Annotated in this window: 220 protein-coding genes and 1 pseudogene (2 of these 221 only partly in view); 101 read left to right on the forward strand and 120 right to left on the reverse strand. The window is 59.4% G+C overall.

Annotation, left to right across the window (positions count from 1 at the left end; translation table 11 throughout):
• From JZ00_RS04355 to JZ00_RS04375, 5 genes are all read right to left on the reverse strand, one after another.
• Nucleotides 1–200, reverse strand: partial view of a heavy metal sensor histidine kinase gene (locus JZ00_RS04355; protein ID WP_039588549.1) — the beginning only. 1174 nt of this gene lie to the left of the window's left edge; only the first 200 of its 1374 coding nucleotides appear in the window; it begins with the start codon at nt 198–200; its stop codon lies beyond the left edge, outside the window.
• On the reverse strand, nt 200–904 hold the full coding sequence (locus JZ00_RS04360) for a heavy metal response regulator transcription factor (RefSeq protein ID WP_039588550.1): 705 nt from the start codon (nt 902–904) through the stop codon (nt 200–202). The genes JZ00_RS04355 and JZ00_RS04360 overlap by 1 nt, the downstream gene beginning before the upstream one ends.
• 113 nt (nt 905–1017) lie before the next feature.
• The gene (locus JZ00_RS04365) at nt 1018–2271 is read right to left on the reverse strand and encodes an OprD family porin (protein ID WP_039588551.1); all 1254 of its coding nucleotides are present in this window, start codon (nt 2269–2271) and stop codon (nt 1018–1020) included.
• A 91-nt stretch (nt 2272–2362) separates the two neighbouring features.
• Nucleotides 2363–3667, reverse strand: a complete 1305-nt coding sequence (locus JZ00_RS04370) for a CitMHS family transporter (RefSeq protein WP_039588552.1) — start codon at nt 3665–3667, stop codon at nt 2363–2365.
• A gap of 55 nt (nt 3668–3722) precedes the next feature.
• Nucleotides 3723–4805: a 4-oxalomesaconate tautomerase gene (locus JZ00_RS04375; RefSeq protein WP_039588553.1), complete on the reverse strand. Its 1083-nt coding sequence runs from the start codon at nt 4803–4805 to the stop codon at nt 3723–3725.
• Nucleotides 4806–4964: 159 nt separating this feature from the next.
• On the opposite strand from JZ00_RS04375, the gene JZ00_RS04380 reads away from it, so the two are divergent.
• Complete coding sequence (locus tag JZ00_RS04380) at nt 4965–5855, forward strand: LysR family transcriptional regulator (protein ID WP_039588554.1); 891 nt, start codon at nt 4965–4967, stop codon at nt 5853–5855.
• A 64-nt stretch (nt 5856–5919) separates the two neighbouring features.
• Nucleotides 5920–6705 (forward strand): SDR family NAD(P)-dependent oxidoreductase, encoded by a 786-nt coding sequence (locus tag JZ00_RS04385; RefSeq protein WP_039588555.1) that lies wholly within the window; start codon nt 5920–5922, stop codon nt 6703–6705.
• A gap of 32 nt (nt 6706–6737) precedes the next feature.
• Here JZ00_RS04385 and dctA read toward each other — a convergent pair whose 3' ends face one another.
• Nucleotides 6738–8045, reverse strand: coding sequence for a C4-dicarboxylate transporter DctA (dctA, locus tag JZ00_RS04390; RefSeq protein ID WP_039588556.1), 1308 nt, complete (start codon nt 8043–8045; stop codon nt 6738–6740).
• A 98-nt stretch (nt 8046–8143) separates the two neighbouring features.
• The gene (locus tag JZ00_RS04395) at nt 8144–9313 is read right to left on the reverse strand and encodes a mandelate racemase/muconate lactonizing enzyme family protein (protein WP_039588557.1); all 1170 of its coding nucleotides are present in this window, start codon (nt 9311–9313) and stop codon (nt 8144–8146) included.
• 100 nt (nt 9314–9413) lie between these two features.
• On the opposite strand from JZ00_RS04395, the gene JZ00_RS04400 reads away from it, so the two are divergent.
• A complete protein-coding gene (locus JZ00_RS04400; RefSeq protein WP_039588558.1) occupies nt 9414–10289 on the forward strand; it encodes a LysR family transcriptional regulator in 876 nt (291 codons plus the stop codon).
• A 6-nt stretch (nt 10290–10295) separates the two neighbouring features.
• On the opposite strand, the gene JZ00_RS04405 is transcribed toward JZ00_RS04400, so the two are convergent.
• The 3 genes from JZ00_RS04405 to JZ00_RS04415 are packed head-to-tail and all read right to left on the reverse strand — an operon-like array spanning nt 10296 to nt 15777.
• Complete coding sequence (locus JZ00_RS04405) at nt 10296–11459, reverse strand: alpha/beta hydrolase (protein WP_082112046.1); 1164 nt, start codon at nt 11457–11459, stop codon at nt 10296–10298.
• A gap of 44 nt (nt 11460–11503) precedes the next feature.
• Entirely contained in the window at nt 11504–14641 is a 3138-nt protein-coding gene (locus JZ00_RS04410; RefSeq protein ID WP_046509070.1) for an efflux RND transporter permease subunit, read from the reverse strand.
• On the reverse strand, nt 14638–15777 hold the full coding sequence (locus tag JZ00_RS04415; protein WP_039588559.1) for an efflux RND transporter periplasmic adaptor subunit: 1140 nt from the start codon (nt 15775–15777) through the stop codon (nt 14638–14640). The genes JZ00_RS04410 and JZ00_RS04415 overlap by 4 nt, the downstream gene beginning before the upstream one ends.
• Nucleotides 15778–15985: 208 nt before the next feature.
• On the opposite strand from JZ00_RS04415, the gene JZ00_RS04420 reads away from it, so the two are divergent.
• Genes JZ00_RS04420 through JZ00_RS04430 form a run of 3 tightly spaced genes read left to right on the forward strand, consistent with a single transcriptional unit; the run spans nt 15986 to nt 18826 of the window.
• Nucleotides 15986–16789, forward strand: coding sequence for a MipA/OmpV family protein (locus JZ00_RS04420; RefSeq protein WP_039588560.1), 804 nt, complete (start codon nt 15986–15988; stop codon nt 16787–16789).
• Nucleotides 16789–17475, forward strand: a complete 687-nt coding sequence (locus JZ00_RS04425) for a response regulator transcription factor (protein WP_039588561.1) — start codon at nt 16789–16791, stop codon at nt 17473–17475. The genes JZ00_RS04420 and JZ00_RS04425 overlap by 1 nt, the downstream gene beginning before the upstream one ends.
• Complete coding sequence (locus JZ00_RS04430) at nt 17444–18826, forward strand: sensor histidine kinase (RefSeq protein ID WP_039588562.1); 1383 nt, start codon at nt 17444–17446, stop codon at nt 18824–18826. The genes JZ00_RS04425 and JZ00_RS04430 overlap by 32 nt, the downstream gene beginning before the upstream one ends.
• A gap of 20 nt (nt 18827–18846) precedes the next feature.
• Here JZ00_RS04430 and JZ00_RS04435 read toward each other — a convergent pair whose 3' ends face one another.
• A complete protein-coding gene (locus JZ00_RS04435) occupies nt 18847–19779 on the reverse strand; it encodes an MBL fold metallo-hydrolase (protein WP_039588563.1) in 933 nt (310 codons plus the stop codon).
• A gap of 244 nt (nt 19780–20023) precedes the next feature.
• On the opposite strand from JZ00_RS04435, the gene JZ00_RS04440 reads away from it, so the two are divergent.
• Together JZ00_RS04440 and JZ00_RS04445 are read left to right on the forward strand one after the other, a co-directional pair.
• Entirely contained in the window at nt 20024–20497 is a 474-nt protein-coding gene (locus JZ00_RS04440; RefSeq protein WP_039588564.1) for a (2Fe-2S)-binding protein, read from the forward strand.
• A 13-nt stretch (nt 20498–20510) separates the two neighbouring features.
• Nucleotides 20511–22751: a xanthine dehydrogenase family protein molybdopterin-binding subunit gene (locus JZ00_RS04445; protein ID WP_039588565.1), complete on the forward strand. Its 2241-nt coding sequence runs from the start codon at nt 20511–20513 to the stop codon at nt 22749–22751.
• A gap of 71 nt (nt 22752–22822) precedes the next feature.
• Here the strand turns inward: JZ00_RS04445 and JZ00_RS04450 are convergent, their stop codons facing one another.
• Nucleotides 22823–23086 (reverse strand): DUF2790 domain-containing protein, encoded by a 264-nt coding sequence (locus JZ00_RS04450; RefSeq protein ID WP_039588566.1) that lies wholly within the window; start codon nt 23084–23086, stop codon nt 22823–22825.
• 180 nt (nt 23087–23266) lie between these two features.
• Nucleotides 23267–24229 (reverse strand): AraC family transcriptional regulator ligand-binding domain-containing protein, encoded by a 963-nt coding sequence (locus tag JZ00_RS04455; protein ID WP_039588567.1) that lies wholly within the window; start codon nt 24227–24229, stop codon nt 23267–23269.
• Between the two features lie 67 nt (nt 24230–24296).
• On the opposite strand from JZ00_RS04455, the gene JZ00_RS04460 reads away from it, so the two are divergent.
• Both JZ00_RS04460 and JZ00_RS04465 read left to right on the forward strand, forming a co-directional pair.
• Nucleotides 24297–25151, forward strand: a complete 855-nt coding sequence (locus JZ00_RS04460) for a sterol desaturase family protein (protein ID WP_039588568.1) — start codon at nt 24297–24299, stop codon at nt 25149–25151.
• Nucleotides 25148–25741: an NADPH-dependent FMN reductase gene (locus tag JZ00_RS04465; RefSeq protein WP_039588570.1), complete on the forward strand. Its 594-nt coding sequence runs from the start codon at nt 25148–25150 to the stop codon at nt 25739–25741. The genes JZ00_RS04460 and JZ00_RS04465 overlap by 4 nt, the downstream gene beginning before the upstream one ends.
• A gap of 7 nt (nt 25742–25748) precedes the next feature.
• Here JZ00_RS04465 and JZ00_RS04470 read toward each other — a convergent pair whose 3' ends face one another.
• Complete coding sequence (locus JZ00_RS04470) at nt 25749–27260, reverse strand: methyl-accepting chemotaxis protein (RefSeq protein WP_039588572.1); 1512 nt, start codon at nt 27258–27260, stop codon at nt 25749–25751.
• A 180-nt stretch (nt 27261–27440) separates the two neighbouring features.
• On the opposite strand from JZ00_RS04470, the gene JZ00_RS04475 reads away from it, so the two are divergent.
• Nucleotides 27441–28589: a MalY/PatB family protein gene (locus JZ00_RS04475; protein WP_039588573.1), complete on the forward strand. Its 1149-nt coding sequence runs from the start codon at nt 27441–27443 to the stop codon at nt 28587–28589.
• A gap of 122 nt (nt 28590–28711) precedes the next feature.
• Here the strand turns inward: JZ00_RS04475 and JZ00_RS04480 are convergent, their stop codons facing one another.
• Nucleotides 28712–29116: a VOC family protein gene (locus tag JZ00_RS04480; protein ID WP_039588574.1), complete on the reverse strand. Its 405-nt coding sequence runs from the start codon at nt 29114–29116 to the stop codon at nt 28712–28714.
• A 185-nt stretch (nt 29117–29301) separates the two neighbouring features.
• Here JZ00_RS04480 and JZ00_RS04485 point away from each other — a divergent pair, with 185 nt between their 5' ends.
• Nucleotides 29302–30159, forward strand: a complete 858-nt coding sequence (locus JZ00_RS04485) for an SDR family oxidoreductase (protein ID WP_039588576.1) — start codon at nt 29302–29304, stop codon at nt 30157–30159.
• A 59-nt stretch (nt 30160–30218) separates the two neighbouring features.
• Here JZ00_RS04485 and JZ00_RS04490 read toward each other — a convergent pair whose 3' ends face one another.
• The 3 genes from JZ00_RS04490 to JZ00_RS04500 are packed head-to-tail and all read right to left on the reverse strand — an operon-like array spanning nt 30219 to nt 31700.
• Nucleotides 30219–30662 carry a DUF421 domain-containing protein gene (locus tag JZ00_RS04490; RefSeq protein ID WP_039588577.1) on the reverse strand — a complete coding sequence of 148 codons (444 nt, stop codon included), beginning with the start codon at nt 30660–30662 and terminating at the stop codon, nt 30219–30221.
• A gap of 7 nt (nt 30663–30669) precedes the next feature.
• On the reverse strand, nt 30670–31188 hold the full coding sequence (locus JZ00_RS04495) for a hypothetical protein (protein ID WP_039588578.1): 519 nt from the start codon (nt 31186–31188) through the stop codon (nt 30670–30672).
• A gap of 11 nt (nt 31189–31199) precedes the next feature.
• Nucleotides 31200–31700: a CinA family protein gene (locus tag JZ00_RS04500; protein WP_039588579.1), complete on the reverse strand. Its 501-nt coding sequence runs from the start codon at nt 31698–31700 to the stop codon at nt 31200–31202.
• Nucleotides 31701–31867: 167 nt separating this feature from the next.
• On the opposite strand from JZ00_RS04500, the gene JZ00_RS04505 reads away from it, so the two are divergent.
• Nucleotides 31868–32479: a Yip1 family protein gene (locus tag JZ00_RS04505; RefSeq protein WP_039588580.1), complete on the forward strand. Its 612-nt coding sequence runs from the start codon at nt 31868–31870 to the stop codon at nt 32477–32479.
• 154 nt (nt 32480–32633) lie between these two features.
• Nucleotides 32634–36779, forward strand: coding sequence for a CheR family methyltransferase (locus tag JZ00_RS04510; RefSeq protein WP_039588581.1), 4146 nt, complete (start codon nt 32634–32636; stop codon nt 36777–36779).
• Between the two features lie 116 nt (nt 36780–36895).
• Here JZ00_RS04510 and ligD read toward each other — a convergent pair whose 3' ends face one another.
• The 4 genes from ligD to JZ00_RS04530 are packed head-to-tail and all read right to left on the reverse strand — an operon-like array spanning nt 36896 to nt 43042.
• A complete protein-coding gene (ligD, locus tag JZ00_RS04515) occupies nt 36896–39514 on the reverse strand; it encodes a DNA ligase D (protein WP_039588582.1) in 2619 nt (872 codons plus the stop codon).
• Entirely contained in the window at nt 39511–40674 is a 1164-nt protein-coding gene (locus tag JZ00_RS04520) for a carboxylate-amine ligase (RefSeq protein WP_039588583.1), read from the reverse strand. The genes ligD and JZ00_RS04520 overlap by 4 nt, the downstream gene beginning before the upstream one ends.
• The gene (locus JZ00_RS04525) at nt 40646–41647 is read right to left on the reverse strand and encodes a methyltransferase (protein WP_039588584.1); all 1002 of its coding nucleotides are present in this window, start codon (nt 41645–41647) and stop codon (nt 40646–40648) included. The genes JZ00_RS04520 and JZ00_RS04525 overlap by 29 nt, the downstream gene beginning before the upstream one ends.
• Before the next feature lie 9 nt (nt 41648–41656).
• Nucleotides 41657–43042 carry an iron-containing redox enzyme family protein gene (locus tag JZ00_RS04530; RefSeq protein WP_039588585.1) on the reverse strand — a complete coding sequence of 462 codons (1386 nt, stop codon included), beginning with the start codon at nt 43040–43042 and terminating at the stop codon, nt 41657–41659.
• Nucleotides 43043–43237: 195 nt separating this feature from the next.
• Here JZ00_RS04530 and JZ00_RS04535 point away from each other — a divergent pair, with 195 nt between their 5' ends.
• Nucleotides 43238–44581, forward strand: coding sequence for a cation:proton antiporter (locus tag JZ00_RS04535; protein ID WP_039588586.1), 1344 nt, complete (start codon nt 43238–43240; stop codon nt 44579–44581).
• Here the strand turns inward: JZ00_RS04535 and JZ00_RS04540 are convergent.
• Nucleotides 44578–45114: a hypothetical protein gene (locus JZ00_RS04540; protein WP_039588588.1), complete on the reverse strand. Its 537-nt coding sequence runs from the start codon at nt 45112–45114 to the stop codon at nt 44578–44580. The two genes, JZ00_RS04535 and JZ00_RS04540, sit on opposite strands and share 4 nt — an antisense overlap.
• 142 nt (nt 45115–45256) lie before the next feature.
• On the opposite strand from JZ00_RS04540, the gene JZ00_RS04545 reads away from it, so the two are divergent.
• The gene (locus JZ00_RS04545) at nt 45257–45493 is read left to right on the forward strand and encodes a hypothetical protein (RefSeq protein WP_039588589.1); all 237 of its coding nucleotides are present in this window, start codon (nt 45257–45259) and stop codon (nt 45491–45493) included.
• Between the two features lie 8 nt (nt 45494–45501).
• Here the strand turns inward: JZ00_RS04545 and JZ00_RS04550 are convergent, their stop codons facing one another.
• The 3 genes from JZ00_RS04550 to JZ00_RS04560 form a co-directional block, all read right to left on the reverse strand.
• Nucleotides 45502–47436, reverse strand: coding sequence for a hybrid sensor histidine kinase/response regulator (locus JZ00_RS04550; protein ID WP_039588590.1), 1935 nt, complete (start codon nt 47434–47436; stop codon nt 45502–45504).
• Between the two features lie 77 nt (nt 47437–47513).
• A complete protein-coding gene (locus tag JZ00_RS04555) occupies nt 47514–49844 on the reverse strand; it encodes an ATP-dependent DNA helicase (protein ID WP_039588591.1) in 2331 nt (776 codons plus the stop codon).
• Entirely contained in the window at nt 49841–51493 is a 1653-nt protein-coding gene (locus tag JZ00_RS04560) for a VRR-NUC domain-containing protein (RefSeq protein WP_039588593.1), read from the reverse strand. The genes JZ00_RS04555 and JZ00_RS04560 overlap by 4 nt, the downstream gene beginning before the upstream one ends.
• A 220-nt stretch (nt 51494–51713) precedes the next feature.
• On the opposite strand from JZ00_RS04560, the gene JZ00_RS04565 reads away from it, so the two are divergent.
• Entirely contained in the window at nt 51714–51938 is a 225-nt protein-coding gene (locus JZ00_RS04565) for a YgdI/YgdR family lipoprotein (protein WP_039588594.1), read from the forward strand.
• Between the two features lie 71 nt (nt 51939–52009).
• On the opposite strand, the gene JZ00_RS04570 is transcribed toward JZ00_RS04565, so the two are convergent.
• On the reverse strand, nt 52010–52912 hold the full coding sequence (locus JZ00_RS04570; protein WP_039588595.1) for a LysR family transcriptional regulator: 903 nt from the start codon (nt 52910–52912) through the stop codon (nt 52010–52012).
• Nucleotides 52913–53033: 121 nt separating this feature from the next.
• Between JZ00_RS04570 and JZ00_RS04575 the strand changes: the two genes are divergently transcribed.
• A complete protein-coding gene (locus tag JZ00_RS04575; RefSeq protein ID WP_039588596.1) occupies nt 53034–54491 on the forward strand; it encodes an MFS transporter in 1458 nt (485 codons plus the stop codon).
• Between the two features lie 199 nt (nt 54492–54690).
• A complete protein-coding gene (locus tag JZ00_RS04580) occupies nt 54691–54969 on the forward strand; it encodes a DUF1652 domain-containing protein (RefSeq protein WP_003201764.1) in 279 nt (92 codons plus the stop codon).
• A gap of 60 nt (nt 54970–55029) precedes the next feature.
• On the opposite strand, the gene JZ00_RS04585 is transcribed toward JZ00_RS04580, so the two are convergent.
• From JZ00_RS04585 to JZ00_RS04605, 5 genes are all read right to left on the reverse strand, one after another.
• Nucleotides 55030–57498: a UvrD-helicase domain-containing protein gene (locus JZ00_RS04585; RefSeq protein WP_039588809.1), complete on the reverse strand. Its 2469-nt coding sequence runs from the start codon at nt 57496–57498 to the stop codon at nt 55030–55032.
• A gap of 222 nt (nt 57499–57720) precedes the next feature.
• The gene (gene pgm, locus JZ00_RS04590; RefSeq protein ID WP_039588598.1) at nt 57721–59367 is read right to left on the reverse strand and encodes a phosphoglucomutase (alpha-D-glucose-1,6-bisphosphate-dependent); all 1647 of its coding nucleotides are present in this window, start codon (nt 59365–59367) and stop codon (nt 57721–57723) included.
• A gap of 92 nt (nt 59368–59459) precedes the next feature.
• Nucleotides 59460–60857: an aminotransferase-like domain-containing protein gene (locus tag JZ00_RS04595; protein ID WP_039588599.1), complete on the reverse strand. Its 1398-nt coding sequence runs from the start codon at nt 60855–60857 to the stop codon at nt 59460–59462.
• Nucleotides 60858–60932: 75 nt separating this feature from the next.
• Nucleotides 60933–62420, reverse strand: a complete 1488-nt coding sequence (locus JZ00_RS04600; RefSeq protein ID WP_039588601.1) for a hypothetical protein — start codon at nt 62418–62420, stop codon at nt 60933–60935.
• A gap of 663 nt (nt 62421–63083) precedes the next feature.
• Complete coding sequence (locus JZ00_RS04605) at nt 63084–64109, reverse strand: zinc-dependent alcohol dehydrogenase family protein (RefSeq protein ID WP_039588603.1); 1026 nt, start codon at nt 64107–64109, stop codon at nt 63084–63086.
• 258 nt (nt 64110–64367) lie between these two features.
• Here JZ00_RS04605 and JZ00_RS04610 point away from each other — a divergent pair, with 258 nt between their 5' ends.
• Together JZ00_RS04610 and JZ00_RS04615 are read left to right on the forward strand one after the other, a co-directional pair.
• The gene (locus JZ00_RS04610; protein ID WP_039588604.1) at nt 64368–65282 is read left to right on the forward strand and encodes a LysR family transcriptional regulator; all 915 of its coding nucleotides are present in this window, start codon (nt 64368–64370) and stop codon (nt 65280–65282) included.
• A 153-nt stretch (nt 65283–65435) separates the two neighbouring features.
• The gene (locus JZ00_RS04615; RefSeq protein WP_039588605.1) at nt 65436–66704 is read left to right on the forward strand and encodes a tyrosine-type recombinase/integrase; all 1269 of its coding nucleotides are present in this window, start codon (nt 65436–65438) and stop codon (nt 66702–66704) included.
• 210 nt (nt 66705–66914) lie between these two features.
• Here JZ00_RS04615 and JZ00_RS04620 read toward each other — a convergent pair whose 3' ends face one another.
• The 16 genes from JZ00_RS04620 to JZ00_RS04695 form a co-directional block, all read right to left on the reverse strand.
• Complete coding sequence (locus JZ00_RS04620) at nt 66915–68120, reverse strand: MFS transporter (protein WP_039588606.1); 1206 nt, start codon at nt 68118–68120, stop codon at nt 66915–66917.
• 6 nt (nt 68121–68126) lie between these two features.
• Nucleotides 68127–68984, reverse strand: a complete 858-nt coding sequence (locus tag JZ00_RS04625; protein WP_014338838.1) for a cache domain-containing protein — start codon at nt 68982–68984, stop codon at nt 68127–68129.
• Nucleotides 68985–69072: 88 nt separating this feature from the next.
• Nucleotides 69073–69933 (reverse strand): pantoate--beta-alanine ligase, encoded by an 861-nt coding sequence (gene panC, locus JZ00_RS04630; protein WP_014338837.1) that lies wholly within the window; start codon nt 69931–69933, stop codon nt 69073–69075.
• Between the two features lie 2 nt (nt 69934–69935).
• Complete coding sequence (locus tag JZ00_RS04635) at nt 69936–70487, reverse strand: glutathione peroxidase (protein WP_039588608.1); 552 nt, start codon at nt 70485–70487, stop codon at nt 69936–69938.
• A gap of 24 nt (nt 70488–70511) precedes the next feature.
• Nucleotides 70512–71636 carry an acyl-CoA dehydrogenase family protein gene (locus JZ00_RS04640; RefSeq protein ID WP_014338835.1) on the reverse strand — a complete coding sequence of 375 codons (1125 nt, stop codon included), beginning with the start codon at nt 71634–71636 and terminating at the stop codon, nt 70512–70514.
• A 42-nt stretch (nt 71637–71678) separates the two neighbouring features.
• On the reverse strand, nt 71679–72479 hold the full coding sequence (locus JZ00_RS04645; RefSeq protein WP_039588609.1) for a crotonase/enoyl-CoA hydratase family protein: 801 nt from the start codon (nt 72477–72479) through the stop codon (nt 71679–71681).
• Nucleotides 72476–73549, reverse strand: a complete 1074-nt coding sequence (locus JZ00_RS04650; RefSeq protein WP_014338833.1) for an acyl-CoA dehydrogenase family protein — start codon at nt 73547–73549, stop codon at nt 72476–72478. The genes JZ00_RS04645 and JZ00_RS04650 overlap by 4 nt, the downstream gene beginning before the upstream one ends.
• A complete protein-coding gene (locus tag JZ00_RS04655) occupies nt 73549–74697 on the reverse strand; it encodes an acyl-CoA dehydrogenase family protein (RefSeq protein ID WP_034114487.1) in 1149 nt (382 codons plus the stop codon). Before JZ00_RS04655 ends, JZ00_RS04650 begins: the two co-directional genes overlap by 1 nt.
• Before the next feature lie 110 nt (nt 74698–74807).
• Complete coding sequence (locus JZ00_RS04660; RefSeq protein ID WP_014338831.1) at nt 74808–76115, reverse strand: amidohydrolase family protein; 1308 nt, start codon at nt 76113–76115, stop codon at nt 74808–74810.
• A gap of 113 nt (nt 76116–76228) precedes the next feature.
• The gene (locus JZ00_RS04665; RefSeq protein ID WP_014338830.1) at nt 76229–77506 is read right to left on the reverse strand and encodes a cytochrome P450; all 1278 of its coding nucleotides are present in this window, start codon (nt 77504–77506) and stop codon (nt 76229–76231) included.
• A 139-nt stretch (nt 77507–77645) separates the two neighbouring features.
• Entirely contained in the window at nt 77646–78149 is a 504-nt protein-coding gene (locus JZ00_RS04670; RefSeq protein ID WP_014338829.1) for a carboxymuconolactone decarboxylase family protein, read from the reverse strand.
• A gap of 1 nt (nt 78150) precedes the next feature.
• Nucleotides 78151–79326 (reverse strand): thiolase family protein, encoded by a 1176-nt coding sequence (locus JZ00_RS04675; protein WP_014338828.1) that lies wholly within the window; start codon nt 79324–79326, stop codon nt 78151–78153.
• Nucleotides 79323–80225, reverse strand: a complete 903-nt coding sequence (locus JZ00_RS04680) for a 3-hydroxyacyl-CoA dehydrogenase (protein WP_014338827.1) — start codon at nt 80223–80225, stop codon at nt 79323–79325. The genes JZ00_RS04675 and JZ00_RS04680 overlap by 4 nt, the downstream gene beginning before the upstream one ends.
• 13 nt (nt 80226–80238) lie before the next feature.
• Nucleotides 80239–81090 carry a fumarylacetoacetate hydrolase family protein gene (locus JZ00_RS04685; protein ID WP_034114489.1) on the reverse strand — a complete coding sequence of 284 codons (852 nt, stop codon included), beginning with the start codon at nt 81088–81090 and terminating at the stop codon, nt 80239–80241.
• Nucleotides 81090–82154: an amidohydrolase family protein gene (locus tag JZ00_RS04690; protein WP_034114491.1), complete on the reverse strand. Its 1065-nt coding sequence runs from the start codon at nt 82152–82154 to the stop codon at nt 81090–81092. The genes JZ00_RS04685 and JZ00_RS04690 overlap by 1 nt, the downstream gene beginning before the upstream one ends.
• A gap of 333 nt (nt 82155–82487) precedes the next feature.
• Entirely contained in the window at nt 82488–83219 is a 732-nt protein-coding gene (locus JZ00_RS04695; RefSeq protein WP_014338824.1) for a TetR/AcrR family transcriptional regulator, read from the reverse strand.
• A gap of 184 nt (nt 83220–83403) precedes the next feature.
• Here JZ00_RS04695 and JZ00_RS04700 point away from each other — a divergent pair, with 184 nt between their 5' ends.
• Entirely contained in the window at nt 83404–85035 is a 1632-nt protein-coding gene (locus tag JZ00_RS04700; protein ID WP_039588611.1) for an ATP-dependent acyl-CoA ligase, read from the forward strand.
• A gap of 126 nt (nt 85036–85161) precedes the next feature.
• Here the strand turns inward: JZ00_RS04700 and JZ00_RS04705 are convergent, their stop codons facing one another.
• Entirely contained in the window at nt 85162–85962 is an 801-nt protein-coding gene (locus JZ00_RS04705) for an SDR family NAD(P)-dependent oxidoreductase (RefSeq protein WP_014338822.1), read from the reverse strand.
• Between the two features lie 101 nt (nt 85963–86063).
• Between JZ00_RS04705 and JZ00_RS04710 the strand changes: the two genes are divergently transcribed.
• Entirely contained in the window at nt 86064–86804 is a 741-nt protein-coding gene (locus tag JZ00_RS04710; protein WP_014338821.1) for a DUF2889 domain-containing protein, read from the forward strand.
• Nucleotides 86805–86889: 85 nt separating this feature from the next.
• Here JZ00_RS04710 and JZ00_RS04715 read toward each other — a convergent pair whose 3' ends face one another.
• From JZ00_RS04715 to JZ00_RS04730, 4 genes are all read right to left on the reverse strand, one after another.
• Nucleotides 86890–87465 carry an aromatic-ring-hydroxylating dioxygenase subunit beta gene (locus JZ00_RS04715; protein ID WP_014338820.1) on the reverse strand — a complete coding sequence of 192 codons (576 nt, stop codon included), beginning with the start codon at nt 87463–87465 and terminating at the stop codon, nt 86890–86892.
• Nucleotides 87466–87554: 89 nt separating this feature from the next.
• Nucleotides 87555–88955, reverse strand: coding sequence for a Rieske 2Fe-2S domain-containing protein (locus JZ00_RS04720; protein WP_014338819.1), 1401 nt, complete (start codon nt 88953–88955; stop codon nt 87555–87557).
• Between the two features lie 114 nt (nt 88956–89069).
• Entirely contained in the window at nt 89070–90068 is a 999-nt protein-coding gene (locus tag JZ00_RS04725; RefSeq protein WP_034114495.1) for a fumarylacetoacetate hydrolase family protein, read from the reverse strand.
• A complete protein-coding gene (locus JZ00_RS04730) occupies nt 90065–90766 on the reverse strand; it encodes an SDR family NAD(P)-dependent oxidoreductase (protein ID WP_014338817.1) in 702 nt (233 codons plus the stop codon). Before JZ00_RS04730 ends, JZ00_RS04725 begins: the two co-directional genes overlap by 4 nt.
• Before the next feature lie 139 nt (nt 90767–90905).
• Between JZ00_RS04730 and JZ00_RS04735 the strand changes: the two genes are divergently transcribed.
• Complete coding sequence (locus JZ00_RS04735; protein WP_014338816.1) at nt 90906–91304, forward strand: Zn-ribbon domain-containing OB-fold protein; 399 nt, start codon at nt 90906–90908, stop codon at nt 91302–91304.
• On the forward strand, nt 91304–92494 hold the full coding sequence (locus JZ00_RS04740; RefSeq protein WP_014338815.1) for a thiolase family protein: 1191 nt from the start codon (nt 91304–91306) through the stop codon (nt 92492–92494). The genes JZ00_RS04735 and JZ00_RS04740 overlap by 1 nt, the downstream gene beginning before the upstream one ends.
• Before the next feature lie 9 nt (nt 92495–92503).
• Here the strand turns inward: JZ00_RS04740 and JZ00_RS04745 are convergent, their stop codons facing one another.
• Both JZ00_RS04745 and JZ00_RS04750 read right to left on the reverse strand, forming a co-directional pair.
• Complete coding sequence (locus JZ00_RS04745; protein ID WP_014338814.1) at nt 92504–93289, reverse strand: IclR family transcriptional regulator; 786 nt, start codon at nt 93287–93289, stop codon at nt 92504–92506.
• Between the two features lie 64 nt (nt 93290–93353).
• Nucleotides 93354–93560: an MFS transporter gene (locus JZ00_RS04750; protein ID WP_039588612.1), complete on the reverse strand. Its 207-nt coding sequence runs from the start codon at nt 93558–93560 to the stop codon at nt 93354–93356.
• A 156-nt stretch (nt 93561–93716) separates the two neighbouring features.
• Here JZ00_RS04750 and JZ00_RS04755 point away from each other — a divergent pair, with 156 nt between their 5' ends.
• Both JZ00_RS04755 and tnpC read left to right on the forward strand, forming a co-directional pair.
• Nucleotides 93717–96734, forward strand: a complete 3018-nt coding sequence (locus JZ00_RS04755) for a Tn3-like element ISPa42 family transposase (RefSeq protein ID WP_039588613.1) — start codon at nt 93717–93719, stop codon at nt 96732–96734.
• Complete coding sequence (gene tnpC / locus JZ00_RS04760; RefSeq protein WP_082112034.1) at nt 96734–97096, forward strand: Tn3 family transposase post-transcriptional regulator TnpC; 363 nt, start codon at nt 96734–96736, stop codon at nt 97094–97096. Before JZ00_RS04755 ends, tnpC begins: the two co-directional genes overlap by 1 nt.
• Nucleotides 97097–97125: 29 nt before the next feature.
• Here the strand turns inward: tnpC and JZ00_RS04765 are convergent, their stop codons facing one another.
• Together JZ00_RS04765 and JZ00_RS04770 are read right to left on the reverse strand one after the other, a co-directional pair.
• On the reverse strand, nt 97126–97980 hold the full coding sequence (locus JZ00_RS04765) for a sterol desaturase family protein (RefSeq protein ID WP_039588615.1): 855 nt from the start codon (nt 97978–97980) through the stop codon (nt 97126–97128).
• Nucleotides 97981–98053: 73 nt separating this feature from the next.
• Nucleotides 98054–98788: a helix-turn-helix domain-containing protein gene (locus JZ00_RS04770; protein WP_003117280.1), complete on the reverse strand. Its 735-nt coding sequence runs from the start codon at nt 98786–98788 to the stop codon at nt 98054–98056.
• Between the two features lie 695 nt (nt 98789–99483).
• Between JZ00_RS04770 and JZ00_RS04780 the strand changes: the two genes are divergently transcribed.
• The 3 genes from JZ00_RS04780 to JZ00_RS04790 are packed head-to-tail and all read left to right on the forward strand — an operon-like array spanning nt 99484 to nt 105331.
• Complete coding sequence (locus JZ00_RS04780; protein WP_039588623.1) at nt 99484–100746, forward strand: TolC family protein; 1263 nt, start codon at nt 99484–99486, stop codon at nt 100744–100746.
• Nucleotides 100743–102200, forward strand: a complete 1458-nt coding sequence (locus JZ00_RS04785; protein WP_039588624.1) for an efflux RND transporter periplasmic adaptor subunit — start codon at nt 100743–100745, stop codon at nt 102198–102200. The genes JZ00_RS04780 and JZ00_RS04785 overlap by 4 nt, the downstream gene beginning before the upstream one ends.
• Nucleotides 102197–105331: an efflux RND transporter permease subunit gene (locus JZ00_RS04790; RefSeq protein WP_039588625.1), complete on the forward strand. Its 3135-nt coding sequence runs from the start codon at nt 102197–102199 to the stop codon at nt 105329–105331. The genes JZ00_RS04785 and JZ00_RS04790 overlap by 4 nt, the downstream gene beginning before the upstream one ends.
• A 68-nt stretch (nt 105332–105399) precedes the next feature.
• Here JZ00_RS04790 and JZ00_RS04795 read toward each other — a convergent pair whose 3' ends face one another.
• From JZ00_RS04795 to JZ00_RS29900, 3 genes are read right to left on the reverse strand one after another with little or no spacing between them, the layout of a single operon-like run.
• Nucleotides 105400–106062 carry a hypothetical protein gene (locus JZ00_RS04795; protein WP_039588627.1) on the reverse strand — a complete coding sequence of 221 codons (663 nt, stop codon included), beginning with the start codon at nt 106060–106062 and terminating at the stop codon, nt 105400–105402.
• Nucleotides 106063–106074: 12 nt separating this feature from the next.
• Nucleotides 106075–106812, reverse strand: coding sequence for a HupE/UreJ family protein (locus tag JZ00_RS04800; RefSeq protein ID WP_039588628.1), 738 nt, complete (start codon nt 106810–106812; stop codon nt 106075–106077).
• A 47-nt stretch (nt 106813–106859) separates the two neighbouring features.
• Nucleotides 106860–107219 (reverse strand): hypothetical protein, encoded by a 360-nt coding sequence (locus JZ00_RS29900; protein ID WP_082112035.1) that lies wholly within the window; start codon nt 107217–107219, stop codon nt 106860–106862.
• Between the two features lie 118 nt (nt 107220–107337).
• Here JZ00_RS29900 and mreA point away from each other — a divergent pair, with 118 nt between their 5' ends.
• From mreA to JZ00_RS04835, 7 genes are all read left to right on the forward strand, one after another.
• Nucleotides 107338–107625, forward strand: coding sequence for a metal-sensing transcriptional repressor MreA (mreA, locus tag JZ00_RS04810; protein ID WP_039588631.1), 288 nt, complete (start codon nt 107338–107340; stop codon nt 107623–107625).
• Between the two features lie 12 nt (nt 107626–107637).
• Nucleotides 107638–108762: a nickel/cobalt efflux transporter gene (locus tag JZ00_RS04815; protein WP_039588632.1), complete on the forward strand. Its 1125-nt coding sequence runs from the start codon at nt 107638–107640 to the stop codon at nt 108760–108762.
• Nucleotides 108763–108765: 3 nt separating this feature from the next.
• Entirely contained in the window at nt 108766–109206 is a 441-nt protein-coding gene (locus tag JZ00_RS04820) for a YqaA family protein (protein WP_039588633.1), read from the forward strand.
• Nucleotides 109203–109919: a TraX family protein gene (locus tag JZ00_RS04825; protein ID WP_039588811.1), complete on the forward strand. Its 717-nt coding sequence runs from the start codon at nt 109203–109205 to the stop codon at nt 109917–109919. Before JZ00_RS04820 ends, JZ00_RS04825 begins: the two co-directional genes overlap by 4 nt.
• Nucleotides 109920–110026: 107 nt before the next feature.
• Nucleotides 110027–110161, forward strand: a complete 135-nt coding sequence (locus JZ00_RS30725; RefSeq protein WP_010490700.1) for a YHYH domain-containing protein — start codon at nt 110027–110029, stop codon at nt 110159–110161.
• Nucleotides 110162–110374: 213 nt separating this feature from the next.
• Nucleotides 110375–110707: a DUF2790 domain-containing protein gene (locus tag JZ00_RS04830; protein ID WP_039588634.1), complete on the forward strand. Its 333-nt coding sequence runs from the start codon at nt 110375–110377 to the stop codon at nt 110705–110707.
• Nucleotides 110708–110863: 156 nt separating this feature from the next.
• The gene (locus JZ00_RS04835; protein WP_039588635.1) at nt 110864–112189 is read left to right on the forward strand and encodes an OprD family porin; all 1326 of its coding nucleotides are present in this window, start codon (nt 110864–110866) and stop codon (nt 112187–112189) included.
• 178 nt (nt 112190–112367) lie between these two features.
• Here the strand turns inward: JZ00_RS04835 and JZ00_RS04840 are convergent, their stop codons facing one another.
• The 6 genes from JZ00_RS04840 to JZ00_RS04865 form a co-directional block, all read right to left on the reverse strand.
• A complete protein-coding gene (locus JZ00_RS04840; protein ID WP_003246746.1) occupies nt 112368–112811 on the reverse strand; it encodes a DUF411 domain-containing protein in 444 nt (147 codons plus the stop codon).
• Complete coding sequence (locus tag JZ00_RS04845) at nt 112801–113643, reverse strand: c-type cytochrome (RefSeq protein ID WP_003139525.1); 843 nt, start codon at nt 113641–113643, stop codon at nt 112801–112803. The genes JZ00_RS04840 and JZ00_RS04845 overlap by 11 nt, the downstream gene beginning before the upstream one ends.
• 9 nt (nt 113644–113652) lie before the next feature.
• Nucleotides 113653–114744: a copper resistance protein B gene (locus JZ00_RS04850; protein WP_004374649.1), complete on the reverse strand. Its 1092-nt coding sequence runs from the start codon at nt 114742–114744 to the stop codon at nt 113653–113655.
• Nucleotides 114734–115048: a hypothetical protein gene (locus tag JZ00_RS04855; RefSeq protein ID WP_009686150.1), complete on the reverse strand. Its 315-nt coding sequence runs from the start codon at nt 115046–115048 to the stop codon at nt 114734–114736. The genes JZ00_RS04850 and JZ00_RS04855 overlap by 11 nt, the downstream gene beginning before the upstream one ends.
• 12 nt (nt 115049–115060) lie before the next feature.
• Nucleotides 115061–116884: a copper resistance system multicopper oxidase gene (locus JZ00_RS04860; protein WP_039588636.1), complete on the reverse strand. Its 1824-nt coding sequence runs from the start codon at nt 116882–116884 to the stop codon at nt 115061–115063.
• A 194-nt stretch (nt 116885–117078) separates the two neighbouring features.
• Nucleotides 117079–117285: a co-regulatory protein PtrA N-terminal domain-containing protein gene (locus JZ00_RS04865; RefSeq protein ID WP_003139535.1), complete on the reverse strand. Its 207-nt coding sequence runs from the start codon at nt 117283–117285 to the stop codon at nt 117079–117081.
• 290 nt (nt 117286–117575) lie between these two features.
• Between JZ00_RS04865 and bufA2 the strand changes: the two genes are divergently transcribed.
• Genes bufA2 through JZ00_RS04885 form a run of 4 tightly spaced genes read left to right on the forward strand, consistent with a single transcriptional unit; the run spans nt 117576 to nt 119871 of the window.
• Nucleotides 117576–117836: a BufA2 family periplasmic bufferin-type metallophore gene (gene bufA2 / locus JZ00_RS04870; RefSeq protein WP_004577564.1), complete on the forward strand. Its 261-nt coding sequence runs from the start codon at nt 117576–117578 to the stop codon at nt 117834–117836.
• Nucleotides 117837–117880: 44 nt separating this feature from the next.
• Nucleotides 117881–118717, forward strand: coding sequence for an MNIO family bufferin maturase (bufB, locus tag JZ00_RS04875; RefSeq protein ID WP_003139536.1), 837 nt, complete (start codon nt 117881–117883; stop codon nt 118715–118717).
• Nucleotides 118714–119505 carry an HvfC/BufC N-terminal domain-containing protein gene (locus JZ00_RS04880; protein WP_039588637.1) on the forward strand — a complete coding sequence of 264 codons (792 nt, stop codon included), beginning with the start codon at nt 118714–118716 and terminating at the stop codon, nt 119503–119505. The genes bufB and JZ00_RS04880 overlap by 4 nt, the downstream gene beginning before the upstream one ends.
• A 51-nt stretch (nt 119506–119556) precedes the next feature.
• Nucleotides 119557–119871: a hypothetical protein gene (locus JZ00_RS04885; protein WP_003139538.1), complete on the forward strand. Its 315-nt coding sequence runs from the start codon at nt 119557–119559 to the stop codon at nt 119869–119871.
• Nucleotides 119872–119890: 19 nt separating this feature from the next.
• Here JZ00_RS04885 and JZ00_RS04890 read toward each other — a convergent pair whose 3' ends face one another.
• The 8 genes from JZ00_RS04890 to JZ00_RS04925 form a co-directional block, all read right to left on the reverse strand.
• Nucleotides 119891–120091, reverse strand: coding sequence for a heavy-metal-associated domain-containing protein (locus JZ00_RS04890; RefSeq protein ID WP_003139539.1), 201 nt, complete (start codon nt 120089–120091; stop codon nt 119891–119893).
• 98 nt (nt 120092–120189) lie between these two features.
• A complete protein-coding gene (locus JZ00_RS04895) occupies nt 120190–121617 on the reverse strand; it encodes a UvrD-helicase domain-containing protein (protein WP_039588638.1) in 1428 nt (475 codons plus the stop codon).
• A complete protein-coding gene (locus tag JZ00_RS04900; protein WP_039588639.1) occupies nt 121607–123334 on the reverse strand; it encodes an ATP-dependent nuclease in 1728 nt (575 codons plus the stop codon). Before JZ00_RS04900 ends, JZ00_RS04895 begins: the two co-directional genes overlap by 11 nt.
• Before the next feature lie 173 nt (nt 123335–123507).
• On the reverse strand, nt 123508–125871 hold the full coding sequence (locus JZ00_RS04905) for a heavy metal translocating P-type ATPase (RefSeq protein ID WP_160300869.1): 2364 nt from the start codon (nt 125869–125871) through the stop codon (nt 123508–123510).
• A gap of 5 nt (nt 125872–125876) precedes the next feature.
• Complete coding sequence (locus JZ00_RS04910) at nt 125877–126125, reverse strand: DUF2933 domain-containing protein (RefSeq protein WP_003246761.1); 249 nt, start codon at nt 126123–126125, stop codon at nt 125877–125879.
• A gap of 79 nt (nt 126126–126204) precedes the next feature.
• Nucleotides 126205–126738, reverse strand: a complete 534-nt coding sequence (locus JZ00_RS04915) for a cupredoxin domain-containing protein (protein ID WP_003246762.1) — start codon at nt 126736–126738, stop codon at nt 126205–126207.
• A gap of 147 nt (nt 126739–126885) precedes the next feature.
• On the reverse strand, nt 126886–127443 hold the full coding sequence (locus JZ00_RS04920) for a cupredoxin domain-containing protein (RefSeq protein ID WP_003139550.1): 558 nt from the start codon (nt 127441–127443) through the stop codon (nt 126886–126888).
• 167 nt (nt 127444–127610) lie between these two features.
• Nucleotides 127611–127970: a co-regulatory protein PtrA N-terminal domain-containing protein gene (locus JZ00_RS04925; protein ID WP_003139552.1), complete on the reverse strand. Its 360-nt coding sequence runs from the start codon at nt 127968–127970 to the stop codon at nt 127611–127613.
• Between the two features lie 206 nt (nt 127971–128176).
• Between JZ00_RS04925 and JZ00_RS04930 the strand changes: the two genes are divergently transcribed.
• Nucleotides 128177–128854 (forward strand): heavy metal response regulator transcription factor, encoded by a 678-nt coding sequence (locus JZ00_RS04930; protein ID WP_039588641.1) that lies wholly within the window; start codon nt 128177–128179, stop codon nt 128852–128854.
• Nucleotides 128855–128856: 2 nt separating this feature from the next.
• Entirely contained in the window at nt 128857–130233 is a 1377-nt protein-coding gene (locus JZ00_RS04935; protein WP_177326272.1) for a heavy metal sensor histidine kinase, read from the forward strand.
• Nucleotides 130234–130268: 35 nt separating this feature from the next.
• Here the strand turns inward: JZ00_RS04935 and JZ00_RS31365 are convergent, their stop codons facing one another.
• Together JZ00_RS31365 and JZ00_RS31170 are read right to left on the reverse strand one after the other, a co-directional pair.
• Nucleotides 130269–130889 (reverse strand): DUF6088 family protein, encoded by a 621-nt coding sequence (locus JZ00_RS31365; protein ID WP_039588643.1) that lies wholly within the window; start codon nt 130887–130889, stop codon nt 130269–130271.
• Nucleotides 130890–130943: 54 nt separating this feature from the next.
• Nucleotides 130944–131381, reverse strand: coding sequence for a hypothetical protein (locus JZ00_RS31170; RefSeq protein WP_200900470.1), 438 nt, complete (start codon nt 131379–131381; stop codon nt 130944–130946).
• An 82-nt stretch (nt 131382–131463) separates the two neighbouring features.
• On the opposite strand from JZ00_RS31170, the gene JZ00_RS04950 reads away from it, so the two are divergent.
• Together JZ00_RS04950 and JZ00_RS04955 are read left to right on the forward strand one after the other, a co-directional pair.
• A complete protein-coding gene (locus JZ00_RS04950; protein ID WP_039588644.1) occupies nt 131464–131754 on the forward strand; it encodes a helix-turn-helix domain-containing protein in 291 nt (96 codons plus the stop codon).
• Nucleotides 131755–131773: 19 nt separating this feature from the next.
• Complete coding sequence (locus JZ00_RS04955; RefSeq protein ID WP_412177660.1) at nt 131774–131998, forward strand: AbrB/MazE/SpoVT family DNA-binding domain-containing protein; 225 nt, start codon at nt 131774–131776, stop codon at nt 131996–131998.
• 141 nt (nt 131999–132139) lie between these two features.
• On the opposite strand, the gene JZ00_RS31880 is transcribed toward JZ00_RS04955, so the two are convergent.
• From JZ00_RS31880 to JZ00_RS04960, 3 genes are all read right to left on the reverse strand, one after another.
• A complete protein-coding gene (locus JZ00_RS31880) occupies nt 132140–132280 on the reverse strand; it encodes a hypothetical protein (protein WP_412177661.1) in 141 nt (46 codons plus the stop codon).
• A gap of 16 nt (nt 132281–132296) precedes the next feature.
• A complete protein-coding gene (locus JZ00_RS31885; RefSeq protein WP_412177658.1) occupies nt 132297–132389 on the reverse strand; it encodes a BPSL0761 family protein in 93 nt (30 codons plus the stop codon).
• 79 nt (nt 132390–132468) lie between these two features.
• A complete protein-coding gene (locus JZ00_RS04960; RefSeq protein ID WP_052742281.1) occupies nt 132469–132858 on the reverse strand; it encodes an antitoxin Xre/MbcA/ParS toxin-binding domain-containing protein in 390 nt (129 codons plus the stop codon).
• 243 nt (nt 132859–133101) lie between these two features.
• On the opposite strand from JZ00_RS04960, the gene JZ00_RS31375 reads away from it, so the two are divergent.
• A complete protein-coding gene (locus JZ00_RS31375; protein WP_152668401.1) occupies nt 133102–134034 on the forward strand; it encodes an HNH endonuclease in 933 nt (310 codons plus the stop codon).
• Here the strand turns inward: JZ00_RS31375 and JZ00_RS04970 are convergent.
• Nucleotides 134031–134579 carry a 3'-5' exonuclease gene (locus tag JZ00_RS04970; RefSeq protein WP_039588646.1) on the reverse strand — a complete coding sequence of 183 codons (549 nt, stop codon included), beginning with the start codon at nt 134577–134579 and terminating at the stop codon, nt 134031–134033. The genes JZ00_RS31375 and JZ00_RS04970 overlap by 4 nt on opposite strands.
• Nucleotides 134580–134673: 94 nt before the next feature.
• Here JZ00_RS04970 and JZ00_RS30735 point away from each other — a divergent pair, with 94 nt between their 5' ends.
• Nucleotides 134674–135390 carry a hypothetical protein gene (locus JZ00_RS30735; protein ID WP_039588647.1) on the forward strand — a complete coding sequence of 239 codons (717 nt, stop codon included), beginning with the start codon at nt 134674–134676 and terminating at the stop codon, nt 135388–135390.
• 210 nt (nt 135391–135600) lie between these two features.
• On the opposite strand, the gene JZ00_RS04985 is transcribed toward JZ00_RS30735, so the two are convergent.
• Nucleotides 135601–136560 (reverse strand): site-specific integrase, encoded by a 960-nt coding sequence (locus tag JZ00_RS04985; RefSeq protein ID WP_039588648.1) that lies wholly within the window; start codon nt 136558–136560, stop codon nt 135601–135603.
• A gap of 182 nt (nt 136561–136742) precedes the next feature.
• On the opposite strand from JZ00_RS04985, the gene JZ00_RS04990 reads away from it, so the two are divergent.
• The 3 genes from JZ00_RS04990 to JZ00_RS05000 are packed head-to-tail and all read left to right on the forward strand — an operon-like array spanning nt 136743 to nt 138884.
• Nucleotides 136743–137741, forward strand: coding sequence for a DNA-binding protein (locus JZ00_RS04990; protein ID WP_039588649.1), 999 nt, complete (start codon nt 136743–136745; stop codon nt 137739–137741).
• A 38-nt stretch (nt 137742–137779) separates the two neighbouring features.
• Complete coding sequence (locus JZ00_RS04995; RefSeq protein WP_039588650.1) at nt 137780–138424, forward strand: DUF6036 family nucleotidyltransferase; 645 nt, start codon at nt 137780–137782, stop codon at nt 138422–138424.
• Complete coding sequence (locus JZ00_RS05000; RefSeq protein WP_004374702.1) at nt 138405–138884, forward strand: hypothetical protein; 480 nt, start codon at nt 138405–138407, stop codon at nt 138882–138884. The genes JZ00_RS04995 and JZ00_RS05000 overlap by 20 nt, the downstream gene beginning before the upstream one ends.
• A gap of 629 nt (nt 138885–139513) precedes the next feature.
• On the opposite strand, the gene JZ00_RS05005 is transcribed toward JZ00_RS05000, so the two are convergent.
• The 4 genes from JZ00_RS05005 to JZ00_RS05020 form a co-directional block, all read right to left on the reverse strand.
• A complete protein-coding gene (locus JZ00_RS05005) occupies nt 139514–140398 on the reverse strand; it encodes a fumarylacetoacetate hydrolase family protein (protein ID WP_014338812.1) in 885 nt (294 codons plus the stop codon).
• 1 nt (nt 140399) lies between these two features.
• Complete coding sequence (locus tag JZ00_RS05010; protein WP_014338811.1) at nt 140400–141350, reverse strand: 2,3-dihydroxybiphenyl 1,2-dioxygenase; 951 nt, start codon at nt 141348–141350, stop codon at nt 140400–140402.
• 61 nt (nt 141351–141411) lie between these two features.
• Complete coding sequence (locus tag JZ00_RS05015; RefSeq protein WP_034114552.1) at nt 141412–142170, reverse strand: SDR family NAD(P)-dependent oxidoreductase; 759 nt, start codon at nt 142168–142170, stop codon at nt 141412–141414.
• 51 nt (nt 142171–142221) lie between these two features.
• A complete protein-coding gene (locus JZ00_RS05020; RefSeq protein ID WP_014338809.1) occupies nt 142222–142458 on the reverse strand; it encodes a ferredoxin in 237 nt (78 codons plus the stop codon).
• 352 nt (nt 142459–142810) lie between these two features.
• Here JZ00_RS05020 and JZ00_RS05025 point away from each other — a divergent pair, with 352 nt between their 5' ends.
• The 4 genes from JZ00_RS05025 (at nt 142811) to JZ00_RS05040 (ending at nt 146599) form a co-directional block, all read left to right on the forward strand.
• Nucleotides 142811–144073: an MFS transporter gene (locus tag JZ00_RS05025; protein ID WP_014338808.1), complete on the forward strand. Its 1263-nt coding sequence runs from the start codon at nt 142811–142813 to the stop codon at nt 144071–144073.
• Nucleotides 144074–144106: 33 nt separating this feature from the next.
• Complete coding sequence (locus tag JZ00_RS05030; RefSeq protein ID WP_014338807.1) at nt 144107–144427, forward strand: 2Fe-2S iron-sulfur cluster-binding protein; 321 nt, start codon at nt 144107–144109, stop codon at nt 144425–144427.
• A 20-nt stretch (nt 144428–144447) separates the two neighbouring features.
• Entirely contained in the window at nt 144448–145683 is a 1236-nt protein-coding gene (locus JZ00_RS05035) for an NAD(P)/FAD-dependent oxidoreductase (protein WP_014338806.1), read from the forward strand.
• 82 nt (nt 145684–145765) lie between these two features.
• Nucleotides 145766–146599, forward strand: coding sequence for an oxidoreductase (locus tag JZ00_RS05040; RefSeq protein WP_014338805.1), 834 nt, complete (start codon nt 145766–145768; stop codon nt 146597–146599).
• A gap of 56 nt (nt 146600–146655) precedes the next feature.
• Here the strand turns inward: JZ00_RS05040 and JZ00_RS05045 are convergent, their stop codons facing one another.
• The 5 genes from JZ00_RS05045 to JZ00_RS05065 form a co-directional block, all read right to left on the reverse strand.
• On the reverse strand, nt 146656–147006 hold the full coding sequence (locus JZ00_RS05045) for a nuclear transport factor 2 family protein (RefSeq protein WP_014338804.1): 351 nt from the start codon (nt 147004–147006) through the stop codon (nt 146656–146658).
• A 23-nt stretch (nt 147007–147029) separates the two neighbouring features.
• Complete coding sequence (locus JZ00_RS05050) at nt 147030–148331, reverse strand: MFS transporter (protein WP_014338803.1); 1302 nt, start codon at nt 148329–148331, stop codon at nt 147030–147032.
• Between the two features lie 45 nt (nt 148332–148376).
• Nucleotides 148377–149165 (reverse strand): SDR family NAD(P)-dependent oxidoreductase, encoded by a 789-nt coding sequence (locus JZ00_RS05055; RefSeq protein ID WP_014338802.1) that lies wholly within the window; start codon nt 149163–149165, stop codon nt 148377–148379.
• 87 nt (nt 149166–149252) lie between these two features.
• Nucleotides 149253–150284: a hypothetical protein gene (locus tag JZ00_RS05060; protein WP_014338801.1), complete on the reverse strand. Its 1032-nt coding sequence runs from the start codon at nt 150282–150284 to the stop codon at nt 149253–149255.
• Nucleotides 150285–150334: 50 nt separating this feature from the next.
• Nucleotides 150335–151612, reverse strand: coding sequence for a cytochrome P450 (locus JZ00_RS05065; protein ID WP_014338800.1), 1278 nt, complete (start codon nt 151610–151612; stop codon nt 150335–150337).
• 182 nt (nt 151613–151794) lie between these two features.
• Between JZ00_RS05065 and JZ00_RS05070 the strand changes: the two genes are divergently transcribed.
• Nucleotides 151795–152460 (forward strand): TetR/AcrR family transcriptional regulator, encoded by a 666-nt coding sequence (locus JZ00_RS05070; RefSeq protein ID WP_014338799.1) that lies wholly within the window; start codon nt 151795–151797, stop codon nt 152458–152460.
• Nucleotides 152461–152639: 179 nt separating this feature from the next.
• Here the strand turns inward: JZ00_RS05070 and JZ00_RS05075 are convergent, their stop codons facing one another.
• From JZ00_RS05075 to JZ00_RS05110, 8 genes are all read right to left on the reverse strand, one after another.
• Entirely contained in the window at nt 152640–154244 is a 1605-nt protein-coding gene (locus tag JZ00_RS05075) for a phytoene desaturase family protein (protein WP_039588651.1), read from the reverse strand.
• Between the two features lie 90 nt (nt 154245–154334).
• Entirely contained in the window at nt 154335–155156 is an 822-nt protein-coding gene (locus JZ00_RS05080) for an SDR family NAD(P)-dependent oxidoreductase (RefSeq protein ID WP_014338797.1), read from the reverse strand.
• Nucleotides 155157–155188: 32 nt separating this feature from the next.
• Nucleotides 155189–156007 (reverse strand): enoyl-CoA hydratase/isomerase family protein, encoded by an 819-nt coding sequence (locus JZ00_RS05085; protein WP_014338796.1) that lies wholly within the window; start codon nt 156005–156007, stop codon nt 155189–155191.
• On the reverse strand, nt 156004–156975 hold the full coding sequence (locus JZ00_RS05090) for a VOC family protein (protein WP_014338795.1): 972 nt from the start codon (nt 156973–156975) through the stop codon (nt 156004–156006). Before JZ00_RS05090 ends, JZ00_RS05085 begins: the two co-directional genes overlap by 4 nt.
• Before the next feature lie 47 nt (nt 156976–157022).
• The gene (locus tag JZ00_RS05095) at nt 157023–159554 is read right to left on the reverse strand and encodes an efflux RND transporter permease subunit (protein ID WP_039588652.1); all 2532 of its coding nucleotides are present in this window, start codon (nt 159552–159554) and stop codon (nt 157023–157025) included.
• A 35-nt stretch (nt 159555–159589) separates the two neighbouring features.
• Complete coding sequence (locus tag JZ00_RS05100; protein WP_014338793.1) at nt 159590–160720, reverse strand: YCF48-related protein; 1131 nt, start codon at nt 160718–160720, stop codon at nt 159590–159592.
• 95 nt (nt 160721–160815) lie between these two features.
• Nucleotides 160816–162177: a DUF1329 domain-containing protein gene (locus tag JZ00_RS05105; protein WP_039588653.1), complete on the reverse strand. Its 1362-nt coding sequence runs from the start codon at nt 162175–162177 to the stop codon at nt 160816–160818.
• A gap of 30 nt (nt 162178–162207) precedes the next feature.
• Nucleotides 162208–163869 carry a DUF1302 domain-containing protein gene (locus JZ00_RS05110; protein WP_014338791.1) on the reverse strand — a complete coding sequence of 554 codons (1662 nt, stop codon included), beginning with the start codon at nt 163867–163869 and terminating at the stop codon, nt 162208–162210.
• A 421-nt stretch (nt 163870–164290) separates the two neighbouring features.
• On the opposite strand from JZ00_RS05110, the gene JZ00_RS05115 reads away from it, so the two are divergent.
• Nucleotides 164291–165136, forward strand: coding sequence for an SDR family oxidoreductase (locus JZ00_RS05115; protein ID WP_014338790.1), 846 nt, complete (start codon nt 164291–164293; stop codon nt 165134–165136).
• Between the two features lie 44 nt (nt 165137–165180).
• Here JZ00_RS05115 and JZ00_RS05120 read toward each other — a convergent pair whose 3' ends face one another.
• Together JZ00_RS05120 and JZ00_RS05125 are read right to left on the reverse strand one after the other, a co-directional pair.
• The gene (locus JZ00_RS05120; RefSeq protein ID WP_039588654.1) at nt 165181–166218 is read right to left on the reverse strand and encodes an amidohydrolase family protein; all 1038 of its coding nucleotides are present in this window, start codon (nt 166216–166218) and stop codon (nt 165181–165183) included.
• 165 nt (nt 166219–166383) lie between these two features.
• Nucleotides 166384–167295, reverse strand: a complete 912-nt coding sequence (locus tag JZ00_RS05125) for a LysR family transcriptional regulator (protein WP_034114514.1) — start codon at nt 167293–167295, stop codon at nt 166384–166386.
• Between the two features lie 141 nt (nt 167296–167436).
• On the opposite strand from JZ00_RS05125, the gene JZ00_RS05130 reads away from it, so the two are divergent.
• Nucleotides 167437–168342, forward strand: a complete 906-nt coding sequence (locus JZ00_RS05130; protein ID WP_034114517.1) for a helix-turn-helix transcriptional regulator — start codon at nt 167437–167439, stop codon at nt 168340–168342.
• Between the two features lie 40 nt (nt 168343–168382).
• On the opposite strand, the gene JZ00_RS05135 is transcribed toward JZ00_RS05130, so the two are convergent.
• The 8 genes from JZ00_RS05135 to JZ00_RS05170 form a co-directional block, all read right to left on the reverse strand.
• Nucleotides 168383–169309 (reverse strand): quinone oxidoreductase family protein, encoded by a 927-nt coding sequence (locus JZ00_RS05135; protein WP_014338786.1) that lies wholly within the window; start codon nt 169307–169309, stop codon nt 168383–168385.
• A gap of 93 nt (nt 169310–169402) precedes the next feature.
• On the reverse strand, nt 169403–170650 hold the full coding sequence (locus tag JZ00_RS05140; RefSeq protein WP_039588655.1) for an MFS transporter: 1248 nt from the start codon (nt 170648–170650) through the stop codon (nt 169403–169405).
• A 10-nt stretch (nt 170651–170660) separates the two neighbouring features.
• The gene (locus tag JZ00_RS05145; protein WP_034114521.1) at nt 170661–171482 is read right to left on the reverse strand and encodes an SDR family NAD(P)-dependent oxidoreductase; all 822 of its coding nucleotides are present in this window, start codon (nt 171480–171482) and stop codon (nt 170661–170663) included.
• Between the two features lie 59 nt (nt 171483–171541).
• Nucleotides 171542–172906 carry a phosphotransferase family protein gene (locus JZ00_RS05150; RefSeq protein ID WP_014338783.1) on the reverse strand — a complete coding sequence of 455 codons (1365 nt, stop codon included), beginning with the start codon at nt 172904–172906 and terminating at the stop codon, nt 171542–171544.
• Between the two features lie 38 nt (nt 172907–172944).
• A complete protein-coding gene (locus JZ00_RS05155; protein ID WP_014338782.1) occupies nt 172945–173394 on the reverse strand; it encodes a nuclear transport factor 2 family protein in 450 nt (149 codons plus the stop codon).
• Between the two features lie 33 nt (nt 173395–173427).
• A complete protein-coding gene (locus tag JZ00_RS05160; protein WP_014338781.1) occupies nt 173428–174246 on the reverse strand; it encodes an SDR family NAD(P)-dependent oxidoreductase in 819 nt (272 codons plus the stop codon).
• A 65-nt stretch (nt 174247–174311) separates the two neighbouring features.
• Entirely contained in the window at nt 174312–175664 is a 1353-nt protein-coding gene (locus tag JZ00_RS05165) for a DUF1329 domain-containing protein (protein WP_014338780.1), read from the reverse strand.
• Nucleotides 175665–175731: 67 nt separating this feature from the next.
• Nucleotides 175732–177402, reverse strand: coding sequence for a DUF1302 domain-containing protein (locus JZ00_RS05170; protein ID WP_039588656.1), 1671 nt, complete (start codon nt 177400–177402; stop codon nt 175732–175734).
• 373 nt (nt 177403–177775) lie between these two features.
• On the opposite strand from JZ00_RS05170, the gene JZ00_RS05175 reads away from it, so the two are divergent.
• The 3 genes from JZ00_RS05175 (at nt 177776) to JZ00_RS05185 (ending at nt 182519) form a co-directional block, all read left to right on the forward strand.
• Nucleotides 177776–181339: an indolepyruvate ferredoxin oxidoreductase family protein gene (locus tag JZ00_RS05175; protein ID WP_014338778.1), complete on the forward strand. Its 3564-nt coding sequence runs from the start codon at nt 177776–177778 to the stop codon at nt 181337–181339.
• 100 nt (nt 181340–181439) lie between these two features.
• Nucleotides 181440–181997 (forward strand): GTP cyclohydrolase I FolE, encoded by a 558-nt coding sequence (gene folE, locus JZ00_RS05180; RefSeq protein ID WP_014338777.1) that lies wholly within the window; start codon nt 181440–181442, stop codon nt 181995–181997.
• A 63-nt stretch (nt 181998–182060) separates the two neighbouring features.
• On the forward strand, nt 182061–182519 hold the full coding sequence (locus JZ00_RS05185; protein ID WP_039588814.1) for a MarR family winged helix-turn-helix transcriptional regulator: 459 nt from the start codon (nt 182061–182063) through the stop codon (nt 182517–182519).
• Between the two features lie 52 nt (nt 182520–182571).
• Here the strand turns inward: JZ00_RS05185 and JZ00_RS31890 are convergent, their stop codons facing one another.
• The 3 genes and pseudogenes from JZ00_RS31890 to JZ00_RS05195 form a co-directional block, all read right to left on the reverse strand.
• A complete protein-coding gene (locus tag JZ00_RS31890) occupies nt 182572–183417 on the reverse strand; it encodes a methyl-accepting chemotaxis protein (protein ID WP_404940365.1) in 846 nt (281 codons plus the stop codon).
• Between the two features lie 18 nt (nt 183418–183435).
• A pseudogene (locus JZ00_RS31895) lies at nt 183436–184224 on the reverse strand (HAMP domain-containing protein); the annotation flags it as partial.
• Between the two features lie 189 nt (nt 184225–184413).
• Nucleotides 184414–185430 (reverse strand): AraC family transcriptional regulator, encoded by a 1017-nt coding sequence (locus JZ00_RS05195; RefSeq protein WP_014338774.1) that lies wholly within the window; start codon nt 185428–185430, stop codon nt 184414–184416.
• A gap of 127 nt (nt 185431–185557) precedes the next feature.
• Between JZ00_RS05195 and JZ00_RS05200 the strand changes: the two genes are divergently transcribed.
• The 12 genes from JZ00_RS05200 to JZ00_RS05260 all read left to right on the forward strand — a co-directional run bounded on the left by JZ00_RS05200 (nt 185558) and on the right by JZ00_RS05260 (nt 197721).
• A complete protein-coding gene (locus JZ00_RS05200) occupies nt 185558–186742 on the forward strand; it encodes an acetyl-CoA C-acyltransferase family protein (RefSeq protein ID WP_039588657.1) in 1185 nt (394 codons plus the stop codon).
• A 13-nt stretch (nt 186743–186755) separates the two neighbouring features.
• A complete protein-coding gene (locus tag JZ00_RS05205) occupies nt 186756–187607 on the forward strand; it encodes a 3-hydroxybutyryl-CoA dehydrogenase (RefSeq protein ID WP_014338772.1) in 852 nt (283 codons plus the stop codon).
• The gene (locus tag JZ00_RS05210; RefSeq protein ID WP_080569988.1) at nt 187594–188274 is read left to right on the forward strand and encodes a TetR/AcrR family transcriptional regulator; all 681 of its coding nucleotides are present in this window, start codon (nt 187594–187596) and stop codon (nt 188272–188274) included. The genes JZ00_RS05205 and JZ00_RS05210 overlap by 14 nt, the downstream gene beginning before the upstream one ends.
• 577 nt (nt 188275–188851) lie before the next feature.
• Nucleotides 188852–189601 (forward strand): hypothetical protein, encoded by a 750-nt coding sequence (locus JZ00_RS05215; protein WP_039588658.1) that lies wholly within the window; start codon nt 188852–188854, stop codon nt 189599–189601.
• Nucleotides 189602–189713: 112 nt separating this feature from the next.
• Nucleotides 189714–189941 (forward strand): AlpA family transcriptional regulator, encoded by a 228-nt coding sequence (locus tag JZ00_RS05220; RefSeq protein ID WP_034113396.1) that lies wholly within the window; start codon nt 189714–189716, stop codon nt 189939–189941.
• Nucleotides 189942–190347: 406 nt separating this feature from the next.
• On the forward strand, nt 190348–191919 hold the full coding sequence (locus JZ00_RS05230) for a ParB family protein (RefSeq protein ID WP_039588659.1): 1572 nt from the start codon (nt 190348–190350) through the stop codon (nt 191917–191919).
• Nucleotides 191916–192464 carry a DUF2857 domain-containing protein gene (locus JZ00_RS05235; protein WP_039588660.1) on the forward strand — a complete coding sequence of 183 codons (549 nt, stop codon included), beginning with the start codon at nt 191916–191918 and terminating at the stop codon, nt 192462–192464. Before JZ00_RS05230 ends, JZ00_RS05235 begins: the two co-directional genes overlap by 4 nt.
• The gene (locus JZ00_RS05240; RefSeq protein ID WP_039588661.1) at nt 192461–193648 is read left to right on the forward strand and encodes an STY4528 family pathogenicity island replication protein; all 1188 of its coding nucleotides are present in this window, start codon (nt 192461–192463) and stop codon (nt 193646–193648) included. The genes JZ00_RS05235 and JZ00_RS05240 overlap by 4 nt, the downstream gene beginning before the upstream one ends.
• 144 nt (nt 193649–193792) lie before the next feature.
• Complete coding sequence (locus JZ00_RS05245) at nt 193793–194548, forward strand: PFL_4669 family integrating conjugative element protein (RefSeq protein ID WP_039588662.1); 756 nt, start codon at nt 193793–193795, stop codon at nt 194546–194548.
• A complete protein-coding gene (locus JZ00_RS05250) occupies nt 194545–195057 on the forward strand; it encodes a DUF3158 family protein (protein ID WP_039588663.1) in 513 nt (170 codons plus the stop codon). Before JZ00_RS05245 ends, JZ00_RS05250 begins: the two co-directional genes overlap by 4 nt.
• Before the next feature lie 2 nt (nt 195058–195059).
• Nucleotides 195060–195530 (forward strand): single-stranded DNA-binding protein, encoded by a 471-nt coding sequence (locus JZ00_RS05255; RefSeq protein WP_014338763.1) that lies wholly within the window; start codon nt 195060–195062, stop codon nt 195528–195530.
• A 223-nt stretch (nt 195531–195753) separates the two neighbouring features.
• Nucleotides 195754–197721, forward strand: a complete 1968-nt coding sequence (locus JZ00_RS05260) for a DNA topoisomerase III (protein WP_039588664.1) — start codon at nt 195754–195756, stop codon at nt 197719–197721.
• A 39-nt stretch (nt 197722–197760) separates the two neighbouring features.
• Here JZ00_RS05260 and JZ00_RS05265 read toward each other — a convergent pair whose 3' ends face one another.
• Nucleotides 197761–198018, reverse strand: a complete 258-nt coding sequence (locus JZ00_RS05265; RefSeq protein WP_039588665.1) for a hypothetical protein — start codon at nt 198016–198018, stop codon at nt 197761–197763.
• A 209-nt stretch (nt 198019–198227) separates the two neighbouring features.
• Between JZ00_RS05265 and JZ00_RS05270 the strand changes: the two genes are divergently transcribed.
• The 12 genes from JZ00_RS05270 to JZ00_RS05325 all read left to right on the forward strand — a co-directional run bounded on the left by JZ00_RS05270 (nt 198228) and on the right by JZ00_RS05325 (nt 207756).
• Nucleotides 198228–198569 (forward strand): helix-turn-helix domain-containing protein, encoded by a 342-nt coding sequence (locus JZ00_RS05270; RefSeq protein WP_027912505.1) that lies wholly within the window; start codon nt 198228–198230, stop codon nt 198567–198569.
• An 867-nt stretch (nt 198570–199436) separates the two neighbouring features.
• Nucleotides 199437–200018, forward strand: a complete 582-nt coding sequence (locus tag JZ00_RS05275) for an STY4534 family ICE replication protein (protein ID WP_039588666.1) — start codon at nt 199437–199439, stop codon at nt 200016–200018.
• Nucleotides 200019–200089: 71 nt separating this feature from the next.
• The gene (locus JZ00_RS05280) at nt 200090–200347 is read left to right on the forward strand and encodes a hypothetical protein (RefSeq protein ID WP_034113409.1); all 258 of its coding nucleotides are present in this window, start codon (nt 200090–200092) and stop codon (nt 200345–200347) included.
• Between the two features lie 99 nt (nt 200348–200446).
• Nucleotides 200447–200941, forward strand: a complete 495-nt coding sequence (gene radC, locus JZ00_RS05285) for a RadC family protein (protein ID WP_039588667.1) — start codon at nt 200447–200449, stop codon at nt 200939–200941.
• 55 nt (nt 200942–200996) lie between these two features.
• On the forward strand, nt 200997–201761 hold the full coding sequence (locus JZ00_RS05290) for a DUF5983 family protein (protein ID WP_039588668.1): 765 nt from the start codon (nt 200997–200999) through the stop codon (nt 201759–201761).
• An 89-nt stretch (nt 201762–201850) separates the two neighbouring features.
• Nucleotides 201851–202393, forward strand: a complete 543-nt coding sequence (gene pilL2, locus JZ00_RS05295; RefSeq protein ID WP_039588669.1) for a PFGI-1 class ICE element type IV pilus protein PilL2 — start codon at nt 201851–201853, stop codon at nt 202391–202393.
• Complete coding sequence (locus JZ00_RS05300) at nt 202390–203061, forward strand: chemotaxis protein (RefSeq protein ID WP_039588670.1); 672 nt, start codon at nt 202390–202392, stop codon at nt 203059–203061. Before pilL2 ends, JZ00_RS05300 begins: the two co-directional genes overlap by 4 nt.
• Before the next feature lie 9 nt (nt 203062–203070).
• Nucleotides 203071–203790, forward strand: a complete 720-nt coding sequence (locus JZ00_RS05305) for a TIGR03759 family integrating conjugative element protein (RefSeq protein ID WP_034113418.1) — start codon at nt 203071–203073, stop codon at nt 203788–203790.
• Complete coding sequence (locus JZ00_RS05310; protein ID WP_039588671.1) at nt 203772–204320, forward strand: lysozyme family protein; 549 nt, start codon at nt 203772–203774, stop codon at nt 204318–204320. Before JZ00_RS05305 ends, JZ00_RS05310 begins: the two co-directional genes overlap by 19 nt.
• A complete protein-coding gene (locus JZ00_RS05315) occupies nt 204317–204820 on the forward strand; it encodes an integrating conjugative element protein (RefSeq protein WP_034113420.1) in 504 nt (167 codons plus the stop codon). The genes JZ00_RS05310 and JZ00_RS05315 overlap by 4 nt, the downstream gene beginning before the upstream one ends.
• 9 nt (nt 204821–204829) lie before the next feature.
• Complete coding sequence (traD, locus tag JZ00_RS05320; RefSeq protein ID WP_039588672.1) at nt 204830–206935, forward strand: type IV conjugative transfer system coupling protein TraD; 2106 nt, start codon at nt 204830–204832, stop codon at nt 206933–206935.
• An 86-nt stretch (nt 206936–207021) separates the two neighbouring features.
• Nucleotides 207022–207756, forward strand: coding sequence for a TIGR03747 family integrating conjugative element membrane protein (locus tag JZ00_RS05325; RefSeq protein WP_039588673.1), 735 nt, complete (start codon nt 207022–207024; stop codon nt 207754–207756).
• 20 nt (nt 207757–207776) lie between these two features.
• Here the strand turns inward: JZ00_RS05325 and JZ00_RS05330 are convergent, their stop codons facing one another.
• Nucleotides 207777–208193 carry a hypothetical protein gene (locus JZ00_RS05330; RefSeq protein ID WP_235433046.1) on the reverse strand — a complete coding sequence of 139 codons (417 nt, stop codon included), beginning with the start codon at nt 208191–208193 and terminating at the stop codon, nt 207777–207779.
• A gap of 448 nt (nt 208194–208641) precedes the next feature.
• Between JZ00_RS05330 and JZ00_RS05335 the strand changes: the two genes are divergently transcribed.
• Genes JZ00_RS05335 through JZ00_RS05375 form a run of 9 tightly spaced genes read left to right on the forward strand, consistent with a single transcriptional unit; the run spans nt 208642 to nt 216103 of the window.
• On the forward strand, nt 208642–208977 hold the full coding sequence (locus JZ00_RS05335; RefSeq protein ID WP_039588815.1) for an integrative conjugative element protein, RAQPRD family: 336 nt from the start codon (nt 208642–208644) through the stop codon (nt 208975–208977).
• The gene (locus JZ00_RS05340; protein WP_039588674.1) at nt 208974–209213 is read left to right on the forward strand and encodes a TIGR03758 family integrating conjugative element protein; all 240 of its coding nucleotides are present in this window, start codon (nt 208974–208976) and stop codon (nt 209211–209213) included. Before JZ00_RS05335 ends, JZ00_RS05340 begins: the two co-directional genes overlap by 4 nt.
• Nucleotides 209214–209230: 17 nt before the next feature.
• On the forward strand, nt 209231–209602 hold the full coding sequence (locus JZ00_RS05345; RefSeq protein WP_046509162.1) for a TIGR03745 family integrating conjugative element membrane protein: 372 nt from the start codon (nt 209231–209233) through the stop codon (nt 209600–209602).
• 7 nt (nt 209603–209609) lie between these two features.
• Entirely contained in the window at nt 209610–210023 is a 414-nt protein-coding gene (locus JZ00_RS05350; RefSeq protein WP_039588675.1) for a TIGR03750 family conjugal transfer protein, read from the forward strand.
• Nucleotides 210020–210661, forward strand: coding sequence for a PFL_4703 family integrating conjugative element protein (locus JZ00_RS05355; RefSeq protein ID WP_039588676.1), 642 nt, complete (start codon nt 210020–210022; stop codon nt 210659–210661). The genes JZ00_RS05350 and JZ00_RS05355 overlap by 4 nt, the downstream gene beginning before the upstream one ends.
• The gene (locus tag JZ00_RS05360) at nt 210658–211470 is read left to right on the forward strand and encodes a TIGR03749 family integrating conjugative element protein (RefSeq protein WP_039588677.1); all 813 of its coding nucleotides are present in this window, start codon (nt 210658–210660) and stop codon (nt 211468–211470) included. Before JZ00_RS05355 ends, JZ00_RS05360 begins: the two co-directional genes overlap by 4 nt.
• Nucleotides 211460–212977, forward strand: a complete 1518-nt coding sequence (locus JZ00_RS05365; protein WP_039588678.1) for a TIGR03752 family integrating conjugative element protein — start codon at nt 211460–211462, stop codon at nt 212975–212977. The genes JZ00_RS05360 and JZ00_RS05365 overlap by 11 nt, the downstream gene beginning before the upstream one ends.
• Nucleotides 212940–213356: a TIGR03751 family conjugal transfer lipoprotein gene (locus JZ00_RS05370; RefSeq protein ID WP_039588679.1), complete on the forward strand. Its 417-nt coding sequence runs from the start codon at nt 212940–212942 to the stop codon at nt 213354–213356. Before JZ00_RS05365 ends, JZ00_RS05370 begins: the two co-directional genes overlap by 38 nt.
• Nucleotides 213356–216103 (forward strand): conjugative transfer ATPase, encoded by a 2748-nt coding sequence (locus JZ00_RS05375; protein ID WP_039588680.1) that lies wholly within the window; start codon nt 213356–213358, stop codon nt 216101–216103. The genes JZ00_RS05370 and JZ00_RS05375 overlap by 1 nt, the downstream gene beginning before the upstream one ends.
• Nucleotides 216104–216127: 24 nt before the next feature.
• Here the strand turns inward: JZ00_RS05375 and JZ00_RS05380 are convergent, their stop codons facing one another.
• The 3 genes from JZ00_RS05380 to JZ00_RS29920 form a co-directional block, all read right to left on the reverse strand.
• A complete protein-coding gene (locus JZ00_RS05380; RefSeq protein ID WP_039588681.1) occupies nt 216128–216874 on the reverse strand; it encodes a zeta toxin family protein in 747 nt (248 codons plus the stop codon).
• On the reverse strand, nt 216871–217119 hold the full coding sequence (locus JZ00_RS05385; RefSeq protein ID WP_039588682.1) for a hypothetical protein: 249 nt from the start codon (nt 217117–217119) through the stop codon (nt 216871–216873). The genes JZ00_RS05380 and JZ00_RS05385 overlap by 4 nt, the downstream gene beginning before the upstream one ends.
• A 182-nt stretch (nt 217120–217301) precedes the next feature.
• Entirely contained in the window at nt 217302–217643 is a 342-nt protein-coding gene (locus JZ00_RS29920) for a LasR-specific antiactivator QslA (RefSeq protein ID WP_235433047.1), read from the reverse strand.
• A 75-nt stretch (nt 217644–217718) separates the two neighbouring features.
• On the opposite strand from JZ00_RS29920, the gene JZ00_RS05390 reads away from it, so the two are divergent.
• From JZ00_RS05390 to JZ00_RS05410, 5 genes are all read left to right on the forward strand, one after another.
• Complete coding sequence (locus tag JZ00_RS05390; protein ID WP_039588683.1) at nt 217719–217976, forward strand: helix-turn-helix domain-containing protein; 258 nt, start codon at nt 217719–217721, stop codon at nt 217974–217976.
• 119 nt (nt 217977–218095) lie between these two features.
• A complete protein-coding gene (locus tag JZ00_RS05395; RefSeq protein ID WP_039588684.1) occupies nt 218096–219052 on the forward strand; it encodes a TIGR03756 family integrating conjugative element protein in 957 nt (318 codons plus the stop codon).
• The gene (locus JZ00_RS05400; RefSeq protein ID WP_039588685.1) at nt 219049–220431 is read left to right on the forward strand and encodes an integrating conjugative element protein; all 1383 of its coding nucleotides are present in this window, start codon (nt 219049–219051) and stop codon (nt 220429–220431) included. Before JZ00_RS05395 ends, JZ00_RS05400 begins: the two co-directional genes overlap by 4 nt.
• A gap of 3 nt (nt 220432–220434) precedes the next feature.
• Nucleotides 220435–220743, forward strand: a complete 309-nt coding sequence (locus tag JZ00_RS05405) for a hypothetical protein (RefSeq protein ID WP_039588686.1) — start codon at nt 220435–220437, stop codon at nt 220741–220743.
• A gap of 10 nt (nt 220744–220753) precedes the next feature.
• Nucleotides 220754–222292 (forward strand): conjugal transfer protein TraG N-terminal domain-containing protein, encoded by a 1539-nt coding sequence (locus tag JZ00_RS05410; RefSeq protein ID WP_039588687.1) that lies wholly within the window; start codon nt 220754–220756, stop codon nt 222290–222292.
• Here the strand turns inward: JZ00_RS05410 and JZ00_RS05415 are convergent.
• On the reverse strand, nt 222285–222695 hold the full coding sequence (locus JZ00_RS05415) for a DUF3742 family protein (RefSeq protein WP_039588688.1): 411 nt from the start codon (nt 222693–222695) through the stop codon (nt 222285–222287). The genes JZ00_RS05410 and JZ00_RS05415 overlap by 8 nt on opposite strands.
• 449 nt (nt 222696–223144) lie before the next feature.
• Here JZ00_RS05415 and JZ00_RS05420 point away from each other — a divergent pair, with 449 nt between their 5' ends.
• Together JZ00_RS05420 and JZ00_RS05425 are read left to right on the forward strand one after the other, a co-directional pair.
• Nucleotides 223145–223474, forward strand: coding sequence for a hypothetical protein (locus JZ00_RS05420; RefSeq protein WP_039588689.1), 330 nt, complete (start codon nt 223145–223147; stop codon nt 223472–223474).
• Nucleotides 223475–223604: 130 nt separating this feature from the next.
• Nucleotides 223605–224567: an ArdC family protein gene (locus JZ00_RS05425; protein ID WP_039588690.1), complete on the forward strand. Its 963-nt coding sequence runs from the start codon at nt 223605–223607 to the stop codon at nt 224565–224567.
• Between the two features lie 134 nt (nt 224568–224701).
• Here JZ00_RS05425 and JZ00_RS05430 read toward each other — a convergent pair whose 3' ends face one another.
• Nucleotides 224702–224896: a DUF7740 domain-containing protein gene (locus JZ00_RS05430; protein ID WP_026067412.1), complete on the reverse strand. Its 195-nt coding sequence runs from the start codon at nt 224894–224896 to the stop codon at nt 224702–224704.
• A gap of 231 nt (nt 224897–225127) precedes the next feature.
• Here JZ00_RS05430 and mobH point away from each other — a divergent pair, with 231 nt between their 5' ends.
• A complete protein-coding gene (gene mobH, locus JZ00_RS05435; RefSeq protein WP_039588691.1) occupies nt 225128–226852 on the forward strand; it encodes a MobH family relaxase in 1725 nt (574 codons plus the stop codon).
• Nucleotides 226853–226884: 32 nt separating this feature from the next.
• Here the strand turns inward: mobH and JZ00_RS05440 are convergent, their stop codons facing one another.
• Together JZ00_RS05440 and JZ00_RS05445 are read right to left on the reverse strand one after the other, a co-directional pair.
• Nucleotides 226885–227577, reverse strand: a complete 693-nt coding sequence (locus tag JZ00_RS05440; protein ID WP_038436693.1) for a hypothetical protein — start codon at nt 227575–227577, stop codon at nt 226885–226887.
• On the reverse strand, nt 227570–228289 hold the 3' portion of the coding sequence (locus tag JZ00_RS05445) for a 30S ribosomal protein S6 modification protein RimK (protein ID WP_039588816.1). 234 nt of this gene lie beyond the right edge of the window; only the last 720 of its 954 coding nucleotides appear in the window; its start codon lies off the right edge, out of view — the gene reads right to left on this strand; its stop codon occupies nt 227570–227572. Before JZ00_RS05445 ends, JZ00_RS05440 begins: the two co-directional genes overlap by 8 nt.

Genomic DNA, 228289 nt, shown 5'->3' on the forward strand with positions numbered 1-228289 from the left:
AGCCCGACCCAGAATTCCGGCGAATCATATTTGGCGAGCACCGGGTCGAGAACCGAATGCCGCAGGATCAGCTCGTTTTGCATCTGGTCTTCGAGCGATTGCTTCAACGAACAGCGCAACAGCGTTGCGCTGACCGCAGTGATGAGCATCACCGCGAGGGCAAACATCAGGGCGAGCCGCTTGGAGATCGATCCTTTCATCACAGCGCCCCGACTTGCCTATCGTCCGCTTCACGGCTTTCCAGGACATAACCCATGCCCCGCACGGTATGCAGCAACTTGCGCGGATACGGCGCGTCCACCTTGGCGCGCACGCGCTTGATCGCAACTTCCACCACGTTGGCGTCGCTGTCGAAGTTCATGTCCCAGACCTGTTCGGCAATCATCAATTTGGAAAGGATTTCCCCTTGGTGTCGCGCCAGCAGGCTCAACAGGCAGAACTCCTTGGCCGTCAGGTCCAGCCGAAGCCCGCCCCGGGTCACCTTGCGGGCCTGCAGGTCGACCTCCAGGTCATCGATGCGCAAATGCGTAGGGTCGGCCGCGTCATCGGCGCGGCGACGGATCAAGGCCTGGACGCGCGCCACCAGCTCGGCAAAGGAAAAGGGTTTGCCCAGGTAGTCATCGGCGCCCTCGCGCAAGCCCCTGACGCGATCATCCACCGTGCCCCTGGCCGACAACATGATCACCGGGGTCTTCTTGTGCAGGCGCAGGCCCTGCAATACACCGTAGCCGTCCTTGCCTGGCAACATGACATCGAGGATCACCACGTCGTAATCCAGCTCCAGGGCATAGTGCAAGCCATCGATGCCGTTGGTCGCGACATCGACAATGTAGCCGAGCTCGCTCAAGCCACGGTGGACATAGGAGGAGGTTTTTTCTTCGTCCTCGACAATCAGCAAGCGCATCAGGTAACTCCTCTCCGAAAGCGGGGCAACCAGAAGAGTCTAGACGCAGAAGGTGTCTGGAGCCTGACAGCTTCCTGACATTCCTGACAGAAAACCACCCGTGAACCGAGGCGTTACCAAAGCGCGATGTCGTAAGTCACGTAGACACGGTTGCTATCGCGCCCCCGTGAAAAATCCGAGCGATAGACATAGTTGCGCAGTTTCACGCCCAAACCCTTGAACGTGCCTTGCTGCACGACATAAGCGACTTCGGCATCGCGCTCCCATTCCTTCACGGCGCTGTTGGATTTGCCGTCGTTGCCACTGAGGTAGCGGGTGGAAAACGTCAGGCCAGGCACGCCGAGGCGCGCAAAGTCGTAGCCGTAACCGAGCATCCAGGTCTTCTCGTCTTCCTCGATGAACTTGCCGATTCCGACGTTGCTGAAGGAATAGACCGTGGCGCCGCTGATGTAGGGCAAGCCCCCTTCCCCGCTGAGCGTCTGGTAACCGGCGTTGAAGGTGTGGCCGACGACGGCGTACGACAGCAAGCCGCTGAGCATGTCGTTGTCGACCTTACCGCCGTACGCCGAGCCCGCGTCGGCGCTGTTGAAGTAGCGCAGGTCACTGGTGAGCACGCCAGGACCGAGCGGCAGGTCATGTTGGATACCGGCGAAGTTCTGCCGGTAGAAGTTGTCCAGTTCACCGTAGAAGTAGCTCAAGCGCAGATTCTTTGCCAACTTGTAATCGGCGCCGGCGTAGCTGAAGTCGCCTGACTGGTCGCCGCTATAGCCATCGGGCACGATCGGCATGCTGTCGCTTGAGTCCCGCAGCTTGAAACGCTCCAGGCGCCCGCCCGTCAGGGTGAGGTTGTCGATATCGTTGCTGCTGACCTGGGCCCCCTGGTAGGTCTGGGGCAACAGCCGCGCATCGTTGTAGATCAGCACTGGGTTTTTCGGCAGCAACGTGCCGTACCTGATCGTGGTACTTGCCACCCGGACCTTGGCGGTCATGCCGGCGCTGGCAAACTCGTCGGCGGCACGACCGTCGCTGTGCACCGGGAGCAGCCCAGTGCCGCTGCGACCGCGCCCGGAGTCGAGCCTGACCCCGAGCAAGCCCAGTGCATCGACGCCAAAACCGACGGTGCCGGGCGTGAAACCCGATTGGTAATCCAACAGGAACCCTTGGGCCCATTCGGTGCGTTCGCTCTTGGCGGTCCGCGCGCCACGAGCGCTCATGCCATGTTCATCGCGAAAGTTTTCGTTGAAGTAGACGTTGCGCAACTGCAATTTGAGCTTGCTATCGTCGACCAACCCTTGCGCGTTAGCGTTGGCCAGCGGCAAAAAACCAAGGATCGGAAACAAAGCCCCGCGGATCAGGTAACTGCTCATGTCGAGTGTCTCGTTGTTGTTATTGGGCGCGCAGGCCAGCGCACTCCCCCCTGCGGGGAGCGTCAGGCAATCAATAAAGGGGTCGGATGAATCAGGAAAACAGGGTCAGCGCCCCGGTCAACAATGCCAGCGCGGTAATCACCAGTGAGGTGAGCACGGCCCATTTAATGGTGGCTTTCTGGAAGTCACCAAGGTCGCGATCGACCATGCCCACCAGCAACAAAGTGGAGGCTACCAGCGGGCTCATCAGGTGCACCGGCTGGCCGAGGATGGACGCCCGGGCTATTTCGACCGGATGAATCCCGTAGGCGGCAGCGGCATTGGCAAGGATCGGCACGACCCCGAAGTAGTAGGCATCGTTGGACAATACGAACGTCAGCGGCATGCTGGTGATCGCTACTACCAGCGGGAACAAATGGCCCCAGGAAGGCGGAATCCAGTCGACCAGGGTTTGCGCCAGGGCATCGACCATTTTGGTACCGGAGAATATCCCGGCGAAAATCCCCGCCGCGAATACCAGCAAGACCACGGTCATCGCGTTGCCCGAATGGGCGAGGATGCGCTCCTTCTGGATGTCCAGTTGCGGATAGTTGATCACCAGCGCCAGGACAAAACCGATCAGGAACAGGATCGCCGAGTGCATGAGCCCCATCACCAGCGCGGCCATCACGGCGATCACCAACAACAGATTGACGTAGGCCAGTTTCGGACGCTTGTGCGGCGTGTCCTCGAGGATCGCCTTGATATAGCAATCACCGCCACCGCTCTGGAGCTGGATATTGCCGATACGCTTGCGTTCGGCGCGGCCCAGCAGGAACGCGGTGAACACCACCCACATCGCGCCACCGATCATGGTCGGCAGCAACGGCACGAAGTATTCGCCGGCATCCAGGCCTAATGCCGCAATGGCCCGCGTCGCCGGCCCGCCCCAAGGCGTCATGCCGCTCATGATGCTCAGCGACAGCATCGCGACGGTCGCCAGGATCATCGGGTTCATTCCGATGCGCTTGTACAGCGGCAACATCGCGGCGCAGGTGATCATGTAGGTCGTCGTGCCGTCACCGTCCAGGGCCACGAGGAGTGACAGCAATGCGGTGCCCACGGCGATTTTCATCGGGTCGCCATTGACCCGCTTGAGGATCTTGCGGATCAGCGGGTCGAACAGGCCGGCGTCGATCATCAGGCCGAAAAACAGGATCGCGAACAACAGCAGTGCTGCCGACGGTGCGACCATCTTCAGCCCGTCCAGCATCATCTTGCCGGTGGTACCGCCGAAGCCGCCGATCACTGCGAAGACGATCGGCACGATCGTCAGGGCGACGATCGGCGACAGCCGTTTTGTCATTATCAGGAAGGTGAAGACCACCACCATGGCCAAGCCAAGTAAAGCGAGCATATGTCAGATCTCTTGTTGTTATGAGTAGCTGATGCAATGACAAGGTTTGCCCGGCTCATCCGGCCAGGCGCTGGGGAACCGTGGCGTAGACGAAACCTGAAAAGAGCCTGCGGGCGGTACGGACTACCGAGGCTCGGATGGTCTCACCCTTTTCGCCGGTATAGGACAACACGACATCGATACCGCCGCTGGGGTGCTCGATGCGTACCCGCTGCAAGCGTGGTTCGCTGACGCCACCGAGCAGGTTGGCCGCGACGCTGCCGTCGGTCACGCAGGCCGTCGCCAACCCGATGGAGCCGGTGATCGCCAAGGCGCGATGACAGTTGTGCGGCATGAAATAGCGCACCTGGATAGTCCCGCCACACTTGGGCGCCGACACCAGCACCGGCTTGGGAATCACTTTGTCGCTGACATCGCCCAGGCCCATCGCCAGCCCGGCCTTCAAGCGCAAGGACTCCAGGCGCTGCAGGAAGACTGGATCGGCGTCGAGCTCGGCAGGGCTTTCGTCGCCACGCTTGCCGAGCTGGCCGGCCTCGACAATCAGCATCGGCATGGCCATGTCGATACAAGTTACCGGGATGCCATCGATCCAGTCGATGGGCTGTCCGGTGGGGAAAAGTTTGCCGGTCTTGCTGCCGGCTGCGTCAAGAAAGGTCAACTGGACCGGGGCCGCCGTGCCCGGCACACCGTCGATGGCGGTGTCGCCTTCGTAGCTGACCTTGCCCTGCGGCGTCTGTACCTCGGCATTCACGAACGTCCCGGTATTGAGATTGCGGATCCGCACGCGGGTCAGCTCGCCTGTTGCCTTGACCAGCCCTTGCTCGATCGCGAACGGGCCCACCGCACAGAGCATGTTGCCGCAGTTGGGGGCAGTGTCGACCCGGCGCTGGGACACCATGACTTGCACAAACAAGTAATCCACGTCGGCTTCCGGGTGCAGCGATGGGCTGACAATCGCCACTTTGCTGGTCTGCGGGCTGCCGCCGCCGATCCCGTCGATTTCCAGCTCATGGCCGGACCCCATCAGGCTGAGCAGCAACTCGTCACGTTCGGGGATCGCAGCGGGCAAATCCCAGGCAAGGAAAACCGGACCTTTGGACGTGCCACCGCGCATGAGTACACAAGGAATTCGTTGCATGAACACTAACTCTTGTTGATCAATCTGTTTAATTGATGTTCTGGACACAAGAGTGGCAGGGATTAAAAAGTGATTCCAATGCAAAGATCGGAGCTATTATTGCGTTTCACAAAAGAATTACCCTAGGATCATCTGGGGCCCTTTGCAACGAGACCAATCATGGAATATGAACTTCAGGACATCCGATCTTTCGTCAAAATCGCCGAACTGGGCAGCTTCCACGAGGCAGCGGATGCGTTGCACCTTTCCCAGCCCGCCCTCAGCCGACGGATGAAAAAACTTGAAGAGGGATTGGGCACGGCCTTGCTCGACCGCACGACGCGAAAAGTCAGCCTGACCAGCGTCGGGCGTGATTTTCTACCCAAGGCGCGACGCCTGCTGGATGATTTCGACGACTCCATTCTCAACATCCGCGAACTGGCCGAGCGGCAGATCGGTCGGGTGACGTTGGCATGTATCCCGACGGCTGCGTTTTATTTCCTGCCCTCGGTGATCCGCCTCTATAACGAGCGCTACCCGAAGATCCGCATACGCCTGCTCGACCTCAGTGCCAACGAGGGGTTGGAAGCTGTGCTGCGTGGCGAAGCCGACTTCGGCATCAACATGATGAGCGGCCAGCACCCGGACATCGAGTTCGTGCCCCTGGTCAACGAACCCTTTGTGCTGGCCTGTCGACGGGACCATGAGCTCGCCGGACGCAGTGCCGTCACCTGGTCGGAGCTCAGCGATTATCGGCTGATCGGGGTCGGACGTTTGAGCGGCAACCGCATGCTGCTCGACCACGCCTTGTCGGGCCTTAGCTGGCGCCCGCAGTGGTTCTACGAGGTGCAGCACCTCTCGACCTCGTTGGGCCTGGTCGAGGCTGGCCTCGGCGTCTCGGCGATGCCCAGCCTGGCGATGCCGGCGGTCGATCATCCGACGCTGGTCAGCGTGCCGCTGATCGAGCCTGTGGTAAACCGGTCGCTGGGCCTGGTCTATCGACGAGGCGCCTCCCTGTCTCCCGCTGCGGAAAAATTTGTCTCGATCCTGCTTGAGCAATGGCCCCAGTAGCGGCCGATCACTTCGTCGGCGAATCGGTGCCATACTCGCTCACCTCCTGGCTTGGAAGACAGTCATGCCGAATGCAAACCGAGAACACCCCGTGGCGCTCATCAGTGGCGTAGGCAGCGATATAGGCATCGGCATGGCGATCGCCCGCAGGTTGGGCGCCGCTGGCGCCAGGCTGATCATTACCGCCAGCAGCGCCCGCATCGCTCAACGTGTCGAAGAGTTGCGAGCCGAAGGCTTCGAGGTCGAGGGCCGCCCCCTCGATCTCACGGATGAAACCCAAGTGCGTGAGTTTGGTTTGTGGGCCGAGTCCGCCTGGGGCCGGATCGATATCCTGGTCAACAACGCAGGCATGGCCATGCAAGGCAGCCCGGAGACGTTTGCCGAGGTGGCAGCCCTGGACCTGGGTATGTGGAACCTGACGCTGGCTCGCAATGTGACAACGGCTTTCTTGCTCACCCGCGCGGTCCTGCCCGGTATGCAGGCGCGCAGTTACGGGCGAATCGTCAATATCAGCTCCACCACTGGCACTCGTTGCAGTAATCCCGGCGAGGCCGCCTATAGCGCTGCGAAAGCGGCCATGGTCGGTATGAGCATGGGCCTGGCACTTGAAGTAGCTCGCCAGGGAATTACGGTGAACTGCGTCGCGCCCGGCTGGATCGCCACCGGTTCAACCACCACCGAGGAGGCCACCGCCGGGCACCACACGCCGATGGGCCGTGCAGGGCGCCCCGAAGAAGTCGCCGCCCTCGTGGCGTTCCTGGCTTCTGCTGAAAGCAGCTACATCACCGGTGAAGTCATGGTGGTGGATGGCGGCAACTGCCTGGTCGAGAACAAGGCGCCAGCCAGTTGATTCAACTGGCGCCATAGCGCTGGACTCGCACGCTACTTGTGTGCGAGGAGCGCCTTTCTATCGGCCTTTTCCTGCTTCATTGCCGCGAGCTCACGCTCGCAGGCTTGGACGTCGAATGAGTTGTCCCACTTGGCAATGGCGATGGTACCGATCCCATTGCCAACCAGGTTGGTCACGGCCCGAGCTTCATTGAGGAAACGGTCGATGCCCAGCAGCAATACCAGGCCCACCAGCGGGATGGAATGGATGGTGGTGAGCGTCGCCGCCAGCGTGACGAATCCGGCGCCTGCGACGCCAGCCGAGCCTTTGGATGTCAGCAGGAACACACCCAACAGGATCATCTGGTCCATGACGCTTAGCGGTGTATTGGTGGCCTGGGCAATAAAGATCGCTGCCATGGTCAGGTAAATGCAGGTGCCGTCCGCATTGAAGGTGTACCCGGTCGGCAAAACCATGCCCACGACGGACTTTTTGCAGCCAAGCTTTTCAAGCTTGACCATCATTCGCGGAAGAACGGCTTCGGTCGAGCAGGTCCCCAGCGTGATGAGAATCTCGTCCTTGAAGTAGCGTAGGAACTGCATCAGCGGCATTCCTGACCAACGGGCAACGACGCCGAGGACGACCACGATGAAAATCAGGGTCGTGACATAAAGCGCAACCAGCAACTGACCTAGCGATAGCAACGTGCCGATGCCGTACTTGCCGATCGTGAACGCCATGCCCGCACCTGCGCCAATCGGCGCCAGACGCATGACCATTGCGACAATCCTGAACAGCCCTTGCAAGAACAAATCGATGGTATTGATCAACGGCTTGCTGGTCTCGCCCATTTGCACCAGGGCAATACCCATCAGGACCGACAGCACAATCACTTGCAGCATGACGCCATTGGAAAACGCGCCAACGAACGTCTGCGGGATGATATTGAGAAAAAATTCGATCGTACCGCCTTGCTCACTTGCTGCTTGGCTGTACTTGCTGATCGAACTTCCATCGAGCGAGTCGGCATTGATGTTCATCCCGACGCCAGGCTTCACGACGTTGACCACGACAAGGCCGACGACCAGTGCGATGGTGGAAAGGATCTCGAAGTAGATCAAGGCTTTTACGCCAATCCGCCCCACTTCCTTGATATTGCCCATCTTGGCGATCCCCACGACCACCGTACCGAAAATAATCGGCGCCAGGAGCATCTTGATAAGCTTGATGAAGCCGTCCGCGAAAGGCTGTAGTTTGGCGCCGACATTGGGAATGAAGTAACCGATCGCTGCACCGATCACGATGCCGATCAGCACTTGCACATACAGCTGGCTGTACCAGCGAGACTTGGAAATTTCCACGAGAGCACCTCATTTTATTGTTGTGATGGGCGTGTGGGTGGGCGTCACTGCGACGCCTGATGCCGCAGCCTTGAAGCAGGCTGCGGCTTTTGAAGAGATCAGCCCTCGCCCAATTCGCGCATGACGGCGTACAACGCAGATTTGGCTTCGAATCCGACACCGGGGATATCCGGCAGGCCGACGTAGCTGTTTTCCACGCGAATCCCGTCAGCGAATCCACCGAAAGGCTGGAATACATCGGGGTACGATTCGTTGCCACCCAGGTGCAAGCCCGCAGCGATGTTCAGGGACATTTGGTGGCCGCCATGGGGAACCACACGGCGCGAAGACCAGCCCATCTCTTCCATCACTTTCAAGGTACGCATGTACTCAACGAGTCCATAGGACAAGGCGCAGTCGAACTGCAGATAATCCCGATCGGAGCGCATGCCGCCGTGGCGCAGCAGGTTGCGCGCGTCTTGGTGGGAAAACAGGTTTTCTCCGGTGGCCATGGGTAGCTCATAGTGGTTGGCAAGCTCCGCCTGAAGCGCGTAGTCCAAGGGATCGCCCACTTCTTCGTACCAGAACAGGTTGTATTTCTTGATGGCTTCGGCGTACGCGATACCGGTCTCCAGGTCGAAGCGGCCGTTGGCATCCACCGCCAATCGACGTCCGTCGCCGACCACTTCCAGCACCGCCTCGATACGACGGATGTCCTCATCCAGCGGCACCGCGCCGATCTTCATCTTCACGACGTCGTAGCCACGGTCCAGGTAGCTTTGCATTTCTGCCTTGAGCTTGCTCTGGTCCTTGCCCGGATAGTAATAACCACCCGCGGCATAGACCCAGACCTTGTCATCCGCCACGCCGTCGCGGTAACGGTCGGCCAGCAGGCGGTACAGCGGCTTGCCCTCGATCTTGGCGACAGCGTCCCATACCGCCATGTCGATCGTACCGACGGCGACCGAGCGCTCACCGTGGCCACCCGGTTTTTCGTTGGTCATCAGGGTCTTCCAGATGGCGAACGGGTCCAGGTTGTTATTTTCCTGGTCGATGAGGGTGTCCGGATCAGCTTCCGTAATGCGCGCGAGGAAGCGATCACGCATCAGGGCGCCCTGGCCGTAGCGACCGTTGGAATTGAAACCGTAACCGATCACCGGTTTACCGTCGCGAATCACATCCGTGACAACCGCCACGACCGAGCAGGTCATTTTCGAGAAATCGATATAGGCGTTGGCGATGGGAGAAGCGATGGATACGGTTTTTTCGCGGATGTCGACGATACGCATGAGGGGTTCCTCTTGTTGTGATTGGCCCCAACGTTATGCTTTGCGACGAAACCCGCCCAATGCTATTAATGCCGCGCCCTATGCACAGGAGGCATTGCCCTTGGAACTCGTCTGGCTAGAAGATTTTTCAGCGCTTGCGGAATACGGCAGCTTCGTTCGTGCCGCGCAAGCGCGCCACGTCACGCAGCCGGCGTTCAGCCGCCGCGTCCGCTCGCTGGAAAACTGGATGGGTGTGGATCTGTTTGTCCGCACGCCCCAGGGCGCGACCTTGACCGAAGCCGGGCGGCAGATTCTGCCCAGCGCCCAGGAGGCTGCGAGGCGCCTGTACAGGATGCGTACCGAGGCGCAGGAAGTCGCCGGCATGACCGCCAAGACGCTGCAATTTGCCGCGACGCATTCGCTGTCGTTCACCTTTTTCCCGAGATGGTTGAGAAACTCCGAGAATGGTGCGCCGATAGACGCCGTGCGCCTGCATTCGGACAGCATGGCGGTGTGTGAACAGATGCTGATCCACGGCCAGGTGCAATTCCTGCTCTGCCATCGGCACCCCGACGTACCGCCGTTGCTGGAGTCGAATCAGTTCATCGCAAAGAAAGTCGGAGAGGACATCCTTATCCCCTTGGCGAGTGCCTCGGCCAACGTCGGCACGTCACCTGCGACGTTGCCCTATCTGGCCTATACCGACGAATCGGGTCTCGGGCGTATCGTCGCCCACCGGCTCCATGGCAAGGAAGACTACCTTCACCTCAAGCCGCTTTTCAGCAGCCACCTGGCCGCGGTGCTGATGTCCATGGCGCTGGAAAGCAAAGGCGTCGCGTGGCTGCCCAAAAGCCTGACGGAACAGGAAATGGCCGATGGACGCCTGGTCAGGGCCCTTGATGAAAGCTGGGACATCCCCTTGGAGATCCACCTCACGCGTCCAACCGCGCCGATCAGCCCGGGGGCTGAAGAGTTCTGGGGCAGGCTCAAGGGTTGAGTCTACTCATCCGCCCCGCTCTGCTCGTTCCAGAACACCGCGAATCACCCCCGATTGCCATTCGAAATACGGATTATAGGTGAGCCGCGCATGGATTTTTCCCGGCTCGCTATAGCCCCAATCCGAGAACCAGACGTCCTCCCCTGCCTCGCACCGGGCCACTTCATCGGCGTTGCGGCTGTTGCGGCAGAACCGCAGGGTGCCTGAGCGACCGTAGAGCGGGTTGGCTGGCGAGAAAAGGATGCCCATGTGGGAGAACTGGCTGATGCGCTCTTCAACGATGCGGTCGGTACGCGTCAGGATGCGGCGTTGCTGCGCAACCTCCCCGTCACCCTGGCCGTACCAGATCAGCCGGCTCGCAGCATGGGTGAAGCGCCGTTTGAACAGCTCCCGCACGTAGCGCACGTCGACCACGGAATCCTGTTCAGTCAGGACAATGGCAACCGGCCTGTCGAAGTCTTCGTTCTCGATAAGCCGGCGAACCGCGACGCTGCTGCGGTAGAACTGGGCGAAACCGTTGGTGGGCACATTGTGGTAACGCACGGGCGACTGCTGTGGCCGGGAGTTGTCCGGCGCGAGGATCCAAGTCTTGAAATGCGCCAGCCAAGGCGCGGCCCAATCGTAGGATTCGCTTGACCGAAAGGCCGGTGAAAACAGCACCAGCCCCCTGATGCCCGGATCCTTGACCGCATAGGCCAGCGCCAGATTGGCGCCGGTGGAGAACCCGCCCAGGTAAACGTGCGCAAACTCCTTGCGCAGCAAGGCGACCTGCTGCTCGACCAACTGCTGCCATTCCTCCAGTTGCACATCGATCAGGTCGGCCGGTTTGGTGCCGTGCCCTGGCAGCAACGCGACGCGCACCACGTAGCCTTGCGCCGCGAGGTCCCGCGCGATATCGACGAAGGACCAAGGGGAATCTCCCAGGCCATGCAGCAGCAGAATGGCTTTGTCGGAGGGCGCATCGGGACGTACTTCATAAGGCGCATTCCAAGCCAGTTCGTCGCTGCGCTGTTCGGTTTGGAACAGCCGTTTTTCTTCAATCAGGGCACGGGAAGCCTGGGCGTAAGCCTGGAAATTCTCCGGCTGCACCGTGGCATCGGCCGCGCTGGGCTGCCTCGCGCAGCCAAGCGTCAACGCCAGGCACGCCACGCTGGCAACGGCAACCGGCATGAATGAGCGCCGAAACCGTGTCACAACCTTGATCGTTGCTGAAATCATTGACAATCATCCCCTTGTTTCACGGCTGGGTACCTGACCCTATCACGCCCATCACCCGATGAATCCGAATCGTGGCGCATACGTTTGTACAGCCACTGCGCCCCATCGTCCACATAGGAAAACACCACGGGAATGACCAGCAGGCTCAGCACAGTCGAGGTGATCAGCCCGCCAATCAAGACGATGGCCATCGGCGCGCGGAAACTCGGATCGGTTCCCCAACCGAGCGCGATGGGCATCATGCCTGCGCCCATGGCGATTGTCGTCATGACAATGGGCCGCGCGCGCTTGCCGCAAGCGTCGATGATCGCCTCGGTGCGAGTCAGCCCATGGTCTCGACGCGCGAGGATGATGTAGTCGATCAGCAGGATCGAATTCTTCGTCGCGATCCCCATCAGCATGATCAGGCCGATCATCGACGGCATCGACAAGGTCGAGCCGGTGATGAACAGCGCGAGGAAGGCGCCGGGCACCGAGAGCACCAGGGCGGCGAGGATGGTCAGCGGTTGCAGGAAATCCTTCAACAACAGCACCAGGACCATATAGATGCACAACACCCCGGTGAGCATCGCCACGCCGAATCCCGAGGCAAGTTCGCCCATGGCTTCGGCATCGCCTACAGATGTACGCGCCAGGCCGGGCGGCAGTTGCTGCAAGCTTGGCAGGGCAAGTACAGCCTGCTCGATGTCGCCCAGTGGCTGGCCGTTTGTCTCGATTTCGATATTGATGTTGCGCATCCGGTCGAAACGCTCGATTTGTACCGGGCCGCTCGCGAACTCCAGCGACGCAACGTTCTCCAGCGCCACCGGACCTCGGGCCCCGGGCACCGGCAGGCGCTTGAGCGTCTCGAAGTCCTGGCGAGCGGCGTCGGTCAACCGCACGACGATGGGCACTTGCCGCTCGCTGAAATTGAGCTTGGCGAGCTCCTGGTCATAGTCGCCCAACGTGGCGACGCGCAGCGTGTCGGCGATCGCCGCCGAAGTCACGCCAAGGTCGGCCGCCCTGGCGAAGTCGGGTCGAACCAGCAATTCGGGGCGTTTAAGGCTGGCGGTGGAAATCACCGCGCCCACGCCAGGCACGCCGCGCAACTCACGCTCTACCTGCTGCGCATGTCGGGTGAGCAAGTTGCCGTCTTCTCCGGCGAGCACCAGCACGTAGTTCTCCGACTTGCCCATGCCCACCTTGACCCGTGCTCCGGGCAGTATCGCCAGCGCTTCGCGCAGCTGGTTTTCGATCTGCTGCTTGGTCAATCCCGGCCGTTGGTTGCGGTGCGTCAGGTTAAGTGTCAGCACCGCCGTGCGGACATTGCCGGTGTTGCCGCCGGCCGGCGCTATAGGATCGGCACCGGCATTGCCGCCCCCAACGGCGGTATAGACCTTATTCACCTGGAGGTTTTGGCGGACTATCGCTCGTGCCTGTTCGGCGAGCGCCAGGGTGTCGCCCAGCTTGCTACCGGGAGCAAGCGTGAGGGTGACCTGGGTTTGCCAGTCGTCATCGGGCGGCATGAAGGTGCCCGGCAACGCGGCCGCGAGCATCAGCCCGCCGACAAAAAAACTCACTGCACCGAGAGCGGTCATGGCTCGATGACGCAGGCACCACGCCGCCCAGGACAAGTAGAGCGTCACCCAGCCTGGCATCCTGCGCTCTGGTTTTTTCGGGGTGCGCATCAGGTAGGCCGCCATCATCGGCGTCAGCAGCCGCGCGACAACGAGGGAGAAAAACACCGCCGTGGCCGCCGTCCAGCCGAACTGGACAAAAAACTTGCCGACCGTGCCGCTCATGAAAGCGGTGGGCAGGAACACCGCGATCAAGGTAAACGCCGTGGCGACGACCGCCAGGCCGATCTCGTCAGAGGCGTCTATGGCCGCCCGGTAGGGTTTCTTGCCCATCTGCAAATGACGGCCGATGTTCTCCACTTCGACAATCGCGTCATCCACCAGCACGCCGACTACCAGCGACAGTGACAGCAGCGTAACGGTATTGAGCGTGAACCCCATCCAGTGCATCACGGCGAAGGTCGGTATCGCCGAGAGCGGCAGCGCGACGGCCGAAACAAAGGTTGCTCGCCAATCCGGCAGGAACAGGAACACCACCAGCACCGCCAGCGCCGCGCCCTCGTAGAGCAGGTGCAGGGAACCCTGGTAATTTTCGATCACCGGTTCGACGAAGTTGAATGCCTGGTCGAACGTGACTCCCGGGTGTCGGTTCTTGAGCAGCTCCAGGGCGGCGTGTACGCCTTCATCAACCTCTATCTCGCCGGCCCCTTTGGCCCGCACGATTTCGAAACCGACCACCGGCTCCCCGTCTAGAAACGCCGCCGAACGACGCTCGCCGACGGTATCGGAAACCGTCGCGACCTGGTCGAGCCGGACTCGCCGGCCGTCACTCAAGGTCACATCGAGCATCGCGATTTCATCAGCCGAGCGCACCGTGGCGAGCGTCCGCACCGTTTGCTCGCTGCCGCCCAAGTCCACGCGCCCACCGGAGGCCTCTTGCTGGATCTGACGCAGTTGGCGAGAGATATCCAGCGCCGTGGTATTGAGCGCCAGCAGGCGCGCCGGGTCCAGATCGATACGGATTTCCCGGGTCACCCCGCCAACACGATCGACCACGCCCACGCCAGGTACAGCCAGCAAAGCCTTGCTGAGGGTGTTGTCGACAAACCATGACAGCGCTTCTTCGTCCAGGCCCGTGGCCGACACCGTGTAGGTCAGGATCGGCGTGCCGGCGATCTCGATCTTCCTGATCACCGGATCGCGCAGGTCGGCAGGCAGGTCGGCCCGCACCCTGGAAACCGCATCACGGACATCGTCAAGCGCTTCCTGCGGGGGCTTGCCCAGACGGAATTCAACAGTGAAATCGGCATTGCCGTCGGTCAAGGTGCTCTGAATATGCTTGATCCCCTGCACGGTCGCGAGGGAGTCCTCGATCCTACGGGCCACGTCGTTTTCCAGCTGGGCCGGCGAAGCGCCCGGCAGCTCGGCTGAGACAGCGACCATGGGCAGGTCGACGTCGGGAAAATTCTGCACCTTCATCTTCCAGAAGCCCATCGCGCCGGCAAATGTCAGCAGGATGAACAACAACACCGAAGGCGTCGGATTACGGATCGACCAGGACGACACGTTAAGGCTCATTGCAGGCTCCCGCTCTGGAGATTGCTTGTCGGATGGGGGCGCGCCTGCACGACGCGGACAAGGTCGCCCTCGGCGAGAAAGCCGCCCCCGGCTTCGATCACGGCGGCAGTGCCGTCGATGCCGGCGGTGATCTCGATCCGATCACCGATGCGCCGTCCCGCTGTCACCTTGGCCTGGGCCACCTTGAATTGGGCGTCTACCTGCAAGACGTAACTGAAGCCGTCGTGCTGCAGCACCGCAGTTTGTGGCAGCGTCGCCATCCGCTCGGCCCCGACATCGAACTCGCCGCGGGCAAACATCCCGGCACGGGCCGCTGTTCCGGCGGGCAGATCGACATACACCAGCCCGTTGCGGGTCTGCATGTCCACCGTTGGTGCGACCCTGCGCACCCTGCCCTCGATCGTCGCGCCATTGACCGGAATAACCCGCGCAAGCTGGCCGGGATGGAACTTCACAAGGTCCGCTGCCGCGACCTCGGCGCGCCATTCCAAACGTCCGTCGCGGATCAAGCGGAACAGCTCCTGGCCAGCGGGCAGCACCGCGCCCACCGTGGCACTGCGCGCCGAAATCACGCCGTCGTCGGGCGCCAGGACATCCGTCTGGGCCACGCGCAGGTACTGCAATCGTTCGACGGCCTTGCTCGCCTGCAGCCTCGCCTGTGCCGCGCGTTCGGCTGTGACGTGTTGGTGGACCTGCTGTTGCGACAGCGCCCCGCTCGACTGCAATTGCCGGGCTCGCTGCGCGTTGCCCCGGGCTTCGGCCAGAGACGCTAGTGCTTCGGCGGTGGCGGCGCGACGCTGCGCGAGTTCGGCCACCACCGTATCGGAACTGAACGTCGCCAGGACCTGGCCACGGCGGACCACATCGCCAACGTTCACCATGACCTCGGCCAACCGCAAACCATCGGCCTCAGTGCCAACGCTCGCTTCCTGCCAGGCCATGATGTTGCCGTTCGCCTGGATGCGAACCGGCATCAGCGCCGATTCAAGCCTGGTGACGGCCACGGTCAGGGCCGGCTTGGGGTAATTTTCCAACTCGGGCGGCCCCGAGTCCGGCGAGATAACCATCATCACCAACGCGATGGCGCAGGCGATGCTCACAACAAACAGAACGACATGCCGCACTTTTCTTTTCATGGGGATCGGATTCCTGCGCAGGGTTCGCATCGCTCGCGGGTGCCGAAGGATCGACTTGGCGCGATGGCTCGAGGCGGCCACTGTCCAACAGGGAGTCTTTCGCAACCCTTACCAGCAAAAGGTTGTTATCCAATCCGAACCGTAAGTGTTCAGTAAGAAGAAGTTCTCAACGATAGGAAGGCGTCCATCCCACTATCTGGAGACTTCCATGCGTGCCCTGCCCTTATCGAAACCTTCCGTTGCGATCCGGCTGACCATCACCACCTCGGCGCTTGTCCTGGGCCTGTGCTCGTCGTTCGCGGCCATTGCCGCTGAGGTGCAAGGCTCCGCCTGGGGCCTCGGTGTGGGTGCCGCCAGCAGCCAACAGCCGTACAAAGGCATTGACCGGGACAGCGAGGTCCTACCACTGATTTACTTTGAAAATGAATATGTGCGCGTCTTTGGCCCGACCGCCGAGATCAAGCTGCCGGGCCTGGAGATCAGCGACAGCCAACAGCTCGATTTCAGCCTCGTGGGTGAGTACGATTTCAGTGGCTATGATGACGATGACGCACGCATCCTGGAGGGAATGAGTGATCGTAAAGGCGGGTTCTGGGCCGGCGCCAAAGTGAGATGGAGCAACGACCTGGCCGATGTCAGCGCCGAGTGGCTGGGCGACGTTTCGAGTAACAGTAAGGGCCAGCGCTTTACCCTGGGCCTGGAGCGCACATGGAAGATCGGCGAGCACGTCCGGCTCACGCCACGACTGGCGGCCATCTGGCAAGACGACAAATACGTCGATTACTACTTCGGCGTCCGGGAACATGAAGCTCGCGCCGATCGGGCAGCCTATGATGGCAAGTCCGGCATGAACACCGAAATTGGCCTGCGTGGAAACTATATGTTCGATGACCATCACTCCGTGTTTCTGGACCTCAAGGCGACGAGCCTGTCCGATGAAATCAAGGACAGCCCGCTGGTAGACCGATCTACCGAAAACAGCGCGCTGTTCGGCTATCTGTACCGCTTCTGATGAGCCGCATACTGCTGGTCGAAGACCATGAGCGCCTGGCGCAACTGGTGTGCAAGGGCTTGGCGGGCGCAGGCATCGCCGTCGACGTCATCAGCCGCATCGATGCCGCGTGGGCGGCCATCCAGCAAGTGCCTTACCAGGCGTTGATCCTCGACCGGGGCCTGCCGGACGGCGATGGGCTGCTCCTGCTCGAACGCTTGCGTAACGCCGGGCTGGGCCTGCCTTGCCTGGTGCTGACGGCCCGCGACGCATTGCACGACCGGATCGAAGGCCTGGACGCCGGGGCGGACGACTACTTGCCCAAGCCATTCGCCATGGACGAAATGGTCGCGCGCGTGCGGGCCTTGTTGCGTCGCCCCGTGGAGCGCCGCCCCTTGGCCCCGTACCACGGCGACCTCAGCGTGCAGCCCGACGCGGGGGTCATGTGCAGCATCGAAGGCAGCGTCCCACTCGCGCCGGCGGAGATGCAGATCATGCTGTTATTGCTGCGCAAGCCCGGCGAAATCGTCCGTCGCAACGCCATCGAGGCGGCCGCGTGGGGCCTGAGCGAAGCGGTAACGCCGAACGCCCTCGACGTCGCTCTGCACCGTATTCGGCGCAAGCTGCTGGCGATCGGTTCCCGTCAACGGATAGTCAATTTGAGAGGCCTGGGTTATGCCCTTCGTCAAGACGACCTGGCGCAATAGCATCAGCTTCAAGGTGCTGCTCGCCTACGTCGCCGGCGTGGGCTTGAGCATTTTGCTGATTGCCCTGGGCGCCTTCGCGCTCATCACGTCCAGGAGCGATATCCTGCTGACCACCGACGTCGCCGAGCGCACCCATGAACTGGCCGGCAAGCTGCTGTTCGACGCTGCGGGCCGGCCGACCGGCTTCGATGACAGCGAAGGTGATCGCGTCTGGACCTTCAAGAGCCTGGGCGAGGAGATCGGCTACCGCGTGCTGGACTCGCAGGCAAACGTCGCGCTGGCCTCCACCGACCAAGCATTCTGGTCCCCGGTCGCAAAGGCAGCGCCATCGGAACAAGGTCACTTCAAGTTCGAGCGCGAAGGCATCCCGATGTACGCCGCTACCGCCCCGGTGGAGCACAACGGCGCGACTTGGTACCTGCAATTCGCCGTCAGCGAACGATTGATGGAACTGCTTCACCAAGGTTTCGCCTGGCCTTTCATGGGGGCCGGTATCGTCCTGTTCAGCCTGGTGCTGCTTTTCGTCTTTGGTGCCTGCGCCTATTTCACCCTGGGTTATGCGCTTAAGCCGCTGCGCGAGGTCTCGGAGTCGGCGGCGACCATTTCCCCTCGATCGTTGCACTCACGCCTGGAAAGCAAAAACGTGCCATGGGAAGTGGCGCCACTGGTCCGCAGCTTCAACAGCGCGCTTGAACGCCTGGAACAGGGTTACCGTGTGCAGCAGGAATTCCTGGCGACCGCGGCCCATGAGCTGAAGACGCCACTGGCGTTGATCCGCGCACAAATCGAATTAATGGCGCCAGACAAGGGTCGCGACTCGCTGCTCGATGACGTCGCGCACATGACGCGCCAAGTCCAACAACTGCTACTGCTGGCCGAAACCAGCGAGGCTCACAACTACAGCTTCGCAGTGGTGGATGTCGGGGAAGTCGCCCAGCAAGCCGCAGCCTATCTGCAACGCATGGCCGACGCCGCGTGCGTGGGCATCGTCGTGGCTGGGCCCGCAGATACGCAAACACCCTGGCAGGCCGACCGCAGCGCGCTGTTCACGCTGCTGAAAAACCTGCTGGAAAACGCCATCCAGCATGCGCCCGCAGGTACGCAAGTCCGAGTGGAATTCACCACAAGCAGGCTGACCGTACGCGACTGGGGGCCTGGCGTGGGGCAAGCCCAACTGCCGCAGATATTCACCCGTTTCTGGCGAGGCGCCCATCGGCGCGATCACGGCGCGGGACTGGGGCTGACCATCTGCCAGGAGATCGCCCGCGCACACGGATGGACGCTGGTTGCGCAGCGGGAGGAGCCAGGCTTGTCGTTCTGTTTGTCCCGGCATCACGCAGGGCCCGGATGAAATCCAGGCCCAGCCGACGCTCAATAATCCCAGGACCCCGCCACCCAACGAAACGCATCACCGTCGATCGCCACCCGGCCGACGGACGGAAACGACAGGTGGGTTGCCACGAACAGCTCCCCGCTCGCCGCAGCCTCTCGCATCAGCCGTACGCGAACGCGCACCGCTTCTTCAGGATCATGTTCGAAGCCGTTTTGCCAATCGGGGTGGTCGAAGGCCACCGGGAACAAGGCGTCACCGGCAAACGTGAGTTTTTCGCGCCCAGACCTCACGTGCACCACGCTGTGCCCCGGGGTATGCCCGCCGGTGCGTTTGACCACGACACCCGGTGCCACTTCATATTCCTGTTCAAAGGTGCGCAATTTGTCGTGGTACGCCTCCATGAACTGCCGCGCGGTGGTGTGCAGCACTTCGGGTATCGGCGCAGGCATGACGGTGCGCGAGAAGTCCGGTTCCGCCCAGAAGTCGACTTCGGTCTTACACACATGGATTCGTACATCCGGACGCAGGCGATTCCGGACCTCATCGACCAGCAGCCCACCAATGTGGTCCATGTGCATATGGGTGATGACCACATCGGTGATCGAGGACAGCTCGATCCCGGCCGCCTCCAACCGCTTGGGAAACAGTCCGGCGCGCGGGAAGCCGGGGAACTGCCCGCCCAGCCCGGCGTCGACGAGCAGGGTTTGCTCGCCGCTGCGCACCACCAGCACGTTGAGCGCCCAATCGAACGCGTCCGGGCCCAGGAACATATCCTTGAACCAGGCGGCACGGGCGGCGGGGTCGACATTGGTGGACATGGTCGAGGTCGGCAGCGGCAACACGCCATCGCTGATCACCAGCACGTCGATGTCGCCGACCTTGAGTGCGTAGCGCGACGGGACCAGCTCCTCGGTCGCGGATGTTCCCTGGACTGCGGTTTTTTTCGCTGGGTCTTGCAGATGCATCGTCATGATCGCTCTCCTGTGCTGAATGAGGATCCGTTTTGACGGATCACCTGGAGAACGAGTGTGCATCGCGGCGCGGCGCGCTCGGTATCATACGCGGGTATGCCGCGCCTACCTCTTGGCGTGGTCGTTTCAAACCAACGGCTGGCAATTTGCACGATTGGGCAATCATCGGACCGGATCATGCAAGCTATCGCGCCCAATGCTTTCTATAGTAATCGGTGCCCAACCATCTGGAGCTGGTCCGACTATGAGCGCCCTCAATATCAATGGCCGTGAGCACACGGTCGACGTAGATCCCGGCACCCCAATTCTCTGGGCCCTGCGCGACACGCTGGGCATGACCGGCACCAAGTTCGGCTGCGGTGCAGCCTTGTGCGGCGCCTGCACCGTTCACCTGGACGGCCAGGCCATTCGCTCCTGCGTGACGCCGGTTGCCGCGGCGGTTGGCAAGAAAATCACCACCATCGAAGCGGCCACCGATGGCAGCGACCCGGTGGGCAATGCCGTGCACGAGGCTTGGGTCAAGCATGACGTGGCGCAGTGCGGCTACTGCCAGAGCGGCCAGATCATGAGCGCGACCGCGTTCCTCAAGGCCCAACCCAAGGGCAAGCAGCCGACACCGGCCGAGATCGACTCGGCCATGGCCGGCAATATCTGCCGCTGCGGCACCTATGCCCGAATCCGCGCCGCGGTGGCCGATGCCGCCAAAGCCCTCGCCTGACAGGGAGTTCGCCATGCTGAACGAGATTTTTCCAACCGAACTACCCCGTGCTTTGCAGCACCTGCTCGAACGCGATGATGCGGACGGTCCCGCGACCCTGCCCCGCCGCAGCGTCCTCAAGATCGTCGGCATCGGCGGCCTGGCCTTGGGCGCATTTCCTCACCTGGCCCTTGGGCAACAAGCCAATGCGGCTGGCGAAGGCCCCCTCAAGCCGACCCAACAACCTTCGGCCTTCGTGCAGATCGCGCCCAACGGCGAGGTGACGGTGACGATCAATCGCCTCGAGTTCGGCCAAGGCGTACAGACGGGCCTGCCGATGATCCTCGCCGAAGAGCTCGACGCCGACTGGAGCCTGGTGCGTACGCGCAACGGCAACAACGACGCGGCCTACATGGATCCAGCCTTTGGCATTCACCTCACCGGCGGTTCCAATTCGATCAAGAACAGCTACACCCAATACCGTGAACTGGGTGCCCGGGCCCGGTCGATGCTGCTGGCCGCTGCGGCGGCGCGCTGGAATGTCGACCCCGCCAGCCTGACCACGCAAAACGGCACGGTGCTTGGCCCAGGCGGCCGCAAGGCAACCTACGGCGAGCTGGCCGAAGCCGCCATGGCGATGCCCGTGCCGGAGAAGGTCATGCTCAAGGATCCCAGGGAATTCCGCATCATCGGCCAGGCCACCACCCGCCTCGACGCCAAGGCCAAGAGCAGCGGCCAACAGGATTTCGGCATCGATGTGCACCTGCCGGGGCAACTGACCGCAGTGGTCGCCCGACCGCCGGTGTTCGGCGCCCGCATCGCCTCCCTGGACGACGGCGCCGCACGCGCCACCAAAGGCGTGAAAGCCGTGTTGAGTGTGCCGCTCGATGGCGGTGCCGAAGGCGTCGCGGTGATCGCCGACGGTTATTGGCAGGCGAAGCTGGCACGGGATGCGCTGAAAGTCGAATGGGACGTGTCCCAGGTCGAAAAAGTCGACACGGAAAAACAACTGGCCCAGTACCGCGAACTGGCCCGCCAATCCGGGCCTCTGCACTTCGATGCCGATATGAAGCCGCTGGCTAGCGCGCCGCACCAGTTGGAGGCGGAGTTCGTATTCCCTTATCTGGCCCACGCGCCCATGGAGCCGCTGAACTGCACCGTCCAGCTGTCCGAGGGCCGCGCGCAGTTGTGGGTGGGCACGCAATTCCCCGGTGGCGACGGCGCGGCGGCGGCCAAGGTGCTGAATCTCAAGCCCGAGCAAGTCCAGGTGAATGTGCAGATCGCTGGCGGTGGCTTCGGCCGGCGCGGCGTGCCCACCAATGACTTCGTCGTGCAGGCCTGCGAAGTGGCCAAGGCCGCCCGCGCCGCGGGGCTCGATGCACCGATCCGCACCCTATGGAGCCGAGAAGACGACATCAAGGGCGGCTACTACCGCCCCATGCACTTGCACCGCGCGCGTATCGGCTTCGACGACAGCGGCAAGGTGTTGGCCTGGGATCATGCCCTGGTCGGCCAATCCATTCTCACCGGCACCCTGTTCGCCGGGCAGATGAAAAACGGCATCGACCCCACCGCCACAGAAGGTTTGCGCGATCCGTATCCATTGCCGATGCGATTGACCGTGCACCATCCCAAACTCAACGTGCCCGTGCTCTGGTGGCGCAGCGTCGGCTCGACCCACACCGCTTTCGTGATGGAAACATTGCTCGACGAAATCGCCCGCACGACCAAGCAAGACCCGGTGGCGTACCGGATGAAACTGTTTGGCGACCAGAACCCGCGCCATCGCGACGCACTGCAACTGGCGGTGGACAAGAGCGAGTACGGCAAGCGCGCGCTGCCCGCCGGTCATGCCTGGGGCGTGGCGGTACATGAATCGTTCAGCTCGGTGGTGGCCTACGTGGTCGAAGCCTCGGTGCAGGATGGCCGTCCGGTGCTCCACAACGTCACGGCGGGCGTGCACTGCAACCTGGTGGTCAACCCGCGCAGTGTTGAAGCCCAGGTCCAAGGCGCCGCCCTGATGGGCCTGTCGATGTGCCTGCCGGGCGGCGCCGTGACGTTGAAGGACGGCGTCGTGCAGCAAAGCAACTTTGCCGACTTCAGCGTGCCGCGCATCACCGACATGCCGCAGATTGCGGTTCATATCGTCCCCAGCGCCGAACCACCGACTGGCATGGGCGAACCCGGCCTGCCCGCCTTGGCCCCTGCGTTTGCCAATGCCATCGCCAGCCTGACGGGCAAACCGCTACGGCAGTTGCCGTTCAGCCTGGCTTGATTCGGAGTAGATGCCGAACCTGTGGCGAGGGGTTTATCTCCCTCGCCACCGCCCCATGGGCGCCCGTTTCCTCAATTGTCCTGGCCGCAGTTCTGCCCGACTGAGCTGTAATCCAGCGCCTGGATCGCGCCAGTGGAGTCCAGGTAGGTCATGCGCGATTCGACGACGCCGCAGCCCGAGCCCGGCCCTTGCTTGACCGACAGCACCTTGGCGATGTCCAGGTGATCGCCGTATATGTAGGTGTGCGGCTTGACGGCGTCCTGGGCGTTGGCTGCCACGGCGCCGAGGCTGAGGATGGCAAACAGGGAAGCGATGCTGAGGTTCTTGACGTTCATGGCGATGTCTCCGACGTTTGAGTGAGTACCTGAGACGGCTTGTGCTGTCTCGATGGGCTCATTTGACGCCGGTGACGTATCCCGGGTGTGTCACTGAAGGGCCGAAAGGAATCAGTGCGTATCGACACAAGGTCTGGATACACAGAGATACAATCCCGCCGAAATGTCGAAGGCAGTCAGCTATTTCCACGCTCGCCACCGACCCCGCGCATGCAGATACGCCGCGACATCGCCGTAGCCCAACTGGGCGGCGATTCCCGACAGCGACTCGCCTTGCATTTCCAGGTGCAATTCCAACTCCGCGCGAACCTGGTCGAGCAATTGCCTGAAAGTTGTGCCTTCGTCCTCCAGGCGTCTGCGCAGCGTCCTGGGAGTCTGGTGCATCGCTTGGGACAGCTCGTCCAGACTCGGTGCCGTGCCTTTTGCCAAGGTCCTCCGCACACCCTCGGCCACCTTGCCTGACCAGCCGGTGAAGTTGCGATGGGCGGCCATCCGCCTATCCAGCTCCTGGGTCAGCAACTCCAGCATGCCGTGATGGCGGGTCTGCATCGGCAGGGCCAGGCTAGGCGCATCGAAATAGAGGACGTTCGACGGGCAGTCGAATTCGATATGGCTGCCAAACCACTGGCTGTATTGCTTGTGATACGCCGGGCGCGGATGACTAAACCGGGCCAGGATCGGTTGCACCACCTGCCCCGTCCCCCTGCGCAACTGCGCGATGGACATCGCGCCATAATGCTCCACGACATAGCGCGCCAACTCGCCGGGCGCATCGACGTTCAGCTCGACACCGACGCCGTGGTCATCGTCGAGCAGTCGTACAGAGTCGGTGTCCGCCGCAAGCGGCGCGTAGCGGGACCACAGCCGCATGGCGGACAACACATCGGGGCTGTATAGGCACAAATAGGCCAGGACATGCCAATCCTGAGGTGTGAACACGGTGAACAGCTTCAGCCCGATGGCCGAATCGACGCGCGCCGCCTCGCGCCAGAGCTGATCGAGTTCGACCAGGCTGTAATCACGGTTTCGCTCGCGGGCATGCGCATCCAGATAACGCTCCAGCACCAGGCCCAACTTGCCTCGATGAAAACGCTGGGGCGAACGATTGGCCTGTTCTCGCTCGATTTTGTCCGTTTCGCGCATAGGGACGGTCTACTCGCTGGCTTCTAATGAAATGGCATTGCCCGCTGGGGCCTAAATCGAGAGTGCCATGAATACAACAATGCTCGTCAACAATCCTTCTTTTGTCGTGGCCGGGATTTTCCTGGTCTTCATCTTGCTGGAGCTCGCCTGTTCCGCGCTTCGGCAGCCGTCGAGCGGTAGACGCGACGTGCTGATCGAAGTCATCGGTTCCGGGATCCTGGTGGCCGTCACGTTCCCCAGCGTCATGTGGCTCAGCGGCAGAATCCTCAGCCTCGCCGTGCCGGAAATGAGGGGCGCCCTGGCCACGCTGCCATGGGTTGCCGGGTTCGCGCTGTTCCTGGTGCTGGACGACATGACCCAATATTGGTGGCACCGGCTGACGCACCGGGTCCCGGCGCTGTACGCGCTGCACCGCGCCCATCATTCCGCGCCGTACATGAGCATCCGCATCGTTTATCGCAACAACAGCTTCTACTACCTGCTGATGCCGGGTATCTGGCTGTCCGGCATGTTGATTTATCTAGGGCTCGCGCCGGTCTACTACGTCTATCTGATCATCAAGATGACGGTGATCTTCGCCGCCCACAGCAGCGTGCCGTGGGATGACAAGCTCTACCGCATCCGGATGTTGCGACCCTTAGTTTGGGTGCTCGAACGAACGATCTCCACCCCCGCAACCCATTCCGCTCACCACGGTCTCACCGCCGATGACGGCGTCACGCATTACAAAGGCAACTTCGGCAACCTGCTGTTTTTCTGGGATGTGTTGTTCGGGACGGCAAAAATCACCCGTCGGCGGCCGCCCGCGTACGGCATCGAGCACCTGAAGCCGATCACCTGGAAAGAAGAGTTGTTCTGGCCCATCGTGCGCTCCCGTCGTGCGTCGCCAAAGGTCAGCGCAACACAGGAAGTGAACCCATGAGCCCGCATATCGTCGTGCTCTCGGGTTCCAATCGGCTGGACAGCCAATCGGCCAAAGTTGCGCGATACCTGCGCCAGCGACTAGTGGATCTCCACCTGTGCGAATCCAGCGAGCTGATAGACCTTGCCACCCGTCAGTTGCCGCTCTGGCCGGAACATGACGTTGACGAGACCTGGCAAGCCCAGCAATCGGTCCTTGCACAAGCGACGGCGCTGATCGTGATCAGTCCGGAATGGAACGGCATGGCGTGCCCGGCCTTGAAGAACTTCTTTCTGTATGCGGGGCTCGCCGAACTCGGGCACAAGCCTGCGCTGCTGGTCGGTGTCTCGGCAGGGACCGGAGGCGCCTATCCCATCGCCGAGCTGCGGGCATCGAGCTACAAGAACTGCAGGATCGCGTATTTGCCCGAGCAATTGATCATCCGGCACGTTGAATCGGTGCTGAACGGCGAAGCGCCCGCCGACCCAAGCGACAGCCGCCTGCGCGCCAGGGCTGATTGGGCGCTACGAATGCTCTGCCGCTACGAACAAGCCTTCCACCAGATCCGCGCTGCGATCGAGCACCCGCCGGCCTACATCAGCGGGATGTGAAAGCCGTTCAAATCGCCCCGCTTTTCCCATGAAACGCCTGCCCCAGCACCGCCAGCCGCTCCGCCAAGGGCGGCAGGCACTGGCTGCTGCGGGTCAGCACGCCGATGTTCTCGGCGTTGCGCTCGGCCACGGCCTGCACGGTTTGCAGCCGCTCGTTGAGGCCCAGCGACGCCTTCGATTGCGCCTCGGTCGTACTGGCAATCAAATCGTTGAAGTGGTTGATCACGGCGATGTCTTCCACCACCGCGTGCAGCAATTGCGAGGCTTGCTGGCTGGCGGACACGCAACGCTCCACCCCTTCGCGGCTGTCTTGCATGGCGATGGCGGCTTGACGGCTGCCTTGCTGCAGCTTGGCGATGATCTGCTGGATTTCCGTCGTGGAGGTCGAGGTTCTCTGCGACAACGTGCGCACTTCATCGGCCACCACCGCAAACCCACGGCCTTGCTCACCGGCGCGGGCGGCCTCGATGGCGGCGTTGAGGGCCAGCAGGTTGGTCTGTTCGGCAATGTTGTTGATCACGTCCAGCACTTGGCCGATCTGCTGGGCCTGCTCGGCCAACAGCTGCACGGTGTCGTTGGTCAGGTTGATGCGTCCTGCCAGTTCGACAATTTCTTCGCGAGTCCGGTCAACGGTGCTGCGTCCCCGGTTGACCTGCTCGTTGGCTTGCCCGGCCCGTTGCACCGTCTGGCCGACGTGGCTGGAAATGTTTTCCATGGCCTGGACCAGATGAGCGATCGCGCCACTCATCTGCGCCACTTCATCGAGTTGGTGCCGCGCGCCGTTTTCCAGGGTCTGGCCGACTTGGGACAGATCCTGGCCAAGGTCAGACAGGTTGCGGGTGTCGCGCACCACGCCGTCCACCAGATGGGTAACTTGCCGGAGGAAATGGTCGAAACGCTCGCCAGACGAGACTTTCGCGCCATGGCCGCGTTGAGCGCTGGTGTCACTGCTCAGTTGCGCGGCAGCGGCGAGCACCTTGTCGAGCACCTCCTGGTTTTCCCAGGCGTCTTTCAGGCTCTGGTTGGCGAGGTAGATCAGGATCACGCTCTCGACCACCACGTAGAAAGCATGGACGAAGATCATTGCCCAGCCGCCATGGGCATCCATCACGAACACCGGCAAGCCCTGGTGCTGCAACCAATGAAAACCGACATGATGGACGGCAATGGTGGCGGCGGCCACGACGATGGGCAGCCAGTCGCGATAAAACGTCAACACCGCCAGCAGCACGAAGATGCCGAAGTGGAATTCGATCACGCCATGGGTCTGGTTGATGTGCAGCGCCGCCATCACCATCAGCGCCATGGCGATGATGCAGCGCATGGCCCGGGTCCCGCCCAGGCCGCGATACAACGCGGTGGTCAACAGGCAGGTCGTTCCCCCGACCAGCAAGGCCTGGGTAAACGTCGAGTGAAGGAAAGCCAGGCCCACGGCATAGAGCAGCGTGAGCCAGAGCAGCCCCAGCATGATCCGATCGGCTTTGCGGTGATGCTCGTTGAAGCGCGAGGGCGAGTCCATGGGGCTGTCCTTGTCGTTTATGGTTGGGTGGATACCCGACTGGCTAGGGAATAACAATCATTCGGCCACCGACTATAGCCCATGGCCATCACAGATGGCAGCCGGCCATAACGCTTTTCCCCCGGGATCTTTGCTTTATCATGGGCGCGATCCCATTTCCCCTGACCTGATGGAACGACCATGACTTTCGATTTCGACCTGGTGTTCGAGCGCCACGGCACCGGCAGCACCAAGTGGAGCCGCTACCCGGCCGATGTATTGCCGATGTGGGTAGCCGACATGGATTTCGCCGTGCCCCCCGTGGTGGTCGATGCGCTGCGCAAGCGCCTGGAGCACCCGATGCTCGGCTACAGCGTGGCCCAGGACAATCTGCGCGCCGCCATCGTCGCCGATCTCTGGACCAAATACGCCTGGCGCGTCGAACCCCAGCAGATCCTTTTCCTGCCAGGGGTCGAGCCGGGCTTCAACATGGCCTTGCACGCGCTGGTGGAACCGCAGCAGAACGTCGTGGTGCAGGTGCCCAACTACCCACCGCTGCGCAATGCCCCGGGGAACTGGGGCCTGAACAAAGTGGAATTGCCCTTCAACGCGGTCGATGGACAATTCCATACGCCGCTACCTGCACTGCGCGATGCCTTGCGCGGTGGTGGTGCGCTGCTGCTGAGCAATCCGCATAACCCGCTGGGCAAAGTGTTCGATCGCGACGAACTCAAGGCCGTGGCAGACATTTGCGTCGAGCAGGACGCCTGGATCATTTCCGACGAAATCCATGCCGAGCTGTGCTTCGATGGCCGCAAGCACATCCCGACCGCCACCCTGGGCGCGGAGATCGCCGATCGCACCATCACGCTGATGTCCGCCAGCAAGGCCTATAACATCGCTGGCCTGAAAACCTCCTTCGCCATCATCCAGAACGCCAAGCTGCGCGAACGGGTCAACAGCGCCAGGGCCGGCATGGTCGACAGCGTGAACGCCTTGGGCCTTGAGGCCACCCGTGCCGCCTACAGCGAAGCGGGCCCGTGGCTGGAGGCGTTGAAGCGCTATCTGCAAGCCAACCGCGATTACCTGGTCGAAGCGGTCAAGACCCGCCTGCCGGGCGTCACCATGACCGTGCCCCAGGGAACGTACCTGGCGTGGCTCGATTGCTCCGCCTTGGGGCTGGACGATCCGCAGGGTTTTTTCCTGAAGGAAGCCAAGGTCGGCTTGAGCGCCGGGCTGGATTTCGGCGACGACGCTGGGCAATTCGTGCGGATGAACTTCGGCTGTCCACGGGCTTTGCTGGAGGAAGGGATTGCGCGGATGGAGCGTAGCCTGAAAGCCCGAACCTGACCGGAACCCCCGTGGCGAGGGAGCTTGCTCGCGCTGGGCTGCGGCCGCAGGAATTTGTGGTCGCTGCGCGGCCGGGCGGGAGCAAGCTCCCTCGCCACAAGGGCAATCAATCAGCGGATGTGTCAGTCATGCATATCCGGCGTATGCACGAAGCACAACTTATTCCCCTCCGGATCCCGGCAATAGGCGCCGTAGTAATCTTTCGAATATTGCGGCCTCAGGCCCGGCGCGCCTTCGTCGAAACCGCCCATGTCGAGCGCCATCTTCCAAGCGTTGCGCACCGCCTCCTGTGATTCGGCAGCAAAGCTGACTTGCATGCCATTGCCCCACGTCGCCGGCAGCCCGTTGATGGGCATCTGGACGAACACCTGCGGCCAATGCTTGCCGGGTTGATGCCAACCCTCCCCCGGTGGACCAGAGTCATCCTCGCTCTCCATGCGCACCAGGCCCAGGCAGCCAAACACGGCATCATAGAATGCGACCATTCTTGGCAGGTCCCGCGCGCCAATCTGTATGTGACTGAACATGCTTTTCTCCTGTTGTAGCCTTACTGCATTGGAATATCCGGCCTCACCCATGTTCATCCGAACGGATGAACAGTCGATGAACCGCTGCCAACCACGCTTATCGGCCCATGCAGAAATCCAACCGAACTCTGCTGGGAATCCCAGAGTCCACCCTCCATCGCAACCACTCGCCATGGAGAACGATTATGGCCGATTACCCAACCCCGCCCTTCCCCAAACAAAGCCAACCCGTACCCGGCAGCCAGCAGAAAATGGAGCCTTACCCCGACTGCGGCGAACAGAGCTACAAAGGTTCCGGACGCCTGGCGAACAAGATCGCGCTGATTACCGGTGCCGATAGTGGCATCGGGCGTGCCGTGGCGATTGCCTTCGCCCGTGAAGGGGCGGACGTGGCGATCTCTTACCTGAACGAGCATGAAGACGCCCAGGAAACCGCTCGTTGGGTCGAAGAGGCCGGGCGCCAATGCCTGTTGCTACCGGGTGACCTCGCCAATAAGGCCCAGTGCCGCAAAATCGTCGACGACACCGTCGCGCGCTTCGGGCGGATCGACGTCCTCGTCAACAATGCAGCGTTCCAGATGACCCATGAAAGCCTGGAAGAAATCCCCGACGAGGAATGGGTACGCACGTTCGATATCAACATCACGGCGATGTTCAGGATCTGCCAGGCCGCAGTTCCGCACATGAAGACCGGTGGCTCGATCATCAACACCACCTCGGTCAACTCCGACATGCCCAAGCCAACGCTACTGGCCTATGCCACCACCAAGGGCGCCATTGCCAACTTCACCGGCGGTCTGGCGCAGATGCTCGGGCCCAAGGGCATCCGCGTGAACAGCGTCGCGCCAGGGCCTATCTGGACCCCGTTGATCGTCGCCACCATGCCCGAGGAAGAAGTACAGAATTTCGGCTCCCAGACACCGCTGGGCCGTCCCGGCCAGCCGGTGGAGGTGGCGCCAATCTTCGTGCTGCTGGCGTCGGATGAGTCCAGCTACATTTCCGGCTCGCGGTATGCAGTGACGGGGGGCAAGCCGATTCTGTAAACATACGCACATCCTGTGGCGAGGGAGCAAGCTCCCTCGCCACAGGAGCGTTCTTCGGATCACTCCTTGGCAATCACCGTAATCTTCCCGTTACGCTCAATAATCGCAAACTTGATCTGGTCCAGGGTCTCGATGCCCTGGCTCGATCGGGCCGCCTCCATGATGTCCGCCTCTATGAGCCGCGCGTGACGCATGCGGCCCTGGAGGATGCGTCCGTCCTCGACAATGACGGTCGGGCCACCGTCGATCAGCCGGGAGACCCAATCGGAGCGCAGCTTGAGCAACGAAAAACCGATGTCGATGGCTATCAGCGTGACGATGACCATGAATGCGTTGGTCATCGAAAAGTCATCCCCCAGCAGCGCCTGCTGGGTCGCCTCGCCAATGATCATCAACAACACAAAATCGAAGGTCGTGATCTCCGCCAGCGAACGTCGCCCGGCGATCTTGAACAGCACCATCAACACCGCGTACATCGCGGCGGCTCGCAATACCGAATCCATACGTCACCTAAGGAAAGATGAATTGACTGAACGTGACCACGGCGCCATTGGGCGTGGCGATGCGACCGTGGTAGGTGCCAAGGCCTTCGCCGAGCAATGACAGGTGCAGGTTCGCCTCACCCTGGCCATCGGCCTGGAGCCAGAGTTTCATGCCCGGCCCCGCAGCGGACGAGCGCATGGGTTGCGGTTGCACGCTCTGTACGTCGAACCCTTCTAGCCAGTCACCGCCGAGCTCGACTTCCAGCACCGCATTGGGTGCGCCTTTCAAGCGAACGATCAGTGGGTTGGTCGAGCCGTTGCGGTGGAACCTCTCGTACTCCACGCCAATGCTGCCGTCGGCGCTGTGCATTTGCCGGCTGCTCAACGGGCCACGGGAAAACAGCCCGAGCAAGGTCAGGATCACCAGCAGCACCAACACGTACCAACCCACCCGTTCGAAACGCCAGACCTTGTGCTGGAACACCATGTCCTCGCGCACCGGGTACTGACGACTGCGGTGGTCGTCCTGTTCCCATTTGTCGGTCATGACGGCTCTCCCTATCGACGGTCGCCCGCCAACGCGCGTTGGTGGTAGCTCGGTATCTGCTGCAAGGCGTACTCACTGGACAGCCGTTGCACCTGGGAACGATCGCCAAAGAACCGTTCGCGGCGACTGAACAGCGCGCGTTGCCCGTCCACTTCGAACGCCCAGGCAAAGCACACCGTGCCGGCGGGAATGCCGTCCTTATCGTCGGGCCCGAGCAGGCCGGTGGTGGCGACCGCCACGTTGGCGTTGGCATCGCGCAGGGCGCCGAGGGCCATTTCCTCGGCAACTTCGCGGCTGGTCAGGTTGAAGGTCTCGATGGTTCGTGGCTTGACACCCAGCAGCCGCTGCTTGGCTTCAGGTGAATAAACCACATAGCCGCTTTCAATCAGCGCACCGCTGCCCGGCACTTCGGCCAACAGCGTGACGATCAGCCCGGCGGTGCAGGATTCGGCGGTGGTCAGGCGCAACTCATGTTCGCGCATGTATTCGATCAAGGGATGGGCAACGGTCATGGCATACAGTCCTTCATGGATGCTGATGGGTTGACCCCCACCGTTTCGAATCATTCCCTTTATCGCACCGCGCCCCTGAGCGGCCAAATAAATGAAACCCCTGGCCAATCCTGTACCTCATAACGGTATGAGCCTCATGCAGAGGCTGTCCTGATCAGGAGGTCGTCATGTCCGTGCTTTTCGTCAAACTGTTCACCCATCCTGAATTCGCCTGGGGGGACATCCGCGAGCAAGAGCAGGCTCATCCCCACCATTACCTGGCGCATCTGTTGTTGCTCGCGTTGATCCCGGCGGTATGCCTGTTCATCGGCACCACCTGGACCGGTTGGAGCCTGGCCGAGAACGAAACCGTGCGACTCAGCCACGCCAGTGCGCTACAGCTGTGCGTCTTGCTGTACGCGACCATTGTGGTTGGCGTGTCGCTGATGGGGCTGTTCATCCGCTGGATGTCGCGCACCTTCGAAGTCCGGCCCACAGTCAACCAATGCATCGGCTTCGCCGCCTACACCGCTACCCCGTACTTCCTGGCCGGGATCTTCGGCGTGTATCCGAGCCGCTGGCTGGCGGTGGCGGTCCTGCTGGCCGCTTCGGCCTACTCGACGTTCCTGCTGTTCGTCGGCCTGCCCAAGTTCATGGGCTTGAAGAAGGAACAGGGCCTGCTGTATTCGGCCAGCGTCTGGGGCGTCGGCTTGCTGGTGCTGGTCACGATCCTGGTGGAAATGATCCTGCTGTGGTTCAACTATCTGGAGCCGGAATATCTGCGGGTTCCGGTAGGCTGAATGGCTTTTGAAGGTACACAATGTGGACGGCGGCGGCGTAGCGAAGCGCGAGTTTTCGCAATCTTCACGTAACCCGACTATCCTGCGACTTTTTGCATCCCGAATCGAGTCGGCAGCGCTGGACCGCCCCGCCGCCCCTTAAGGCCTAATTTATATGTCATCTTCAAGCAAACGCTCTCCCAACGTGCCACAGCGACGAGAGCTGAGCCCCAGCAACCTGGATTTCGCAGTAGTCGGAATCGGCGCTTCCGCGGGTGGGCTACAGGCCGTCAAGCAGTTTTTCGAGCACATGCCCAAGGACAACGGCATGGCGTTCGTGATCGTTCTCCACCTGGCTCCGGATCATCAGAGCATCGCCGACAGGATCATCCAGGAAGCCACCAAGATGCCTGTGTTGCAGGTGACCGAGGCGGTGCCGATCCAGAAGAACCATGTCTATGTGATTTCCCCTGCCCATCAGCTGTCGATGAACGACGGTTACCTGAAGGTTTCTCCGGCCGAGCCGCGCCAGGGCGGACACGTGGCGATCGACCTGTTTTTCCGTGACTTGGCCGATGTGCACAAGGACCGCGCGTTCTGCCTGGTGCTGTCCGGCACCGGCTCCGACGGCGCGGTGGGCCTGTCGCGCATCAAGGAACAAGGTGGCGTGACCATCGCCCAATCGCCACAGGACGCCGAGTTCGACGGCATGCCCCAAGCCGCCATCGACACCCAGATGGTCGACCTGGTGCTCCCGGTCGTCGAGATGCCGCAAAAGCTCCTGGAGCTGTGGCGCAACTCCCAGGCCATCCGACTGCCGACGGCCAATGATCCGGAGATAAAAGCTCAACCACCGGCGTCGGAACGCGAAGCCGTAGCTGCCGAGCAATCGTTGCACGACATCCTCGTGCAACTGCGGGCCGGCACGGGCCATGACTTCAAGCATTACAAGCGTGCCACCGTGCTGCGGCGCATCGAACGGCGCATGCAAGTCACCGCCCAACCGGACCTGGGCGCCTACTACAGCTACTTGCAAAACCACCCGGAAGAAACCAAGGCACTGCTCGGCGACCTGTTGATCGGCGTGACCAACTTCTTCCGCGATCGCGAGGCCTTCGAAGCGCTGGAGCGCGACGTCCTGCCCAACCTGCTCAAGCCGGTGGAACCGGGCAGCGTGCCACCGGAAGAGGTCCGGGTCTGGTCGGCCGGCTGCTCGACCGGCGAAGAAGCCTACACCCTGGCCATGTTGCTCAGCGACCAGTTGCAACACGACGCCAGCAACGCCAAGTTGCAGATATTCGCCACCGATATCGATGAACGGGCCATTACCGTGGGCCGCAGCGGAGCGTATCCGGAAGCGATCGTCACCGACGTCCCGCCCACCCGCCTGCGTCAGTATTTCGTCAAGGAAGGCGCCAACTTCCGGGTGCGCAAGGAAATCCGCGAACGGGTGCTGTTCGCCAAGCACAGCCTGCTGTCGGACCCGCCTTTTTCGCAGATTGACCTGATTGTCTGCCGCAACCTGCTTATCTACCTCGACCGCGAAGTGCAGCGCGAAATTTTGCAGATGTTCCACTTTGCCCTCCGACCGGGCGGCTATCTGTTCCTCGGTTCCTCGGAGTCGGCGGATGCTTGCCATGAACTGTTCAGCCCGGTGGACAAGCGCAACCGGATCTTCCGAGCCAAGTACGGCACCGCCAGCAGTCGCCGCACCCCGACCATGCCACGCGGCGGCTACGTACGCAGCACCTCGACGCTGGCCGCGCCGCAGATCGCCGTGCCGCGCAAGGTCTCGTTCGCCGATATTCACCTGCGCGCCATTGAGCAGGCCGCGCCTCCCAGCATCATCGTCGACACCAACGGCGACATCCTGCATATGATCGAAACCGCCGGACGCTACCTGCGCCATGTCGGCGGTGAGATGTCGCGCAACCTGTTGACCCTGATCAACCCGCAACTGCGCCTGGAAATCCGCACCGCATTGTTCCAGGTCAACCAGAACGGCCAGCCGGTCAAGTCGCGCCAGGTCAACATGGAACGCGATGGCCGGCGTTTCCTGGTGGACCTGCTGGTCCAGCCGTATCGCGACGAACAATCCGATGGTGACTTTGTGCTCGTCGTGTTCGAAGAGGAAGAGATCGACCCAGGCCAGCAGGTTGCCGCTGTCACCAACCAGACTGAAAACCAGGTGCTGGCCAACCTGGAACGCGAACTCCAGCGCACCAAGTCGCACCTGCAAGACACCATTGAGCAGGCCGAAGTCTCCAGCGAGGAACTCAAGGCTTCCAACGAGGAAATGCAGGCCATCAACGAGGAACTGCGCTCCGCCACCGAGGAGCTGGAGACCAGCAAGGAAGAGCTGCAATCGATCAACGAAGAGTTGCTGACGGTCAACTACGAGCTCAAGACCAAGGTTGAAGAAACCGACAAGATCAACGATTACCTGACCAACCTGATCGCCTCCACCGACATCGCCACGGTGTTCATCGACCGCAGCATGCGCATCAAATGGTTCACGCCTCGGGCCACCGACATTTTCAGCATGCTTCCGGTGGACACCGGGCGCTCGTTGCTGGACATCACCCATCGCCTGGACTATCCGGACATGGCGGCGGACGCGACCCAAGTGTTCGAATCCCTGAACATGATCGAGCGCGAAGTCAGCAGCAGCGATGCGCGCTGGTACATCGCCCGGCTGTTGCCGTACCGCTCCAGCGAAGACCATATCGACGGCACGGTCCTGACCTTCATCGACATCACCAAGCGTCGGGCCGCCGAAGAAGAGCTGCGTTTGGGTGAGGAGCGCATGCGCCTGGTGGCAGAAAGCACCCGCGACTACGCGATTATCCTGCTCGACGAACATGGTGTGATCACCAGTTGGAACACCGGGGCGGAGCTGATCTTCGGTCATACCAAGGGCGAAGCCGAAGGCAGTTATTACGATTTCGTGTTCACGCCGGAAGACCGTGCCACCGGCGTTCCCGAGACAGAACTGAGCACCGCTCGGGCCAAGGGCCGTTGCGAAGACGAGCGCTGGCATCAGCGCAAGGACGGCAGCCGCTTCTTCTGCAGCGGCGAAGTCACGCTGCTCAGCGGCGACTCGTTGCAGGGCTATGTGAAGATCGCCCGTGACCTCACCGGCCACAAGCGCCTGCACGAGGAGCAGACCCAGCGGCTGATGGAAACCCAGAACTCCAGCCATTTGAAGGATGAGTTCTTCGCCGTCATGTCCCACGAACTCAAGCACCCGTTGAACCTGATCCAGCTCAACGCCGAGTTGCTGCGACGCCTGCCGGTGACCAAGACCGTCACAGCGGCGGCCCGGGCCGTGAACACTATTTGCGACGCGGTCACCAGCCAGGCGCGCATCATCGACGACCTGCTGGACGTGGCCCGTGTTCGCACCGGCAAGCTCAAGCTCAAGCGCCAAGCGGTGGACTTGGCGCGGGTGCTGCAAGATATCTACACCGTAGTGATCAACGACAATCACCCGAACAAGGTCACCCTGGAGCTGCCTGAAGGCTCCAGTGGCAAGCTGATCGTCAACGCCGACCCGACCCGGCTGGAGCAGATCATCTGGAACCTGGTGAACAACGCGCTGAAGTTCACCCCTAACGGCGGCCGCGTGCAGCTGGTCGCCAGCCATGACGACCATATGGCGCGCCTGGACGTAAAGGATTCTGGCGTAGGTATCGCGGCCGAGCATCTGAACGAAGTGTTCGATCTGTTCGGCCAGGCCGAGACCCAGCACGCCACCCACCAGCGCGAAGGCCTGGGGATCGGCCTGTCACTGGTCCGGCAATTGACCGAAGCCCACGGCGGCAGCGTCGAGGTCAAGTCCGAAGGGCTGGGCAAAGGCTGCACCTTCACCATCCGCCTGCCCTTGAGCAATGCCGCAATCGAGCCCAAGCCGCAACCCTGTGATGATCAGTCCGGGCGCCTCAGCGGCTTGACGATCCTGTTGGTGGATGACTCGCCCGACGTACTGGATACCCTCAAGCTGCTGCTGGAGATGGAAGACGCCATCGTGGTTGCCTTCGATCAACCGTTGGAGGCGCTGGAGGCCGCCAGGAATGGTCGTTTCGACGTGGTGATTTCCGACCTGGGGATGCCGGTGATGAATGGCCATGAACTGATGCAGGCGCTGCGCGAGCTGCCCCACATCAAACACATCCCGGCCATCGCCCTGACCGGCTACGGCGCGTCCACCGACCTGCACAAATCGCAACAATCAGGCTTCGACCAGCACATCGGCAAACCGGTGTCCTATGAGGAGTTGATTGAGACGATCGAGCAGCTGCGGCGTTCGCAGGTTTACTAGCCCTGGACTGGCTAGAATTGCTCTCGTGGCGAGGGAGCAAGCCCCCTCGCCACAAACGAGGGTCCGCTTCAGCGAGTAGATGATTTGCTGTCCACCAAAGCGGTACGGCGAAAATACTATTTGGCGGCCTTCTTCATCCCGATCCGCCGCCGCATCTCGGCAGTAATGCTTTGGCGGGTCTTGCGCAAGTCCGCCCAAGGCTCATGCCCCACCTCTGCCAGCCGCTCATGGACGTTGTGCACGTTCCACAGGTTGGCGCCCTTGAGCTCGGCCACTTCTTCGCGGTAGATCGGCACCGAAACCGGCAACCCTTCACGGGTGCGTGCCGCGTAGGCACAGATGGTGGTGGCGCCGAGGCCATTGCGCAGGTAATCGATGAAGATCCGCCCTACCCGGTTCTTTGGCCCTGAAACCGCCGAGAAGCGATCCGGCAGCAGTTTGGCCATGTGGCTGACGATGGCATGGCTGAAGCCTTTCACCTCGTCCCAGCCCAACTTGCGGGTGATCGGCACGACAATGTGGATGCCCTTGCCGCCGCTGGTCTTGAGAAACGCCTTCAGGCCCAGCTCATCCAGCACCGACAGGGTCAATTGGGTGGCTTCCACCATGCTCTTCCACGGCAGCGCCGGGTCCGGGTCAAGGTCGAGGACGAAGCGATCGGGCTTGTCCAGGTCGACGCAAGTGCCATTCCAAGTGTGCAGCTCCACGGTGCTCATCTGCACCGCGCCGATCAGCGCCTCGGCGTTATTGATGATCATCACCGGTTGCCCGGTCAGGTCCTTGTCCAGGCTGGTGATGCCCGCAATGGCCAGGCGCTCGGGGTTCTTCTGGAAGAAAAGCTCACCTGCAATGCCGTCCGGCGCCCGGACCAGCGCCACCGGACGGTCGGCCAGCTCCGGCAGAATGAAATCGGCGACGCTGGCGTAGTACTCGGCCAATTGCATTTTTGTCGTGCCGCTGCTGGCATCAATGATCCGATCCGGATGGGTGATGCGGACCTTGCCGTCCAGGGTTGGCGACTGCGTGGTCTTGGGCTTGGCTTTGGCTTTGGCTTTCGCCTTGGCCGGTGCTGGCTCGACATCGTCCTTGACCACGGTCTTTTTCACGGTTTTGGGCAACTCCTGGGTGATCGCCTTGGCGGGCTTGTCGTTGCGCAAGCCATGGAACACCGCATGGCGTACCGAGCCTTCCTTTGTCATTTCGGCAAACGCCACTTCCGCCAGCAACTGCGGCTTGAGCCAATGCACGCCCTTGGCGTCGTAGCCGGTGGGCGGATTGACCACGGCGGCTTTTTTGGTTTCCAGGGGCAACAGTTGCTGGTAAATGCTTTTAAGCGTGGTTTCGTTGAAACCGGTGCCGACCTTGCCGGCATAGCGCAACTCGCCGCTGTCGACATCGTGCAAACCCAGCAACAAGGCGCCGAACGCGCTGCGGGCGCCCTTCGGGTCGCTGAAGCCGACCACGACGAATTCCTGGCGATTCTTGCACTTGAGCTTGATCCAATCGCTGCTGCGCCGGGACATATAGGCGCTGCCCTGGCGCTTGCCGATCAGCCCTTCCATGCGCATCTGGCAAGCGCTGTTGAGCAGCGCTTCGGGGGTTTCTTCGAAGGAATCGGAGAAACGCAGCAGTGGGTCTTCATTGGCTTCCAGGACCGCGGCCAACGCGGCGCGGCGCTCTTGCACCGGCACTTTGCGCAGGTCCATGCCGTTGAGGTACGGCAGGTCGAACAGGTAATAGGCGATCTTGCCGCTGCTGCCGGCGTCGAAAGCGTTTTGCAGGGCCTGGAAATCCGGCACGCCTTGCTCGTTGGCGACGACCATCTCGCCGTCGAGCCAGGCTGATTCCAACCCCAGCCCCGCCAGCGCCTCGGCCTGTTTCGGCAGTTTATGCGTCCAGTCATGGCCGTTGCGGGTGATCAAGCGCACGTCGCCATTGTCGATACGTGCCATGACCCGGTAGCCGTCGAACTTGATTTCGTAGAGCCAGTCGCCATCGGGTGCGCTTTCCACCAGGGTCGCCAGTTCCGGCTTCAGGGTTTCAGGCATCGGGCCGGCGACGGCGCCGCTGAGGGTTGTCTTTCCGGTTTTTTTCGTCGACTTCGGTTTGGCAGGTTCGTCCGGCTGCTTGACGGGTTTGGCTGCAGCCGCCTTGCCCCGGCGCTTGGGCACGATGGTGCGGTCACTGAGCACGCTGTCGGGCTCGGCCTGCACCACGTCGTACTCGCTTTCCGGTCGGGCCGCGTCGTCCTGATGCTTGATCAGGAACCATTGCTCCTGCTTGCCCGGCATATGGGTGCGCACCAGGTTCCACAGGCCCGCGAGCTTTTCCCCGCGCAATTCGAATTTGAGCCGGCCCTTTTCGTAGGCTTCGTGTACGTCACCCTGGGGAATCCACACGCCCCGGTCCCAGACGATGACGTCGCCAGCACCGTAATGCCCCTCGGGAATACTGCCCTCGAAGGTGGCGTAATCGAGCGGATGATCTTCAACATGCACCGCCAGGCGCTTGACCTTCGGGTCCAGGGACGGCCCCTTGGGCACCGCCCAGCTTTTCAGTGCGCCATCCAGTTCCAGGCGAAAATCGTAATGCAGCCGCGTGGCGTCGTGCTTCTGGATGCAGTACTGCAGCGCATGGGCGGTTTTCGCCGATTTGCGTGAACGCTTCGCCGCCGGCTCGGGAGTGGCGCCGAAGTCGCGCATGCGGTTGTAGTCGTCGAGGGTCTTGCTGGTCATGGGCCACCTGCCACTTGCGCGAGGGTCGGATCCGCGACGGGCATACCGGCGGTTTCCGATAGCAGCTGGTCGACGACCCGGCCCAATGCCTCTTCGGTCGTGTCGCCCAGCAGCAGCCCCTGTTCGTAGAGCACCACTTGCCGATCGGCGCTGGTGCCCTCCTGGATGATCCGGCGCGCTTGTTTGAACACGTCCTGCACGCCCAGCGCGGCCGCGGTGTCGCCGAAGGTCTGTTCAGCCAGGTTCAGCCACTCGCCAATCAGCATCGGCTGCTCCTGCCCTTCGACGATGAACTCCGCGAGGATGCCGTGGCGTTTGGCACGGTAGCGGTTTTCCTTGAGGATCCAGTGGGACATCAAGCTGTAGTTGGCGCCCGCCTTGGGCTGCGCGACGGCGTGGGCAATCATCAGCCGGAATAGCGAGACGAGGCACAGCACATCTTCAATCCGTGGGCAGGCATCGCAGATGCGCAGCTCCAGGGTCGGGTAACGCGACGAAGGCCGCACCACCCACCAACAATCGCTGGGCTGGCGAATGGAGCCGGTACGCATGAGCATGTTGACGTAGCCGTCGAAGGCCGCTTCGTCCTCGAAGAATTCGGGCACGCCCATGCGCGGCCACTCATCGCAGGCCACTTGCCGGTAGCTGCTGAAGCCGCTGTAGGCGCCATTCCAGAACGGTGAGGACGCACTCAGCGCCAACAGCATCGGCAGCCACGGCAACACTTCGTTCATCACTTTGACCCGGTCATGGTCCCCCGGCACTTCTACGTGAACGTGCAGGCCCGACAGGACGCTGCGGCGCGCCACGCGCTGGTAATCGTCGAACAACTGCTGGAAGTGCAGCTCGTCGGTGGGCTGCAAGCCGACAGTCGCCATCGGATGGGATCCGGCGCTCAGCAATCCGAGGCCATGGGGCGCCAGGCGCTGGGTCAGGCCGGTACGCACCTTGGCCAGGTAATCGCCTGCTTCGGCCAGGCTGCGGAAAATGGGCGAAGCCATTTCCACCTGGCTCTGGAACATTTCATGGGCGAAATGCTTGCCCAGCTCCTCCCGGCATGCCGCCACGGCAGCCGCGGGCGGCTGGTCGGGCATGTGGCGGGTTTGCAGGTCAGTGATGAAATATTCCTCTTCAATGCCGAACTTCAGACGCCTGTTCATCGATGTTCCCTCCGATACCCGCACCCGTGCGGGTGACAACCAACGCCACCACGGCGATCCTTTCCACGTCCTGATAACCCGGTGTGAGCAGTTCCTCGCCAAACACGTCCGGGTCCAATTCCCTGTAGGTCCAGGCGAACTGAGGGGAATCGCGCCACGCGCCCAAGGCCTCCAGGAACGGATCCCGACCATCGACCATCGCCACGCCGGTATAGAGCACCAGCGAGCCGCCAGGCGTGAGCCGGGGCAACGCCTGTTCGACGATACGCAGCGACAACCCGGCGCCCAGCGTTCCGCCGCCATGGCGATAGGCGCGCTCGGCGGGGTCGGCCATGTACGGTGGGTTGGCGACGATCAAGTCGAATTCGCCCTCGACGTCCTGGAGCACATCGCTGCGGGCGATCTCGACATTGGCCACCTCGGCCAGCGCCGCATTGACGGCACACAGGCGCAACGCCAAGGGATTGATGTCGACGGCCAGTACTTGGGCCTCGCGTCGGGCACGGGCAATGACCAGCGCCCCGACACCCGCGCCGCAGCCGATGTCCACGGCGCGATGCACGGCTGTGAAGTTCTGTTGCAGGTGGGTATGGATCAGATGGGCAAAACGGTAGCTATCGGGGCCGAAGAACACCGCGTCATTGGCCTGCGTCGGGAATTGCGAGTGGGCGAACAGCATCCCGTCCAGGCTCGACCAACGCACGCGGCTGCGCAGCAGGCCATCGCGCTCTTCCAATACTTCAGCCTCCTGCAATTGGCGCTGCTCGTCGGCGGAAATCAGCCCCGGCGCGAAAGGCCGTGACCAACCGAACACATCCCGCAGGGTCTTGGAGCGTTCGTTACCGGGCCGCTGGTTGACCCGCTCGTGGGTCAGTGGCGTCGGGGTAATGAAACGGTAGCCGTCGGCGTGCAGACGGCGACCCAGTTGCAGCAGCGCCAGGTCGGGTTCGGACAGGCGATCTTCCTGATTCATGCAAGGCTCCTAGCGAAGGGCGGATTTGAGTTCGATGAACCGGCGGGTCGCCAACAACCCGGCCGGGTGGCTGTGGCAGCGCGCCGAGAGCCAGGGCATCAATATCTGCATCTGCTCGTCGGGCGCCTTGCCCCGCAGCGTTTGCTGCAGGTTCTGCACATCCGGGTCTTGGACAGGTGCCGGCGATTCATGCGCCGCGCCATGGTTGCGACGTGCACCGGGACGGCCGCGCTGATCCAGCCAATCGCCGGCAATCCAATCGTGCAGCAGCTGTTTTTCATAAGGGCTGAAGACCCCGAACATGGCCGCGCCGGCGCCTTCGATCAGGGTCCAGAAACGGCTGTTCTGCGGATCTTCATGGCGTCGGATCCAGCCTTTGCCTTGCATGGCCTTGAGGAAACCTTCGAGTTGCCCCGGTTCTGCCAGCCACTGGTTGACGGTCTTGCCTTCGAATTTGCAGTAATCGGAATGCATGTGCTGGCCGAACGGGCGCTTGCGCTCGAGCATGTCCAGCACTTCGCGCTCAAGGTCGAACGACTCGATGATCGCCCGGCTGCCCTGCCCCAGGTCATTCAGGCGATAGCCGAGGGTGACGCGGCGCCAGAAGGCTTCGCGGTCGGCCTCCATCGGCATCAATTGTTGCAACGCTTGCACGGCTTTGTGGGCGTGGCCGGTGCTGGCGTTGTCGATCGTCACGTGAAGCGTGAAGTAATACGGATCAATGTCGAGCTCGCTCAACTCATAGGCGCTGATCAGCAAATGCAAGGGCAGTTGTTCATAGCCCAGGTTGTAGCCGATGACCTCGGGCAGGTATTCGTCGCCGGCATAGCCCAACGCCAACTGAACCGCGCCTTGCAGATAGCGTTCATCATCGATGTCAGGCATGTCCTGCAAGCCATGTTCGGCCAGCAGCTTGCGGTAGAGCACGACGTGGTTCTGCGCGGGAACGCCATCCCCAAGTTCTTCCAGGTAGGTGCATAGCAGCCCTTCGAAGCGATGGTCATGCCAGTGCTTGAGCACCCCATACAACCAGGCGCCGTCCACGAGCTTGGTCGGCGCCACGGCCTGGATAAAATACAGGGCATGGGCCTTGGTCTGGAAAAACTCCCGGCGGCCGCCGTTTTTGCGTCGCTCCAGATAATCGGCATATTGCCGGGCCACGCCGGCGCTGTGCTGTTCTACCCAGGCCAGCAAGGCGCTGGGATCATCCGGCATTTCCTGGGGCAATGTGCTGGCTTGTTCAAGGCAAGGTTGCAGGAAGGCTTGGGCGGCCGCCCGTTGTTCGGCATCGTCGGCGCCCTGCAGGAGCCGTTCATAACATTGGCGAATGCTGCCAGTGGTCGTGAATGGCTGCGCGGTGGCAGGCCTGGATTGGAGGGGTGTCAGCGCAGTCATAAAGGCCTCTTGGGTTTTCGGCTGGACGCTCGAATCGGCACGTCTCTTCCTTTGCAGAGCCTTGCGGACGGCAAAAAATTCCCCTGGATCGAACAGCGCCCGGATAAACGGAATCGCGCTGATACGCGGTGGAACCCTCGCTTCGTTGTGGGTCTCGAACGTTAGACGAGGCGTTTCGTTACCCAAGGAGCAATCATGATCTTCACCGCGTGGGTAGCCGTGCTCGGCGCTGTCTTGCTGACTTTGGCCCTGACCTCCTCCTACCTGCGCTGGATGCCGGTCACCACGTCTGCGGTGTGCCTGGCGCTGGGCGTCGCCATCGGGCCGGCGGGGCTGGGGCTGCTAAAGCTCGAGTTGGATGATTCTTCCGTGTGGATGGAGCACTTGACCGAGGTCGCCGTGGTCTTTTCGCTGTTCGTCAGCGGGCTCAAGCTGCGCCTGCCCCTAAAGAACCGTAGCTGGCGCGTGGCGTATGGGCTCGCCGGACCGGTGATGGTCCTGACGATCGCCGGGCTTTGCCTGGTGCTGCACTATCTGTTTGGTCTCGGTTGGGGCCTGTCGATGCTGATCGGCGCGATACTGGCGCCAACCGACCCTGTGTTGGCTGCCCTGGTCCAGGTCAACGATGCCCGCGACGATGACCGGGTGCGGTTCGGCCTGTCCGGTGAAGCCGGACTGAACGACGGCACGGCATTCCCCTTTGTCATCCTTGGCTTGCTCATGCTCAACGAAGACGGCAGCGGTTTCCTGGGAGAGTGGGCACTGCGCGATGTCCTTTGGGCGGTGCCGGCGGGTTTACTGGTCGGCTATTGGCTGGGGCGCGGCATCGGCCGGCTTACCTTGTCGCTGCGCATCAAGAATGCGGACAGCACGTTGTCTCCCAATGACTACCTGGCCCTGGCGCTGATTGCCTTGGCCTATGTCGCGGCCGAAGCGGTCCAGGGCTACGGTTTCCTGTCGGTGTTCGCCGCTGGCCTGGGGTTGCGCCAGGCGGAAGTCGAGTCCACCGACGAACACGCGCCCCCAGCCGAGCACTTGGTGCAACCGGTGGTCGGCCACGAGACGGTCGAGCCCCACCAGGCGGTGCACGGCGACACCCAGGCCTTGGACGACGGTCAAGTGGCGGCAGGTGTGATGATGAGCGACATGCTCGCGTTCGGCAGCCTGGTGGAGCGCGCCATGGAAGTCTTCCTGGTCACACTGCTGGGCGTGGTCCTTGCAAGCCATTGGGATTGGCGAGCCTTGGCCGTTGGCGCCCTGCTATTTGCGGTCATCCGTCCACTCAGTGTGCTGGCGATGCCTTGGGGGCGGTTGCTGGACAACCCGCAACGACTGCTGATCGGCTGGTTCGGCATCCGCGGGATCGGCAGTCTGTTTTATCTGTTCTATGCCTTGAACCATGGCTTGCAACCTGCAATGGCGCAACTGTGCATCGACATCTCGCTGTCCGTGGTGGCGCTGAGCATCCTCGTCCACGGCGTGACGACCCAACCCGCCCTGGCGTGGTACGAGCGCCGCAAAAATGATCCCGGCACCTAGCCGCCCGGATCGCTCACCTGGATATACACCGAATAGACCCCCAGCAGCACCCAGAACGCCGCGAAGATCCAAGGTGTGCGCACCGAAAACAGTAGCGATTTACGGTAGCCCTTATGAGTCGACTCCTGCTCGCTGAACAGCGGCGATTCGTCGTAGGCCAGGCCCATCAGTGGCTCGCTGCGCAGCAATTCACTTTGCTTGAAGTGCCAGTGGTCGATGATCTCGTAAGCGGCACGAATGCCCGGCCAGGCATTGAGCGAACTCAAGAAGCCAAGCAGCGCCAAGAACGGCGGCACGATCAGCGTAAAGAGCTTGCCCCACTCAGGATTCAGGTTGGCCATGCACGAGGCAAAAGCAATCACCAGGAAGGACTGGGCGGTCAGGTAGGCATCGGTGCGATTGGCCAGGATGCTGGTTTCGTACTGGATTTCCCGACGATAGAAGTCCAGCCGCTCCTTGGGCGACCCGAACAGCTTGGCGTTGTGTTCGGTCAGGTCTTCTTCAGGGGTCTGGCGGGTCAGGATTCTGGGCATTGCGTGAATAGTCCCTCGGCTTGGTTGGGTGCATTTGGAAAGGATCACCATGAGGCAAGTTCAAGCCGATGGACCAAAGGTCAACGAAACGCTACGCGCTCACCGGGGTCTTTAAGGGATCGATGGCAAGAGGGAAAAACGCGTGGATTATCTTGGATGGGTGCAATGGCCGGCGATGGCCGTCACGGTGCTGGCGGCCTGGCTGATCGGCTCGCGCCAACCCCGCCGGCGTGTGGCGGGCTTCAGTTGTTTTATCCTCAGCAACATCCTATGGGTCATCTGGGGCTTGCACACCGATGCCTATGCACTGATCGTCTTGCAGTTCTGCTTGTGCGCAATGAACCTGCGGGGTTTCAAGAAGAACACTCAAGGGTCCTGATCAGCGGTTTATTTCATCGTCTGTCCAATGACCTGCACCAAGTCGATCTGCTTGAACGGCTTGGTCAACCGTGGCAGTTGCGTGGCGAAACCTTCCAGGCGCTCGGCGTACCCGGTGGCGAGGATGATCGGCAGGGTCGGCTGGCGATCGCGAAGCAATCTGGCCAGTTGCGCGCCATCCATCTGTGGCATGGCCATGTCAGTGATTACCAGATCAATGCCTTCATTGCGCTCGAACAATTCCAGCGCCTGGGCGCCCGACAACGCGCAAAGGACCCGGTGCCCCAAGTCTTCGATCAATAGACGCGTACTGGTCAGCACCAGGCTGTCGTCGTCCACCACCAGCACCGTCAGTGCAGGGACATGTTCCCCGGCAGTCTCGGTGACGGCCGGCTTGTCCATGACCGAGTCGTCGGCCACTGGCAACCACAGCTCGGCGGTGGTGCCAACGCCTCTTTCACTCCGCAGAATCAAGCGGCCACCCAGTTGTTCGGCCAAGCCGTGGACCATGGACAGCCCCAGGCCAGTGCCCTTGCCAACGCCCTTGGTGGTGAAAAAGGGGTCCACCGCCGAGGCCAGCGTCGCCTCGTCCATGCCCTCGCCTTCATCGATGATGGTCAGGCAAATGTAGCGCCCGGTCGCCAGTGGCTTGCTCGCCGCCGGCGCATCGCTGCCTTGCCGTTCCTGCGCCTGGATCAATATCCGGCCGCCCTGGGGCATGGCGTCCCGGGCATTCGTCGCCAGGTTGAGGATCGCCAGTTCGAGCTGGTTGACGTCGGCCAGTACCGGCGACAACGCCTCGGCGAACTGGGCCTGGATGTGGATCGACGGGCCCATGGAGCTTTGCAGCAAGCCGCTGATGCCATCCACCAGCACCGACAGTTCCACCGGCTCGGCGCTGAGCTTCTGCCGGCGGGCAAACGCCAGCATGCGCTGGGTCAGCGACACGCCGCGCAGCGCGCCCTGGGTAGCGTTGTCCAGGAGCTGGGTCAGCTTGGGTTCACTGGGGATACGCTTGCGCACGATCTCCAGGTTGCCGAGGATCACCGTCAGCAGGTTGTTGAAATCATGGGCGATGCCACCGGTGAGTTGGCCGATGGCCTGCAGTTTCTGGGATTGGAAAAGCGCCTCGCGCGCCTGTTCAAGGGCCTGTTGCGCCTGGGTGGCATCGGTAATGTCCCGGGTGATCTTGGCAAATCCAAGCAACGTACCGGTATCACTGCGAATCGCGTCGATTACCACGTGGGCCATGAATCGCGTGCCGTCCCTGCGCACGCGCCAGCCCTTCTTTTCGAAACGCCCCTCAGTGGCGGCTATGCGCAGGGCGCGCTGTGGCTCGCCGGCTTCGCGGTCCTCAGGGGTATAGAACATGGAAAAATGCTGGCCGATGGCTTGTGCCGGCAGGTACCCCTTGATGCGCTGGGCGCCCTGGTTCCAGTTGGTCACCTGCCCATCCGGATCGAGCATATAGATGGCATAGTCGGTGACGCTCTGCACCAGCAACCGAAATTGCTGTTCGCTTTGCTTGAGGGTTTCCTCGGCCATCTTGCGATCGGTCAGGTCACGGGTGATCTTGGCGAAACCGAGCAGCTCGCCATTCTGGGCGTCGATGATTGGATCGATGACCACATGGGACCAGAACAACGTGCCGTCCTTGCGCACCCGCCACCCTTCGCCTTCGAAGCGTCCTTCGCGCACAGCCGTGTCCAGTGCCCGTTGCGGCAGGCCGGCGGCACGGTCCTGGTCGGTGTAGAAACGGGAGAAATGCTGGCCCAGGATCTCCGACTCCTCATAACCCTTGAAGCGCCGCGCACCCGAATTCCAACTGGTGATGATGCCCGACGGATCGGTCATGTAGATGGCATAGTCGACCACCGCGTCGATCAACAATCGAAAGCGCTGTTCTTCATCGATACGAGCGGTCTTGGGGTTCTTCTCAAGCATGTGGCCGAGGCATCCATGGGAATTTGGGTGGAGTATGGAACAACTGCCGCGCCAGGAAAAACCTGATTTTCGTAGGGCTATAAGGCGCCTTGCGAACCTTGGTGGAACCCAGCAGGTCCGCAGGGGGATCCAAGCGCCTCTTGCTTGATCGACCACCACCGCGGCAGCAGTCGCTGCACCTTGGCCTCGCCAAAACGATCGTCGATCAGCATCACCACCCCCCGATCCTGCTGAGTGCGGATGACACGACCGGCTGCCTGCACGACCTTTTGCAGGCCCGGATACAGATAGGTGTAGTCGTAGCCGTCGCCAAAGATCGCCGCCATGCGCTGCTTGATCTGCTCGTTGACCGGGTTGAACTGCGCCAGTCCGAGCGTGGCAATGAAGGCGCCGATCAGTCGCGAGCCGGGCAGATCGATGCCTTCGCCAAACGCCCCGCCCAGCACGGCGAAACCGATACCCTGGCTGTGCTCCATGAACCGGTCGAGAAATGCCTGTCGAGGGGCCTCGCCCATGCCGCGCGATTGCGTCCAGGTCGCAACGTGGGGATACCGCTCTGCAAACAGCCCAGCTACCTGTTGCAGATAATCGAAGCTGCTGAAAAACGCCAGGTAATTGCCGGGCCGCTCGTCGAACTGGCGGGCCATCAATGCCACGATCGGGTCGAGGGACGCCTGGCGGCGAGCGAATCGGGTGGAAATCCGGCTGACCACCTGCACGTCCAATTGCTCGGCCTGGAACGGTGATTCGACATCGATCCACACCGTGTCCGTTGGTGCCCCCAGCAGATCAGCGTAGTACCGCCGTGGGCTCAGGGTCGCGGAGAACAGCACGCTGCTGCGTGACGCCGTGAACCGGGGGCGCAGGAAACCGGCCGGGACCACATTGCGCAGGCACAGCGTAGACAGGCTGCGCTGGCGACCGACGTCGCGCTTATGGATATCGAACAGGAAGTGCTCGTCGAATGACTCCGCCACGCGCCCGAACTGCAAGATGTCGAAATAGAACGCCTGCAGGCCACTGTCCAGGCCCTGGGGATGGTCGTTGAGGTAATCTCCCATCGCCGTGGCGCAGGATCCCAGCGCCAGGAGCAGCTTTTCCGGGGGCTTGTCATAAGCCTGATAAGCGGCAATTTGCGGCCCGTGCAGGGCATTCCATTGGCGATTGACCTTTTGCAGCGGTTTTTTCAGCGCCTCGGGTGCGCTCTTGAGCACAGCCGCCAAGGTGGCCTGGTCCAGGGTCGCGCTGTACATCTGCCGCCCCCGCTCCACCAGGTTGTGGGCTTCGTCCACCAGGGTCGCGACCGTCCAGCCGTTGGCCTGGGCAAGGCCGAAGAGCAAGGCGCTGAAGTCGAAATAATAGTTGTAGTCCGCTACCACCATGTCTGCCCAGCGGGCCATTTCCTGGCTCAGGTAATACGGACAGACGTCATGCTCCAGCGCGATGCCACGCAACGCGGCTTGATCGAGCAGCGTAACCTGACTCGCCGCCGCCCGGGCCTGCGGCAGGCGGTCATAAAAACCTCGGGCCAGCGGGCAGGATTCGCCATGGCAGGCGTTGTCCGGATGTTCGCAGGCCTTGTCCCGCGCGATCATCTCCAGCACCCGCAGCGGCATTGCGGGCGCGCTGTCGGTCAGTAGCCGGGCGGCGTCCAACGCCAGTTTGCGCCCCGGGGTTTTCGCAGTGAGGAAAAAAACCTTGTCCAGGCGCTGCGGCGCCAAGGCCTTGAGCATCGGGAACAGCGTGCCGACGGTCTTGCCGATACCCGTCGGCGCCTGCGCCATCAGGCAACGACCGGTGCTGACGGCCTTGAACACCGACTCAGCCAAATGACGCTGCCCGGGCCTGAAGCCCGCATGGGGAAACGCCAGGGCCTGGGCGCCCTGGTTGCGGGCCTGGCGGTGGCGCATCTCCTGCTCCGCCCAGGCCAGGAAACGTGCGCACTGCTGCTCGAAGAACGCCTGGAGTTGCGACGCTTCGAACGTTTGGTCAAGGCAGGTTTCCCTCTCGCTGACGATGTCGAAATAGACCAGGGCGACGTCAATGCGCGGCAGCTGCAATTTCTGGCACATCAGCCAACCGTAGATCTTCGCCTGGGCCCAGTGCAACTGACGATGGTTGTCCGGCTGTTTGTTCAGGTCGCCACGGTAGGTCTTCACTTCTTCGAGACGGTTGCGCGCAGGGTCGTAGCCGTCTGCCCGGCCCTTGACCCTCAGGCTGTGATAGTCGCCTTGCAGGCTGACCTCCGCCTGGTAGCCCTCGCTGCGCCGCGCTGCCACGGTCCTGTGCCCGACAATCCCCTCCAGCGCCGTGGGCGATGGCGTAAAGCGCAAATCGAGGTCGCCGGCCTTGGCGGTGAACTCACACAACGCGCGCACAGCAATGCTGTAGCCCGGCACCTCGGTCATGCGCCCTGCTCCGCCCATTGCACGTAACAGACGGCGACCGGCATCTGGTGTTCATGGCAGAAGTCCAGCCAGCGCAGTTGGTTGTCCTGCAGGCGATCGCCAGGACCTTTGACTTCGATCATGCGGTAGGTCTTGTGCTGCGGCCAGAACTGGATCAGGTCCGGCATGCCGGCGCGGTTGGCCTTGATGTCCAATAGCAGGCGACTGAACCAGCGCTTGAGGTGCTCCGCCGGCAAACAGTCGAGCGCCTGGTCCAGGAGCGCTTCGGACAGCGCCCCCCAAAACACGAAAGGTGATTGCACGCCGTATTTTTCCACGTACCGACGGCGGATAGTGCCGCGGTAGCGACCGTCATCCAGTTCCGCGAAACACGCCGCGAACAGCTCGGCGCGACGCTCATGAAAGTCTTCGTTGAGCAGGTCCACCGGACCGCGTTGGAAGGGGTGGAAAAACGAGCCCGGCAAAGGCGCAAAGATTGCCGGCCAGCACAGCAGGCCGAACAGCGAATTGACCAGGCTGTTCTCGACGTAATGCACTGGGGCGGCGTCGTCATGCAAATGGGCCTGGACACAATATTCCACCGGCAATGCCGGATCGACCCGGGGCAAGTGCAAGTCCAGCCGCTCGACTTCCCGCGCAATCGGACGCGGCACGGGTGGCCCGCCGAGTTTGCGCCGCAGCCGCGGCACGATCCGCAGCAACGCTTGTCGTTCAGCGGCGCTTTGTGGCGATTGCGCGGCGGCTTCGCCCAGCTCCAGGGCCAAGGCATATTCACCGATCCGCTCCAGCACCCGGATCATCCGCAACCGCGCGCCGGGATAACTGCAATCGCGATAGACGCACAGCGCCGAGGCGAATTCACCGCTACGCTCTGCGTGCTGGCCGATCTGGAACAACAACTTGCCCCGACGTCGCTCCAGCCATGGGTTATCCAGGTCCAGCGCATTGATCCGGGCAACGATCGTTTCGAGCGCTTCGCCGGCCTCGAAAGATTGCTGGCACTCATGCAAAAAAAGACAGGCGTCGATGTCCTGGCGGTTGCGCAGTCCCCGGGACTCGGCGCTGAACTCAACGGCTTCGTAAGTGAAAATACCCAGGTCCGCCAGCACGAACTCCGACCAATCTTGGTAGAGATTGCCGAAAAACATCAAGCGCAAGCGGTCGCACAACGCCATGACTGTAAGACTGAACAGCCGATCCTCCAACTGAGGGCACCAGGCACCAAAGGGCTGGGGTTGGCTGAAGCGTTCGCCCAGCGCCAACAGCCAGTCAGCCTTCTTCGCCTTGGGCTGCTCGATCGCATGGCCCAGGCAGAGCAGGATTTCAGGCTTGAGCAACACCTCGAACAGCTCCGCCAGGCTCAGCTCAGCCTGCTCCTGCACCCAGCCCAATACGATCAACGGTTGCACCGCAGCGCCGATGTCGCCGATTTCGTGATAACGCAGTTTGCCGAGGCGAAAATGCAACCCCTTGCGCATCACCATCCTCACCAGCAGGCCTTGGGACGGACGCGGTAGTGCGGCAAAAGCCTCGATGAAGCGCTGCTCGTCGATGCTGAGCACATCGGCGTAGCGTTGTGCCAGCCAGGCAAGCACCCGCTGGAAATTGTTCAGGTAATAAAAAGGATCGTCGAGGGGGTTGGTTGTCACGGGAAAAGCGCCACGGTGCTTGAAGTACTGGTTATGCGTACAGATATCAGCTAGCCGCGGTCCAAGCAACTGCAAAAGATGAGCGGTCTCCTATATTTAAAGGAGATTTCCTTCAGGCGGCGATGAACTTTCCTACAGCAAGCGGGACAAATGGCGGTTAACTCAGTGATGGCCCGGTCGAATCAACCGGGCATCATCCCTTTGCATAGAGGTTATGGATATGAACATCAGGTTTCTGGGCCTGCCCTTGGTCGCCGTGGCACTCCTCGCACTGGCTGGCTGCGCATCACCGACCGTCGTGACCTTGCAGAACGGCACCCAGTATTTGACCGAGGACACCCCCAATACCCGCACTGCGGATGGCTTCTACGAGTTCGAAGACATTTCGGGTCGCAAGGTCCGGGTTCGTGCCGATGAAGTCGCGACGATTCGCAAGGAAGATTGATCGAAAGCCAAGCCCTCTGTCCCAGAGGGCCGCACGCCGCTCCATGTCCGGAAGTCGCGTGGCAGCCCCCACTATATTCCCTTTTCTCCCGCGCATACTTTGCGCAAGCAACCCCTGAGCCAACGGTGCACGGGGTCGGCGTCCATTCGCGGATGCCAGAGCATCGCGACAGTGAACTCAGGAACCACGACCGGCAGCGGGAAACTGTGCATGTCAAGGCGCAAGCGCGTGGTGTAGCGTTCCGGCACGCTGGCGATCAGGTCGCTGGACCGGGCGAGCCCCAGGGCAGTCGAAAAACCCGGTACGCAGGTCACGATTTCCCGGGATAGATCCAAAGTCCTCAAGGCTTCATCGATCGGGCCTTGCTCAAGGCCGCGCAGGGAGACACCGACGTGCCGACCGGCCGCGTAATCGTCAACGCCCACCTCGATCCGGCTCAATGGATGCCCTGCCCGGACCACGCCAACGATGCGATCGACAAACAACGCCTGGGTGCGCAACTCGGGGCGCGTGTCCTCATCGACGACAGCAGTCTCCAGGTCAACGCTGCCTTCGCGCAGCGCCGTGCTATCGCGGTCGGTCTTCTCGACAAAACGCAGCCGCACGCCCGGGGCCTGCTCGCCAATATGATTGATCAGGTCGACGGCGAAGTTCTCCACGAAGCCTTGCCGGGTGCGCAAGGTGAACGTTCGGTTGATCCGTTGCAGGTCCGGGGCCCGCACAGGGCGCAGTGCCGCCTGGGCGTCCTGGACCAGTTGGCTGACCTGCTCGCGCAACTCCATGGCCCGGGGCGTGGGAACCAGGCCGCGCCCAGCCCGCACCAACAATGGATCCCCCGTAGCCTGGCGCAACCGCGCCAGGGCCCGGCTCATGGCCGAGGCGCTGAGACGCAGCCGCCGGGCCGCACCGGCCACGCTGCCTTCAGACAGCAATGCATCGAGGGTGACGAGCAAATTCAGATCGATCGCGGACATTGGCGGGCCCTTGGCTGATAGATGGCGTCTGGTGCAGCTATAACCTGCAACTCATGCGTCTTCCGCCATATTAAGCCTGGACGTAACGTTGTGACAGTACGTCAAACACAACGGGGACATGATGAAGCCAGCCAATGCAGAACAACGCTTGCCACCGACCGCGGTACGTCAGCCACGCGCTCCAGTACGCTGGGCGTTGGCCAGCCTCGCCCTGTCGACACTCCTGGCGTCATTGGGTGCCAGCGTAGCCACCGTCGGCTTGCCAGCACTGGCCGAGGCTTTCTCTGCGTCTTTCGCGCAAGTGCAATGGGTCGTACTGGCATACCTGCTGGCAATCACCACACTGATTGTCAGCCTGGGCAGGCTCGGCGACCTTGTAGGCCGGCGCAAGCTGTTGCTGGCAGCAATTGCGCTGTTTACCCTCGCGTCAGGACTGTGCGGCCTGGCACCGTCGCTGTGGTGGTTGATTGCGGCCAGGGCCGTGCAGGGCCTGGGAGCGGCGATCATGATGACGCTGACGTTGGCCCTGGTCGGCGAGACGGTGGAAAAAAACAGGACCGGTAGCGCAATGGGATTGCTCGCCACGCTGTCGGCGGTGGGCACCGCGCTGGGCCCGTCCCTGGGAGGCCTGTTGATTACAGGCTTTGGCTGGCACGCGCTGTTCCTGATCAATGTGCCCCTGGGCCTGCTGACATTGGTGCTGGCTTGGCGCTACCTGCCCACGGGAAACCAGGCGCCGACGGTCGGGCGCTTGCGCTTCGACGGTTTGGGCACGCTGCTGCTGGCCGCAACGCTGGGCACCTATGCGCTGGCGATGACGCTTGGGCGCGCAAGCTTCGGCGGGTTGAACATCGGGCTGTTATTCGCGGCGATTATCTGTGGCGGCCTGTTCGTCCAGGTCCAACGTCGGCTGGAGTCGCCACTGATCCCCTTGGCAATGTTGCGCGATCGCCTTTTGGTGTCGGGCCTGGCGTCCAGCGCGCTGGTCGCGGCGGTCATGATGGCGACTTTGCTGGTCGGTCCGTTCTACCTGTCCATCACCCTCGGACTGCCCCCGGCAATCGTGGGGCTGGCGCTGGCAGCCGGCCCCTGCGTGGCCGCCCTCGCGGGTGTGCCCGCCGGACGCCTGGCTGATCGGTTCGGAGTACGTCCGATGCGGCTTGCCGGGCTGGGGACGATGATCCTCGGTACCCTGCTCTTGTCGCTGGTTTCCCCCGCCCTAGGCATCGCAGGCTATGTTTTTACCATCGCGATAACCACCCTCGGCTATGCGCTGTTCCAGCCAGCAAACAATGCCGCAGTCATGGCGCCGATAGCTGATAACAACCGCGGCGTCGTTGCCGGTTTGCTCAATCTATCGCGCAACCTCGGCTTCTTTACCGGCGCATCGGTGCTCGGCGCGGTTTTCGCTACCCAATTGCCGACGAACGGTATCGCGGCAGCGAGCCCAGAGGATGTGACGAACGGCTTGCATCTCACCTTTGCCGTCGCCCTTTCATTGACCGGGCTGGCGTGGCTAATTGCCGCCGGATTGCGCGTGCCAGAGCGGTTGCGCCAGAACAAGGACAACGCCGGCTAACGATGATGGCATTCTGAATAATTCATGGTTAGGTCATGATGCAGATCAAAAAAACTGAACCAATCGCCAAACGGACTGAAAAAATCCACGTGGCGTTCATTTTCAGATGCTATTTTTAGTTCTCACTGGTAGAGCCAAGAGGGCTCTTCCTTCCTGACATGAGCAAACGGAAGCGCTTGATGAAGAAGGCGGGCTGCAGATGAATAAAGGATCTTTCAGCAAGGTAACGTTCCCCAATGCCTGCCAGTTGATGCGCTGGCATTTCCATCCCATGGGCTTCGAAGCCAGCATGGACGCGCCGGGTAGTATGGTTGCCCGGCTATTTGATCGCGCGAGCGGCGAAACCATGATCGCCATTGCAGGTATCCCCTGCGCGACCGTGATGAACGCCCCCGACGTCGAGCGAATTATCGAAGCGGTGGAAGCCGAGCTTGAAGCCTTCGTTCCACCCGTTGGTTTGCGACGATTCGCCTCCTGACAAAGAAAAGCCCACATGTTCATGTGGGCTTTTTTGTCAGTGTTGTGTTTCGCTGGCAGGTCAGCCCCGCGCAAGGCGATGGTCAATGAAAAATGGCTTGCCCACCCCGATTCGATCCGAAGCCTTCGGTGCGTTTGCCGCCTGGCTGTCCTGGCCGTCGACATACCAATAACAATGCTGCACGGCCCGGGTAATGCCTACGTACGCCAAACGCAGGATCTCATCGCGCTGCGCCGAGTCATACGGCTCGGCATCGCCTTCCTGGCCCAGCCCAGCCAGGCGATAGATCTGGTTCTTGTAGGGCGAGCGCGTCAAATGTTGGCAGTCGCCCACCAGGAACACCGCATCCGCCTGGAGGCCCTTGGCGCTGTGGTAGGTCATCTGCCGGAGACGTCGCTGGGCATAGGGCAAGCTAGAATCAACGTTAACTGTTGGCTCTATATACTTTTGAATCAATGACTTATCGCCGCTTCTTCGATACAAGATCAAGATCGAATCACCGTTGCGGTAATGCTCCTCGATCCTCCTTGCCAAGCCTTCATCGTCCCGCTCCATCACGTTGACTGGGCTTGGTGACCGAGCCTCTCCGCTGGCCTTGGCTTTTTTGCCAGGAATGGAAGGTGCCGCTCGCACGATGTGTTCGGCCGCGTCGATGATGTACTGGTGGCTACGGTAGTTGTCGGTGAGCATGACCCGTGTATGGGCCGGCGACGGAAATTGCTTGGTGAAATCCATGAAAAAACTCGGCGAGCTGCCACGCCATCCGTAGATCGACTGCCAGTCGTCGCCGACGCACAGAAACGATGTCCGCTGGGCGCTCCGCCCCACATGCATGGCGGGGCCGCGCTTGCGCACCTCACCCAAGGTCGCCCGCAACCAGGAGACGATCTGTGGCGAAACGTCCTGGAACTCGTCGATCATCAAGTGCGACATGGGCCTTAGCAACGCGTCATCGAGCAGCTTGAAGTTTTCCGGAGAATGCTCGCTGAACAGCGAGAACATCCGGTTATAGGTCATCACCGGCGGAGACTGGTCCAGCAGATGGTCTTCAAAACCTCGCCAGAAACGGCTCAGCGCCTCGAAAAAATGCCGGTCTGGATCGTCCTGGGAGAAACACAGCCTGCCAACGGCATCCGGTACATCCAGTCCGAGGTTCTCGATGAAACCTGCCGCCGACACGAAACAATCCAGCAAAGGGGCCGAGCCCAACTCTCCCTGGATCTTGTAATCAAAGCCGGGGCCAGCCGTGGCATTACCGGCCAAGGAGGCCAGGACCCGCTTGGCCTCCTCATAACTGTCCAGCCATATCAATGGCTTACGACAGAAAGCTTGAAACAGGGTTCGCTTTACTGCCCATTCGGCACGCAGGCTCAGCTTGGCCCCGGGTCGACTCAACTGAGCGTTTTCCCGCGGATCGAACCCCAGCATCACCCAAGCGTCGAGGGCCGGGATGTAGCCATGGCAGAAAAACCTAGATCCGTTGATTTCAAACCTTTCTCGCTTGGGCTCAACGCCTTTGATAGGCCAGGCGCCCGCACGAAACCATAGGTGTTCGATTGCGTCGCTCAGCGCTTCGTCGCGCTGGGCCGCCAGCTCGGTGACGGCCATACGCTTCTGCACGTCAGGGTGATCGCGCTCCAGCTCCTTGAGTTGCAGGGCGTGACGGGAAAGCGATCTGATCAGCTCACGGAAACGCTCATCACGCTGGTAAAGCCCGTGGTAGCAGGCATTGAGTTGCTGGCGCTGGGCATCGTTGATGCGTAGATCGAACGGATTAGCCTGGGCATCCTCGTCGTCCGTCCCCGTACGATGGCTCAGTGTTTCAAAGGCCTGGAGCCGTTCGAACCCCGGCAGGCTGCGAACCATGGGCAGGATACGAGAATGGAAGGTTCGCACCAGATCGCGTGCCTCCTTTACGCTGATCGCTCGCCCCCAAAGCGAAAAGACCGAGATGAGCTTCTCGATGAAATCCTTGCGCGACTCCCGGGTAAACGTCACCACTGTCATCGAGCCCAGCTCGAACCCCAGGTACTGGGAGAGCAGCACGATGCGCAGCACCAGGGTAGTCGACTTGCCCGCGCCCGCCCCAGCAATGACCGAGGTCGTCGGCGTATCGCTGAAAATCATTTTCCACTGGGCATTGCTGGGCTGTGCATGGGCCGGCAACAACCGGGCAACGTCGGCCTTCATGCGTTTTTTCAGGTCGGCCGTCAATGGCAAGCGCCAATCGTCGAACAAGAGATCATCGACCTTGGGCGCCGGATGGTCCGTGCTTCGCGAATCGCGGATCAACAAGACTTGGCGACCTTCTTCCAACCCCTCGGCCTTGCCTTCGCTGAAACCATAGTCAAACCCGGCAGTGTGGCCGCTGCGAAAGCCATCGGCCTGGCCGTGCAGCCAGGACGCCCGGTGCTGGGCGCGCAAGCGTGTCAGGCCGTGGCCAAAGAAACGCGCAGCCAGGCGCTTGAACCAAGGCATCTGGGCCAACGGCATAAGATCGGGGGGAAGATCAGGACGGTGTTGCGACACGCTGAAGACTCCGCTACTCAGAACCATGGCGACTATGGTGTCTGGATTTAACAGCGGATTCCAGCCAAAAGCTTTTAATTCATGGTTTTGGACGATGAATTGAAAGTGGCATGGCAGGTTGGCATCGCGATGATCAGGGGTGGTGATTCGCGAGTGGGCTTGCCCTCACACCCGGATCTGCATCGCTGCAAATGCCGGGTGGAAGCGATGAAGACCGTCCGGTTACTGCCCGGAAATGGCGCCATCCACCAGCGCCTGCGCCTCGACGACCAACTGTTTCAGGTGCTCGTCGCTCACGAAGCTTTCCGCGTAGATCTTGTAGATGTCTTCGGTGCCGGATGGACGCGCAGCGAACCAGCCGTTCTCCGTCATTACTTTCAAGCCGCCGATCGCCTGGTCGTTGCCCGGCGCATGGCTGAGGATGTTCTGGATCGTTTCCCCGGCCAGTTGGGTGGACTGGACCTGATCCGGCGACAGCTTGCTCAGTAATGCTTTTTGCTGCGCACTGGCCTTGGCGTCGACGCGCACCGAGAACGGTTCGCCCAACTCGTCGGTCAGGCCGCGATAGGCCTGGCTTGGATCACGGCCAGTGCGGGCGGTCATTTCCGCAGCCAGCAGTGCCGGGATCAGGCCGTCCTTATCGGTACTCCAGACGCCTCCGTCCTTGCGCAGGAACGAGGCGCCGGCGCTTTCTTCGCCGCCGAAACCGAGGGAACCGTCAAACAGCCCATCGGCAAACCACTTGAAGCCCACCGGGACTTCATAGAGGCGCCGCCCCAGGCGCTTGGCCACGCGATCGATCAGGCCGCTGCTGACAACGGTCTTGCCGACGGCAGCGTCGGCGCGCCATTGCGGGCGGTTCTGGAACAGATAATCGATGGCTACCGCGAGGTAGTTGTTCGGCGCCAACAGCCCACCGCTTGGGGTCACGATGCCGTGGCGGTCATGATCCGGATCGCAGGCGAACGCCACGTCGAAACGTTCCTTCAGGCCGATCAGGCCTTGCATCGCGTGGCTGGAAGAAGGGTCCATGCGGATTTGTCCGTCCCAGTCGACCGTCATGAAGCGGAAAGTCGAGTCCACGTGCGTGTTGACCACCTCCAGATCCAGGCGGTAGTGCTCGGCTATGGCCGGCCAGTAGCGCACGCCCGCACCGCCCAGCGGGTCGACGCCCAGGCGCAACCCGGCATTGCGGATGGCATCGAAATCGATGACGTTGACCAGATCTGCCACGTAGGTATTGAGGAAGTCATGGCGGTGGGTCGTGTCAGCCTTGAGCGCCTGCTCGAGGCTGACACGCTTGACGCCGGCCAGTTGATTGGCGAGCAGCTCATTGGCCTTGGCTTCGATCCACTTGGTGATATGGGTGTCGGCCGGGCCACCGTTGGTTGGGTTGTATTTATAGCCCCCGCTTTGCGGCGGGTTGTGGGATGGCGTGATGACGATGCCGTCCGCCAGCCCCGTGGTACGGCCACGGTTGTAGCAGAGGATGGCATGGGAAACCGCCGGTGTCGGTGTGTATTCGTCACCCTCGGCGATCATCACGGTCACGCCGTTGGCAGCCAGCACCTCCAACGCGCTGGCACCCGCCGGCGTCGACAACGCATGGGTATCGATACCCACGAACAATGGCCCATTGATGCCCTGGGCCTCACGGTACAGGCAGATCGCCTGGCTGATGGCCAACACGTGCCATTCATTGAAGCCCAAGTCGAACGAACTGCCCCGATGGCCCGATGTGCCGAAAGCGACGCGCTGGGTGGCAACCGAGGCATCAGGCCGACCCGTGTAATAGGCTGTCACCAGTCGCGGGATATCGATCAACAATTCTGCCGGTGCCGGCTTACCCGCAAATGGACTGACTGTCATGCAAAAAACCTCGGAGTGGAGTGGCTCGAAAATGGATGCAGTTTACTGACAGTTCGACCGCCACGCGATGGGTTCGATCCATCGCACTGCGGTCATGACTGTTCGAGCCTCAGAGCGTCGGCCAATGCGCAAAACGCAGCGTCTGGGTCGCTCACCCCGTTGAATGCATGGGTCAAGCGCAGATTCTGCCCATACAGCCCCTGGATGCTGAACAGCTCCCCTGGGGCAATGACAATGCGCCTGGCGAGCAATCGCTGGAAAACCCCACGCATATCCGCTTGTCGCAATGACCGCGCCCACACCGTTGCGCCCCCCTCGGGCTCGACCCATTGCAGACAGTCCCCCAGCCGATCGCGCATCAGTTGTGTCGTCGAGGCGGCGCTCTCGCGCAACAGGCGCCGCAACACCAGCAGGTGTTGGTCTATGCGACCGTTTCCATACAAGCGAGCGATCGCTTTCTGGCGGATCGGTGACAGACGAAACGCTCGCAGCAGAAAATATCGCTGTAGCTTCAACGTCAACTGCCGTGACAACACGTAGCCGTAGGGCGCCTCGGGGCCTATGGTTTTTTCAAATGTGGAATAGACAATCAGCCGGTCTGGGTCGAGCAATTCCCGCAAGGGCGTATTGCCTGGCTCGAATGCAAGATCGGTATAACTGTCGTTTTCCAATACCCAGCAGCCGCGCAGGTCAAGCAGATGGGCTATGGCCTGGCGGTTGGCTTCACTTTTCAACGTGCCCATGGGCATGTTCAGGACTGAAGAAAGCACCACCAGTCGGACGGTTTCGGTCGCCAGCAGTCGTTCCAACTGGTCGATATCGACGTCGCCGCCCACCAGCAGCGGAAGCTCGATGACCTTGATGTCAGCCGCTTGCAGCAAACGCAGCACCGTCCAGTCACAGGGCGATTCGACAAGGACCGTATCACCCTTGAGGGCCAACACCGCAATCAGGATTTCCAGGACCCCGCGCAGATCAGCGCCAATGTAGACATCATCGGCATTCCAGCACCGGGCCGGCGATGAGGTATAGCGCGCCGCCAGCGCCATGCGCAACTCCTGTTCCCCCCAGGGTTGCGACGGCATTTGCGACGTGCGCGGATACTGGCGCAGCAACTCGCGCTCAAGCAATAGAAGTGGACTGTCCAGTGACTGCAACGATGCCGGCTCATCGGCGCTGAGCACCAGCATGCCTGGCCGGCGCGCGTTGACGTACAAGGTTTCGAGCAAGTCGTCTCCGTCGCCCAGGGCGGTCACGCAAGGCACTGGCAAGGCGTAATAGCCGGATTTGGCAACCGAATAGACCCTGCCCTCCTTTTCCAGCAAGGAATAGGCGTACTGAATAGTGGAAATGGACACGTTCAGTCGCTCAGCCAACTGGCGCAACGACGGCAACCGTACACGGGGATCAGCGCCCAGCTCATTGATCAGGTTTGTCAGGTATCGATAGACCGCCTGGTAGGCGAAATCGGTTTCACGACTTCCCTTCATAATGCGAGACCAGCGAAACATGCCTTTACCGGCCGTGCCGGGACGGTGGAAACGAAATCCCTCAAACCTGGCTCCTCAGCGTCGCGCCGAGCGTTCGCACAGCTCGTCGACGTCCTGCCCGTCCTCGTCCTGATCGAAAATCCCGACAGTCGAATGGCGAACGGCCGCCGACACAGTTTCCTGCTCGGTACAGGCGATGGGGGTCCGGTACAACGTGCGAAGCATGGGAACCGACAACCCGCTCACTTCCGTCATCCATTGCTCCACCTGGTCACCTCCGGTGCCACCCTGCAACGCCTTGTGCAGCTCGGGCATCCCCACCAGCATGCCGGGATGACAGCAGCGCAGGTAGTGCTCCAGGCCCACGCCGCTATCAACAAAGGGCGCGTACAACATGCACACCAGTTGCGTTTCGTTGATCCCCAGGACTTCACTCACTTCGGCGGCGGCCTGGGCGCGACGCTCGGGTATGGCCGAAGGTGAACCGAACAACTCCTGTACCTGCTGGCAGACATGCATCGGCATTTGCTTGCGATGCATGATCATGACCGTGCGCTGGACATAGTCGCCATAGCCGGTCTCGTAGCTACGCCCTTGCAGGTAACACGCCTGCAGGCCGTACAGATGGGCCGACAGATATGGGCTGAGGTACTCGTGTTCGAGCGTCGGCGCGACGAGCGCATCGGGGCGCACCCTTAGAAACTCGCTGAACAAAGCCCAGTTGCTTTCTTCGAGCCGTTCGCCCATCAAGTCGTCGATGCTGACGTGCCCTATTCGCCGACAAGCCTCGAAATGCCCTTCGGGCCGCCATGGCCCCAGGCAATCCTGCCCATAGAAGCGCCGGAACAGCTCACCACCCAGATTATCGAGCTGTGCGAGGAGTCCATCGAAACCACTGCTCGGATCAACGACCTGGCCGATCTTTCGGGCGACGCGATGAAGCCCCGTCATGAACTGCCTTTGCTGGCGTACCGTATCGCTGGTGACCCAAGAGTCGACGCCCGCCTCCCAACGCGCCATGTTCCTGTAGAACTCCGCCATCGCCAGGTAACCGTCGTCGCCCAACCCCAGGAGGCTGTCAGCCGAGCGCAGGTGTCCGAACATCAGCAGGTCCACTCGATTGGCCGCGCGTCCTGCAGCCGATAGCGGTTTCCTGTGATTGAATGGCAGCACCTCACGATTGTCCGCCATCAACAGCTCGACCCGGGAATCGTCATAGACGAACAGCGCGCTGTAGCAGCGATGGATGTTTTCCAGGGTAGCTTGCGAAGTCTCCCCTATTCGCGGGGTGACAATGCGCAGGTTGAACGTAGCCGGGTGCCGCCCAGCGATGCTCAACTGCGCCGCCCGAAGGGCCGTGAGGACATAGAAGCCTTCCCGGCTGCCGTTCTGGACCATCAGCACGCGATAGTCGCCAATTCGGTCAATGCCGCCGGCGGCCACGATCAAACGCTGGATCAAAAGCTGCAACGCGGTGCGTTCCGCGCGGGAATAGAAGTCCAGCAAGCGTTGCAATATCTGTTGATATACGTAAGTCATCGCCTGCTCATGAATTGCACTCATAACCATTTACCTGGAAATATCGATTGTCGGCGTGATTGCACGACGGGCCTGCCGAGATGGATGAATTTGTTATTGCAAACAGTATTAGCTGCAAGTTTAATTCTTGCCTCTAGTAATTATTTGATACATATGCAAGAGTCATCCTACCTGTCCAACAAGTCTCTCCCAAGGCCCTTATTTCATTGGGGAAAACTGAATAAACGGCGCGTCCTAGGAGATTTCTTACAGCGTCCCACAGACAATTAATACAGAAAATCAGGAACGGCCCTATCCATATTTCGTCGTTGACTCTGCCCGATCTCTTCTGATGCCCACGAATAGAATTAGAGCAAGCAAGGACGACTTGAAACTGCACTTGGGGGTGTGACCCGACTGAAAGCCTGTATCGCGTCATGACTTCTTCCTTGAGACTGAAACAAGCGTCAATTATCAAGACTTAAATAATGATTAGAAGATACAGATTGACAGCAAAAACCAGTTCAGTTGGTTTTGCCGATCGCTTATGTCAGGAAACAGAGGGCGGCCGGCTTGAGGCTGCGGGCCAAGGCGTCATTCGCCAGGCGACCGCGAGCGGCGAACAGGACAGGCAGGAGCAAAGAATGGCCGGTTTGGCCGCAGACCGCGCAAGAGCCGTTAACAATGACTCTTGCGCAAAGGGATGGATCAAGCAGGATCGACTACCTGAAGGGCAACACGTTCACGGCAAGGGCACTCGCCCATGTAACGGTGAGCCTCGACGAACTCGGAGAACGGGAAAACCCGGGTCTTGAGCGGCAGCAGCACCCGATCGGCGGTAAGCTGATTGATATCGCGCAATGCGCGCTGCAAGGCTACCTGGTCCTGGACAATCCCCAGCTCCGGCTTACCGGTGAAATTGCCGATGCAGTGCACAAAGAACTGAATATTCTTCTGGAAGGCCGCGCACGCGGGAAATGGCGTCTGGTTGCCACCTTGCAAGCCATACAGCACCAGGCTGCCCCGCGGTGCCAGCACATCACCCAGCAGCGACATCTGTGGACCGCCAAGACCGTCGAACACCACGTCGACGCCACGGTTGTCCGTCAGCTTGTTGATTTGCATCAGCAAGTCCTGTTCTTCGGTGACGATCACCTTTTCAGCACCGAGCGATACCAGGTATTCACGCTCATCCGCTGTTTTGGTCGCCGCGATCACCCTGACACCCAAAGCCTTGCCCAACTGCACGAATGATGGGCCGGCGCAATGGCTGGCGTCGGTGACCAGGGCAAATTGCCCAGGCTTGACCCGCGCCAGGTCCATGTAGGCGAAATAGGCGATCAACAGCGGCGTGTAGTGCACGGCGGCCTCGATCGGGCTGAGCACGTCGGGATAGCGGGTCAGCGCGGTGCGTGGCAGCACGATGACCTCGCCATACACCGGATAATCGTTCGGGCTCTCTGCGGGGAAGCTGGCGACCTTGTCACCCACCGCCAGATCGTCGACCCCGTCGCCGACGGCGGTGACCACGCCGGCCATTTCATGGCCAAGCCCTGACGGCAGGCGCGCCTGGGACGACGCCAGGTTCTGGCGCCACAGGGTGTCATACCAACTGATGCCGATCGCTTCAACGCGGACCTGCACCTCTCCCGGCGCAGGAACAGCCGCCGCATGCTCTTCGCATTTGAGCACCTCGGCACCGCCAAACTTGTGAAAACGGATCGTGCGGGACATCGCAAACCTCGTCAAAGTAACCTCTAATGCCATGAACTCTATCCGGGCTTTGTACCCAAGACCATCAGTGGCTATTAATAGTCGACATGCCTGTCATTGATTCCGCAGCAAGAATACCGAACCACTCCTGTAGGACTCATCCCCAAGAAAATGCATTTATCCGATGCAGAGCACCAGCCTTTCCCCGTAAGATTCATGCCGGCCATTGTTCTCATATGGCCGTCCACGTCAAGCTTGCCGAATCTGCCAGGACCCCAGATGAATCGTAATGACCTGCGTCGTGTCGACCTGAACCTGTTGATCGTGTTCGAAACATTGATGCATGAACGCAGTGTGACCCGCGCCGCCGAGAAATTGTTCCTCGGCCAGCCGGCCATCAGTGCCGCGCTGTCACGCCTGCGCAGCCTGTTCGACGACCCCTTGTTCGTCCGCACCGGGCGCAGCATGGAGCCAACGGCCCGCGCCGTGGAAATCTTCGCCCTGCTCTCTCCGGCCCTGGATTCGATCTCCACGGCAGTCAGCCGGGCGGCAGAATTCGACCCCGCCACCAGCACCTCGGTGTTTCGCATCGGCCTGTCGGACGACGCCGAGTTCGCCCTGCTGCCCATGCTGCTCAAGCGCCTGCGGGCCGAAGCGCCGGGCATCGTGCTGGTGGTGCGCCGGGTCAATTACATCCTGATGCCGGGCTTGCTGGCCTCCGGTGAAATCTCCATCGGCGTCAGCTACACCGAAGACCTACCGGCCAACGCCAAGCGCAAGGTCTTGCGGCGAAGCATGCCCAAGGTGCTGCGAGCCGACACCGCGCCGGGAAAACTGACCGTGGACGAATTCTGCGCGCGTCCCCATGCCCTGGTGTCCTTTGCCGGGGACCTGAGTGGGTTTATCGACGAAGAGCTGGAAAAACTCGACCGCAAGCGTCATGTGGTGCTGGCGGTGCCACAATTCAACGGATTGAGTACGCTGTTAGCCGGCACCGATATCATCGCCATCGTGCCCGACTACACCGCCGACGCCCTGACCGCCGCCGGCGGCGTACGCGCCGAAGACCCACCCATACCGGTGCGCAGCTTCGAACTGCACATGGCCTGGCGTGGCTCTCAGGACAACGACCCTGGAGAGCGATGGTTGCGGTCGCGGATTCAGATGTTCTTTGGGGACCCCGATAGCCTGTAATGGAATTCCACTAAATTCCATAAAACTGTTTTATAACAACAAGTTATTGGTTACTTAAGTCCATAGCCGTCTGTCTAAATCCAATGGATTCCACGACTCATGGGGGCATAATTGGGGGCAAATTTCGGTTCCTTAAAAAGGATGCCCCCACCGATGCCCCCAGATAATGCGGTTGTTTTCAAACGAAAACTCAGCGATGCCTTGATCCGCTCACTGACCGAACCTGGCAAACACGCCGATGGCGAAGTTCCTGGCCTCTACTTGGAGGTGAGGGCGTCGAGTAAGGTCGGCAAATCCCCTTCCAAGGTTTGGCGATTGAAGTATCGGCTGCATGGGAAGGAAAACCGCTTCTCCATCGGTGCTTACCCCGACATTAGCCTCAAGGAGGCACGCGACATTGCCCGCGGCGCACGCCGCGACGTGGCTAACCACACCGCTCCGCTCAAGGCCAAGACCGCCAAGATCGAGGCACAGTTGCTCAATGAAGAGCGCACTTTCGCTTACGTGGCCGAGCAATGGTTGGCATTCAAGTCTGCCGAACTGGTGACAAAATCCATCTCGGGCTTTACCGGAGCGCTGAACAACCACATCTTGCCCGCCATTGGCAAAAAACCGATCAGCGAGATCAAGTTGGAGCACATCACTACGATCATCACTGAGTTGCGCCGCCAGCGCACCATGGCCATGGCCCGGCGCGTGCGCACCATCATACGTGCCGTTCTGGGCTTTGCCGAAGGTCGCGGCTGGGTGGAGCGCAACGTGGCACTCAGCAACATTGAGGAGTTGAAGATTCGCCACATCGTGACCAGCAACCCTGCGATCGAAAGGCCATCCGACTTGGGCAGGTTTCTTCTACGCCTTGATGACTGCAACGACGGCAGCGTTGCCACCGCAATGCGCCTGCTGGTCATGTTGCCGGTCCGCCCAGGCGAACTGGTGCAGATGCGCTGGGAAGACGTCGACTTGGTGGGCGCCGATTGGCGTTATGTGGTGAGCAAGACCAAGCATCTGGACAAGAGCAAACACATCGTGCCGTTGCCTGAACAAGCCTTGGTTCTGTTACGCGAGCTACATAAAACCCGCGTGGTGGATGAAGAAGGCAAAGGCTGGGTGTTCGTCTCGCCGGTCTATCCGGGACGTCCCATAAACCCGACCTCCATGCTCAAGTCCTTTCAGCGTATTTGGCCGGAGTACAACATCACTGCTCACGGCTTTCGCGCGACCTACCGGACCATAGCCCACGAGCATTTGGGTATAGATCCTATCGTGCTTGAACTGTCTTTATCTCACCGAATGCCGGGTGCGCTCGGGGCAGTGTATGCAAGGGCTCAATTGCTGGCGCAACGCCGAGAGGCTGCCCAACAATGGGCAAACTACCTAGATCAGTTGCGTCAAAACGCGGCGCGAATAACCACAGATTGACGATACAGCGAATACAAATCAGGAGATTGGAGCGGGAAACGGTCTTCAAAATCGAGAGGGCTTTCCATTATGGCATGGCGTCCAGTCGATCACATCGTCGGCCAGGCAGGCCGCGAACAGGAAGCCTGTGGATCGCTGCGCTCTCAGAGCGTCGAAGGGCTTACTTGCGCATCAGTCATGTCAAACAGAGGGACCATTAAGCAAGCCGTATCAATCGCGTATGCGGCCCTTCCGCCAACATAGGCAGAGCGCCACTAGAAACCCGCCTGCTGACATCAGTGCAGCACAGAGAAATATCGCAGCATAGCCAAAACCTGAGGCAACCAGGCCCATCACCGGGCCGGCGATCCCCACTGCAATATCAAAAAATATTGAAAGGGCACTGAGCGCCGAGTTACGGTTCGCGGCCGGAGTGCTCGCCAATGTCTCCACGCCTAGCCCCGGATAGACCCATGACACCCCTATCCCGGTCAACGCCCCGCCGGCAATGGCCAGCGCAGGAGACGGCGCCAGCCATATCAGCAGCATGCCCAAGGTCTGTACAAGCAGGCACCCACCCACCACCTTGTACCCTCTGAATCGCTGCAGTATTCCCGGCGACGACAATCGGGCAACGATAAAACCTGCCCCGAAGCCACTTAGACAGTAGGCGGCGTGATCCCAGCCCAGACTGTCGAAGTACAGTGCGACGAACGCCGTCAGCCCGCCAAACCCCACCGAACTGCAAACCAGGACCAGGCCATTTGGCAAGACGGCGAACAGGACTCGATAAAATGCCAGACGGGCGCCTGTCACTAATGGAGCTGACCGCTTGCCCAGAGCCAAAAGCAGGAACATCAGGCCAAGCAACACGGTGCTCAACCCCACACTGGCGATACCCAACGAATTGTGCAGCAGCACACCCAGTGGCGCGCCAACAGCCGTGCCGCCGTAAGCCGCTATTCCGTTCCACGACATGACCTGTGCTGCCCGAGGGGCACCGCATAACCCGATGGCCCAGGTGCAGCAGGGCGTGGAAATCATGGCTGTGGACGCCCCCAACACCAACCTCCCCAGCAGTAATAGTGTCAGGGTCAACCAGGGTTGGGTGTGCAGGAAAATGGCGAGCGCAGTCAGGGTGCCGCTCAACATCAAGCCACTGAACCCACACACCACCGCGTATTTGGCACCCAGGCGATCGGCCACGCCACCAGCCAAGGGGCGGGTCAGGAGCGTCGCCAGGTACTGCGAGCTGATCACCACACCCGCGAAAACCGAGGGCAGGCCCAGGTCATTGAGGACGTAGCCCGGCAACACAGCAAGCGGCAAGCCACTGCATACGTACGAGATAAAGTTGAAGCTGATAATGGACAGAATCATCCAATGGCTACGGGTCGCCTTGTCGCTGCCATGGCTCAAAACACCGATATCACCCATCATTGATCACTTGATTGCATAGCAGCCCACGGCGACGATGTACCCGTTCACCCGCTGCAGAAAAGTCCTCTTGTATTCGTTCTGCCCGGTCATAGGGTTGCGCCACAGATAGGCGATCTCCCCTGTTTCATGGGCGCTCATCTGCTTGAGAATATCCTCGCCAATAGGCTTGCCGTCGGTTGAGCGCAATGACTTGAAGTCGGTGCCGATCAACCGGGGCGAAAAACCGTGAGCGACAAACCGCTGGGTTTTCAGGTCCACCACAAAGGCATAAAGATCATCCCGGGTGAGCTGCTTATCGTGCTGATTAATGAGGCTGAAGGTGGTTTTAGCGTCGTTGGCAACTTGCCCCGAGATTTGGCGCAGCAGTTGTTGTGCCTGTTCCGGGCTCGACCGTGGCATGTAGTAACCCACGGAGATCACCCGATCCTGCACACGCTGATAGAACACCCGTTTGCGCTCGACCTTGGCGTGTTGCCAGTTCCACCAGCGGTATTCGGCGCTATGCACAACGCCGTCATCTGGCTGTGAAATGGCTTGCTGGAATACAGCTTTGAGGTCGTCGTCCAGGAAGCTGACCACCGGTTTGCCGACCAGTGAAACTGAAGGCCCGCCGCTCGCAAGCATTACACCGGAGGTATCTACCACGTAGATGTACAGCTCACCATCGACATAGGCCCCCTGCCGGCTGAACTCGGCTAACGCTGTGTCGCCCTTGGCTTTGTACTCGGCGACAGCTTTTGCCAGCAAGGCTTTGGCACGCTGGGTGTCGGCACCATAGGCATCCGCTGGGGCTTGCTGAGCAACGCCGACTAGAGAGACAAAACACAGGCAAAGCGCAGCGAATGCTCGATAAAGGCCCACTGTCGTTTCCTTTGGTGATCTTTCTGTTTTCACGATGGACTGAGGCCCCCCTTGGGACTGTGTGGTGATGCATTCCGTGATGGTTAATTCAGTCACCCAGGCGAAGATCCACCGTCAAATTATCGATGAGTCGCGTTTTACCGATGCGCGCCGCCACCAGGATCACAAAATGAGTATCAGTGCTTGTCACAGGATTTAAATTCTGGGCATTCCTGACCTCAAAGTACTCCAGCTGAAAACCGGCGTCGCTTATACGTCGACGACATTCCATCAACTGGCCCTCAGCCACCCGACCCTCAACCTGGATAGACGCCGCCATTTGTTGCAGGCATGCATAAAGCACTGGAGCAATGGCACGCTCTCTATCGGTCAGATAACCGTTGCGGGAAGATAACGCCAACCCATCCGGGGCTCGAATGGTCGGAGCAGCGACAATGTCGACTGTCATATTGAGATCCCTGGCCATTGAACGAATGACCGCCAACTGCTGATAGTCCTTCTCCCCGAAAACCGCGACGTTCGGCTGAACGATATTCAGCAATTTGACAACGACCGTAGCCATGCCATCGAAGTGTCCTGGGCGCGCTGCACCGCACAAACCTTCGGAGACGTTCGGCACACTAACAATGGCCTGGTTAAGCATTCCTTCGGGATAGATCTGTTCGACAGCCGGGACAAATAGCGCATCACAGCCAGCGTCGACCAGTTTCTCTCGATCCGCCTCCGGCGTCCGAGGATAGCCGGCCAGATCCTCACTCGCCCCGAACTGGAGTGGATTGACGAAGATACTCGCGACCACATAATCAGCCCGCTGCCTGGCCCAATGAACCAGGGCTATATGACCCTCATGTAAATTGCCCATGGTTGCCACCAGAGCGACTTTCTTGTTTTCACTGCGCGCGCGGGTTACCAACGCGCGAAGTGCACTCACTGTGTCGACCGTCTGCACGCCTAAGCCTCTTTGGCCAACTGTGTATTTATCGCGTCAAGCAACCGAGGGTCATCCGCCGTAACGTCCGGAGCGAAACGCGCAACCACCGCGCCGTGGCGGTCGATCAAAAATTTCTCGAAATTCCACAGCACGTCCGTGGTGTTGGCCGACTCGATGCCATATCCCTTCAACCGCTCACGGAACGGACCGTCACCGATGGCTTCAGGTTGCGAGCCAGTCAGTTGAGTGTAGAGAGGGTGCTGATCCGCGCCGACCACCGAGATTTTCGAGAACAACGGAAAGTGGACGTCATAGTTGACCGAACAGAACTCGACGATTTCCGCGTCGCTCCCCGGCTCCTGTTCTCTGAAGTTATTGGCCGGGAAACCCAACACCTCAAACCCCTGGTCTTTTTTACTTTGGTACAGCTTTTCAAACCCCTCGTATTGCGGGGTCAGGCCGCATTTTGAAGCGACGTTGACCACCAGCAGAACTTTTCCCTGATAGTCGCCCAGGCGGCTGGCACTGCCATCGTTTTTTTTCAAAGGAATGTCATAAAGGGAGTTATTCATCTGATTGCCTCCTGCGGCAGTACTTCAAAGGGTACGGCCGATAATTTCTTTCATGATTTCCGAGGTGCCGCCGTAGATCCGAGCAACGCGAGCATCTACCCAGGCACGGCTGATCTTGTATTCGCTCATGAAGCCATAACCACCGTGCAATTGCAGGAACTCGTCGAGCAGCTTGCCCTGCATTTCCGACCCCAGTAGCTTGGCCATCGCGGCGATTTCAGGCGTCAACTCACCGCGCATCACCTTGGTCAGGCAGTCGTCAACGAACACCCGCAACATGGTGGCCTGGGCCTTGGCTTCAGCGAGTTTGAAACGGGTGTTCTGGAAGTCGAGCACCGGTTTGCCGAAGACCTTGCGCTCACGGGTATAACCAATGGTTTCCTCCAGCAGCGTGTCGATCGATTGCGCGGCACGGATCGCGATAATCAGGCGCTCCCAGGCCAGTTGATGGGTCAGGTATTTGAACCCCATGCCCTCCTCGCCCAAACGATTGCCGACAGGCACCCGGACTTCATCAAAAAACAGTTCGGCGGTGTCTTGCCCTTTCAGGCCGATCTTTTCCAGCAGGCGTCCCTTGGCGAAGCCGGCACGGTCTTCTTCGACGCAGATCAAGGTCAACTCTTTGGCCGCGGGGTCAATCTTGGTGGCAGTGACCACCAGGCCAGCATTCCCACCGTTGGTGATAAAGGTCTTCTGGCCACTGACAATGTAGTCGTCACCGTCGCGCCGCGCCGAGGTGCGCATGGCCCTCAGGTCACTGCCGATCCCCGGTTCGCTCATGGCGATCACGCCAATCAATTCACCACTGACCATACGCGGCAGCCATTGCTGCTTCTGCTCTTCGCTGCCGTAGGCCACGATGTAAGGCGTTACGATTTCCGAGTGGGTGGTGAAACCCACGGCAGTGGCGTTGGCTCGCGCCAGCTCTTCGATCATCACCGCCGAATGACCGAAGTCACCTCCGGGGCCGCCATATTCTTCTGGCACCGTGGAGCACAGCAATCCGTTCTCGCCGGCCTTGAGCCAAACCTCCTTGGGAACGATGCCGTTCTTTTCCCACTCATGCAGGTAAGGCACGATTTCGCGGTCGACGAAGCGGCGGGCCTGATCACGGAACATGTTGTGGTCTTCTCGAAATACGCCACGCATTTTGCTTACTCCAGCTCGATTCTTGTTGTGGGCAATGGGTGATCAGCGGTCCTGATAATCGGGATCGCGCTTGTCGACAAAAGCCGCCACCGCCTCTTGATGGTCTTCGGTGTGATGCGCCAGCGCCTGATACGCCGCGGACAATTCCAGCAGCGAATCCAGGCGCATATGTTGGCCTTCACGTAGCAGGCGCTTGCACAGGCGCAACGCATGCCCCGGATTACTGGCGATTCGTCGCGCCAGCGCCTGAGCTTCCGTCTGGAGCGTTTCGTGCGTGCAGACTTGCTCCACCAGGCCCCATTCCAGCGCCTTTGCGGCATCGATGGCATCGCCGCTAAACGCCATGAGACTGGCTTTGGGAATGCCGATGATGCGCGGCAACAGCCAGGCACCGCCGTCCCCGGGAACAATGCCCAGGCGCACGAAACTCTCGGCGAAGATCGCCTTGGGCGCCGCCAGGCGGATGTCGCACATGCACGCCAGATCGAGACCCGCGCCAATCGCCGGGCCGTTTACCGCCGCGATGACTGGAATATCCAGCTCGTAAATCGCCAGGGGAATGCGTTGAATGCCATCGCGGTAGGTATTGCGCAACTCATAGGGCGAACCGGCGAAGATACCGCCACGCTCGTGCATATCCTTGACGTTACCGCCGGCACAGAACGCGCTGCCATTGCCCGTGAGCACCATCACCCGCGCCGACTTGTCGCGCCGCAGTTCCGCACACAGGTCGACAAACTCCTGAATCTGCTCGGGCGTCGTCAGCGCATTGCGGGTATCGGGATGGTTCATGCGCACAGTGACGATGCCGTCCTCGCGCTCGATCTGAAGAAAGTTGCTCATGCCGGGTTACTCGCAGGACAGATTAAGGATTGCTGGCCGTGGCTGGTCAGCAACGGCCAGTATCCATCGCTGCCTCCCTGGCATATTTGAGCGCCGAAACGTTGACTCCAAACGCTGGCCGATCCGAATTCGCTGCGCCACGCCCACAACCGCCGCGTGAGCAAATGCAGGGGGTACTCCTCGGTAAACCCGATAGCCCCATGCACGGAATGCGCAATGCCGGCGCCAACACTGGCCGCTTCTGCCGTGCTGATTTTCGCGGCAGCAATGGTCAGCGCGGCCAGGCCCCAACGGGACTCTGCAAAGGCGGCCTCGGCGGCAATGCCGGCGGCAGCAGCCTGTTCGGCGAATACCGCCAATTGCTGTTGAATGGCCTGGAACGAACCAATGGCCTTCCCGAATTGTTTGCGTTCGCCGGCGTAGTTGGCGGTCATGTCCAATAGCGCGTGCAAAGCCCCGGCGGTCTGCGCCGCACGCAGCATCGCACCGCCCAGTTCCAGGACATCGGCGTCGAGCCCGGCGGGTAGCGGCGCTTGCGCCAGTACCTGGGCACTGGTGAACCCCAGGTCATCCCGTGGCTCGCCCGCCACATTCAAGCTCGGCGTGAGTTCGCTGGCAGCACTGCGCTCAAGCAACACCACATGTGGGACACCGGTTACGCTATTGGCAATCGCTACCAGCGCTTCGACATTGCGCCCCCAAGGGACCGAATAGGCAGCGCCATGAACGCGCTCGCCATCGAGCACCAGATCAGCGCTGGCCGCCATGCTCAGGGCGCCTGCCCTGCCCTCCAGGCCGGCCTTGCTCAGTAGCCAGTTGGCGAGCAGGGCCTCACCCAATGGCGCGGGCACCGAAAAGCGCCCGGCGGCACGGACCAGCACATACATATCGGCCCAACTGGCTTCAGCACCTCCCAGCGCTTCGGTGACACCCGCCTGGGTAAAGCCCGACTCGTCCAGCGCGGCCCATAATTCGGCCGGCCATTCGCCGCCTTCACAACCCATCACATAAGCCGGCGTCGCCACATCGGCAAACAGGCGTTCAATCGTCGTTTCAAATATCTCGCGCATTATCGCAACCCCAACCCGCGGGCAATGATGCCGCGTAGAATTTCGCGCGTGCCCCCGCGCAGTGAGAATGAGGGCGCCATCTGAGTCAGGTAGGCCAGCACCCGTGCATGTTCGCTGCCGCCGTCTTGCCGTGGTTCGGTTTCCAGTAACAGCTGGGCAACCTCGGGAATTTCCTGCTCAAAGGCATTGCCCAAGTCCTTCACGCAGGAAGCCGCCCAGGCCGGATGCTCACCCGCTGCCAGCTGTGCCGTGACCGACAACGACATATTGCGCAGTGTCAGCAACTTGGCCGAAAGCCGCCCGATCTCCCGCGCCTGTAGCGCATTGGGTGTCTTGCCCACCGCGTCAATCAGCGTTTTCAACAAGGCCATGCAACTGAGGAACCGCTCAGGGCCGCTGCGCTCGAAGGCCAGTTCAGCGGTGACCTGGTCCCACCCTTTGCCTTCAGTGCCGATCAAGGCGTCGGCGGGCAGCCGCACATTGTCGAAAAACACTTCGTTGAAGTGCTCGCCACCGGCCAGGTCGCGAATCGGTCGGATGGTGATGCCGGGCAGGCTCAGATCGACGATGAATTGCGACATGCCCTCATGCCTGGCGGCCTGTTTCTCACCGGTACGCACCAGGGCAATCATGTAGTGCGAATGGTGGGCGTTGGTGGTCCAGACCTTCTGACCATTGACCAGCCAATCATCACCCTCACGCACCGCAGTGCTTTTGATCGACGCCAGGTCCGAGCCGGAATTGGGCTCGCTCATGCCAATGCAGAAGTAGCTTTCACCCCGGCAAATGGCCGGCAGGTAATGCTGTTTTTGCTGCTCGGTGCCGAAACGATTGATCAGCGGCCCGCTTTGCCGGTCGGCGATCCAATGAGCTGATACCGGCGCACCGGCAGCCAGCAACTCTTCGATAATCACATAGCGGGCAAACGGGCTCGCCTGTGCACCGCCGTAGGCGTTGGGCAAGGCCATGCCGACCCAGCCCCTGGCGCCGAGTTTCTTGCTGAACTCGGCGTCGAACCCCATCCAGGACCGCGCACTCAGGGTGGGAGGATAATCGGCCAGCGTATCGTGAATGAACGCTCGCACCTCTGGGCGAAGCGCTTCCGCCTCGGGAGGAATACTGCTGTAGGAAAATTGACTGATGGCCATATGCGCTCTCTCACGCTCAACACAGGCGCAATCGCTTCGAACGAAGCGACCACAGAACGGCAACCGCTCCACAGCCGCCATTGGCCGGCGACTGTGGGAGCAGCGACAACTTACAACGCGGTTTGCGCGTCAGCCTGGGCGAACATCGCATTGATGTCGCCGGAGGTGACCGGCTTGTTGTCATGGCGACCATGATCGGCGCCGCCCAGGCCCAGGGCAGGCTCGATGCTGACGTGCGTGGCCTGAGCCCGCAGCGCGCCGACCGTGCAGTTTTCCCGGCCATGGATGGAGAACGGATCGAAGGAAAACTCACGCATGGCATTCAAGTGAGTGACCTTGTCGATCATCTCCTTGGGCAGGTGCTGCAACCCTTCCCAGGCGGTTTCCGGCGAGTTTGGCCAGGTGCAGTCGGAGTGCGGGTAATCGCTTTCCCAGGTGACCATCTCGGCGTTCAAGTAATCGAGGTTCTTCAGGCCGAAATTATCTTCGATGAAGCACGTGATGAAGTGCTTGTTGAAAATGTCGCTGGGCATTTTTCCGTCGAAGTTGGAATTGGTCCAGGCGTTGTGATGACGGTGGGTGAAGTCAGCCCGCTCCAGCAGGTAAGGAATCCAGCCGATGCCGCCTTCGGAAAGCGCCATGCGCAGGTCCGGGAATTTTTTCCACATGGGCGCCCAGATCCAGTCGGCGGCGGAGTTGGCGATGGAAATCGGCATGGAGGTAATCCAGGCATCGATGGGGGACAAATCCGATGCGTGGTTGGCTTTTACGCCGGTACCGATGTGACAGCAGATCACCACCTTGTTATCGCTGCAGGCCTTCCACAACGGGTCCCAGTAATCGCTGTGAATCGACGGGTAACCGTGAATGGCCGGGTTATCCGACAGCGATAGCGCGTGCACCCCCTGTTTGGCCAGGCGCTCAACCTCGGCGGCAGCGGCCTTCATGTCCCACCACGGCACGATCATCAGCGGGATGAAACGACCTGGCGCTGCATTGCACCAGTCATGCAAATGCCAGTCGTTGTAAGCCTGGATGGCCGCCATCGACACGTCACGGTCAGCGTGCACCTGGAAACGTTGCCCGGCAAAACCCGGGAAGGTAGGAAAGCACAATGAACCGAGCACGCCGTTGGCGTTCATATCGTCGACGCGGTCCTTGATACTCCAGGTGCCACGACGCATCTGCTCGTAGCCCAGCGGCTCCATGCCGTATTCCTCTTTGGGTCGGCCGACCACGGAGTTGAGGCCCATGTAGCCAGTGGCCTGCTCCTCGAACACCCAAACATCGCGATCGCCTTTCTTGATCACATGCGGCTCGCGCCCCTTGAAACGGGCAGGCATGTGACGAGCAAAGGCATTTGGCGGCTCGATCGCGTGGTCATCGACACTGACGAGAATCAGATCTTCAACTTTCATTGTTTTCCCCTTCGCATTCGGGCTTGTTGTTGTGCCTGAATCATAGTGCACATCTTGATTTAATTAAACACATTTTTTATTTGTGTTCATATTAAATCAGACCCAAGCGCCCATCAGTCCCACTGCACATGCAGGTAGTGCGGGCCGCGCAGCTGCGCGCCGACGATTTGCGGGCCGGGTTTGCTCGGGTCGAGGCGAATGTTGGGCATGAGGTCGAGGATGGCATTCAGCGCACAGTTGATCTCGGTTTTGGCAACGAACTGACCGATACACATGTGCGGACCGAAGCCGAAGCCGAACGAGGGTTTGGGTTTTCGGTCGATGTCGAATTGATCGGCATTTTCGAACGCCTCTTCATCGCGGTTGGCGGAAGTGACAATGCATTGCACCATCGCCCCCTTAGGGATGGGCACGCCACGAATCTCCAGGTCTTTAGCGGCCTGACGCACCTTGAAAGTAGCCACCGGTTCAAAGCGCACCGCTTCATCGATGGCCTTGTTCACGAGGCTGCGGTCATTGCGCACCCGCTCCAGTACGTCCGGATTTTGCAGAAGCAAGGACATCAAGGTGCCGAAGGTTCGGGTTGTGGTTTCACTGGCAGCCGGAAGCAGCGAACGCACAAAGGTGGCAATCTCATGATCGTCCAGGGAGCGTCCCTGGTATTCGGCGTTAATCAGCCGGCTGATCAGATCATCGCCCGATGCCCCGCTTGCGCGACGCTCGGCCACGACTACTTTCACCACATCATACAAGGACTGCGCCGCTTGCATGGCGGCGCCCCGGGCAGCCGCGGCTTTTTCCGGGTCGACTTGCGGACCCGCCAGAATGGCCAGGGCCCAGGCAGCGTATTGCTCGATCTGCTCGGGACGGTCCTCGGGGAAGCCGATCAACGAGTAAATTACCCGGATGGGGAAATACAGCGCGAAATCCATCAGGTCCGCGCCTTTGGCCTGCACCATCGGCTTGAGGTATTCCTCGCGAATCACCCGGTCGATCTTGGTTTCTTTCCAGCGATTCACCGTCTCCGGCATGAAGACCGGCTGCAACAGGTTACGGATGTTCTTGTGGGCATCCCCGTCCATTGCCGTGAGGATCAAGCCATCGAAAAACGCACCCAGCCCTTCCGCGATGAAACCACTCGTGAAGGTGCCGGCGTCACGCATGACAGCCATGACATCGTCGTACTTGAACAATGTGAAGGTCGGTCGACTGGCATCCAGCCCGGCAATCGAGGGCACGCCCAGCCGGGCCATGAAATTGTCTTGCAGCACCGGCGAGTTGGCGCGCATGTCGCGGTAGACCGCGTGCAAGTCGATATCGCTGGTGCCGCGATAATTACTGGCTACGTCAGTAAAAACCTTGACCAGGTCACTCTGTGCGGGTGTGGACATGATCGTCTCCGTAATTTTTGTCATTATTTTTCAAGAAAGCTCGCTTAAGGCCATACTTTACGGCCAATCATAGGCCTTGCCCGAACACTATTGGACACTTATTAAAAAATAGATCATATATACCTCGACATCGAAGGTATCAATAGGCCTGCTGCACCAGGGTCATACGACCTCCAGCCAACATCAGCGCGCAATACAGCCCAAGCTCTACCACTTGGGCCGTGGAGAAGAAGTCCCCAAGCTGGAGGAAATCGGTGTCGTCAATTGCCAGGTAGTCGCCGGCAAACAACTCGGCATAACGCAGCGCAGCGCGCTCGGCTGGCGTGAAGGACGCGCTGTCCGTTGCCATGCACGCAATATCTTCCTCAGTGACCGCATCGGACTTACGCGCCAGTTGGCAGGCCTTGCAGGTGGTGATGCTGGCAATCTTCAGCCGCACCAGCTCGCGCAAGCGCTCATCGAGCACACTGTCGTTGTGCAAGCTCTCCATCAAGCCCAGCCAAGCCAGCGCTACCGCCGGTCGATGCGCCCAGACCTGAACCGGCGTCGTGGAACTGAGCATGCGGCTGTACCGACCACGCTCGACTGCGTCCTGCAACGCAACCGGCATGGCCTCCAGCGAAACCAGCGGTAGGCGCGCCATCTCAATCGAGCCGTTCGATGATGGTCGCCGTGCCCATGCCGCCAGCGCAGCAAATGGCTTGCAGGCCAAAACGACCACCACGGCGTTCGAGCTCGTTCAACAAAGTCGTCATCAATCGCGCACCGCTGGCACCCAACGGATGACCGAGGGCGATGGCGCCACCGTTGACGTTCAACTTATCGTGAGGCACACCGGTTTCCCGCATCCACGCCAGCGGCACGGAGGCAAACGCCTCATTGACTTCGAACAGGTCGATGTCGTTGATGCTCAGCCCGGCCTTGCTCAATACCTTCCAGGTGGCATCGATGGGGCCTGTGAGCATCAACGTCGGATCGGAACCGACCGTGGTGAAGGCCACAACCCGCGCGCGCGCCCTGAGCCCGAGTTTTTTCGCGGTTTCGGCACTCATCAACAATAAAGCCGCAGCACCATCGGAGATCTGCGACGAGTTGCCAGCCGTAATGCGTCCAGTGTCCGGACGAAAACTGGTCTTAAGCGTCGACAGCTTTTCCCGCGACGTGTCACGACGAATGGTTTCATCCTGACGCAACACAGCGGCCGGCGCCGCCAGCACCCGCTCAGACAACTCCTCGACCGCAACCGGCACGATTTCATGATCGAAATAACCGGCATCGGACGCCGAGGCGGCGCGCTGATGACTGGCGAACGCAAAATCATCCAGGGCATCACGGCTGAGCCCCCATTTGTCGGCGATACGCTCGGCTGCCTCGCCTTGACCAGTCAGTTCATAACGCTGCGCCACCATCCAGCCAAACGCCTCGCCGTGAATTTCGCGATTGCTGCCCATGGGCACGCGGCTCATGTTTTCCGCGCCCCCCGCCACCACGACATCAGCGGCGCCAGCAGCAATAGCGCCAGCAGCCACATGCACCGCCACTTCACCCGAACCACATTTGCGGTCGATGGTCAGCCCCGGAACAGTCACTGGCCATCCGGCACCGAGCAAGGCTGTGCGGGCGATGTTGGCGGACTGCTCACCGATTTGCGTGACGCAACCGAAGATCACATCATCGACCAGATTCGGCGACACATCGACCCGCTCCAGCAAGCGGTTGAGCACCAGCGACCCAAGATGATCGGCGCGCACGCTGGCAAGGCCGCCACGGAACTTGCCGATTGGCGTACGTACGGCATCAACGATGACGATGTCTTTCATAGCGCGCTCGCCTTGAGCCCCGAACCCGGAACTTGTTTACCCTCTTCATAGCGGTAGACCCCCTGCCCCGACTTGCGACCCAGCCGCCCGGCGGCAACCATTTTGATGATCAGCGGGCAAGGCCGGAATTTTTCGCCCAGGGTCTGGTGCAAATAGCGCAGCACCGACAACCGCGTATCCCAACCAGTCAGGTCACCCAGCTCCAATGGTCCCATCGGATGGTTGAAGCCCAGGCGCAACGCCGTGTCGATGTCTTCGGCGGTCGCCGTACCCTCCTGGAGCATCCACATCGCCTCGTTACCCAAGAGCGCAGACATGCGGCTGGTGGTCAGTCCTGGCGATTCATTGACGACGATAGAGGTTTTGCCGATCTGCTCACACAGGGTGCGCGTACGCGCCACGACTTCATCGCGAGTGGCCAACCCTCGCACCAGCTCCACCAGCTTCATCTTGTGCACGGGGTTGAAGAAGTGCATGCCGATCACGCGATCCGAACAGTCCACCGACGCAGCAATTTCGGTCACGCTGAGGGCCGAAGTATTGGTCGCGATAATCGCGTCCGGTGCCAGCAGTGGCGCCGCCTGAGCGATAACGGTTTTCTTCACCGCCAACTGCTCGGACACCGTCTCCACCAACCAATTTGCGCCACTCGCGGCTTCGCTCAGGTCGCTGCAGGTCAGCAGGTTGGCCAGGGACTGCTGGGCTTTTTCGTCACTGACTTTGCCCAGGCGCACACCATCGGCAAGGATCTTTTCGATGCTCGCCCTGGCATTTGTCAATGAGGCGGCATTGGTATCGACCAGCAACGTGTTGAACCCGGAGCTGGCGAACGCATGTGCAATACCGGTACCCATCAAGCCAGCACCGACGACGACTACTTTTTCTTTATTGGCGTTCATGTTTGGCTCTCGATTAGGCGCAGTTCTTTTTACTGACCACATTGCGCAACGTGCCAATGCCCTCGACGCTGGCTTCGACCACGTCGCCTTCCTTGAGGAACACACCGGTGCCCATCCCCACCCCCGCTGGCGAACCGGTGAATAGCACGTCGCCACCGGCGAAACTCGAACGCTGCTGCACGAAGCGGATCAGTTGACCGACATCCCAGGTCATTTCCGCTGTCGATCCGTCCTGACGTACTTCACCGTTCACCTTCAAGGTCAGGCGCAGCCGCGGCGAACCTTCCGGGAACTCGTCCTTGGTGACGATCCAGGGCCCGAGGCCGGTGGTCTGGTCCTGGCTTTTCGCCGCGAACAGGTCCATGCCAATCCCCGCAGGCCCGCTGCGTTGCAGGTCTCGGGCACTGACGTCGTTGCCGACCGTGTAACCGAGCACGCAAGCCAGCGGGTTTTCCAGGTCGATCTCATCGGTGCCAATGACCGCGACCAACTCGACTTCGTGATCGAGCTCCTCAGTCAACGGAGGAAAGCGGATAGGGTCATTGGCGCCAATCAACGCGCCATAGGCCTTGAGGAATGCAACCGGCTGCGCCGGCGCCTGCAAGCCGAACTCCACCAGATGCTTGGCGTAATTGGCTCCCGCCACCACCACTCGGTTGACAGGCTCAATAGGCGGCAGCAAACGTACTTTGGAGAGCGGCAACGAGGGCCCGGCGAAACGTACCGAACTGATACCGCGCCCGGCCGCCACCGCGGGTGCCCAGTCTTTGAACTCTCCGCAAATGGGTGTCACCTGATTCTGAGCGACATCAACCACCGCCCAAAAAACCCCAGTATCAAAATACTCACAACGCGCCAGTTTCATCAGGCACCTACCTTGCCCAACTTGGCGGGATCCAAGTGCAGCAGGCGGCATGCGTTTTCATAGCGAATCTTGCGCAGGTCCGCGTCGGACAACTTCAAACCATGGGTCAGGTCGTGACGCACGGCATCGCTGCCGCCGAAGTTGCTGCCGTACAGCACGTGGTCTGCCCCAATGATATCGACCAGAGCCTGGCGCATCGGCACTTCATGCAGCTCGACGTCGAAGTAGAAGTTCTTCATGTACTCGAGCAGCGGCTTTTTGTTGTATTTGACGTCGAGGTTTTCGTTGGTCTTGGCCAGGCGACCGAGCTGGTACGGGACATAACCACCTCCATGGGTGATGTACACCTTCAAATCGGGAAAACGATCCAGCACACCGCCGCAAATCAGGTTCCAGAAACAGCGGCTTTCGTCGTACTGCATGCCTACGATGGCAGTGGTTTCGTAACGGTCATCATTGGCGTTCTTACCCCACGTGACCGACTGGTTGTAGCCGTGGATGAACATCGGCAGATCCAGGTCGCAGAGGGTTCTCCATACCACGTCGAGCTCCGGCGAATCGAACTCCAGGCCGCCGAAGTTGGCCCCTCCAGCGACCAAGCCCTTGGCGCCCAGCTCGGTGCAGGCGTAGCGCAATTCAGCCGCCGCCGCTTCGGGAGCATTGAGCGGTACATGGGCCCAGAACATCAGGCGATCAGGGGCGGCGGAGCAGTATTGCGCCAGCGTCTCATTGACGGTGCGGGCGAACGGTACGGCAAATTCGGCTTCGGTCCAGTACATGTAGCAATGGGATGGGACAGAAACCACCTGCAAATTCTGTCCCGCGGCATCCATGCCGGCCAGACGCGTTTTCGGGTCAGCCCAGCGAGCAAAATACTCCTCAAGCTTGGGACCGTTGCCCGAGCGCACGGCCGCCTTACGCTCGGGCGACCCAAGCCCGAGAATCCAATCACCTACACGCAGCTTGATATCGCCGTCGGCATGTTGTTCGAAGAACGGCCCCCAGTGAGGGTGCTGGTTGTAATAGCCAGGGTGTGGTGCGTGGGCGTGTAGATCGATAAGCATGTCTGGTACCTCGAGGTTGGCACTTTTTGTTGGTTTATTAGCGCGGCGCCTTCACATGGACAGGATCGACCCGTCACGAAAAGGCTTACTACCAGGACCAGAGCTTAAATTTAAATTGAGCAGAAATCAAAATACTGTTCAATTTATTTTGAAAAATCGCCAGGAAGCCTGACGCAGGGCCTTCGACCTAAGTCTTGAAACGCATCGAGGGATTGGAAAGCACGAGCCAAGCTCGAAAAATGAGGAGTGCAGCGGCGAAAAAACTAGCGCCCGGAAACGCGAAGCCCTCGATATGCGAGGGCTTTAGTCAAGCGATGGGTGATTTGTCGAAGGTCAGCGGCGGGTACGGGATGTGGAACCCATGATCAGCGCACCCAGCAGTTTTTTCATCCGCACCGGGAACAAGCGTCGCCCCGCGGCTTCCGGCACCAGGATTTCGCTCAACACATAACGAATGATCATTTCGCAGATCAACTCACGGTCAAGACGTACCCCCAGGCGCTCGTCCCAATCGTCGAAAACAATGCCCAAGCCATCCTGAAAACGCACGATCGAATCGTGGAAAATCCGCCGGAAAAAACCCAACGCATAATCAGGGGCAACCACCAGAAGGCGCCGCGCCCGACTTTGCTCAAGGTAATTGTCGAGATAAGCGAACAGCGCATTCAGACGCGCTTCGGGATCACTGATATGCCCCAGCTCCTGGGACAGCGAGCTGTGGAAACTTTCGCGTTTGTGCCGCGAAAAAGTGTCCAGCAGATCTTCTTGGGAGGCGAAATAGCGGTAGAAGGTCCCCCGCGAAACACCCGCGACCTGACACACATCCAGGATCGAAATACGATCGGCACCGGACATCAACACCACTTCTTCAGTGGCCTTGAGGATATTGGCGATTGTCTCTTCCGAACGTCGGTTCGGCTTCACCTTGATCCCTGCCCCTCCATTGGCAGCGATACGTCGCTCGACCGGTTTAACCTGGCTCGCCCCTGTATCAGGCAACGCCTTTTTCTTCGTTCTGGAGGCCGGCGTAGGCGCTTCTGTTTTCAGGGATGCGGCTTTTGGCATGGATCGATGCGCTCAAGGAAAGTAAAGATGGCGCAACGTTACCACAGGATCTGGGCATAAATAACAGGATATGTTCAACTTATTGCTAAAGACATTTTCACATTTTCTATTTAGAATCTCATTCTCTCTTCAAAATAAAATCAGGCAACCCTTACCAACGTGGGCGCCTAAAAGGAGAAAACTGATGGGCAGCAGTGGAAATCCAGAGACGTGGGCAGTGGGAGAACGAGACACTGTTATCGATGCGTTAGATCGGGCGGTAGCAAGGCATCCAGACAAGATACTGCTGGATTTCAGCGGAGAGTTATACACATATTCACAGATTGACTCACTCTCAACAAAAATGGCGCATGCCTTGATCTCGCTGGGCGTCAAGACCGGTGACACGGTGCTGACAATGCTCGATAACAACATCGACGCAGTCACCACTTGGCTGGCCATCAACAAGCTCTGCGCCGTGAGCGTGCCAATCAACACCGCCCTCAAAGGGGAGTTCCTGCGCCATCAGATCGCCGATACCGGCACCTCGGTGGTGATCTGCGAAGCAGCCTACCTGCCGCGCATAACGCCACTGGCCGGACAACTGCACGACGTACAGCACATTCTCCATCGCGGCGCACTGGAGACAGTCCCCGATTGCCCGATTCATATTGCGCCATTGGATGCATGGCGCGGACATGACACGACCCCGCTGGTCAAGAAACCACAGCCTTCAGACCTGGCTTGCCTGATCTACACCTCAGGCACCACCGGCCCCTCCAAGGGCTGCATGATCAGCTACAACTTCATGTGCAATCTGGCGCGCCTGCAATTGCGTGCCGGTCCAGCCAGTGCCGATGACGTGACCATCACCCCGCTGCCGCTGTTCCACATGAATGCACTGTGCGTATCGATCATCGCCAGCATTCTGGTGGGCGCGCGCGCCGCCATTCTCCCGCGTTTCTCGGTCTCGAATTTCTGGCCTGAAGTGGAGCGCTCGGGCGCAACCATCGCCTCGATCCTGGGCGGCATGGGCGGCCTTCTCGCTCAAGCGCCTGACAATGAAGCGATGCTGCGCTGCGTCGGGCAGATTCATACCGCACGTGGCAACCCTTACACCGAAGAGACCAAGAAAATCTGGCGCAAGCGTTTCGGCACCCAACGGGTAGGCGGCAACGGCTATGGCCTGACCGAAGCCTGTGTCGTCACCTCGCTGGCGGCCGGGGAATACGCCGCGCCCGGCTCGTCGGGAAAACGCATCGCGGATTTTGACGTACGGATCGTCGATGACCTGGATCAGGAAGTACAACCCAACTGCGTGGGCGAAATCGTCGTACGCCCGCTACGTCCGGACATCATGTTCCAGGGCTACTGGCGTCGTCCGGAGGACACCCTGAAATTGATGCGCAATATGTGGTTCCACACCGGCGACATTGGCCGATTCGATGACGACGGCTTCTTCTACTTCGTCGACCGCAAGAAGGACTACATGCGCCGCCGGGGTGAAAACATTTCCAGCTTTGAAATGGAAGCCGCTTTTGCTGTTCACCCGGCACTGGCAGAAGTGGCGGTACATGCCGTCCCGTCAGAGCGGGGTGAGGACGATGTGAAGGTCACTGCCGTACTGCATGAAGGCGTAACGCTTGAACCGGAGCAATTGTTCCATTGGGCCACCGATTCGGTGCCCTACTACGCCCTGCCGCGCTACATCGAGTTTCGCAGCAGCTTGCCAAAAAACCCGCAGGGTCGGGTGTTGAAGTATCTATTGCGCGATGAAGGAAAAACCGAAACCACTTGGGATCTGGAAACCACATCGATCGTAGTGTCCAAAAAGTAGCGGCCTCTTGCTTGGTACGCGCCAACACAGAAAGCCCGCTTTGAAGCGGGCTTTCGCGTTTTTTGGGTCTGGCGCCGTATCCGGTCACAGGAGCGAGCAAGCTCGCCCCCACATTTACGGGCTCAATCAGTACTCCCGCACGGGAACACCTTTCGGGCGGGAGTTGTAGCCGGGAAGGTGCAAGCCACCATCGACGTGAATAGTCTCGCCCGTGATAAACCGCGACATCTCCGACGCGAGGAACACCACCACCGGACCAATGTCGGCCTCAGGCTCGCCACAACGACCCAACGGCCGCATCGAAGCGGACATTTCGGCAAAGCCGGGGTTTTCCGCGGCGAGTTTGTGGAAGGTGGCCCCCATCGCGGTAGGGGCAATGGCATTGGTGCGGATGTTGAAGCGCCCCCACTCAGAGGCCGCGCTGCGGGTCAGTCCGACGATCGCTGACTTCGCTGTGTTGTAGTCGCCGTGCAGCCAGGCGCCGATCTCGATATCGATGGAATAGAAGTTGATGATTTTGCCGCCGCCCCGCGCCTTCATATGGGGCAGCGCGGCTTTCATTGCCCACCAGGCAGCCCATACCGTAGAGCCGAGGGTCTGCTCGAGCATGGCATCGGTTTTTTCTTCCAGAAGGACATTGGGCGTGGGAGCGAAGGCGTTATTGACCAGGATGTCCAGGCCACCAAACTGATCGACGGCCAATTGCACGGCGGCTTCGATATCGGTCTTGCTGCACACATCGGTCTTGATGAATACCGCCTGGGCGCCCAGCGCTTTCAACTCGGCGACTACAGCCTCGCCACTGGAAACATCCAGCTCGGCGACCACCACGGCAGCACCTTCTTTGGCAAAACTCAGTGCAATGCCGCGACCGATTCCGCCACCTGCACCGGTAATCAGCGCAACCTGTTCGTTTAGCAATGCCATAGCCACTCCAATTCTTGTTATTCAGTGAACATTTTTGTTTATAGTGTTCAACTATAGCTGATTTCTTCTGACCGAACAGTAGCGGAACAAGGATATCGAGAATGGCTGTATTTCGTCGCCGCGTGGACATCGTTGCTCATCATGCCCAGGCCACGGGGGAAGTCCGTGCCGCTCTGGAAGACGACTTCCACCACTTCCGCGTCTGGGTTCGTCACCATGAAGGTGAAGTCACCGCCATAGGCGGTGAAGCGTTGCGCTACCCCTATTCTCTGTGCCCACAGGCTTGCGATCAGTTACAGCAGTTGCTGGGCATGACATTGAATCGGATTGCCCACTCCGTCACCCGGCAGACCGACGCCAGCCATCAATGCACCCATTTGTTCGACCTGGCGGGCCTGGCCATTGCCGCCGCCGCGCGCGGTACTCACCAACGTCGCTACGAAATCAATATCGGCCGGCGCATCGACAACCGTACCCGCGCCATCTTGATACGCGATGGTAATCAAGACCTGACCTGGGACGTGAACGGCACCCTGATCGAAGGACCTGCGCCCTATGCCGGCATCAACCTTCGCGAAGGCATGGCCCGCTGGGCCCTCAACACCCTCAGTGAGGAAGCCGCCGAGGCAGCCCTGCTACTTCGCCGCTGCACGCTGATTTCGATGGGACGGGCCTACAACCTCGACGAACAGATTCACGCCTCGAGCACCGCCCGGTGCTACAGCCAACAACCCGAGCGCGCCGAACGGGCACTGCGAATGAAGGGCTCGACCCTGGACTTCAGCTATCAAGCATCAGCGCTGTGTGACCAGGACCAGGCGTGGCTCAGGCAGAAACGCTAGCCGCGCGACACTGGCGTAAAGAGCGGTGCGGCCGATACCTCCAAGGGTTGGCGATCCGGACGCGAGCCGGATCGCCGATACCACCCTAGAGGAAAACAGCCAGGTTGGGCGTCCCGAGCACCGCCTGATCGATAATGACTTCGCGCCGTGCCAGCTTGAAGCCCGCCCCGCCGAGACGCAGCACGTCACGCCGTTCACCACTGATGATATCGACGTGGTGGTCTTTGAAACGGCTGCGGGTCAGCAGCAGGTAACTGGTCACCACGAACTCATCGGGCTTGTCGGTTTCTTCGACAAACACGTTGGTCACCAGACGCCGGGTACGCGAGGGAGGGTCTTCCGCCCAGGCGCTTTTGCCGGACAGGCGCAAAATGCGGCCCATGATCGAGCGGTAATCGTCGTGGTAATGCTGAACGCTGCGCACGATGGTGGTTTTCAGTTCCGCCGCCAGGCGCGTCTGGCGCAGCGGCACGGTGTACACCAGGTCGGTGTCCAGGCGCTCGGCCCATTCCTGCAGGCGGATCTGGTCGAGCAGCGTGGCTTCCTCGTACAAAAAGGTCACCACGTCGTTGTATATCGGCGACCCCACCGGCACCCGCTTGGTACCGACTGGGGAACCCGGCTGGATATCTTCCACGCCGCGCTGTTGAACCTGAGCCATGAGTCATTCCCTCACTGTTATTCTTGTTAATGCTGTTACCGCCGACGGCGGCCCGAGGACCGCAGTCGAACCTGGCCTGACAGCGGGCGTTACTGGTCATCCGATGCCGTCATCAGCTCATGCCAGTACAACCACCAGTGCCACTGGGTATCGTCCTTGGTGAAGCCTTCATTGACGATGCCGGGGCCAGGCCAGCCTTCAGGTGCGCCGGTTTCAAAGCAGGCCTGGTATTTCAGCGTGCTCTTGCGGCCCATTGCCCCTTTGGCGGCCAGGGTCATGTGCGGCCAGGTGTCGGAGTCATCCTGCTCAACCATGCCAGAGGTGCCGAACAGCTGGATGGTTTGCTTGAGCATCTTGTCGCGCAGTTCCGGGGAGGCGTCTTTCTCGGCAAACACCCAGTTGACGAACTCGAGCTTGTCCGGGCCTTGCGGTACGTAAGCATGCAGGGTCATCGAGCCAACGACAGAGCCATCTGGCTGCGGAATGTAGACAAAGCCGAAAAGAATGTTCGGGAACATCCCACCGACCTGGGGCGGCATGCTGGTGAGCACGTTCAATTGATCTTCGGTCAGATTGCGTGCCAACTGCTCGACCATGTCGGCCGTCATGCCGGCCGGCGGCAATGCTTCAAGTTTCTGCTGCACAGTCAACTCCGCCGGATCGAGGCCGGTCAGGCGCTTGATCTTGCGCGCCAGGTCGATGCAGCGCAGTGCATGACCGTGCGGCGAGCTGATTTCCACGCCAATCATTTCCGGGCTGAGGTCGGCTGTCTCGCCCTCGCCTTTCTTGGCGTAATTACCCACCTCACCCAACCAACGGTGCAGGGTCAGCGTGTGGAAACCGTCCGCCGCCGATTGCTCGCCCGCCGTTTTCCAGTTGGCGTTGACGATAAAGCGCTGCGGTGGGCCGAGGACTTCCATGCCCTTGTCGGAGCGACAGAACAGCATGTCGTAATACCACTTGGCATCGCCCAGGAACTCGTCGAACGAGGGCCCATCGATATTCCAGGTGGCAAATACCAGGCCGCCATACAGCGTGACCCGCGCCTTCTTCAGGCCCAGTTCTTCCTTGGGCAACATCTTGCCGTGCATGCATTCACGTTCGACGGGCGAGCCGATGAAATCGCCATTGGGGCGGAACGCCCAGCCGTGATAGATGCATTTATGAATTTGCGTATTGCCGCAGTCGGCGGTGCTGATGCGCATCCCGCGGTGCGGGCACACATTAAGGGTCACGAACACCTCGCCCTGCTTGCCACGGGCCACAATGACGGAATCGGACCCCAGGTCTCGGACCATGAAGTCTCCGGAGTTGGGAATTTCCGACTCGTGCCCCAGGAGTACCCAGATCTTGCCGAAGATCTTTTCCATCTCCAGTTCGTAAATTTCGCGGTCAGACAACACGCGCATTTGCACTTCACGGCTAGAGGGGTAGATGAGGTCCGAGACCTTGGTTCCATCGGACAATACGGGGCTTGTTTTTGTTAGCATGATTGCCTCCTGATCAGAGCGTTACACGGTTGGTCGCCACAAAATATAAGACACTTTCTATATTTCTGTACATTTAATTCGCGAGCGGTGAATGTCTCCGTCCTCGCATCATAGTCATTCCCTGTCGGGCGCCTTGCCCACTTGAGTCCGCAGCACGCCAATGCCATCGATCTCCAGCTCAACCACGTCGCCGGGTTTCAAATAACGCAATTGCTCCAGGCCACAGCCGTTGCCGACCGTGCCGGAACCAAGAAACTCACCGGGGTACAAGGTTTCCGAACGGGACACGTGGGCAATCACGTCTTCAAAACTCCAGCGCATATCACGGGTATTGCCGCGCCCCCACTCCTCCCCATTGACCCGGGCAACCATATTCAGATCGTAGGGATCACCCAGTTCATCGGCGGTCACCAGGCATGGCCCCATGATGTTGGCGGTGTCGAAATCCTTGCTCTTGGCCGGACCGAGCATGCCGGGCATTTCCAGGGCCTGCGCGTCGCGCGCACTCATGTCGTTGAAGATGGTGTAACCGACGATATGCCCACGGGCTGCTTCACGGCTGATGTCCTTGCCGCGCTTGCCGATGTAGCAACCGAACTCCAGTTCGAAATCCATCGCCCGGCTAAAGCTCGGCCATTGGAATTCATCGTCGATGCCAATCACCGCGAAACGGTTGCCCTTGTAGTAGATGGGCTGCTGGTTGAAGGTCTCGATCACCCGGTCGTCGGCACGAGTGTTCATCGCTTTCAAAGTAGCTTCCGGATCTTCGGTACTTAGCGCACGGGCGCGACGGGCCGCAGCGAAGCTCTGGCGCAGATGCAATTCGAAGCACGAACAGTCGCGCATCTGTGGGGGTGGCTGAATCGGTGCGCGCAGTTTCACATTGGCACGTTCCAGCACCGCCGCCGAGGGTGCCTTGGCCACCAGCGAACGGGCCAATTCCAGCGCCGGCTCACCGCCCTCCACCAAGGCCAGAATGCTGCTCAGTGCCACACTGTCGCGACTTTCCAGCAAGCGGTAAGCCCTTTGCAGGTCGAGCACCTGCTGGTCCTGGTTGAGCAAGGCTCCTGCGCGGTCAAAGCCTTCGGCGTCGGTATAGGTCACCAGTCTCATACGCGACCACTCACGGGCAACAGCGCACCGGTTACAGCGGCAGCATCATCCGACAGCAGAAAGGCCACCACCGCCGACAACGCTTCTGGCGTCACCCAGCGGCTGCTGTCGGCATCCGGCATGTCGGCACGGTTGGCTGGGGTATCGATGATGCTTGGCAGCACGGCGTTCACCGTCACGCCACGCTCCTTCAACTCTTCGGCCAGGGCTTCGGTCAACCGGGCCACACCAGCCTTGGAGGCCGCATAAGCCCCCATCCCCGTTTCGGCCTTGACCGACGCCAGCGCACCGATATTGACGATGCGTCCCGCGTTGGAGACCAACAGGTGCGTCAGCGCCGATTGAGAACTGATGACCGCGGTACGCACGTTTATCTGATAGAGGCGATCCCAAGTCTCCAGGCTGCCGCCTTCGACGGTCTCCCAGGCAAAACCGCCCGCGACATTGACTAAACCATCGATGCCGCCCCACTGCGCCGCGACCTGCTCGAACGCCGCGCTGGCCGACTCGGTCGAGGTCAGGTCGACACCGCCCAGGCACAGCAGATTCTTTGTATCCAGCAAGGCGGCTGGCGCCTGGCTACGGTCCAGCAAAGCGACCCGGGCGCCGCGCGCCAGCAGGCATTTGCCAAGTGTGCTGCCAAGGGCACCAAACCCGCCGGTAACGACTACCCTCTTGTCCAGTAATGACTGGGACATCGCAAAATCCTCTTGTTGTTGTTTTACGGCGCGAACGGTCGATTCGTGCCTTCGTCGGAACAAATATATGACACTTTTAGAAAATATGTACAAATGATACCGTATGACTTCCAGTCAAATACTCACCTGCGGAGCGCTGATGCCCAGAAAACTACCTGCACTCAACGCCGACAACCGCGCCTTCTGGCAAGGTGGCGAACGGGGCGAACTGCTCGTTCATCGTTGCGCGGCCTGCAGCCGGTACTTTCATCCACCGGCCCCGCTCTGCCCGCATTGTGCAAGCTTTGACGTGGCACCGCAGGCGGTGTCAGGCAAGGGAAAAGTGCTCAGTTACACCATCAACCACCAGCCTTGGGCTCCTGACCTGGAGGTGCCCTATGTGGTGGCAATCATCGAGCTGGTCGAACAGTCCGGATTGCAGTTCGTAAGCAACATCGTGGGCATGCCGGTCACGGATGTGCATATCGACATGCCGGTACGGGTCAGCTTCCTCAATGTCGAGGATGTGTGGTTACCTCTGTTCGAGAAGGATCAGTGATGTTCGATCATCGTTATGAAAAAGACGTCGCCATCACCGGCGTCGGCCAATCGGAAGTCGGGCGCCCCTCGAACAAGTCGGCGATGCGCCTGACGCTGGATGCCTGCCTGGAAGCGATTGCCGACGCTGGCCTGCAACGCAGCGATATCGACGGCGTGGCCTGCTGGCCGGGCGACAACAATAACGGTGACCCGTTCTCCCCGGTCGGCCCCAGCGCACTGAAAAGTGCCCTTGGGCTCAACGTCAACTGGTTCGGCGGCGGTTATGAAGGACCTGGCCCACTCACTGGCGTGATCAATGGCGCCATGGCGATTGCGGCGGGCCTGTGTAATCACGTACTGGTGTTTCGTACTATCACCGAAGCGTCGGCTCGCAGGGTCAACAAACAAGCGGGCGCTCTCACCAACAAGACTCAAGGTCGCGACAGCAGCTACGCCTGGCAGTGGTTTACCCCTTTCAATGTGCAATCGGGCATCAACCTGATGGCGCTGTATGCCCAACGTCACTTCCATGAGTACGGCACCCGGCCAGAGCAACTGGCGCAAATCGCCCTGACGTGTCGCCAGAACGCCATGCGCAACCCCAAAGCGCTGTACCGAACGCCCATGAGCATGGACGACTACATGGCGTCGCGGATGATTTCCTCTCCTCTGCGCATGTTCGACTGCGACGTGCATTGCGATGCATCCACCGCCATCATCCTGTCGCGTCGCGATATCGCGCGGGATCTGCCGAACGCACCGATCCGCATCGAGGCCATGGGCGCGGCGTTGAACCAGCCATGGTCGTGGGACCAGATTTCCCTGACCAGGATGGCCGCCTTCGATGTCGGCCAGATGATGTGGGCACGCACCGACTACACTCCGCAGGACGTTGGCTCTGCGCAGTTGTATGACGGTTTTTCGATTTTGACCCTTATCTGGCTGGAAGCCCTGGGGTTGTGCCCGACCGGGGAAAGTGGCGGGTTTGTCGAGGGTGGCACGCGCATTGCGCTGGAGGGCAGCTTGCCCATCAACACCAATGGCGGGCAACTGTCTGGCGGGCGCACCCACGGCCTGGGTTATGTGCACGAAGCCTGCCTGCAATTGTGGGGGCGTGCCGAAGGCCGACAAACCCGCGAACACCGCGTCAGTGCGGTGGCCGCCGGCGGCGGTCCGCTGGGAGGCAGCCTGCTGTTGGTGCGCGAGTGACCGCGCGCCTCAGTAGAGAACGCCAGCCACTTCGTTACAGAACTCGATCAGCGCCTTGCCCAGTTCGGCAAGGCCCGCTTCATCCCGTTGTCCACGGAACATCACCGCTGAAACGGTGAAGTCGATGCTGTTGGTCGGTGAGTAGACCGGCGCCGCAATGGCAAGAATCCCCCCCGAGAAATGGCCATCATCCACCGCCCAACCACGCTCGGCAGCTTGTCTCACTTCCTTGCGGTAAACCTCCAGCGACAGCGGTTGAGCCCAGCGGATGGTCTCGAAACTGCTTTGTACCTCGGGGTCGTCAAGGTCGATCTGCGTGGCGAACAGACGGCCACTGGCACCCATCAGAATCGGCAGGCGCTGACCTTCGGCCATGTCGATGCGCACATCGGTCGGGCTGGCCGCGGAGCTGACAATGACGATGCGATCAGGGCTCATCTTGCGCCACAGGGTGATGGTCACTCGCAGGCGTGCAGCCAGGTTCTGCAACAGGGGTTTGGCCATCTGTACGCGGTGGCCCTGGGTGACCAATTGCTCGACTAAACGCGCCAGCCCCAGGCCCACGGAGTAACGCTTGGACATGGGACTGAAATCAACCACTTCCTCCTGGACCAGGGTGCGCAGGATATTGAAGCAGGTGCTGGGATTGATCTTCAGTTGCCGGGCGATATCCACCGAACGTTCCGGTGTGCCCACCTGACTGAGGTAGCGCAGGATGCGAATGGCGTTGGAAACGGGCTTGACGAGGGTTACGCCGGCCGATTTGGTGCTGTCATTGACGTCAGTGAATTCCATGCCCGATCCCGTCACTTTAAAGTGCCGGCATTCTAGCCTGAGAATGAACGACAACGTGAAAGTTTTATCTGGGAATTAGTCGAACACTTGAGACGGAGTATTTCTCTAACGGCTGGTAAATCAGCCGGCGGGTTTGCAGGTTCTCTCGACGAAAACGCTCAATGAGACACTCCTGGGCATGGTCAGCCTGGGTCACCCGCATCTGCTGGCGCAGATACTCCAGCCAGGACTCGACAATAAAGCGCTCATTGTAGAGTTGCGGGTCCGCCATGTCGCGGTAAAGGGGTCATGCCGAGATAAGGGAAAATTAGGACATAGTGGTTCTATCCTATTGATATAAATAGAGTTTCACTTGGCCTGTTTGTCCCGCCTGCCTCATGCCCGGAAGCGTCTATGCTGATCTATTTGCATGCATAGGGGCTGAGCGATGGCGGCTTTGGAGAGAACGGCATATCCACGACTAGCAACTACCCTCAGTGCGAAGGACTTACACCGCAACTATTCGCTTTCCTCAGGAGAGCTTGACTGGATTTCCAGGACAGCTCGTAGCCCAGCCCTTTCCCTTGGGCTGGCAGTCCAGCTCAAGGTATTCCAAGAGCTCCATTACTTTCCTCCCCTAGACGAGATACCTCCAGAAATCACTGGCCACATCAGGAATACACTCGGTTTTGGCCCTCGTATCACTTCCCGCTATACCAACTCGCGTACTTTTTATAGGCATCAGGCGGCCATTCGTGAGTACCTCCAGATCAAGGCTTTCTATGGTAGTGAAGCGCTCACCGTAGCTCTCCACCTTGCGCACGAATCTGCCGAGGTACTCGACCAGCGGGCGGATATCATCAATGTGCTGATCGGCGAGTTGCTGCAGCGCAGCTACGAACTCCCAGCCTATTCCACCCTCAATGACGCTGCTGAGGATGCCTTAGTTGCAATGCAGGAGCGGCTATTCAATCTCGTTGTGACCAGGGCGCCAATTGAGGTGGTCTACAAACTGAAAGAACTGCTCGAGACGGATTTCGGGCGCCGCCAAAGTGACTTCAACGCCCTCAAGCAGGCACCCAAGAAGCCATCCCGCAAACACTTGGAAGTGCTGATAGATCACATGGCTTGGCTCGAGAGCTTTGGGAATCTAGATGCCATTTTTGATGGAATCGTCGATACCAAAATCCGCCACTTCGCTGCCCAAGCTGCGGCGTCGGACGTCGCCGAGCTTAAGGACTGTTCGCTGCCGAAGCGTTACACGCTGATGCTTGCCTTGATCTATCGGATGCGCGTGCGGACTCGGGATCACCTAGCCGAGATGTTCATCCGGCGAATTTCTACGATTCACAAACGTGCCAAGGAAGAACTAGAGCAAATCCAAGCACGGCAACGTCAGAAGCTGGAGCAGCTGGCGGCCACCCTTGACGGTGTGGTGCAGATTTTGGTTCAGGAACCGGATGACCAAGAGGCAGGTAGCCTGATTCGGGAATACCTCTCCCCCGACGGCAACCTGGAACGGTTGCGCGAAACCTGTGCCGAAGTCCAGGCTACCGGCGGTAATAACTACCTGCCGTTGATCTGGAAGCATTTCAGGTCTCATCGCTCGCTGTTGTTCCGTCTCAGCCACCTTCTCCAACTGGAGCCCACGACTCAGGATAGGTCGCTGGTTCAGGCACTTCAACTGATACAGGACAGCGAGAATTTGCACCGCGAGTGGATCGACGAGCACGTCGACTTGTCGTTTGCGTCGGAGCGCTGGGTCAAGGTCGTTCGTCGTCCTGCCAGTGAGGGGCCACCGACCAACCGGCGCTATCTGGAAGTTTGCGTATTCTCCTACCTGGCCAACGAACTGCGATCCGGTGACATGTGCGTACAAGGGTCGGAATCCTTCGCCGACTATCGCAAGCAGTTGCTACCCTGGGACGAATGTCTCCAGCGACTACCGGCCTACTGCGAAAAGATGGAACTGCCTGGCACGGCGAAGGAATTTGTTACCTCCCTCAAGACCCAGTTGGAGGAAACCGCGCAGCAACTGGATGACAAATTCCCCTCTTGCCGGGGGGACGTATCGATCAACGAAGCCGGCGAACCGGTATTGCGCCGAGTGACGGCGCGCGACATCCCGCCATCGGCCATCTCGCTACAGACTGCCCTCATGCAACGCATGCCGGCCAGGCACGTACTCGACATCATGGCCAACATCGAGCACTGGATTCAGTTCACTCGACATTTCGGGCCGATGTCCGGCAACGAGCCAAAGCTCAAAGAACCTGCCGAGCGCTACCTGATGACGATCTTCGCCATGGGTTGCAACCTCGGCCCCAGCCAGGCCGCGCGGCATCTGGCCGGTAATGTCACCCCGCACATGCTTTCCTATACCAATCGCCGTCACCTCTCGTTGGAGAAACTGGACAAGGCTAACCGCGAGCTAGTGGAACTCTATCTACAGCTCGATCTGCCCAAGCTCTGGGGCGATGGCAAGGCGGTGGCTGCGGACGGCACCCAGTTCGACTTCTATGACGACAACCTGCTGGCCGGCTACCACTTCCGCTACCGCAAGATGGGAGCCGTGGCCTATCGGCACGTGGCCAACAACTACATCGCTGTATTCCAACACTTCATCCCCCCGGGCATCTGGGAGGCAATTTATGTAATCGAGGGGCTGCTCAAGGCCGATCTCAGCGTCGAAGCTGATACGGTGTATTCCGATACCCAGGGCCAGTCGGCCACGGTGTTCGCCTTCACCCATCTGCTGGGCATCAACCTGATGCCACGCATCCGCAATTGGCGCGACCTGATGATGTGCCGGCCGGATCGCGGCGCTGCGTATAAGCATATCAACCGCCTGTTCACCGACACCGCCGACTGGCACCTGATTGAAACCCATTGGCAGGATTTGATGCAGGTCGCGCTATCGATCCAGGCGGGCAAAATCTCCTCGCCTATGTTGCTGCGAAAACTCGGGTCCTACAGCCGGCGTAACAAGCTCTACCACGCGGCACAGGCACTGGGCAGCGTGATCCGTACGATCTTCCTGCTCAACTGGATCGGCAGTCGCGAGTTGCGCCAGGAGGTTACCGCGAACACCAACAAGATCGAGTCCTACAACGGATTCTCCAAGTGGTTGTCCTTCGGCGGCGACGTGATCGCCGAGAACGATCCGGACGAGCAACAGAAGCGACTGCGCTACAACGACATGGTGGCCTCGTCGGTGATCCTGCAGAACACTGTGGACATGATGCGGATCCTGCAGAAATTGGCCCGCGAGGGCTGGCAATTCACCGATGAGGATGTGTCCTTCCTCAGCCCCTACCTGACCAGCAACGTCAAGCGTTTCGGCGAGTTCAACCTCAAGCTCAACCGGCCGCCGGAGCCCTGGATCAAAGACTCGGTGTTCCAACAGGCAGCCGGGTCCATCCGCACTGGCAAGCTCGGTACTGCGGAAACCGAGGAGATGACCTGATGAACATTCCTCCTGCGTCATTTCGCGTCACTCCCTACGGCGAGGTAGATGCCGAGGCGCTTGAGCGTTTGCATGACGACTACGACACCATCCAGTTGCTGCGTCTAGTCGATGGGCTGGATCTGCTGCTGAAGGAAATGAACAACATCGGCGGCCTCAGGGATGGCCTCCTGCGGGTACATGCCATGGCGAAAACGGTGCTCGATGGTGCGGCACTATCGGTGTCTGTGACGGAAGGCGGCAGTATCTGGGAGGAAGCCGAGTCGCTTGATGAGGATCTGCTGGAACTGGGCAATTGGCTGGCCAGCGTCAGAGCTCAACTGAGGCCTTTGATTGAACTCATGCCGGCCGATCCTCATTAACCAACCAGTCGCCAGCGACACCGTGCAAGCTACTGGCTTCTGAACGGCTCAACAAGCTGACCCACATAGCCTGTCGGATAGTTCCGGTCATGCAGTCCTACTTCGGCGCTGCCGGGCTTGCTTACGCTGTCATAGTAGGTTCCAAGCAGCTGATCCCACACCAGCAAGAACTCACCGAAATTGACCTGCGCATCCTCGAAGTCACGTTTGTGATGCCAACGGTGTGTTTCTGCAACGCCGATGACGCGCCGTAGCCAGCCCAACGAGTAGTCCAGATTTGAGTGCTGGAAGGCCAAATGTACCGTCAGGATGCCGAACCAGGTGGCCACGAGTGCAGAAGGAGTGCCCATCGCAAAGAGCACGAGCAGCCCAGGCCCTGCCATGATGGCGGCATGCAACGGGTGCCGGCGCTCGCCGTTCATCCAGTAGAGCCGCTCAGCGCTATGATGTGGCTCATGCAAGCGCCACAGCCATGGAACCTGATGGCTGAAGCGGTGCATGGCGTACAAGCTAAGGTCCAGCACGGCGGCGACAATGACTAGCTGAGCCCACAGCGGTAACTCTGTTGGGAAGACACGGAACTCTGCGGACACCCAATCGCCCAGCTGGGCCAGCACGGTCGCCGTAAACTGGATCACGGACAGGTTCACGACCATATGGATGATATCAGTAAGGGTATCCTGGTGGTCCTCCAACCAGTCGTCACGGAACGGCTGCACGCGTTCCAGCAGCGCCACCAGCAGAATCCCTAGGGCGGCAATGATCGGCGTGCTGGGCCAATACGGAATACCCGTGTAGAGCAACCAGATCATCCAAGCTGCGGCCCCGCCAAAGATTGTTGGGTAGCTGAGCCAGCGGATCATGAACCTGAGTGAATTGCCCATCGTGAAGCCCTCCCTGAGTTGACTCCACTTTGTGCCAATCACCTGTGATGGCGCTTGAACAGAAAAGCTGAATTCAGCCTTTCAGACTGACATGACCCAAGGCAGATGAGGGGTCGAGGCCAAACAGGTCGCGGAAGGTGCGGGAAAAATGGGCAGCGTCAGCGAAGCCGGCAGCGTGGGCGGCCGCAGTCAGGTTGGCGCCGCTGGCGATATGCTGGAGCGCTATGACCAGGCGATTCCATTTCCGGTAGCTGCGCAGCGGCAGACCGGTCTGTTCGACGAACCAATGTGAGAATCGGGTAGGCGAAAGATGAACGCGCTTGGCCAACGCCTGCCTGCCATTAATCGGCTCTTTTAACGCAGCGAGGACCGACTGCAATCGCGGATCGGAGGCCGGCGGAGTCGTAAGGTTGAGAACAAGGCGCACCATTTCCCGAATTTGCTGGGCTGACGGATCGGAGCTGCTCAGCAATTTTCGCAGCGATGCTGTATCGCCCATCTGAATCGGAGTGATGCCCTCCCCGATGTTATCGGGAAGTGCTCGCGCCTCATCAGACAGCGCGTCGAGGTAGATCGACAACACTTCGTCAGCTTCGATCTGATGGGCCACCCCTGCCCTGATGCAGATGGCCCTTGCCGTCACTGACGAGGATGTACACTTCACAGTCAAGCTGCCGTTCAAGCTGACGGTAATTTGATGCGCCATGTGGCTATGCCAATCTTGGCTACCCGCCTGCCCCAGAAAAATGCCCAGCCCGGGTGAAATCCAGGCTCTGCCATGCCAGCCGATACCCTGCGTTGCGTTCATTCAGCGGCACCTCAGGGTTCCACATCCCGCTGCATTTTGTGCACTAATGAGCTTTATAGCTAATTATAGAATCCTCTTTGGCCTGAACTCTATCGCTTGCTCGATTGAAATCTCACCCGCTACAAAATCAGCTCGCCCTGTGAGACTAGACACTCTATTTGATCCAAATCAACGAAGTGCTGTTATCGTCAAAAGGAGCATTCATGGCTCGGGGGTAATCTGCTATCGTCGGCCTATTGCCCCGCCTGGTGAATTGCTGTGCGTCGGATTGGATTGATCCTGCTAATGATTGCTAGCCTCGTGCTGCCGACCTTCGGCGGTGTGGCTTTCAGCATGCCGGCACAACCTTGCCCGATGCAGAGCGCCGATCATCAGGGCCATGCAATGGCTGATGCTCCGTGCTGCGAGCAAATGGACACGTCTGATGGGGTGGCCAATAAGTCCCCCTGCAAATCCGGCCAGGAATGCAAGACCGGAGGACTTCTCCAGACCACCGTGATCAAGAGCATATCCCCTCTCCCCTCACGCCCCGAGATATTGCTGACCCAGTCGGTGATTAAGCGAGAGCCCGCAGGACTCTGGCGCCCTCCTCGTTTCGTCTAATGCCGTGATCATCCCGCGCCTTACAGTCAGGCGCATCGTCGCGACCACGTTTCGTAGCTGCGACCTCGATCAATCGCATTGGAGGCGAAAGCATGTCCGCTTTCCTTTTTCCACGCCGTGGCTATCTCGGCGTGTTGGCTGCCGCATTCTGGGCAGCTCCCTGGCTTGCCGTGCAGGCGCAGCCCCTAACTTTCGAACGAGCCCAAGCTCTGGCCGAGCAGAGTGCCCCTGAGAACCTCGCGCGCCAGGCGCAGGTGGCATCCGCACAGCAGGCTGTAGGGCCCGCAGACGCCCTGCCCGATCCCAAGCTGATTCTAGGCATCGACAACCTGCCGATCGAAGGCCCTGACCGTTACACACTTAATCGTGACTCCATGACCATGCGCCGCATTGGGCTCATGCAGGAAGTCCCCAACAGTGACAAGCGTCAGGCTCGGCGCCAGTTGGCCGAGGCTTCAGTTGGCCGAGCCGAGGCCGAGCAGCGTGCAATGCAGTTGGAAATCAAGCGCCAGACGGCAGTGAGCTGGCTGGACGTGTACTACGCCGAACGCAGTGTTGGCCTCTTCGATCAACTGGACCGTCAGATCGAGATGCTCCGCTCGACCGTGCAATCGCTGATTGCCGGCGGTAGTGCTCAGCCTGGCGAGCTGTTGCAGGCCGACCAGGAAGCTTTGGCGTTACAAGATCGGCGAGATGAACTGAATCGCGATGTGGCAGTAGCTCGTGCCAAGCTGCGCCGCTGGATAGGCAACGAGGCTGACCAGCCTTTGCAAGGAGGTGTTCCCAATCTGAACCTGGCGGCACCGCACCTGCAGCAACGCATTGCTTCACACCCTGAGTTGCGCGCTGCCTCCGCCCGCGTCGGCGAGGCTAGCGCCGAGCTGAACGAGGCCATCGCCGAGAAGACCCCCGACTGGGGTGTTGAGTTTGCCTACAACAATCGCGACAACCAGTTCGGCGATATGGTGATGGTGCAATTCACCTTCGACCTGCCGTTGTTCGTAGGCACACGTCAGGGGCCCAAGATCAACGCCAGACAACAAAGCGTGTCGCAGATGGAAGCCGAGCAGGAAGCATTACTGCGCGCCCATCAGGCTGAGCTGGAAGGCGGTATTGCCGAGCTTGAGCAACTGCGCAGGACCTTGTCACGCACCGAAAAAACCTTGATCCCGCTTGCAAGCAAACGTGCCGATCTCGAACTGGCCGCCTACCAAGCCGGTAACAGCCAGCTCACATCCGTTATTACTGCCCAGCGCGACCTGATTGAGGCGCAGCTGCGGCAGATTGAACAGCAGCGCAAGTTGAGCCAGCTCTCCGCAAGCCTGTACTACGCCTATGTGGAGGGACTGAGATGAAGATATCGGCATTTGGTTTTGCGGTCGCCTTGCTGGCCGTGGGCATTGGCGCGGCAGGCGGCTACTGGCTGGCCCAGCGGCAGGCCAAACATGAGGTTCTGCCCAGTTCTGCACCGACGGACGAGCGCAAGGTGCTCTATTGGTACGACCCGATGCAGCCCGAGCAGCGCTTCGATAAACCGGGCAAGTCACCTTTCATGGATATGGAGCTTGTCCCTAAATACGCGGGATCCGAGCAGGATCCGTCTGTCCTGAGCGTCCCCGCTCAAGCCGTGCAAAGCCTCGGAATGCGAACTTCTCCGGTGATCCGCGGTGTACTGCCCTCGGGTATCGAGGCGGTCGGTTCCCTGGCCTATAACCAGCGAGAGGTGGCGAACCTCCAGGCTCGCGCTGGCGGATTCGTCGAGCGGGTTTACGGGCGTGCCCCGGGCGATGTGCTGCCTGCCGGTACCCCCCTGGTCGACCTGCTGATTCCCGAGTGGTTCGCCGCGCAGTTGGAGTTCCTGGCGGTACTGCGTACCGCTGACATTCGCTTGATAAGTGCGACCCAAGAGCGCCTGCGCCTGCTCGGCATGCCTCAAGCGTTGATCGAGCAGGTTCGCCGCAGCGGCAAACCGCGGGCGGTGCAAACCCTCACCACACCTATCGCCGGCGAGCTCCAAGCCTTGCAGGTACGCGCCGGGATGACCGTGGAGGCGGGTCAGGACCTGGCCAGGATCAACGGGCTGTCCACGGTCTGGCTCGATGCGGCGATACCCGAAGCAATGGCTGGAATGGTTCAGGTTGGGGCTGACATCCGCGCCACCCTGACCGCCTTCCCCGGGCAACCGCTGCAGGGCCGCGTCATCGCTTTGTTGCCGAGTGCCGACCCGCAAACGCGCACGCTCACGGTACGCAGCGAGCTACCCAACCCTGCCGGTAAGTTGCGCCCCGGCATGTTCGCCGCCGTACGCCTGAACAGTACCGTCGAACAACCCGCGCTTCTTGTGCCGAGTGAAGCCGTGATTCGCACCGGCAAGCGTGCATTGGTGATGCTGGCCGAAGGCGACGGACGCTACCGTCCCCAGGAAATCAGTCTGGGCCGCGAGGCCGATGGGCGCCTCGAAGTGCTGTCCGGCCTAGAGGAAGGTCAGGCGGTCGTCACCTCCGGCCAGTTCCTCATCGATTCGGAAGCCAGCCTGCAGGGCATCATGGCCAGCCATGCCGAGCAGGACAATGAGAAGGAACTACATGAGTCCCATGGTGTGATTCGCGCTCTGGACGCTGAGGAAGTCACCCTGGAGCACGGGCCATTCGAGAGCCTGAATATGCCCGGTATGACCATGGCATTTCCACTGGCCAGCCCCGAAGTAGCGGCTGGGCTTAAGCCCGGGGATCACGTGCGTATCGGCGTCCGCCAGACGGATTCCGGCCTGCGGGTCGAGCGGCTCGTCAATCAAGGAGAGCGGCCATGATCGCGCGCCTGATCCACTGGTCGATCGGCAACCGCTTCCTGGTACTGCTGGCCACCCTGTTCATCACCGCCCTGGGCATCTGGTCACTGCGCAACACGCCGTTGGATGCACTGCCGGATCTGTCCGACACCCAGGTCATCATCCGCACCAGCTTCCCCGGCCAGGCACCGCAGATTGTCGAGAACCAGGTGACCTACCCGCTGGCCACCACCATGCTCTCGGTGCCGGGGGCGAAGACAGTGCGCGGCTACTCGTTCTTCGGCGACTCCTTCGTTTATGTGCTGTTCGAGGACGATACCGACCTCTACTGGGCGCGCTCGCGGGTGCTGGAGTACCTCAACCAGGCGCAGGAACGCCTGCCCGAGGGTGTTACCACCACCCTTGGGCCGGATGCCACCGGCGTGGGCTGGATCTACCAGTACGCCTTGGTCGACCGCAGCGGCCAGCATGATCTTGCCCAGCTGCGGGCACTGCAGGACTGGTTCCTTAAGTACGAACTCAAGAGCCTGCCCAACGTAGCCGAGGTAGCCACCCTCGGCGGCATGGTCAAGCAGTATCAGGTGCTGCTCGATCCGCAGAAGCTGGTGGCTTATGGGGTAACTCAGCAGGAGGTCGAAGCGGCGCTGAAGAGCGCCAATCAGGAAACCGGTGGTGCCATCCTGGAGCTGGCGGAACGCGAGTACATGGTGCGGGCTTCAGGTTATCTAGAGAGCCTGGAGGATTTCCACAATGTGCCGCTGCGGGCTTCGGCCAGCGGAGTTCCGGTGCTGCTGGGTCAGGTGGCCACCATTCAGCTGGGGCCAGAGATGCGTCGTGGCATTGCCGAGCTGGATGGCCAGGGGGAAGTGGTAGGCGGCGTGGTCATCTTGCGCTCCGGAAAGAATGCCCGCGATGCCATCGCCGCGGTGAAGACCAAGCTGGACAGCCTGAAGGGCAGCCTGCCGGCCGGCGTCGAGGTGGTCGCCACCTATGACCGTTCGCAACTGATCGACCGCGCCATCGACAACCTCAGCTATAAGCTGCTGGAAGAGTTCGCGGTGGTTGCCCTGGTTTGCCTGATCTTCCTCTGGCACCTGCGCTCGTCGCTGGTCGCGATCATCACCCTGCCCCTGGGCATCCTGATGGCCTTCATTGTCATGCGCTACCAGGGCGTCAATGCCAACATCATGTCGCTCGGCGGGATCGCCATCGCCATCGGTGCCATGGTCGACGCAGCCGTGGTGATGATCGAGAACGCGCACAAGCACATCGAGGCCTGGAAGGCCCGGAATCCTGATGAGCACCTCCATGGCGAGGCGCACTGGCGAGTGATCGGCGAAGCCGCAGCCGAAGTCGGGCCCGCGCTGTTCTTCAGCCTGCTGATCATCACCCTGTCCTTCCTCCCCGTTTTCACTCTGGAGGCTCAGGAGGGCCGGTTATTTGGCCCACTGGCCTTTACCAAGACCTATGCCATGGCGGCCGCCGCCGGACTGTCGATCACCCTGGTGCCGGTGCTGATGGGCTACTGGATTCGTGGGCATATCCCCAACGAACAGCAAAACCCGCTAAATCGCTGGCTGATCAATGCCTACCGGCCGGTGTTGGAAGCGGTGCTGGCTTGGCCGAAAACAACGCTGACGCTGGCATTGGTGGTTTTTCTCTCTAGCGTCTGGCCACTTATCCAGCTAGGCGGTGAGTTCCTGCCACCCATGGATGAGGGCGATCTGCTGTACATGCCATCTGCCCTGCCCGGCCTGCCGGCAAGCAAGGCCAGTCAGTTGCTGCAGCAGACCAACCGGATGATCCTTACCGTGCCGGAAGTGGCGCGGGTGTTCGGCAAAGCCGGTCGAGCAGAAACGGCCACCGACCCAGCGCCGCTGGAGATGTTCGAGACCACGGTACAGTTCAAGCCGCGCGATCAGTGGCGCCCGGGAATGACACCAGAGAAGCTCATCGAGGCATTGGACCAGGCGGTGAAAGTCCCGGGGCTGTCCAACATCTGGGTTCCACCGATCCGTAACCGCATCGATATGCTGGCCACGGGGATCAAGAGTCCCATCGGGGTGAAAGTTTCCGGAACCTCGCTGGCCGAGATTGAGCGCATAACGCGTGACATTGAGGCCGTCGCCAAGGAGGTACCTGGCGTGAGTTCGGCGCTGGCGGAGCGGCTGACCGGCGGTCGCTATGTGGACATCCAGATCGATCGCCTGGCCGCGGCGCGCTATGGCCTGAGCATCGCCGACGTGCAGGCGGTGGTATCGGGCGCTATAGGCGGCAGCAATATCGGTGAAACGGTCGAGGGGCTGGCCCGCTTCCCGATCAGCCTGCGCTATCCCAGGGAGTGGCGTGACAGCCCGGAAGCGTTGCAGCGCATGCCGATTCTCACCGCAGTGGGCCAGCAAATCACCCTAGGAACCGTCGCCCAGATCAGTCTGACAGAAGGGCCGCCGATGTTGCGCAGCGAGAACGGGCGTCTCTCGGGCTGGGTCTATGTCGATGTCCGCGGTCGCGATCTGGCATCGACTGTGCGAGAACTGCAGGAGCGTGTCACGAATGGTGTGCCACTGGTTGCGGGGGTGACAGTCTCCTACTCCGGTCAATTTGAATTCCTAGAGCGCGCCAATGCACGCCTGACTTGGGTCGTGCCGGCGACCTTGCTGATCATCTTCGTGCTGCTCTACCTGACATTCAGCCGTTTCAGCGAGGCCCTGTTGATCATGGCCACACTACCCTTCGCCCTGTCAGGCGGTGTCTGGTTGCTCTACTGGTTCGGCTTCAACCTGTCGGTTGCCACTGGGGTCGGCTTTATCGCCTTGGCGGGAGTCTCGGCGGAATTTGGGGTGATCATGCTGCTGTATCTGAAGAACGCCTGGCATGCGCGCGTGGATGCAGGGCGCAGCGACGATCCGGCCCTGCTGGAGGCAATTCGCGAAGGAGCCGTCCTGCGTGTCAGACCCAAGGTGATGACCGTTGCCGTGATCATCGCTGGCCTGCTGCCCATTCTCTGGGGCGGCGGAGCGGGTTCAGAGGTCATGAAACGCATTGCCGCACCTATGGTTGGCGGCATGATCACAGCCCCGCTGCTGTCCATGCTGGTGTTGCCTGCCGCCTATTGGTTGATGCGTCGACGGGGTAAACGAAAGAGTTACTAACCACAGGAGCTATAGCTCTGAATGTTCAGGTGAGCCCCTCCGCCATATGACGAAGGGGCTTATCTGTCTTAAATCACGCGTTTAACGCTCAGGTAATCGCCCTTGGTCTTCAGCGTGATGGTCACGTCGCGGTTGCTGCGGTTGCGCCAGAACCAGCCGTGTGTACCGTCGAAGATGGCGGTGAATTCACCCTTGTCGCCCTTGATCTGCTTACCCTTGCTATAGCTGTGGTAGTAGCCCTTTGGGCCGTTGTAGGGTTCGCCATGGGTGTCGTGGTTGACCGGAACACCATTGGTCGTCCACTCGTAGCTGACCGTGGCCTTGTTCAGCATCTCCAGCTTGATTTCACTGGCCTCACCTGGCTTCAGGGTGACGGTTATCTCGTCAGACTTCAGGGCTGGCTGAGGCTCTGCGGCTGGTTCAGCCACAGGCACTGCCGCGACTTGCTCTTGAGCTACCGGCTGAACAGGCACGGGGGCTTGAGCGACTGGAGCCGCAGCTGGCTGAACCGCTGCATCCGCTGCCGCTTCTTCGGCCAGGGTTATCTTCATTTCGCCCATCTGGGTCAGGCCGAGTACGCGACCAACGCCCGTCGGGTCGATGGCGTACTCCGAAGGCATCACCACGGTGACCAGTAAGGCTGCGGCAACACCCACGGCGATCACAGTGGAGCGCAGCAGTTGGTGGCTGGTAGGCAATTCGCTTTGGGTCGGAAGCTTGGTATTGAACATGCTGATAATTCCTTACTGAGAGACGATCAGGCCGGTGAGCTGGTAACCCATCAAGAGGAAACCGGCGCTCATCATGGCGACATTGGCGGTGTAGGCATGACGCCAGAAGCTGGCGGTGCGCCGCCAGTAGCCCATGACAATCAGGATGGCGCTCAAGGCCAGGAGCTGGCCGATTTCGACGCCGACGTTGAAGGCAATCAGGTTGGCAATCAGGCCGTCTGCCGAGATCTCGTATTCCTGGATCTTGGTCGCCAGACCAAAGCCATGCAGCAGGCCGAAAATCAGCGTGGCCGCCTTGGTATCGGGCTGATAACCGAACCAGCGCTGGAACGCGCCCAGGTTATCCAGCGCCTTGTACACCACCGAGAAACCGATGATGGCGTCGATCACATAGGAGCTGATGTTGATTTCCGCTAGTACGCCCAGCAGCAGCGTCACGGTGTGGCCCACGGCGAACAGGGTGACGTAGAGCCCTACGTCCTTCAGGCGGTAGAGAAAGAAGATCACCCCGAAGAGGAACAGCAGGTGGTCGTAGCCGGTGATCATGTGCTTGGCACCTATATAGATGAACGGCAGCACCATCACCCCGGAACTTTCCTGGATAAAGCCCTTGTCGCCCTCGGCGACAGCGTGGGCCAGTGCGTCAGGCATGCCGAGAAACAGCAATGCCGTGAACAGCAGCAACAGTAGTAACGAGCGATTCGGGCGCACGACAGATGCGTCCATTGCGCCCATAGATAGCGAATGCATGGTTGAGTCCTAAATTAAAGGGGGCTTGGGCCGCACAGCGGCCTGTGTCAGATCACGAATGTGGCGCGCGGTGGCCGCTCGATCAGGAAGATCGGGCTTGGAGGAATGGAGTAATGAGGGGCTGGTATCGGCTGCGCACGTTCTGGCAGCGTGCTTATTCTCAGCAGCGCGGTCAGATGCGGTGTTTCATGCAAGTGGTCGGCTGTCAGCGGCGAGTGGCAGTGATCCCCGTACGCAGCACAGGCCTGCGTCTCATCACCATGCGCATGCGAATGAGCACCGTCATTGCCACCCAAGGCAGGCTGGCTCGACCCCATAAACAGCGCAGAGGTATGCCCGGCCCAAGCCAGCAATATGGCGAGAGCAAGGGCAAAAATCACCTTGGTGCTAATGGGATTGCTGAGCATGTTGTGGTTCTTTCGATGCCTAAGCGAGTGGCTTTTATGGAGAGGTAGCCGGTTTGACCATATCCCCCCCTGGGGGATAGCATGCGAGCGTAATTCATCGACGCACGAGACTCAAGGCATGAGCGATCACGAACACGGCCACCAGCACCAAAGTCATGGCGACATCATCAAAAGGTTGAAAAGAGCGGAGGGCCACCTGCGCAGCATCGTCACCATGATCGAAGAAAGCCGGGCCTGCGTCGACATCGCCCAGCAGCTGCATGCCGTGGAAAAAGCCGTCTGCCAGGCCAAGCGTGTGCTGATCCAGGATCATATCGATCACTGTCTGGAACACACGATCGAAGCACTCGCAACCGGCGAGCGCGCGTCACTCGAAGATTTCAAGCAAATCACCAAGTACCTCTAGGTCATTACCCCCATGTCGAGCTTCGCCGAACTGCTGCAACAGGGGGCCTCTCAGGCCTGGCTGTACTTCCCCAGCGCCATTCTGCTGGGTGCTTTGCACGGCTTGGAGCCAGGGCACTCGAAGACCATGATGGCGGCGTTTATCGTGGCCATTCGTGGCACGGTGAAGCAGGCCATTCTGCTAGGCCTTGCCGCAACGCTTTCGCACACCGCTGTAGTCTGGCTGGTGGCCATGGGCGGCATGTACCTGGGGCAGAATTTGGATGCCGAAACTACCGAGCCGTATTTCCAGCTCGCGTCCGCCACCATCATTATCACCATCGCCCTGTGGATGCTCTGGCGCACCTGGCGTGGCGAGCAGATGTGGCGCTTCGAGGAAGGTGATGAGCATCAACACGAGCACCACCACGATGAAACGCAGCGCATCGACACCGGACATGGGCGTATCGAGCTGTCGATCTTCGAGGAAAGTACTCCACCGCGCTGGCGGCTGAAGACCTTGAGTGGCCATGTCTGGCCGGCTGCCGAAGTGAGCCTGCTGACGACTCGCCCCGATGGACTGGCCCAGCAGTTTTGCTTCGTTGACCGCGGTGATTACCTAGAGTCAGTCGACGTGATTCCCGAGCCCCACGAATTCACCGCGCGCCTGAGTCTGGGCCATGCCGGACATTCCCACGACTATGACCTGGAGTTCCGCGAGCACGACCACGGTCATGAGCACTCCGAGCTGGAAGAGCTGGAGCTGTCGCTGGACGGCTATCAGGATGCCCATGAGCGGGCGCATGCCAACGACATCCGTAAACGCTTCAGCAATCGCAATGTCACCACCGGCCAGATCATCCTGTTCGGTCTGACTGGCGGACTCATTCCCTGCCCGGCAGCGATCACCGTGCTGCTGCTCTGCCTGCAAGTGAAAGAAGTCGCCCTGGGTGCCGTCCTGGTGCTGTGTTTCAGCATTGGTCTGGCCATCACCCTGGTCACCGTTGGTGCCGCCGCCGCTATTGGCGCTCGGCAAGCCTCCAATCGCTGGCCCTGGCTCGGTGTTGTCGCGCGTCGCGCCCCTTACCTGTCCAGCCTGCTGATCATTGGGGTGGGGATTTACGTTGGCTTCCACGGCTGGATCGGCCTGAACGCCTAGCCGATGTGGGAGTTATCCGGTTATTTCGGCCTGTTCTTCGCCGCCTTCGGTGCCGCCACGCTGCTGCCCATGCAGTCGGAGGCGGTGCTGGTCGGGTTGCTGCTGACCGACCGCTACGCGGCCTGGGCACTGCTGGCAGTGGCCACCACGGGCAATGTGCTGGGTTCGGCACTGAACTGGCTGCTGGGCCGTTCCATCGAGCATTACCGGCACAAGCGCTGGTTTCCCGTCAGCGAAGGCAAACTGGAAAAGGCCCAGCAGGCTTATCACCGCTTCGGTCGCTGGTCGCTGCTGCTCAGTTGGGTGCCGATCATTGGTGATCCGCTTACCGTGGTAGCCGGTGTTATGCGCGAACCGTTCTGGAGCTATCTGTTGATCGTGACACTGGCCAAGGCCACTCGCTATCTGGTGCTAGCTGCCTTGACGCTTGGGTGGTTTGGGTGAGCCTGCATAAGCGCGACACCAACCTGGATCTGATCAAGTGGCTGGCGATGCTGACCATGCTGCTGGATCACCTGCGCTACGTCTGGCCTGACACCGAATGGCTGTTCATCGTCGGACGCTTAGCCTTTCCACTGTTCTGCCTGGGCGTCGCAGCCAACGTGGCGCGCTCGCAATCGGGGGCGCTGTACAGCGAAGCCAATGCGCGCTACCTGGGCTGGATGGCGGCGTTTGCGCTGATCTCGGAGTTGCCCTATCGCCTGCTATCCAGCGACAGCAGCACGCTCAACGTGATGCCTTCGCTGCTGCTGGGCCTGCTGATCGCCTGGGGCGCCCACCACCGCGGACGCGACGGTTTGGTTCTGGCTCTGGCCGGCGTGACTGTCGCGGTGCTGATCCAGGAGCGCCTGATGTACGGGGTTTTCGGTGCACTGCTGCCGGCGGCATTGCTCCTGGCCATTCAGCTCCCCGGGCTTGTGTGGCTCTTGCCGGCCGCACTGTGCGTACTGGCCAACAGTCGCAACCGCTGGCTCGCGGAGTGGGAGTTGCAGCCCTACAGCTTGCTGATCGTGAGCACAGCGTTCTTCGCCCCTCTGCTTGGGCTATGGCTGTTGAGTCGACCGGACCGGCTCAGGATCTGGCCGGTCACGCGTTGGGGCTATTGGTTCTACCCTGGACATCTGGCGGCACTGCACCTGATCCGCTCGTTCAGCTAGCTCAGATTTCCCTCTTCAGAAACCTTCTTGCCCGATGCAGGCCTCTTGCCATACCTTGCAGATGTGACCTGCGTCACACACAACAAGAAGCTGAAAAGGAGTTCCTCATGAAGAAGTTTTCTGCTGTTCTGATTGCTGCTGTTCTCGCCCTAACCTCCGTTGCCGCTCTCGCCCACAGCGGTGGAACGGATTCGAAAGGCTGCCACCGCAACCACAAAACGGGCGACTACCACTGCCACTAAGCATTCGCCAGTAGCGACTGGTCACCGTCTTTCATTTACGGTGGCCAGCGTTCCAGGCTATCGACGAACCCATCGTGTCGCACCAGATACCGCCAAGCATGTTTTCAACACTGTAGACATTCTATCTCTATTACGACGATGTAATTTTCACTTCACTTTTATGACAGCTCGTTAAGTTTATATTTTAATCACTACCTTAAGGAGTGATTAAATATGAAAAATTTAAGAGTTATAGCCGCACTTTCGATTTTGACCATTTCTTCTTTTGCCATGGCAGAAGGCGGTGCTGATCGTGTTTATGGTCGGATGATTCAGGCTAATGAGCAGTCCATGCAAGAGTATGCTGCTGCTAACGGAAAGAATCCGCCCGAAGTTATTCATTACCGCTACGGCATGAAGCTAGATATCGCTAAGGTCGTGGCCACTACCTCAACGGACTCTAGCTGCAATGTGATGCCGGCTCAGATGACCTACGAGGACTCCAACGGCGATCTGAATATTCTTGAATACCGGGCAGCCGGGACAGGTTGCCGGAATCAAAACTAATAAATGACATCGCGCTGACTGAAAAGTAATTTTCAAGTCACCCTGACGTTATTTGGCATGTGGAAATATGACCAAGGCGCGCCTGGCTATGCCCGGCGCGCTTGGCACATATATGCGACCACACAATGACAACTGCCAATAACATCAGGAGCATTTATGAATAACAGGACCCTGTTAGGACTGTCTCTGCTCGCTCTGAGCGTCAGTACTGGGCAAGCTGCAATGGCCGCCGGCGAGAAAGGCGAGGGATTTATCGAAGGCAGCAGCCTGACCATCCTCAATCGAAACCTCTACTTCAACCGCGATTTCCGTAAAGGCCAGTCCAGCAGCTCGGGTAATGGCTATTCGGAGGAGTGGGCGCATGGCGTGATAGGCCGATTCGAGTCTGGCTTTACCGAGGGCACCGTAGGTTTTGGTGTCGATGCCTTTGCCATGCTAGGACTCAAACTTGACACCGGCGACGGCCGTTCCGGGGCCGGCGGCTCAGTCGATGTGATGCCTTACAACAGCCTCGGGCAGGCGGAGGACAACTACTCCAAACTGGGGGGTGCGGTGAAAGCTCGGTTCATGGATACCGAGATCAAGGCAGGCGACGTCTTTCCTGTCAGCCCGGTCGTCCAATACGGTGATGCGCGGCTGTTACCGGAGAGCTTCCGAGGTGTCACCGTGGTCAACAGCCGCGTGGAAGGATTGTCGCTTCAAGGCGGTCGCCTCCACTCGATGAGCCAACCCAATACCAGCAGCATGCGCGACGGCTTCGCTACCTTCTACGCGGGCGAAGTGGACTCGCCATGGATCGCCTATTTCGGTGGTGATTACACGCTTAATGACAACGTCGGCTTTAGTCTCTACACCAGCCGCCTCAAGGATGCCTGGAATCAATATTACGCGGGCACCACGCTGAGCTACCCGCTTGCGGACGATGTCGCCTTGATCGGCGGGCTGAACTACTACAAGGCGGTCGATGAAGGGAGGCAGCTCCTCGGGAGCTTCGATAACAACATCTGGAGCGGCAAGGTCGGCATCCAATTCGGCGCTCATACAGTGCTGGTGGGTCTCCAGCGCAACAATGGCGATGATGACTTCGACTACTTGCGCCAATCGGACTCCATCTACCTCGACAACTCCATCCAGTACAGCGACTTCAACTCGCCGAAGGAGAAGTCATGGCAAGTGCGCTATGACCTGGATATGGAGCCTTTCGGTGTGCCTGGATTGAGCTTCATGACTCGATATGCCCAGGGCTGGGATGCCGACTACAGCAACGCCAACGAAGTCTATATGCGCCGTGATGACAACGGCGATCCGTTGACCAACCAGAAGCGCTGGGAGCGGGACATCGAGGCCAAGTACGTTGTGCAGTCTGGGTCGTTGAAGGACATGTCCTTTCGCATTCGACAAGCCACGACTCGCGCCACCGACTTCGAGTCGGATTTGGATGAGTTCCGCCTGATTGTCGAGTACCCGCTGGAAGTTCTCTAACCCTGGCAAGCGAGCGGGTTGATTGCCCCGCTCGCTCCTTGGTCCTGCTGTCCCCTCGTAGTGCTCCTTTGGTTTGGAGACAGCCCTTGGCGCCCTAGGGCGCCTTTTTTACTTAGGTTAAAGGACGTATGAAAATGAGTCGGCCACTACACACAAGCGGCCGTGCTGGCAGGCAGTACTACTGGGCGGGATATTCTGCAACGACCTGATCAGAACCCGTCTTGGTCAAGCCAATGACCTGGTAGGCATGCTGTACGCCATCGACTTCCATGCCGGGGGAGCCCGCCGGCATCCCGGGAACAGCGATGCCCAGCAGATCATCGCGCTTGGTGAGTTCGATGACCTGAGCCGCCGGCACATGACCTTCGACGAACTTGCCGTCAATCACCGCGGTGTGGCAAGACGCTAACCGTGGCGCGACGCCCAGTCTTTGCTTCACTGCTGTCATGTTGCTTTCAACATGGTCGACGACTTTGAAGCCATTCGCTTCGAGGTGTGAAATCCACTTCTTGCAACATCCGCAATTGGCATCACGATGGACATCAATCGTCAGGGCATCAGCTGCTTGAACCGCAGACGTGACGGAGAGAGCGGCCAGTAAGGCCAGATATTTAGCTTTCATGTACGTGCTCTTTGCCATCGGCGTGGGTGTGGGTCTTGGGCGAGGCGTTCGGAGCCTGCTCGGCGTGATGATCACCTCCGTTGGACGACGCCTCATCTCCAGCATGGTGGTCATCGCCACTCATATCCGAATGGTGACCTGCCTTAGGTGCGGAGCCACCCTCGCTATCCGTAGCCGCGGCATCGTGATGACCAGGCTCTCCAGCATCACCTGATCCATGATGGTCATCGCCACCGCCACTATTGTCATGATGGCCAGGCTTGTTGTCGCCGTGCTGTCCTTCATGGTTATGCATCTGCGTTTCCCCACCACCGTGCTGATGGCCGCCACTGGATGCGACGAGTGTTTGGTATTGCTTGGCATCCATCGTCGGCAGTTGGTTGAGGAAGGCAACCATGCCCCAGATGTACTCGTCTCCCATGCTCTTGCCCCACGCAGGCATACCCGTTGCCTTGATGCCATGCTTGATCACCCAGAACGCTGCTGACGGATTGCCATCGACACCGATCTTGGCGAGGTTGGGGGGCGCAGGATAAAGCGATTGGCTTAGCTCGGTCTCCGCCACACCTGGCGCCAAATGACAGCCGATACACATGGAGTTGTAGTTGCCCGCACCGGCGCGAATAAGAGCTTGATCATCCAGGTTGGGAACCTCGATGTCCCGCGAACGGACTTCGATAGAGCGGTCACGGGCCATCGTGAGAAACGCATGCACTGCAGGAAAATGGGGATCGTCGGCCCCCACGTTGACCACGCCAAAGTAGGCGCCGGCCAGGACAGCTGTGCTACCGACCACGCCGGCCGCCACCAAAGTTTTAATTGTTCTTTTCATGTCAGGTTCTCAAAACCACATCCGGATACCGGCGACAAAACGCGCCTCGTCTACATCACCGCCCTCGTCGCGCACCATGTCTGCCGTGTTGCCATAGGAGCGGCTCCAGGAAACCCCGATATAGGGGGCAAACTGCCTGACAATCTCGTAACGCAGACGCAAGCCGAGCTCGGTATTTGCCAACCCAGACCCCACACCTCGCTCAGGATCGTTCTTGCCGTAGAAGTTCATTTCGGCAGTTGGCTGGAGAATCAGCCGGTTGGTCAGCAGAATGTCGTACTCGCCCTCCAGTCGGGCAGCAGTTTGGCCATTCTCGCCGACGAAGGCCGTGGCTTCGGCCTCAAAGGCGTAAAGCGCCATGCCCTGGATACCGAAGGCGGCCCAAGTCTGCGGCGACTCCGGTTTGAAGTCCTGGCGAACGCCCGCGACGACATCCCACCAAGGGCCGATCGAGCGGCCGTACAGCAGCTGTAATTCAGCATCCTCGGTCACGCCGTTGGTACGCTCGCCTTCGGAGCGGAACCAGACCCGGTTGATATCACCGCCTACCCAGCCCGACGCATCCCAGGCCAGGGTGCTGCCCTCATCTGCGTCCTGGTATTCGAGCTGATCGAGCAGGAAAAAACTGTTGATGGCGCTGTCGTGAACCTTGTGGCCAGGTAATGGCGGGAAAGCCGCTTGGCGATCAGCATCCGTCAGAACGGGAATCGGCGTACGGCTGGTGGTTCTCGGGGCTTCAGCGGAGCCATGGTTCATCTTTGAATGATCCATGCCCTCCATCTGTCCTTGCATGGCGCCATGCCCCATCTTGCTGTGATCCATAGCCTGGGCCTTCTCTTGGCTCTGGCCGTGGCCCATCTGGCTATGATCCATGCTGCCCGAAGCACCCTGCATGGCACCATGGTCCATCTTGCTGTGATCCATGCCCTCCATCGGCGCTTTGGTAGCGCCGTGGCTCATCTGGCTATGGTCCATCGACATGGTGCCGTGCCCCATTGCCGAATGATCCATTTCTTCCGCAGCCAAAGTAACGCCGCCGCTGAACGCACTCAGCGACACAGCCAGCGCCAAGAGAGATGGACGTGAAAACCTAGTGGTCATGGTTCGAACCTGCTTCGGCTTCGGTGCCGCCATGCTTATCCATCATGTTTTCGTGATTCATGCCGTCATGCTTCATGTCTCCGTGATCCATGGCGCCATGATCCATATGCTGGCCAGCCGCCTTATCCTTCGACTGATCTGCGTGATTGCCACTGGCGGTCTTGGGCACAGCCGACTCGGCAGCATGTTGTTCGTGCTCACTGTGCCCCTCACCTGCCAACGAAACCGGTGCGTGCAGGGCAGCCAATAGGCTGAACATGACTGCGCTGCCAGCCAGGGCATTTCGCTTCATAAAAGTGCTCATCAGAAATCTCCTTTACTCATCCACACGAACTTCACGGAACATGCCCATTTCCATGTGGAGCAACAGGTGGCAGTGATAGGCCCAACGACCCAACGCATCGGCAGTCACTCGATAGCTGCGCTTGGAACCTGGCGGCATGTCGATGGTGTGTTTACGCACCAGGAAATTGCCGTTCGCATCCTCCAGGTCGCTCCACATGCCATGAAGATGGATCGGATGAGTCATCATGGTGTCGTTGACCAGCGTGATGCGAACACGCTCGCCGTACTTGAGGCGCAGAGGCTCGGCGTCAGAGAACTTGATGCCATCGAAGGACCAGGAGAATTTCTCCATGTGCCCGGTAAGGTGCAGCTCGATGGTGCGACTTGGTTCGCGACCATCCGGGTCGAGGAAGGTGCTGCGCAGGTCAGAGTACGTGAGGACGCGTCGGCCGTTGTCTCGCAAACCAATACCTGGGTCGTCCAACTTATGCGTTGGTGTCATGGTTTGCATATCGACCAGCGGGTTGTTGGTCTCTGAGGCTGGGTGTGCCTGCATGGCACCTGCCATGCCTGCCATGCCTGCCATGCCTGCCATGCCCGAATGATCCATTCCAGCCATCTGGCTGTGATCCATGCCGGCCATGCCACCCTGCATGCTCCCATGATCCATGCCCGCCATACTGCCGTGGTCCATTCCGGCCATGTTCCCGTGATCCATACCGCCCATGCTGCCGTGATCCATACCCATGTCGCCCATGGCAATCAGCGGACGCGGGTCGGGGCTGGGTACTGGTGCACTCAACCCCTCCTGTACAGCAAGGGTGCCGCGCGCATAGCCAGTGCGGTCCATGGATTGGGCAAACACGGTATAGGCCTGTTCGCTGTCTGGTTCGATGATCACGTCGTAGGTCTCGGCCACGGCGATACGGAACTCGTCGACGCTGACCGGTTTGACGTGCAGACCATCGGCCGCAACCACAGTCATCTTCAGGCCTGGGATGCGCACATCGAAATAGGTCATAGCCGAGGCATTAATGAACCGCAGGCGGATCTTTTCGCCTGGTTTGAATATGCCGGTCCAGTTGCCATCAGGTGCCTGGCCATTCATCAGGTAGGTGTAGGTGTAGCCACTGACGTCAGCGAGATCCGTCGGGCTCATCTTCATCTCGGCCCACATCTTGCGATCGGCTACGGCGGCGGACCAACCCATCTCGCTTACGTCATCGATGAAGTCACCAACGGTGCGTTTGTGCTGGTTGTAGTAGTCCGACTGTTTCTTGAGCTTGGCCAGTACCCGCGTTGGATTTTCATCCGTCCAGTCGCTCAGCAACACGACGTAATCACGGTCGTAACTGAAGGGCTCGGGCTCCTTGGCATCGATGACCAGCGCACCGTATACGCCGACCTGCTCCTGGAGCCCAGAATGGCTGTGATACCAGTAGGTGCCGTTCTGGTTGACCTTGAACTTGTACTCATACATGCCATCAGGGGCGATGCCATGGAAGCTCAGGCCAGGAACACCATCCATGTTCGCCGGCAGGATGATGCCGTGCCAATGGATGGAGGTGTCCTCCTTGAGGCGGTTGCGCACGCGCAATGTGACGGTATCGCCTTCGCGCCAACGAAGAATCGGCCCAGGGAGCGAGCCGTTGATGGTCATGGCCGTGCGCGCTGCGCCGGTGATGTTCACCGGGGTTTCACCGATGAATAGGTCGAATTCGTTACCAGTCAGTACGTTGGGCTGGCCGGGGCTGTTCACCGCCCAGACCGGCGTGCGCCACAGGCCAAGTCCGCCGATAATACCGGTGGCTGCCAGGCCTTTGACGAAGGTGCGCCTTGTGGTTTTGCTTTGCATGCCGTTTTGTCCAATCCGTCAAATGAGCCGGTGATGGTGTGCCCGGTCTCGGGTTCATGGCTGCTTCAATGTCGGGGATTTACCCCTCAACTTTCCACGTCGGTGCATTGCACAATGCCTTACCGACGATGAGCAGTATGAAACTGCCATATCCCAACCATCCGGGTGATTACATTTCTGTAAGGTAGATGACTTCAGCAGTTGGTGTGCTCTGCTTGCTCGGTTGGACTGCTGGCTACAGGAGCCTCAACTTTCTGCTGCTGGGCCACCCGGTAGGCCTCCAGAGACGTCTGGCGTGCCTGCTCCATGCGCGCGAAGGTTCGGTCAGCACCACCTTCAGCCATTGCCAAGCTGGAGATGCTCAGAGCAGTAACTACAAGCAGAGCTTTGATCGATTTCATTTTGGGTATTCCTCGTAAGTTAAGTGGTCCCTGCAACTGCAGAGGCCGAGCTTTAGGCTCGATGTCACGTTAACTAAGAGGGCCTGTCAGCAACCTGAGCCGAACATTACAGTTCTGTCAGGTTGCTATTTCTTTCTTGTAGCCCATCCAGAAGGCTCGGTACTGTCTTTCATGCCCTCATAAAGCCTTGCGAATTTCTTGAGAGGGCATGCTCGGCAGCGATGCCTAAGCTACTCAGGGTCATTCGCACCCGCGGATAAGACCACCAACAATTAAGAGAGATTGTCACTATGTCGAATAAATCCAACGTCGCTACCGGTGCCGCTCTGGCTCTCGTGGCCGCCAGCCTGTTTGCTACCCTGCCTGTCCAGGCCGCCCAGGACACCAAAGCAGCTGAAGTGAAGTGCTTCGGCGTCAACGGTTGCAAGGGCCAGAACGACTGCATGACCGCCAAAAATGCCTGCAAAGGCCAGGGAGAATGTAAAGGCCAAGGTTTCAAGCTGATGACTCAGGCCAAGTGCGATGAGGCCGGTGGCAAGACCAGCGAATAATGCCGTTGCGGGGAGTGCCTGCCACTCCCCTGCTGGAGTCTTGAATGAGTAAGCGCAAAACACTGGGTTTCGGTCTTGGCCTTCGCAGTGAGTATTACCAGCAGATTCTTGAACAGCGACCTGCGGTCGACTGGTTTGAGATCATTTCCGAGAATTACCTGGTGGGCGGTGGCAAGGCCCTCTACTTTCTCGATGCGATTGGCGAGCAATACCCGTTGGTGATGCACGGAGTATCGCTGTCGATCGGCGGTTCGCATAACCTGGACATGGGCTACCTACGACAGCTCAAGCAACTGGCGGACCGGGTACAGCCCCAGTGGGTTTCCGACCACTTGTGCTGGAGTCGCGGCAACGCCCATCAACTCCACGACCTGCTGCCGCTGCCGTTTACCCAAGAAAGCCTGCTGCATGTCGCCGCGCGGGTGCGTCTAGTGCAGGATGTTCTGGAACGTCCCATTGTGCTGGAGAACGTTTCTTCTTACGTGCAGTGGAAGACGTCCAGCATGAGCGAATCGCAGTTTCTCTCGGAACTGAGTTTCCTGACCGGTTGCGAATTGCTCCTTGACGTGAACAACGTCTACGTCAGCGCACGAAATCAGGATTTCGACCCATGGCAGTTCATCTTGGAATTGCCGCACGAGCGGATTCGTCAAATTCACCTGGCCGGGCATAGCGATTACGGGCAATACCTCATCGACACCCACGACCAGCCCATCGCTGACCCGGTTTGGGCGCTCTACAGCAAGACTTTGAGCTACTTGGGTCCAACGTCGACGTTGATCGAGCGGGATGATCATTTTCCACCGTTCGAGGATCTGTTATCCGAGTTGGAGCATGCCCGAGCTATCGCCAATGGCGTGATATCGAGGGCAACCCTTTGAGCCTAAGCGCCTTACAGACTGCATTTGAAACTTACCTGACAGATGGTGCCCTGCCCTCCAACGAGCTTTTGGAGCAAGTCCGGGGTTGCACTGCGCTGAGTGCCCTCGAAGGCCTGCGGATCTACCATAACGCCTATCGCTCGCGCCTGCTGGCGGTGCTGCGCGAGGATTTCCCGGCGCTGCAGCAATGGCTGGGAGAAGAGTCGTTCGAGCAACTCGCACTGGCCTATATCGCCGCCTGGCCACCGCGGCATTTCAGCATTCGCTGGCTGGGTGAAAAGCTGCCCGAGTTCATTCGCAGCTACATTGCGGAACCTCAACTTTCACCGATGCGCGAACTCGCGGAGCTGGAGTGGGCTTTTACACTGGCTTTCGATGCTCAGGATGTCGAAGCGCTTTCACTGCAGGCCATCAGTGAGTTTTCGGCTGAAGACTGGGTTTCATTCAGGGTTTCCCTGACTCCATCTGCCAGATGGCTGCGATTGCAGTACAACACCCTGGCGCTGTGGAAGGCTGCCAAGTCTGGGGATCTGCTTCCCGTTGCCACCCAACCAGCCGGGAATCGAGACTGTCTGGTCTGGCGTCATAACCTCGTATGCCAGTACCGAAGCCTGGAGCCAGAAGAGGCGTCAGCATTGCGGTTTTTCGTCGAGGGTGGATCGTTCGCCGAACTCTGCGAGTCATTGAGCGCAACACATGGAGAGCAAGCCCCCCTGCAGGCCGCAACTTGGTTGAAATTGTGGGTCAACGAAGGTTTGCTAAAGCTCAGGGCAACTATTCACGAATGACCCGGAACCTATAGGCTAGCGGCTTCTCTTTGGCCACTCCCGAGCGCGTCTATGACACACCGCATCATTCATTTCAAACAGCAAGCCTTGCTGGACCCAGAGACTTACCAGGCGATGCTGGCCGACGGCGTCGGTCATTGGGAGGCGCTTGTAGGAAAAGTCGTCGGAATAGAAGACGAGAAAAGCCACGAGTTCGCCGCATTGAAAAGCCTGTTCAAGCGAAAGCGCTACTCCTATGACACGCTGGAAATGCGCGAGCCAGGCGATCACTCAAACTGGCTTCGCGGCCGAGATGGGGATGAAGGTATTACTAACGAGGTCACCAGTATTCACGGGCTGAAAGAGCTCTCAGAACTGGAGATTTAGTCGGTCGGCAGGCCAGCGCTCAAGCGCTGACCTGGGCCGCATAACCAAGCTCCTGGATCAGCTCGCGGATCGATTCGGCACTTTCTGTGCTCTCTACAGTGACCTTGCCGGCTGCCCGATCCACCTCTACGCGTGCGTCCTGATCCAGCGTCTGGATGGCCTTCGTGATTTTGCTGACGCAACTGCCACAACCCATACCCGAAACATTCAGGCTGAACATCTCTCTCACCTCATTTCGTCCGCGGCTCAAGTTACCGCACAGACAGTATCGACCTTGACACGATGGCAAGGTCAAGTGCGCAAACGCAACAATAAGGCTCAGCCGTTGTTCACAGGCATCAGGATGGGGTTCGATGAACACACCACTACGTGCCTTGCGCCCCTCGTCAGGGCGACATACAGATTCTGAGCGGTCATAAGTTCAGGATGCAGAACAACCGAGACATCCGCCTCGAGCCCCTTGAGAAGTAATGTGCTGCCTACCGAGCGTCTTGCGATGGGGCGGGCAAGGTGTCGATTGCGTTCTCGCGCTTGAATGGCTGCACTCAGAAAGTCGGCTGTACCTCCCGCCACAGCTTGCATAGCGGACCGGCAGCAGTGCAGAACTTCCGATCGGTACACCCGTGCCCCCGGCTGTTCGGCGAGGGCGTTGAGCACAAGGAGTGCTCGCTGCGGTGTTGGCTCCCCGACGAATGCGACGGCCTCGGCCTCGGCCGGGGTCGGTGGCGTTCGGGCACGTCCTGTGCGCAGAGACTCCACACGCGTTCGCAGGTTTGCTGCACCTACCCCCGTCATCACGCTTGAAGCAAATTCCGCAAGTTGTGCCAGAGCATTGGCACCCTGCAGGTTAAAATTCCTGGCGAAGTTGACGAGGTCCCTTAGGTCGACGGCTTCGACGGCCATGGCGCCGGGTGTCTGGCTCGTGAGCTGATGGCGACCTTGCACGTTGATGGAGTCCCCGATGATGAGGACGCTGCCCCGAGCGTTGGGTGACTCGGTTCTAGCGGCCACCAGCCGCTGCTGGACTTCGGTCCCGGCGTTGAGCTGCACCCAGCGCACTTCTGCCGGAGCCGTGCGCAGATCCACCGGCTGGCCAACTTGAAGTTGCTGCCGTATGGCGAGTAGCCACTGCCCAAGGTTCTCAGCTCCGGCCAGCCGCCAGCGCCAGGGTATCCTCAGCTCTCCTGCCGCGGGGAACAGGGGCTGCACCTCATTCGCCCAATGCACCAGTCGATTGCCACGAAAGTCGAAGATGGCTTGCATTGGGTCACCGAGCACGCAGGTCGGTAGCACCTGGGCCAAACCTGACACGATGGCGTGCTGGACGACGTTGCAGTCCTGGTATTCGTCGACAAGCAAGCGCGCGTAAGTGGCACGGAGAGGCTGAGCAAGGTGGCCTGCCTGCAGTAACAGCATGGCGGCGTGCCGAATTGCAGGGTAGTCGGTGTTGGGCTGGTGGAGCTGTAAGATCTGTGGGTTATGGCCGCTTCGCGCTGGGAACTTAGCGATGAGGCGCATCGAGAATCCATCAATGGTGGAGACTCGATATGCGGAGTTAGGAACGCCGGCTCGTCTCAGGCGTGCCCGTAAGGCCGCAACGCCTGCGTTCGTGTGCGTTAGTACGAGTATGGGTTTGCTCTGCCTATGCGCGATGAGCGTCTCGGCAATCAATTGCGTTTTTCCACAACCTGCGGGGGCTGTTATGGAGCCACGCTCGATAGCGAAAAGATCGATCTCAAGGGGCACTTGTAAACGTCCAGAGCTGATTCGTGACTGCCATGAAGCCCTGGTCGGCGTTCTGTAGAGACGGGCCGACGATGTCCCTTGCAACCTCCTGATAGGTTGTCAACGACTTGAACCACCCGCTGTTGCGGATACGAGATGCAGCTCCCAAAAGCTCTCGCGTCGCGGGCAAGTAGCCCTGAATAAGTCTTTCAGCTTTGATGTCATGTAGTGTCATACGTCCTTGGGACTTCGTCTGGATGTGCGCATTCATCAGCTCTGCACCCACTATTGTTTCGGCTTTCGCCAGAAGTGCATCGAGTGCTTGGTCACTGAGATGGCGGAAGATCTCGTCCTCCAGAGTGAGACCTGGTCGCCATGTCAGAATTTGTCCGCCTGCGGCCAAGAATGCTTCAGGTAGCCCCGCGGTCGAAGGTTTGTCGGCGTCTACAAAAACCATCACGCGATAGCCTAGGTTCTGAAGTGCCGTTCCGCGGATAAGACTGTTATCGGGACTTCCCCCGCCGGCGTCCACATAAGCGCCACCATGAGCCAGGAATGAGGTAGCGCCAAGGCTGACCCACCATTGGTCAAGGCCACGCGCGAAGCCAACCTCGCTGGCACCCTCGCAAACGATAATGGATTTGGCGAGGAATGCCTCTGGGTCCTTCCGAAGGGTACTTTGTACTTCGTTGGCCTCCCCTGCTGCCATAACGCTGTGGCGTTGAGGCCCAGAGCGAACAACGAATAACTGGCTGCCGGACAATTCGCGCAGCGCGACCGGTGAGTGAGTCGTCATGAAGACCTGCAGCGGAGCGGCAGCGTCCTTTGCGCCCAGGGAGTCCAGGAATCGCATGAGCCGATGAGGTTCAAGTCCATATTCCACCTCATCGACAAGAGCAATTGGCGCGGCGCTAGCTGCAGCTCTTTGCAGCCCTGCCACTAGCAATCGCGACGAGCCCGTGCCAAGGGAGCGAAGGGGAATGCCTGTGTCGCTGTGCAGCGCGATCGCTCCCTCGCCAATAGACACAGAATGAGCGTCAAGGAGTGCTTGTGGCATCGCTCCAACCGAAACCCCAAGATGCTGAGCCGTGCGTTGCACCACCTCAAGCGTCTGAGTTAGATGTCCGGCGGCTTGATTGCCAAAGTTCGCTCTTGCTTGCCTCGCGGCGCGCGCAAGTTCGGCACCTAGCTCTGCACGCTCGTCAGTAAGTCGATTGAGCACTGAGCCACGACTCCACGACAAGTTCGAACTCGCAAAGCTGCCGATACGGGCGGGTGCTAGTGCCGCTCGTTCCTTCCAGGGAAGAGTGCGTTCGAGTTGCTGCTGCTCCGCACGCTCAGAAAAAAGTGTCCAGGTAGGTTCCAAATCGGCACCAACTTGCAGAAGCAAGGTGATAACGGTCTCCAGCCCCGCTCGCGGTTCGTCTTCGACTTCTCCCGTTCCTGGATTGAATCCACGCAAGAACTCGCCGTAAACATCGATATCCATCAGCGATACCGGCAAATCGCCAAGCGTCACACTGATGGTGATGGGTGTTTCGACGTTCAGAGCGAAGAAGTCCATGTCGCCGAACGTGCCGCCCCGGCGGGCACCGACGCAAAGGTCAATCGCATCTAGAATGCTGGACTTTCCACTATCGCCAGGACCTATGAGGCAGTTAATTCCTGGGGCCGGCACCCAGTCGAGCGCCTGGATAGATCGGAAGTTGCTGATAATCAGTCTGCGAATGCGGGCCACGGAGAGTCCTCATGGGTTAACGACGACCAGTCTCCTACCCGCAGCGGCAACAGTCCATAGAACGTCACCTCGTCACTATGTGTTGCGACAGATAGGTCGGACCGGAAACTACCGTACGGCATTTTCCGGTCAGATGCGCTTCTGAATAATCACCTGGTCGGTGGTATGGAAGCCTATCCGATGTCCGTTGATTTCAGCCTCAGAGCATTGAAGACCACCGACGCCGAGCTGACACTCATCGCCAGCGCAGCAATCAAGGGCGACAGAAGATGCCCCGTCAGCGGGTACAGCAGCCCCGCTGCTAGCGGGATTCCCATCGCGTTGTAGAGGAACGCAAATGCGAGGTTCTGCCTCATGTTTTTCACGGTCGCCACTGACAGGGTGCGTGCTCGCAGGATGCCCATCAGATCTCCTTTGACCAGCGTCACTTGGGCACTGTTCATCGCCACATCGGTACCGGTGCCCATGGCGATACCTACGTCAGACCTGGCCAGGGCGGGCGCATCGTTGATACCGTCACCCGCCATGGCGACAAGACGGCCATAGCCCTGCAAATCGGCGACTAGTTTCTCCTTATCCTGCGGTTTGACCTCACCATGCACTTCCTCGATTCCGAGCTGCTGCGCCACGGCTCTTGCTGTGGTGAGGCCATCACCAGTGGCCATGATGACCTTTACGTCTTCGCTTTGAAGCTTGGAGACAGCCTGTTGAGAAGTAGGCTTGATCGGATCGGAAACGGCCAGTAGTCCCGCCAGGCGGCCATCAACGGCCAAATAGATGATGCTGATGCCTCCCAGACGCAGTTGCTCGGCGCGATTGCGCAGCGGGGTAATATCGACGCCCGCCTCGTCCATCAGTGCGGTGTTGCCGAGCTGCAGCTGATAGTCATCGACCTGGCCGCGCACACCAATACCCGAGCCAGATTCGAAAGTGTCCGGTTTGACCAGTGCAATGCCCTGACCGCGCGCATGATCGACTATGGCATGAGCCAGCGGGTGCTCACTACCCTGGTCGAGACTAGCAGCCAGGCGCAGCACTTCATTGGAGTCGTAACCGCCTGTCCCTTCCGCACTATGGAATACGGGACGCCCCTCAGTCAGGGTTCCAGTCTTGTCGACGATGAGCGTGTCGATCTTGCATAGATTTTCGATGGCGCTGGCATCGCGGAACAACACACCGCTGCTAGCGGCCTTGCCAGTCGCAACCATGACGGACATCGGGGTTGCCAGACCCAGAGCGCAGGGACACGCAATGATTAGCACCGCCACCGCATTGATCAGGCCAAATACCCAGCCTGATTCCGGCCCTAATAGCCCCCAGCCGAAGAAGGTCAGAATCGCGATCAGGATCACCCCGACCACGAAATACCCTGCCACCGCATCAGCCATACGCTGCATGGGGGCCTTGGAACGTTGGGCTCTGGCCACCATCTGAACGATCTGCGACAGCATGGTCTCGGCACCGACCTTCTGCGCCTCCATCACCAGGCTTCCATGGGTGTTCATGGTGGCACCGATAAGGGCATCCCCTACCCGCTTGGTCACGGGTAACGGTTCTCCGGTAAGCATCGACTCGTCGACGGCGCTCTCACCCTCTAGAACCGTACCGTCCACCGGGACTTTCTCTCCCGGCCGGACACGTAGGTGGTCGCCCTGATGGACATGTGTCAGCGGAATATCTTCTTCCTGGCCATCGGGCTTGATGCGACGCGCAGTCTTTGGTGCCAGCCTCAGCAGTGACTTGATGGCTGCCGAAGTCTGCGAGCGGGCCTTGAGTTCGAGCATTTGGCCCAACAGCGTGAGTGAGATAATCACTGCGGCTGCTTCAAAATAGACGCCGATACGTCCGTCCTGGGCAAAGGCCGCCGGAAACCACTGCGGAACCAAGGTAGCGGCCACGCTGTAGAGGTAGGCAGCGGCCGTTCCCAAACCGATCAGGGTCCACATGTTGGGGCTGCGGTGGCGGATGGAGTCAATGCCGCGGGTGAAGAATACCCAGCCACCCCATAGCGTCACGGGCGTCGCCAGAGCCAGCTCGACCCAGTTCTGGGTCGTGCCATGAAACAGTTGCAAGGAATGGCCGGCCATCGCCAATACGGTCACGATGACGGTCAACGGTAGGGTCCACCAGAACCGCAGCGAGAAGTCCTTCAGCTCTGGATTTTCCTCCTCTTCCAGCTCCGGGATGACAGGTTCCAGCGTCATCCCGCAGATCGGGCAGTTTCCGGGAGCCGGTTGACGGATTTCTGGATGCATCGGGCAGGTGTATTCAGCACCTACAGGTGTCGATGTGGGTGCTGGAGTCGCGTGCTGGTGATGCTCCCCATGAGACTGATGGCTCATGTACTGATGAGGATCTGCTTGGAATTTCTCTAGGCACTTCGCACTGCAGAAATGATAGGCCTTCCCTTCAAAGCTCTCGCGATAAGGGCCATCAGGTTTGACCTCCATGCCACACACCGGGTCGCGCTGGCTCTCGGAGTGGGCGTGCGAGTTATGTGAATGATCCTGGTCATGATGGCAGGAGGTCTTTTGCATGCGATCTATGTCCTTTCTTCGTCCTTGGAAACAGCGGTGCTGCTGGAGTGGGAGTGCCCGCCGTGATTGTGGCCAAACAGATGCATCAGCGGGCATAGCAGCAGGATGAGGTACGGCAGGGCCTGCGAAAGATGACCGTAATGCTCACGCGCTACATAGAAGATGCCGATTACGGCCAGCATGATCAGCGCAATGCCAATCTTGCTCTTCCAAAAAGGCGGCTCAGTGGTACTGGTGTGATGGGTATGGTCCACGACAATAGCCTCGTTTCAATGGCGGCCGGATCAGTATAGGTGTCTCAGACTGGACGGAGTTGGCGAGTATCAATAAACGTCAGCGTACGGTCACCTTACCGACCATTCCCGACTGATAATGTCCTGGAATATTGCAGGCGAACTCCAGTTCGGTGGCGGCGGAGAAGGTCCAGATCAACTCTTCGCGTGCTCCAGGTTCGACAAGAACACTGTTGGGGTCATCGTGTTCCATACCGACCATCTTCATGCCGCCCATGGCATGGCCCATATTGCTCATGTCATGTGCACCTGTAGGGGACAGCGTGCCGTTCTGAAACATCGCGGCCATCTCTTTCTGGTGCGCGGCATGGGATGCCGCTTTGCCAAGATTGAATTCGTGTAGCAATGCACCGTCATTTTTCAGGACGAAGCGAACTGTCTCGCCTGCTTTGATCTCCATTGCTTTGGGTTCGAAGAAGATGTCCCCCATCCGGACTTCGATGGTGCGATCTACTGCCTGACCGTCTCCCGGTTGCCCAATACTGTCTTTCTTGTGGCCCGGGCTGGCCAGCGCATTGGCAGCACTGAGCAGCAAGCCAAGGGTGGTGATTATGAAAGCGGGTCTGAGTTTCATGGTGTGCCTCTGAGGTGTTGAGGAGGGATGAGTCCCGATGCTAATGAGGTGCAGCTGGCGGTACGCTGACGTGAAAACTACATCGCAGTAAGGTTCGTCAGATCGGTGCTACCCAGCTCGCGGCCAACGGGTAGCACCGATGCCGGACTAACGCAGAGCAAACTCACCGACCATCCCCGCCTGGTAATGCCCAGGCAATGTACAGGCGAAGCTCAAACTGCCCGCCTTAGGGAAGGTCCACACGAACTCTTTGGTTGTGCCGGGCTCGACGAGAACCGCGTTCGGGTCGTCATGCTTGGCTTTGATGACTTCCGGATAGCCTGGAGGGTTGGAGTCTCCCATGCCATAACGCTCATGCCAGACAATGCGCTCGGCCATGCCGGTCGGGGTCAGTGTGCCGTCCTTGAACAAGGACGCCATCTTGCGCTGGTGCTCCAGCTGGGACGCTGCCTGCCCGATGTTGAACTCGTGCATCAACGCGCCCTCGTTCTTCAGAACGAAGCGCACGGTTTCACCTGGCTTCACATCGATCGTTTTCTGGCTGTAGTTGATGTCGTCCATCTTTACCAAGATGGTACGAGTCGCTGGCGTCGCCTGGGCCTGCTGCCCAATGCCATTGCTACTGCCGCCGACCTCGGCAAATGCCGGAAAGGTGGTGCTGATGAACAGAGTGCTGATCAGCAGTTTAAGGGGTAAGCGTTTCATGGTGAGACCTCGAGATGGGTGCTGGAAATCTCATGCTATTCCCCGCTTGCTGAGAGGCCGCTGACCCCAAAACTACAATTGCGTCAGCTGGGAAAAAGCACGGCGCCATAAAGGCGCCGCTAGGCCGAAGGAGCAATCACGAAAGGCCTGTAAGATGGGGGAAATCTTTACTGATGGCATTCCTTGTCGGCCATCATCAGCTTGTGCTCTCGAATCATTTGACCCAGCACGTCGTCTACCAGCTTGTCATGCTTTTCCATCCAGGCCAGATGCTCTTCGGCAGACATGTTTGGCGCGGGATGTTCGTTGTGCAGCTGGCTCATGATGTCTTCGAGCATGTTCATATGCTCCTTCATGTGCACATGCCGCTCGCCGACCGGGGCCTTCTCCGCCTGGATCAGCACGGCTTCTGCTTTGTCGCGCATCTGCTGGATGCGCTCGAATACACGGTCGCTGCCCCCTTCGGCCCAAGCCATGGAAGACAGCAGTAGCGAACCAACCAGAAGCAAAGGTTTCAGCGATTTCATGGGCAGTCTCCATCAGTGCAAACTATGGCCGGCACCTCTGCTTTTGGTCTGTCGAGGGCCGAGAGCACAACCTAGTACTCATGCTTGCACCCTAGACAAGCCACCCTGTCAGTGAGCTGAAGTCAGAATTACATTTTCGTAAGCTTCTGGTTGGGGCCGCGGTTTGCCTGCAAACTCAGGCCACCCGACTTTTGGAGTCTGCACACATGAAACTACTGGTAGCTGAAGACGAACCCAAAACCGGTACGTACCTCCAGCAAGGTCTCACCGAGGCTGGGTTCAATGTCGACCGGGTTATGACCGGCACAGATGCCCTTCAGCATGCACTTAGCGAAGCCTATGACCTGCTAATTCTGGATGTAATGATGCCTGGGCTGGACGGTTGGGAAGTGCTGCGCATGTTGCGCGCAGCAGGAAAAGACGTCCCCGTACTGTTCTTGACGGCACGCGATGGTGTGGAAGACCGCGTTAAAGGGTTGGAGCTGGGTGCGGACGACTACCTGATCAAGCCATTTGCTTTCTCAGAGCTTCTGGCCAGGGTCAGAACGCTGTTGCGCAGAGGTAATGGTTCGCCGACGCAGACCACCATGAAAATTGCCGATCTGGAAGTCGATCTGATGAAGCGACGTGCTGTCCGGGGCGGGAAAAGAATTGACCTGACGGCGAAGGAATTTTCACTACTGGAGTTACTGCTGCGCCGACGCGGTGAAGTGCTCCCGAAGTCGCTGATTGCCTCTCAGGTTTGGGACATGAACTTCGACAGCGACACCAATGTCATTGAGGTCGCGGTACGCCGGCTACGCGCAAAAATCGATGACGATTTCGATCTCAAGCTGATTCATACCGCCCGCGGCATGGGATACATGATGGATGCGCCGGAGTGAATATGAAGCACCTTTCGCTGACAGCACGCATGAGCCTGATGTTCATGTCCGCGGTAATTGCAGTCCTGACGGTAGCAGGGCTGAGTTTCAATATGCTCAGCCAGCACCACTTCAAGATGCTGGATCGGCAGGCCCTGGTGGAGAAACTCGAATCCGCCAAACATATCCTCAACAATGCTCGCGGTGAAGCGAGCCTTTCGGAAGAATTACCGCAGTTGCGAGCCTTGCTGGGAGCCCATCAGGATCTGGCGGCCACTATCCTGGCCAGTGACGGTTCTGTACTGTTCTCCGACCCCAGAGCAGTCGAAGTACCAGAGCGTTTCAGACGTGAAAATGAGCAGAGCATGTGGGAGTGGCAGAACGGCCAACACATGTACCGCGGCATGACGGCGCAAATCTCGGTAGCCGATCAGGCTGAGCCGCTCACAGCTTTGCTGATTCTTGACGTCACCAATCACACACACTTTTTCGACACGCTGCAACGATGGTTCTGGATTGGATTGGTCATCAGTGCCCTGTTCAGTGCCGCGCTCGGCTGGGTGGTTGCTCGCAGCGGCCTTAGGCCTCTGCGGCAAGTCACTCATGTGGCCTCCGGGATGTCCGCTCGCTCGTTACAGGAACGAATCCCTCTCGAACCAGTGCCGCGGGAACTTCAGCAACTGGTTCTATCCTTCAATGCGATGTTGGCTCGGCTAGAGGATGCCTTCGTTAGGCTCTCCAATTTTTCGGCCGACATTGCCCACGAGCTACGCACGCCCGTTAGCAACCTGATGACCCACACCGAGGTCGTGCTGAGCAAGAAACGCGATATCAATGCCTATGAAGAGAATCTCTACTCCAACCTGGAGGACTTGAAGCGCATGTCTCGGATGATTGATGACATGCTGTTCCTGGCCAAGGCTGATAATGGCCTGATCATCCCCGAGCAGGCCAGGATCGAACTGGCTGACGTAGTCTTCAAGCTGTTTGACTACTACCACCTTCTGGCCGAAGAACATGGCATTGAACTATCGCTCACAGGCACAGGCCAAGTGCTGGGAGATCGGCTGATGCTTGATCGTGCACTCTCCAACTTGCTGTCCAATGCACTGCGCTACACGCCGGCGGGACATACAATTTCGGTTTTGATCCGCGAGACAGCGGGCTCCACAACCTTCAGCATCGAGAACCCAGGGGACACAATCAGCTCAGAGCATCTAGAGAAGCTCTTCGACCGCTTTTACCGGGTTGACCCCGCTCGGCGGGAGGGAAGCCCGAGCAATGCCGGGCTCGGTCTTGCCATCACCCGCTCCATCATTGAGGCTCACAAAGGCCGCATCTGGTGCACCTCAGCCGCTGGCCTCACGGGCTTTCACATCGAATTGCCCCATTCCAGATGATGCCGGTCTGGCGGTAAGTAGGCTACAGCTAACCGCTAGCCCAACTTGACAGGGTGGGTGCAGGTGCAATTCGACTGAGCGCAGATTGCATTCGCCATCCAGATAGGCAACGAGCGGTGAGCTGACACTAGAGCCCCCCATTCGTTCTCGGGTAGTAGCTTATGAAGTTTGGAAACGGCATCACCCACGCTTGCTTCACCAAGCCAATCCAATACTCGAATGGCGTCCCCCGCTCCAGTAGCGCCAAGAGCCATCAACCATCGAGGCGCATGCCGAATCGATACGGTGGTCTTGCCTACCTGAAGCTTCCTAGAACGCCCGGTGGTTAGAAAGACATACCGAATAGGAACCTGCGTTGTCAGCCCCCATTTGTTTGCGACGCTAGCCCCAGTGGCGACTATCAGCTCACGCTGCACGTTTGCCAATGAGCGGGCGACCTTCTCAGGTGCCGGTGCGCGCAAGCCGAACCGAGTTTCGACTGCTGCAACATAAAGACCCCGAGCAACGCGAAACAGCTTTCCACCCTCGACCAGTCGAGAGAGCCCTCGCTGCACAGCATGTCGAGTCCCCTGATGCAGGAGTCTGCCTGGTGTCAGAATTTCACCTTCTGGAAGCTGTTGAATGACGTCCAGGATATTCTCGGGAAGAGTCTTCATTAGCCGGCCAAACCTAGTGAGTGACCCACCCAAAAACCACGAACGGTGGCGATCTCATGCGGGGCACATCATTGAACAATAGACCTGATGCTTGGCTCCGTCCTGCGAGTACAGGCAATCCCTGTGCGAGTAGGTCTGGCCTGATGCCGTTTTGAAGTCGTAGCCCAAGACTCGTTGGTCTGGGTCATACACCCTTACCAGCTCGGTCAGTCTCTCCATTGTCCAATCGTTGGAACCATTTATCCTCGCGGGCAGCACAACCTGGACTGCCTCGACTAGGGTCCCATCGGCGCGCTTATCTAGCATGTGCTCTAACTCTTCCTCGGTTGGAATCAGAAGCATCGTCCGCCATGAGGAGGTCTTACGGCGGCGATTAATCACCACGTAAAACCAAGGGCGATGCTCCTCGAGCTCGACGAATCGCCACATTTGGATGTCATCCCCAAACAACGGCGGATACGCGATTTCAGCGCGCTTGTACGTGAGAAACATCAGCACACCCTCTTTTAAGCTATATATAGCATAGCCCAAGAGGCGCTAAAAAGGCTTCATCGTTCCTTTTGCGAGACAGCAAATGGAACTCAATGAAGCGCTTGGTCTGGTGATCAAGAATCTGCGAAATTTGAAGGATCTGCCCCAGGAAGGGCTGGGACCCAGCCAGAGCTATATCAGTGCAATCGAGCGCGGCAAGTGGAAGCCATCGATCGAAAAGGTTGAGCAAATTGCCGAGGTTGTCGGCATTCATCCTTTGACACTGCTGGTTTTGGCGTATCAAAGGCAGACGCCCGGACTGAAGCCAGATGAGCTGCTGAAGAAGATCCAGCGAGAAATCATGAGCCTGAAGGGCAGCCTGTCACCTGAGTAGGTATGTGCAGATGAAATCGATGCAGTTGGTCATCGAAGACTGGGATGGCGACGGAGCTATTCGCATTCACGACGAGGTGCTCCAAGAGCTCGGTGTCGACGTCGGGGACAGCCTTTTCCTCATTGAGGAGTATGTCGGTACCGCCCGCTGTTTTGTGCTCAGTAAGTCGCCACAGATCCCAGATCGGGTAGATGAGCTTGTGAGCACCTGGGAAGCCTCCGTTCCAAAGCCCCCAGTAAAATGAATTGGTTTTGCAATCCCCTGCAGCTACTCTATGTCTGCAGCCCAAGAGCTTCCTCTCCCGGGCGCTGTACCGGTGATGAAACTTGGTTCGAGGCGGCCTCTAAGGCCGCCTTTATCATTTCTGCCCCGCCGAGCGCTATACCTAGCCTGTAATCGAGGAACTGAAGACTGGTCCCATAGCCCCCAGAGGCAAGGTCTCCGACTGCTCTTCTATTTGCCCCGCCAGAAACACATCGTCCTGTGTAGGGAAGTGCCGCAAAAGGAACTTGGCATCTCGCCGCACCTTCTCAGGCAGTCTGCTATCGGCTATCTCGGGACAGTTCAACGAGAAAATCTCGAGTCATTATTACCGCGCGAGAGCGCTCGTTCGGCATTGTCATTTCTGTCTCCATTGAAACCACTACTCCTCAGGCAGCATACGCCTGGGTTCGTGAAGGCCCAAAGCCCCAAGATATAAGAGCAGCGGCTCAGTCAGACCGGCAGTCCGTACTCAATGGCGAGCAACACCTGGCGTACAGCTCGACCACCGACCTCGGTGCTCAGCAGAGAAACGGGTTGCACATTTCCTAGCGCAATATTTGGCGACGTGAGCCAGCGAGTCGCTGCGGCTTGATCTGACCCCAAGGCGTTCATCAGCACGTCGACAAGATTCGCCAGTCGACAAAACGCATCGCCTTCTGCTGGCGTCATGCGGGAAGCCTCTGGAGCAATGCCGATCCAGTCTGCCACGACGCAGGACTCAATCCCCAGCTCCTCCGCCAAGAGAGTGGTTAGCTCGACTTGGAGTCCTGCCATGGTCGCTTGATACAGGCTCTTTTGGCTTTGGGGCAGCCCAAGTCGTTCAATAAGACTTTTCATCATGGCAACCTCTGGTCGTGATGTTGGCACCAGTCCCGACACTGGTGCTGGTTAATTCATGGGCCGCCCTAGCGCTGCATGTGGGGGTTCATTTGTGCGCTGAAACTGCTCGCAGACCGGAGGTCTTAAGCGAAGCAGCCTTATTTGAGCTGCTTCGCTTCAGCCCCCTTGAATTCTGGCTTGATGGCCTCATTTGATCTTAAAGAGCCAGTACGTATCTGGGATCCAGATGCCCAAGGAGGGCAAGTGGAAAAACAAGAAAAGTCTAAGCCTGCCAACGGGCGGTACGATACCGATAATGAGACGAAGCGCATCGTCTGGATCCAATCAGCTGGTCATTGCGAGCTCTGTGGCACGGACCTCACGTACGATTATCGTGCAGGAAAGCCCATGAAATGGGGCGAGGTAGCCCACATCCTGCCAGCCAGCCCGAAGGGGCCAAGGGGGCGAGATGATCATGATGAGGCTAAGGCCGAGTCGCTCACCAACGATACCGCTAACCTCATGCTGCTCTGCCCTGGCTGCCATGAAAAAATAGATCGCGATGCTGATGGCTACCCAGAAAGCGATCTGAGCGGCCTGCACCAGGCGTATTTGGAGCGAATCCGGTTGGCCGCAACCACGCCTGACGGCGGCAGAGCCATTCCGGTGATAGTGCAAAGTCAGCATTTCGCGACGATCAACGACATCCCTGTTCGTGATCTGTTGGGGGCAATGTCCGGGGTGGACACGCATCTGTTGGTATCGCAGGACGTTGCGAATCTGTTGGAGCGCTATCGGCAGAGGCGCTTCGATGTGGAGCGTGGGGGACAGCTATTTGTTGACCCCGCAAGCGCTGCCGGACTGGTACTTGCCTTGGCGACTCCCCCCCATCGAGATGATCGGGCTGGAAGAGCTTGGCTAGAGTTGAATGCCCACCGCTGCAGAGATGAAATTGAACGAGCCAATGCTGCCGGGCTCCGACTGGTGGGGTACTGGCATACTCACCCGCAAAGCATTCCTATGATCTCCCCCACGGATGTCGGGAGTTTTTCCAGGTTTGCAGCGCGCTACACGCAAGATCTGCCGCACCCGCTGGCAATCATCGTGGGCAACTCCAGCAGCCCTGAAGGCATAAAGGCTTGGTCCTTCAGGGAGGGGCGTTATGTTGAAGCTGCATGGGGTAACTGGCCAGGTTAGCGGTTATGTGCTTCTGCCAGCATGAGAGCAAAAAGCTCCGCCTGAAATCGTGCGTCGTCCAACGCGTTATGGCTGGGTGCGCTTTGAGGCTTGAGCCGAGCTGTCATCTGCGAGGATTTAGTTTCCTTCCAGCGGCAGCCGGTAACCCCCATGTAATACGCCTTCATGTCGAGTGCGGTGAACCCAAAGGGGTTCCCCCCAGAATACTTATGGAAGTAGTAGTTGATGAACGACCAGTCAAACGGGGCATTCAGCCCCACGAAAACGACTTTCTGATCTGCCGAACATAGCTGGTTCAACCATTGTTCCAGCTTGAGCATCGCCGTCTGTGGGGCTAGTCCTTCGTTTTCGAGCTTGGTGAGGGCAAGGCCAGTTACGGCGACAGCCTCCGGATCGTGCTGTAGGCCGTCTGGCTGGAGCTCGAGATAGATTGACTGAGCGGGCTCTGAGACGACGCAAGCGCCGATGGAAAGCAGGCTATAGATGCCCGGTACTGGCCCGGAAGTTTCTACGTCGACGGAAACATAAAGCTCATCGCTCACCATTTCACCCCTTTATTTAGTCCGACCCATTCGGACAGTATGCGGTGAGCTGCATAAGCCGAACACCCACCCCCGCCCCAATGGAGACTTCAGCGTCATGGACAACGCTCGTGATCGTATTACCCAGGAAATTGTTGAGGCCGAAGACCTTAAACTGCTGGCGGCAGTGGATACCTATGGCTACCAATGCCCTGGCTGCCAAACTCAGGCCTTCCCGCGTTCCTACCGCCCGGAGAACTTGGTTCGGGCTCACTTTCAACTGCGTGACCCTCACGTCTCAGGTTGTGAGGTGGAGGGCGAAACCAAGGTTATAGCGCAGGGCAAGCGCGGCAGTGTTCAGCAGGAGTTGGAGACCTCGCCAGGTTTATCGCCCGCCCGGCTGCAGCTAATTGAAGACCGTACCATCGTCGATCCTGCGCTTCCTCACACCGAGTCTCAAACACAGAGCGTCAGGCGGTCGGATGGAGCCACTGGCCTGGTGCGCCGAGAGGGACGACGCGCAGCAAACAGTATTCGTCCTATCTGCCGTGCTTTTTTGCGCTTCCCCTTCGATAGGCATCTTTCCTTAGCTATTCCGGGTATTGCCCCAACGACCTATCAGACCGCCTTCAAGAAACTTCGGTCGAAAGAGTTGGAGCCATGTCCTAATGCGCGCGTTTTCTATGGAGAGCTGGCCTGGACGCCAGCCGCTGAATCGCCCGAACACTTGACCATTTCACTCAACGCGGGCGAATGGGAAGAGAAAAAACTAACGCCTTACCAGGCGGTCGTCCTTTGGAGAGAGTGGTCAGCAGCGGCGGGCGCGGGCGACTGAAAAATGAGCTGGAAATAGCCCGCCAAGAGAACATAAAAGCCAAAAAAGACAAGCAGGCATCCCGCAGTTACCTCTTCTTTGTGGGTGCCCAGGATGCCAAGAACCCTGCAATTTTCCATGTGCTGGATCATCGACTCATTTGCACCGCACATGACGAGCTGGTGTTCCCAGTGCGCAGCTAGGTGCAGATCGGGGCAGCGGAAGGCGGTCTTATGGCAATCCCTCGGGCCAGTTTGAGATGTGTTGTAGCGCACTCAGCTGCCCAGGGAACACTCCTGTGCTCTCGACATAACGCAATGCAGATTGACCATCGCTCCAGCCTACGTACTGCATCAGCGCTTTGAGATCCCAGCCGCTGCGGGTGGCCCAGGTGGCAAAACCGCGGCGCAGCGAGTGGCTACTGTACAGCTCAGCAGGCAGCCCTGCCGCCTGCAGGACAGCGCGCATGAGTGGGACAACGCTATTTGGGTGCAAACCCTGCTCACTTAAGTGCCCCCAGCGATCAACTCCACGGAAGACCGGACCACGCGCAATGCTCGCCAGGCTAATCCAGTCGACGTAGGCCTGTACCGGGCACAGCCTGGCCAACGCCGGTGCGCTAAAGGTCTGGCCTTGGTTGTCCCGGTCACCTTTGCTCCAGGGTAGGAACAGTTGCATGCCCTCCCCGGGCCTTACCTGGATGTGCTCGACCTGCAGGCGGCACAACTCATCACTGCGGAACGCCCGCCAGAAGCCAATCAGGACCAGTGCACGGTCGCGGCAACAGCGCAGCAACCGCGGCCAGTCGTCCTCCGCTCGTGCTCTCCCCTCGGCCTGCTCCAACCACAGCACGCACTGCTCGAGCTGGCGCAGCTGCAAGGGTTCGGCCTGCTTCTCCTGACGCGGATGCAGCGTACGGATGCCTTTGAGGACCTGACGGACCAGTGGGGTCTTGGTTGGATCCGGAAAACCCTGGCTGACATGCCACTGCGCCAGGGCTGCCAGGCGCAGCTTGAGCGTGTTGCTGGACAGCGTGGCGGCGTGGTCGACCAGGTAGCGCACGATGGCATCACTGGTCGCCGGCAAGAAGCCACCCCAAGTCACCTCGAAGTGCTCGAGCGCCTGCTGGTAGCTGCGCCGCGTGTTGGCGCGGGTGCCGGCCTGCAGGTACCGCTCGATGTCCTGGCTCATCTGGGCCTATCCCCCTGGTGTACCGGTGAGCGACTGGCAAACGACGAAAAAGCCGCTTCACCTTGGATAATTCGTGATTACCCAATTCTAGAATACGAAGAGAATAGATAGGAAATTTTTGATAAAGTGCTATGTATTTACATGGTACGTACCACAGAACGAAATCGTCAGGAGTCCCACTTATGGCCCGCGGTGGCATCAACAAAGCTGTCGTGCAGAAAGCCAGGAATGCCCTCCTCGCCCGCGGCATTCACCCCAGTATTGATGCGGTGCGCATCGAGCTGGGCAATACCGGTTCAAAGACCACCATTCACCGCTACCTGAAAGAGCTTGAAGACGCCGAGCGCGGCCGGGATGCGGCCGTGATCCCGCTCAGCGAACAGTTGGCCAATCTGGTCAGCCAACTGGCAGATCAGCTTGAGGAGGAGACGCAGGCCGCCGTGGCCCAGGAGCGCGAACAACTGGCCCGCGAACGGCTCGATTTCCAGCATCGGTTTCGACAGGCCGAAAGCCGCATCCAACAACTGGAAGGCCAGACCGCGCTCGACGCGGAACGACTTCAGGCCACTCATCACGAGTTGCAGCAGGCACGCGAGCAACGGCAACAGGCCGAGATCGAGAACGCCCGCCTACAGCAGGCTAATCGTGACCTCGAGGAGCGGCACAAGGATCGCGACGCACAGATCCACTCGCTGGAGGAAAAACACCGACATGCGCGCGACACCCTGGAGCACTACCGACAGGCCAGCAAGGAACAGCGTGAGCAGGAACAACGCCGACACGAGTCGCAGGTACAACAACTGCAACTAGAACTGCGGCAACTGCAGCAGACCTTGATAATCAAGCAGGACGAACTGACGCAACTGAACCGCGACAATGCACGCTTGCTCACCGAGGCGCGGCAGTTGCAAAAAGAGCGACATGCACAGCAACAGCTAGTGGCGCAGAAAACTCAGACCCTGGAGGCCCTGCAGAGCACGCTGGCCGGCTCCGAACGCACGAATAAAGCCCTTGATCAGCGTTGTCGCACATTGCAGGAGGAGGTGTCCCGGCTGAGCGAAGCCTCCGCGCTTCAGGCGCAGCAGGCGCAGGGCCTGCAGGAGCGCTTGGTCGAAGCCACTACACAGCTGAAGCTACTCGGGGCGCCGCTTGCGAACAGCGATGGCGCATGTAACACATGAACCGGCACACTGAGCCTAAGCGCTGAGCGGAGGTGAAGATGACACTACTTGAGACTGCCAATGAGGGGGCTGCTGAACCTGTCCGGCTGACTACGCCACTGGGCCAGGCCATTGGTAATCTGTTCGCCCGGGCCTTGCCGCTACTGGATGGCAATCCGCCAGGCTCGCTCAAAGTCTTAATCTTCGGCGGCTGCGCGGTGCACCTGCTCACCCATGCGCGTGGTAGTGCGGACGTCGATGCGGAGATCGAGGCGGCCCGTGTGCTGCGTAAGGACGAGATCATGGCCGTCTACACACCGCCAGAGGGTTATGAGGACAGCGACGGCCGCGACTTGCAGGTGTACCTGGACCAGAACTACACCAATGCCCTCGGGCCACTGCACGAGGACTACCGCGAGCGCGCCATCCCCATGGAGGGTTTCGAGGGTGAGCAGCCGCTGCATATCTTCGTTGCCGCCGGCGTGGATCTGGCCATCTCCAAGCTTGGCCGCTTTACGCAAAACGATCAATCTGATATCGAACAGCTCATCGAATGTGGCCGTGTCGATGTCGGCCAGTTTGTTACACTGGCAACAGAGGCAATCGATTATGCCGTGGGCAACCGAAGCGCAATGCTAAGCTGCCTGAAACTGGTCACAGCGAAGTACCTGGAGGATGGGCGAGATGCCACGTCTGGATCGTAAACAAAGCTTTGGCACGCTTCTGGAGACTGTCACCCAGCAGCGTCTTAGCCAAGTTGCGTCCGATGCTCTTGTGGAACTCGCCAAGCAGTTGTGGTACGAAGAGCGCGACCTCGTGCCGGTACTGCAGCGTGAAGTGGCAGGCAAGCTGCGCGAGCCTGAACAGAAGTTGCGTGCCCTCTATCTCGTCGACCTGCTGCGTCGCTTTCCCTGTGTATCAACGGACAAAGCCGCGCGCCTAAAAGGCTTTGTCAGCAGTTGGTCGAACCTGAAACCAGCAGAACGCTCACCTCGTGCGACCCAGCTTGTCTCTCGCTACCAACTCGACAAGCTGGCCTATGAATGGGGGCTTGAAGAGGACGTCAGCAAGCAGATGCAGGATGTCCTGGCTTTCCAAACCCGCCATTACGCCGCCACCCAGGGCGTGAAGACGGGCTATTCAGAGCCAACGCCCGTCAGCTAGCAGCAGGGCACGGCAAAATGGACGCGGAATGGCCAATTCAACAAATGACGACCAACGACTCGCTGATCTAACACGCGAGGCATTAGCCGACGTGAGCGAGGGTTTGGTGATCGATCACGCATTGGTCGAGACCTGGGCTCAGAGCCTTGATACCGACACCCCGGTGCCTTTGCCAACTCCAGATCGGCCTACTTAATTCGCAGCAGGCCGAACTGATCCTCAGCGGTATCTGGCTGAAGCCATTACGCTAAGCGCGCCTTCGCTTGAGCAGGACTTCCATTCTGTTCGTTTAAATACAGCAAGTTACAGAACGAATGCACTAATTTTTGCCTCATCTCGGCAACCCCCTGATTCCCCCCCTTACCTCGGCATAACTTCAATCAGGCGTTCAGAGCCGATTCTATAATTGACTATAAAATCCTATAAAGCCCATCCTGAGTAACTTAGCGACGCTAGAAAGATATTTAAATACAATCAGTTGCAGCGCGTATGTCCTAATTTTCCTTTATCTCGGCATGACCCCGTAAAGGCACCAGTTTTGCGCACCGTTGCGCCGTCGCGCCTTACCTACAGCGTACACGGCGATCAAATTCATCGCGCTCTGGCGCCGTCACTTGGTACAGGATCTTTCACTTATCCAGCGGCAGGCCCAGTCGCCCGACCGCACGGGCGGGGCTGAGCGGGCGTGGCGCAGCAATGGTATTGCGCAGTCGGCCGATGCCTTCGATTTCGGCCTCGACGCGGTCACCCGGGCGCAAAAAGCGCCCGCTTTCCAGCCCCACGCCGTGGGTGGAACCGGTAAACACCAGGTCACCCGGGCGCAGGCTGATGCGCGCATCCAAATAATTGAGCAACTCGTCCAAGGGAAAAATCATCTGCCGGGTATTGTCCTGCTGGCGCAACTCATCGTTGACGCTCAGGCGCATCTCCAGAGCCGGTTGCCCCCTGACGGCCACTTCGTCCGTGGTCACGATCCAGGGACCTACCGGCGTGGTGCGATCCATGGCTTTCTGCGTCAACAGGTCCAGGCGACCAATCTGCTTGCCGGCATCCCGAGCACTGATGTCATTGCCCACCGTGTACCCCAGCAGGCAATCGCTGGCATGGGGTTCATCCAGCAACGGTCGGCCCACCACGGCGACCAGTTCGACCTCATAGTCAAGTTGGGCGGTTAAGGGTGAGTAGTCGATATCGTCATCGGCACCGACCAGCGCCGACCCAGGCTTCATGTAGGCCAGCGGGTGCGCCGGCGCATCACTGCCCAGGCGCTTGAGATGACTGAGGTAGTTGAGGCCCACACCAAAGACGCGGCTGCCCGGCTCCAAGGGCGCGAGCAGGCGCGCGGCTGACAACGGCAACCATTGGCCTGCCAGGTCCAGGGCGTCTATCGCAAGATCCGCGCACAGCCCGACCCAGTGGGAAAACGGCGCGTTAATCCGCCGCAAATGCTCGGTTTGCCCATCCAACAGTGCCCAGAACGCCTGCCCAGCGACTTCGACCCGCGCCAGACGCATATCAGCGCTTGGCCAGGTACGTCGGCAGGTACTCGGCATCGAGCACTTCTTCCGGCGTCTTGACGCTGGGACCGAGAATCGGGCCAACCATTTCGTGGCCCCACAGGCTGAGTTTTTCCGGGTTCAACTCATAGGGATCGCCTTGCCATGGCTCGATTTCAGCAATGGTCTCGAAGGCAAAACCGGACGGATTGAAATGGTAGAACGACAGGTGCGGGTCCTGGGCATGTTGGCCGAGGGTCATCATCATCGGCAGCCCACGCTGGCGCACGATGTCGTAGGTTTCCCCGACATCCCGCACATTGCGCACGAACAGCCCGACATGCTGCACCCCCATGCGTCCCGGCCCATGGCCATAGGCAATATCATGGCTGGTGTGATGGTTGAGTTTGGAGCGGAAGAAACCGGTTCGCCCTTTGCCCGCACCCGCGCCATACCAACTGAAGCCCATCACGTTGAGCAGAAAGTCTTCCAGTTCCGGGGTGTAGTCCGGGGTGATCAGCACCACATGGCCCGCGCCCCGTTCGTCAGCCAGGAAACCACTGTGGGGACGCCCTGGCTGGAACGAGCGCGGCAGCCATTTCTGCCCGTAAAACAGTTCGTGCTGATACCCCACGGGGTCGCGGAAGCGCACCAATTCGCGCACACCGCGCTTTTCACACAATTGGGCGTCGCCACGGCTGTAGTCGACATTCGCCGCCGCCAGCTTCCTGATGCCCTCTTCGAACGCCATGCGCCCCACCGCTTCCCAGCCGATGTAGGCAATTCGGTCTACCTTGCCTGGATGAAAAGCGAAGCGATGGCGTCGATCGTCGATTTTGAAGTACAGCGACTCCGGGTCACTCTCGGGATTCTTGCCGATACCAAAGCCCATTACCTGCGGGCCGTACTCACGCCACGCCTCGAGATTGGGGGTTTCGAAGCCCATGTAACCGATACCGATGATGTCCACGTTATTCACCTTTTTATTGTTCGAGATGAAAGGTGCCTGCGGCACCCGCCCTGACGCCGCGCTAGACAGCCAGCAACCCACCGTCGATGACGAAGTCTGAACCGGTGATGAATGAGGCCTCATCCGAAGCGACAAATACCGCCATGGCCACCACTTCCTCAGGCTCGCCGGGGCGATCCATCAATACGCCGTCCAGCAGCATGGCGCGAATCTTCGGGTCTTCCAGAAACGGCCGGGTACCCGGGGTGGCGACAAATCCCGGACTCAAGCTGACCGCACGGATGCCGAACGGGGCGCCCTCCACCGCCAGCTGGCGAGTGAACGACACCACGGCCCCCTTTGCTGCCGAGTGGGCGCTGATGCCGGCGACTTTCGAGCCGCCCCAGGCTGCGGTGGACGATACGTTGATGATCACCCCGCGCTGCTCGGCCAGGTGGGGCCAGGCATACTTGGTGGTATAGAACAGCAGGTCGATTTCATTGCGCATGGTGTACTGCCAATCCTCGATCGACAGTTCGCTGACCAGTCCGAAACGAGCGGCGGAAGCATTGTTGTAGAGAATGTCGATGCGCCCATGTTCGGCGACGGCGGCATCGATCCAGGCCTGGGCCTGTTCATGATCGCCCAGGTCCACAGGCGCCGAGCCATACAGGGTATGGCCCTCGGCCCGCAGCAAGGCCGCCGTCTCCTCATGACCTTCGGCAACCACGTCGCAACCAACCACGATTGCGCCTTCGCGGGCAAAACGCAGCGCCGCCGCCCGGCCCTGGCCACCACCGGTACCGGTGATCAACGCCACTTTGTCTTGTAAACGTCCCATCAGCACACCCTCACCTCTGTGGTTATCACATTGCGGCAAACGTTCATGCCGTCAAACGGCTTCGTTTTCCGAGGTGATGGGTTCAAGCCAGATCGCCTCGGCGGGACAGGCGGCAGCGCCCTCACGGGCCTCCTCCTCCAACTCCGGGGGGATATGGGCGTCGTCGAAATACACCAGGCCATCGGCATCGAGCTTGTACAGGCTGGGGCAAATCGCGGCACATAAACCATAACCACAGCAGCGGCTACGGTCTACCACGGCTTTGAATTGCGCTTTTTCTGAACTCATTTTTTTCTCCTTATCAGGTTCAGCCTCGGCAAATTATGAACACTATTTTATTTTATGTGCAATTAATATTTGGCACGGCTATGCTGGCAGTCACCTGGGACGATCGCCGTGCCAGACAAAGATCCATGTGGGCGAACTTGCTCGCTCCCAGAGGCCCAGATTGGTCCGAAGGAGGCCCCCACGCAGGGAATTCGTTTGTCTATAAGTCAGATGGTTGGGCTGGACAAAGCGGAATTTTTGATTTTATTCTGAATAAAAAACCAGATTCTGTTCAAAGAATCTGCTGAGGGTGGATTCATTTCCCCCTTGTAGCAATGCTTGGCTCAACAAAACCTATAAGGAAGCCAACCCCATGCACCCGTCTACAAACCAAGCCGCAATCGATCCGCGCGAATTTCGACAGAGCTGGAAAATTCTCATTTTGTCCGTCGCCGGTGTTGCCATCAGCATCAATGCCGCCCTGCTCTATGGCTTCGGCACATTGGTCGTGCCGCTCGGCGATGCCTTTGGCTGGAGCAGAAGCGAGCTGCAGGCCTGCATCACCTTTCTGTTTGGCGGCGCCGTGGTGTCACTGCAACTGGTGGGTTGGTTCAACCTGCGCTATGGCATGAAGCGCGTCACGGTCATTTCCCTGCTGTTGTTGTCACTCGGCTACCTGGCGACAACCCAACTGACCCAATCGATCTGGTCGATGTACATCGCCTTTGCAGTGCTGCCGATCGTGGGCATGGGCGCACTGGCGGTGACCTGGACACAACTGTTGAGCCTTTGGTTTGACCGCAATCGCGGCCTGGCATTGGCCATCGGCCTGTCCGGCACCGGTCTCACCGCCGCCACTATTCCCCGGTTGATGGCATGGGGGATCGAACAATGGGACTGGCGCGCGGCCTTCGTGATTCTCGCCCTGCTCAACCTGCTGGTTTTGTTGCCTCTGATTCTGCTGTGGTTCAAGCTGCCCGCTGCGGCGGGTAGCCAAGACGACGGCCATGCACTGGAGCGATTGCCCGGCATGGGCTTTCGTGAGGGTATGGGCTCGCTGAAGTTCTGGACCTGCAACCTGGCGCTCAGCCTGGTGATTTCTTCGATCGTTGGCATGGTCACGAGCACCGTGCCCATGCTGCAATCCAGGGGGTTGTCCGCTGCGGATGCCGCCACCATTTTCAGCGGTTTTGGTATTTCGCTGATCTTCGGCCGGATGTTGATCGGCTATCTGCTCGATCGCCTGTGGCCACCGGCGGTGTCCGCGCTCAGCCTGGTGTTGCCCGCCGTCGGTTGTTTTATCTACCTGAGCCCCACCGCTGAATTTGCGCCGCTGATGCTGGCTGCCGTACTGATCGGCTTTGGCGCCGGGGCAGAATTCGATATTGCCGCCTTTTTGATTGCCCGCTACTTCGGCCTGCGCGAGTACGGTCGTCTGTTTGGCGTCCATCAGGGCTTGAATACCGTGGCTTCGGCGCTGGCGCCATTGCTTTTCGCCTACCTGCTGGCACGTACTGGTTCGTACACGGCAATGCTGGTGTACAGCGCCGCCTGTTGCCTGGTCGGTCCGCTGCTTTTACTGACCCTGGGACGCGTACCACGCTTCAATGCGCAACCACTTCCCAGCCAATCCTGAGCCCTCCCCCCACAACAAGAACCGGAGCAGAACATGCCCACATTGACGTTTATCGAACACAACGGCACCACCCATCAGGTCAAGGGCGACATCGGCCAATCGGTGATGCAAGCCGCGACCTTCGCCTCGGTGCCCGGTATTTCCGCCGACTGCGGTGGCGCCTGCAGTTGCGCTACTTGCCATACCTACGTGGACGAGGCCTGGCTGGGCAAGGTGCAAGCACCGCAAGGCATGGAAAGCGACATGCTCGAGTACGCCTTCGAACGCCGCGACAACAGCCGCTTGAGCTGCCAGTTGATCATCAGCCAAGAAATGGACGGCATGGTGCTGCACCTGCCGTCGTCGCAATTCTGAATGCACTTGAAGGAGCTCTCATGACCCTCGCCTCAGTCGTTATCGTCGGTGCCGGCCAGGCCGGCTTTCAGGTCGCTGCCTCCCTGCGTCAGGAAGGCTATGACGGGCGCATTACCCTGATCGGCGATGAACCAGGCCTGCCCTATCAGCGACCGCCGCTGTCCAAGGCCTATCTGCTCGGCAAAATCCAGGCGACCAATCTGCTGTTTCGCCCGGCGGACTTTTACGCCACCCAGCGTATTGAACTGCTACATGACCAGGTCAGCGCCATTGACCGCCAGAACCAACGGGTGATCCTGGCCTCGGGTGCGGCTGTCAGTTATGACCATCTGGTGTTGGCCACCGGTGCGCACAACCGTCCCCTGCCGGTTCCCGGCGCAGAGTTGGCGCAAGTGTTCGGTATCAAGACCAAAGCCGATGCCGATGCCCTGGCGCCGCTCGCGAAAGCAGCGCGCAACGTGGTGGTGATTGGGGCCGGGTTTATCGGCCTGGAGTTCGCGGCAGTGGCCGCTGCCTTGGGCGCCAGCGTGCACGTGTTGGAGCTGGGTGAGCGCCCCATGGCCCGTGCCGTGTCGCGGGAGATGTCTGCAGTGTTTCGCCAGGCCCATGAAGCCTGGGGCGTGCATTTTGACTTCCGCCAGGGCTTGAGCCGCATCGATGGCGACAACGGCAAGGTGTGCGCGGTGCAAACCGGTGACGGACGTGTCCTGCCCGCTGACCTGGTGGTCTTTGGTATCGGCGTGATCCCCAACGCGCAACTGGCGACCGAAGCAGGCCTGGACATCGAGAACGGCATCAAGGTAGACGCCAGCCTCCTGACTTCTGACCCGCGAATCTCCGCGGTGGGCGACGTCGCCAGTTTCCCTTGCCAGCAGAACGATGAACAACATACCCGCCTCGAGTCGGTGCAGAACGCCGTCGACCAGGCCCGCGCGGTCGTCGCGCGCTTGATGGGCAAGCCGGCGCCTTACAGCGCCCTGCCCTGGTTCTGGACCGATCAGGGGGACTTGAAGCTGCAGATTGCCGGGCTCTCCAATGGCTACGACAGCACCGTTGTCCTCGGCTCCGTCGACGAGAAACAAGTCTCTGTGCTGTGTTTCCGCAATGACCGCCTGGTGGCCGTGGAGTCTTGCAACCGCATGGGTGATCACATGGCCGCGCGCAAGATCCTCGCCCGCGCGCCCAAGCTGACGGCTGTCGAAGCCGCCGCTGACGGTTTCGACCTGAAGGCCTGGGAAGTGGCCAATCGCGACTGAGCACTGCGGACCTGTAAACCCGCAGCCGCGCCCGCCCCAAAGCTGACGCGGCTTTTTTTTGCACAATGCCTGGAGCGATGCGATGAACAAAGTCTGGTTTATTACCGGTGCGGCCCGAGGCCTGGGTGCCGCCATTGCCAAGGCCGCGCTGACCGACGGCGACCGTGTGGTGGTCAGCGGCAGGCGCACCGACGCGCTGGAAAATGTCTTCGCCGAGTATGGCGAGCGCGTGCTGGCAGTGGCCCTGGATGTGACCGATGAAGCCCAGGCGCTTGCCGCCGCAGAGAAGGCCGTTGCGCGTTTTGGCCGAATTGATGTGCTGGTCAACAATGCCGGCTACGGGCAACTGGGGCCCTTTGAAGACAATTTCGCCAGCGACGCCGACAAGCAGTTCGCGACCAACGTGTTTGGTGTGTTCAACGTCTGCCGTGCCGTCTTACCCATCATGCGCCAGCAACGCAGCGGCCATATATTCAATCTGTCCTCGATGGGCGGCCTGGTGGGCATGGGCGGTGCGGCGCTGTATTGCGCGTCGAAATTTGCCGTGGAAGGTTTTTCCGAATCACTGGCCCTGGAGGTGGCGCCGTTCGGTATCAAGGTCACGCTGGTGGAACCCGGCGTTTTCCGTACCGACTTTCTCGACGCCAGTTCAGCGGTCTTCGGTGCAGGTGGGCTAGAGGATTACGCAACATTCACCGCCAAGGTCAAAAGCGCTTCGGCCGCCTACAACCACCGGCAAACCGGCAGCCCGACGAAACTGGGCAGCGCGCTGGTACAGCTGGCCAACAGTGCGCAGCCACCGTTGCGTTACCTGGCAGGCTCCGACGCTTATCAGCAAGTCCGCGACAAGCTCGACAAGATGCTCGCGCAAATCGAGCAGTGGCGGCCGCTGACCTGCTCCACCGATGGCGAATAACCGCAGGTGCGCATAGCCTTTCTTGACAAAAGCTGCACGCACCAGGGCGTCCACGGTTACTGGTTGATGAAATAACGCACAGACAACTTGCCGTCTTCGAATCGGTACAACTCGATCGTCTCGATGCCACCTTGCTGCTCGCGAAAGGCGTTCAGGTGATGACAGGCCGCCTCATTGCCATTGACGATGCACTGGCGCACCTCCACGCGAATCTTCGGCTGCTGTAGCGCCCACATGCCTTCCAACACCTGCCAGGCATCATGCAGGGGTTTGCCGACATATTCGATACTCAAGCCATTGGCCGAGACGCTGCGGTAATGGGCGAAAAAACCCTCTTTGTCGCCTTTATTCCAGCAGTCGATCTGGCCGTGCAGGAAGTGCTCGATTGCTTGTTTGTCCATGCTCATATCAGGTTCATCCTCAGGTGGGGTCAGGCGTGTTGTCCTTGCTGCGGGTTTTGTTGACGGGCCAGGAATGCCGGCTCCATCTTCAACCACAACAGAATGATCGGACCGATGATGGCGCAACAGAAACAGCACACCAGCACCGCCGAATAACTGCCGTACACGTCATAAAGATGACCGAACAGCATGGGCACCAGCCCGGAGACGATGGTAATCAGGCACAGGTGCAAACCAAAGATTCGCGCGTAGTCCTTCAGGCCGAAATAGCGGGCCATCAGGAAGGCCGCCAGATCGAATTCAGCCCCGGCACTGGCGCCAATGCACAGGGTGGCAAGGACCAGCAACGAGGTGTTCTGCGCCCCGCCCAAGAGGAAGATCGCACAACCCAGCGCCGGTAGCGCCAGGCTCACGGCCGCGACCACCGAAGGTGAATAGCGATCCAGCAGATAGCCCACCAACAAACGTCCGCCGATGATGGAAATACCAAAGCTGCTGAAAATCTGACTGGCCTGCTGGGGGCTCAAGCCCTTGCTTTGCAGCATCGGCACGAGGTTGGTGACCATGCCGACGGTCAACGACACCGACAATATCAACGCGACGTTGAAGCCCCAGTACATCCCTGAGCGCAAGGCTTGTCTGAACGACATGCCAGTCAGTTGCGCAAGCGCTTTCTGAGGCGTGGCATCAGCACTGGCGAGCGGTGCCGGCATGCGTAACCACATCAATGACAAAGGCAGGGTAAACAGCATCGGCATCGCCGCCAACGCAATGAACCCGGCCTGCCAGCCGTAGGCGGCAATCAACCGCGACAACAGCGGCGGCAGAATCATCGCCATCAAGCCGGTGCCACACAGGATCACGGCCAGCGCCAACCCACGATTACGCTCGAACCACAGGTTGACCAGTTGTGTCCAGGTAATCGCAATGGTGCCGGCGCAGATGATCGGCATGATGAAGAATGCCAGGTACAACCAGCCAATCGAGCCCTGGATCCGGGTGATGGCCAGGTAACCGACGATCTGCAGCACCATCGAAACAATCGCCACTCGGCGCAATCCGTAACGGCGATACAACCCACCCACCAACTGCGTGGAAATCGCCACACCAGCAAACAGAAAGGTGATCGAGGCCTGCAAGTCGCCACGACTCCAGCCGAACGCCTGCTCCAGCGGAATCACCAGGGTGCCGAAGGAATACAGCAACGCAGCGGAAATGCTCGTGCAGATGCCAAACAACCCCAGCAGGACAATGTGCCAGCCACGCTTGAACTCGGAGAAATCATTGCCGGCGTGGGCCGAGGTGGTGCTGTTGCGTGTATTTGTAGTCATGACCTGACTCCCAGCGCGGCCCGCCATTGCGGACGCGCGACATGATTAGTGGCCCTTGAGGATTTCTTCGACTTTGGGCAGCGCGACCATGGTGGCGCCTCCATCCACCAGCAGCGAGGTGCCAGTGATGTAGGAGGCCTCGTTGGAGGTCAGAAACAGTACGGCATTGGCAATGTCGGCGGACTCACCCAAACGCCCCACGGGAAAATGTGCCGCGAGTTTATGCGGCAGTTCATTGCCCAGGGTTTCCAGCATATGGTCAGTGCCGATCAGCCCGGGCTCGACAACATTGACCAGAATATTCATGGCGCCGAACTCCACCGCCAAGCCACGAGCGAAGGCGTTCATAAAGGCTTTGCTGGAGCTATAGGCAATCAGTCGAGGCGTATATTTGCGGTTGGCTTCGCCGGAGGAGATGAATATCAACCGGCCTTTATCGACCGCCCGGGACAGGTAAAAGGCGCTGTCCTTGGCCAGCCAGAACAACGACTGGATGTTGCTGCGCACGATGTGATCGAAGGTGTCATCGGCCATGTCGGCGATCAATCCGTGGCTCGTATCGGCCGCGCAATGCACCACGATATCCAGGCCGCCAAAACGCTCCACGCCACCTTCCACCATCGACTTGATCGCCTCGCGGTCGGCGATGTCGCCACCGACCAGACAGGCCTCACCGCCCAGGGCCTTGATCTGGCTGATCGTTTCTTCGCCGTATCGAGCGGTGCGTGCCGATACGACCACCTTGGCGCCCTCGCGGGCATAGGCCAGGGCAATGGCACGGCCCATGCCTCGACCGGCACCGGTGACCAGCACGACTTTGTCACGGAATTTCATTGCGGTTCCTCATTGTTGTTATTAGAAGAGGCTTTTGACGCAGCGCGCGCGCCGGGTAACCCATCGCAACCCGGCGCACCCGACCGACTACAGGTCCTTGCCTGGAACGTTACGGGCCGAGCCGTTACGTCGGTCCGATTCGCCCCAGCCCAGCCAGTGCGAAGGCTCACGGGTATCGCCCACCCGACGCCAGCGTCCTTCCTGCTGCGCCGTGATCGGGAAGCCACCGACGAAGTCGATCATCTCCCCCTTCTCGTCGGGCAGGAACTCCCACTCTTCCTGGCCTTCCAGGACAATTTTGGCCGACTTCAGGAAGTAACTGCCGTCCTTGTGCACGGTTTGCCCTTCGATATCGGTGGTGACCCGTACCTCGCCCTTTTCATTGTTGAAAATGGCGTAGCCCAAGTGGTCGTGACCGACCATGAAGGAACCGGTGTCCCAGCTGCCGTCTTTGTAAACGGTGACAAAGGACCACCAGATCACGTGCTTGTTGTTGTTCACCACCAGGTCTTTCTTGAAGTGAATAGCGCCGCCTTCGGCCATGTAGAACTGGTCCAGCGCCATGGCACCTTTCACCGCCCGCCCCTCGCAGACACCGGCGATGTCCCACAACTGCGAAACGTAGAAGGTGCCCCAGTCCACACCCGGCAAGTACCACTGCAGTCCCGGGCCGAGCAGACGCCCTTCCAGGTGAAACAGGCCTTCTTCCTTCCAGGTCAGGCGCTCGCTGCTGGCCGTGATTTCCCAACCATTACCGGGCTCACCCGGTTGGCTGGCCCAGCGTGCGACATCGCCTTCCAGGCTGTGCACGGGCAACGGCGTCAGGGCCTGCCGGGCCATTTTTTCGTGGTCCATGCGCAGGTTGACGTTGTCGACGTGGTTGTTCAGGTAGAAGAACTTGGTCGGGTTCGGGGTGCCATTGGGCGCCATCAGCGAACGCACGAATGAATAGATGTTGCCTTGTTCATCGCGTACCGACCCGAACGGGGAACTCTTGCTCAGGTGCAGCCCGAAGAAACCGCGTTCGGCGGACATCGAAGCCCCCGTGACCTTGTGCGGCCCGACCAGTTGTTGAAAGCCAAAATCACCGCGTTCCGGAATGGTCTTGAACGTTCTCATAATGCCCTCTGTTGTTTTTGTTGAGGCCTGGAGATGGCTCTTAGGCGTGGTTAGTCCCAGATCACCGGAAGCTTGGACACGCCGCGCAGTTGCGCCCCGCCGATCTGCGGGACAGGCTCGCTCGGGTCGAGGCGCAAATTGGGGAATAGATCGAGGATCGCGTTGACCGCGCAGCTGATTTCCACCTTGGCTACGAATTGACCGATGCACATGTGCGGGCCAAAGCCAAAACCAAAGGAGGGTTTTGGCTTGCGATCGATGTCGAATACATCGGGGTTTTCAAAAGCGTCTTCGTCGCGGTTGGCGGACACCACCATGCACTGGACAAACGAACCCTTGGGAATCTTCACGCCGTGAAACTCCACTTCTTTGGCGGTTTCACGCACCTTGAAGGTGGCGACCGGCTCGAAGCGGGTGGTTTCGTCCATCAGTTTACCGATCAGCGAGCGGTCGGCCTTGACGCGCTCCAGCAGGCCGGGCGTGGTCAGTAGCAAGGTCATCACCGAGCCGAACATGCGCGTGGTGGTTTCGCCAGCGGCCGGCAACAACGAGCGGGTGAAGGTGATCACTTCATGGTCATCCAGCGTGCGCCCTTCGTATTCGGCACGCAGCAAACGCCCGATCACATCATCGCCCTGGCTACCCTCGGCACGGCGTTGCACCACGACCTCGGCCAGCGCGTCGTACAGCCCTTTGACGGCGATGCCGGCCTGGCGGCGCGCTTCAGCCATTTTGCTCGGGTCAATCTGGTTGCCGCCGACAATGGCCAAGGCCCAGGCGGCGTATTGCTTGTACTTGGAGGGGTCATCCGAAGGGAAGCCCATCAAGGCGTACATGATGCGAATCGGCAGTTCGAGGCCGAACTTCATCAAGTCGGCCTTCTTCGCTGGCAGCATCGGCCGGATGTATTCTTCGCGAATCACTTGATCGATCTGCGGGCGCCATTTGTTCACGGTCTCCGGCATGAATGCCGGTTGCAGCAAGGCGCGGACCTTGCGGTGTTCGTCACCGTCCATGGCAAGAATGATCAGGCCATCGAAGAACGCGCCCAGACCTTCGGCAATGAATCCACTGGTGTAGGTCGCACCGTCGCGCAGGACGGTCATCACATCCTGGTACTTGAACAAGGCGAAGGTCGGGCGAGTGCCCTGCTGGGTCCCGGCATTGGTCGGAACGCCGAACTGGGTGATGAAGTCGCCTTCATAGATGGGCGATTTCAGCCGTTGCTCGCGGCACACCGCGTGAATATCCAGGTCGGTGCCGCGGTACATTTGCGATACGGCAGAATAAGCGGTTGCCAGGTCCAGTGCCGCGCTGTCGTTGTTCATCAGGGTCTCCCGTCTTGTTTTTATGGCTCTTGCACACCAAGATTGCCCGGCTGCTAACCTATGGTATGCGCTTGCATCCATACCGGTGGCCGGCTTCGTTTGACTTAGGGTCAAACGAAGGCCCACGGGAAAATGCTTCAAAGTATCAATAGCCTGCCCCATGCAGGCATGAGGAGTACGAGGTGGCGGTGAAGGCAGGAGAAGGTGGCGAACAGGGCAAGCGCAATACGATGAATCGCCTGCTCGCTGCTGCGCGCATGGAGTTCGCCAAAAAGGGCCTGGCCGGTGCGCGAGTGGAAGAAATTGCCCGGGATGCGGGCGTCACCAAGCAGTTGGTCTACCACTACTACAAGTCCAAGGAAGGGCTGTTTGTAGCGGTACTGGATGAGTCTTCGGACAACATCATGTCCGAGCTGGTCAACCTCAATGTCGAAGCGCTTCCACCACCGGAAGCGATGCGCGTCGTGCTCAACCATTTCTTCGATCAGTACCGCCTGGACCCCTTCCTTGGCAGCCTGGCGCTGGAGGGCATCCGCTACCACGATACCCACGAAACACCCCGTAACCATTTCCTGGAAATGGCGCCGAAACTGATCGCCAAACTCGACGCGATTCTGCTGCGCGGCGCTGCCAATGGTGATTTCCGTGGGGGTATCAACCCGCGCCTTTTGCTGGCCAGTGCATCTTTGGTGACCACTGGCTGGTTCACCAACCGCTATTCGATGTCGGCACTCGCCGGGTTGGACACCGACTCGGCCCAAGGCATGGCCATCTGGCGTCAGTACTCGGCGGACTTTGTCCTGGCGAGTATTTCACTGGGGGCAGAAAAGAACGCCGACAGCGTTTAAGGCTGTCGGCGCGTTTTCGCGAGCAGGCTCGCTCCCACAGGTTTACCCGCGTTACCTGAACATGATCTCTTTGTGGGAGCGAGCCTGCTCGCGAAGGGGCAAGCACTTGCACCATCATCGCCGCCTGACACACCACCTTCGCGAGCAGGCTCGCTCCCACAGGTTTATCTGTCGACGGTTCAGTTGCCTTTTTTACTCAGGTACTTGCTCACCCGCCTGGCCGCCAGCCGGCCGGCCATGCCATTGACTCCGCCGCCCGGGTGAATGCCGGCACTGCCCAAATACAATCCCGCCACCAGCAAGGTATCGCCTCCCAAGCCGTATGCCGGGCGCATGGTACTCGAGCGCATCGAGGTGGTGTCGATATGCACCACGCAGCCATTCACGGTGTTCAGGCGTTCGGTAAAGTCCGGGGCGGCCTCGATGCGTCGGCCAATCACTTGCCCTTCGATACCCTCGATATAGTCGTACAACTGTTCCTGCACCTGGTCGGCCACTCGCTCACGCAACGCGTCCCAGCCTTCGTTGGGGTTCACCGGCATCACGGGCGGGTAGATGTACAACACATCCTGGCCGGCTGGCGCCTGGGAGGGATCCGCGGCGCTTGGTGCGGCCACGGTGATATAGGGCAATTTGGGGACCTCGCCACGGGCGCAGGCGGCGAAGTTTTCCAGCACGGCCTCTTCGGTGCCGATCAACATCACGGTCTTGCGCAGATCCACACCGTCGCCGCGCGCGGCAGCGAAACGTGGCAGGGAAATCTGCCCACGCAAGGCGACATCCACTTTGAGCGGTCCCGAGCCCTTGCCGTTGGCCGGCGCCATGGCGATGCGGGTCAGCAGGTGTTGCGGGATCTCGCCGCGGGTGACCATGTCCAGCGCTGGCTTGGGATGACAACCGGCAATGACTGCACGGGCCGTGAACTCGCGACCGTCGGCCAGCTTCACGCCTTTGACCTGACCTTGCCTGGCGACGATTTCACTGACGCTGGCCGATACCAGCACCTGGCCGCCCAACTCTTCCAATCGAGCCTGCATGGCATTGCTCAACTGCTGCATACCCCCCATCACCCGGCCCACGCCAAAACGATGGAGGAAACCGAGCAAGGCGTAATAGATGCCACCGCCATCGGCGCTGATATCGCCCGCCAGGCCGGTGAGTGCGCACATCGCAGAAAGGGTCACCGGATGCTCGAAGCGCTCACGGGCCGCCTGCAACGCAGAGCCCGTCATCAGCGCCATCAGCTCGGGTTTCAAGGCTTTGTGCTTAAGCGCGGTGCCGAGCATTTTCAGCTTCACGCCCAGGTTGGTTTTCGCCGGGTCGACCCGCATCATCGGCAGCGCGATATCGAGGAACATGTCGATGACCTTCATGAACTGAAGAAACGCCTCGGCGTCCTTGCTGCTGAAGCGGCGTATCTCGGCAGCGGTTTTCTCACGGTCACGCCAGAAAATCAGCGACTGCCCATCCGGGTGGAGGTAGACATACCCCGGCGCGAGCTCCACCGATTTGAAGCCGTGGCGCTCCAGTCCCAATTCCAGCGGCACATGGGAATGCACACGCATCGACATCATGTCCAAGGCACAGGGGTGTACCAGATGCTGCGGCGCTTCGGGTATCAGGTAGCCAGACGAGGCCATCCCGCCAACCTTGTCCAACGCCTCAAGGACCAACACTTTTTTGCCTTCCATGCCCAAGTAACAGCCCGCTGACAGGCCGTTGGTACCCCCACCGACCACGATTACATCGAAATCAGTGTTTCTCTCAATTTGGTTCTGGTTCATTACAGGCTTCCAATGTCGAAATACAAGCACGGCGGCTGTAGCGGCGAAGATCAGCCTCGGCGCACTGCGTAGAGGGCGCCGAGGCAAGCGTTACATGCCGGTGCGGCCCATCTGCGCAAAGAGCGCGCGCATCGCCACCAGGGATGGCGTGTGGCTGCTGAAACCACCGTCGGCGACCAGTGTGGTGCCGGTGACAAAGGCGGATTCATCACTGGCCAGGAATGCCACGACATCGGCGATCTGCCGGGGTGTGCCCAGCTCGGCGGTGCAGTGGTTGTCGCGCAGAATGTCGAGCACCGGTTCAGGCATGGCGTGCTCCGAAGGCGCCAGGCCGATCTGCACGGCGTTACCACGAATACCTTGCTTGCCGTACTGCGAAGCCACCATGCGCGGCAGCATCATCAGCCCCGCCTTGGAGGTGGCGTAGCCGGTCAGGGACATATCGCCCTGCATGCCCAGGCCTGAAGTGGCAAAGATAATCGAGCCCTTGCCGTTCTCCAGCATGACCGGGATCACATGCTTGGTGCACAGCACCGCGCCCCGCAAGTTGACGGCGATGGCGCGATCCCAGGCCTGCATATCGAGGTTGACGAAGTCACGGTCCAACTGACGTTGCTCGGCATTCAGGATCGCCGCGTTGTTGTGCAGGATGTCGACACGGCCAAAACGCTGTTTCACCTGGGCGACCATCGCCCGCACGTCGTCTTCCGAGGACACGTCCGTAGCGATCGCCAAGGCTTGATGACCCGCAGCCAGCAGCGACTCGGCAACGGCCGTCGCGCCCTCGAAGTTGATATCGACCACTGCGATACTTGCACCATGCGACGCCAGTACCCGGGCGCACTCAGCGCCCAGGCCGCCACCGGAACCGGTAATAATGGCCACTCGCCCTGCCAGTTTTCCTGTGCTCATGTCCTGTTCCTTATTGTTTTTTGGGTGACGCTTTACTCGCCGGTAAAGCGCGGTTCGCGCCGCTCGCTGAACGCCTGGGCCGCTTCGCGGGCATCCTTGGTCGGGGCCAGCAAGGCGAACAGATCGAGCTCCAAGTCCAGGCCGCGCTTGAGATCCATGTCCAGCGCCGCCCGGGCCGCCTGTTTGACAAAGGCCGACGCGGTGGGTGGTTTGCTGGCGATGCGCTGAGCAAAGGCCCGTACTTCGTCCAGCAGGCTGGCGTTGTCACTGGCCAGGCGGCTGACCAGGCCAATGCGCTGCGCGTGTTCGGCACCCACCCGGTCACCGGTAAGCAACATGTCCAATGCCTGACCCGGCGCCACCACACGGGAAAGTCGTTGCGTGCCGCCGCCACCGGGAATCAGGCCCAGGCCGGTTTCCGGCAGGGCGAACACGGCATCGGGCGCGGCGAAACGGATGTCACACGCCAATACCAGCTCCAGCCCACCGCCCATGCAGTAGCCATGGATGGCGGCAATCACGGGTTTGCCGATGCCATCCAGCGCTTCGATCCAGCGCACCTTTTCCATGCGCTGGCGCACTTGCAGGCTCGACTCCGGACCGCGACGTTCCTTGATATCGGCGCCCGCACAAAAGCCTCGCTCGCCTTCCCCGCGAATCACGATCACACGAATTTCCGGGTCTTGTTGCAACAACGCCAATGCTTGCGGCACGCCCTGGCGAATGTCGTCGTTGATGGCGTTGATCTGCCGGGGCCGGGTCAGTACCACCCAGCCCACCATGGCCTCCCGCTCCAGGCGCACGGCATCGTTGATCAGCACGCAAGACGGCTGGTTCTGCGCCGGGCTCATGCAGAGCACTCCTCGAACTCGAAGACTTGGCCATCGAGTTCCTGCGGATCGACCTTGATCAACGCACGGCCACCCACGGCCGCCGAGGATTCGATCCACTGGAACCGAGTGCCGCGCGCTCGCAAGTCCTCGGCTTTGGCGGCCAGGTCGTTGACACCGATGCGGATGTAGTACGGACCCGGGCCCCAATTATTGACGTAGTGGCCGGCGTCGGTGTTCCAGTAGGTAGCCTCGAGCACATCGAGGGTGGCGCTGTTGGGCACTGTGAAGCCCATCCGCGCACGGCGGTAACCTTCACTACCGATGGTCTCTACCGGGCCGCTCGGCTCCCAGTCGAGGTTGGTCGATACCTTGCGCAGGGTTTCATCGAGGTCGCGTACCAGGAAGCCACGGGCGGTGACGCGCACCATGTCGCCGGGCTTGAGATCGCGCGGTTGCATCGGTGGCAGCTGGTAGGTTTCCGGCGGCATCTGCAAAGGCTCGGTCGGCATGATTTCAATGCACAAGCCGCCGTCCACGGAGGGTTGGTAATACGGTTGCTCGGGGGTCGCCCCCAGCCATAGGCGATCGAACGGCATTTCCGGGGTGCGCTGCGCCATGCGGAATGGCAAGCGACGACGCATCAGTTTGTCCACCAGCGCGTCGAACTTGTCCCCATGCAGCGCCAGCACGATGGAGTGGGTAAGCATGGGCCGGTGGTGGCCCTGGAAATCCTTGAGGCTTTCCAGGAAATCATGAAACAGCGGGTCACCGGGGTTCGGCCGATCCAGGTGCCACTGCGGTTCGATGCGCGTCGGCGACACCGCCAGGGATTTGTGTACCCGCAGAAAATGCGCGATGTACGGGTGATTATCGAACGCCTGGCGCCAGCGCTCGTGTTTGTAGATCCCGAGCTTGTCGACCAACATTTGCGTCATGCCGTCCGGGTCTGGAACCATCATGTCGGCACTCATCAATAACTCGAACATCTTTATCTCCTTGCAATTGCCAGCCAGGGCCTGGGCCCGGCCATTAGTCAGCGGGCACGCCGGGGTAAGGCGAGCTCAGTCAATGAGTGTGTTGGTGCACTGGTCGCGGCCTTACGCGGTTCCTGCTGCGCGCGGGCGTCTTCAAGGTCAAGCGTCACTCCGGCCTTGGAGTTGCCCTTGGGGTTGAGCAGGAAATGTGACAGGGCCGGGATCAACACCAGCGCACCGAGCATGTTCCACAGGAACATGAAGGTCAGCAGAATGCCCATGTCCGCCTGGAACTTGATCGGCGACCAGGCCCAGGTAATCACCCCCGCGGCCATGGTCAGGCCCACCAGGGCGACGACACGGCCAGTGAAATCCAGCGAGCGGCGATAAGCGACAGCCAGGCTGCCACCTCGCGCCTGCACCGCCAGTTGCACGCTCAGCAGGTACAACGCGTAATCGACACCGACCCCGACACCCACGGCGATGACCGGCAAGGTGGCCACTTTCAGGCCGATGCCCAACCAGACCATTAGCGCCTTGCAGATGATCGTGGTCATCAGCAGCGGAATCAGCGCCACCAGCGTTGCACGCCAACTGCGGAACGTCAGCAGGCAGAGCAAGGCCGTGGCGCCATACACAGCCAGGTACATCGTGATGATGCCCTTCTCAACCTCGATGTTGGTGGCGGCCTCGATGCCGGCGTTACCCGCGGCCAGCAGGAATTCCACCGGCTGCTCGGCGCCGGCGGCGGTGTTGTTTTCCTTGGCGAACGCCTCGGAGACCTTCAATACCCGGCTCAGGGTATCGGCCTTGTGGTCTGCCAGGTAGGCAATCAATGGCGTCACCGAGCATTGCTGGTTGGTGATGCCGGGGGCGGAAATCATCGCCGCGTCCACCGCCGAGTTGGTGATCGCCTGGTCACGGCTGATGCTCAACCATTTCGGGCTGCCTTCGGCCATGCCGGAGCTGATCATCCGCACGGTTTCGGCCAGCGATTGGGTGGTTTGCACGCCCGGCGTCTGGCGCAGGCGCCAGGCCAGTTTGTCCATGCTTTGCAGCGACTGGTACAGACGGCAGCTGTCTTCGTTGGTCTTCATGATGACCACGAACTGGTCACTGGAAAGTCCGTAATGGCTGGTGATGTAGGCGTTGTCACGGTTATAGCGTGAGTCCGCGCGCAACTCGGGTGCACCGGGGTCCAGGTCGCCCACCTTGAGATGCATCATCACCACGCTGCCCAGCAGGGTCACCAACAGCGACAAGGCAATGACTGCCGTGGCCGCCGGCCGTTCGGTGAAGCGGTCGAGACCACGCCAGATATGCCCAAGCAAACCTCGGCTGGCTTCATCGGCCTGGTCTTTGGCGATGGCGATACGCGCGGCTTTTTCACTCACACCCAGGTATGACAGCGCCACCGGAATCAGCAGCAGCTTGGTGAAAATCAACACCGCCACACCGATGCTGGTGGTCAGGGCCAGGTCGCGGATCACCGGGATATCAATGATCACCAGCACGGCAAAACCGACGATATTGGTCAGTAGCGCGGTAAGGCCGGTGAGGAACAAACGGCGGAAGGTGTATCGCGCGGCCACATACTTATGAGTGCCCCGGCCAATATCCTGGAGGATGCCGTTCATCTTCTGCGTGCCATGGGAAATGCCGATGGCAAAAATCAGGAACGGCACCAGAATCGAATACGGATCCAGCTCGTAGCCGAGGATCTGCATCAAACCCAACAGCCACACCACACCGGCCACCGCCACGCTCACCAGCAACAGGGTGCTGCGCAGGCAGCGGGTATAGCAGTAGACGAACAGGCCGGCGATCACCACCGAGGTGCCAAAGAACAGCATCACCGAATACAGGCCGTCGATCAGGTCACCGACCAGCTTGCTGAAACCGACAATGTGAATGCCCACCTTGTCGCTTTCCAGCGAGCGAATCTGTGCTTCCAGTTGCTTGGAAAAATCACCGTAGTCCAGGGGTTTCCCGGTCTGCGGATGAGTATCGAGCAGTGGCGCGACAATCATGCTCGACCGGCCGTCGTTGGCCACCAGGTTGCCGATAATGCCGGCGCGCATGATGTTGCGGCGCAGCGCCTTTATCGACTTGTCGCTGCCGTCGTAATCGGCTGGCATCACCGCACCGCCATCGATGCCCTCCTCCGTCACTTCTTTCCAGCGAACGATGGGCATCCACAGCGACTTCATCCAGGAACGGTCGATACCCGGAATCAGGTACAGGGTGTCGTTGACCTTCTGCAGGGCCAGCAAGTAGTCAGCGTCGTAGATGTCACCGGTCTTGTTTTCCACCACCACGCGAATGCTGTTGCCCAGGCCTGGTAACTGGTTTTTATAGGCCAGGTAATTCTTGATGTACGGGCTGGAGCTGGGAATCATTTTCTCGAAGCTGGCATTCACCTGCAGCTGGGTAGCAAAGAAGCCCAGCACGACCGTGGCGAGCAAGCAGGCAACGATGACGACCATGCGATGACGGAAAATGACCCGTTCAAACCAGCCACCGGAGTGCTTGTCAAAGTCCTCCAGGTTGGCAATCACTGGCATCCCGCTGTTGAATTTTTGCTCGACCATTTTTTCTTTCTCGTAGGGGAATCGTGCCGGCGGCGTTAGTTGGCCGGGGCGATATCGATGACCTTCGCGCCGCTGAAGCGCGTGACGACCAGGCTCCCAGCCTGTTTGGTGGCGGTGGCTGCATACACCTCGCCTACCCGCGCATCGGTCAACGGGCTGACCTGCAAACTCTGCCGATCGACACTGACCAATTGCCCCCCCTGGCTTACGACGATCAAGGCGTTGCCCTGCTCGACGATACTGACCAGGCTGCTATTGAGCCGGGTCTCCACGGGCTGCCACTGCTGGCCGTCATCACGGCTGGCCAACAGATTGCCGCGCAGTCCGTAAGCCAGCAGTAGATGATCGAAGGCACGAACGCCAAAGTAGGTACCGGTATAGGGCGTATCGATTTTCACGAAACGCTGTTGCTGACCGTCCAGGCGCAACAACAGGCCCTGTTCACCCGCGATATAAAAAGCGCCAGCGTGCTGCGCCAGGCCATACAGGTGCATGCGTCGATCGTTGTCGCTGCGCTCGATCCATGGTTCCCAGCTCTGGCCGTTATCAGCGCTGTGCAACAACATGCCGAAGGCCCCCACGACAAACCCGCTGCCGTGTTCATTGAACATCACATCCAGAAACGGTGCGGCCAACACGTCCGGCGTCGCCGAAGTGCTGGCGGCCATGGCAACCTCCCTGAGCACCAGGGCTGCGGCTTCATCGCCTTTTTCGGCCCGCGGGCCGTAGTAGGCGTTGAGCAACGTCAACAGGCGGCGCCCGTCAAGTTGCACCTGCCAGCTGTCGCCGCCATCGGTGGTGCGCATGACCAAGGCATCGTGACCGACGACCCAGCCATTGCGCTCATCGCGAAAGCGTACTTGCACCAGATCGCTGGAAACCGGGCTGTCGACCTGCCGCCAGGTCCGGCCGTCATCGGTGGAACGCTGGATCAGCCCGTGCAGACCGACGCCGATCATCGCGTTGCCAGCCCTGGCGACCGACAGCAAGGGTGCGGGCAGACGTTCATCCACCCGCTGCGCCGGCACGTCCAGCGAGTCGGCGGAGGACGCGACCGCGCTATAGGCAGGCGTCGTCACCCACGGACTCGCACCGACGATCAGCGCGACAGCCAGCAGCAGGCGCGTCGTGGAGCGGAAAAAAGAAGCAGGGCAAGGGCCAGTCATTATTTTTATTCCTTAACCATCCCACGTGGCGAACCCACCCGCTCTGCCTGCCAGGCTTGATGCGCAAACCGGCACGCAGAACAGGCGAGATCACGTCAGCGCTGAGTCACCCGGGCCACAATGGCTTCAGGGTTCATGTCACGCTCGGAAAGTGGTTTGTCGACGAATTTGTAGCCGCCCTTCAAACCATCGTTGAGCAACGCATACATGCCTTTGTTGAAGTCATAAACGACGTTCTTCACGTTGTAGGGGATGTTCTTGTCGTAGAGCTGGACACCGCTGAGGAAGATCGAGCGATACAAGGCGCCGCTCTTGTCCCAGGCGTCATACAGGCCTACGCCGAAGGTATCTTCATCCAGATAGTAGGTGCGCTTGCTGTAGACGTGACGCATGCCCGGCTTCAACGTCGCCTCGACGACCCAGACCCGATGCAGTTCCCAACGCTCGTTCGCCGGATTGGCGTGGTGCGGCATGAACTGATCTTCCTGCTTGCCAACGCCGAAATAGAACTTGTAGGCGTTGTAAGGGATGTACATCTCCTTGCGGCCGACCAGTTTGTAGTCGAACCGGTCCTGGCTGCCGGAGAACATTTGCAGCTCGTCGAACAGCGTCACACCGCCCTGGCTGGCGACCGGCGTGTCGAAGGCGAATTCCGGCGCCAGTTTTACCCGGCGCTGGCCTGGGGAATAACTGAACGAACGACGCGCCTTGGCCAACGGATCGAGGAAGTCGGTCAGTACCACCACTTCACCAGAACGTCGCGCCGGATAGTCATTGCGCGAGAACACCCGGGCATACATCAATGGGTCGCGATCCTGCTGAGTCACCTGGTAATAAGGGGTTTCCTCGAAGGTCGCCTGTTCAGCGGTCTTGGTAATCGAGCCGTTCGCATCGACTACCCAGCTATTGGAAGAAGACGTGGTCGAGTAGCCGGTGCCGATCTTGTAACGCACCTGCTGGTTCCACATCACTTCGTTGCCGGTTTTCGGAATCGGGAACGGCAAGCCGCCACGGCAGGCCGGATCGACTGCCAACCCGTCCTTTTGGATCTGACAGCTGGTGGCGTTGCGCACGGTGGCGTCAAGTACCGCCTGAGGATAGGCCGCCGTACGGTGGCTTGGGTAAACGTCGATGTAGTAGGTCGGGTATTTCTTGATCAGGGCCTTTTGCCCTTCACTGAGCTTGTCCCCGTACTGGTCAACGTTTTTGGCATCAATGCGAAACAGTGGTTTCTCGTCCTTGAACGGGTCGACCCAGAACCCGCTATCCGCTACGAAGCCGGCCGGTGCTTTGGTCAAGCCGCCATCATAGGCAGGAATCGTACCTTCGGCGTTACCTGCCTTGATCGCCCCGAACGGGGTAAGGCTTTTGCCCAGTTCCGAGGCGTCACCGCCTGCCGCCAGGGTGTAGGTCGCCATGCTCATCAGGGCAATGGATAGGGCAAGTTGTCGTTTCATGAACACATTCTCCGATTCTTGTTGTATTTGTCAGAAGGAGGTCTTGAAGGTAAACGCCAGCCAGCCGCGGTCGGTGCCGCCCACGGGCCCGTTACCCGCCACGGTCCCGTTCGCCAGGTGCTTGGGTTGAGCCCGGGTGTCGGCATAGCGCAACCCGAACTCATAGAGTTGCGCGTAAGTTGCCTTCAGCCCGATCGAATAGGACAGCGCTCCCTCGTTCCCACCACCGGCAGTCGGTGCGTTGCCATGCAGACCGTAGTTGACGGTCAATGGAACATCCAGATCCCAGGACGGAAAGATGGAAATGTACTGTGGCGTATAGTTGACGGCGACGGCGTAGTAGTTCTTCGACGAACAGCCATCGGCTTCGCTGCCCGAATCAGGAATGCCGGGAGTCCTGGCATTGGTACAGGCCGCCGTACCGACGCCCTTGTACAGTTCTTCGTGTTCGGTCACCCGTTGCAAATGACTGTAGGCGAACTCACCGACCAGCGTGGCGTTGTCCGAAATGAAGTTACGCGGTACGCCGTAGACAGCGTTGGCGATGAAGTGGATCGTATCGCCGCGAGGGCCTTCATCATCCAGGGCACTGACACCGGTGGCATTCAACGCGCCGCCCATGCGATAGGACAACTCGGTCCCTACCGCCACGGTGTTGAAGACCCGGGCAAAACTGACACCAGCGAGTTTCACGCCGCGTGGGTAGACCACCCGATAGGAGCCCGATGCCGCTTTGACCTGCGGTGCCAGCCAAGGCTGGTAGTCATCGAACTGACGATAGTAGGCGCCAAAGGTCGATTCGATTTCTTCGACGTTGAGCTTACCCATCACGCCCCAGTTCTTGCCGTCACGCCCGAAGCGCGAATCCTGACGCTGCAACGTTGCCCCATTGGCAGCCACCGGCAATTGGTCCGGACCTTCGAACAGAGGGTCGGCGCCACCGAAATAGGTGCCGCCGAATGGAATCCGGGTCGGTTCCCATTCATAGAAGTACTGAGCGGCAAGGGAGAGTCGGTCGGTGACCTGCGCTTTGGCCGACACTTGTCCGACGGGCAGGAACACTTCCTTGGTTTCGATACCTGGGCTGGTTGACGCCTTCACGCCATCGCTCGGGGCTTGCGAGTAAGACACGGAGTGGGCGCCGAAGAGCAGGCCCTCGCCCCAATAGTTGGTATGGCGACCGACTTTCACGTTGACTGGCGTGTCGCCGATGTTGAAGTTGCGCCAGACGAACGCATCGAGGATCTCGCCCGACGGTCCGTTCATGTAGCGATCCACTTCATCGCTGTACTTATTGTTGTGATAGCTGGTCGCGTAGCCGGGAATGTTACTGGTCACCGAGTCGTCGTGATAAGCCTGGTCAAACCAGGCGGCGGCACTGAGTCGCCCTCCCCATTCGTTGAGGTAGGAAAGGTCGAACTCACTCAACAGATCGAGGCGATTTGTCACGATATCGCCTTTATCGAACTTGCCGTCCGACTCGTCGTAGTTCGGCGTGTTCATGATGTGGCTGTCTTGACTGTCGGTGCGCATCCCGAGGTTGTAACGGACCGTATTGTCCCAACGCACACGGTAGTCCGGGTTCGACATGTCGAACGAGGCCGCCATCGAAACCTGTGCGCCGCCAACCATCAACAGTGTCAGCGCACCTTGAGTCAGCACCCGCCGACCCTGTTTGGTCTTCTCTTTCATACACACTACCTTTTATTTTTATTTTCAGTCGTTTAGTGCGTTCAAACAGTCCTTCCAACAATCTGCGAAACCTCACAGGATCGTTGCAAGTCCCGCCTGGACAGTCCGCTCACGGAGGCCTGGCACGCTCCAGGACCGCTTCCCTCCTCAGCTGAAGTTACCGTAACGGATAAGAACCAAAAATTCCACATAAAGATTTCAATTCTATATACAGAATTATCGATCGACTTCCTTGGGATACCGATTTCAGCCACAGGCGATGCCAGGAATAATACTGCACACAAAATCTATAAACGTTCAAATAGTCTTTGACGCTTTTCCTCTTTCAGCTTTCAATAGCTCCGGAAAACCCAGTGAATTTGGGATGTTCCCCAGCAAAAAACGGCCATCGCAGCGGCAGATAAAAACAAGAGGAGCCACCATGAACATTGATTTGAGTGCCAAACGCGTGATCATCACGGGCGCTTCGCGGGGCATTGGCCTGGCCATTGCCCGGGCTTTCGCGGCCGAAGGCGCACGGGTAGCGATTTGTGCCCGCAGCGAGACTGCCGTCCACGAAGCCGCAAAGGAGCTCTCGCAACACGCCCAAGCGGTCATTGCCCGGGCTGTCGACGTGACCGACAGCGAGGGGGTCAAAGCATTCGTGGCTGAAGTTGCACAGGCCTGGGGCGGTGTCGATGTGCTGGTGAACAACGCCGGTCAAGGGCGTGGCGGCAATCTAGAGACCCTGACGCCGGAAGCCATCCTCGAACATGCCAACATTCTGCAGATGGGGCATTTCCGGTTCGTTCAGGCCGTGGTGCCGTTCATGCGTGAACAGCGCTGGGGGCGGATCATTGAGATCAATGCCCTGGCCGGCGCGATTCCGACGCCCGACGGAATTCCCTCGGTGATCAACCGCGCCTCGTGCATCGCCCTCTCCCGCTCCTTGGGCATGTCCCTGCCCAAGGACAATATCCTGGTCAACAGCCTGAACATGGGCTGGATCGATACCGGTCAGTGGGATCGCCACTACAAGGAAATGGGCCCGGGCGTCAGTCGCGAGGAATTCGACGCCATGGTGATGAAAGTCGTACCGCTCGGGCGTTACGGCAAACCTGAAGACGTGGCCGGCATGGCGCTGTTCCTGGCCAGTGAATATGCCAGCTTCATCAGCGCCGCCTCGATCGACATTGCCGGTGGCATGGGCGGACAGATTGCCTACTTCCCAACCCTCAAGCGCGATTTTGCCGCTGCCATCGCGGCGCGTAACGCTGCCAGCGAATAACACAGGCATGGCCGCCTGGCGGCCATGCCTGGCAGGCTATTCCATCACGGCGTCAATATCCGGTCAGTGCTGGCCGGCACCGTCAGCTTGAGCAGTTCAATCGCGTTACCACTGCGAATCCGCTCGCGGTCCTCAGTGGATAAGCCGATGCCTTCGGTCAGATCGCCATGGTCGTAGGCACCGCCGAAGTTGGTGCCGTACAACAGACGCTGCGCGCCCACCACTTCGGCGACACCACGACGCAAGCCCGGAGCATGAACGTCGAGATCGAAGTAAAAGTTCGGCAGGTAATCCATCAATGGCCGCTGGTTGCGCGAGTCCGGCGCCATGGCCCGGTTCAGTTCGCTCAGGCGCCCCAACTGGAACACCGCCATACCGCCGGCATGGGTGATGTAGGTTTTCAGGGTCGGAAACACATCCAGCGCGCCGCCGCAGATCAGGTACCAGAAAAACAGTGTTTCATCGACACAGTCGCCCACGATCGACGTCGTTTCGAATTTGTCTTGCGTATGTTTCTCGCCCCAATAGATCGACTGGTTGAAGCCGTGCACCATAATCGGCACATCCAGCTGGGTCAGCTTTTCCCAGACAGGAAACAAGCGCTCATCGTGAGCCTCCAAACCATTGAAATTAGCCCCACCCACGCAGACACCCTTGGCGCCTAGCTGAGTCACGGCGCGCTCGATCTCCTTGGCCGCGTTTTGCGGGTCCGCCAGGTTGGCATGGCACCAGAAATCGAAATGGTCGGCGTCGGCCCGGCAAAACGCGGATAATTCATCGTTGCAGATGCTTGCGTACTCATTGGCGAAGTCCCCCGCCCAGTACATGAAGCAGTGGGACGGCGTGGACATCACCAGTTTGTCGACACCCCGCTCGTCCATCAGCTTTCGACGGCTGGCGTGGGTCATGCGCGCCAGGAGATTGGCCTGCGCTTCGGCATCCGTAGCCGCTTTGGCCGGTTGTTTGGTACCGAGGGAAAAATGCCCCACGGTCAGCCCCTGGACCTTCATGAACGGCCCCCAGAACTCATGGCGGTTCAACATGCCCTCGGTCAGCAAGTGGGCGTGGACATCAATCAGCATGGCGTTCTCCTTGTTGTAATGAGCCAGCAGACCGAACGCCCCATTGGCAGGGGCTCCGGATCGATTTGAGGGTATAAATGCATCGCCAACTATATAGACACATTTTAATTAAGTGTTCATTTAATTATTGAGTGAACGACTAGAACAGCCACCTGCCGGTAGCGGCTACGAGGCGCAGGCCATGATCAGGAACTGCCGGAACGCCTGGGCCGGCGCCGACAACCGGTTATCCGGCAGCCAGATCAGCCCCAGTTCCATGGGTGGAATCACATCCACCAGCGGCCGGATCTCAATTTTCTTGCCTTCCAGTGACCAGGCCCGGTAGAGCATGTCCGAGAGAATGGTCACACCGAAGCCATGCGCCACCAACCCGCGCAACGCCTCCATGGAAGAGGTGCGAAAAGCTACCTTGGGGGCCAGCCCACGGGATTCCCAATAGCGCAAGGTCGACGCCTCTCCCTCATCCACCGTGGGGAGGATATAGGCATGCCCGGCGACGTCCTCGAGATTGATCGAGGTGGCAGCCATCAACGGGTGCTGGCTGGCCAACCAGAGTTGGCGGCGGGAACGGACCAGCACATGGTGAGCAAATCCGTCGAGGTTCGGTGTGTTGGAGACGATCGTCAGGCCGAGATCGAGGTCGCCATTGCCCAGGGCCTCCTCAATGCTCTGGCGGTTCATATCGATCAGGTCGATCTCGACCTGAGGGTAGCTACGCTTGAAGCGTGCCAGCAGCGCAGGCAGAAAGTAACCCAGCACCGTGTAGGAGGCGCCGATGCGCACGGTCCCCTGCATGGTGTGGCCGAGAAACAGCGGTTCACTGAGGGCATCCTGCAAGGTGTCGAGGATGTGCCGCGCATGCTGGGCAAACTTGTTGCCCTCAGCGGTCAGTGTCACGCCATGAGGTAAACGGTCGAACAGGCTGACGCCCATGGACTGCTCCAGGTGCAGCACCGCCGCAGTAATCGCCGACTGCGAGACATGCGCCTTGAGCGCCGCTTGGGAAAACTGGCCCGCGTCGGCGGCGGCAACGAAATAGCGCAGTTGACGCATGGAAATATCTTTGCCTTTCGTCATCGGATTTTCTGATACCTGTCACCTGAATATGTGAAACAGCTCGGCTCACGCGCTGGGTACACTCAAAGCCGGGTAACTCCCTGACGTATCGTTATCTTTCGAATTTCAGCGCCAATAATAAAAATGGCTGAAGGTTGAACCATGAACGCGATCCACTACAGCGAGTACGACTGCGAAGCGTCGGGTAATTTCCTGACTGAAGCTTCATTGGCCAGACAAGGCTTCGACATCCGGGTTGAACACGCGCAGTGGTCCAACACGGGCACCGCCTTGATCGAAACCGGCGACAGTTGCCTGTTACGCCTGATGCTGCCGACCAGTGCCCAGACCAAGCCTAACTTCGGCAGTTTCCCCAGCCACGGCGCGCATCGATTCCACCCCCTGGGTAATCTATTATTCATTCCCCGCGGCACCGAATTTCACCTGCGTCACGCGGCCAGCGAGCAAAAAGCGCTGGTCTGCCTGTTCGATCCCTCCTCCCTCGGCGTCCTGGGCAGCTATCGCTGGAATTGGCAAGACGGCGTCAGCGAAGCCATGCTCAACCTGCAAAGCGGTTACCTGCACGCCTCCCTGCAGCGTCTGGCCGAAGAGGTGGCCCACCCCGGTTTTGCCAGCGAACTGCAAACCGAGTGCCTGCTCACCAGCATCGCCCTGGACCTGCGTCGCGAGTTCATCGACGCGGACGACGATGCCGTCCACTCCTCGCACAGCGCGGAAAAACTCAGCCCTCGTCAACTCAACATTCTGCGCGAGCTGCTCGACAGCGCCAGCGATGAGGGCCGCTCCCTCGGCCACCTGGCGCAGGCCTGCCAACTGCCGCTGCGAACGCTGTCCAGTCGCTGCAAAAACACCACCGGCATGACCTTGCGTCAGTACGCCGCGCAAAGTCGCCTGCAAAAAGCCGTGGCGCTATTGGCCGACTCACGACTGCTGATCAAACAGGTTGCCTATCAGGCCGGCTTCAACAATGCCGCCGCCTTCAGTGCCGCATTCCGTAAAGAACTCGGTGTCACACCCGAGGAGTTTCGCCACCAGCGCCAGCGCTGACAGGCGCCCTGACAAGGACGCCCTTTTCGCGCTCATGGCTTCAGCGATGAATCTTGGCGGTGATTTTGGCGTGTGGCCCATTGACCTGCGCGGCCCAGGCTTCAGCCGCCTGGTCGAGGGTGTAATCAAGGTAATCCACCTGGATCTGCTGCTCTTTGGCGATCTTCAGCAGTCGGAGCCAGATCTGCTCACGGTCTGCGGGCGGGCGTTGACCCGTGCCAATGCACGACAAGTTGCGAAACAACAGATCGGCAATATCCAGATTGAGCTGGCGACCGGCTCCCGTGCCAATGGTCATGATCCGCGCCCCCCAATTGGTGGCTTTCAGGGAGGTCAACATGGGTTGACCGCACACGAGGTCAAGCACCACATCAAATCCGCCATCGGCCGCATCCTTCAGTGCAGCCACATCATCGCTGCCACCCAGCGTCACCACAGCGTCGGCCAGGCCCCGCGACTTCAAACGGCCCAGCGCTTCGCCCGACCGTGCAGCACCGACCACTTTGCCAGCCCCCATGCCACGCGCCAATTGCAGGGCAATCTGGCCGAGGGTGCCGGTGGCGCCCAGTATCAGGACCTTTTCACCTTTCTGGATCGCGGCTTTTTCCAGCGGCACGATGGCACCGGTAGCGGCGATGCCCATGCTGATCGCGGTTTTATCGTCGACGTCGTCCGGCACATTCCATACCTCGGCTTGCGGCACCAGGGTGCGCTCTGCCCAGGCACCAAACGGCAACACCGAGCGCTCGCCGAAATACACCCGGCGACCATCCGGTGCCCGGCCCACGCCTTCGCCGCGAATGACACAGGGGTATTCAACCCCGAGTCGGTACGCGCCGAGGACATCCCAGCCGCCCAGGCCGGCGGTATCGACATCGATCAGGACTGCGCCGTCTTGCGATTGCGGCTCACGAAACTCACCGACGACTGGCGGTGCATTGCGCTCGGAAATGATTGCGGCACGCATGGCATTCTCCTTGTCTGTTTTATTGTCAGGCTGCACCCGAGCAATAATTGAACATTTTTCTATTATCTGTCCATATTTACTTAAGCGCCGCGTTTAACTGCTCGTCAATGGCTCGACCTGATAACGCGGGTACCCACCCAGCGTCAGGAGTAGCAAGGGCCCGACGACAAAGCAGATGGAACTCAACAGCAGCATGGCCGAGTAGCCACCGGTGAGCTTGAACAACCCCGCGAACAGTAACGGTGAGATCGCGGCACCGGCGGTAATCAGGCCCAGGTGGGCACCAAACAAGCGGCCGTAGTCACGCATACCGAAATAGCGGGCGATCAGGAATGCCGCGATATCGAACTCGGCACCCGCCCCCACGCCCACCAGCAACGTGGCGAGGATGTACAGCGCAATACTGGAATCCCCATAGGCGAAAATGCCGCAGGCAAATGCCGGCATCAGCAGCGCCAAAGAGGCGACGCCGGGCGCCCACAACCGGTCAATCAGGTAGCCCACCAGCAGCCGGCCAAGAATCAGCGACACGCCAAAACTGCTGAAAACCTGGCTGGCCTGCAAGGCGCTCAGGCCTCTGTCCTGCAGCAACGGCACGATATTGGTGACCATGCCCACCACGCAGGAAACCACCAAGGTCATCGACAGGTTGCAAACCCAGAACCGCCATGAACGCAGCGCCTCCCGCAGTAACAGCCCTCCAGCTTGTCCGTTGGCGGCTGGGAGTTGTGTGGTGTTGTGGCTGACATTGGCCGTCGGTAATAACCACCGCAGTGCCAAGGGCAACGCCAGCAGCACCGGCAATACGCCCAGCGCCAGGAAACCGGCCTGCCAATTCCAGCGGCCGATCGCCCAGGCGGTAACCAGCGGCAGCATGATGGCGGCCAGCCCGGAGCCGCTGAGGATGATCGCCAGCGCCAGGCCACGGTTTTCCTCGAACCACAAGTTGACCAGGTGCGACCAGGTCACCTGCAATGTACCCAGCCCGGCTAGCGGCACCAGGAAAAACCCCAGGTAGAGGGTCCAGATCGAACCGTTGATACAGGTCAGGGTGAAGACACTCAGGGACAGCGCCAGCAGCGACAGCAACGTGACCCGGCGCAGGCCATATCGCAAGTTCAGCCAGCCCGCCAACTGCGACGCGACAATGGTGCCCAGCGACAGCGCGGTGATCGCTGCCTGCAACTCTGCCCTGCCCCAGCCCATGGCCTGTTCCAGAGGAATGACCATGGAACTGAAGCTGTACAGCAGCAACGAACTGGAACTGGTCGCGACGCCGATCAGGGCCAGGATCAGCACTTGCCACCCGCGTTTGAATTCTGCGTTATTAAAACCTTTCATGGGGGTGACCTCAGTCGTTGCCGATAAACACAGCCGCTTGCGCGCTCTTGCCCAGCACATGGGCACGACGTGCCGCACCGGGTGTATCCGCGCCCTGGGCGAGGATGTCTTCGGGATGGATCAGCGTCGGGCCATTGCCCAGTTCCTCAAGCGCCAGGAGCGCCAGGTCTTCAGCCTGGGGCAAGGTCATGGTCAGAGCGTCGGGAATGTTCAACTTGACCATGGCATCACGCATGGTCGGTGTGTCGACGGTGCCGATGAGCAGGTTGAGCACATCCACGCCACGGTCTTTCCACTCGGCCCATAACGACTCGCCGAGATTCAATGCGAACCCCTTGGTGGCGGCGTACATCGCCAGTTTGCGAATACCGCCCAATGCAGCCTGGGAACCCACCAGCAGCAATCCGCCCTGTCCGCGCGCCAGCATGGCGGCACCAAAGGCATGGCTGCATTGCATCACGGTCGAGCAATTGAGGCGCAGCAAGGCGCCCCAGTCCTCAACCGAGGTGTCGAGGAAGCGTGTGATGTAAGGGTCACCGCCAGCGTTGTAAATGAACAGACCGACTTGCCGTTCACCCACAGCCGCCATCAATTGCTCGCAGGCATTCGGATGAGCAAGGTCTTGGGTCACCACCAGCACATCGATGGCGTACCGTTGCTCCAATTCGCTTTTCAATTGCGCCAGCGCGTTACCACGGCGCGCCACCAGCACGCAGTTGAGGCCACGCTCGGCCAGTGAACGGGCGAACGCGGCGCCCAAGCCATGGGAGGCGCCGGCAATCACGGCCCATGGGCCATACCGATGCGCGAAGGCATTATTAGGAACAGGCATAGGGACTCCCAAAACGAGGGTCCGGTGACCGATCACCGGACGAGGAAGGTTTCAGCGCGTCAGATGACAGGCGGCAGGTCGATGTGGCTGGCGGAGGCGCCAATGGCGGTGCTGCCATAGACCAGGACGCGGCGCTCGATTTGCGCCATGAACAGGCGCAGCAAGGGCTCGTCGTATTCGGGCCCGGCGCTTTTGACAAAGGCCTCCAGCGCTGCATCGATCTCGTTGTAGCCACTGAAGGTGCGGTCCAGCAGGTCTTGCGCTTCTTGTTGTTCCAGCTCGCGCAAGTGCAACTCCATGGCATCACCACGACCCAGGTATTCCACCAATTTGCTCACTGCGCGCAGTTTAGTCTTCTGGAAGTCACTGCTCACTTCCACCTGTGCCAGGGCATCGGCGAGCATGGTCAGCAACGCTGCATTCGGGCCACTGCTGACAATGTCCAGTGTCGGCGTTTGCAGAGCGACCCCCATGGCTTCGGCCAGCGCATGCACCACCACCCGGCGCAGGGCGAGGTCAAACTCGGCGTAGGTGTCATGGGGGTCACCCGGTTGTGGCGTAGCCACCGACGCCGAGAACTGCATCGTGCTGACGGTGGCAAACAGGGCGGTGTGATAACGCACGACATCGGGGTCCGCCGGTTCACCGGTCACTTGCTGGTAGTAGCGATACAGGGCCGCGAAACTGTCCCCGAGCGGCTCATAATTGTCGCGCATGCGCGCCGAAGCCAGGTCGGCCAGGGGATCGCCGATCATGGCGAATTCAAAATCATAGAGGCCAAGCACCTGGCCGTTCTCGAACAGGAATTGCCCCGAGTCATACTGAACGAAAGCAGGCCGGGTGCGGTGCCGTGGCACGTTGCGGCGCAGCCAACCGAGGGCGAATTCGGCCAGCGGTTGCGGCTTGGTTTTATTACGCGCGTACAGCGGGTAATAGGCCTCCAGGCCTGCCAAGGTCATGTCCTCGGCACCTGTTGGGAGGTCAATACCCTGCTCGACAAAGGGTTGCAGCGGCAATTGATGCATGCGTGCCATGGCGTCGACCCACTGGCGTGCGACCCCATGGCGTTCGGCATCGCTCTGCGCGGTGCTGACATCACGACTCCCCGGCACCCACTGCATCACGATGGCCTGCGGATCTTCGCAGAAACCGTAGATACGCGGTACCGGCACGCCTTGCTGATCGAGCACAGTGAGAATATCCGCTTCCCGGCGTAGCTCCGGAAATGGACTGACATCCCCCCCGCGCTCGCCACGAATGTGCAGTTGAAGGGTTTCGCCCTCGCGTTGCAGTTCAAGGTTCCAGGCCGGGCGCCAGCGCGGCAGGCGTTGCATGGCAGTGACTTTCCCACCCAGCAGCCCTTCGACAAAGGTACGCAGCTTTTCTTCGAGCGGATCACAGGTCGCATTTATTGTTGTTGACATACAAGGTCCTCATCAGGCGCTGATGACCAGCGCCGTTTTCAATGGGTGTCGGTCACTCCAGCGCCAGGCCCGCCCACCTGTTCCAGCGGCACGCCTTTTTTCCTGGCAAGGTCGGCGGTGTCCAGGTACTCGCGCCAGGCACAGATGAGCCCGTTTTCATCCAGCTCATACACCGCCACCATCGAGTGCGGCATGGGGATGCCATTGCTGACGCAGTAATCGTCGCGCTCGGTCATCACCACGCGCTCGGAAGAGACAATGTGGCGCGTGGTGCAGCGGTTATGCGTGACATAACTCATCTGCCGCTCGATCTCGCGACGCAACGCAGCATGCCCGCGGATCACCGGGCCACCCGGCACCCACAGTTGCCAGACGGCGTTGTCGGCGAAGGTGGCCATGATGCGGTCGATATCGGGGCGGCTGCCGTCGCTGCCATCGCCCCAGGCGGCCAGCATGTCGAGGATGAAGCGTTCCTGTTCGAGTGCCATGAAACGGGCTCCAGTGCAGTGAATGGATCGGCATCAGACCGAGGCTTTGGGCAGCAGGAAATTACGCACCACCGGCACCATCGGCGTGCCGCAGCTCATGCCGCCGTCCACGCGCATCAGCGTGCCGTTGACATAGGCCGCGTCGTCGCTGGCGAGGAAAGCAGCCATGGCGGCGATATCTTCCGGCTCGCCCAGTTGCGGTACGTTTTGCAGATCGAGAAAGGCGGCCTTCATGGCCTCGTTGGCCCAGCTTTCCATGGCAGGCGTGCGAATCACCCCCGGTAAAATGCCATTGCAACGAATGCCGCGCTTACCGAAGGTGGCGGCAATGCTTTGCACGTACCAGTTGAGCGCGGCCTTGGAGGCGCCGTAGCTGAACTGGGATATCTCACCGGCAATCGAGCTGGTGGACGAGGTGAACAAAATCGAGCCACTGCCCTGGGCGAGCATGTGCGGCAAGGCGTATTTGCACGCCAGCACACCGCCCAGCACGTTGACACGCATGCAGTTGTGGAACAGCTCGGTGTTGAAGTTGATGAAGTCGATATCGCGCGTGGTGGCCGGGTTTCGGTACACGGCGTTGTTGAACAGCACGTCGATCCAACCGAAGGTCTGGACGGTCTGCTCAATCATCTGCCGCAAGGCGTCTTCATCACCGACGTCCACCTGCAAGGCCAGGGCGTTGGCACCGATTTCCGCTGCCACGGCCTGCGCCGATTCAGCGTAAAGATCGGTGACCACCACCGTGGCGCCTTCCCTGGCAAAACGCAGTGCCGAGGCACGGCCAATGCCGCTGCCTGCGCCGGTGATCACACAGATTTTGCCGGCTAGACGTTTCAGGATCTCGCTCATAAAGGAATCTCGGGACGGATAAAAAAAATCGGCGCCCGTGGCGAACGCCGAAAAGGAGCATGACGTCAGCGGGTCTGCCCCCCGGCGATGGTCTGCGGGTTGGCTTCACGCTCAGCCACCGGTGCCTTTCGGTAGCGCGTCGGGCCATTGCCGAACATGCCGTATTGGTCACGGGTGAAGTCGTACAGCGAGTAGGAATCCTGTTGCGGATTGTTGGGAATGCCGTAGGCCTCGATGTTGTACTGAGAGCCGGTGCGGAACAGCGCACCGCTGTCGTCCCAGGCGTCGTAGACCGCAGCGCCGTAGGTGTCCTCGTCGATGTAGTAGCGACGTTTCTTTTGCGCGTGGCGCACCCCGTCCTTGCGGGTCGCTTCCACCACCCAGACGCGGTGCAGCTCCCAACGCTCACAAGCGGGGTTGATGTGTTTGGGCATGAGCTTCTTGTCCATGTCGCAACCCCATTTCAGCGTGTAGTTGCTGTAGGGAATGAACATTTCCTTCTTGCCCACCAGCTTCCAGTCGAAGCGGTCCATCTTCCCGGAGAACAGGAAGATTTCGTCGTAGAACGCCACCCCGCCGAACGCCGAGTTGGGGGTGTCGTAATTGAACTCCGGGGCCTTGCGCACACGGCGCTGGCCGGTGCTGTAGCTCCAGGCGTATCGGGCGTCGGCGACCGGGTCGAGGTAATCCCAATACCCGGATGCCTGCCCGGCGGTGCGAGCCGGCGCGACAATGCGCGACCAGATACGCTGGGCGATTTTCGGATCGCGCCCTGGCACCTCCAATTGGTAGAAAGGTTTTTCGCCGGTGGACTGGTTGGTGTTGGTCAGCGTCGCATGGCCTTCGTTGACCACGTAGGCACTGTGGTTCCAGTCCCAGCCATTCACGCCCTGGTAGTTGAGGATGTAATTCCACATCAACTCCCGACCGTCACGCGGCAACGGGAATGGCAGGCCGCCACGGCAGCCTTCGCTGATCGACAGACCGTCGTTTTCGGTTTTGCATTCCTTGCGGCTGGCGTTGCGCTGGGTGGCGGCCAGAAAGTCAGCCGGAAAGGCCGCCGTCCGGTGCGTGGGGTACACCTCGAGATAATAGGTGTCGGGGTTCTGCTTGAGCAGTTGCAATTGCCCGGCCGCCAATTGGTCGGCGTACTGATCGGCGTTGGCCGCCGTGATGCGCAAGCGTGGTTTTTCATTGGCGAACGGGTTGGGCCAGTTCCCATCGCCGGGCACCAGGCCTGCAGGCACTTTCAAACCACCGTCGTACGCCGGGATCGTGCCCGCGGCGTTGCCCGCGACTATCGCGCCAAACGGCGTGAGCTTGCCGCCCAGGTCGGCCGGGGTGAAGCTGTCATCGGCCAACGCCGAACCCGCCAACGCGATGACCACCAGGCCTATCGCATGAAAATCAACCATCATGACATTCTCCGATCAGAGGGGGGTGATCACCGAACCCGGCGATCACTGCATTGCATTCAGAGGCTGTTCAGAACGCGGTGCTGAGGGTCAAGGACACCCAGTTACGGTCGGTCAGACCAACATCGCCGGAACCGCCAACCACCGTTTTGCCGACACCGGCGACGTCCGCGTAGTGGCGCTCACTGCCGTAGCCGATGTACGACAGGGTCACGTCAACGCGCTCGTCGTAAGTGCCCTTGATGCCAGCCTTCCAGGTGTATTTCCCTTCGTTGCCACCGCCCGTTGCGGCATTGCCGTTGACGCCGTAATCCACACTCATGGGCGTGGAAATATTCCAGCCGGGGAACACCCCAAGCCATTGCGGCGCAAAGCTGACGGCGAGGCCGACATAGTTCTTGGTGGCGCAGCCGTAGTGCTTGTCCTGGCCCGCCGGGCAGCCGCCATAGCCTTCGCCCTTGAACAGTTCTTCATGCTGGGTCACCCGTGCCACATGGCTGAAAGCCATTTCGGCAATCAGGCTGCCGGTGTCGAAATAATCGGTGCGCGGCAGCAACCACAAGCCGTTGACCACCATGTGCCACGTATCACCCCGGGCACCTTGGTTGTCGACGGTGCTGATATTGCTGGAGACCAGCGAGGTGTTCTGGCGATACGACAGGTCTACTCCCAGGGAGCCACCACCCAGTACCGGGCCAGCGGAATAACCCAGGCCATAGAGCTTGACGTTCTCGGCGTACACATACCGGGCGAAGGTGGGCGCCACCTGCAGGCCCCACGGGTTGTAATCGTCGAACTGGCGATAGAACAGGCTGACCTCCGAGTGCAGGAAGTCGAAGCTGTAAGTGCCCATCACCCCCCAGTTGCCCCGGTCCTTGGGCTTGACCGGATCGATCAACGGCCGTGGTACACCACTGAACAGCGGCAAGCGGTCCGGCCCCTCCAGGGCGACGTCGGCAGACGCCAGATAAGTGCCGCCTTCCGGTGCCCGAGTGGTGTCCCATTCGAAGAAATACTGCGCCGCCACCGATAACTTGTCGGTGACCTGTGCCTGGGTGGAAAGCTGCGTCAATGGCAGGAAAATTTCGCGAGTCTCGGTACCGGGGTTGCTCACGGCCTTGCGCCCATCCAGCGGTGCTTGCGAATAGGAGACCGCATGCCCGGCAATCAGCAGGCCATTGCCCCAGTACACGGTGTGTCGACCGGCACGTACGCTGACCGGAATGTCACCGAGTTCGAAGCGGGTAAAGGCGAAGGCGTCCAGCAACTCACCGCTGGGGCCGCGGTGGTAGCGCTTGGTAAAGCCCGAGTAATGGCCGTTGGTGTAGCTCGACGTGCTGGTACCGGGAAACGCGCCGGGGTAGTAGACATTGCCAGGGCTGGTTTCGACATCGGTGTCCGCATATGCCTGGTCGTACCAGGCGGCGCCGCTGATGCGAAAGCCGTTGTACTGCTTGTAAGCCACCTCCATTTCACTCATCCAATCGATGCGATTGGTCACCACATCGCCTCGATCGAACTTGGAATCGGACTCGTCGTAGCTGGCATTGTTGGCCAACGCGGAGTCGCGTCCCTCGGCCCGTATCCCGAGGTTGTAACGTACGGTGTTGTCCCAGCGCGCGGTCAGGTCGGGATTGCCGGTATCAAACTCGGCAGCCTGACCAGGGCTGACGATGAAGGCACACCCGGTCACGCTGAACCAGACGGCCAGGCTTAACGGCTTTAACTTTGCATCGATCATCAACACTCCCCCTACATTCTTGTTGTTATTGGCAGCCGAGGCGTTGGGCCGTTTGGGCCGCGCGATAAGCGCCGGCCCGACGGCATTCGGTATGGCCTGAAGTAGACGGGAGGGGGAGGTTCGGGCACAACGGTTGGGAGCATTGCTCAAATGCATTTTGGTATTGATCAAATGCTCAGGCCCACGGAGGGCGTGCAACACGCAAGCTGTGTCAGCAAGGACCGCTGGACGACTGAGCGGTATTTGAATAACCAATACCGACCCGTCGTTTTTGTGATTTTACGATGACAGAAGCACTCCCTAGACTCCGGCCAATAACTAGGCAACGCCGCTCTCCTGGCGCCGCCATGACAATAAAGCCTGGAGGATGAACATGAGTGCGCCCCCGTCCCTGGATGACAAATACGTCCAGCACAGTGGAAACGTTTTGCTCAGCGGGATTCAGGCGCTGGTGCGCCTGCCGCTGATGCAGCGCCAACGCGACCTGGCCAATGGCCTGAACACCGCCGGGTTTATTTCCGGGTATCGGGGCTCGCCGCTGGGTGGTTTCGACCAGGCATTGTGGAAGGCGCGCGACTATCTCAAGGCGCACCACACAGTGTTCCATCCAGGCATGAACGAAGACCTCGCCGCCACCTCGATCTGGGGTACGCAGCAGGTCAACCTCTTCGAAGGCGCCACCTACGATGGCGTGTTTGGCATGTGGTACGGCAAGGGTCCGGGCGTCGACCGCTGCGGCGATGTGTTCCGTCACGCCAACGCCGCCGGCACCTCGCCGTTCGGCGGTGTACTGGCCATTGCCGGTGATGACCATGGCGCGCGTTCCTCCTCGCTGCCTCACCAGACCGAGCACATCTTCAAAGCAGTCATGATGCCGGTACTGGCACCATCGGGCGTGCAGGAATACCTCGACTACGGCATGCACGGCTGGGCCATGTCACGTTATTCCGGGTGCTGGGTTGCGCTCAAGGCAGTGGCCGATACCGTGGAGAGCGCGGCCATTGTCGATATCGACATTCATCGCGTGCAGCCGATCATTCCCGATATCCCGCTGCCCGAAGGCGGCTTGAATATTCGCTGGCCAGACCCGCCCCTGGCGCAGGAACAACGCCTGCTGGAACACAAGCTGTATGCCGCCCTCGCCTACGCCCGCGCCAATCGCCTCGACCGGATCGTGATGGACTCGCCGAAGGCGCGGATCGGTATCATCACGTCCGGCAAATCCTACCTCGACGTGTGCCAGGCACTGAAAATCCTCGGTATCGATGAAGCCCTGGCGCAGCAGATCGGCTTGCGCGTGTACAAGGTCGGCATGGTCTGGCCGCTGGAGGCTGAAGGCGTGCGGCAGTTCGCCGAGGGCCTGGAAGAAATCGTGGTGGTCGAAGAAAAACGCCACATGATCGAATACCAGTTGAAGGAAGAACTCTACAACTGGCGCGAAGATGTCCGCCCGCGCATCGTCGGCAAGTTTGACGACAAAGGTGAATGGAGCCTGCCGCACACCGATTGGTTGCTGCCCGCCATCAACGACCTGACCCCGGCGATGATCGCCCGTGCGCTGGCCAAGCGTATGTTGCGGGTACATCAAAGTGGCCCGCTGCAAGTGCGCCTGGCCGTGCTGGATGCGCAGCTGGCCAGCAAAGGCCAGTTCAGCAACCTGATGGACCGCGTCCCCCATTACTGCTCCGGTTGCCCGCACAACACCTCGACCAAAGTGCCCCAGGGCAGCCGGGCACTGGCCGGCATCGGTTGCCATTACATGGCCGCGTGGATCTACCCCCAGACCCAGACTTTCAGCCAGATGGGTGGCGAAGGCGTGGCGTGGATCGGCCAGGCGCCCTTCACCACCACCCAACATGTTTTCGCCAATCTGGGTGACGGTACCTATTTCCACTCCGGCATTCTCGCGATCCGGGCTGCCGTCGCGGCAAATGTGCAGATCACCTACAAGATTCTCTACAACGATGCCGTAGCCATGACCGGTGGGCAACCGGTGGACGGCAGCCTCAGCGTGGCGCAGATCAGCCGACAGCTCGCCGCCGAAGGCGTACAGCGCGTGGTGGTGGTCAGCGACGATGTCGAGAAATACCAGCATATCCATGATCTGGCTGATGGCGTGCCGGTGCTGCGTCGCGACAAGATGGACGAGGTGCAGGAACAGCTGCGTCAATTCCAGGGTGTGTCTGCAATCATTTATGACCAGACCTGCGCCGCGGAAAAACGTCGGCGTCGCAAGCGCGGCAAGTTCCCCGATCCGGCCCGCCGGGTAGTGATCAACGAAGCGGTGTGTGAAGGCTGCGGTGATTGCAGCAGCAAATCCAACTGCATGTCGGTGGTGACAGTGGAAACCGAGTACGGCCACAAGCGGGAAATCGACCAGTCCTCGTGCAACAAAGACTTCACCTGCCTCAACGGCTTCTGCCCGAGTTTCGTCACGGTCGAAGGTGGCGCTTTGCGCAAACCCAAGGCGCTGGCGGCTACGGCGGATGACGTCTGGGAACTGCCAACCCCTGCGACCGTTACCCTGGATGAGCCCTACAGCATTCTGGTGACCGGCGTAGGAGGCACCGGCGTGGTGACCATCGGCGCACTGCTGGGAATGGCAGCGTTTATCGAAGGTAAAGGCACACTCAACCTGGACATGGCGGGCATGGCGCAAAAAGGCGGCGCGGTGTGGTCGCATATCCGCATCGCCGCGCATCAGGATCAGTTGTTCGCGCCCCGGATTGCCGAAGGTGAAGCAGCGCTGCTGCTGGGCTGCGACCTGGTGGTCAGCGCCAACACCGAAACCCTGTCCAAGCTGCGCCAGGGCGTTACCCATGCGTTGATCAACAGTGAAGAAAGTATTACCAGCGCCTTTGTGCGCACCTTTGCCCAACAGGCCGAAAGCGGCGATTTGCAGAAACACCCGGACCCGACATTCCAGACCCAAAGCATGTCGGCACAAATCGCCGAAGCGGTTGGCCAGGCCCAGGCCGACTTCGTCGACGCGAGCAAAATCGCCACGGCATTGATGGGCGATTCGATTGCCACCAATACCTTCATGCTCGGCTATGCCTACCAGAAAGGCTGGTTGCCCGTGGGCGAAGCGGCGCTGCTACAGGCCATCGAATTGAATGGCACTGCGGTCCCCTTCAACCTTTCAGCCTTTGCATGGGGCCGGCGCAGTGCCGAAGATTTGCCACGGGTCTTGCGCAAGCTGGAAGCCGGCAACGTGCAGAACGCAGATCGCCGGCTGTCGCAAAGCCTGGAGGAAACGCTGGAACGCCGCGTGGCATTTCTCACGGCGTACCAGAACAAGGCGTATGCCCAACGTTACCGACAACGGGTCGAGCAAGTCATGGCAGCGGAAACGGCACTGCTCGGGCAGCCGGGCAAGCTGTCGGCAAGCGTCGCCCGTTACTACTTCAAAGTGCTGGCGATCAAGGATGAATACGAAGTGGCACGTCTGTTTACCGATGGTCAATTCCTGGAAAAAATCCAGGCGGGCTTCGAGGGCGACTACCGCCTGCGCTTCCACCTGGCGCCACCGCTGCTCAATGATAACGGTACCGGTCGTGAGCCGAAAAAGCGCAGCTTCGGCCCGTGGATGCTGCAAGGCTTCAAGCTGCTGGCCAAGCTCAGGTTCCTGCGCAACACCTGGCTCGATCCATTCGGTCGCACCCACGAGCGCAAGGTGGAACGTAACTGGCTGGCCAACTATGAAAGCATCCTCGACGAAGTGTTGAGTGATTTGACTGCGGACAAGCTGGGCCTGGCTCAGGATCTGGCGCAGTTGCCAGACAGCGTCCGCGGTTATGGTCCGGTTAAAGAACGCTTCCTCGCCCACGCCCGAGAGCGCCAGGCACTTTTGCTTGAGCAGTGGCGCAACGGCACGGGGGCAGCGTTTCACGATGCCAGTCGAACCACAGGAAAAATCACCGTCACCCAACTTTAAGTTCGACACCCCGGCGCTGCGGCGTCGGGGTGTACGTTTTTTTGCCACGTGGCAGGGTATGACGTTCTCTTCTTTTTCAACCTGACAACAAGGTCGACTAATGGACGAAAAGCTGGCGAAAAACTACCGGGAAATACTCCAAGGCGTGGGCGAGGATCCGCAGCGAGAAGGCTTGCTGAATACGCCAGAACGCGCGGCCAAGGCCATGCATTACCTCTGCCATGGCTATCGGCAAACGCTCGAAGAGATCGTCAACGGTGCACTGTTCGAGTCGGACAACGATGAGATGGTCATCGTCCGGAATATCGAACTTTACTCGCTGTGTGAACATCACATGCTGCCGTTTATTGGTAAGGCGCATGTTGCTTACATGCCGACGGGCAAAGTGCTTGGTCTGTCAAAGGTGGCGCGTATTGTCGATATGTTTGCCCGCCGCCTGCAAATTCAGGAAAACCTCACCCGTCAAATTGCCGAAGCTATTGCCCAGATCACCCGTGCCGCCGGCGTGGCGGTGGTAATCGAGGCGAAACACATGTGCATGATGATGCGCGGCGTTGAAAAGCAGAACTCTGTAATGAGCACTTCGGTAATGCTCGGTACTTTTCGCGAGTCGTACAACACGCGCCAGGAGTTCTTGCAGTTGATCCGCAGCCGCTAGGCGATGCACCTGATTCGCCCAGGCATGGCGGCATTCAGTTCAAACATTGACTTGAGGTGCCTAATGACAACTGAATCTACCCTCAGCTTTGTTCTCCATGACGTTGCCCGTTTGATGCGAAAACGTTTCGAGCGATTGACTCGTGCAGCCGGCCTAACGCGCGCTCAATGGCAAGTTCTATCCAAACTGTCCATGCATGAGGGCATTTACCAAAAAGGTCTGGCCGATCTGCTGGAAGTCGAGCCTGTCACTCTGGTACGCCTGCTGGACAAAATGCAGGCGCGCGGTTTGATTGAGCGTCGCAACCACCCCACTGACCGTCGTTTTTTCTTGTTGTTCCTAACCCCGAGTGCCCACCCGCTGCTGCAGTTCATGCGCTCCATTGGCGAGCAGACGCGACTGGAGGCCATGGCAGACTTCTCCCCTCAGGAGTATGACCAATTGCAGCAGTACCTAGAGCGTATGCGTGAACATTTGCTGACGGCTTGCAGCCTGCCCCCGGACGAAGCCACAGCAGGCTAGGTGCAACGGGAATCCACCAAGCACCCATCCGTAGGCGCCCTGGATCGGTCGGTCATATTTCAAAGCGAAAACGTCCTACCGCCAGATTCAGCTCATCGGACAGCTCCCGCAAAGAAACCACGGCTCCGGAGACTTGATGAGTGATCGCATCGCCCTCGCCGGCCATGCGCGCGATGTGCTCGACGTTCGCAGTGATGCCCCGCCCACCCTCGCTCTGCACACTCGCCGCGTCCGCAATCTGGTCCACCCCGCGCGTGGAATCACCGACCAGTTCCGCTGCCTGTTGTAGCGTACTTTCCAACTCAGTCAACAATCGGCCGCTATCATCCAACGCCACCGTGCCGGCGCGCAGGGCTTCGTCGACAACCTCAGACTGACTCTCCAGCTTCACGGTCAGTTCGTTGATCGAATTAGCGGCCGTCGCAGAGCGTTGTGCCAAGTTGCGCACCTCGTCGGCCACCACACTGAAACCGCGTCCGCTCTCTCCTGCCCGCGCCGCCTCGATCGCCGCATTGAGGGCCAACATACTGGTCTGTGCGGAAAGATCCTTGACCTGAGCGATGCTCGTAGTGATCGCCGTCGTGCTCTCGACGAAGTCGCCCACCGAGCCGCGGATCGCTGAGAACGCAAGGCGCACGCTGTCGATCTTCTGAAGCAGTCGTGCCAGTGCCAGGTGTCCATCTTGCGCACCACGCAAACTGGCTTCGGCACAACTGCGCAGGCTCTCTGCATGACGGGAGATTGCTGCAATCCCGTCGCTCATCTGCTCGATGGTCATCGAAACCGCACCCACCGCACCGGCCTGTGCGGTAGAGCTTTCGGCCACCCGAGCAGAGGTTTCCACAAGTTCCTCCGCCGACGCGCCAACCGATGCCGCAACGCCGGCTACCTTGCGCATGGCCTGCTGGAAGCTATCAATGAGCTCGTTGAATGCCTGGGCGGTATGGGCAACCTCATCTCGCCCCATGACCCGCACACGTCGGGTCAGGTCGCCGTCGCGCAAGTCGATCGACGCCTGCTCGATTTCCCGGATGGGCCGGATGATCTGTGAACGCAATAACAGACTGACCACCACAGCCAGTATGCTGGCGACCAGCAATACCACGACCAGCATCTGCGATACCTGTCGTTGCGTGGCACCGGCCTCGGCAAAGGCGCCAGAGGTCAGCTCCGCCTGCAGCCCCAGAAGGCGGCTGAATTGGCCTTGTAGCCCATTGTTATCGGCGCGCGCCCTTCCGAGCAGCGAAGCAGCCTGTATCTGATCGCTCAGGGCGGTGCGCTTGAAATCGGCAAGGCCCTCGCCAACGACCGCGGCCTGTTCCTGCACGGCCTGGTAGAGGGCTTTCTCCTCGTCACCCAGGCGCGTCTCACGGGCTACCTTGTCCAGCCCCACGCGCATATCGTCGACACTGGCCTGCATGTCTTCCAGATAGGACTCAAGGTCTTCAGCAGAAGCTTGCCCGTTGGATTCGAGAATTCGCGCGCCTGCCGCATAAGCGCCGACCATCGCCGCCTGCGAGGCGGCCGAGGTTTCCAATACCTGGCGATACTGCTGAAAGCGCAACTGGTCTATTTCCTCAATCACCGCTTGCTGCTTGGCAAGCCCCCGGTAGGCCAGACCGGAGACAACCAGGAGAGCGAGCATGAATAACCCGGGCAACACGAGGAGTTTGCCGCCGATAGAAAGGCCTTTGAGAAGTGACATGATGGGTACCGTTTTTGTTTTTATAGGGACATGACTGGGCAGGCAACTCTCCCGCCTAATTCTTTATACAGTATTTAATTCTTCTTTCAGAATAAAAATAACTATTTGCCCCCCATCAATGACCGGTTCCAGCGAGCGCGCACGCGCATCGACGCCTCATCACCTCACATGCCGGCCAAGGCGCATGGCTCATTCAGAACGAACCCGAAACCGCGCCCGATATCGCCCCGGACTCTCCCCCGTCCACTTCTTGAACGCCCGATGAAACGCACTCGACTCCTGAAATCCCAACTGCTCGGCAATCTCGCTGATGTTCGCCTTGCTCTGGCGCAACCATTCAAACGCCAGCGCGCGCCGCACTTCATCTTTGATTTCCTGATACGAACAACCTTCACGTCCTAACTTCCGGCGAAACGTGCTGGGACTCAGGTGCTGCTCCAGGGCGAAGGCCTGCAAGGTCGGCCATTCGCTGTAATGGCTGTGGCGCAGGCGTTGATGAACCTGCGACGCCAGCCCATGTTGGTTGCGAAAGCGGATCACCAGCCATTGCGGTGCGGTGCGCAAAAAAACTTTCAGCGAGGCAAGGTCTTGGACTACGGGCAAGCGCAGGTAATGACTGGCGAACTCGATTTCGGTGCGCTCGGCACCAAAGGTCAAGTTGGCTCCCCAAAGCAACGCATCATCACGCAACGACAAGCGCTGATGACGAAAGTCTGCCCGATCGATAGGAATGCGTCGCCCGCCCAGCCAGCACAGCAGACTGATCATCAACACCAGGAACGTTTCTTCTCCCAACCGGCTGACCTCACTGTCCTGCGAACCGCTCTGCAAGCTGATCACCGCACGTTTGCCACGCACAGTTAGCGTGCCGCGATAATCACCTAGGAACAGGGCAAAATTGGCCAGGCACTGACGCATGGCTTTCTCCAACGTCGGCTCCTGAATCAATGCCCTACATATCAAGGCAAAACTGCCCGGCGGCATGCCATGGGCGTCCAATTGAAAAAACTCGTCGTTCAGCTCACGAATCTGCACCAGCCACAACGCGGCGAAGGCCTTGGCCGGTACCCGTGCTGTCGGTTGACCCAGCAATGCCGGATCGATGCCCACCTGTTCCAGTATTGAACGCAGACGCTGCGGTTTCTCACGCAGCGCATGGATCATGGGGAACATGAAGTAAGCCGCCACCGAATCCGTTTCCCGCATTTGAATGCCTCTCTCACATCTGAATATGGCAAAAAACGCCATCACCCTTGAACAGTTCTGGCATAGGCCAGTGGCGCTGCTGATTCTAAACTCGTGTCCAACATAAAAGACCTGCTTAGAGGGCAACATGAAGCATTCCGATATTTTTGTCGTGAGCGCCGTCCGTTCTGCCATTGGCAGCTTTGGCGGCTCGCTCAAGGACGTGCCGCCTATTGACTTGGCAACCGAGGTTTCCCGCGCCGCTATCGAACGGTCAGGCCTGGCGCCCGAACACATCGGCCATGCGGTGATGGGACATGTGATCCCGACCGAGGCACGTGATGCCTACATCTCTCGGGCTGTCGCAATGAATGCCGGCCTGACGAAAGAAACCCCCGCCTTCAACGTCAACCGCCTTTGCGGTTCGGGTCTCCAGGCCATTGTCAGTGCCGCGCAAAGCTTGATGCTCGGAGACGCGGGTGCTGCGCTGGCCGGTGGCGTCGAGTCCATGAGCCGGGGGGCGTATTTGTTGCCGCAGGCGCGCTGGGGGGCACGAATGGGCAACGTGCTGGCCGTCGACTATATGCTTGGGGTATTACAGGACCCATTTGCCGGTTTCCATATGGGTATCACTGCTGAAAATATCGCCGAGCACTATGGCATCACGCGTCAGACCCAGGATGAACTGGCGCTTCTGAGCCAGCAGCGGGCTGCCCGGGCGATTGCCGAAGGGCGTTTTTCCGGGCAAATCGTGCCGATCGAAGTCGCGACCCGCAAAGGGCCTGTTTCGTTTGCGACGGATGAGCACGTACGGGCCGAGGTCGACGCCGAGCAATTGAGTCGCATGAAGCCGGCCTTCAAGAAGGATGGCAGCGTCACCGCTGGCAACGCGTCTGGCCTCAATGATGGTGCCGGCGCACTGATCCTGGCCACGGGCCAGACTGTTCACGAACAAGGCCTCAAGCCCCTGGCGCGACTGGTAGGTTATGCCCACGCCGGCGTTGAACCTTCGATGATGGGGTTGGGACCGATTCCCGCCACCCGCCTGGTGCTCGAACGTGCCGGCCTGAGCGTCGCCGACCTCGATGTAATCGAGGCCAACGAAGCCTTTGCCGCCCAGGCCTGTGCCGTAGCGCAAGAACTGGGCTTCGATCCGCAGAAGGTCAACCCCAACGGGTCGGGCATCTCGCTGGGCCATCCTGTGGGCGCCACTGGCGCGATCATTGCCACCAAAGCCATTCACGAACTGCATCGCTGTCAAGGCCGTTATGCCCTGGCGACCATGTGTATTGGCGGCGGCCAAGGCATCGCCGTGTTGTTCGAACGGGTTTGATAAGGAAATACGCATGACTCTTCAGAATATAGGCGTCATCGGCGCCGGCACCATGGGCAATGGCATCGCGCAGGTCTGCGCCCTGGCTGGTTTCAATGTGACCTTGATTGACATATCCGAGGGTGCCTTGCAAAAGGCAGTCGCAACCGTCAATAAAAACCTTGATCGACAGGTTTCCAAAAACACCCTGACACATGAGCAAAAGCTCGCGGCTCTCGACAGGATACGCACCAGTACTGAATACCACAGCCTGCAAAACGCGCAACTGGTGATCGAGGCCGCCACCGAAAACCTCGACCTGAAACTGCGCGTGCTACAACAAATCGCCGCGCAGGTCAGCGCCGAATGTGTAATCGCCTCCAATACCTCATCGCTGTCCATTACCCAATTAGCTGCCAGTGTGAGCCGGCCTGAACGCTTCATCGGCCTGCACTTTTTTAACCCAGTGCCGGTAATGGGCCTGATCGAAGTGATACGCGGTCTGCAAACCAGCGATGCTACCCGTGCCCTGGCGCTGGAAATGGCATCCACGCTCGGCAAGACCGCGATCACCGCTGCCAACCGTCCGGGTTTCGTGGTCAACCGGATCCTGGTGCCAATGATCAATGAAGCAATCCTGGTGCTTCAGGAAGGCTTGGCCAGCGCCGAAGATATCGACGTGGGCATGCGCCTGGGCTGCAACCAGCCAATCGGCCCGCTGGCGCTGGCGGACCTGATCGGCCTGGATACCCTACTCGCTATCCTTGAAGCGTTCTACGATGGTTTCAACGACAGCAAATACCGCCCCGCGCCACTGCTCAAGGAGATGGTTGCCGCCGGTTACCTGGGACGCAAAACAGGGCGTGGCTTCCATGCCTATGCCTGAGCGTTGCTCGCGCTTCGCCGAGTATCGGGACAAGGTGCTGGAGCTTTTTGCCAGCAAAGGGTTCGGTCAGGTCGGCATGCGAGAGCTTGCCACGTGCCTGGGGCTGTCCCCAGGCTCGCTGTATCACCACTACCCCAGCAAACAACACTTGCTGCTCGACCTGATCGAAGAATTTTACGAAGAGCTGCTGGCAACCCTGGCGCGCATCAAGCAAACGGCTACGACAAAACGCGACAGGCTCAAGCCATTGATCCGCGCCCACCAGGATCTACATCGGGAGATGCCTTGGCATTTTCGCCTGGTGGAGCGTGACAGCGGTTGTTTGAATGAAGAACAGCAAGAACGGGTCCGACAACTTCGCGAACAGTACGAACGCCAACTGCTAATGATGCTCGGTGTCCGCTCCCGACTCAGTGAACAGGGCCGAGCCGTCGGTCATGCCATTGCCACGCTGCTTAACAGCGCGCCCGGTTGGCTGACGCACTATTCGCTGGAGGAACGAGAGCACGATAGTCTGATAGAAAACCTGGTGAGTGGCGCCATCGAGAGGTCGCTGGCATCTGGCAATAAGCCTGGCCTTGGTTTCAAAAAACACCCCCAGGAAACTCATACCCCCGCCGCAGTCCAGAAAACTTATTCGGAGCTCCACTGCAGGAAGACATCGTAGCAGAGGGCAGTTGTTGGGAGCAGGCGCGGCTCCTGTGAACACTGCCCTAGTCTGCACTCGTTTCAAAAACTCCCCTCGATACTAGCAGGCGCAGATCCCCGATGCCCCCTCTCCCAAACATGTGAATCAATTGATCGGCGTAACGAACCGATATTTGAATCCGAACGGCTCGCGCCGCGGAAACGCCTAGCGAAACACTTTTGCTACTTACAGTGGGGTGGTTATGCCCGCAAATCTGCTAAAAGAACAACCGAACGTTGCGTACCGAGCTATGGGCGAAGACTATATTCATCGAACGTATGTAGCTCAACGCTGCAAGAAAGCCAACTGGCTATGATCAGGTAACAAACGCATCAATCGTTACCAACATCAATAGTTGAAATTCTTACTATTTTTTTCTCATGCCCCCATGATGGTCCGAACACTACAATAGTGGCCAGGAACGGACCGTACGTACCTGGGGATAGTATAAAGTTTTTAATCTATTGACACCGGGGCTGGACGAAAGAAAAATGATGGATTCGACGTATAATTTATTCTAGGAGTCCATGATTTACAGGAATAGGAGGTTCCTTCGGTGTACATATCTCAAAGCTGTAACCCACTGGCACAGGTATTCTATCGCCCCATCGATGCAGCAATACGTTGGTGCAACTTAATGGCCTACGAGACGCAGATTCTCGAGGTAGCCTGGCGATCACCTACCATGCTCAGGTCTGCCTTCCCACAATGGCCATGTCTGTACGCAAACACTGAGAAAATTTTCGATGCTATTCGTCATGGAGAACTTCCCTACGGCTGCCTCGGCATACAGGTAACCATTGGGACTCGCGTCGAGTGCACTCAAGTAACCATCCGCCACACTGATCTTAAACTTTGGATGTCTCGCTTTCACCCTGAACAAAAGCCAGCTTTCCTTTTCGATCAACCATTGAACCAGAACGGAACAATCAGCATTGGTACCTACTTGGCTCTACAAGCCGATCGTGATGCTTTGCAACTACAGGTGAGGAGTACAGAAACAGCTTATCAACAACTGTTGAGTGAACTTGAAGCTGTCGGTTTGGAAAAGGAGAACATCGAGCATCTCATCAAAATTAACGGCAAAGTAAGCGACCGAAGTGAGGCCACTTACCTCCACATCATCGGAGCGATGCTCAGTCTACTGCTCGGTCACTCTCCCTCAGGAAAACCTCATTCAGTTTTCCGTTCCCAAGCCGCCATTGTCGACGCACTGACCGCCCATTATGACAAGCTGCCAGGCATATCCAAGCGAAATCTGGATGAGAAATTTGCTGCTGCCAAACGCAGCCTCTCGGAGCGCTAGGGCAGATTGCGCTGCAATCGCTGTAGTTGCAGCGCAATGACGCCAACCCGTTTCAACGATTCAATTCAGGTCACGTCTTATCACGCGCCAATCGACGCCAGGAGTGACCATTATGTCCAGCCAGTCCTTCCCCATCGCTAAGCATCAACCACAAGTCGAACGCCATATTATGCGGCGTGAAGAGGTGGAGCAAAAAACCGGCTTCAAGCGCGCGCACATTTACAGCTTGATGAAGGAGGGCAAATTCCCACAAGCCAAGCGCATTGGATTGCGTGCTGTGGGATGGGACTCAATGGAGATCGAGCGATGGGTCACCGATCGCTTGGCGCAGCAGCGCTGATGTTACGCGCGAGGTGTCGGTGGCTTCCACTAAAGGTGGAACAGGTAAACCCACGGTTGCCGTCAACCTCGATAGCCACGTGTGAGGAGGCTCAATGAAACGAATTACCAAGCGGGTGTTTCTCGCCCGGCCATATTGTTTGACCGGCCTCGACGCCAATAGCATTGGCAAGGATCTCTTCGATGTTAGATAAACTACCCATCGTCGTTCAGCCATCCGATTGGCTGCCCCCTCCGCCGTCCGAAGAGTATTGCACCGTGGTATTTCACCTGCAGGGCGGACGCTCTACCATGGGATCGTTCCTAACAGAACTTTCCAGTCACTTCGAAGATGCGCGGACTCTCAAGATCGTCAAATTCGAGGTCGGTGACCATTTGCGCAACCGGCGCTAACTGAGACTATTCAAATGAAGAAGCTCAGTCAGGAGGAGGTCGCCGACAAACTGCACCAGAACCATTTTCCTCGAGGTCCAGAACTGGAGCGACTCTCCGATCCGGTCGTCGACACTCCCATGCTGGTCACACTGGAGCAGTTACGACCCTACGAACACAACCCACGCTTCATCCGTAATCCGCTTTTTGACGATATTAAAGCCTCCATCCGTGAACGCGGGCTGGATCAACCACCGCCGATTACCCGCCGCCCGGGTGGGACCTATTTCATTATCCGCAACGGCGGTAATACGCGGTTGGCAATTCTCGGCGAGCTGTGGCAGGAAACCCGCGACGAGCGCTTCTTTCGCATTCATTGTCTGTTTCGGCCTTGGAGCAATGAAGTCACCACCCTGCTCGGCCATCTGGCCGAAAGCGATCTGCACGGTCAACTCACCTTCATCGAACGGGCTCTGGCGGTGGCCAAACTCAAAACCATGATCGAATCAGACGGAGCGACACTCTCGCAACGTGAGCTGGGGCGACGTATTGCCGCTGGGGGTTACCCAATTTCACAGTCGCACATCAGCCGGATGCTCGACACCCTCGAACATCTCCTGCCCGCCATTCCACAGACCCTGTATGCCGGATTGGGTAAACCCAAAATTGAACGCTTGATCGCTCTGCGTAGCCAGGCTGAACGAACCTGGAATCGTTACCCAACCGACATCATTTCGTTCCCCGAGTTTTGGCTCGACACCTTGGGGCAATTTGATGCCGATCCCGAATCTTTCCACCTTGAGCAAATCAAGGATGAACTGCTCGAACGCATGAGCCGCCTACTCGGCCAGTCCTACCGCATGTTGGCCTTGGAGTTGAGCTCCACACAACGGCCTGGCGTTGTCAGCACTTCCTTAGAGAACAGCCATCTGCCAAGCATTGATGAAGCCGCAGCAGGACCTCCCTCCTCCGAGTCCCGCCCCCCATCAACTGAAACCGGAACCCGGGCCGAAACAGCGCCAGAGGAGCAGCTCACGCTGCCCGAAACGAATGTCGCATCAGCAGTCAGCCCTCGGTCACGTGTCCAACAAATTCGCGAACAGATTGAACGCGACACTGCCCCCGAACCAGCACCGACCGTCGAAACCTGCATGATCGACGACCTCTGGATCATCGCACCAACACTGGATACCCCCGAGCAGCTGCGTTTAGCCATTGCTGGGCTGGCTCGGGAACTGGCGACCTATGCCGGGTATCCCGAGAGCGTCAGCGATCAGCAGCGCGACTTGGGCTTCGCCCTGAACATCGACCAACTTGATCTTGCAGCGCCCCGCGCGACCGGCGTTCACCTATTGCTCCTGGCCCTGCTGCGCGCTCAAGACAAAGTGAACTGGGAAGATCGTAAGCAATTGCCCTCAGCCTTGTTCGGACAACTGCTATTGGGGGTCTATCAACTCCCGCTGACAGATCGTCCCGCCATGGACGTAGGACTGGAGCGACTGCCCGACAGTCTGTTAATCAAACTGTATCGTCTCATTCGCTTAGCCCGGCGCCTGATCGACTTATCGCTTTCCGCTGAAGTCGATTCACCAAGGGAGGAGCCATGAACCTGTCCTTCAACGTGCTCAACCAGGCCATGCTGACTCAGGTCCTTCACGAGTTGCGCCTGGGTAACCTGCAACGCTGCAAAGCACTCGGGCTGGGTGAGGAGGACATTTACTTATTGCAATCCTTACCGCCTACCACGCTGTCACGCCTAGCCCACGCCACCGTCCCCTGGGTTGAGATCAAAATTGATTCGCCGGTGCTACATCGCTTGATCGACCAGGCCGAACGCGACGAACAGAACGAGCGCCTGATCAACCGAGCGCTCAAGCTCGGTGCCAGCAGTACCATCATGTATCAGTGCTTCGGCTTGGCGCATTCGGAGACCGCCCTGCGCCGACGGCTGCTCAAGATAGAACCCCGTAAGGGCCGGCCCCAGAGCTTGAGCGAAGCGCAGGAACATGCGCTCTGGCAGCGTTGGTGCCAGCTACGCGCTGAGGACGATGCTGAGGATCAGCTCGACGCCATGATGATGTTGGCGGAGGAGCAACAAATCAGCTTGACCATCGTTTGGCAGCAGATCGACCATTACAGCAACGGAACATGAACACTACCCCTTCCAGTCGCTGGCAACGTGTTCTGCAGCAATGCACCCAACAACTAAGTGAACGTTGGCCCGCACGCCCCACCACTGAACATCCTTCCAACCAGGCCCTGCAGGCGGGCTTTTTGTTCAGTGGCCAATCTAACGAAGTCGTGCCACGTCGACTGCTGCTGGATAGTCGGCTAACGCCATTGGAACGGAATGCCTGGCAAGTATTTCGACTCATGCTGCAAGACCAGGGAGTGGTCACGCCGCGCTATGAAGATCTGCAACCTTACTTGTCGAGCGTGCCCTACGGTGCGTCAGCCTCTCGTGAAACCATCGCTCGCGTTTTGACGATGCTCCGGCTGACCCGCTGGCTCAGCTTGGTAAGTCGTGGCCGCGATCAGCTCAGCGGGCGCCTACAAGGTTCTCTATACGTCCTGCACGATGAACCGTTAACCCCCGCCGAAGCCATGGAGGTGGATCAGGATTACCTGGAGCTAGTCGGACACGCCCTCGATCATGCAACCAAGGCTGTGCGAATTGTCGCTCGGCATGTTTTGGAAGAAATTCGTCAGGACACCGATATCGATTTGGGTCGGCTCCCCACCCGACTCGACAGTTGGGGCGACCATTGGACAAAACAAGGATTGGATCAGACGACCGATGAAGCGTTACACGATTCCGAACGGGGTGGCGATCACCGCGTTCGGAATCATGCGGGACCTCGTTCGGATTCCGAGCCGGGTCTGAACGCCCATGTTTCCGGCACCGTTCGGAATGCGAATGCCGCCTGTACTGTATTAAAAGAAAGTATATGTACTGTACCGCGCGCGACCCCAGCAGTGGATAACCTGCACTGGCCTGATCCGCTGCACCTGAGTCCGAGCGAGCGGCAGGCCGTCACCGTGACGCTGAACAAGCTAAAACCAGCGGATCGGCAGGCGGTGCTCAACGAAGCGGCCGCGCGGTGTGCGGCAGGTAGCGTCCGCAAACCGTCGGCGTATCTGATGGGCCTGATCCAGCGGGCGCTGAAAGGCGATTTCCGCCCTTGGGCAGGTCAGGCTGAATCGTTACCCATTGCGGAACCGCCACCAGTCCCTTCACGCCGACCGAGAAAACAGGGCGAACCAGTCTCTGCCATGGCCCAAGCGTGCCTGAATGAGTTGCGCCAGCTGCGCGGTAAACGCCCTGGACGTCAGTAGATTTGATGCCACTGGCATCACTGTCGCGCGTGTCGAAAATTAACCGTCTCGAACCAAACCGAACACACCGCATTCAGCTTTTCGGCTGTCCTTGACCTTCATCTGTCGCAACGTTCCCGTCCAAGCCTATGCGAGGACGACACCGTGGCCGATCACTATCAGCTCAACCTGGGCTCATTGCGCAGCAGCATCACGCTAACCCTACACACCCATCACGCCGCCCGGATCTGGCAAGGTCGGACCGCACGTGAAGGTGTCCACTCGATCATGGGCATGGCCGGCTACATCAGTGTCACCAACCTGATGAAACAAACTGCGGCCCAGGACGATCCTTATGCCGATTGGGCCATCGTGCAGCTCGAAGAAAAATTGATGCAGGCCAAAGCTGGGATGCTGGAACTGACCCAGCAGTTGGACCGGATCAAGCAGGACCTGCCGACGCAGATCGACATGGGGGACAACCTCAACATCCATCCCGTCACCTTACCCTTATACATCGGCAGCCAACTGGGATTTCTCGCCGTCTACCTGCTGACTGACTACGACACGCTGGTGCGCCACACCCTGTTGGCCCATCACACCGCCTTGATTGGTCGCCGAGACATGGAAGCCTGGATCGACGATGGTGCCCATTTGCTGCGCAGCCTGTTCGGTCAGGCGCAGCGCTATCGGCATGCTGGCGTCACCCGTGACGACATGGCGGCGAACAACGCTCGTGCTCTGGCGGCCATGGAGAAGTTTGGATTACCCCCTATGGACATCCTTGAGGGGCATCGCCGCTCCCAGTTCGCGCCACCGATCATTCGTCGTAGCGCTGTGGCGGTGGATGACGCGGACGCGTTGGCGGAGAACGCGGCAGAGCCATCTGCGACAGTCGATGAGCCGGAGGACGAAGCATGAAGCCCTTTATCTCGACTCAGCCAATCCCCCTCGAAACACTCACACCGGATGCCTATCGACAGCTCGAACATTCTGCCTCCCTAAAAAGCCTTTTAAAACCTTTTAAGGGTAAGGGGGAGCTGGAATACCTGGCGCAGGTGGCGAGGGAAACCGAGGCGCAGTTACGTCGTCTGATGGAGGCTGTGGTGCAGCAAGCCGGACAACCGCCTTACTCGTTGCTGGATATTCGATTGGTGCTGCAGAACACCAGTGCGGGCAGCACCTTTTTGCGATGGCGCACCCGCGACTTTGCCCGCATGGGCGTTGCGGCCTGGGAACGCCAGGTCTCCAACAAGGCTTTGCCCCAAGCCGTACGCGAGGGATTGCACCGTTTCGAATGCGAGCGCATTGCACTGAACTTGCAGATGAGCGTGGTGCATTCGCTCTACCGTCAGGCTTCAACCTGCACGATCAAAATGGCGAGCGCCGAACGGCTGCTGCGCCAATTCACACCAGCAGCGGAGATATAACAATGAGTACCTTTTTCGTCGGCGAAGGCAACATCGGCAGTGCGCCAGAGTTCCAGGAGTTCCCGTCAGGCAATGACGAGCCACGGCGCTTGCTGCGCCTGAATGTGTACTTCGACAACCCCGTGCCACGCGATGGCAGCTATGAGGATCGAGGCGGCTATTGGGCGCCGGTCGAGCTCTGGCACCGCGAGGCTGAACACTGGAGCACGCTGTACCAGAAAGGCATGCGCGTGTTGGTAGAGGGCCGCACCGTGCGCGATGAGTGGGAGGACAGTGAAGACAATGCCCGGGTCACCTTCAAGATCGAGGCGCGTCGTGTCGGCATCCTGCCTCATCGCGTGCAGAACGTGGTCATGCGGGAGCGCTCAAGTGAATCAGCCTCGTCTGCGGCTCCCGTCGGGCAGGCTACAGACCAGGCCAGCTCGCCTGCGTCGAAGTCCAAAAAGCGCAGAGGGCAGCCACCATCGGCATGACGGACTTGAGGCATAAAAATTCCGCCTTTGCGTGAAGTCCCCCGGGCTGTCATTACTCGCTGCTCGTGAAGCACTGTCGTCCATGTGACTACAAGGTAGCCGCCTCGCCCCCATTCAAGGTTGCCCTCACCGACTAATATGAGGAACCTGCCATTCAGGTTTCTCATAGCTTGCCACTGCTGTTTCCAACAACGCTGCTCCGAACTCAACCCGGAGCAGTTCTATGCGTCTCTTTCTCTGCGAGAAACCCTCCCAAGGTCGTGACATCGCCAAGGTTCTCGGAGCCAGCCGACGTGGCGATGGTTGCTTGATCGGACGCGAGACAACCGTCACCTGGTGTATCGGTCACCTGCTGGAAACGGCCCCACCTGAAGCCTATGGCGATCAGTACAAAACCTGGTCGCTGGATCATCTACCGATTATTCCCGCGCAGTGGAGGGTTGAGGTCAAACCCAAGACTGTCGCGCAGTTCAAAATCATCAAACACCTGCTCAGCGAAGCTACCACCGTCGTCATCGCCACCGACGCCGATCGCGAAGGTGAAATGATTGCCCGCGAGTTACTAGAGCTCTGCAACTATCGTGGTTCTGTTGAGCGCCTCTGGTTGTCCGCACTCAACGAGGCGTCGATTCGCAAAGCACTGTCCTCGCTGAAGTCTAGTCAGGAGACCTTCCCGCTCTATCACTCAGCCCTCGCCCGCAGCCGCGCCGATTGGCTGATTGGTATGAACCTCAGTCGTTTGTTTACCCTCCTAGGACGGCGGGCGGGCTATGGCGCCGTGCTGTCGGTTGGACGCGTCCAAACGCCCACTTTGCGCTTGGTGGTTGAACGAGACCGCGCGATTGCCAGCTTCGTCCCGGTGCCGTACTGGGTGGTGGATGTGCACCTGTCTTCAATGGGGCAACCCTTCATCGCGTCGTGGATACCGCCAAGCTCAGGACGTGACGAAGCCGGTCGCTGCCTGCAGCAGGCGCTCGCCAGTCAGACCGTCCAAGCGCTTTCTCGCAGCAAGACCGCCACCGTAGTCTCGCTGCAGACTGAGCATTTGCGCGAAGCACCACCCCTGCCCTTCGACCTGAGCACACTGCAAGAATTCTGTTCGCGCAAGTTGGGACTCGGCGCTCAGGAAACCCTGAACATCGCCCAAGCCTTATATGAAACCCACAAAGCCACCAGCTATCCGCGCAGCGATTGCCGCTATTTGCCAGAGAGCATGTTCAACGAGGTCGCCGCGGTATTCGATGCCCTGCTCAGAATGGATCCCGCGTTACGCCCAGCGCTCGGAAGCGTTGATCGATCATTGCGCTCACGAGCATGGAACGATGGCAAGGTCACTGCGCACCACGCCATTATCCCCACCACCGAGCCGGCGAACCTTGGGCGGATGTCTGAACAAGAGCGCCAAGTCTACGAACTGATTCGTAGCCACTACCTCGCGCAATTCCTGCCGCCTCACGAGTTTGATCGAACCGAGGTCGAACTGGAGTGCGGCGCCGAGCGTTTGACTGCTGTTGGCAAACGGATCCTCGTCCAAGGCTGGAAAGGCTTACTCTCCGACAACGCCGAAGACGATGAACCCGGTCAAAAGGCCCAGGTATTGCCTGCCCTACAACAGGGTATGCAGTGCGCAGTGGACGACGTCGAACTCAAGTCCATGCGCACCGCTGCGCCCAAACCGCTCACCGAGGGCGATCTGATCAAGGCGATGAAAAACGTCGCCAAGCTGGTCAACGACCCGCGCCTGAAACAGAAACTTCGGGATACCACCGGTATCGGCACCGAAGCCACGCGAGCCGGCATTATCAAGGGATTGATTGATCGCGGTTATTTGTTGAAGAAGAAACGAGCCTTGATGGCCTCCGCAGCGGCCCATACGCTGATCGAGGCGGTGCCCGCTGCCGTCGCGGATCCGGGTATGACAGCGATCTGGGAGCAAGCTCTGGATGAAATCGAAGCGGGACGTCTGACCTTGGATGCATTCGTTGCCAAGCAGGCGCACTGGATTACGCAGTTGATCGCAAACAGCGGAGCACTCACCTTGTCGGTACCGGTCGAAGCCGGGCCTGTCTGCCCCATTTGCAAGGCCTCAATGCTCCGGCGGAAGGGAAAATCAGGGCCGTTCTGGTCATGCTCCCACTACCCAGACTGCAAAGGCACTGCGCCGATCAGTAAAGGTATACGTCGTCCATGAGGCACCATTTGGCGCTCACATGAACCTCGGGTGAGGTCGTCAGTGCATCATCGACGGCGCCTGATCCTTCTCCAAATCGTCTAGCGGTTGTCCAATTTCACGGGCCAAGGCGATGCCTGTCGCGATCCATATCTGCCCCAGTTCGTTGAACGCTTTCAGGTGAGCAGGATCTTCGTTGAGCCAATGAACAAGGCTGTCGAGGTGTGCGGGGTTATCAGGGCAATCATGGATCTTGATGAACAGCTCCAGTGTTCGATCCCAGATCAAGTCCATGTCGTTCTCGCGCTGCTCATCCATGCTCAACCTTTCCTCCATTTGGTCCTATCAGACCGCTCAGTCTTACTGGTCACTACGGGCTCTGATTCCTGAAGGAACACATGTCACGTCGCGACAAACAGGTATTTCAGTCAATATAACAACCCTATAAGTCGATACACAACCGTTAAGGATGTTCATGTCAACGGGTCTTTGCTCAACCATTCGGGTTGAATTGGAGAACTCATCACTTGGCACATAAACATCCAACCCAAGCCCAAATTGGGCGCATGATCGCGAAGCACCGCACTCAGCGTAATCTGACCCAGGAAGAGGTGGCTGAACGCCTGGGGATCGGCAGCGAAGCCATTTCGCGCCTTGAGCGGGGTGTGGTGGAGCTTTCCGTGGTCAAGCTGATGCAACTGGCGGACATCTTCGACTGCCGGATGGATGAACTGCTGACGGAGTCGAGCAGTCGCCCCAACGACCAGGGCCAGATGATCGCGGGCCTGCTGAGCGGCCTTCAAGAAAGCGACCGTGCGTTTATCCTGACCACCGTCGAACAGCTGGCCGCTCATCTCAGTAGCAAATAACCGCTTCGCCCACTGGCTTGACGGCGTCACACCCACTCTGCTGTAGTGCCTCAGGATCATCGCTACGGCGACCCAAGACCGATTCGCTCCGGGTAGCTCGGTCGGACTCCCTGAGTTCGGAGCCTTCTCTTCTGCGGAATTTCATTCCCGCTTTGTGCTCGACCGGATCAATGTGGCGGATGACCGCTGTTGCCTCTGCCAGGCATCAGCGGTCATCCGCTACGGCGATCGCATTCAGTCCCGGTGCCCGCCGGGGGAATACTGGGCACCCTTTGTGCGCGGATGCGTGCCAGCGTGTTCCGACCCAGGCCACGATAAGGGTCGGTTGGCGAATCGAGATGCAGTTTAAGCAAGTTTTGCGAGGAGCTTCTCGACTGCAAAGTTCGCCAAAGGTGGTTTTTCTCTTCCTCGCCTGGCACCCCACCAGGCCCACTTTTCACTTTCGTCCGTCCAGTGTTTGCCACTGAATTCCGGCCATAAAAAATCGGGTTGCGGCGCCTTGACGCTCCCCTGTGACAGGCTTATATAAAGGGCGTGGTTTGCTGTCGTTGACAGCCCAGCCCAGGTAGCCAGAACCTTCAAGGCTACGCCACGTTCGTGGTGGTTTACCCAAGTGCGATCAGCATTCGGAAGCTCGCCCGGTTACCGCTTCAGCGGTGATGAATGCTCACTGTCCCCAGATCCGCAAACCACTGCTGCGGATCCTCTTCTGCTGCATCGCTATTTTCCCAGGCGCATCGTTCTGATCGTCATTGGCTTGCCGGTGACAAGTCGTTCATCGCTCGCCTTCACCTTACCCACCCTGACGGGGCTCACTTCCCCGTCAGGGGTTGTGCGTCGCCGTTTTCCCTTGAAAGGAGAACCATCATGGCCCACGCCAACCAATCCCAAGAAGCGACCACTTACTTCAATCTGCACACCGTCGGTATTGGCTACCTCAACCGTGTTCGTGAAGTACAAGTCCGCCGCGGCCAGCCATTCATGGCCTGCGATATCGCCGCCCTGCACGGTGCCACCGATGCGGTCGAGTACACCCGCTTCGACTGTAAGGTCGCTGGAGGCGAAGCTGAACGTTTAGTACGTCTCTATATGGACGCCGTCAAAGCAGAAAAAAAGGTCTTGCTGTCGTTCCGTATCGGCGATCTGTGGATTGACCCATTTCTCTATGAGAAAGGCGATAAACAAGGCCAACCGGGCGCCAGCCTGAAAGGTCGTCTGCTGTACATCGACTGGATCAAGGTCAACGGCACGTTCGAGTACAAAGCGCCCGCCAGGCAGGAGGCAACAGCACCTGCTGAGCAAGCGCCAAATAGTGAGCCATCCCCAACGTCGGCTGATGCCGAAGCTGAGGATACCGAAAACCCAACAGAGTCCAGGACTGAACCTGAATCTCCACCCACTCCCCGCACGGCCCGCCGTGTCGCCACACGTACTGTTCAGTCCGCCTGAACAATTCACGATGTTTTACATCAAGGCGCTCAATCGAGCGCCTTTTCTTCAGTCAGCACAGGAGAACCAACATGGAATCCTTCTGGCTTTGCGACGACTGCCTGTTCGCTGCGGCTTACGAGGACTACAGCACGTTATCGCTCTACTACACGACGGATGAGATCGAGAAACGCATCGCCGGTCTCCATCGCGGGCTGGTTCGGCTAATGCCCGTCAGTGCCGACTTCGACCCCGAAACTGGTCGCGGAATAAAAACCTTCTCCCCCTTGCCCTGCGATGGTTGTGACTCAGACCTGTACGGACAACGCCACCGATTCACTCGGCTGTAAAAAGTGCGTCATCGGCTAATAGCCGCGACTCTATATCCACCTTGGGGACACCACTCCCCACGGGTGTGTACCCCTGAATGTTCGCTTCGGAGGTACCCCATGAGCACCCCACTCACCCTGATTGAAACCTCGGATGTCGAGGCTGATCGTATCGCCCACGAAAACCAGCTGATTGATGAAGCGCTACGTATTCTGGACCGTCGGCTGTTCACCCGCGGCCCTAACCTAACGTCACCTGACGCCGTGGCCTCATACCTAAAACTGCATCTTGCACCACAAGAGCATGAAGTCTTCGGTGTGATTTTTCTCGATGCCCGCCATCGCGTTCTGGCATTCGAGATCCTCTTTCACGGGAGCATCGATGGCGCCAGCGTTTACCCCCGCCAGGTCGTCAAGCGCTCCCTAGCGCATAACGCAGCAGCTGCCATTTTCTGCCACAACCACCCCTCCGGTTGCACGGAACCCAGCCTGGCGGATCGCGCCTTGACCGCACGGTTGAAAGAGGCCTTGGACTTGATTGAAGTGCACTTATTGGATCACTTCATCGTCGGTGAAGGTCGTCCTCTCTCTCTTGCCGAGCATGGCTGGCTTTAACCCCCCCCAAAGGCGTCTACGGACGCCTTATTCATTTCCCTTCTGGAGAATCCTCATGAACCCAACACCCCAACCCTTAGCTCTGCCGGAAACCTCGAATCCATTTGCTCGCGGCTACGACAAACTGCATATCAAACGACTGCTACAGATCACTTACGCAAATGACTGCCCTCCCTGCTTTCGCCCCGTACACGACGCACAAGCCCATCTGCTCGATGATGCGTTAGAACTATTTCCCTGCCTGTTCAATGACGACGTGGCTCTGATCAGCGAGGGTCAGTCCATTCCGGATGAATTGGATGAACGCTTCCAGTCCACCGGGCTGGTACAGCAAGTGATCTATGACGTGACTGGCGCAATGCTCAACGAGCGACATCACGTCGGTGATCTGTACTCCTTGGAAGAAGCCCAAGCCTTGGTCCATCGTTTGAGCTTCGACACAGGACATTACAGCCGAACCTGGGAGCTCAGTACCGTACACCTCACTGACGAAGCGCTGCGTCACTTGGAACGCCGGGTTGGCAATTTTGACTCCAGGCCAACCGGACTGCTGTTTGAACCCTTTGCCCTACCAGACTGCAATGGCGTCGGGTGTAAGCTGATCGGCACGCCCTGGACCGACGATAACTTGGTTAAGATCGAGGGCAATCCTTACTCGTCGTTGAGGCAAGAACAGCTCGACGCCGGTACGCCGGAGGCTTTGGTCAACGTACTGTATCTGGCGGCATTGGCGGATGTGAGGTTGTTGATTTTCGACCCCGACGCTGCCGTCCTGGATGGGCTCGCCATTTATGACGAAATAGCAACGCGTTCTACTTAAACACAACCCGTCTTGAATCAACTTACTCACTGAATCGCTCCTTCACCTCATGTCAGGTTCTGCACTGAATCTGACATGAGGTTTTTTCCATGGAGCGTTTTTTCACGCCTGTCTGCCTGCTGGGCTTGCTGAGTGCCTGCACCGCGCAAATCCCGACCCCATTGCCGACTAATCCAAAGATTGATGGTGGCTCCAATCGGCCCCAGTTATCGAGGAGCCCGGCCGACGAAAGCCATCCGCCAGAGCTCCGCTATGGCCGCTATACACTGTTCAGCACCGAGCCCACCACGGAGCAACGTGATCTTCTCGCTCAAATCATTGATGTGAGCATTCCGTCCAACCTGAATCCTTCGGTACAGGAGGCGATGCACTACGTGCTGCAGCGCTCGGGTTATTCGCTCTGCCCTTCTGCCGAACCAGTAAAGATACTTTTCACCCGGCCTCTGCCCGCAGCCCATTACCGGCTCGGCCCGATCCCATTACGCAGCGCACTGCAGGTACTGGCTGGCCCCGCCTGGCAACTCACGACCGATGAGGTTAGCCGTTCGGTCTGCTTCGAACGGGAGAAAAATGACGCTGGCACCGTGCAGATCACACCAACCTCGTCCCATCAGTCGGAGGCACGCCCATGAAAGCCTCGACGTTTCAAACCCTCATTGTCGGCTCACTTTGCCTGGCGGTCTCCGGGCTGAGTGGTGGTTTGTATAACCAGTATCAACGCGTGACCGAGCTGGAAAATGCGAACGCCCAACGCCTACAGACCCTGGATACCCTGCAACGTGATTCAAGCACCCTCTTGGATGCACAGGAGAAGCTGCAGTACGCACTGAAAGACCTGAAACAGATGGTCGATTCCGGTGAGCAACAGGCCAATACCCTCGATCCGATGTTGGATCAATGGGCGCAGGAGATACAGGAACTGCGCGATGGTCTGGCAGCCCGTGCTACCGAAGCCGACATGATCGCGCTACGCGCACGACTTGAGCGCGTCGAGCAGCAACTCCTGGACCTCAAAAGTCAGCCACCACTCCCACCACCGACGCACTCCTCGGCCAAGCCGAAAAAAACCGCTCAGCCCAAGCCTGCCCCGCTCCTGCCGCCATTTTCAGTGTTGAGCGTCGAGTACCGCGGTGGGGAGCGCTTTCTGGCTGTCGCACCTCCTGTCAGTCGCTCGCTCAATGATATCCAGTTGCTGCACAACGGCGAGCAGTTCGGCACATGGCAACTGAAGGTGCTGGAGCCGAACGCGGCCATCTTCGCGGTGATCAATCACTCAGACCAGACCGTGCACCTTCCTTGAGAAACGATCATGAACAGAGCGCTGCTGCCCGCCGTCGTTTGTCTCGTTTCACTGTTTAGCACGGGCGCTGCGATGAGCAACCCTATCACGGCACCGTCACAGAACCGGGACACACAGTCCATTCCCTTGGAGCGCTCGCACTCTGAACAAGCTGCAAGCTGGGGTCTCACGGAGCAGGAGTGGACACGCTTCGAAAAAATTCAAGCCGGCCCGCGCGGTTTCTGGAGCCCGAGCCTCGACCCATTGACCGCGCTTGGGGTAGAGGCAGAGACCGACCAAGAGCGCCAGCGCTATGCCGAATTGCAGGTAGCGCTGGAAGCCAAACGTGCCGAGCGCGAGTTGGCTTACCAAAACGCCTACACCGCAGCTTGGGCCAAGCTGTTTCCTGGACTGTTGCCGATTCAGGGTATGGCATCCCCGCCCGCTGCTAGCTCACCGGTAGAGCCCCGCCGTGCTCTGTTTGTCGAAGACCATTGCCCTGCGTGCACCGCTGAAGCGCAGCGTCTGCAAAGCAGTGATACAGCGTTCGATATCTACCTGGTGGGTAGCCATGGTGAGGATGAACATGTCCGTGGCTGGGCGCGGCAAGCAGGCATTGATGCGAGCAAGGTCCAACACCGGCAAATCACCCTGAACCATGATCGCGGGCGCTGGTTCAGCCTGGGAGCCCCGAGACCGTTACCCGTCACATTTCAGCAGGTGAACGGACAATGGCAACGTCTCGATTGATTGCTATTGCGCTCCTGCTGACGGTGCACGCCGTCCGGGCAGACGAACTTCCGCCTCCGGCTTATCAACTGGCAGCGCATGACGCCAACGTTCCTTCCACGGTGTTGTTCGCGATTGCCCTGCAGGAGAGTGGCGCCCGCCTCCGTGGTCGACTGCTGCCCTGGCCCTGGACGCTGAATATTGCCGGTAGCCCTTACCGTTTCGCCAATCATCAGACCGCCTGTCACGCCTTGCTTCAGGCGCTTGCTCGGTATGACGCCAAGCGCGTCGATGCCGGGCTTGGGCAAATCAACCTGGGTTATCACGGACAGCATTTTTCCAGTCCCTGCGAAGCCCTTGAACCCTACCGCAATCTGGCCGTGACTGCCGCGCTGCTGCAAGAACATCACACCGTTACCGGTGATTGGGTGTCAGCTGCTGGCCGCTATCACCGCCCGGCAGGAGGAACGCCGGCCGCGCGTTACCGCGTCGGCTTTTCCCGACAACTCGAACGATTGCAGGTTTCCTCTAAAGAGGGCACACCACCATGAAGCGAATTCCCAGTGCGTATAACTTCGCCATGCTCTTGGCAGCGTTCGCCCAGCCGGTACTGTCGTTTGCAGAAGTTCACACTCGCCCCCAGTTTGAAGCTTCCACGCCGCCAATAAACAACAAGACCCAGCCTGCTCGGGCCATACATGCAGACCTATCTGCATTTGCCGATGAAACCTGGATACTGCCCGTGCGCAGCTCTCACTTGAGCCCAGGCCAAATCACAACTCGCACCCTAGACATGCCGGGCTTGCAGCCATTTTTCCTTGTCGGGGAGGATCCCCAATCGTTGGCTTGGCTGCATCAGCGTGCGACTGAACTGCAAGAAATGGGGGCAGCCGGCCTCGCCGTCGAAGTGACCGATACTGAAGCCCTGGCCCGAATTCGAGCAGCCGCGCCGGGCATCACCATCCTGCCGGTCAACGGGAACGACATCGCCTCTCGCCTGAAAATTAAGCACTACCCTGTCTTAATCACAGCCACCTCACTGGAACAGTGAGTCTGGGTCATGGCCGAGCATGCGATGGAGTCCAAACTCCGGCCCGCAGTCGAGCTGTATACCGTGGCGATCTGCGTCGCCGCGGTGGTGTTATGCGTGTACTCGCCCTGGGCCGTGGCCCTATCACCCGAGATCGGTCTGATTGCGGCTCTGGCCTATGCCCTGTTCGGTTTGATCCGCCTCCGACAAGCCTGGGAGGTGTTGCGCTATCGGCGCAATATCCGCCGGCTGCCTCGCTACGAGCTGACCAGCCGGCAGATTCCGGTGAGCGGCAAACGTCTGTTCATGGGCCGCGGCTTTCGCTGGACCCGCCTGCACACCCAGCGCTTGGTCGAGGCCCAGGATCCGGCCGTCGCCCACTACGTCGACCAACCGACCCGTTACCGTCTGGCACGTGGACTCGAACGTAGCCTAGAACATGCACCATTTCCGCTCTCGACATTGGCCCGTGTCACCGCCTGGGACAATGCCTTCAATCCGTTGCGCCCTTTACCCCCAGTCGGTGGCTCATCGCTGTTGCATGGGGTCGAGCCCGACGAAACGGAAGTCAGCCTGCCGCTGGGTGAACGAGTCGGACATACCCTCGTGCTGGGCACGACCCGTGTCGGCAAGACACGGCTCGCCGAGGTGTACATCACCCAAGACATCCATCGCGTCGAACATGAGGTGGTCATTGTCTTCGATCCGAAGGGCGATGCCGACCTGCTCAAGCGCATGTATGTCGAAGCCAAACGCGCCGGTCGGGAAAAGGAGTTTTATGTCTTCCATCTGGGCTGGCCGGAGATCTCCGCGCGCTACAACGCCGTGGGGCGCTTCGGGCGCATCTCGGAAGTGGCCTCACGCATCGCCGGGCAGCTCAGTGGCGAAGGCAACTCGGCGGCCTTCCGCGAGTTCGCCTGGCGCTTCGTCAATATAATCGCCCGCGCCCTGATCGAACTGGGCCGACGCCCGGACTACCTGCAAATCCAAAGACATGTGGTCAACATCGACGCACTGTTCATCGAATACGCCCAGCAGTTTTTCGCCAAGACCGACCCAAAAGCGTGGGAAGTGATTGTCCAGCTTGAAGGCAAGCTGACCGAGAAGAACATTCCCCGGCATATGGTCGGACGCGAAAAGCGCGTGGTGGCCATCGAGCAGTACCTGGCGGTGAAACGGGTATTTGATCCGGTACTGGACGGACTGCGTTCGGCTGTACGCTACGACCGTACTTACTTCGACAAAATCGTTGCCTCGCTACTGCCGCTGCTGGAGAAACTCACCACCGGCAAGACCGCCCAATTACTGGCTCCCAACTACACCGATTTAGATGACCCGCGGCCAATCTTCGACTGGATGCAAATCATCCGAAAACGCGGCATCGTTTACGTCGGCCTGGATGCGCTGACCGATGCCGAGGTGGCTGCCGCCGTGGGCAATTCAATGTTCGCCGACTTGGTCTCAGTCGCGGGCCACATCTACAAACATGGCATTGACCATGGCCTACCCCAATCGGGCGGCACCAGCGACAAGCTGCCGATCAACCTGCACGCCGATGAGTTCAACGAGTTGATGGGCGATGAATTCATCCCGCTGATCAACAAGGGTGGCGGTGCCGGCATCCAGGTAACCGCCTACACCCAGACCCTCAGCGATATCGAGGCGCGCATTGGCAACCGGGCCAAAGCCGGTCAAGTGATTGGCAACTTCAACACCCTGCAGATGCTCCGAGTGCGCGTAACCGCTACCGCGGAGTTACTCACCAAGCAGTTGCCTATGGTGAATGTACTGACAAAAACGCTGGTATCCGGAGCCACAGACACCTCCGATCCTGAGGCCAATACCGATTTCACTTCGTCTTCGCAGGATCGGGTCAGCAGCACCAGCGTGCCGTTGATCGAGCCCGCTCACATCGTCAGCTTGCCCAAAGGGCAAATGTTCTCCTTCCAGGCCGGTGGGCAGCTCTGGAAAGTCCGCATGCCGTTGCCAAAACCCTCCAACGACGATGCTATGCCCAAAGACCTGCAGGAGCTTACCCAGCGAATGCGGGCCACCTATAACGAGCAGGCAGGACAATGGTGGAGTGCAAGCGGTGGCGGTCCAACCACAAAATTCGATCTGGATCAGGTGGGGTAGCCCGCCCCGCTACAGGTTTTGATTCAGCAGAAACGATCCAGAAGACAACGTGACGTCATCAGCGCTGCAACGCATTGGAGTAAAGGATGGCGACTTCCGTACAGAACACGCCGCCACAACAACCGATCCAGCGCCCGGGATTGATTATCTCGGCAATCAGCCTCGTCCTGCGCATCATCGGCCTGCTGATGGCCTCGCTGCTATTCTCGATCCTCATCGAGTTCGCCGGTTTGCTGCTGTTCTGGAGTGACCAGGGTTGGCGACACAGCCAAGCCATGCTGACTAGTGAATTGGGTTGGCTCAGCGAGCACTTCAAATCCTCACTGATCATTCAACAACCCGGGCAGACGATTGGCCAGTGGCTGGACTTTCTCAATCAGTGGTTGTTGGTCAAGACCGGCTTTGCGGACTTTGCCCAACAGGCCCGAGTGTCGAGTCAGGGCAACGGTTTCTGGAGTTGGATCAACCAGCTCTACGTAAGCATTGAGGATTTCGTGCTGGCTGCAGTGTATGTGGCCTTCACCTTCGTGGTGCGCCTGACCATTCTCGTCATGGCCACACCACTATTTTTGTTGGCCTCGTTCACCGGTTTTGTCGATGGTTTGATGCGTCGCGATCTACGCAAATTTGGAGCAGGACGAGAAAGCAGCTTTGTCTATCACCGCGCTAAGCGAGCTGTATTTCCACTGCTGATCGTACCCTGGATTATTTACCTATCCCTACCGTTTTCGCTCAACCCTATAGCGTTTTTTTTGCCTTGCGCGATGATGCTCGGGATAGCAACCGCTATCACCGCGGCGACATTCAAAAAATACATTTAATAGAAAGCACTGCGGGCGTGCTAAACCATTCCGGTCAATTTAGCCAATACCGCGACGATATAACCGCCAATGATAGACAAACCAATGATACCCCATGGCCGCTGCCACCAATCACTCGTGGAAGATGGCGGCATTGATTGCTGATAAAAATTGATGTGGCCGATCTGATTTGCGTTGACTTGGGTTGCGGCACCATTCTGCATCGAGCTGCGCCAGTGGGCTTCCTCAATACGTTCAAGCTGGACCTGAACACGCCCTCTGAGATGTCTAGCGGAAAGGAGCAATTGCTTTCCAACAATCATTACACCCAGCAACCCGAGAAACAGCAAATTCCCATAGCTGAGTGGTTTTTCCTGGTTGAGAGTAGGCGCGTTGCTCCAAACTAAACCGATGAAGGGCGATGTGATTTGGTAAATAGCAGCTATCAAGTTTTGCATCAGCCCACCCAGACGCCCAAAGATCTCTGATCTCAGCGAGTTTCTCCGCTTGACGGTGTAGGGAAATCAACAACGAGACAAAATAAAATAATGCACCAAAGACCATCAAGGAGAGGCCCACGCCCTGCCGAATACGATACCGCCGAATTGCTTGTTGAATATTCACTCTTTGCACTCACTCTTCGTTAACTGATTTCGTTGGAGCTTATCTGCGCCCCGCTAGCGACGTAGTTAGCGGAATCAAACGTTAACGGCCACCAATCGTTTTTCATGAGCAATCGAGACAGAGCTTGCAGTGTAATCGTGTCATTTTCCCCTGTTTTTGACCTTCGATACGGTGCCCCAAAGAGCCGTATAGAAATAAATGACGCAGCGTGTTTCATGTTTCTTACTGCTGAGCCCTGGAGGTTAGATGAATGCTGGCCCCATCTCCAAACGGGCTATCCGCATGTCAACCAAATTTTTCCGAATCTGCTCACTGTTCGTTCTGACGACGTTCCATAGCGGCAGCTATGCCGAATCTGCTCATGAGCAAGATCAGTTCAGTCTAATTCTGCAGCAACTCGACGCCATCGAACGCCTTGCGACACGAGCTGAGGCAGCCAGCACGGCTGAACCAGTCGAGCGCTATCGCTTCGACTATCTCCGTCTGTCTAAGGACATCCAACGTATTCGCCAGGGGGTGCAGGGCTATATGTCCCCCTCTCGCGCTCAACCCCGCGATCCCCATGAAATGGTGGGCGATTACCGCCTTGATACCCCGGAAGCGGAGGCTTCGCCATGAGCATGACTGACGCTCAGACGGCCGCCTTCCAAAACGCCTCCGGTTTTTCGGCGCAGAGCAGTTCGACGCTCTGGCTGTCCTTGGTTCTCGTCCTGGCTTTGCTGTGGTGTGCCTGGGTGATGTGGACGGCTTACCGGGGCTGGGCCACCGGCAGTGTGCGCTTCGGCGCGCTTGGCGGAAGTACCGCACGCGTGCTGCTCACCTTGTTGGTCCTGATGCTCTTCACCCTGTCCTAACCCAGGAGATCGCCACCATGCTCAAGTGCTTTGCCCCTCTGAAAAACAATCTGCGAGATCGTGCCAGCCAACGCTTGATCGGTCTGCTGCTGGTGCTCGGCCCAAGCCTAGCTTTCGCCGAGCTCCCCACCATGGAAGCCCCTTCGCGCGGTGAAGGATCCGGATTGATCGAGACGATCAAAAACTACGCCTACGACGGCGGCATCTTGCTCGGTCTGCTAATCGCCCTACTCGCTTTTCTCGGCGTGGCCTGGCATTCCCTGACCGTTTATGCCGACGTGCAGAACCAGCGCAAGACCTGGAAGGACTTGGGTGCTGTAGTCGGTATCGGAGCTCTGCTGGTGGTGATCATCATCTGGTTCCTGACCAAGGCTGCCGCGATTCTGTGAGGTCGACATGAACAACACTATCGAACGCCTTGCCGACGGCACCTTGGTTTTTCTGCCCGAGCGACTCAATCGCGACCCTGCCGTACTGCGAGGTTTGACCAATGATGAGATGTGGGTAGCGCTGGGTACCGGCGCAGTCATCGGCCTGCTGCTGGGCGTTCCTCTGGCGATCGCCACCGCTTCCATTGCCGTAGCGCCGACCGGCATGATCGCAGGCATGGCCGTGGTGTTATTGGCCAGTGGCACGCTTTTGCGTCGAGCCAAACGGGCCCGTCCCGAGACCTGGTTGTACCGCAAGCTCGAATGGATACTGGCTAGCCGTTGGCGCTTGGATCGCGGCAATCTGATTCTCCACTCCGGTGCCTGGACGGTCCGCCGTTCACGTCGGCTGCGTTCTGCCCTGTCCCGGTGGCAGCCATGAGCCGCTTTCGGAACAAGGTGGATGCCCAACAGGCCCATATCTTCAGCCTGCGCCTGGCGGTAATAGTCCTTGCGCTAGTCTGTGCCGGGCTCTGGTACGGCTGGCGCTCGGCACCGACCGATCTGACCGTGCATGTCCCCCCGGATCTACGCTCGGGCAGCACGCGCAAGTGGTGGGATATCCCCTCAGAGAATGTGTATGCCTTTGCCCTGTATATTTTTGGTCAGCTCAACCGCTGGCCCTCGGATGGCGAGCAGGACTATCGCCGCGCAATCTATGGTTTGCAGTCCTACCTTACACCCGCCTGCAAGGCCTTCCTCGACGGTGACTACGAGTACCGCAAGGCCGCTGGCGAGCTGCGCCAGCGGGTACGTGGCGTCTACGAAATTCTGGGCCGAGGCTATAGCGAAGATCCGGAACTCAGGGTCAAGCAACTCGATCTCGACAGCTGGCTGGTCACCCTCGACCTCAACGCCGATGAGTATTACGCCGCCGAACCGGTGAAAAGGGTGGTGGTGCGTTATCCATTACGCGTGGTGCGTTTTGATCTGGACCCCGAACGCAATAAGTGGGGGCTGGCACTGGACTGTTATCAGGGCACGCCGCAAAAAATCGCTCTGCCTGGAGGTGAGCCATGACGGGGATTTCTACCCTGGGGCTCACCATCGCACTGATGCTATCGGGAGTCGCAGCGCAGGCCGTCGAGTTGATGCGCTGGGAACGCCTCCCTCTCGCGGTCCCACTGGTGATCAATCAGGAGCGGGTGGTCTTTATCGATGAGGATGTCCGAGTCGGCGTACCCTCAACTCTGACCGGCAAGCTGCGCGTGCAATCTACCGGCGGAACGCTGTACCTGCACGCGTCAGAAGCCATTGCACCTACCCGATTACAACTGCAATCGGTCGCGACGGGCGAGATCATCCTCTTGGACATTGCAGCCGCGCCTGGCGATCAACCGCTGGAACCCGTACGTATTCTCAAGAATGCTCAGCGGCAGCCTACCGAGGCTGAATCTAGCACTGTCCCTATTCCGGAACGTACGCCAATCCCAGTCGCTTTGACGCGCTACGCCGCGCAAAGCCTGTACGCGCCGCTACGCACCGTGGAGTCTCTGCCCGGCGTACGCCGCGTCCCGCTCAAGCTGCGCAGCGAACTGCCAACCCTGCTGCCGACAGAAAACGTGTCCAGTACCCCCATCGCCGCCTGGCGGCTCGGTGATTACTGGGTGACGGCGGTGAAGTTACGCAATCGTGGTTCAGAGACGGTGCAACTCGATCCACGTCGACTTCAGGCCACCTTGTTCGCCGCGACCTTCCAGCATGCTTTCCTCGAGCCGGTCGGCAGCGCAGAAGACACCACGATCGCCTACCTCGTCACTCGCAGTGCCGGCCTCGAACAGGCCGTGCTGCTCCCGCCCGTTGCGCGAGGGGCTGACGATGAAAGCTAACGCCTTGCTCAAATGGCTGGTACCGGCCGCGCTGCTGGCCGTGGTGGTGATCATCCTGAAAACCTGGGTCGCGGGTGGCAGCACGCCCTCTCCAGAGGGCCCAGTTGATCAGAGCAACCTTCAGTTATCCACCGAGCAAGCCAAGTCGCTCGGCATTGCTGGCGATACCCCCCGCGATACGGTCGCCACCCTGGTCGGCCAGGTGAAGGCCATGCGCAGCGACATGCTCGGTTTGAAGAAACACAACGATTCGCTGCAGACGGAAAACAACCGCCTGCGCGAGCGGGAAAACAGTGTTGATTCGCGTATCCAGACGGCGCTTGGCAGCGTGACTCAACAGGTCGACGAAGGTCGCCGACAAGCCAACGAGGCTCGACTCAAAGCGGAACAAGACAGTCGCCAGGCCCGTGGTCTGCTGACGCAATTGCAGGAGCAACTGTCGGGGCTGACCGGCAAGGACAAGGATATGCCTATCGGACTGGGGCTTGAGCCGGGCGACGGCTCCCAGTTCGAACGGCAGCATTCTGCCAATGATGCACTGCAGTGGATTGAGCCCTCGAATGCTCTGTCCACCGCCCCCCAGGGCAAAACCAAGACCGCGTCCGCCCTGAGTCTGCCTACTGCTTTCAATTCACTGGACGGTTTGAAGGACAATGCCATCGACCGCAGCCAGAAGCAGTTACGCGACGTCACCAAGGGTGAACGTGACCTGACACGCTCCGCTGATCGTACCGAAGGCGCGAAGCCGGTCTACACCATTCCCGAAAACGCAACATTGATGGGTTCGGTCGCCATGACCGCTCTGATCGGCCGAGTCCCAGTCGACGGCACCGTGAATGATCCCTATCCCTTCAAAGTGCTGGTCGGCCCCGAGAACCTGACCGCCAACGGCATCGATCTGCCGGACGTCGCGGGGGCCGTTATGAGCGGCACGGCATCCGGTGACTGGACCCTGTCGTGCGTACGCGGACAGGTCGAATCAATTACCTTTGTGTTTACCGACGACACTATCCGCTCGGTGCCTCAGCCGAAGGCAGTAGCCAGCCGCAACGCCTCCAACGCCCAGAGTTCGAGCACCGACAATATTCGTGGCGGACTCGGTTACCTGTCCGATCCGTACGGCATTCCTTGCATTGCCGGTGAGCGCCGCTCGAACGCTCAACAGTACCTCGGCAGCCAGAGCTTGATCACTGCCGCCGGCGCCGGTGTCGCCGCCTTGCTAGGAGACGAGCAGAACAACAGCAGCTTGATCAGTTCGGGCGGTAGTACGCTCGGGGTCGCCAGCAGCAGTGGCAATAGCGCACTGAGTTCAATTCTCAGTGGTGGGGTCAGCGACATTCGCGAGTGGATCAACAAATTGTATGGCGAGACCTTTGCCGCCGTGTACGTGCCCCCGGCGGCACAGGTCGCACTGCACCTCGACCATGAGATCACCATCGACTACGAGCCGAAGGGCCGGAGCGTTCGCCATGAAAAAGACCAAGCCTCTCTGCCTGACCTGGATTAGTTTGCTCTGCTGGGTCCTGGCGGGGTGTTCCACCGACAAGGAGACGCTGCTGCCCCATGGCGAGCAAACCATGCTGGACATCTGGAACGGTGCTGGTTCGCAAGGCACTCAGCAGCAACTGCTGGATGCTCGGCACCAGTTACGCCGTCCGCTGGACCAGGCAGATTTCTCCGTTGTTCTCCAGGAGCCGTACACACGCACAGCGGCGAACGAGATCCGCAACCTGTTCCCGCGCCTGCCCAATCCCGATCTGGTACTGTACGTGTATCCGCATCTGAGCGGTACCGAGCAGGCACCGATTCCGGGTTACTCGACCGTCTTTCCGTTCTACCAACGGGTGCAATACGCACTGCCCGGTGAACGACAGGAAGACCTGTAGTGCGTGCCGGTGATCCGAGCAATCGCACTTCGGCGTGGAAAGCCTGGCGCCACCCATTACGCCCTCGTGCCACCTTGGCCGATGAAGCTGCACTCTATGCGCACAACCCGAGCTTCACCGACTACTTGCCTTGGGTCGAATATCTGGAGACCGAGCAGTGTTTTCTACTCGATGACAATCGCTCGGTAGGCGCGGTGTTCGAGTTACTGCCCATCGGCACCGAAGGACGCGAACCCGATTGGCTGATGGCGGCCCGCGATGCCCTCGAGGATGCCCTGCAAAATAGTTTTGATGAACTGGATCAAGCGCCGTGGGTAGCGCAGTTTTTCTGCCAGGACGACAACGACTTCATCCCCTACCTGACCCGGCTCACCGATTATATTCAGGACAGCGCGCGAGGTACGGTCTTCACCGAAGCGTATTTGGAACTCAGCCGCCGTCATCTGAAGGCTATCGCCAAGCCGGGAGGTCTGTTCGAGGACAAGGCCGTCACGCGCCTACCCTGGAGGGGCAACAGCCGCCGGGTGCGCCTGGTGGTCTATCGTTGGCTCGAGTCTGACGCTGAGGAGACCGGACTTATCCCAGTGCAAGCCCTGCATCAGGCTTGCGAACGTATCGCGGCTTCGTTGCAAACGTGTGGGGTGAAATCGACGCGAGTCGATGGCCCAGGTTTGTATGCCTGGCTGCTGCCTTGGTTCAATCCAGCCCCCAAGCTCACCGATGAAGCGCCCGAGGAGTTCTACCGCTGTGTGGCCTATCCGGAGTCGGCCGACGGTGAGTCGCCGGAACTGCCCTTCGATCACGACTTTGCCGAGCGTTTATTCTTCAACGAACCGCGTTCGGATGTTCAGCGTGGACTCTGGTTTTTCGATGGTCAGCCCCATCGAGTCATGGTGGTGGACAAGCTGCGGCGGGCCCCCTTGATAGGCCAACTCACTGGCGAAACCCGCAAGGGCGACGCGGTGAATGCGCTGTTCGACCAGTTGCCCGAAGGCACGGTGATGAGCCTGACCTTGGTGGTCAAACCCCAAGATATGCTAGAGGAGCAGTTGAACCGCCTGGCGCGCAAAGCCATCGGTGAAAACCTGGCCTCGACCCAGACCCGTCAGGATGTTGAAGAGGCTCGCGCGATCATCGGCCGCCAGCACAAGCTGTACCGCGGCACCCTGGCGTTTTACTTGCGCGGTCACGATGAGCAGCAATTGCACCAGCGCTCGATCAGCCTGGCCAGCGCGCTGCTGGGTGCGGGACTGCAACCAGTACGTGAAGGTGACGAGGTTGCCGCCTGTAACAGCTATCTGCGTTGGTTACCGATGATCTACAACCCGGCCCGCGACACGCGCAACTGGTACACGCGCCTGATGTTTGTCCAGCACCTGGCGAACCTGGTTCCGGTGTGGGGCCGCAGTACCGGCACAGGCCACCCAGGCATCACCCTGTTCAATCGTGGTGGCTCGCCGTTGAGCTTTGATCCATTGTCACGCCTAGATCGGGCCATGAACGGCCATCTGCTGTTGTTCGGCCCCACCGGCGCCGGCAAGTCGGCCACCCTGGTCACCCTGCTGATGCAGATCATGGCGGTGTACCGCCCTCGCCTGTTCATCGTTGAGGCCGGTAACTCATTCGGTTTACAGGGCGACTACTTCGCAACGCAAGGCCTGTCGGTCAACAAGGTCCAATTGAAACCTGGTACCGCGGTCAGCCTCGCCCCGTTCGCCGATGCCTGGCGCCTGGTCGAGCAGCCGGATCAGGTGGCGAGTCTATCGATCGATGAGTGGGACGATGAGGTGGTAACCAGTCACGAAGACCAGCGCGATGTTCTCGGCGAACTGGAAATCACCGTCCGCCTGATGATCACCGGCGGCGAAGCCAAGGAAGAAGCGCGCCTGAGTCGAGCCGATCGCAGCTTGATCCGCGAGTGCATCCTAGATGCGGCACAGACCTGTGTCGCAGCGGAGCGCCAGGTACTGACCCGCGACGTGCGCGACGCGTTGCTGCGCGTCGCCGCCGACCCGCACTTGCCAGAGAAACGTCGCGAGCGTGCCCAGGAAATGGGCGAGTCCATGGACCTGTTTTGCCAGGGTTTCGAGGGTGAACTGTTCGATCGTGAAGGCACGCCTTGGCCCGAGAGCGATGTGACCATTGTCGATCTGGCCACCTACGCTCGCGAAGGCTACGAGGCACAGATGTCCATCAGCTACATCAGCCTGATGAACACCGTGAATAACCTTGCCGAACGAGACCAGTACCTGGGCCGACCGATCATCATGGTCACCGACGAGGGCCATATCATCACCAAGAACCCGCTGCTGGCACCCTTCGTGGTCAAGGGCACGAAGATGTGGCGCAAGCTCGGCGCGTGGTTCTGGCTGGCGACGCAAAACCTTGCCGACTTCCCCACTGCCGCGCAGACCATGCTCAACATGATCGAATGGTGGATTTGCTTGAACATGCCGCCCGCGGAAATCGAAGAAATCGCACGGTTCAAGAAACTCACGCCGGCACAGAAAGCCTTGCTGCTCTCCGCCAGTAAGGAGCCGGGGAAATACACTGAGGGGGTCGTGCTCTCGAAGAAGCTCGAAACGCTGTTTCGAGCCGTGCCGCCCAGTCTTTATCTCGCCCTGGCCATGACGGAGCCTGAGGAAAAAGCCGAACGCTGGACACTGATGCAGAGCACCGGCTGCTCGGAATTGGAGGCGGCTTACCGGGTAGCTGAGCGGATCGATAGGATGCGAGGAATCAAGTGAAACGGAGCTGATCCTAGGTTTCGATCAACCCGGCAGTAAATCCTTGAACACCTTCTCCACGTAGGCCTGCATGAACCAGTCAGGGATCTCATCAGTCCTGAACTCAAGGTCGGTCCCGTCCGTTACTTCAGCGAGCAGCAGCAGATCAGCGCCGGAGTTATCAAAGATATAAGCCCGGTTCGAGGCTGCGATGGCCGCTGGTAATAGGTTCAGACAACGACCATAGCGCTGGACAATTTTTTCCGTGGGAACTGGGTGCCCACCTGCCGCAACACGGTTCTTGACCCTATTGATATTGATATCCGGGTCTTCAGTGGCGACAAAATAGAGGTAGGTGCGATATCCCGACGCTCTTGCCTTGAGCATAAAAGCGATTTTGTCCTCGCTAGACATCACCGTTTCGAAGGTGAACGACAACTGGGCTTCGAGGAGCTTGTGCCGAATAAAATCAGAGAGCACGGAAGCAAAATAGGAATTCATTTCCACGGTCTGAAAATTCAGGCCGTTGCCGCTGAAGTCTATTTTGGCCGCCTCTTCATCAAGCTGGGCCAACCGGATCAGGCGATGCGCCTTGATAAAACCGAGAACCTCATCACCTTCGGTTTCCAGCTGAAAATCGCTGAATTCCAGACGCCCGCCCTCTTTGGCGGCCTTTTCGATTTCATCCGGGTTGATATAGATGCCGATCAGGTGGGAAGGCACGGCACCCTTCATCGTGCTTTTGCCGGAACCGTTAGGACCGGCAAACATCCTCAGCCGAGGAACTGTCATGAGCAGCGACGCACCTTAATAATGCCGCCCAAGGTCACTTTATGCTTGGGCTTGGCCACTCGAATAACCTTGTGCTTACCATCGGCAGTCGTCTCAACGAGCATGCCGTCCATGACTTCCATCACGCTGCGTCCGGCCGCCAGCGCGTTGATATAGGCCGTATTGATCGCCCCTTCGGCCATGGCTGGGATTTTACCCTCCAGTCGGCTCACCAGATCATCACTCAACTCTTGGTCGGCTTTCATATCGAGCTCCACGTTCTCAGAGCGTGCAGAAATCTGCACTTACCAGAATCCTAGCTGCGTAGGTCTGTAACAGCACAATGCCACTTCTGTCAGACCTCCATTCTAGAGGAATGATGCCTGGAACCATACCTTCCAGTAAATTTTCCCGTGCAAGCCATGTCGTCAGGGTTGGAGCCGCACAGCTACGGTGAAACGCCTAGAAGCCGTTGCTGAATTCTCAATAAAAAACCTGCTTCGAAAGCATCCTGAGAGTCTCCTGCCGGACAAGTCTTACGTGCCTGCGCCAGCTCCCACCACAGCGGTACCTCACCAGGTGTATTAAGCCAGGCCTGAGCGCATTGCACGCCACGCTCGATCATCGGGGCAAATTCGTTGCCCCATGGCGTCAGAAGACTCGGACAACCATCCGCCGCAGGAATGGAAACGTAATTTTCGGTCATAGACACCTTAGCTTTCGATTTATTTATTAATGCTCGGTCTGTTCTAAGCAGCATAGAAACAAAATTGACACTCGGCTTAAGCATCAAAAAAGCCCGAATCAGAGCCAATGTAGACTATATCCCGTGGATTGAGAGTCCCTCAAGGCGCAGTTTGCGCGCATGACTCAAGACTTTGAACAGCTCCGTCTGCAACTTGCGGAAAACATCCGCTCGATGCGACGCGTGAAGAACCTTACCCAGGAGCAATTGGCGCTCATGGCCGAGGTGGATCGTACGTACGTGAGTCAAATCGAGCGAGGGGTAGGCAACCCGTCGCTATTGGTTCTCTGCAAACTCGCCAACATTTTCGAGATCAAAACGGATCAGTTGCTCATCGAGTCTGACGCGCTTGCTCGTACGCTGAGCGCTGAGCGCTGAATGACCCTCTGCTGATCTAGAAGGTCGCTGTAAACCGACTATCCTGCGGTCGGCTTTCTCACTGACACCCCTCTCTCGATCATTGAACCTGTCCAGGCCATACACCCAGAGCCTGGATCATGTCTGCTGCCTGCCCACATATTTCGCCTCAGAAGTTACATCCTTTGGTGCTGAGCATTCTGCTGGCATCCGGGTCAAGCGTGGCGCTGGATACCGGCAGCATTACCGCCTCCGTGCTTTCTCCAGACTGCATCGAGTACAGGGTCGTCGGCATCTGCTTCTGGTTGCTCTGCACCCCTTTTGGCTGCACGGTTAAAACCTCAACCAAGGTTCGTCATTTCATTCCTGAACTGGTGGTCTCCAGCTATGCCACCACCGGTAGCAATCCGTGGACCGAGATGGCCGCTCTCTCCTCTCCCACCAGCGGTGCGGAAGGTGGCGGTAACCTAATCACGCCGAACACCCAGCGCGATAACCTGCCTCGTTTCAAAAATGTTGATGGCATCGGCCACCCCGGAGGCTGGGCCGCCACCCAACTGGCCTCGCAATCCGGCTACGCCTGCGCCAGCGGCGCCACAGCTTTCATGCCCTACTACCTGAGCACTTTGGACTCACTGGCCTGGCGTCATGGCATCCCGGAAAGCCTTTACCCCGAGTCGCTCGTGCCCGGAATCCGTGAAATTGGTCATCAGCTCGCGGGAAACATGTGGGGCAACGTCTATCCCCGGCAAGGATTTCTGGTGCAACCCGACGACTTCAAAGCCGCTGCGGTGATGGCGCAGCGAGCGGGCGACCTCATTACCCGCAACTGGCAACCGCACGTGTATGTCCCACTCACACCCTTACCACGCGATGGTTACTGGCCGCCTGGCCCAATCGTTGAAAACAACGCTTCGACCCACAAATGGCAATTGCTCTCCCCTCTGGTTCAACCCACATGTGCCATCTTCCCCTGCGATCCGGTGCAGAGTGCGGATGGCGGCTACGCCTGGTCGCTGTGGCGTCCCTATAGCTGCTGCAAGCGTGAGGGACAGACCTTCCTGTTCAGCATCGACTTCGAAGGTGGTGCTTCATGAGGCGGCTTCTTGCAGGACCATGGTTGGACCCGATGAGTTTGTTGCTCTGCGGGCTGCTCGCCGTGGTCACGCATACCCATGCCGCCGAGGACGATTACCGTCTAGGCACTCAAGGCCAAGTGCTCGACGACCGGGTGATGTACACCATCGGTGGCGGCTCAGCAGCGGGCTCGCCGAGTTCGCTCTATCGTCCCAACGGGCTCGGTGTTGGCGGATCCTGGCAGGCAAACATGATGTGCGGAAATATGAGCCTCACCAACACTTTGCAAAACCAGCTGAACGGCGTTACCGAAGGGTTCCAGCAGATCATGGGCAGCATTGTGCAGAACGCGACCCAAGCTGTGATGTCGCTGCCGGCGATGATCATCCAGCGCGCCAACCCCGGGCTTTATGAGTTGTTGAGTAATGGGGTGATGCAAGGGCGCATCGACTTCGACCGTTCCAAGCTGACCTGCCAGGCCATGGCCGAGAAGATGGCGGACAAGGTCGGTCAAGCCGGTTGGGGCGCGCTGGCCAAGAACCAGGAGATGCAGGGCAACCTCGAACAAACCGACGGTGATGCGGTGGCCGCGGTGAAAAACACCGAGGCCCGTAACGGCAATAATGGGGTGTCATGGGTCGGCAGGCAGAAGGCTGGAGGTAGCGGACAAACACCCATCCGGGCAACCTCCGATGTGGTGCGCGCGGGCTACAACCTGCTGCATAATCGGTCCGTGGATGACAGCGCCTCGATCAGTAGCAGTGATTGCCTGGGCGGCGCTATTTGCCAGGCGTGGACCTCACCCCAGGAGGAATCCGAATGGGCTGTTCGAGTGTTGGGTGAGACCGAAGTCGCGACCTGCGACACCTGCGAGACTCTGCGGGCTACCGCTGGCAGCGGACTGACGCCGATGATCCAGGAGGCCTACAGTGAACACCTCAAGACCCTGCAAGGATTACTGTCCGGTTCTCTGCAGCCTACTCCTGACAATCTGGGCAAAGCCTCCAGCCCGATGCTGCCGGTGACCCGTGGTGTGATCGAAGCCCTGCGCGACGATCCTGATCAGGAACTCCTGGCGCGGCGCCTGGCCAGTGAGACGGCCCTGTCCAGCGTACTCGACAAAGCGCTCCTGCTATTACGCACGCTGCTGGCAGGCAGCCACGAACCTAACATCGCTTCCGCCGAACCGGCCCAAACGGCCTTGACGAAAAACATCGACACTCTGGAGCGTGAAATACGCCTACTGCAGACTGAGCTGCAGGTCCGGCAAATGTTGGCTACCAATACCGCCAGCCTGGTACTCGATCGACATGCCGGAGGTGCCGATGCTTCGCGTACCGTCGAACAAGGCGACCCCGAGCCTGGCCGACTCAATGATGCTGACGCCAGGAACAAGTGAGCCATGAAACGCTCACCGCTATTCACTTTGCTGTCAAGTCTAGGGATCGCCGCAGGGATGATTCTGACCGCCGCACTGATCGCCTGGATCGGCTGCACTGCGCTGGGTAGTTTCGGGGGCTGGCAGAAAGCCTTGGAATCGATACGGCCTTATTTGCGGTGGTGGCGTGTCCTGCTTTACGGCGTTCTCTTTGCACTCTGGTGGGACCTGCTGAGGCGCCACCGACATCGACCACAGGACCGACTGCGCGTGAAACGCGCCGGGACATTAGGGTTCTTGATCTTTACCTGCGTCGAGCTCACTCGATTGTGAGGTCACCACCATGCGCATGAGCACCAACAGCTACCTGGAGTTTTACCTCTCCCTGCTGGCATGGATCATCAACAACGGTATCTGGAACGTCCTGTCCGATACTGGACTGTTCGCCGCACCCTTCGGCGCGATCATCCTGCAAGAGTGGTTGTCGGCCCGCCAGCAAGGCGCGGATGAAGGCAACAAGGGATTGCTCTCTGTACCGCGGATAGAGAACCGGCTGTGGCTGGCCTACATCGTCGTCTTGTTCGGCTGCGCGCCGGTCTTTCCATTGAGCCTCACGTCAATGGCGTTCGATGATGCAGCGAGCCAGCGCTGCGGTATCAGTGTGGCTAAGCCAGCAGAAACCGCCTGGGGGATCACCTTCAATACCATCGGCGCACGCTCCGCCAACGTGCCAATCTGGTGGTTTCTGGTACACGCCTTGAGCAAAGGCGTGACCGCGGCGGCCACCGCCTCCATCCCCTGTGCACCGGATATCCGACAAATGCGCATGGAAATCGACAGTTCGCGCATCGATAGCCAGGTTTTGCTACAGGAAGTCGCCGACTTCACTCGCGATTGCTACGGCTATTCCCGCTCTCGACTGTTCACCAACCGTCCACAGCTGGACAAGGGGCAAAGCCATGACTCTTCCTGGATCGGCTCAAGCTACTTTCTCGACACTCCGGGCTACTACGACACTGATCGCTCACGGACACCGCGAGTCAGTTGGCCCTATGATGAAACCCGTGATGTTTCCTTGCCACGGCTGGAGAATGGCGCGGGCTACCCCACTTGCAAACAGTGGTGGAATGACAGCAGTGTCGGGTTGCGCGAGCGCTTGATCGAGCAAGTCGATCCTTCGCTGCTGACTCAGCTGAAAGGCTGGTTGACTGGCCGCTCAAGCAACGAAATCGAGGATGCCACCCTGCGCGAACTGGTCAGCCCGCGCCAACAATCGATGTCCATGTCGCCCGGACAGGTGTACCAGGACTATGGCTCCAGTGCTCGCGGTGGGTCGATCAATCAGGGGCTCAACAACCTGGCCACCAACACCGGGCTGGCCCTTGGCTCCTTCAGCAACTTCCCAGCAATGAATGCACTATGTGCCGCCCTGCCCATGGTGCAGGCTTTCCTGATCATGGGCGTCATCATCAGCCTGCCACTGGTCCTACTGGTCAGTACCTACCAGCTAAAGACCGTCATGACGGTGACGTTCGCGCTGTTCACGTTGCACATGCTGACCTTCTGGTGGGAGTTAGCCCGCTGGGTCGACTCCAGCATGCTCGATACCTTGTACAACCAAGTATCGGCATCCAATCAGGCGCTGCTGTCGCTGCCGACATCCGGATTTATGGATGGAACGGTCACGGCGCAGGTGATTGAGTATGTGATGGGGGCGATGTTCTTGGTTCTGCCAGGACTATTTCTAGTTGCCATGAGCTGGGCAGGCTACTCAATTGGCAGCAGCCTTGAAGGGATGCTAGGAAGTGCGAGCAAGGCAGCGCATGGCGCGGCAAGCAAAGGCACAGATCAGTTGACGGGAGCTACGAAAAGGATCATCTGACGTCACTACTCGATGATTTGGAATGCCCGATGTAATGACCGTTGTCGTCGTAATTGCCTAGATAGGAGTTGGCCCCTAAAAAGTCTGGACCTGGATCATTGCCTTCAAGATCCGCGTCAATGGCAGCCTTGGACAACAGGAGACCAATCACAGCAACCATCGTTACGACAGAAGCGACCAACCAGAAACCGATAAAGAGCAACCCAAGAATGAGTGCCAGCTTCGTAACCAGAAAGCTCCCACGAACCAATAGCCCACCCGCAGGCATACCTGTCGCCACCGCACGTTTAGCCATACGAGATTCAAATCCTTTCAACCTGCGATAAACACGTTTTACCGACATACCGCATGCATATGCCCAGCGGTGTGCGCGGGAGATCTGAAGTGGATGCTGAGCCGGCATGGTTACGCCCTCTTCTGAGCGTGTTCCTGTGGAAATCGAGATTACAGACTACTACTGAAAACCGCCCATGCTTAACCGTTTATCAGTTTACCTAGCCGAAAACTCTTCACTGGAAGACAGAAGACGCAGCTCGTGCACCAGCGGCTCTATGGCCGTTGACCCGTCCATATCATCCAGCTACATAGAGGGTACGGATCGCTGTTATCGACAGCACCTTCCCAGGTAGCCAGAGCCTTCAAAGCTACGTCACTCCGGTGATGGTTCCCCCCAAGTGCGATTAGCGTTCGGTGGCTCGCACGGTCACGCTTCACGGTGATGAACGCCTACTGCTCTCCCGAGCGTCTTTCGAGCTCGGCTCGTCCTAACCCCTCTTGTTTTTCTTCAACCCAACGCGGGGAATTCTTTCCCCTATGGGACAGGTTTCTTCGCGCTATCAACGGAGGCACACCATGTCCGACTCACTCACAAGCGAAGCACTGAACACTCTGCGCTTGCCCATTGTGTTCACTCCAGACGCGTGGCAACACGCAGTATTGCTCGATGGTTCAAATCATCCTGAAAAGCTGCAGCTCGATAGGCTGAGCAACGTCGTACGCGCAGCCTTCAAAGCTCACCTGGCCGATCCAAACGCACCCTACGTGGTGTTCGAGATAGCTAAGTTCGGCTCAGTGAGTGATGCAGAACATAAACCACTGCTGCGACTGAGCCTCAGCCTGCTTCAGGTATCAGACCAACCTAACGCCCTACTGATAGCGCTTGCGAAAGAGCAGCAACGCTGACCGCAAACGGCCATACCCGACCACTGATCCAACTCAGGCTATACGCAGTCCTGCACCAATCCAACCAATACCCACCGGGGAACCCTCCCCGACGGGCAAGGCGTTCCTCCGGTTTTTCGAGGGAAATGCCATGCGCAATATTTACCAAGACGTGACAAACAAGATCGTTACCGCGTTAGACCAAGGCGTAGCGCCCTGGATCAAGCCCTGGTCCTCAAGTGGCTCAGCCGACGTCGGTCATCACCAACCCTATCCCATCAACGCCATCACCCAGCGTCCCTATTCGGGCATCAATTTACCGCTGCTCTGGACCGAGGCTAGGTTGCAGGGGTTCACTCAAGATCGTTGGCTCACCTTCAACCAAGCCAAAAAAGCCGGCGGGCACATCCGTAAGGGTGAGCACAGCACCCTTGCCGTGCTCTACAAACCGATGGAGCGCGAGAAACAGACCGAATCAGGCCAACCCGTACTTGATGAGAACGGTCAGCCCAAGGTCGCTCACTTTGGCATTCTCAGGACGCATTTTCTGTTCAACATCGAGCAAACGGAGGGGCTCGAAACACTCAACGAAACGGTGCTCGAGACGGAATCGAGCGATCCCTTCTTCCCTAACGCTGCTGCAGAAAGTTTGTTGCTAAGTTCGGGCGCAAATATCATTCATCGATTTTCCGACGAAGCCTTTTACCACCCGATCAGGGATCTCATCCAACTGCCGACAAAAGCGCAGTTTCACGATCAAGGTGGATACTACGCCACCGCGCTTCACGAGCTGACGCACTGGACCGGACACTACTCTCGATTGCAGCGCGAAGGCGTAACCTCTCCGTGTCCATTTGGCTCGCCATACTATGCATTTGAAGAGTTGATCGCCGAAATGGGGGCCGCTTTTTTATGTGCCTACGCCGGTATACGGGGAGAGCTTCGGCACGAGGGCTATATCGACTCCTGGCTCGGCCTGCTCAAGGCTGACAACCGCGCGATTTTCCGCGCCAGTGGCCAGGCCCGATGCGCTTCGGAATATGTGCTCAACCTGGAGCAGCAACGGAAGCAGACGGTAATGGATGACTCGCGATGCATGAACGATGGAGCCTGATCGTCACCTCACTGCTGCAAACACTTCATAGGGTCCAACACGAATTGGACCCCTTTTTCTATGCCCAGAAAAATCCCCACACTGCGGAGCTCTGACGCAATGAATATAAGGTAATCCCGTACCGCAGTACGCCGTTACGTATCCAGATTCTCCGCCAGGTAATCCACCAGATCGAGTGGACTTCGGCTGTCGATCACCTTGTAGATCAGATCACGTTTGCTGCGCGGTAGCTTCTTGACCACGCTCTTAGCCGAGGCCCTGACGGCTTCGTCTGTTCCATGGATACGTGCCGCGAGCAGCAGTATGAGCGTGGCGTCAGTGAGGTTCATGGCAAGACCCGATAAAATTCGCACCGCAGTGTACCGACACCTTCCTTTTTCGTACCAGCATGCGCATCCAATAAAACGGCACCAGGACAAATCGACATTCCGATTGCCGCACAAAGGGAAACGCGTCAAAAGGACCGGTAAGGGTTGGAAGGGAATGGGGAGTCAAGGGTAAGAGCCCTATCCGAAAAGGCTGAAAGGCCACTGACTCTGGCACTTCCCGGGAGGACCATGATGCTCAGTCTGTTTCGACACAAAAGGCAAAAGCCTCCTCCGTCACCCACCATAAACGTCGCCGATGGGTACCTGCCCATCGAATCGTCCCAGCGCTTGTTAGCAGCCGAGCATCGCCGCCAGTTGCTTGATCGCATTTGGCAGTACACCGCCCTCTCCCATCCGCAATTCAGCCAGCTCTATTTAAATCCGATCCATCGCTACGCCGAGCTGGTCCAGCAGCTTCCAGCCAGCGAGACGCACCACCATGCTTATCTTGGCGGCATGCTAGACCATGGGTTGGAACTGGTCGCTTGTAGTTTGAAATTGCGTCAGTCGTATCTGCTTCCCACCGGCGCCGCACCCGAAGACCAAGCAGCCCAGACCGACGCTTGGTCCGCTGGCATCGCCTATGGTGCATTGCTCCATGACATCGGCAAGATCGCCGTGGACCTGCTGGTCGAACGCCAGGATGGCCGTGTCTGGCATCCTTGGCAGGGCCCGCTGGATCAGCCTTACCGTTTTCGCTACTTCAAGGATCGTGACTACCACCTGCACGGCGCAGCCGCGGGCTTGCTCTACACCCAGATTCTCGACCGCTCAATCCTCGACTGGCTCAGTGGATTTCCATCGCTCTGGGCCAACCTACTGTATGTCCTAGCAGGTCAGTATGAACGTGCCGGCGTGCTCGGTGAGCTGGTAATGCAGGCAGACCGTGTTTCCACCGCGCAGAACATCGGTGGTAACCCGAGCAAGGCACTGCAAGCACCGATTCATTCGCTGCAACATCACTTGATCAGCGGACTGCGTCATTTGGTTCAGCACGAGCTGAAACTCAACCAGCCCGGTGCCGCAGGGTGGCTGACCCAGGACGCGCTCTGGCTCGTCAGCAAGACGGTTACAGACAAGCTACGAGCCTATCTGCTGTCGCAATCGATTGAGGGCATTCCCTCGTCCAATCTCGCGGTGTTCGATGAACTGCAATCGCATGGGCTGGTCGAGTCGACTCCAGAAGGTAAAGCGATCTGGACTGCATTAGTCGCCCAGGGAAACTGGCAGCAGAGTTTTACCTTTTTGCGCATCCAACCAGCACTGATTTGGGGGAACGAAGACCGGCCTGAGGCTTTCAGCGGAACGGTGAGCATTGCGACCCATGACCACTCAACTGGCACCCCGCTACCAACACCAACGCCCGAGACAGCCAGTACAAGATCAGGTCAAAGTCAACCGCAGCCGGATACCCGGATGGTAGAGGATGCCGACTACCTCGGTGCGCTGCTGGACATGTTCGAATTGGAAGCGCCTGAGGGCAGAGACGCACTGTCAGAAAGTACTGTCGAAACTTCGACGCTTCAATCGGATAGCCCAGGCCAAACATTTCTGAATTGGGTCAAGGAAGGCATTCTCAGCCACAAGCTGATCATCAACGACAGCAAGGCCAAAATCCACACGGTGAGTGGCAGCGTATTGCTGGTCACGCCAGGCCTCTTCCAACGCTACGCGCAGGAGTTTCCCGGTATCTCTCAGGGCACCTGCCAAGAGATCGAAGAATGGCGTTGGGTGCAAAAGCAGTTTGAGAAGCTGAGGATTCACAAGAAGCGAGACAACGGTCTAAATATCTGGACATGCCAAGTGCAAGGCCCTAGGAAGAAAACAACTTTGAAGGGCTACTTGATTGAGGATCCCAAGCTATTTTTTGAATTGATGCCTCTCGATAATCCTTTTCTTAAAATCGAAACGAATTAGGTATCCGGAGTGCCCCATTGGTCGTCCCTTGCTCACGAAAAGCACATGATCAGGGGATTGATCGCCTCAGGCTTGAACAAGCGGATGCCCTGCTCCACCAGCCAAGTCCCGACCGGCCACACCACTTGGATAACCATCAGCAGTGTGAAGCCCAGGAATGCCCTCAAGAGATATTCATGAGTCATCTTGATTCCGGTGATTTTTCTGTTCACGAGTGGGTAGTTACAAAGGACCGCTATTGATAGCTGTTTGGCCAGAGCCGCTTTGGGGCTGTCTTTTTTCCAGCTCGCGGCGATTTCACCAGGCCCAAGCTGAGTAAACCCAGATACCTTTAATGTGCTGAATGCCCATGCGCCGGCGCGCAGCAAATACGTAACTGCCCAGGCGAAGACGAAGAGCCCAGTGAAGCCAAGCACCTTACTCAATTTGTCATTCCAAAGGCTTGGCAGCAGGGAGACCAAGACAGGAATAAGTGCCGTTATAGCGGCAAGGTAAATGCCGGCTTTGGCATCAGCACCCTTTCGTCGATCAACCTCAGCATCAAAAAGGCGGCGAGACTCATCAAGCGCAACCTCGCTGTCCTTCGACCAATTCCCCTGCCTTACCGATGTCGCGATGCTACGCATCCATTCATCATCAGCAGCTTTTTGTGCCGAAGACAGATCGACCACAACCGGCCATGTCAACCGTATTACTCGGTTCAACCGCCCCCACCCATCAGCCATGAGAAATTCCGACTAGGTTGTCCACAATAGCGGAAGCGATCGGGTACCCGGTTAGATTCTCAATCCATGCCCACTGGCCGTTCGGGTTGATTTCCAAGAACCACAGTTTGCCTTGTCGGTCGCAGATCAAATCGATTGCCCCGTATCGCAGTCCTAGACGCGAGACGAGCTCTAGGCACTGCCGTTCGATCTCGACAGGTAGATTGATTTTCTCGTGCCGTAAATCTGGCCTGCTGCCCTGGCGCCAGTCGACTTCGGTCTCGCTGTGCTCCTGCGACCAAATCGCAGTGGCGAAGAGGCGCTCGCCTACTACGGTGACCCTCACGTCATATTTTTTCACAACCTCGGTCTGGACAATGAAAGGTGTCAACGCCATCGCTCTTGCCTGACCGTCGTCCAAGGTATCGAGGCGCTTGGTGAAGATGACACGTTCGCGTTCGCCAGCCAAAACGGCCTGGCGCAACGGCTTGCCAATGGCTTGATCAACCTGGGTAATCTGACGCGCTGATCGAATGTCGTTAGTGATAATTACGGCCGGCACATTAAAGCCAATCTCGTGAGCCATTAACAGCTGAAGGGGCTTGTCCTCGGCGTTGAAAATCCTGGCAGGTGCATTCAGCCAGCAAGCATCCAGACGCGTATAGAGACTCTTTAAAAAGCTGCTCCATTCGGCTTCGATGTAGGCTCGCTCTCCCGGATCGACCACCTCATC

The organism is Pseudomonas frederiksbergensis (assembly GCF_000802155.2).
GTDB classification, from domain to species: domain Bacteria; phylum Pseudomonadota; class Gammaproteobacteria; order Pseudomonadales; family Pseudomonadaceae; genus Aquipseudomonas; species Aquipseudomonas frederiksbergensis_A.

Coding starts and splice junctions, on each gene's coding strand:
- JZ00_RS04955 (WP_412177660.1), top strand. CDS start 131,774: ATGCAGTTGGTCATCGAAGACTGGGATGGCGACGGAGCTATTCGCATT.
- JZ00_RS04750 (WP_039588612.1), bottom strand. CDS start 93,560: ATGGCGGACCCGCAACTCTACAATGAGCGCTTTATTGTCGAGTCCTGG.
- JZ00_RS05185 (WP_039588814.1), top strand. CDS start 182,061: ATGACAACTGAATCTACCCTCAGCTTTGTTCTCCATGACGTTGCCCGT.
- JZ00_RS04685 (WP_034114489.1), bottom strand. CDS start 81,090: ATGAAACTGGCGCGTTGTGAGTATTTTGATACTGGGGTTTTTTGGGCG.
- JZ00_RS05125 (WP_034114514.1), bottom strand. CDS start 167,295: ATGACGAAAGGCAAAGATATTTCCATGCGTCAACTGCGCTATTTCGTT.
- JZ00_RS04780 (WP_039588623.1), top strand. CDS start 99,484: ATGTCCGCTTTCCTTTTTCCACGCCGTGGCTATCTCGGCGTGTTGGCT.
- JZ00_RS04840 (WP_003246746.1), bottom strand. CDS start 112,811: ATGAAAGCTAAATATCTGGCCTTACTGGCCGCTCTCTCCGTCACGTCT.
- JZ00_RS05005 (WP_014338812.1), bottom strand. CDS start 140,398: ATGCGTCTGGCGCGGGTCGAAGTCGCTGGGCAGGCGTTCTGGGCACTG.
- JZ00_RS04600 (WP_039588601.1), bottom strand. CDS start 62,420: ATGAGTGCAATTCATGAGCAGGCGATGACTTACGTATATCAACAGATA.
- JZ00_RS05260 (WP_039588664.1), top strand. CDS start 195,754: ATGCGTCTCTTTCTCTGCGAGAAACCCTCCCAAGGTCGTGACATCGCC.
- JZ00_RS05015 (WP_034114552.1), bottom strand. CDS start 142,170: ATGGGACGTTTACAAGACAAAGTGGCGTTGATCACCGGTACCGGTGGT.
- JZ00_RS04705 (WP_014338822.1), bottom strand. CDS start 85,962: ATGGCATTGCTAAACGAACAGGTTGCGCTGATTACCGGTGCAGGTGGC.
- JZ00_RS05390 (WP_039588683.1), top strand. CDS start 217,719: ATGACTCAAGACTTTGAACAGCTCCGTCTGCAACTTGCGGAAAACATC.
- JZ00_RS04890 (WP_003139539.1), bottom strand. CDS start 120,091: ATGTTCAGCCTGAATGTTTCGGGTATGGGTTGTGGCAGTTGCGTCAGC.
- JZ00_RS04385 (WP_039588555.1), top strand. CDS start 5,920: ATGCCGAATGCAAACCGAGAACACCCCGTGGCGCTCATCAGTGGCGTA.
- JZ00_RS04575 (WP_039588596.1), top strand. CDS start 53,034: ATGAAGCCAGCCAATGCAGAACAACGCTTGCCACCGACCGCGGTACGT.
- JZ00_RS04790 (WP_039588625.1), top strand. CDS start 102,197: ATGATCGCGCGCCTGATCCACTGGTCGATCGGCAACCGCTTCCTGGTA.
- JZ00_RS04480 (WP_039588574.1), bottom strand. CDS start 29,116: ATGTTCAGTCACATACAGATTGGCGCGCGGGACCTGCCAAGAATGGTC.
- JZ00_RS04950 (WP_039588644.1), top strand. CDS start 131,464: ATGGAACTCAATGAAGCGCTTGGTCTGGTGATCAAGAATCTGCGAAAT.
- JZ00_RS05045 (WP_014338804.1), bottom strand. CDS start 147,006: ATGAGCATGGACAAACAAGCAATCGAGCACTTCCTGCACGGCCAGATC.
- JZ00_RS05110 (WP_014338791.1), bottom strand. CDS start 163,869: ATGAAAGAGAAGACCAAACAGGGTCGGCGGGTGCTGACTCAAGGTGCG.
- JZ00_RS04720 (WP_014338819.1), bottom strand. CDS start 88,955: ATGCTAACAAAAACAAGCCCCGTATTGTCCGATGGAACCAAGGTCTCG.
- JZ00_RS04830 (WP_039588634.1), top strand. CDS start 110,375: ATGAAAAATTTAAGAGTTATAGCCGCACTTTCGATTTTGACCATTTCT.
- JZ00_RS31170 (WP_200900470.1), bottom strand. CDS start 131,381: ATGTTTCTCACGTACAAGCGCGCTGAAATCGCGTATCCGCCGTTGTTT.
- JZ00_RS05100 (WP_014338793.1), bottom strand. CDS start 160,720: ATGACTGGCCCTTGCCCTGCTTCTTTTTTCCGCTCCACGACGCGCCTG.
- JZ00_RS04665 (WP_014338830.1), bottom strand. CDS start 77,506: ATGTCCACACCCGCACAGAGTGACCTGGTCAAGGTTTTTACTGACGTA.
- JZ00_RS04360 (WP_039588550.1), bottom strand. CDS start 904: ATGCGCTTGCTGATTGTCGAGGACGAAGAAAAAACCTCCTCCTATGTC.
- JZ00_RS04620 (WP_039588606.1), bottom strand. CDS start 68,120: ATGGGTGATATCGGTGTTTTGAGCCATGGCAGCGACAAGGCGACCCGT.
- JZ00_RS04500 (WP_039588579.1), bottom strand. CDS start 31,700: ATGACCGTTGCCCATCCCTTGATCGAATACATGCGCGAACATGAGTTG.
- JZ00_RS04635 (WP_039588608.1), bottom strand. CDS start 70,487: ATGAATAACTCCCTTTATGACATTCCTTTGAAAAAAAACGATGGCAGT.
- JZ00_RS04845 (WP_003139525.1), bottom strand. CDS start 113,643: ATGAAAAGAACAATTAAAACTTTGGTGGCGGCCGGCGTGGTCGGTAGC.
- JZ00_RS05030 (WP_014338807.1), top strand. CDS start 144,107: ATGCCCACATTGACGTTTATCGAACACAACGGCACCACCCATCAGGTC.
- JZ00_RS04530 (WP_039588585.1), bottom strand. CDS start 43,042: ATGACTGCGCTGACACCCCTCCAATCCAGGCCTGCCACCGCGCAGCCA.
- JZ00_RS05235 (WP_039588660.1), top strand. CDS start 191,916: ATGAACCTGTCCTTCAACGTGCTCAACCAGGCCATGCTGACTCAGGTC.
- JZ00_RS05020 (WP_014338809.1), bottom strand. CDS start 142,458: ATGAGTTCAGAAAAAGCGCAATTCAAAGCCGTGGTAGACCGTAGCCGC.
- bufA2 (WP_004577564.1), top strand. CDS start 117,576: ATGTCGAATAAATCCAACGTCGCTACCGGTGCCGCTCTGGCTCTCGTG.
- JZ00_RS04415 (WP_039588559.1), bottom strand. CDS start 15,777: ATGAAAAGAAAAGTGCGGCATGTCGTTCTGTTTGTTGTGAGCATCGCC.
- JZ00_RS04725 (WP_034114495.1), bottom strand. CDS start 90,068: ATGAGACTGGTGACCTATACCGACGCCGAAGGCTTTGACCGCGCAGGA.
- JZ00_RS04365 (WP_039588551.1), bottom strand. CDS start 2,271: ATGAGCAGTTACCTGATCCGCGGGGCTTTGTTTCCGATCCTTGGTTTT.
- JZ00_RS31885 (WP_412177658.1), bottom strand. CDS start 132,389: ATGGAGACAGAAATGACAATGCCGAACGAGCGCTCTCGCGCGGTAATA.
- JZ00_RS04370 (WP_039588552.1), bottom strand. CDS start 3,667: ATGCTCGCTTTACTTGGCTTGGCCATGGTGGTGGTCTTCACCTTCCTG.
- JZ00_RS05205 (WP_014338772.1), top strand. CDS start 186,756: ATGACTCTTCAGAATATAGGCGTCATCGGCGCCGGCACCATGGGCAAT.
- JZ00_RS05120 (WP_039588654.1), bottom strand. CDS start 166,218: ATGCTGATTGATGTCCACGCCCACTTGCTGACCGAGGGCATGTTGAAC.
- JZ00_RS05385 (WP_039588682.1), bottom strand. CDS start 217,119: ATGAAAGCCGACCAAGAGTTGAGTGATGATCTGGTGAGCCGACTGGAG.
- JZ00_RS29900 (WP_082112035.1), bottom strand. CDS start 107,219: ATGCTCAGCAATCCCATTAGCACCAAGGTGATTTTTGCCCTTGCTCTC.
- JZ00_RS05035 (WP_014338806.1), top strand. CDS start 144,448: ATGACCCTCGCCTCAGTCGTTATCGTCGGTGCCGGCCAGGCCGGCTTT.
- JZ00_RS04375 (WP_039588553.1), bottom strand. CDS start 4,805: ATGCAACGAATTCCTTGTGTACTCATGCGCGGTGGCACGTCCAAAGGT.
- JZ00_RS05420 (WP_039588689.1), top strand. CDS start 223,145: ATGTCCGACTCACTCACAAGCGAAGCACTGAACACTCTGCGCTTGCCC.
- JZ00_RS05400 (WP_039588685.1), top strand. CDS start 219,049: ATGAGGCGGCTTCTTGCAGGACCATGGTTGGACCCGATGAGTTTGTTG.
- JZ00_RS05085 (WP_014338796.1), bottom strand. CDS start 156,007: ATGAGCCCGGCGCAGAACCAGCCGTCTTGCGTGCTGATCAACGATGCC.
- JZ00_RS04755 (WP_039588613.1), top strand. CDS start 93,717: ATGGCGGCTTTGGAGAGAACGGCATATCCACGACTAGCAACTACCCTC.
- JZ00_RS04395 (WP_039588557.1), bottom strand. CDS start 9,313: ATGCGTATCGTCGACATCCGCGAAAAAACCGTATCCATCGCTTCTCCC.
- JZ00_RS05165 (WP_014338780.1), bottom strand. CDS start 175,664: ATGATGGTTGATTTTCATGCGATAGGCCTGGTGGTCATCGCGTTGGCG.
- JZ00_RS04440 (WP_039588564.1), top strand. CDS start 20,024: ATGAGCGCCCTCAATATCAATGGCCGTGAGCACACGGTCGACGTAGAT.
- JZ00_RS04865 (WP_003139535.1), bottom strand. CDS start 117,285: ATGAAATCGATCAAAGCTCTGCTTGTAGTTACTGCTCTGAGCATCTCC.
- JZ00_RS04925 (WP_003139552.1), bottom strand. CDS start 127,970: ATGAAATCGCTGAAACCTTTGCTTCTGGTTGGTTCGCTACTGCTGTCT.
- ligD (WP_039588582.1), bottom strand. CDS start 39,514: ATGACCAGCAAGACCCTCGACGACTACAACCGCATGCGCGACTTCGGC.
- JZ00_RS04730 (WP_014338817.1), bottom strand. CDS start 90,766: ATGTCCCAGTCATTACTGGACAAGAGGGTAGTCGTTACCGGCGGGTTT.
- pilL2 (WP_039588669.1), top strand. CDS start 201,851: ATGGAGCGTTTTTTCACGCCTGTCTGCCTGCTGGGCTTGCTGAGTGCC.
- JZ00_RS04445 (WP_039588565.1), top strand. CDS start 20,511: ATGCTGAACGAGATTTTTCCAACCGAACTACCCCGTGCTTTGCAGCAC.
- JZ00_RS04970 (WP_039588646.1), bottom strand. CDS start 134,579: ATGGTGAGCGATGAGCTTTATGTTTCCGTCGACGTAGAAACTTCCGGG.
- radC (WP_039588667.1), top strand. CDS start 200,447: ATGAGCACCCCACTCACCCTGATTGAAACCTCGGATGTCGAGGCTGAT.
- JZ00_RS05230 (WP_039588659.1), top strand. CDS start 190,348: ATGAAGAAGCTCAGTCAGGAGGAGGTCGCCGACAAACTGCACCAGAAC.
- JZ00_RS04420 (WP_039588560.1), top strand. CDS start 15,986: ATGCGTGCCCTGCCCTTATCGAAACCTTCCGTTGCGATCCGGCTGACC.
- JZ00_RS05250 (WP_039588663.1), top strand. CDS start 194,545: ATGAAGCCCTTTATCTCGACTCAGCCAATCCCCCTCGAAACACTCACA.
- JZ00_RS05410 (WP_039588687.1), top strand. CDS start 220,754: ATGCGCATGAGCACCAACAGCTACCTGGAGTTTTACCTCTCCCTGCTG.
- JZ00_RS04430 (WP_039588562.1), top strand. CDS start 17,444: ATGCCCTTCGTCAAGACGACCTGGCGCAATAGCATCAGCTTCAAGGTG.
- JZ00_RS04505 (WP_039588580.1), top strand. CDS start 31,868: ATGTCCGTGCTTTTCGTCAAACTGTTCACCCATCCTGAATTCGCCTGG.
- JZ00_RS04605 (WP_039588603.1), bottom strand. CDS start 64,109: ATGTCCCGCACGATCCGTTTTCACAAGTTTGGCGGTGCCGAGGTGCTC.
- JZ00_RS04735 (WP_014338816.1), top strand. CDS start 90,906: ATGCCCAGAAAACTACCTGCACTCAACGCCGACAACCGCGCCTTCTGG.
- JZ00_RS05025 (WP_014338808.1), top strand. CDS start 142,811: ATGCACCCGTCTACAAACCAAGCCGCAATCGATCCGCGCGAATTTCGA.
- JZ00_RS05150 (WP_014338783.1), bottom strand. CDS start 172,906: ATGTCAACAACAATAAATGCGACCTGTGATCCGCTCGAAGAAAAGCTG.
- JZ00_RS04485 (WP_039588576.1), top strand. CDS start 29,302: ATGGCCGATTACCCAACCCCGCCCTTCCCCAAACAAAGCCAACCCGTA.
- JZ00_RS04425 (WP_039588561.1), top strand. CDS start 16,789: ATGAGCCGCATACTGCTGGTCGAAGACCATGAGCGCCTGGCGCAACTG.
- JZ00_RS04835 (WP_039588635.1), top strand. CDS start 110,864: ATGAATAACAGGACCCTGTTAGGACTGTCTCTGCTCGCTCTGAGCGTC.
- JZ00_RS05275 (WP_039588666.1), top strand. CDS start 199,437: ATGGCCCACGCCAACCAATCCCAAGAAGCGACCACTTACTTCAATCTG.
- JZ00_RS04660 (WP_014338831.1), bottom strand. CDS start 76,115: ATGAAAGTTGAAGATCTGATTCTCGTCAGTGTCGATGACCACGCGATC.
- JZ00_RS04540 (WP_039588588.1), bottom strand. CDS start 45,114: ATGCCCAGAATCCTGACCCGCCAGACCCCTGAAGAAGACCTGACCGAA.
- JZ00_RS05195 (WP_014338774.1), bottom strand. CDS start 185,430: ATGCGGGAAACGGATTCGGTGGCGGCTTACTTCATGTTCCCCATGATC.
- JZ00_RS05360 (WP_039588677.1), top strand. CDS start 210,658: ATGACGGGGATTTCTACCCTGGGGCTCACCATCGCACTGATGCTATCG.
- JZ00_RS05340 (WP_039588674.1), top strand. CDS start 208,974: ATGAGCATGACTGACGCTCAGACGGCCGCCTTCCAAAACGCCTCCGGT.
- JZ00_RS04935 (WP_177326272.1), top strand. CDS start 128,857: ATGAAGCACCTTTCGCTGACAGCACGCATGAGCCTGATGTTCATGTCC.
- JZ00_RS05065 (WP_014338800.1), bottom strand. CDS start 151,612: ATGAACAACGACAGCGCGGCACTGGACCTGGCAACCGCTTATTCTGCC.
- JZ00_RS04715 (WP_014338820.1), bottom strand. CDS start 87,465: ATGGCTCAGGTTCAACAGCGCGGCGTGGAAGATATCCAGCCGGGTTCC.
- JZ00_RS05055 (WP_014338802.1), bottom strand. CDS start 149,165: ATGAAATTCCGTGACAAAGTCGTGCTGGTCACCGGTGCCGGTCGAGGC.
- JZ00_RS04990 (WP_039588649.1), top strand. CDS start 136,743: ATGGCCCGCGGTGGCATCAACAAAGCTGTCGTGCAGAAAGCCAGGAAT.
- JZ00_RS04700 (WP_039588611.1), top strand. CDS start 83,404: ATGGGCAGCAGTGGAAATCCAGAGACGTGGGCAGTGGGAGAACGAGAC.
- JZ00_RS04920 (WP_003139550.1), bottom strand. CDS start 127,443: ATGAAACGCTTACCCCTTAAACTGCTGATCAGCACTCTGTTCATCAGC.
- JZ00_RS04820 (WP_039588633.1), top strand. CDS start 108,766: ATGTGGGAGTTATCCGGTTATTTCGGCCTGTTCTTCGCCGCCTTCGGT.
- JZ00_RS05130 (WP_034114517.1), top strand. CDS start 167,437: ATGAACGCGATCCACTACAGCGAGTACGACTGCGAAGCGTCGGGTAAT.
- JZ00_RS04690 (WP_034114491.1), bottom strand. CDS start 82,154: ATGCTTATCGATCTACACGCCCACGCACCACACCCTGGCTATTACAAC.
- JZ00_RS05135 (WP_014338786.1), bottom strand. CDS start 169,309: ATGCGTGCCGCAATCATTTCCGAGCGCAATGCACCGCCAGTCGTCGGT.
- JZ00_RS04595 (WP_039588599.1), bottom strand. CDS start 60,857: ATGAAGGGAAGTCGTGAAACCGATTTCGCCTACCAGGCGGTCTATCGA.
- JZ00_RS05040 (WP_014338805.1), top strand. CDS start 145,766: ATGAACAAAGTCTGGTTTATTACCGGTGCGGCCCGAGGCCTGGGTGCC.
- JZ00_RS04495 (WP_039588578.1), bottom strand. CDS start 31,188: ATGACCGACAAATGGGAACAGGACGACCACCGCAGTCGTCAGTACCCG.
- JZ00_RS05140 (WP_039588655.1), bottom strand. CDS start 170,650: ATGAAAGGTTTTAATAACGCAGAATTCAAACGCGGGTGGCAAGTGCTG.
- tnpC (WP_082112034.1), top strand. CDS start 96,734: ATGAACATTCCTCCTGCGTCATTTCGCGTCACTCCCTACGGCGAGGTA.
- JZ00_RS04450 (WP_039588566.1), bottom strand. CDS start 23,086: ATGAACGTCAAGAACCTCAGCATCGCTTCCCTGTTTGCCATCCTCAGC.
- JZ00_RS04885 (WP_003139538.1), top strand. CDS start 119,557: ATGACACACCGCATCATTCATTTCAAACAGCAAGCCTTGCTGGACCCA.
- traD (WP_039588672.1), top strand. CDS start 204,830: ATGGCCGAGCATGCGATGGAGTCCAAACTCCGGCCCGCAGTCGAGCTG.
- JZ00_RS05060 (WP_014338801.1), bottom strand. CDS start 150,284: ATGAGAACGTTCAAGACCATTCCGGAACGCGGTGATTTTGGCTTTCAA.
- pgm (WP_039588598.1), bottom strand. CDS start 59,367: ATGACAGTCAGTCCATTTGCGGGTAAGCCGGCACCGGCAGAATTGTTG.
- JZ00_RS05325 (WP_039588673.1), top strand. CDS start 207,022: ATGGCGACTTCCGTACAGAACACGCCGCCACAACAACCGATCCAGCGC.
- JZ00_RS04405 (WP_082112046.1), bottom strand. CDS start 11,459: ATGCCGGTTGCCGTTGCCAGCGTGGCGTGCCTGGCGTTGACGCTTGGC.
- JZ00_RS04860 (WP_039588636.1), bottom strand. CDS start 116,884: ATGCAAAGCAAAACCACAAGGCGCACCTTCGTCAAAGGCCTGGCAGCC.
- JZ00_RS04435 (WP_039588563.1), bottom strand. CDS start 19,779: ATGACGATGCATCTGCAAGACCCAGCGAAAAAAACCGCAGTCCAGGGA.
- JZ00_RS04960 (WP_052742281.1), bottom strand. CDS start 132,858: ATGATGAAAAGTCTTATTGAACGACTTGGGCTGCCCCAAAGCCAAAAG.
- JZ00_RS05170 (WP_039588656.1), bottom strand. CDS start 177,402: ATGATCGATGCAAAGTTAAAGCCGTTAAGCCTGGCCGTCTGGTTCAGC.
- JZ00_RS04465 (WP_039588570.1), top strand. CDS start 25,148: ATGAGCCCGCATATCGTCGTGCTCTCGGGTTCCAATCGGCTGGACAGC.
- JZ00_RS04675 (WP_014338828.1), bottom strand. CDS start 79,326: ATGAAAGACATCGTCATCGTTGATGCCGTACGTACGCCAATCGGCAAG.
- JZ00_RS05220 (WP_034113396.1), top strand. CDS start 189,714: ATGTCCAGCCAGTCCTTCCCCATCGCTAAGCATCAACCACAAGTCGAA.
- JZ00_RS04985 (WP_039588648.1), bottom strand. CDS start 136,560: ATGAGCCAGGACATCGAGCGGTACCTGCAGGCCGGCACCCGCGCCAAC.
- JZ00_RS04580 (WP_003201764.1), top strand. CDS start 54,691: ATGAATAAAGGATCTTTCAGCAAGGTAACGTTCCCCAATGCCTGCCAG.
- JZ00_RS05155 (WP_014338782.1), bottom strand. CDS start 173,394: ATGGCACTCGAACAGGAACGCTTCATCCTCGACATGCTGGCCGCCTGG.
- JZ00_RS29920 (WP_235433047.1), bottom strand. CDS start 217,643: ATGCTTAAGCCGAGTGTCAATTTTGTTTCTATGCTGCTTAGAACAGAC.
- JZ00_RS05075 (WP_039588651.1), bottom strand. CDS start 154,244: ATGAACCAGAACCAAATTGAGAGAAACACTGATTTCGATGTAATCGTG.
- JZ00_RS05240 (WP_039588661.1), top strand. CDS start 192,461: ATGAACACTACCCCTTCCAGTCGCTGGCAACGTGTTCTGCAGCAATGC.
- JZ00_RS05310 (WP_039588671.1), top strand. CDS start 203,772: ATGGCAACGTCTCGATTGATTGCTATTGCGCTCCTGCTGACGGTGCAC.
- JZ00_RS05355 (WP_039588676.1), top strand. CDS start 210,020: ATGAGCCGCTTTCGGAACAAGGTGGATGCCCAACAGGCCCATATCTTC.
- JZ00_RS04475 (WP_039588573.1), top strand. CDS start 27,441: ATGACTTTCGATTTCGACCTGGTGTTCGAGCGCCACGGCACCGGCAGC.
- JZ00_RS05145 (WP_034114521.1), bottom strand. CDS start 171,482: ATGCCTGTTCCTAATAATGCCTTCGCGCATCGGTATGGCCCATGGGCC.
- bufB (WP_003139536.1), top strand. CDS start 117,881: ATGAGTAAGCGCAAAACACTGGGTTTCGGTCTTGGCCTTCGCAGTGAG.
- JZ00_RS04555 (WP_039588591.1), bottom strand. CDS start 49,844: ATGACCGAGGTGCCGGGCTACAGCATTGCTGTGCGCGCGTTGTGTGAG.
- JZ00_RS04710 (WP_014338821.1), top strand. CDS start 86,064: ATGGCTGTATTTCGTCGCCGCGTGGACATCGTTGCTCATCATGCCCAG.
- JZ00_RS04645 (WP_039588609.1), bottom strand. CDS start 72,479: ATGAGCAACTTTCTTCAGATCGAGCGCGAGGACGGCATCGTCACTGTG.
- JZ00_RS05090 (WP_014338795.1), bottom strand. CDS start 156,975: ATGTTCGAGTTATTGATGAGTGCCGACATGATGGTTCCAGACCCGGAC.
- JZ00_RS05175 (WP_014338778.1), top strand. CDS start 177,776: ATGAGTGCGCCCCCGTCCCTGGATGACAAATACGTCCAGCACAGTGGA.
- JZ00_RS04855 (WP_009686150.1), bottom strand. CDS start 115,048: ATGAGCACTTTTATGAAGCGAAATGCCCTGGCTGGCAGCGCAGTCATG.
- JZ00_RS04550 (WP_039588590.1), bottom strand. CDS start 47,436: ATGCTTGAGAAGAACCCCAAGACCGCTCGTATCGATGAAGAACAGCGC.
- JZ00_RS04570 (WP_039588595.1), bottom strand. CDS start 52,912: ATGTCCGCGATCGATCTGAATTTGCTCGTCACCCTCGATGCATTGCTG.
- JZ00_RS04640 (WP_014338835.1), bottom strand. CDS start 71,636: ATGCGTGGCGTATTTCGAGAAGACCACAACATGTTCCGTGATCAGGCC.
- JZ00_RS05050 (WP_014338803.1), bottom strand. CDS start 148,331: ATGACTACAAATACACGCAACAGCACCACCTCGGCCCACGCCGGCAAT.
- JZ00_RS04520 (WP_039588583.1), bottom strand. CDS start 40,674: ATGAACAGGCGTCTGAAGTTCGGCATTGAAGAGGAATATTTCATCACT.
- JZ00_RS04380 (WP_039588554.1), top strand. CDS start 4,965: ATGGAATATGAACTTCAGGACATCCGATCTTTCGTCAAAATCGCCGAA.
- JZ00_RS05370 (WP_039588679.1), top strand. CDS start 212,940: ATGAAAAAGACCAAGCCTCTCTGCCTGACCTGGATTAGTTTGCTCTGC.
- JZ00_RS04850 (WP_004374649.1), bottom strand. CDS start 114,744: ATGACCACTAGGTTTTCACGTCCATCTCTCTTGGCGCTGGCTGTGTCG.
- JZ00_RS04800 (WP_039588628.1), bottom strand. CDS start 106,812: ATGCATTCGCTATCTATGGGCGCAATGGACGCATCTGTCGTGCGCCCG.
- JZ00_RS05115 (WP_014338790.1), top strand. CDS start 164,291: ATGAACATTGATTTGAGTGCCAAACGCGTGATCATCACGGGCGCTTCG.
- JZ00_RS05160 (WP_014338781.1), bottom strand. CDS start 174,246: ATGAGCGAGATCCTGAAACGTCTAGCCGGCAAAATCTGTGTGATCACC.
- JZ00_RS05305 (WP_034113418.1), top strand. CDS start 203,071: ATGAACAGAGCGCTGCTGCCCGCCGTCGTTTGTCTCGTTTCACTGTTT.
- JZ00_RS05415 (WP_039588688.1), bottom strand. CDS start 222,695: ATGCCGGCTCAGCATCCACTTCAGATCTCCCGCGCACACCGCTGGGCA.
- JZ00_RS05405 (WP_039588686.1), top strand. CDS start 220,435: ATGAAACGCTCACCGCTATTCACTTTGCTGTCAAGTCTAGGGATCGCC.
- mreA (WP_039588631.1), top strand. CDS start 107,338: ATGAGCGATCACGAACACGGCCACCAGCACCAAAGTCATGGCGACATC.
- JZ00_RS05365 (WP_039588678.1), top strand. CDS start 211,460: ATGAAAGCTAACGCCTTGCTCAAATGGCTGGTACCGGCCGCGCTGCTG.
- JZ00_RS05200 (WP_039588657.1), top strand. CDS start 185,558: ATGAAGCATTCCGATATTTTTGTCGTGAGCGCCGTCCGTTCTGCCATT.
- JZ00_RS31365 (WP_039588643.1), bottom strand. CDS start 130,889: ATGAAGACTCTTCCCGAGAATATCCTGGACGTCATTCAACAGCTTCCA.
- JZ00_RS05345 (WP_046509162.1), top strand. CDS start 209,231: ATGCTCAAGTGCTTTGCCCCTCTGAAAAACAATCTGCGAGATCGTGCC.
- JZ00_RS05280 (WP_034113409.1), top strand. CDS start 200,090: ATGGAATCCTTCTGGCTTTGCGACGACTGCCTGTTCGCTGCGGCTTAC.
- mobH (WP_039588691.1), top strand. CDS start 225,128: ATGCTCAGTCTGTTTCGACACAAAAGGCAAAAGCCTCCTCCGTCACCC.
- JZ00_RS04785 (WP_039588624.1), top strand. CDS start 100,743: ATGAAGATATCGGCATTTGGTTTTGCGGTCGCCTTGCTGGCCGTGGGC.
- JZ00_RS04460 (WP_039588568.1), top strand. CDS start 24,297: ATGAATACAACAATGCTCGTCAACAATCCTTCTTTTGTCGTGGCCGGG.
- JZ00_RS05350 (WP_039588675.1), top strand. CDS start 209,610: ATGAACAACACTATCGAACGCCTTGCCGACGGCACCTTGGTTTTTCTG.
- JZ00_RS04765 (WP_039588615.1), bottom strand. CDS start 97,980: ATGGGCAATTCACTCAGGTTCATGATCCGCTGGCTCAGCTACCCAACA.
- JZ00_RS05395 (WP_039588684.1), top strand. CDS start 218,096: ATGTCTGCTGCCTGCCCACATATTTCGCCTCAGAAGTTACATCCTTTG.
- JZ00_RS05335 (WP_039588815.1), top strand. CDS start 208,642: ATGTCAACCAAATTTTTCCGAATCTGCTCACTGTTCGTTCTGACGACG.
- JZ00_RS04905 (WP_160300869.1), bottom strand. CDS start 125,871: ATGCAAAAGACCTCCTGCCATCATGACCAGGATCATTCACATAACTCG.
- JZ00_RS05265 (WP_039588665.1), bottom strand. CDS start 198,018: ATGGATGAGCAGCGCGAGAACGACATGGACTTGATCTGGGATCGAACA.
- JZ00_RS04655 (WP_034114487.1), bottom strand. CDS start 74,697: ATGGCCATCAGTCAATTTTCCTACAGCAGTATTCCTCCCGAGGCGGAA.
- folE (WP_014338777.1), top strand. CDS start 181,440: ATGGACGAAAAGCTGGCGAAAAACTACCGGGAAATACTCCAAGGCGTG.
- JZ00_RS04740 (WP_014338815.1), top strand. CDS start 91,304: ATGTTCGATCATCGTTATGAAAAAGACGTCGCCATCACCGGCGTCGGC.
- JZ00_RS04915 (WP_003246762.1), bottom strand. CDS start 126,738: ATGAAACTCAGACCCGCTTTCATAATCACCACCCTTGGCTTGCTGCTC.
- JZ00_RS04650 (WP_014338833.1), bottom strand. CDS start 73,549: ATGCGCGAGATATTTGAAACGACGATTGAACGCCTGTTTGCCGATGTG.
- JZ00_RS30735 (WP_039588647.1), top strand. CDS start 134,674: ATGGACAACGCTCGTGATCGTATTACCCAGGAAATTGTTGAGGCCGAA.
- JZ00_RS05315 (WP_034113420.1), top strand. CDS start 204,317: ATGAAGCGAATTCCCAGTGCGTATAACTTCGCCATGCTCTTGGCAGCG.
- JZ00_RS05095 (WP_039588652.1), bottom strand. CDS start 159,554: ATGGTCGAGCAAAAATTCAACAGCGGGATGCCAGTGATTGCCAACCTG.
- JZ00_RS05210 (WP_080569988.1), top strand. CDS start 187,594: ATGCCTATGCCTGAGCGTTGCTCGCGCTTCGCCGAGTATCGGGACAAG.
- JZ00_RS05105 (WP_039588653.1), bottom strand. CDS start 162,177: ATGAAACGACAACTTGCCCTATCCATTGCCCTGATGAGCATGGCGACC.
- JZ00_RS04615 (WP_039588605.1), top strand. CDS start 65,436: ATGCCCCCAGATAATGCGGTTGTTTTCAAACGAAAACTCAGCGATGCC.
- JZ00_RS04995 (WP_039588650.1), top strand. CDS start 137,780: ATGACACTACTTGAGACTGCCAATGAGGGGGCTGCTGAACCTGTCCGG.
- JZ00_RS04745 (WP_014338814.1), bottom strand. CDS start 93,289: ATGGAATTCACTGACGTCAATGACAGCACCAAATCGGCCGGCGTAACC.
- JZ00_RS05425 (WP_039588690.1), top strand. CDS start 223,605: ATGCGCAATATTTACCAAGACGTGACAAACAAGATCGTTACCGCGTTA.
- JZ00_RS05255 (WP_014338763.1), top strand. CDS start 195,060: ATGAGTACCTTTTTCGTCGGCGAAGGCAACATCGGCAGTGCGCCAGAG.
- JZ00_RS04510 (WP_039588581.1), top strand. CDS start 32,634: ATGTCATCTTCAAGCAAACGCTCTCCCAACGTGCCACAGCGACGAGAG.
- JZ00_RS05000 (WP_004374702.1), top strand. CDS start 138,405: ATGCCACGTCTGGATCGTAAACAAAGCTTTGGCACGCTTCTGGAGACT.
- JZ00_RS04470 (WP_039588572.1), bottom strand. CDS start 27,260: ATGGACTCGCCCTCGCGCTTCAACGAGCATCACCGCAAAGCCGATCGG.
- JZ00_RS05080 (WP_014338797.1), bottom strand. CDS start 155,156: ATGAGCACAGGAAAACTGGCAGGGCGAGTGGCCATTATTACCGGTTCC.
- JZ00_RS04610 (WP_039588604.1), top strand. CDS start 64,368: ATGAATCGTAATGACCTGCGTCGTGTCGACCTGAACCTGTTGATCGTG.
- JZ00_RS04680 (WP_014338827.1), bottom strand. CDS start 80,225: ATGAACGCCAATAAAGAAAAAGTAGTCGTCGTCGGTGCTGGCTTGATG.
- JZ00_RS05300 (WP_039588670.1), top strand. CDS start 202,390: ATGAAAGCCTCGACGTTTCAAACCCTCATTGTCGGCTCACTTTGCCTG.
- JZ00_RS30725 (WP_010490700.1), top strand. CDS start 110,027: ATGAAGAAGTTTTCTGCTGTTCTGATTGCTGCTGTTCTCGCCCTAACC.
- JZ00_RS04930 (WP_039588641.1), top strand. CDS start 128,177: ATGAAACTACTGGTAGCTGAAGACGAACCCAAAACCGGTACGTACCTC.
- JZ00_RS04525 (WP_039588584.1), bottom strand. CDS start 41,647: ATGAATCAGGAAGATCGCCTGTCCGAACCCGACCTGGCGCTGCTGCAA.
- JZ00_RS04695 (WP_014338824.1), bottom strand. CDS start 83,219: ATGCCAAAAGCCGCATCCCTGAAAACAGAAGCGCCTACGCCGGCCTCC.
- JZ00_RS05430 (WP_026067412.1), bottom strand. CDS start 224,896: ATGAACCTCACTGACGCCACGCTCATACTGCTGCTCGCGGCACGTATC.
- JZ00_RS04565 (WP_039588594.1), top strand. CDS start 51,714: ATGAACATCAGGTTTCTGGGCCTGCCCTTGGTCGCCGTGGCACTCCTC.
- JZ00_RS05290 (WP_039588668.1), top strand. CDS start 200,997: ATGAACCCAACACCCCAACCCTTAGCTCTGCCGGAAACCTCGAATCCA.
- JZ00_RS04410 (WP_046509070.1), bottom strand. CDS start 14,641: ATGAGCCTTAACGTGTCGTCCTGGTCGATCCGTAATCCGACGCCTTCG.
- JZ00_RS31890 (WP_404940365.1), bottom strand. CDS start 183,417: ATGCGCAAGGTAGCCGGCGTTGCGGCATCGGTTGGCGCGTCGGCGGAG.
- JZ00_RS04455 (WP_039588567.1), bottom strand. CDS start 24,229: ATGCGCGAAACGGACAAAATCGAGCGAGAACAGGCCAATCGTTCGCCC.
- JZ00_RS05380 (WP_039588681.1), bottom strand. CDS start 216,874: ATGACAGTTCCTCGGCTGAGGATGTTTGCCGGTCCTAACGGTTCCGGC.
- JZ00_RS04535 (WP_039588586.1), top strand. CDS start 43,238: ATGATCTTCACCGCGTGGGTAGCCGTGCTCGGCGCTGTCTTGCTGACT.
- JZ00_RS04770 (WP_003117280.1), bottom strand. CDS start 98,788: ATGAACGCAACGCAGGGTATCGGCTGGCATGGCAGAGCCTGGATTTCA.
- JZ00_RS05330 (WP_235433046.1), bottom strand. CDS start 208,193: ATGCAAAACTTGATAGCTGCTATTTACCAAATCACATCGCCCTTCATC.
- JZ00_RS05440 (WP_038436693.1), bottom strand. CDS start 227,577: ATGGCTGATGGGTGGGGGCGGTTGAACCGAGTAATACGGTTGACATGG.
- JZ00_RS04670 (WP_014338829.1), bottom strand. CDS start 78,149: ATGGCGCGCCTACCGCTGGTTTCGCTGGAGGCCATGCCGGTTGCGTTG.
- JZ00_RS04815 (WP_039588632.1), top strand. CDS start 107,638: ATGTCGAGCTTCGCCGAACTGCTGCAACAGGGGGCCTCTCAGGCCTGG.
- JZ00_RS04795 (WP_039588627.1), bottom strand. CDS start 106,062: ATGTTCAATACCAAGCTTCCGACCCAAAGCGAATTGCCTACCAGCCAC.
- JZ00_RS04490 (WP_039588577.1), bottom strand. CDS start 30,662: ATGGATTCGGTATTGCGAGCCGCCGCGATGTACGCGGTGTTGATGGTG.